Origin of the sequence: Sinorhizobium mexicanum, from assembly GCF_013488225.1 — a bacterium.
GTDB classification, from domain to species: domain Bacteria; phylum Pseudomonadota; class Alphaproteobacteria; order Rhizobiales; family Rhizobiaceae; genus Sinorhizobium; species Sinorhizobium mexicanum.
The window spans coordinates 57,672-288,357 of the sequence record NZ_CP041240.1 but is presented as its reverse complement, the minus strand read 5'-3'; the positions used below and the strand labels follow the sequence as shown (position 1 = coordinate 288,357).

175 protein-coding genes and 19 pseudogenes (1 of these 194 running past the window's edge) are annotated in these 230,686 nt (G+C 58.3%); 117 read left to right on the top strand and 77 right to left on the bottom strand.

Annotation, left to right across the window (positions count from 1 at the left end; translation table 11 throughout):
- Positions 1–725 precede the first annotated feature (725 nt).
- From FKV68_RS23400 to FKV68_RS23295, 22 genes and pseudogenes are all read left to right on the top strand, one after another.
- Positions 726–1,952 carry a metal-dependent hydrolase family protein gene (locus tag FKV68_RS23400; protein ID WP_180942309.1) on the top strand — a complete coding sequence of 409 codons (1,227 nt, stop codon included), beginning with the start codon at positions 726–728 and terminating at the stop codon, positions 1,950–1,952.
- Between the two features lie 525 nt (positions 1,953–2,477).
- The gene (locus tag FKV68_RS23395) at positions 2,478–3,914 is read left to right on the top strand and encodes a cytochrome B6 (RefSeq protein ID WP_427915997.1); all 1,437 of its coding nucleotides are present in this window, start codon (positions 2,478–2,480) and stop codon (positions 3,912–3,914) included.
- A gap of 431 nt (positions 3,915–4,345) precedes the next feature.
- Complete coding sequence (locus FKV68_RS23390; RefSeq protein ID WP_180941997.1) at positions 4,346–5,611, top strand: metallophosphoesterase family protein; 1,266 nt, start codon at positions 4,346–4,348, stop codon at positions 5,609–5,611.
- Entirely contained in the window at positions 5,611–9,111 is a 3,501-nt protein-coding gene (locus FKV68_RS23385; RefSeq protein ID WP_180941996.1) for an ATP-binding protein, read from the top strand. The genes FKV68_RS23390 and FKV68_RS23385 overlap by 1 nt, the downstream gene beginning before the upstream one ends.
- A 59-nt stretch (positions 9,112–9,170) precedes the next feature.
- The gene (locus tag FKV68_RS33675) at positions 9,171–9,548 is read left to right on the top strand and encodes an NYN domain-containing protein (RefSeq protein ID WP_342454810.1); all 378 of its coding nucleotides are present in this window, start codon (positions 9,171–9,173) and stop codon (positions 9,546–9,548) included.
- Positions 9,545–9,736, top strand: coding sequence for a hypothetical protein (locus FKV68_RS23375; RefSeq protein ID WP_180941995.1), 192 nt, complete (start codon positions 9,545–9,547; stop codon positions 9,734–9,736). The genes FKV68_RS33675 and FKV68_RS23375 overlap by 4 nt, the downstream gene beginning before the upstream one ends.
- Positions 9,737–9,745: 9 nt before the next feature.
- The gene (locus FKV68_RS23370; RefSeq protein WP_180941994.1) at positions 9,746–10,294 is read left to right on the top strand and encodes a flavin reductase family protein; all 549 of its coding nucleotides are present in this window, start codon (positions 9,746–9,748) and stop codon (positions 10,292–10,294) included.
- Positions 10,295–11,225: 931 nt separating this feature from the next.
- Positions 11,226–12,119 (top strand): nitrogenase iron protein, encoded by an 894-nt coding sequence (gene nifH, locus FKV68_RS23365; RefSeq protein WP_180941993.1) that lies wholly within the window; start codon positions 11,226–11,228, stop codon positions 12,117–12,119.
- 112 nt (positions 12,120–12,231) lie between these two features.
- The gene (gene nifD, locus FKV68_RS23360; protein ID WP_180941992.1) at positions 12,232–13,734 is read left to right on the top strand and encodes a nitrogenase molybdenum-iron protein alpha chain; all 1,503 of its coding nucleotides are present in this window, start codon (positions 12,232–12,234) and stop codon (positions 13,732–13,734) included.
- 124 nt (positions 13,735–13,858) lie between these two features.
- The gene (nifK, locus tag FKV68_RS23355; RefSeq protein WP_180941991.1) at positions 13,859–15,400 is read left to right on the top strand and encodes a nitrogenase molybdenum-iron protein subunit beta; all 1,542 of its coding nucleotides are present in this window, start codon (positions 13,859–13,861) and stop codon (positions 15,398–15,400) included.
- A 61-nt stretch (positions 15,401–15,461) separates the two neighbouring features.
- Positions 15,462–16,961: a nitrogenase iron-molybdenum cofactor biosynthesis protein NifE gene (gene nifE / locus FKV68_RS23350; RefSeq protein WP_180941990.1), complete on the top strand. Its 1,500-nt coding sequence runs from the start codon at positions 15,462–15,464 to the stop codon at positions 16,959–16,961.
- On the top strand, positions 16,958–18,343 hold the full coding sequence (gene nifN / locus FKV68_RS23345; RefSeq protein WP_180941989.1) for a nitrogenase iron-molybdenum cofactor biosynthesis protein NifN: 1,386 nt from the start codon (positions 16,958–16,960) through the stop codon (positions 18,341–18,343). Before nifE ends, nifN (FKV68_RS23345) begins: the two co-directional genes overlap by 4 nt.
- Entirely contained in the window at positions 18,309–18,803 is a 495-nt protein-coding gene (nifX, locus tag FKV68_RS23340) for a nitrogen fixation protein NifX (RefSeq protein ID WP_180941988.1), read from the top strand. The genes nifN (FKV68_RS23345) and nifX (FKV68_RS23340) overlap by 35 nt, the downstream gene beginning before the upstream one ends.
- A 3-nt stretch (positions 18,804–18,806) precedes the next feature.
- The gene (locus FKV68_RS23335; RefSeq protein ID WP_180941987.1) at positions 18,807–19,298 is read left to right on the top strand and encodes a NifX-associated nitrogen fixation protein; all 492 of its coding nucleotides are present in this window, start codon (positions 18,807–18,809) and stop codon (positions 19,296–19,298) included.
- 23 nt (positions 19,299–19,321) lie between these two features.
- Positions 19,322–19,525, top strand: coding sequence for a CCE_0567 family metalloprotein (locus FKV68_RS23330; RefSeq protein WP_180941986.1), 204 nt, complete (start codon positions 19,322–19,324; stop codon positions 19,523–19,525).
- Positions 19,522–19,839, top strand: a complete 318-nt coding sequence (gene fdxB / locus FKV68_RS23325) for a ferredoxin III, nif-specific (RefSeq protein ID WP_180941985.1) — start codon at positions 19,522–19,524, stop codon at positions 19,837–19,839. Before FKV68_RS23330 ends, fdxB begins: the two co-directional genes overlap by 4 nt.
- Positions 19,840–19,866: 27 nt before the next feature.
- On the top strand, positions 19,867–20,124 hold the full coding sequence (locus tag FKV68_RS33670) for an exopolysaccharide production repressor protein (protein ID WP_180941984.1): 258 nt from the start codon (positions 19,867–19,869) through the stop codon (positions 20,122–20,124).
- Positions 20,125–20,479: 355 nt separating this feature from the next.
- On the top strand, positions 20,480–21,493 hold the full coding sequence (locus tag FKV68_RS23315; RefSeq protein WP_180941983.1) for a 1-aminocyclopropane-1-carboxylate deaminase: 1,014 nt from the start codon (positions 20,480–20,482) through the stop codon (positions 21,491–21,493).
- Between the two features lie 1,795 nt (positions 21,494–23,288).
- On the top strand, positions 23,289–24,629 hold the full coding sequence (gene nifN, locus FKV68_RS23310; protein ID WP_180941982.1) for a nitrogenase iron-molybdenum cofactor biosynthesis protein NifN: 1,341 nt from the start codon (positions 23,289–23,291) through the stop codon (positions 24,627–24,629).
- Between the two features lie 10 nt (positions 24,630–24,639).
- A pseudogene (gene nifX, locus FKV68_RS23305) lies at positions 24,640–25,129 on the top strand (nitrogen fixation protein NifX).
- Between the two features lie 3 nt (positions 25,130–25,132).
- A complete protein-coding gene (locus FKV68_RS23300) occupies positions 25,133–25,621 on the top strand; it encodes a NifX-associated nitrogen fixation protein (RefSeq protein WP_180941980.1) in 489 nt (162 codons plus the stop codon).
- Between the two features lie 108 nt (positions 25,622–25,729).
- Positions 25,730–26,434 (top strand): response regulator transcription factor, encoded by a 705-nt coding sequence (locus FKV68_RS23295; RefSeq protein ID WP_425347606.1) that lies wholly within the window; start codon positions 25,730–25,732, stop codon positions 26,432–26,434.
- A 423-nt stretch (positions 26,435–26,857) separates the two neighbouring features.
- Here the strand turns inward: FKV68_RS23295 and FKV68_RS23290 are convergent, their stop codons facing one another.
- From FKV68_RS23290 to FKV68_RS23280, 3 genes and pseudogenes are all read right to left on the bottom strand, one after another.
- Positions 26,858–27,829 carry a helix-turn-helix transcriptional regulator gene (locus tag FKV68_RS23290; RefSeq protein WP_180941978.1) on the bottom strand — a complete coding sequence of 324 codons (972 nt, stop codon included), beginning with the start codon at positions 27,827–27,829 and terminating at the stop codon, positions 26,858–26,860.
- 75 nt (positions 27,830–27,904) lie between these two features.
- Positions 27,905–28,072 carry a hypothetical protein gene (locus FKV68_RS23285; protein ID WP_180942325.1) on the bottom strand — a complete coding sequence of 56 codons (168 nt, stop codon included), beginning with the start codon at positions 28,070–28,072 and terminating at the stop codon, positions 27,905–27,907.
- A 1,127-nt stretch (positions 28,073–29,199) separates the two neighbouring features.
- Positions 29,200–29,298: pseudogene (locus tag FKV68_RS23280) on the bottom strand (DDE-type integrase/transposase/recombinase); the annotation flags it as partial.
- 352 nt (positions 29,299–29,650) lie between these two features.
- Between FKV68_RS23280 and FKV68_RS23275 the strand changes: the two are divergent.
- The 6 genes and pseudogenes from FKV68_RS23275 to FKV68_RS23250 all read left to right on the top strand — a co-directional run bounded on the left by FKV68_RS23275 (position 29,651) and on the right by FKV68_RS23250 (position 35,071).
- Positions 29,651–31,021, top strand: a complete 1,371-nt coding sequence (locus tag FKV68_RS23275; RefSeq protein ID WP_180941968.1) for an MmgE/PrpD family protein — start codon at positions 29,651–29,653, stop codon at positions 31,019–31,021.
- 80 nt (positions 31,022–31,101) lie between these two features.
- Positions 31,102–32,466, top strand: a complete 1,365-nt coding sequence (locus FKV68_RS23270; protein ID WP_180941969.1) for an aminotransferase family protein — start codon at positions 31,102–31,104, stop codon at positions 32,464–32,466.
- A gap of 202 nt (positions 32,467–32,668) precedes the next feature.
- Complete coding sequence (locus tag FKV68_RS23265; RefSeq protein ID WP_180941970.1) at positions 32,669–34,051, top strand: amidohydrolase family protein; 1,383 nt, start codon at positions 32,669–32,671, stop codon at positions 34,049–34,051.
- Positions 34,052–34,171: 120 nt separating this feature from the next.
- Positions 34,172–34,330 (top strand): annotated as a pseudogene (locus tag FKV68_RS23260) (NAD(P)-binding protein); the annotation flags it as partial.
- Positions 34,331–34,649: 319 nt separating this feature from the next.
- Positions 34,650–34,838 (top strand): annotated as a pseudogene (locus FKV68_RS23255) (tyrosine-type recombinase/integrase); the annotation flags it as partial.
- Entirely contained in the window at positions 34,835–35,071 is a 237-nt protein-coding gene (locus FKV68_RS23250; protein ID WP_180942324.1) for a hypothetical protein, read from the top strand. The pseudogene FKV68_RS23255 and the gene FKV68_RS23250, both read left to right, overlap by 4 nt.
- Here the strand turns inward: FKV68_RS23250 and FKV68_RS33850 are convergent.
- Both FKV68_RS33850 and FKV68_RS33330 read right to left on the bottom strand, forming a co-directional pair.
- On the bottom strand, positions 34,981–35,265 hold the full coding sequence (locus FKV68_RS33850) for a hypothetical protein (protein ID WP_425347651.1): 285 nt from the start codon (positions 35,263–35,265) through the stop codon (positions 34,981–34,983). The genes FKV68_RS23250 and FKV68_RS33850 overlap by 91 nt on opposite strands.
- Complete coding sequence (locus FKV68_RS33330) at positions 35,262–35,687, bottom strand: IS5 family transposase (protein ID WP_245182055.1); 426 nt, start codon at positions 35,685–35,687, stop codon at positions 35,262–35,264. The genes FKV68_RS33850 and FKV68_RS33330 overlap by 4 nt, the downstream gene beginning before the upstream one ends.
- 423 nt (positions 35,688–36,110) lie before the next feature.
- Here FKV68_RS33330 and FKV68_RS23240 point away from each other — a divergent pair, with 423 nt between their 5' ends.
- Genes FKV68_RS23240 through FKV68_RS23215 form a run of 6 tightly spaced genes read left to right on the top strand, consistent with a single transcriptional unit; the run spans position 36,111 to position 43,174 of the window.
- Entirely contained in the window at positions 36,111–37,634 is a 1,524-nt protein-coding gene (locus tag FKV68_RS23240; RefSeq protein ID WP_180941976.1) for a M81 family metallopeptidase, read from the top strand.
- A gap of 50 nt (positions 37,635–37,684) precedes the next feature.
- Positions 37,685–39,295: an ABC transporter substrate-binding protein gene (locus tag FKV68_RS23235; RefSeq protein WP_180941975.1), complete on the top strand. Its 1,611-nt coding sequence runs from the start codon at positions 37,685–37,687 to the stop codon at positions 39,293–39,295.
- Positions 39,295–40,236 (top strand): ABC transporter permease, encoded by a 942-nt coding sequence (locus FKV68_RS23230; RefSeq protein ID WP_180941974.1) that lies wholly within the window; start codon positions 39,295–39,297, stop codon positions 40,234–40,236. The genes FKV68_RS23235 and FKV68_RS23230 overlap by 1 nt, the downstream gene beginning before the upstream one ends.
- A 1-nt stretch (position 40,237) precedes the next feature.
- Positions 40,238–41,119 carry an ABC transporter permease gene (locus FKV68_RS23225; protein WP_180941973.1) on the top strand — a complete coding sequence of 294 codons (882 nt, stop codon included), beginning with the start codon at positions 40,238–40,240 and terminating at the stop codon, positions 41,117–41,119.
- 1 nt (position 41,120) lies between these two features.
- A complete protein-coding gene (locus FKV68_RS23220; RefSeq protein ID WP_425347650.1) occupies positions 41,121–42,149 on the top strand; it encodes an ABC transporter ATP-binding protein in 1,029 nt (342 codons plus the stop codon).
- The gene (locus FKV68_RS23215) at positions 42,146–43,174 is read left to right on the top strand and encodes an ABC transporter ATP-binding protein (protein ID WP_180941972.1); all 1,029 of its coding nucleotides are present in this window, start codon (positions 42,146–42,148) and stop codon (positions 43,172–43,174) included. Before FKV68_RS23220 ends, FKV68_RS23215 begins: the two co-directional genes overlap by 4 nt.
- Positions 43,175–43,591: 417 nt before the next feature.
- On the opposite strand, the pseudogene FKV68_RS23210 reads toward FKV68_RS23215, so the two are convergent.
- The 10 genes and pseudogenes from FKV68_RS23210 to FKV68_RS23165 form a co-directional block, all read right to left on the bottom strand.
- Positions 43,592–43,741: pseudogene (locus tag FKV68_RS23210) on the bottom strand (IS5/IS1182 family transposase); the annotation flags it as partial.
- Positions 43,740–44,096 carry a hypothetical protein gene (locus FKV68_RS23205; protein WP_180941971.1) on the bottom strand — a complete coding sequence of 119 codons (357 nt, stop codon included), beginning with the start codon at positions 44,094–44,096 and terminating at the stop codon, positions 43,740–43,742. The gene FKV68_RS23205 and the pseudogene FKV68_RS23210, both read right to left, overlap by 2 nt.
- Positions 44,097–44,334: 238 nt before the next feature.
- A complete protein-coding gene (locus FKV68_RS23200; RefSeq protein ID WP_180941970.1) occupies positions 44,335–45,717 on the bottom strand; it encodes an amidohydrolase family protein in 1,383 nt (460 codons plus the stop codon).
- A gap of 202 nt (positions 45,718–45,919) precedes the next feature.
- The gene (locus FKV68_RS23195; RefSeq protein ID WP_180941969.1) at positions 45,920–47,284 is read right to left on the bottom strand and encodes an aminotransferase family protein; all 1,365 of its coding nucleotides are present in this window, start codon (positions 47,282–47,284) and stop codon (positions 45,920–45,922) included.
- 80 nt (positions 47,285–47,364) lie between these two features.
- Positions 47,365–48,735, bottom strand: a complete 1,371-nt coding sequence (locus FKV68_RS23190; RefSeq protein ID WP_180941968.1) for an MmgE/PrpD family protein — start codon at positions 48,733–48,735, stop codon at positions 47,365–47,367.
- A 783-nt stretch (positions 48,736–49,518) separates the two neighbouring features.
- Positions 49,519–50,662, bottom strand: a pseudogene (locus FKV68_RS23185) (IS110 family RNA-guided transposase).
- 17 nt (positions 50,663–50,679) lie between these two features.
- Positions 50,680–51,134: pseudogene (locus tag FKV68_RS23180) on the bottom strand (IS6 family transposase); the annotation flags it as partial.
- Positions 51,135–51,338: 204 nt separating this feature from the next.
- Positions 51,339–52,838 (bottom strand): M81 family metallopeptidase, encoded by a 1,500-nt coding sequence (locus FKV68_RS23175; RefSeq protein WP_180941967.1) that lies wholly within the window; start codon positions 52,836–52,838, stop codon positions 51,339–51,341.
- 175 nt (positions 52,839–53,013) lie between these two features.
- Positions 53,014–54,261 (bottom strand): ATP-grasp domain-containing protein, encoded by a 1,248-nt coding sequence (locus FKV68_RS23170; protein ID WP_180941966.1) that lies wholly within the window; start codon positions 54,259–54,261, stop codon positions 53,014–53,016.
- A gap of 217 nt (positions 54,262–54,478) precedes the next feature.
- Positions 54,479–61,543 (bottom strand): hybrid non-ribosomal peptide synthetase/type I polyketide synthase, encoded by a 7,065-nt coding sequence (locus tag FKV68_RS23165; protein WP_180942295.1) that lies wholly within the window; start codon positions 61,541–61,543, stop codon positions 54,479–54,481.
- Between the two features lie 1,203 nt (positions 61,544–62,746).
- Here FKV68_RS23165 and FKV68_RS23160 point away from each other — a divergent pair.
- Both FKV68_RS23160 and FKV68_RS23155 read left to right on the top strand, forming a co-directional pair.
- A complete protein-coding gene (locus FKV68_RS23160) occupies positions 62,747–63,649 on the top strand; it encodes a beta-keto acid cleavage family enzyme (RefSeq protein WP_180942294.1) in 903 nt (300 codons plus the stop codon).
- An 11-nt stretch (positions 63,650–63,660) separates the two neighbouring features.
- Positions 63,661–64,169 (top strand): annotated as a pseudogene (locus FKV68_RS23155) (TrbI/VirB10 family protein); the annotation flags it as partial.
- Positions 64,170–64,539: 370 nt separating this feature from the next.
- On the opposite strand, the gene FKV68_RS23150 reads toward FKV68_RS23155, so the two are convergent.
- The 10 genes and pseudogenes from FKV68_RS23150 to FKV68_RS23105 form a co-directional block, all read right to left on the bottom strand.
- Positions 64,540–65,883, bottom strand: coding sequence for an MATE family efflux transporter (locus FKV68_RS23150; RefSeq protein ID WP_180942293.1), 1,344 nt, complete (start codon positions 65,881–65,883; stop codon positions 64,540–64,542).
- A gap of 1,441 nt (positions 65,884–67,324) precedes the next feature.
- A complete protein-coding gene (gene ectB, locus FKV68_RS23145; protein ID WP_180942292.1) occupies positions 67,325–68,596 on the bottom strand; it encodes a diaminobutyrate--2-oxoglutarate transaminase in 1,272 nt (423 codons plus the stop codon).
- A 680-nt stretch (positions 68,597–69,276) separates the two neighbouring features.
- Positions 69,277–70,470: pseudogene (locus tag FKV68_RS23140) on the bottom strand (IS256 family transposase).
- 104 nt (positions 70,471–70,574) lie between these two features.
- Positions 70,575–70,811, bottom strand: coding sequence for a helix-turn-helix domain-containing protein (locus tag FKV68_RS23135; RefSeq protein ID WP_180942291.1), 237 nt, complete (start codon positions 70,809–70,811; stop codon positions 70,575–70,577).
- 536 nt (positions 70,812–71,347) lie between these two features.
- Entirely contained in the window at positions 71,348–72,508 is a 1,161-nt protein-coding gene (locus FKV68_RS23130) for an amino acid kinase family protein (protein WP_180942290.1), read from the bottom strand.
- Positions 72,509–72,728: 220 nt separating this feature from the next.
- Positions 72,729–73,700: a 3-hydroxyacyl-CoA dehydrogenase NAD-binding domain-containing protein gene (locus FKV68_RS23125; protein ID WP_180942289.1), complete on the bottom strand. Its 972-nt coding sequence runs from the start codon at positions 73,698–73,700 to the stop codon at positions 72,729–72,731.
- 252 nt (positions 73,701–73,952) lie between these two features.
- Positions 73,953–74,408: a GNAT family N-acetyltransferase gene (locus FKV68_RS23120; RefSeq protein ID WP_180942288.1), complete on the bottom strand. Its 456-nt coding sequence runs from the start codon at positions 74,406–74,408 to the stop codon at positions 73,953–73,955.
- Between the two features lie 53 nt (positions 74,409–74,461).
- On the bottom strand, positions 74,462–74,860 hold the full coding sequence (locus tag FKV68_RS23115; protein WP_180942287.1) for an ectoine synthase: 399 nt from the start codon (positions 74,858–74,860) through the stop codon (positions 74,462–74,464).
- A gap of 21 nt (positions 74,861–74,881) precedes the next feature.
- The gene (gene purD / locus FKV68_RS23110; RefSeq protein ID WP_180942286.1) at positions 74,882–76,360 is read right to left on the bottom strand and encodes a phosphoribosylamine--glycine ligase; all 1,479 of its coding nucleotides are present in this window, start codon (positions 76,358–76,360) and stop codon (positions 74,882–74,884) included.
- Positions 76,361–76,951: 591 nt separating this feature from the next.
- Positions 76,952–77,694 (bottom strand): annotated as a pseudogene (locus tag FKV68_RS23105) (IS110 family RNA-guided transposase); the annotation flags it as partial.
- Between the two features lie 550 nt (positions 77,695–78,244).
- Here FKV68_RS23105 and FKV68_RS23100 point away from each other — a divergent pair.
- Together FKV68_RS23100 and FKV68_RS23095 are read left to right on the top strand one after the other, a co-directional pair.
- Complete coding sequence (locus tag FKV68_RS23100) at positions 78,245–85,501, top strand: type I polyketide synthase (RefSeq protein WP_180942285.1); 7,257 nt, start codon at positions 78,245–78,247, stop codon at positions 85,499–85,501.
- 1,157 nt (positions 85,502–86,658) lie between these two features.
- Positions 86,659–86,772: pseudogene (locus tag FKV68_RS23095) on the top strand (tyrosine-type recombinase/integrase); the annotation flags it as partial.
- 303 nt (positions 86,773–87,075) lie between these two features.
- Here the strand turns inward: FKV68_RS23095 and FKV68_RS23090 are convergent.
- Entirely contained in the window at positions 87,076–87,306 is a 231-nt protein-coding gene (locus FKV68_RS23090; protein WP_180942284.1) for a hypothetical protein, read from the bottom strand.
- A gap of 307 nt (positions 87,307–87,613) precedes the next feature.
- Here FKV68_RS23090 and FKV68_RS23085 point away from each other — a divergent pair, with 307 nt between their 5' ends.
- The 5 genes from FKV68_RS23085 to FKV68_RS23065 all read left to right on the top strand — a co-directional run bounded on the left by FKV68_RS23085 (position 87,614) and on the right by FKV68_RS23065 (position 92,195).
- The gene (locus FKV68_RS23085) at positions 87,614–88,153 is read left to right on the top strand and encodes an OsmC family protein (RefSeq protein WP_180942283.1); all 540 of its coding nucleotides are present in this window, start codon (positions 87,614–87,616) and stop codon (positions 88,151–88,153) included.
- A 164-nt stretch (positions 88,154–88,317) separates the two neighbouring features.
- Entirely contained in the window at positions 88,318–89,316 is a 999-nt protein-coding gene (locus FKV68_RS23080) for a dipeptidase (protein ID WP_180942282.1), read from the top strand.
- 149 nt (positions 89,317–89,465) lie between these two features.
- Complete coding sequence (locus FKV68_RS23075; protein ID WP_180942281.1) at positions 89,466–90,434, top strand: 3-hydroxyacyl-CoA dehydrogenase NAD-binding domain-containing protein; 969 nt, start codon at positions 89,466–89,468, stop codon at positions 90,432–90,434.
- Positions 90,435–90,738: 304 nt separating this feature from the next.
- Positions 90,739–91,191, top strand: coding sequence for a thioesterase family protein (locus FKV68_RS23070; protein ID WP_180942280.1), 453 nt, complete (start codon positions 90,739–90,741; stop codon positions 91,189–91,191).
- 119 nt (positions 91,192–91,310) lie between these two features.
- Entirely contained in the window at positions 91,311–92,195 is an 885-nt protein-coding gene (locus tag FKV68_RS23065) for a beta-keto acid cleavage family enzyme (protein WP_180942279.1), read from the top strand.
- 919 nt (positions 92,196–93,114) lie between these two features.
- Here FKV68_RS23065 and FKV68_RS23060 read toward each other — a convergent pair.
- Together FKV68_RS23060 and FKV68_RS23055 are read right to left on the bottom strand one after the other, a co-directional pair.
- Entirely contained in the window at positions 93,115–94,290 is a 1,176-nt protein-coding gene (locus FKV68_RS23060; RefSeq protein ID WP_180942278.1) for a M24 family metallopeptidase, read from the bottom strand.
- A 55-nt stretch (positions 94,291–94,345) separates the two neighbouring features.
- Positions 94,346–95,761 (bottom strand): amidase, encoded by a 1,416-nt coding sequence (locus FKV68_RS23055; protein ID WP_180942277.1) that lies wholly within the window; start codon positions 95,759–95,761, stop codon positions 94,346–94,348.
- A gap of 221 nt (positions 95,762–95,982) precedes the next feature.
- Between FKV68_RS23055 and FKV68_RS23050 the strand changes: the two genes are divergently transcribed.
- The gene (locus tag FKV68_RS23050; protein WP_180942276.1) at positions 95,983–96,912 is read left to right on the top strand and encodes a LysR substrate-binding domain-containing protein; all 930 of its coding nucleotides are present in this window, start codon (positions 95,983–95,985) and stop codon (positions 96,910–96,912) included.
- Positions 96,913–96,950: 38 nt separating this feature from the next.
- Here the strand turns inward: FKV68_RS23050 and FKV68_RS23045 are convergent, their stop codons facing one another.
- Together FKV68_RS23045 and FKV68_RS23040 are read right to left on the bottom strand one after the other, a co-directional pair.
- Positions 96,951–97,541, bottom strand: a complete 591-nt coding sequence (locus FKV68_RS23045; protein ID WP_180942275.1) for a cupin domain-containing protein — start codon at positions 97,539–97,541, stop codon at positions 96,951–96,953.
- A 556-nt stretch (positions 97,542–98,097) separates the two neighbouring features.
- Positions 98,098–98,607, bottom strand: a complete 510-nt coding sequence (locus FKV68_RS23040; RefSeq protein WP_269808468.1) for an Lrp/AsnC family transcriptional regulator — start codon at positions 98,605–98,607, stop codon at positions 98,098–98,100.
- Positions 98,608–98,917: 310 nt separating this feature from the next.
- Here FKV68_RS23040 and ehuB point away from each other — a divergent pair, with 310 nt between their 5' ends.
- The 25 genes and pseudogenes from ehuB (at position 98,918) to FKV68_RS22920 (ending at position 133,895) form a co-directional block, all read left to right on the top strand.
- A complete protein-coding gene (gene ehuB, locus FKV68_RS23035; protein ID WP_180942273.1) occupies positions 98,918–99,793 on the top strand; it encodes an ectoine/hydroxyectoine ABC transporter substrate-binding protein EhuB in 876 nt (291 codons plus the stop codon).
- 66 nt (positions 99,794–99,859) lie between these two features.
- On the top strand, positions 99,860–100,675 hold the full coding sequence (gene ehuA / locus FKV68_RS23030) for an ectoine/hydroxyectoine ABC transporter ATP-binding protein EhuA (protein WP_269808464.1): 816 nt from the start codon (positions 99,860–99,862) through the stop codon (positions 100,673–100,675).
- A 33-nt stretch (positions 100,676–100,708) separates the two neighbouring features.
- Complete coding sequence (gene ehuC / locus FKV68_RS23025) at positions 100,709–101,383, top strand: ectoine/hydroxyectoine ABC transporter permease subunit EhuC (protein WP_180942272.1); 675 nt, start codon at positions 100,709–100,711, stop codon at positions 101,381–101,383.
- Positions 101,384–102,034 carry an ectoine/hydroxyectoine ABC transporter permease subunit EhuD gene (gene ehuD, locus FKV68_RS23020; RefSeq protein ID WP_180942271.1) on the top strand — a complete coding sequence of 217 codons (651 nt, stop codon included), beginning with the start codon at positions 101,384–101,386 and terminating at the stop codon, positions 102,032–102,034.
- Positions 102,035–102,139: 105 nt separating this feature from the next.
- Positions 102,140–103,318 carry a M20 aminoacylase family protein gene (locus FKV68_RS23015; protein WP_180942270.1) on the top strand — a complete coding sequence of 393 codons (1,179 nt, stop codon included), beginning with the start codon at positions 102,140–102,142 and terminating at the stop codon, positions 103,316–103,318.
- A gap of 43 nt (positions 103,319–103,361) precedes the next feature.
- Positions 103,362–104,579, top strand: a complete 1,218-nt coding sequence (locus FKV68_RS23010; RefSeq protein ID WP_180942269.1) for a M20 metallopeptidase family protein — start codon at positions 103,362–103,364, stop codon at positions 104,577–104,579.
- Between the two features lie 15 nt (positions 104,580–104,594).
- The gene (locus FKV68_RS23005; RefSeq protein WP_180942268.1) at positions 104,595–105,305 is read left to right on the top strand and encodes an aspartate/glutamate racemase family protein; all 711 of its coding nucleotides are present in this window, start codon (positions 104,595–104,597) and stop codon (positions 105,303–105,305) included.
- 27 nt (positions 105,306–105,332) lie between these two features.
- Positions 105,333–106,499, top strand: coding sequence for a M24 family metallopeptidase (locus FKV68_RS23000; RefSeq protein ID WP_180942267.1), 1,167 nt, complete (start codon positions 105,333–105,335; stop codon positions 106,497–106,499).
- A gap of 123 nt (positions 106,500–106,622) precedes the next feature.
- Positions 106,623–106,712, top strand: a pseudogene (locus FKV68_RS33845) (hypothetical protein); the annotation flags it as partial.
- Positions 106,675–106,986, top strand: coding sequence for a transposase (locus tag FKV68_RS33840; protein ID WP_425347613.1), 312 nt, complete (start codon positions 106,675–106,677; stop codon positions 106,984–106,986). The pseudogene FKV68_RS33845 and the gene FKV68_RS33840, both read left to right, overlap by 38 nt.
- A 610-nt stretch (positions 106,987–107,596) precedes the next feature.
- Positions 107,597–108,292 (top strand): aspartate/glutamate racemase family protein, encoded by a 696-nt coding sequence (locus FKV68_RS33325; RefSeq protein WP_245181578.1) that lies wholly within the window; start codon positions 107,597–107,599, stop codon positions 108,290–108,292.
- A 207-nt stretch (positions 108,293–108,499) separates the two neighbouring features.
- Positions 108,500–109,903, top strand: coding sequence for an aspartate aminotransferase family protein (locus tag FKV68_RS22985; protein WP_180942265.1), 1,404 nt, complete (start codon positions 108,500–108,502; stop codon positions 109,901–109,903).
- 132 nt (positions 109,904–110,035) lie between these two features.
- The gene (locus tag FKV68_RS22980) at positions 110,036–111,445 is read left to right on the top strand and encodes an aldehyde dehydrogenase family protein (RefSeq protein WP_180942264.1); all 1,410 of its coding nucleotides are present in this window, start codon (positions 110,036–110,038) and stop codon (positions 111,443–111,445) included.
- Positions 111,446–111,828: 383 nt separating this feature from the next.
- Positions 111,829–112,410 carry a UPF0262 family protein gene (locus FKV68_RS22975; protein ID WP_180942263.1) on the top strand — a complete coding sequence of 194 codons (582 nt, stop codon included), beginning with the start codon at positions 111,829–111,831 and terminating at the stop codon, positions 112,408–112,410.
- Positions 112,410–112,976 (top strand): UPF0262 family protein, encoded by a 567-nt coding sequence (locus FKV68_RS22970; RefSeq protein WP_180942262.1) that lies wholly within the window; start codon positions 112,410–112,412, stop codon positions 112,974–112,976. The genes FKV68_RS22975 and FKV68_RS22970 overlap by 1 nt, the downstream gene beginning before the upstream one ends.
- A 230-nt stretch (positions 112,977–113,206) precedes the next feature.
- Positions 113,207–113,986, top strand: coding sequence for a helix-turn-helix transcriptional regulator (locus tag FKV68_RS22965; RefSeq protein ID WP_246452689.1), 780 nt, complete (start codon positions 113,207–113,209; stop codon positions 113,984–113,986).
- Positions 113,987–114,482: 496 nt separating this feature from the next.
- A complete protein-coding gene (locus FKV68_RS22960; protein WP_180942260.1) occupies positions 114,483–116,126 on the top strand; it encodes an MFS transporter in 1,644 nt (547 codons plus the stop codon).
- Positions 116,127–116,629: 503 nt separating this feature from the next.
- Positions 116,630–117,157: a UPF0262 family protein gene (locus FKV68_RS22955; protein ID WP_180942259.1), complete on the top strand. Its 528-nt coding sequence runs from the start codon at positions 116,630–116,632 to the stop codon at positions 117,155–117,157.
- Positions 117,158–117,402: 245 nt separating this feature from the next.
- Complete coding sequence (locus FKV68_RS22950; RefSeq protein ID WP_180942258.1) at positions 117,403–117,903, top strand: hypothetical protein; 501 nt, start codon at positions 117,403–117,405, stop codon at positions 117,901–117,903.
- Positions 117,904–119,746: 1,843 nt separating this feature from the next.
- Positions 119,747–119,957: pseudogene (locus FKV68_RS22945) on the top strand (ISNCY family transposase); the annotation flags it as partial.
- A 415-nt stretch (positions 119,958–120,372) separates the two neighbouring features.
- Positions 120,373–121,698 carry a dicarboxylate/amino acid:cation symporter gene (locus FKV68_RS22940; RefSeq protein ID WP_180942257.1) on the top strand — a complete coding sequence of 442 codons (1,326 nt, stop codon included), beginning with the start codon at positions 120,373–120,375 and terminating at the stop codon, positions 121,696–121,698.
- Positions 121,699–122,930: 1,232 nt separating this feature from the next.
- Positions 122,931–129,392: a non-ribosomal peptide synthetase gene (locus tag FKV68_RS22935; protein WP_180942256.1), complete on the top strand. Its 6,462-nt coding sequence runs from the start codon at positions 122,931–122,933 to the stop codon at positions 129,390–129,392.
- Positions 129,393–129,412: 20 nt separating this feature from the next.
- A complete protein-coding gene (locus FKV68_RS22930; RefSeq protein ID WP_246452687.1) occupies positions 129,413–130,804 on the top strand; it encodes an MATE family efflux transporter in 1,392 nt (463 codons plus the stop codon).
- 203 nt (positions 130,805–131,007) lie between these two features.
- A complete protein-coding gene (locus tag FKV68_RS22925) occupies positions 131,008–131,718 on the top strand; it encodes a 4'-phosphopantetheinyl transferase family protein (RefSeq protein WP_180942254.1) in 711 nt (236 codons plus the stop codon).
- Between the two features lie 1,067 nt (positions 131,719–132,785).
- The gene (locus FKV68_RS22920; protein WP_180942253.1) at positions 132,786–133,895 is read left to right on the top strand and encodes an FAD-dependent monooxygenase; all 1,110 of its coding nucleotides are present in this window, start codon (positions 132,786–132,788) and stop codon (positions 133,893–133,895) included.
- A gap of 304 nt (positions 133,896–134,199) precedes the next feature.
- Here FKV68_RS22920 and FKV68_RS22915 read toward each other — a convergent pair whose 3' ends face one another.
- Positions 134,200–134,748 (bottom strand): NUDIX hydrolase, encoded by a 549-nt coding sequence (locus FKV68_RS22915; RefSeq protein ID WP_425347608.1) that lies wholly within the window; start codon positions 134,746–134,748, stop codon positions 134,200–134,202.
- Positions 134,749–134,894: 146 nt separating this feature from the next.
- On the opposite strand from FKV68_RS22915, the pseudogene FKV68_RS22910 reads away from it, so the two are divergent.
- Positions 134,895–135,016 (top strand): annotated as a pseudogene (locus FKV68_RS22910) (IS5/IS1182 family transposase); the annotation flags it as partial.
- A 42-nt stretch (positions 135,017–135,058) separates the two neighbouring features.
- Here the strand turns inward: FKV68_RS22910 and FKV68_RS22905 are convergent.
- A pseudogene (locus tag FKV68_RS22905) lies at positions 135,059–135,741 on the bottom strand (OmpW/AlkL family protein).
- Positions 135,742–136,218: 477 nt separating this feature from the next.
- Between FKV68_RS22905 and FKV68_RS22900 the strand changes: the two are divergent.
- Positions 136,219–136,425 carry a BrnT family toxin gene (locus FKV68_RS22900; protein WP_180942302.1) on the top strand — a complete coding sequence of 69 codons (207 nt, stop codon included), beginning with the start codon at positions 136,219–136,221 and terminating at the stop codon, positions 136,423–136,425.
- Positions 136,422–136,748 carry a BrnA antitoxin family protein gene (locus tag FKV68_RS22895; protein ID WP_180942250.1) on the top strand — a complete coding sequence of 109 codons (327 nt, stop codon included), beginning with the start codon at positions 136,422–136,424 and terminating at the stop codon, positions 136,746–136,748. Before FKV68_RS22900 ends, FKV68_RS22895 begins: the two co-directional genes overlap by 4 nt.
- Here the strand turns inward: FKV68_RS22895 and FKV68_RS33835 are convergent, their stop codons facing one another.
- Complete coding sequence (locus FKV68_RS33835; RefSeq protein ID WP_425347612.1) at positions 136,749–136,919, bottom strand: phage fiber-tail adaptor protein; 171 nt, start codon at positions 136,917–136,919, stop codon at positions 136,749–136,751.
- A gap of 1,060 nt (positions 136,920–137,979) precedes the next feature.
- Between FKV68_RS33835 and FKV68_RS22890 the strand changes: the two genes are divergently transcribed.
- Entirely contained in the window at positions 137,980–138,279 is a 300-nt protein-coding gene (locus tag FKV68_RS22890; RefSeq protein WP_180942249.1) for an omptin family outer membrane protease, read from the top strand.
- A 424-nt stretch (positions 138,280–138,703) separates the two neighbouring features.
- On the opposite strand, the gene FKV68_RS33570 is transcribed toward FKV68_RS22890, so the two are convergent.
- From FKV68_RS33570 to FKV68_RS22875, 5 genes are all read right to left on the bottom strand, one after another.
- Positions 138,704–139,216: an SGNH hydrolase domain-containing protein gene (locus FKV68_RS33570; protein ID WP_345799328.1), complete on the bottom strand. Its 513-nt coding sequence runs from the start codon at positions 139,214–139,216 to the stop codon at positions 138,704–138,706.
- The gene (locus FKV68_RS33565; RefSeq protein WP_269808467.1) at positions 139,143–139,418 is read right to left on the bottom strand and encodes a hypothetical protein; all 276 of its coding nucleotides are present in this window, start codon (positions 139,416–139,418) and stop codon (positions 139,143–139,145) included. The genes FKV68_RS33570 and FKV68_RS33565 overlap by 74 nt, the downstream gene beginning before the upstream one ends.
- Positions 139,419–139,565: 147 nt before the next feature.
- Positions 139,566–140,063 (bottom strand): acyltransferase family protein, encoded by a 498-nt coding sequence (locus FKV68_RS33310; protein WP_246452685.1) that lies wholly within the window; start codon positions 140,061–140,063, stop codon positions 139,566–139,568.
- Between the two features lie 87 nt (positions 140,064–140,150).
- A complete protein-coding gene (locus tag FKV68_RS33305; RefSeq protein WP_246452683.1) occupies positions 140,151–140,648 on the bottom strand; it encodes an acyltransferase family protein in 498 nt (165 codons plus the stop codon).
- A 24-nt stretch (positions 140,649–140,672) separates the two neighbouring features.
- Positions 140,673–141,200, bottom strand: coding sequence for a hypothetical protein (locus tag FKV68_RS22875; RefSeq protein ID WP_180942247.1), 528 nt, complete (start codon positions 141,198–141,200; stop codon positions 140,673–140,675).
- Positions 141,201–141,401: 201 nt separating this feature from the next.
- Between FKV68_RS22875 and FKV68_RS22870 the strand changes: the two genes are divergently transcribed.
- Both FKV68_RS22870 and FKV68_RS22865 read left to right on the top strand, forming a co-directional pair.
- Positions 141,402–141,995: a DUF6088 family protein gene (locus FKV68_RS22870; protein WP_180942246.1), complete on the top strand. Its 594-nt coding sequence runs from the start codon at positions 141,402–141,404 to the stop codon at positions 141,993–141,995.
- Positions 141,988–143,025 (top strand): nucleotidyl transferase AbiEii/AbiGii toxin family protein, encoded by a 1,038-nt coding sequence (locus FKV68_RS22865; protein WP_180942245.1) that lies wholly within the window; start codon positions 141,988–141,990, stop codon positions 143,023–143,025. Before FKV68_RS22870 ends, FKV68_RS22865 begins: the two co-directional genes overlap by 8 nt.
- A 618-nt stretch (positions 143,026–143,643) precedes the next feature.
- On the opposite strand, the gene FKV68_RS22860 is transcribed toward FKV68_RS22865, so the two are convergent.
- Together FKV68_RS22860 and FKV68_RS33830 are read right to left on the bottom strand one after the other, a co-directional pair.
- Complete coding sequence (locus FKV68_RS22860; protein WP_180942244.1) at positions 143,644–145,572, bottom strand: acyltransferase family protein; 1,929 nt, start codon at positions 145,570–145,572, stop codon at positions 143,644–143,646.
- 114 nt (positions 145,573–145,686) lie between these two features.
- Positions 145,687–146,019, bottom strand: a pseudogene (locus tag FKV68_RS33830) (hypothetical protein); the annotation flags it as partial.
- A gap of 1,044 nt (positions 146,020–147,063) precedes the next feature.
- On the opposite strand from FKV68_RS33830, the gene FKV68_RS22850 reads away from it, so the two are divergent.
- From FKV68_RS22850 to FKV68_RS22840, 3 genes are all read left to right on the top strand, one after another.
- Complete coding sequence (locus FKV68_RS22850) at positions 147,064–148,029, top strand: phytanoyl-CoA dioxygenase family protein (protein WP_180942243.1); 966 nt, start codon at positions 147,064–147,066, stop codon at positions 148,027–148,029.
- Positions 148,030–148,271: 242 nt separating this feature from the next.
- Positions 148,272–148,757, top strand: coding sequence for a helix-turn-helix domain-containing protein (locus FKV68_RS22845; protein WP_180942242.1), 486 nt, complete (start codon positions 148,272–148,274; stop codon positions 148,755–148,757).
- Between the two features lie 1,078 nt (positions 148,758–149,835).
- Positions 149,836–150,873, top strand: coding sequence for a leucine-rich repeat domain-containing protein (locus FKV68_RS22840; RefSeq protein WP_180942241.1), 1,038 nt, complete (start codon positions 149,836–149,838; stop codon positions 150,871–150,873).
- Between the two features lie 210 nt (positions 150,874–151,083).
- Here the strand turns inward: FKV68_RS22840 and FKV68_RS22835 are convergent, their stop codons facing one another.
- The 5 genes and pseudogenes from FKV68_RS22835 to FKV68_RS22815 all read right to left on the bottom strand — a co-directional run bounded on the left by FKV68_RS22835 (position 151,084) and on the right by FKV68_RS22815 (position 155,215).
- Positions 151,084–151,794, bottom strand: coding sequence for a methyltransferase (locus FKV68_RS22835; RefSeq protein WP_180942240.1), 711 nt, complete (start codon positions 151,792–151,794; stop codon positions 151,084–151,086).
- Positions 151,795–152,539: 745 nt separating this feature from the next.
- Positions 152,540–152,993: pseudogene (panD, locus tag FKV68_RS22830) on the bottom strand (aspartate 1-decarboxylase).
- Between the two features lie 126 nt (positions 152,994–153,119).
- Entirely contained in the window at positions 153,120–153,725 is a 606-nt protein-coding gene (locus tag FKV68_RS22825) for an MreC domain-containing protein (protein WP_180942239.1), read from the bottom strand.
- Positions 153,726–153,980: 255 nt separating this feature from the next.
- Positions 153,981–154,433, bottom strand: a complete 453-nt coding sequence (locus tag FKV68_RS22820) for a transposase (RefSeq protein ID WP_180942238.1) — start codon at positions 154,431–154,433, stop codon at positions 153,981–153,983.
- Between the two features lie 443 nt (positions 154,434–154,876).
- The gene (locus tag FKV68_RS22815; protein ID WP_245181574.1) at positions 154,877–155,215 is read right to left on the bottom strand and encodes a DUF6074 family protein; all 339 of its coding nucleotides are present in this window, start codon (positions 155,213–155,215) and stop codon (positions 154,877–154,879) included.
- 302 nt (positions 155,216–155,517) lie between these two features.
- Here FKV68_RS22815 and FKV68_RS22810 point away from each other — a divergent pair, with 302 nt between their 5' ends.
- The 11 genes from FKV68_RS22810 (at position 155,518) to FKV68_RS22760 (ending at position 164,650) form a co-directional block, all read left to right on the top strand.
- Complete coding sequence (locus FKV68_RS22810; protein WP_180942237.1) at positions 155,518–155,808, top strand: hypothetical protein; 291 nt, start codon at positions 155,518–155,520, stop codon at positions 155,806–155,808.
- A 260-nt stretch (positions 155,809–156,068) separates the two neighbouring features.
- Positions 156,069–156,332: a hypothetical protein gene (locus tag FKV68_RS22805; RefSeq protein WP_180942300.1), complete on the top strand. Its 264-nt coding sequence runs from the start codon at positions 156,069–156,071 to the stop codon at positions 156,330–156,332.
- Between the two features lie 111 nt (positions 156,333–156,443).
- Positions 156,444–156,626, top strand: coding sequence for a hypothetical protein (locus tag FKV68_RS22800; RefSeq protein WP_180942236.1), 183 nt, complete (start codon positions 156,444–156,446; stop codon positions 156,624–156,626).
- Between the two features lie 224 nt (positions 156,627–156,850).
- Positions 156,851–157,078 carry a hypothetical protein gene (locus FKV68_RS22795; protein WP_180942235.1) on the top strand — a complete coding sequence of 76 codons (228 nt, stop codon included), beginning with the start codon at positions 156,851–156,853 and terminating at the stop codon, positions 157,076–157,078.
- 943 nt (positions 157,079–158,021) lie between these two features.
- A complete protein-coding gene (locus FKV68_RS22790; protein WP_180942234.1) occupies positions 158,022–158,435 on the top strand; it encodes a Ros/MucR family transcriptional regulator in 414 nt (137 codons plus the stop codon).
- A gap of 363 nt (positions 158,436–158,798) precedes the next feature.
- Positions 158,799–159,467 carry a GntR family transcriptional regulator gene (locus FKV68_RS22785; protein WP_180942233.1) on the top strand — a complete coding sequence of 223 codons (669 nt, stop codon included), beginning with the start codon at positions 158,799–158,801 and terminating at the stop codon, positions 159,465–159,467.
- A gap of 174 nt (positions 159,468–159,641) precedes the next feature.
- The gene (gene bioB / locus FKV68_RS22780; protein ID WP_245181602.1) at positions 159,642–160,622 is read left to right on the top strand and encodes a biotin synthase BioB; all 981 of its coding nucleotides are present in this window, start codon (positions 159,642–159,644) and stop codon (positions 160,620–160,622) included.
- Positions 160,619–161,764, top strand: coding sequence for an 8-amino-7-oxononanoate synthase (locus FKV68_RS22775; protein WP_180942231.1), 1,146 nt, complete (start codon positions 160,619–160,621; stop codon positions 161,762–161,764). Before bioB ends, FKV68_RS22775 begins: the two co-directional genes overlap by 4 nt.
- Entirely contained in the window at positions 161,761–162,399 is a 639-nt protein-coding gene (gene bioD, locus FKV68_RS22770; RefSeq protein WP_180942230.1) for a dethiobiotin synthase, read from the top strand. The genes FKV68_RS22775 and bioD overlap by 4 nt, the downstream gene beginning before the upstream one ends.
- A complete protein-coding gene (locus FKV68_RS22765) occupies positions 162,396–163,664 on the top strand; it encodes an adenosylmethionine--8-amino-7-oxononanoate transaminase (RefSeq protein WP_180942229.1) in 1,269 nt (422 codons plus the stop codon). The genes bioD and FKV68_RS22765 overlap by 4 nt, the downstream gene beginning before the upstream one ends.
- Positions 163,661–164,650, top strand: coding sequence for a beta-ketoacyl-ACP synthase III (locus tag FKV68_RS22760; RefSeq protein WP_180942228.1), 990 nt, complete (start codon positions 163,661–163,663; stop codon positions 164,648–164,650). Before FKV68_RS22765 ends, FKV68_RS22760 begins: the two co-directional genes overlap by 4 nt.
- Before the next feature lie 661 nt (positions 164,651–165,311).
- Here the strand turns inward: FKV68_RS22760 and glmS are convergent.
- From glmS to FKV68_RS22675, 17 genes are all read right to left on the bottom strand, one after another.
- Entirely contained in the window at positions 165,312–167,138 is a 1,827-nt protein-coding gene (gene glmS, locus FKV68_RS22755; RefSeq protein ID WP_180942227.1) for a glutamine--fructose-6-phosphate transaminase (isomerizing), read from the bottom strand.
- A gap of 432 nt (positions 167,139–167,570) precedes the next feature.
- Positions 167,571–168,623, bottom strand: a complete 1,053-nt coding sequence (gene hypE / locus FKV68_RS22750; RefSeq protein ID WP_180942226.1) for a hydrogenase expression/formation protein HypE — start codon at positions 168,621–168,623, stop codon at positions 167,571–167,573.
- A complete protein-coding gene (hypD, locus tag FKV68_RS22745) occupies positions 168,620–169,777 on the bottom strand; it encodes a hydrogenase formation protein HypD (protein ID WP_180942225.1) in 1,158 nt (385 codons plus the stop codon). Before hypD ends, hypE begins: the two co-directional genes overlap by 4 nt.
- Positions 169,774–170,001: a HypC/HybG/HupF family hydrogenase formation chaperone gene (locus tag FKV68_RS22740; RefSeq protein WP_180942224.1), complete on the bottom strand. Its 228-nt coding sequence runs from the start codon at positions 169,999–170,001 to the stop codon at positions 169,774–169,776. Before FKV68_RS22740 ends, hypD begins: the two co-directional genes overlap by 4 nt.
- Complete coding sequence (hypF, locus tag FKV68_RS22735) at positions 169,992–172,268, bottom strand: carbamoyltransferase HypF (protein WP_180942223.1); 2,277 nt, start codon at positions 172,266–172,268, stop codon at positions 169,992–169,994. Before hypF ends, FKV68_RS22740 begins: the two co-directional genes overlap by 10 nt.
- Before the next feature lie 3 nt (positions 172,269–172,271).
- Positions 172,272–173,141, bottom strand: coding sequence for a hydrogenase nickel incorporation protein HypB (gene hypB, locus FKV68_RS22730; RefSeq protein WP_180942222.1), 870 nt, complete (start codon positions 173,139–173,141; stop codon positions 172,272–172,274).
- Positions 173,141–173,482 carry a hydrogenase maturation nickel metallochaperone HypA gene (gene hypA / locus FKV68_RS22725; RefSeq protein WP_180942221.1) on the bottom strand — a complete coding sequence of 114 codons (342 nt, stop codon included), beginning with the start codon at positions 173,480–173,482 and terminating at the stop codon, positions 173,141–173,143. Before hypA ends, hypB begins: the two co-directional genes overlap by 1 nt.
- Positions 173,475–174,587 (bottom strand): nickel-dependent hydrogenase large subunit, encoded by a 1,113-nt coding sequence (locus FKV68_RS22720; RefSeq protein ID WP_180942220.1) that lies wholly within the window; start codon positions 174,585–174,587, stop codon positions 173,475–173,477. The genes hypA and FKV68_RS22720 overlap by 8 nt, the downstream gene beginning before the upstream one ends.
- Positions 174,584–175,105, bottom strand: coding sequence for a [NiFe]-hydrogenase assembly chaperone HybE (hybE, locus tag FKV68_RS22715; protein ID WP_245181573.1), 522 nt, complete (start codon positions 175,103–175,105; stop codon positions 174,584–174,586). The genes FKV68_RS22720 and hybE overlap by 4 nt, the downstream gene beginning before the upstream one ends.
- Positions 175,098–175,310 carry a rubredoxin gene (locus FKV68_RS22710; RefSeq protein WP_180942218.1) on the bottom strand — a complete coding sequence of 71 codons (213 nt, stop codon included), beginning with the start codon at positions 175,308–175,310 and terminating at the stop codon, positions 175,098–175,100. Before FKV68_RS22710 ends, hybE begins: the two co-directional genes overlap by 8 nt.
- The gene (locus FKV68_RS22705; protein ID WP_180942217.1) at positions 175,307–176,095 is read right to left on the bottom strand and encodes a hydrogenase expression/formation protein; all 789 of its coding nucleotides are present in this window, start codon (positions 176,093–176,095) and stop codon (positions 175,307–175,309) included. The genes FKV68_RS22710 and FKV68_RS22705 overlap by 4 nt, the downstream gene beginning before the upstream one ends.
- Before the next feature lie 148 nt (positions 176,096–176,243).
- The gene (locus FKV68_RS22700; RefSeq protein WP_245181572.1) at positions 176,244–176,549 is read right to left on the bottom strand and encodes a thioredoxin domain-containing protein; all 306 of its coding nucleotides are present in this window, start codon (positions 176,547–176,549) and stop codon (positions 176,244–176,246) included.
- Between the two features lie 144 nt (positions 176,550–176,693).
- The gene (locus FKV68_RS22695) at positions 176,694–176,990 is read right to left on the bottom strand and encodes a HypC/HybG/HupF family hydrogenase formation chaperone (protein ID WP_180942216.1); all 297 of its coding nucleotides are present in this window, start codon (positions 176,988–176,990) and stop codon (positions 176,694–176,696) included.
- A gap of 155 nt (positions 176,991–177,145) precedes the next feature.
- Positions 177,146–177,727 (bottom strand): HyaD/HybD family hydrogenase maturation endopeptidase, encoded by a 582-nt coding sequence (locus FKV68_RS22690; RefSeq protein ID WP_180942299.1) that lies wholly within the window; start codon positions 177,725–177,727, stop codon positions 177,146–177,148.
- Between the two features lie 25 nt (positions 177,728–177,752).
- Complete coding sequence (gene cybH / locus FKV68_RS22685) at positions 177,753–178,466, bottom strand: Ni/Fe-hydrogenase, b-type cytochrome subunit (RefSeq protein ID WP_180942215.1); 714 nt, start codon at positions 178,464–178,466, stop codon at positions 177,753–177,755.
- Between the two features lie 11 nt (positions 178,467–178,477).
- Entirely contained in the window at positions 178,478–180,265 is a 1,788-nt protein-coding gene (locus FKV68_RS22680; protein WP_180942214.1) for a nickel-dependent hydrogenase large subunit, read from the bottom strand.
- Between the two features lie 23 nt (positions 180,266–180,288).
- Positions 180,289–181,368, bottom strand: coding sequence for a hydrogenase small subunit (locus FKV68_RS22675; RefSeq protein ID WP_180942213.1), 1,080 nt, complete (start codon positions 181,366–181,368; stop codon positions 180,289–180,291).
- A 591-nt stretch (positions 181,369–181,959) separates the two neighbouring features.
- Here FKV68_RS22675 and hemN point away from each other — a divergent pair.
- Positions 181,960–183,414, top strand: a complete 1,455-nt coding sequence (gene hemN, locus FKV68_RS22670; RefSeq protein WP_180942212.1) for an oxygen-independent coproporphyrinogen III oxidase — start codon at positions 181,960–181,962, stop codon at positions 183,412–183,414.
- A gap of 296 nt (positions 183,415–183,710) precedes the next feature.
- Here the strand turns inward: hemN and FKV68_RS22665 are convergent, their stop codons facing one another.
- From FKV68_RS22665 to FKV68_RS22655, 3 genes are all read right to left on the bottom strand, one after another.
- A complete protein-coding gene (locus FKV68_RS22665) occupies positions 183,711–185,054 on the bottom strand; it encodes a M16 family metallopeptidase (protein WP_180942211.1) in 1,344 nt (447 codons plus the stop codon).
- A complete protein-coding gene (locus FKV68_RS22660) occupies positions 185,051–186,400 on the bottom strand; it encodes a M16 family metallopeptidase (protein WP_425347611.1) in 1,350 nt (449 codons plus the stop codon). The genes FKV68_RS22665 and FKV68_RS22660 overlap by 4 nt, the downstream gene beginning before the upstream one ends.
- A 1,097-nt stretch (positions 186,401–187,497) precedes the next feature.
- Positions 187,498–188,010 (bottom strand): hypothetical protein, encoded by a 513-nt coding sequence (locus FKV68_RS22655; RefSeq protein ID WP_180942209.1) that lies wholly within the window; start codon positions 188,008–188,010, stop codon positions 187,498–187,500.
- A 488-nt stretch (positions 188,011–188,498) separates the two neighbouring features.
- On the opposite strand from FKV68_RS22655, the gene FKV68_RS22650 reads away from it, so the two are divergent.
- Positions 188,499–189,326: a calcium-binding protein gene (locus FKV68_RS22650; protein WP_180942208.1), complete on the top strand. Its 828-nt coding sequence runs from the start codon at positions 188,499–188,501 to the stop codon at positions 189,324–189,326.
- Positions 189,327–189,572: 246 nt separating this feature from the next.
- Here FKV68_RS22650 and FKV68_RS22645 read toward each other — a convergent pair whose 3' ends face one another.
- The gene (locus FKV68_RS22645) at positions 189,573–189,815 is read right to left on the bottom strand and encodes a DUF982 domain-containing protein (protein WP_245181601.1); all 243 of its coding nucleotides are present in this window, start codon (positions 189,813–189,815) and stop codon (positions 189,573–189,575) included.
- A gap of 1,021 nt (positions 189,816–190,836) precedes the next feature.
- On the opposite strand from FKV68_RS22645, the gene FKV68_RS22640 reads away from it, so the two are divergent.
- The 14 genes from FKV68_RS22640 to FKV68_RS22575 all read left to right on the top strand — a co-directional run bounded on the left by FKV68_RS22640 (position 190,837) and on the right by FKV68_RS22575 (position 207,648).
- Positions 190,837–191,151 (top strand): hypothetical protein, encoded by a 315-nt coding sequence (locus FKV68_RS22640; RefSeq protein ID WP_180942206.1) that lies wholly within the window; start codon positions 190,837–190,839, stop codon positions 191,149–191,151.
- A gap of 25 nt (positions 191,152–191,176) precedes the next feature.
- Positions 191,177–192,247 carry an efflux RND transporter periplasmic adaptor subunit gene (locus FKV68_RS22635; protein WP_180942205.1) on the top strand — a complete coding sequence of 357 codons (1,071 nt, stop codon included), beginning with the start codon at positions 191,177–191,179 and terminating at the stop codon, positions 192,245–192,247.
- Positions 192,247–195,387, top strand: coding sequence for an efflux RND transporter permease subunit (locus tag FKV68_RS22630; RefSeq protein WP_180942204.1), 3,141 nt, complete (start codon positions 192,247–192,249; stop codon positions 195,385–195,387). Before FKV68_RS22635 ends, FKV68_RS22630 begins: the two co-directional genes overlap by 1 nt.
- A 389-nt stretch (positions 195,388–195,776) precedes the next feature.
- Positions 195,777–196,781: a LacI family DNA-binding transcriptional regulator gene (locus FKV68_RS22625; RefSeq protein WP_180942203.1), complete on the top strand. Its 1,005-nt coding sequence runs from the start codon at positions 195,777–195,779 to the stop codon at positions 196,779–196,781.
- Between the two features lie 41 nt (positions 196,782–196,822).
- Complete coding sequence (locus tag FKV68_RS22620) at positions 196,823–198,106, top strand: ABC transporter substrate-binding protein (protein WP_180942202.1); 1,284 nt, start codon at positions 196,823–196,825, stop codon at positions 198,104–198,106.
- 80 nt (positions 198,107–198,186) lie between these two features.
- Positions 198,187–199,128 (top strand): carbohydrate ABC transporter permease, encoded by a 942-nt coding sequence (locus FKV68_RS22615; protein ID WP_180942201.1) that lies wholly within the window; start codon positions 198,187–198,189, stop codon positions 199,126–199,128.
- Positions 199,121–200,014 (top strand): carbohydrate ABC transporter permease, encoded by an 894-nt coding sequence (locus FKV68_RS22610; RefSeq protein WP_180942200.1) that lies wholly within the window; start codon positions 199,121–199,123, stop codon positions 200,012–200,014. Before FKV68_RS22615 ends, FKV68_RS22610 begins: the two co-directional genes overlap by 8 nt.
- Before the next feature lie 3 nt (positions 200,015–200,017).
- Positions 200,018–201,739, top strand: a complete 1,722-nt coding sequence (locus FKV68_RS22605) for a glycoside hydrolase family 32 protein (RefSeq protein ID WP_180942199.1) — start codon at positions 200,018–200,020, stop codon at positions 201,737–201,739.
- A 24-nt stretch (positions 201,740–201,763) separates the two neighbouring features.
- Entirely contained in the window at positions 201,764–202,810 is a 1,047-nt protein-coding gene (locus FKV68_RS22600; protein ID WP_180942198.1) for an ABC transporter ATP-binding protein, read from the top strand.
- 359 nt (positions 202,811–203,169) lie between these two features.
- The gene (locus FKV68_RS22595; RefSeq protein WP_180942197.1) at positions 203,170–204,489 is read left to right on the top strand and encodes a tetratricopeptide repeat protein; all 1,320 of its coding nucleotides are present in this window, start codon (positions 203,170–203,172) and stop codon (positions 204,487–204,489) included.
- Positions 204,490–204,497: 8 nt separating this feature from the next.
- Positions 204,498–204,731: a hypothetical protein gene (locus FKV68_RS22590; RefSeq protein WP_180942196.1), complete on the top strand. Its 234-nt coding sequence runs from the start codon at positions 204,498–204,500 to the stop codon at positions 204,729–204,731.
- A gap of 59 nt (positions 204,732–204,790) precedes the next feature.
- On the top strand, positions 204,791–205,942 hold the full coding sequence (locus FKV68_RS22585; RefSeq protein ID WP_180942195.1) for a flavin monoamine oxidase family protein: 1,152 nt from the start codon (positions 204,791–204,793) through the stop codon (positions 205,940–205,942).
- A 4-nt stretch (positions 205,943–205,946) separates the two neighbouring features.
- A complete protein-coding gene (locus FKV68_RS22580) occupies positions 205,947–206,987 on the top strand; it encodes an alcohol dehydrogenase (RefSeq protein WP_180942194.1) in 1,041 nt (346 codons plus the stop codon).
- Entirely contained in the window at positions 206,974–207,648 is a 675-nt protein-coding gene (locus tag FKV68_RS22575; protein WP_180942193.1) for a cupin domain-containing protein, read from the top strand. Before FKV68_RS22580 ends, FKV68_RS22575 begins: the two co-directional genes overlap by 14 nt.
- Positions 207,649–207,686: 38 nt before the next feature.
- Here the strand turns inward: FKV68_RS22575 and FKV68_RS22570 are convergent, their stop codons facing one another.
- The 7 genes from FKV68_RS22570 to FKV68_RS22540 form a co-directional block, all read right to left on the bottom strand.
- Positions 207,687–208,892 carry a MalY/PatB family protein gene (locus FKV68_RS22570; protein ID WP_180942192.1) on the bottom strand — a complete coding sequence of 402 codons (1,206 nt, stop codon included), beginning with the start codon at positions 208,890–208,892 and terminating at the stop codon, positions 207,687–207,689.
- A 115-nt stretch (positions 208,893–209,007) separates the two neighbouring features.
- Positions 209,008–209,796, bottom strand: a complete 789-nt coding sequence (locus FKV68_RS22565; RefSeq protein WP_269808462.1) for an amino acid ABC transporter ATP-binding protein — start codon at positions 209,794–209,796, stop codon at positions 209,008–209,010.
- Positions 209,797–209,808: 12 nt separating this feature from the next.
- Positions 209,809–211,098 (bottom strand): amino acid ABC transporter permease, encoded by a 1,290-nt coding sequence (locus FKV68_RS22560; RefSeq protein WP_180942191.1) that lies wholly within the window; start codon positions 211,096–211,098, stop codon positions 209,809–209,811.
- A 1-nt stretch (position 211,099) separates the two neighbouring features.
- Positions 211,100–212,347 (bottom strand): amino acid ABC transporter permease, encoded by a 1,248-nt coding sequence (locus tag FKV68_RS22555; protein WP_427915996.1) that lies wholly within the window; start codon positions 212,345–212,347, stop codon positions 211,100–211,102.
- Between the two features lie 134 nt (positions 212,348–212,481).
- Positions 212,482–213,498 (bottom strand): amino acid ABC transporter substrate-binding protein, encoded by a 1,017-nt coding sequence (locus FKV68_RS22550; protein ID WP_180942189.1) that lies wholly within the window; start codon positions 213,496–213,498, stop codon positions 212,482–212,484.
- A 159-nt stretch (positions 213,499–213,657) separates the two neighbouring features.
- Complete coding sequence (locus tag FKV68_RS22545) at positions 213,658–214,728, bottom strand: mandelate racemase/muconate lactonizing enzyme family protein (protein WP_245181570.1); 1,071 nt, start codon at positions 214,726–214,728, stop codon at positions 213,658–213,660.
- A 54-nt stretch (positions 214,729–214,782) separates the two neighbouring features.
- Complete coding sequence (locus FKV68_RS22540; RefSeq protein WP_180942188.1) at positions 214,783–216,009, bottom strand: MFS transporter; 1,227 nt, start codon at positions 216,007–216,009, stop codon at positions 214,783–214,785.
- Positions 216,010–216,175: 166 nt separating this feature from the next.
- On the opposite strand from FKV68_RS22540, the gene FKV68_RS22535 reads away from it, so the two are divergent.
- The 5 genes from FKV68_RS22535 to FKV68_RS22515 all read left to right on the top strand — a co-directional run bounded on the left by FKV68_RS22535 (position 216,176) and on the right by FKV68_RS22515 (position 219,531).
- Positions 216,176–217,006, top strand: a complete 831-nt coding sequence (locus tag FKV68_RS22535) for an AraC family transcriptional regulator (protein ID WP_180942187.1) — start codon at positions 216,176–216,178, stop codon at positions 217,004–217,006.
- A 612-nt stretch (positions 217,007–217,618) separates the two neighbouring features.
- Entirely contained in the window at positions 217,619–217,861 is a 243-nt protein-coding gene (locus tag FKV68_RS22530; protein WP_180942186.1) for a helix-turn-helix domain-containing protein, read from the top strand.
- 308 nt (positions 217,862–218,169) lie between these two features.
- Positions 218,170–218,466, top strand: coding sequence for a hypothetical protein (locus FKV68_RS22525; RefSeq protein ID WP_180942185.1), 297 nt, complete (start codon positions 218,170–218,172; stop codon positions 218,464–218,466).
- 68 nt (positions 218,467–218,534) lie between these two features.
- Positions 218,535–218,891, top strand: coding sequence for a hypothetical protein (locus FKV68_RS22520; RefSeq protein ID WP_180942184.1), 357 nt, complete (start codon positions 218,535–218,537; stop codon positions 218,889–218,891).
- 436 nt (positions 218,892–219,327) lie between these two features.
- Positions 219,328–219,531, top strand: coding sequence for a cold-shock protein (locus FKV68_RS22515; RefSeq protein WP_180942183.1), 204 nt, complete (start codon positions 219,328–219,330; stop codon positions 219,529–219,531).
- 198 nt (positions 219,532–219,729) lie between these two features.
- Here FKV68_RS22515 and FKV68_RS22510 read toward each other — a convergent pair whose 3' ends face one another.
- Complete coding sequence (locus FKV68_RS22510; protein ID WP_180942182.1) at positions 219,730–220,899, bottom strand: omptin family outer membrane protease; 1,170 nt, start codon at positions 220,897–220,899, stop codon at positions 219,730–219,732.
- Between the two features lie 454 nt (positions 220,900–221,353).
- Here FKV68_RS22510 and FKV68_RS22505 point away from each other — a divergent pair.
- Positions 221,354–221,613: pseudogene (locus FKV68_RS22505) on the top strand (IS30 family transposase); the annotation flags it as partial.
- Positions 221,614–222,015: 402 nt separating this feature from the next.
- Here FKV68_RS22505 and nodD2 read toward each other — a convergent pair.
- Positions 222,016–222,990: a transcriptional regulator NodD2 gene (gene nodD2, locus FKV68_RS22500; RefSeq protein ID WP_180942181.1), complete on the bottom strand. Its 975-nt coding sequence runs from the start codon at positions 222,988–222,990 to the stop codon at positions 222,016–222,018.
- A gap of 515 nt (positions 222,991–223,505) precedes the next feature.
- Entirely contained in the window at positions 223,506–224,522 is a 1,017-nt protein-coding gene (locus tag FKV68_RS22495) for a helix-turn-helix transcriptional regulator (RefSeq protein WP_180942180.1), read from the bottom strand.
- 714 nt (positions 224,523–225,236) lie between these two features.
- On the opposite strand from FKV68_RS22495, the gene FKV68_RS22490 reads away from it, so the two are divergent.
- The 6 genes and pseudogenes from FKV68_RS22490 to FKV68_RS22465 all read left to right on the top strand — a co-directional run.
- Positions 225,237–225,956, top strand: coding sequence for a helix-turn-helix domain-containing protein (locus FKV68_RS22490; RefSeq protein WP_246452681.1), 720 nt, complete (start codon positions 225,237–225,239; stop codon positions 225,954–225,956).
- A 135-nt stretch (positions 225,957–226,091) separates the two neighbouring features.
- A complete protein-coding gene (locus FKV68_RS22485; RefSeq protein WP_180942179.1) occupies positions 226,092–226,967 on the top strand; it encodes a hypothetical protein in 876 nt (291 codons plus the stop codon).
- 306 nt (positions 226,968–227,273) lie between these two features.
- Positions 227,274–227,684, top strand: coding sequence for a glutamate acetyltransferase (locus FKV68_RS22480; RefSeq protein ID WP_246452679.1), 411 nt, complete (start codon positions 227,274–227,276; stop codon positions 227,682–227,684).
- Positions 227,685–227,725: 41 nt separating this feature from the next.
- On the top strand, positions 227,726–228,187 hold the full coding sequence (locus tag FKV68_RS22475) for a hypothetical protein (protein ID WP_180942177.1): 462 nt from the start codon (positions 227,726–227,728) through the stop codon (positions 228,185–228,187).
- A gap of 92 nt (positions 228,188–228,279) precedes the next feature.
- Positions 228,280–228,522, top strand: coding sequence for a hypothetical protein (locus tag FKV68_RS22470; protein ID WP_180942176.1), 243 nt, complete (start codon positions 228,280–228,282; stop codon positions 228,520–228,522).
- A gap of 990 nt (positions 228,523–229,512) precedes the next feature.
- Positions 229,513–229,936: pseudogene (locus tag FKV68_RS22465) on the top strand (GSU2403 family nucleotidyltransferase fold protein); the annotation flags it as partial.
- A gap of 105 nt (positions 229,937–230,041) precedes the next feature.
- On the opposite strand, the gene FKV68_RS22460 reads toward FKV68_RS22465, so the two are convergent.
- A protein-coding gene (locus FKV68_RS22460) for a helix-turn-helix transcriptional regulator (protein ID WP_180942175.1) crosses the window boundary here: on the bottom strand, positions 230,042–230,686 show its 3' portion. Its footprint extends 129 nt past the window's final position; only the last 645 of its 774 coding nucleotides appear in the window; its start codon lies beyond the right edge, outside the window; the stop codon is at positions 230,042–230,044.

Here is a 230,686-nt window from a genome sequence, read left to right as displayed (position 1 = left end):
TCATTTGCACCATGCTGCGCCCCGATGAGACGCTTGGCTATTAAAAAAGCAAATTTGGTCGACCTTTCGCGCTAGTGGTATGGCATGCATTTATTTCGCGGAATTGTGCGTGAATGGCCGTATCGCCGCGCCTGTGAACTCTTGCCGCTCCACGTCTTCCTCTCGAGACTCTTCTTCAGGGCCGAAATCAGGTCGATCACGTTGGTAGTGTAGGAAGGCTCTTCATCCTTGCGTTTCGGTAGGTCGCTCGCGCCCGCCGATGACAAGCCTTGAGATGCCGACGCAGTGATTGAAAGTCCCGCCCAAAACGCCGGCAGTCGCTACGGGACGATCGAGCGGGACGCGGCGCTGTCGGGTTTGTCCAGTTCGCGACACGGTGGCGTTCGGCCAGCGTGCTAATGCACCAAGACCTTGCAACAAAACTCGAAAAAGAGGCTCTGCGCAGTTGGCACGACTGATGATTCCTGTCTTCGGCGAGAAAACGTCGATGCTTTCAACGTGGTGCGGAGGCTGAAACTGCAAATCGCCTGTCAGGGGAGCCGATATCATGTTTCTCGACAACTGGAGGGTCTCGCGCGAGCGGGGTACGAGTAGCCGGCAACGCAATAGACATAGTCGCCAACGTGGCGTCATTGACCGTGGCGGCGATGGTTCGAACACCAGGATATTACAGGGGCGTTCCTGAAGTGCTCGATCCATCCTGCGTCAAACCAAAGGAGCGTGTGATTCCGACGATTGTTATTCGTAACGCTGCCATCGTGGATGGCACCGCGGACCGTCCCGCGGATCCGGTAGATGTTCTGCTAGCGGATGGATTCGTTGCCGAAGTCGGAGAGCGGGTGAAGGCACCGGCGGGCGCCCATATTTTCGACGCGAAGAGGCGCATCGTCTTGCCAGGGCTGATCGATTGCCATGTGCATGTCGTCGCCGCGGAAGGAAACCTCGCTGCCAACGCCGAACTGCCCAACACGCTCGCCGCGCTCTATGCTGCGAATACCATGCGCGGGATGCTGAGCCGTGGCTTTACGACTGTCCGCGACCTGGGCGGCGCTGATCAAGCGCTGGTGGACGCTGTCGAACGCGGGCTTATCGAGGGTCCGCGCCTCGTCATTTGCGGAAAGGCGCTGTCTCCGACGGGCGGCCACACTGATTATCGGGACCGGCATGATCGGCGCCCTGTAGATTACTATCCTGACCAGCTGGGAGCGCTTGGTCGCATTTGCGACGGCGAAGCGGACGTGCGACGGGCGGCCAGAGAGGAGCTGAAGGCCGGCGCGCGCTTCATCAAGGTCATGGCCAGCGGCGGTGTGTCCTCGCCCACCGACCCTATAGATGCGCTCGCCTTCAGCCTTCCCGAATTGCAGGCGGCGGTGCAGGAAGCGGCGCATCAGCACACTTATGTGGCCGCTCATCTCTATACCGACGAAGCGATTTCCCGGGCGCTAGAAGCCGGGGTGCGGTCGATCGAGCACGGCAACCTGATTACCCCGGCGACCGCCAAGCGGGTACGCAAGGCGGGCGCAGTTGTGGTTCCTACTAACATCACGTACGCGGTGCTGGCGCGCGAGGGCGCCGAGCATGGGATACCGGCGGCTTCGCTCGAAAAGATCGGTTTCGTCCTGTCTGCGGGCCTCACTGCATTGGAGACCTTGCGGGAGGCTGGAGTAACAATGGGATACGGCTCGGACCTGCTCGGCGGGATGCACGAGCACCAGGCGCAAGAATTTGAGCTGCGCGGCCGAGTTCTGCCGGCACACGAAGTGATCCGCGCCGCCACCCTGGATGCCGCCCGGGTCCTTCAAATGGAGGGCAGGGTGGGCATCATCGCACCAGGCGCTTTCGCGGACGTGGTCGTGGTCGACGGCGATCCACTGAAGGACCTGTCGATCCTCTCTGACATCACGCGCATCCGCACAATCATCAAAGGGGGCCGTGTTGTGAAAGACAGCTAGCCGCCGCCACGCTGCCCCGAAGAACCAAAGTCGCTGCTGTGAGAGCTCGCTCGGGGTTAGGGATGGTATTGGGGAACTGTCAGGCACCACGGTGCAACAATTGCGTCTGTCGTGCGCGGGATGAATATCCAGAGCAAGCAACTCGGCAGGCAGGGGTAGGTGCGTCGTGCCATCCGTTTCGGCACTGGCTACAAAAGCAATGCAGACTGCAACCCTCGAATGACAGTCCGGTTTGCGGGGTACGTGACACGCCGATGTTCGCCCAGCGTCCAGCTATCAAGCGCTGACTAAGTGCAGAACAATAATCTCTAACCACTTTCCTGCTTGGCACAAATTTTGAACGTCACGCATCAGCGGCGGCAGAAGCTGCCGTCCTGCATCGTGGTGAAAACGCGATCGGAGAACGAAGGCGAAAGCAACATGTCAGGTCTGCGTCAGATCGCATTCTATTGGAAGAGAGGCATCCGAACATTCACCGCCTTGGTAAAGACGCCCTATACTCTTGCCGATCTCGGTCAGAAGATTATGATCGCGGGCTGCGACCTAAAGGCCCACACGCCCCGGCTTAGGTCGCTTATCCTGATCGGTGTGGCGATCGCATTCGCAGTCTCCGCGCACGCTTTTCCGACCGTGTCTGATCCGCTGCCCGCTGATCTGATCTATCTAACCTTTCCGAACCGTCCCTTTTCCGAAGTGAAGGAATTCGACGAACGTGCGAAGCCGCGCGTCATGGAGCGTCAGAGGCGCCTGCTTGAGGGGCGATATGACCTTTCTGACCGCCCCATGCAAGGTTTGATGATGTCCGGTCGTCGGAAGGCGGTTCAAGCCGGCGTTCGCGTCAAACTTCCGAAGGGCGTGACCTGGGGCGCTTTGGCCGAGAAGAGCCCTGACGAGATCAGAGAGCAGGGACTACTGCCGGCAGGCTTTATGCCGCTGCCGCATGTAAAGCACGCAACTGGCGGTCAGGTCTTTCCGGAGGTGCAGATTAATGAAATAGGCCGCCAGGAAGGCAGGGATCTTAGGCGTTTCGATGTCGACTTCGACCTCCCCGATCACCTGACGCCGGAGTTTCCGCCGCCAATCTTTCTAACCTCGCATCCGGAACTCGGTGACGTTTCGCGCGGCGAGCTTCTGACGATCCGGAACTTCAATGAGATCATGAGCGGCATCATCACGCCGGTGCAGATGGAAGGGCTTCGACTTCTGCTAACTCCGTTTCCGCAAGAAGAGTTCAACGAAACCGAGGACCGCAAAGCTGCCGAGGAGAGCCTGGGCGTCGCCTGCCTGGACTGCCATTCGAACTTCCATACCAATGCCGCCTTCCACCTGACCCCCGACGTCCGGCCACAGACGCAGCGGTTCCGTCTCGACACGACCAGCCTGCGCGGGCTGTTCAATCAGCAGATTCATGGTTCGAAACGGTCGCTGCGGTCGATCGAAGACTTTACTGAGTTCGAGCAGCGCACCGCCTACTTCAACGGCGACCATGTGAGCGCCGCTAGAAAGGGCGTGAACCTACTCGATCGTGCAAGCCAGGTTTCAATGATGGCGCAGATGCAGAACATGATCGACTTCCCGCCCGCGCCCAAGCTCGACGTGTTCGGACGCCTCGATCCAAGCGGGGCGAGCGAACAGGAACTGGAGGGCGAACAGGTGTTCATGGGCAAGGGTGGCTGCGCCGTTTGCCACGTCCCGGAGACTGCCTTCGTGGACAACAACATGCACGACCTCAAGCTCGAGCGCTTCTATAGAACAGGCCAGAGCGCCAACGATCTCGTGATGTTACCGGACGGTCCGATCAAGACCTTCACACTGCGCGGTATCAAGGACTCGCCGCCCTATTTGCACGATGGGCGGCTGTTGACACTCGCCGACACGGTCGAGTTCTTCAATCTGGTTCTGGGAACAAAGCTTACGCAGAGAGAAAAGGATGCGCTGGTTGCCTACCTGCTTGCCTTGTGACGGAACAGACATGCTCGCTGTCGAGAAGGCCGGTGCGCTTTCATGATGGCCGGTTTCACCACCAGTTATTCGCTGCCGTTTCGCCTCGGCATTCGGCATACGACGAAGTTGGATCGGGATTCCAACGCTGCAAGGCCTTAGAATTTACCGATCCGGGAGTTTCCGGGGAAATGTTCGCGTCAACGACTGCGTGCTTCTTGATCGCTTAGGCGGGCGGTGGAATCTATTGGCAGAGGGCCAGGAGCTCGTTGAAACAGGGGCGACAAATCACCAGCCTCACCTTGGATGAGGTGTGCCGAAAATCGAAGAGACCCTCAGCGATACAGTCACTGACTGGATAAACGTGTGGAGAACAGCACGAAATGCGAAGCGTTTATCGCCTCGACTCAATCGGTGGCATATGAAGGCAAGTCACTGCTTGAGGTATCCAATTGGCCTATCGCTTCCTGCATACCGCTGACATTCATCTTGATTCGCCTCTGAAGACGCTAGCGCTGCGCAATCCGGAACTCTCCCATCTCATCGGCTTGGCAACGAGGCGAGCGTTTATCCGCGTCGTCGATCTTTGCCTCGAAGAGCAGGTGGACGCGCTTGTTGTCGCCGGCGATCTCTATGATGGCGATCAGACGTCGATGAAGACGGCTCGCTTTATCGCCGAGCAGCTCCGGCGTCTTCATGAGGCGGGGATTCGAACGTTCATCATCCGAGGCAATCACGACGCACTGTCGAAAATCACGACGGAGCTTGTGATGCCGGAGACGGTGAAGGTGTTCGGCCCGAGCGCCGAAGCGGTGGTGATCGACCGCGGCGCTGGCCACTCTCCCATTGCAATCCATGGCCTCAGCTTCGCCAAGCCGCACGCCCCGCAAAGCCTCCTTCGCCACTACGCGCTTCCTATCCCGGACGCGATCAACATCGGCATCATGCATACGAGCCTCGGCGGATCCGAGAGGCATGACCTTTATGCTCCGTGCAGTGTCGCGGACCTGCAGCAGAGCGGCTTCCGTTACTGGGCGCTGGGTCATATTCACAAGCGTTCGGTGGTCGAAGACGCCGCCTCGGTCATCGTTATGCCTGGCATGCCTCAGGGGAGGGACGTCAATGAAGACGGGCCTAAGTCGGTCTCGCTGGTCACGATCGGGGACGACCGGTCGATCGTGGTCGAGGAGCGGCCGACGGCGGTAGCGCAATTCGAGCGCCTTGCCGTTGACGTGTCGGCGGCAGCCGACTGGACGAGCATGATCGGCGAAGTCTCGTCCGGTCTCCACCAGCTCCGTGCTTCTGTTTCGGCTGAACACCTGGTGGCGCGCGTCCAGATAACCGGATCCACCGACCTGGCTTGGCGGCTGCGTCGCGATCTCGACCTTGTCCGCACCGAGCTGGAGACCCGCGGGACGCTCATCGGAAACGTCTGGATCGACAAGGTGCAAACCGTCTGTCTGCCTCCTGGCAGCGTCAACAGTCGGTCGGGAGCGGCAGGCGAGCTGGCCACTATCATGGAAGACGAAGTCACTCGGTCGGAAGGCTATCGCCAGGAGCTCAGAGCAATCGCCGAGGAACTGCGTGCGCAGCTTCCTGCCGAGCTTCGCGAGATGTTCGGCTCCGACGAGGTATTGTTCGAGGAGATTCTCGCCGAAATTGCCAGGGACGGGTCCGCCGAAGTCATGGCACGTCTTCGCCGGGAGAAGGTCGACTGATGCGCATCAACCGCCTTGACCTGACGCGTTATGGCAAGTTCACGGACGGCGTGATCGATTTCGGACCTCCCCCCGTCGGCTCGCCCGATCTTCATATCATCTACGGGCCGAACGAAGCGGGAAAGTCGACGACATCCGACGCCATCCTGGACCTGATCTTCGGCATCGGCACCACGAGCAGATACGGCTTCCTGCATCCCTACCCGTCAATGCGGATAGGCGCGAACATCCGTGTCGCCGAGCAGGATCGAGAATTCGTCCGAATCAAGCGTCCGCAGAACAGCCTGCTGAACGACGTGGAACAGATTCTGTCCGACGCTGTGATAAGGGCCGATCTTGGTGGCATCGACCGGAACGCCTTCACAACGATGTTCTCGCTTGACGACGAGACGCTTGAGGAAGGGGGCGAAAGTATCCTTGCAAGCAAAGGCGATCTTGGCGAGCTACTTTTCTCCGCAAGCGCAGGTCTGTCGGACCTTAGTCGCCAGCTCCTCGCGATTCGCGGCGAAAGCGACGCCTTCTACAGGTACCGTGCGCGCAGCGGCGCCCTGGGCGAACTGAAGGCAAGGTTGCAGGATCTCAAGCAGCAGCGCGAGGCAATCGATCTGCAGGCGAGCGACTTCCAGCGTCTTGTTGCCGAGCGTGACCGGTTGAGCCGGCTGTACGACAGCGCCATCGCGGAAAGGGCGCAAACCCAGAAACGGATCGACGAAATCAGGCGCATCCTGCAGACCATCCCGCCTATGGGGCGGCTGTCGGGGCTGCGGCTGAAGCTTGCCAACCTCGAGGTGGTCCCGGAGCCGCCGGAATCCTGGCGGCAGGAACTGCCTCAGCTAAAGAGCAAGGAGATCGAATACCGCATCAAGCTGGACGACCTTTCCCGTTCGTCGGCTTTGCTGGAAGAGGAGACGGCGGCCCTCGAAGCCGATCCCGTCGCTCTCAAGCTTGCCGCCGGCATGGACGAATTTTCAGAACTCAAGGCCAGATATCTCACGGCCGAGAAGGACATACCGAAGCTTTCGACGCGCGCGGCCGAGCTTTCGATCGAAGGCAGTCTCCTTCTTCTAGGACGACCGGGCGAGGCGTCGCCGAGCCGGCTTGTTCTCGACGCCGCGACCGTCGGAACACTGAGGGCGCTGATCGGCTCGAAGTCCGGCGTGGACGCTCGGACGGCCGGGGCCGCGGACGAACTCGCGAAGGCGGAGCGCGCCCTGGCAGAGGAAGGCGTCGGGTTTGAAGAGGTGGATGCGATCCAGTCGGCGGAAAGGACCAAGGCGTTCGAACTGCTTGCCGCGACCTTGAAGGCGCAGCCCCGGTCGGAAGAGGAGCTCGTGTTTCGGTCGCTTTCACGGCGGCGCGACGCCGCGTCCGGCGCGCTATCTGAAGCGATGACCCGTCTTCTTCCTTGGCACGGCGCCGTTGCCGAACTCGGCACGATGGCGTGCCCTTCGGCCGCGACACTCGAAAACTGGAAGAAGCTGTTCAAGGGCTACGAAGAGGACTTGCGGTCCGCGCGTACGGACCTTGAGCGGCTCGAACCCGAGGCACGGCGGTTGGACGCCGAGATTGAGGCGCTGCGCAGGCAGGCCGGCGAGATCGACGAGGCTACCGCGACGGCAAGTCGCATCTCCCGTGACAGGGCGTGGACTGAACATCTTCAGTCGATGGACGCCGCCTCGGCGGACCTGTTCGAGGCGGCGATGCGGGCCGACGATCGTGTGCTCTCCCAACGTCTGCTGCATTTTGCGGAGCTGGGCAAGCTGAACCAGCTTCTGCTGCGCCGCGCGACAGTGGGATCGGATATCCAAACGGCTCTTGACTCCCATGGGCGGGCGGAGGCGGAACTCGAAAAAGTCCGATCGGAGGTCGCGGAAAAGGTGAGGGACCTATCTCCCGACCTTCGGCTCGCGCCGGATCCACAGGAACTGGAAGAATGGCTCCGCAAGAAAGATGCGGCCCTCAAGGCACGCGACGATCTGATTGCCGTCGAGCATGATGTGGCTGACGTCCGGGATCGCGTAACTCAAGCGAAGCGTTCGTTGACAGAGGCGTTGAAGGGTGTCGCGGTGCGCTTCCATACGGATGCCGATCTGGCAGGGCTGGCATCCGCGGCGGACGAAGCATTGGCAGCGTTCAACCGCGCTCGGGCCCGTGCGATGCAGATGGAGCGTCTCAGGAAGGAAGTCCTGGAGCGCCGGGAGGCGCTCGACATCGCGGAGCGCGCAGCGGCAGAATGGGCGCAGCACTGGAAGACCACCTGCGAAGGATGCTGGCTTGGAGAACTGGATTACCTTCCCGGCGTCGGATCGGTCACGGAGATCCTGTCGACGCTCGAGAAGCTTGCATCAGCCATGGAGGCGAAGGACGGACTGATCGACCGCATCCAGAAGATGGAGAAGGACAAGGCGCAGTTCGAGGCGAGGGTGCTCGAACTCTGCAACAGGCTCTCCATCCCTGCGGACGGTTCACCGAGCGAGCTCGCCCAGACGATAGTCGAGAAGGTCCGACAAGCGGTGCTCAACCAGGAGCGCCTCGAAAAGCTGGAGCGCGATCTCGATACGATCCGGCGGGAAGAGCATGATCTGAGGCTGGAGCAGGAGCTCCTGGAAGCGCGGGCGCGCGAGATGATCGAGTTCTTCGGAGTGGAGACCCTGGACGAGGTCGAGGCCCGTACCGACCTCTCAGGCAGGCGTCGGGAGCTATCGCGAGCGATCTTTGAGCTGGAGCAGGAACTGGTCGAAAGCAGCGGCGCGAGCGACATCGCAGGCGTCGAGGAATTGATCGGCGCCGCGGACAAAACGGAACTCGAGGAGGAGCTTGCTCGGCTAACGCCGGTTCTGGAGGACCAGGACCTCAGGTGCAGTGAGGTGTTCAGAGATCGTTCCAGGGCGCAGGACGCTCTGGACGCCATCGGTGGAGACTCGAAGGTGGCGGAGATCGAGGAGCAGCGGCGAACGACACTTCTGGAAATAGAGGACGGCGCCCGCCGATACATTGAGTTACGCGCAGGCGTCGCGGCCGCCGAACACGGTCTCCGGCTCTACAGGGATCGTCATCGCAGCGGCATGATGGCTCGGGCATCGTCGGCCTTCAGGACGATAAGCCGCGGCGCCTATCAAGGAGTCGCCGCCCAGCCTGGCAAGGATGGAGATGTCCTTATCGCGGTGACCGCGGCAGGTGGTTCGAAAGCTGCAGACGAACTGTCCAAGGGCGCTCGCTTCCAATTGTATCTGGCCCTCCGTGTTGCTGGATATCATGAATTCGTCGAAAACCGGGTATCGGTGCCGTTCATCGCCGACGACATCATGGAAACGTTCGACGACTTCCGGGCGGAGGAAGCCTTCAGGCTATTTGCGGAGATGGCACGACATGGACAGGTCATCTACCTGACGCATCACCGGCACCTCACAGACATTGCGCGGAAGGTCTGCCCCGGCGTCCGGCTCCACGATCTCGATGACGTCGGAGCGACGAGGCTCGAGGTCGTCGCGGCCGAATAGATGACGCTGAGCTTCATACTCGACGTTGCAGCTTTCGCAGTCGCGTGAGAAAACCTGCTATGGCAAACGACACCGTTTCGACGCTCGCGCTCCTGATCGAAGGCGACAACGCCTCGCCGAAGATCATTGCCGGCTTGCTCGCTGAAATCGCCAGCTACGGCAGGGCTAGCGTCAAGCGTGTCTATGGCGATTGGACCAGACCCAATCTCAATGGTTGGAAGAAATGCCTCTTGAGCATTCGCTCCAGCCGGTTCAGCAGTTCTCCTCATTCCGATTCTCGATGCACCGTGGACATTACCAGCGGCTCGCGAAGAGTTTCGGCCGCCTTCTTATTCATAGGATCAATGGGTTCGATGCAAAATATGGATTTTTGGCTAGGGCCTTACGGTGCTAGAGGGGCTTTGGGGCGGGGTAAATTAAGAGGAGACTCTCGATGAGAGATTCAACGTACCTCGGACCCGATGGCAAGGAAGCGATGCCGCCTACGGATGTTGAAAAGGTCCTAGAGTGGGACGGCCGCTATTACATCGATAGCAGCAATCATACTGTCGGTGAGACCGGTGGTGCAGACACCTTCGTTTACAAGTCGGACAGCGGCGTCGTTACGACGGCAGACTTCGGCTGAGGGACTGAGATGTCCGAACAATCTTCCTTGCGCGCCTTCGACGTAAAGGAGGCCACGGGCGATCTCGCCAACCATCACGTCGATGCCGAGGGGCTGAAACGCGCTTTGCGCGCCCTTGGCGGCGGTGTGAGCATCATAACGGCAGGGGAGGGCGAGACTCGGAGTGGAGCGACGGTCACGTCGGCGACCGCCCTTTCGATCGATCCGCCGCGCATGATCGTCACCCTTAACCGTTCAGCCTCAACTTTGCCTGTCGTCGAGCGATACGGCCATTTCTGCGTCAACGTGGCGGGACCCGACCACGAAACACTTGCCAACCAGTTCGCCGGCCGCGGCGGGCTGAAGGGGGCGGAACGGTACCTCGGCGCAGATTGGACCCGCCTCGTGAGCGGAGCACCGGTCCTCGAGGATGCGGCGGCGGCCATCGACTGCGAAGTCGAGGAGGTCATCGAAAGGCACAGCCACGCGATCGTTCTGGGCCGCGTCGTCGGTATTCGCTTCGGCAATCGTGGTTCATTAGTCTACCGCGATGGGCAGTACTATGCCCTTGGCGGGTAGCTACGAAAAATCAGAACGGGGCGATGCCGTTCGCTGCCCTAAACGGAGGAATGAACCAAATGCCGGGCGGTATGGTGAACTGTTCTTTTGATCTCTTCGCCCCTGGTGCCTGAATGCCGGTGCGAGTGAACTCCACGCCGCGAACCTGCTCTGCGAAACCGTAGGATCACGACGAAAGCGGTCCAGTTGTTCGGAGGACTGAACAACAATGGGAACGTGAACACTGGCGATGCGGGAACAGGTACCGCGTGAACTGCCAGTCTGCCTCCATGTACGGAAATCCGGAACTCAGATGGGACCGATCTTGGAGGTCAGCGTTGCGCCCAGAGAGTGTGGAGAAAACCCTATCTTCGGCTAATATAGATTTGGGCGAGAAGGGATGATTCTTGGAGGACAAGCGCGCGTTGTTGAGCCGTTGATCGCGGACGCGCGCGGCGGCGGTTCATTGGATTAATCCAATCAATCTGCTCCGTATGATGTTTCAGTGGACGCGACAATCTGTGCGGACCCATTCATCTTCGCTTGATGACTTACTGCAAGCTCCCTTATGTGCCGCCGCTCAACTTCGGCAGAATATTTTGCGACGCGTTTGATGTCACAACGACAATTCAGGTCAGCCCACGCCAGTTTCCATCTCGAAGCTCGTAGATCTTGCTGTGGGACGGCGCCAAGCTATCGTCTTCCGGCAAGCTCAACATGCGGCGGTCTCACCATTGCGCTGACAGCTCTGTCGGCTTTTGTCGAAACCGCGACACAGGATTGTTGCGCGGAATTGTTCGTTGTGTCTGGGCCTAAATAGCTGAAAAACAAGCAAAAGACCTTTCCTTGAGCTCAGTCAACCAAATTGGCACGAGTTTTGAAACCTTCATTGCGAGGCGGCGCGAGCTGCCGACCGCCATTGCGATGGATGGAACGAAGGAAGGAAGGCAACATGTCAGATTTGCGTCAAATCGCATTCTACGGCAAGGGGGGCATCGGCAAGTCCACCACCTCGCAAAATACGCTCGCGGCCCTTGTCGATCTCGGGCAGAAGATCCTCATCGTGGGCTGCGATCCCAAAGCCGACTCCACCCGCTTGATCCTGAACTCGAAGGCGCAAGACACGGTTCTGCATCTCGCGGCCGAGGAGGGTTCGGTGGAAGACCTCGAGCTCGAGGACGTGCTCAAGGTCGGCTACAGAGGCATCAAGTGCGTGGAGTCCGGCGGCCCGGAGCCGGGCGTCGGCTGTGCCGGCCGCGGCGTCATCACCTCTATCAACTTTCTTGAGGAGAACGGCGCCTATGACGATGTCGACTACGTCTCCTACGACGTGCTCGGCGACGTGGTATGCGGCGGCTTTGCGATGCCGATCCGCGAGAACAAGGCCCAGGAAATCTACATCGTCATGTCCGGCGAGATGATGGCGCTCTATGCCGCCAACAACATCGCCAAGGGGATTCTGAAATATGCCCATTCCGGCGGCGTGCGGCTCGGCGGGCTGATTTGCAACGAGCGCCAGACCGACCGCGAGCTCGACCTCTCAGAGGCGTTGGCTGCCAAGCTCAATTCCAAGCTCATTCACTTCGTGCCGCGCGACAATATCGTTCAGCACGCTGAGCTCAGAAAGATGACAGTGATCCAGTATGCGCCGGATTCCAAGCAGGCCGGGGAATATCGCGCGCTGGCCGAGAAGATCCATGCCAATTCGGGCCAGGGCACCGTCCCGACCCCAATCACCATGGAGGAGTTGGAAGACATGCTGCTCGACTTCGGCATCATGAAGACCGATGAGCAGATGCTTGCCGAACTCCAGGCCAAGGAAGGCAAGCTGGCGGTTGCCCACTAGGCGCCCTCCCCCGCCGCCAGCAGGGGGCGCGCCGGCCTTAAGCTGGCGCGCCCTTTCCAAGAACGCGCCTCGTCCGCGAGGCGTCTCCGAACCTTGAAAGGGAACAGGCCCCATGAGCCTCGACTACGAGAATGACGGCGCTCTCCATGAGGAGCTTATCAAGCAAGTGCTGTCGCAGTATCCGGACAAGGCGGCGAAGCGCCGCAAGAAGCACCTCAGCGTCGCAACGAATGGGCAGGAGGCCGAGGAGGAGGGCGAGGTCCTCTCCGAATGCAGCGTCAAGTCGAACATCAAGTCCATTCCGGGCGTGATGACGATCCGCGGCTGCGCCTATGCCGGCTCCAAAGGTGTGGTGTGGGGTCCGGTCAAGGACATGGTCCACATCTCACATGGGCCAGTCGGTTGCGGTCAATATTCCTGGTCGCAGCGCCGGAATTATTACGTCGGTACGACGGGCATTGACAGCTTCGTGACCCTGCAGTTCACGTCCGACTTTCAGGAGAAGGACATCGTTTTCGGCGGCGACAAGAAGCTGGAGAAGGTCATCGACGAGATCGAGGAGATGTTTCCCCTGAACAAAGGGATTACCGTGCAGTCCGAATGCCCCATCGGTCTGATTGGCGACGACATCGAGGCGGTGTCGCGCAAAAAGGCCAAGGAGCACGAAAAGACGATCGTGCCGGTGCGCTGCGAAGGCTTCCGCGGCGTCTCGCAATCGCTTGGTCACCACATTGCCAACGACTCGATCCGCGACTGGGTCTTCGACAAGAAGGAAGAAGATTTCGAGGCCGGCCGTTTCGATATCAACGTCGTCGGCGACTACAATATCGGCGGCGACGCGTGGGCTACGCGCATCCTCTTGGAGGAGGTGGGCTTGCGCGTGGTCGGCAACTGGTCGGGGGACGCGACGCTTGCTGAGGTAGAGCGCGCGCCGAAGGCCAAGCTCAATCTCATCCACTGCTACCGGTCGATGAACTACATTTGCCGGCACATGGAGGAGAAGTACGGTATCCCCTGGATGGAATACAACTTCTTTGGTCCGTCCCAGATCGAAGCCTCTCTGCGCCAAATAGCCAAGCATTTCGGGCCCACAATCGAGGACAAGACCGAGGCGGTCATCGCCAAGTACCGCCCTCTGGTCGATGCGGTCGTGGACAAGTATTGGCCGCGCCTCGAAGGCAAGACGGTGATGCTCTATGTCGGCGGCCTACGCCCTCGTCACGTCATCACGGCCTATGAGGACCTCGGCATGGTGATAGTTGGCACCGGATACGAGTTCGCTCACAACGATGACTATCAGCGCACCGGCCATTACGTGAAGAATGGCACGCTGATCTATGACGACGTGACCGGTTACGAGCTGGAAAAGTTCATCGAGGGGATCCGACCTGACCTCGTAGGCTCCGGCATCAAGGAGAAGTATCCGGTGCAAAAGATGGGCATACCGTTCCGTCAGATGCACTCCTGGGATTATTCCGGTCCGTATCACGGCTATGACGGCTTCGCCATCTTCGCCCGCGACATGGATCTGGCCATCAACAACCCGGTCTGGGACCTCTACGACGCCCCCTGGAAGAAAAGGGCCGGGCCGCCGATGGCGGTCGCGGCCGAATAGAAATCTGGCTTCCCAGGAGCAGGGGGCCGATGAAGGCCCGCGATCCCTGATCCGCGGGAAACCTGAAACGTCTCGATGTCGTGTGCCGCCGTCTGGCGCGCCAGATGAAAAGAGGTGACCACCCATGCCGCAGTCGGCCGAAAAAGTCCTCGACCATGCTCCCCTGTTCCGCGAGCCGGAATACAGGAAGATGCTCGCCGAGAAGAAGTTGAATTTCGAATGTCCGCATCCGGAGCAGATCGTTACCGATCAACGCGAGTACACCAAGACATGGGAGTACCGCGAAAAGAACCTGGCCCGCGAAGCCCTTGTCGTGAACCCGGCCAAGGCCTGCCAGCCGCTCGGCGCCGTCTTCGCGGCCGCGGGCTTCGAGCGGACCATGTCCTTTGTCCATGGCAGCCAGGGCTGCGTTGCCTATTACCGTTCGCATCTGTCGCGACACTTCAAGGAGCCCTCATCAGCGGTTTCGTCCTCGATGACTGAGGACGCGGCGGTGTTCGGCGGCCTGAAGAACATGGTCGACGGACTCGCCAACACCTATAGCCTCTACGACCCGAAGATGATTGCCGTCTCGACCACTTGTATGGCAGAGGTCATCGGCGACGACCTGCACGGCTTCATCGAGAACGCCAAGAACGAAGGTTCAGTCCCGGCCGACTTCGATGTTCCTTTCGCTCACACGCCAGCGTTCGTCGGCAGCCATGTGGATGGCTATGACGCCATGGTCAAAGGCGTTCTGGAGCACTTCTGGAAGGGCCAGGAGCGCAAGGAATCCGGTGGAACGATCAACATCATTCCCGGATTCGACGGCTTCTGCGTTGGCAACAACCGCGAATTGAAGCGCCTGCTCGACCTGATGGGTGTGTCCTACACCTTCATCCAGGATGCCTCCGACCAGTTCGACACGCCGTCGGACGGCGTGTATCGCATGTATGACGGCGGCACGAAGATCGAGGACGTGAAGGCGGCACTCAATGCCGAAGCGACACTGTCGCTGCAGCATTACAACACCCGCAAGACGCTGGAATATTGCAACGAGGTCGGGCAGACGACGGCCTCGTTCCATTATCCTCTTGGTGTCCAGGCGACCGACGAATTCCTGATGGAGGTTTCGGAGATTTCCGGCAAGGACATCCCAGTGGCAATCGGTATGGAGCGCGGCCGACTTGTCGACGCTATGGCGGATAGCCAGGCCTGGCTGCACGGCAAGAAATACGCAATCTACGGCGATCCTGACTTCGTCTACGCGATGGCCCGGTTCGTGATGGAGACCGGCGGCGAGCCGACCCACTGCCTCGCCACCAATGGCACACCGGCCTGGGAAGCCGAGATGAAGGAACTGCTTCAATCCTCGTCCTTCGGCAAGGATGGCCAGGTCTGGGCGGGCAAGGACCTCTGGGCCATGCGCTCGCTGCTCTTCACCGAGCCGGTAGACCTGCTGATCGGCAACTCCTATGGCAAGTACCTGGAGCGCGACACAGGCACGCCGCTGATCCGGCTGATGTTTCCGATCTTTGACCGACACCATCACCATCGCTTCCCTCTCATGGGCTACCAAGGGGGCTTGCGCGTCTTAACGACGATCCTCGACAAGATCTTCGACAAGCTCGATCGCGAAACGATCAAGGTAGGTGAGACGGACTATTCGTATGACCTCACTCGCTAAGAACGACGGTTGGCCTTCGAAAAAAGCCAGCCATCTTAAGGTGGCCTTGGAGTCCGGCGCGATGCCCCCGCTCACTGCCAAAATCCAGGATGTCTTCAACGAGCCCGCCTGCGAGAAGAATCTCGGCAAGGATGCCAAGGCGCGCCAGAAGGGCTGTTCGAAGCCGCTGACCCCCGGGGCGGCCGCCGGCGGCTGCGCTTTCGACGGGGCAAAGATCGTGCTGCAGCCGATCACCGATGTTGCGCATCTCATCCATGCACCGATCGCCTGCGAGGGCAATTCCTGGGACAACCGCGGCGCGGCTTCGTCGGGGCCAACGCTGTGGCGCACAAGCTTCACCACCGACCTCACCGAACTCGACGTGGTGATGGGGCAGGGGGAGCGGAAGCTTTTCAAAGCGATTCGCGAGATCAAGGAAACGTATAAGCCGCCGGCGATCTTCGTCTATTCGACCTGCGTGACGGCGCTGATCGGGGACGACATCGACGCGGTCTGCAAGCGTGCGGCGGAAAAGTTCGGCTTGCCGGTGGTGCCGGTCAATGCACCGGGCTTCGTCGGCTCCAAGAACCTCGGCAACAAACTCGCCGGCGAGGCACTGCTCGATCATGTCATTGGCACGGTTGAGCCCGACGATATCGGTCCTTACGACATCAATATAATTGGTGAATTCAACCTTTCCGGAGAGTTTTGGCTGGTGAAGCCGCTCCTTGACCGGCTCGGCATTCGGGTGCGTGCCTGCATTCCGGGCGACGCCCGCTACCTCGATATCGCCTCGGCGCACCGTGCACGGGCGGCCATGATGGTGTGCTCGACCGCGCTCATAAATCTCGCCCGCAAGATGGAGGAGCGCTGGGACATCGCGTTTTTTGAGGGCTCCTTCTACGGCATCAGCGACACCTCGGATGCACTCAGACAGATGGCCAAGCTGCTCGTGAAGAAGGGTGCGGATCCGGAGTTCCTCGAGCGCACGGAGACACTGATCGCAGAGGAGGCGGCGATTGCGTGGAAGAAGCTCGAAGCATACCGGCCGAGGCTTGAAGGCAAGCGCGTGCTGCTTAACACCGGCGGGGTGAAGTCCTGGTCGGTCGTCCATGCACTGACGGAGATCGGCATCGAGATCGTCGGCACCTCCGTCAAGAAATCGACGGCCGAAGACAAGGAACGCATTAAGCAGATCCTGAAGGACGAGAACCATATGTTCGAGTCGATGGCGCCCCGCGATCTTTATGCGATGCTCTCTGAAGACAAGGTCGACATCATGCTGTCTGGCGGGCGAACGCAATTCATCGCGCTGAAGGCCAAGACGCCCTGGCTGGATATCAACCAGGAGCGTCACCATCCCTATGCCGGCTATGACGGCATGGTGGAACTCGTACGCCAGATCGACCTTGCCATTCACAACCCGATCTGGCGCCAGGTGCGTGAGCCGGCACCGTGGGAATACCGACCTGCCGTGGAGGACGAGTTGTCAAGCACACATGAGATCGAGACCGTTCATCCCTTCAAAAGCGTGTCCGCACAACTGCCGACGACTTCGACGAACATTGAGGAAAGCCGATGACCCGCATTTTTCCCCAAACCAAATGGGCGGCGGTCAATCCGCTAAAGTCCTCGCAGCCGCTGGGCGCTGCGCTCGCCTTCCTTGGGGTCGATGGTGCGGTACCGCTGTTCCACGGCAGCCAGGGCTGCGCCAGCTTTGCGCTGGTACTTTGCGTCAGACACTTCAAGGAAGCCGTCCCCTTGCAGACAACGGCGATGGACGAGGTGGCGACGATCCTCGGGGGCATGGACCATCTGGAGGAAGCGATCCTCAATCTGAAGAGCCGCACGAACCCGAGACTGATCGGGGTCTGTACCACGGCACTGGTGGAAACCCGTGGAGAGGATTTCGCAAGGGATCTCGCGAACATCAAGATGATGCGCGCCAAAGAACTCGCAGGTACCGAGATTGTGCTGGCGAACACGCCGGATTTCGACGGCGCGATTGAGGAGGGCTGGGCCAAGGCCGTCACCGCGATGATCCAAAGGATTACGTTGCGCGGTGAGAAGGCGCGGCAGCCGAAGAAGGTTGCGATCTTGCCAGGCTGGAACCTCACGGTCGCTGACATCGAACATTTGCGCGAGACGGTGGAAAGCTTCGGCCTCAAGCCAGTCATTCTGCCCGATCTCTCCGGTTCGCTCGACGGAACGGTCCCTGATGATCGTTGGGTGCCGACCACGTATGGCGGCACCACCGTCAAGGACATCCAGGAGCTTGGCACGGCGGCGCAGTGCATCGCAATCGGCGAGCATATGCATCGTCCGGCGGAGGTGCTGCAGAGCCTGACCGGAGTGCCTTATGCGGTGTTTCAGTCGCTTACAGGTTTGACGAACACAGACCGTTTCGTCTCGCTGCTTGGCTGGATTTCCGGTGGGCCGGTGCCAGCGAGAGTCCGCCGTCGCCGCGCACAGCTACAGGACGCGCTGCTCGACGGTCATTTCCATTTCGGCGGAAAGAAAATTGCCATCGCCGCCGAGCCGGACCAACTCTACCAGCTCGCGACCTTCTTCACCGGCATGGGCGCCGAAATCGCGGCGGCCGTCACCACGACCGGCACCTCGAAAATTCTCGAGAAAGTGCCGGCCGAACAGGTCCAGGTCGGTGATCTTGGCGATCTTGAGGGTCTTGCCGCGGGCGCTGATCTTCTCGTCACCCATTCGCACGGACGCCAGGCGGCTGAGCGCCTTGGCATTCCGCAAATGCGCGTGGGCTTCCCGATCTTCGACCGCCTCGGCAGTCAGCACAAGCTCACGATCCTCTATCAGGGGACGCGCGACCTGATCTTCGATGTCTCAAACATCTTCCAGGCCAACCAGCACGCTCCAACGCCTCAATCACTCGATCCATTGCGTAACCGGGAAATGCCAGATGACAGCCGCCCGCCGACTCTCGCTCGTCACTGACGAGGTTCACCCACCGGGGCCGAAAGTGAAAACCGGTTCGTTGCGCGTGGCGATCGCCACGCAAGATATGAAGAGCCTCAACGCGCATTTCGGGTCGGCCAAGCGTTTCGCTGTCTATGACGTCACGTCCGATGACTGGAATTTCGTGGAAGCCGTCGCCTTTGAAGATGTTTCCGACGAAAGCGGCAAGCACCGAACCGAGGGCGATGACCGAATTACTCCGAAAGTGGAGGCGTTGAAGGGTTGTCACCTGCTATTTTGTCTGGCGATCGGCGGTCCTTCGGCAGCCAAGGTTATTTCAGCGAAAATCCATCCGATCAAAGTGCCGCAGCCTCAATCCATTGAAAACGTGCTGTCGCGAACCCGGACGATGCTCAGGACTGCTCCTCCGCCTTGGTTGCGCAAGGTGCTAGCGGAGGCAGGCGCGACCGAAAAGAAATCCTTTGAGGATGAGGACTGAACGATGAAAAGACCGAAAGCTACTGCGGATGGTCCTACTGTGCACGAGGACGAGACGGCCCTTGCCACGCCTTTCCTCAAGTGCCTCATGCGGCTGATCCGTGCGCAGGATTCCTACGGATCGTGGGAAGGTAAGGCGGATGCTGAGCTGTTGGCCGACTTCATCGTCACCAAGAAGCAGCGACGTGAGATCCCGATCATTGGCGATCCCGACCCGGACGTGCTGTGGAGGCTGCAGATTTTCTACACCTGCGTGGGGCTTGTGATCGAGCAGCGCTCCGGCCTGGTGGTATCGTCGACCATGATGATGAGCCATGAGGGCTTCGGCCGGGTACTCCTCACGACCGGGCGGTTGGTTGTCCTGTCGAAGACCCTTCGTGACGTCCACCGGTTTGGCTTCGACACACTTGGCAAACTCGCGGAGGCAGGTGCGAAACTGGTCGATGATGCGGTCGCAGCCATCGAAACCTATCCCGACGTGGCGCGGGCGCAATGAGAGGGGTTTCGAGGGAGGAGATCATGTCAGACCTTGAGGAACTTAAGAAGAAAGTCCGCAAACTGCAGTCGCGAGCGGGAACTGCCAAGATGGAATTGCACGACCTCGCCGAGGACCTACCAGTCAACTGGACCGAGATCAAAGTGGTTGCCGAGAAAACATTCGACGCCTTTGCCGAGTTGGACGCTGCGAAGAGAGAGCTCAGCGCGTTGGAGAACTCATCATGACGAACCCTTTCGTTACCCGCGACGGCACAAACTGGATGCCGGAATATCTGACCGCGATCAATGGCGCCACCTGCATCGGCTGCGGCCGGTGCTTCAAGGTCTGCTCGCGCGAGGTCATGCACCTTTACGGCGTCGATGATGCGGGTGAAATCCTCGGTATCTGCGACGACGAGGAGGACGACTTCGATGGTGAGCTGAACCGCATGATCATGGTCGTTGACCAAGCCGGACGCTGCATCGGCTGCGGAGCCTGCGCCCGCGTGTGCCCGAAGAACTGCCAGACCCATGTTGCGGCTGACAAGGTCGTAGCATGATCCGATGGACAAACCAGGAGAACGGCTGTGCACTTCAGAGTCTTCTGTCGCGTCCTGCTGCTGGTCCTGTGCAACAACGCTCTAGCGGTCTACTTCCTCTCGCTTTCCATCCGCAAAGTAGTGGTCACAACGTTCGTCAGTTGGCTGCTTCTCCAGGTCGCTTATTTCGGAAGCGTGCTCTTTTTGGTCTGGCGGTCTAGCTGCGCTCAGAGAGGTGCGCAAAGGGCTGTGCATTGCCAGAAAGTTCGCTATCAGTCGCAAGAGTATCATGAGGGTGATGAATGAATCCTCCGATGTCCCCACCTTGCCTCAACCGCGTGACACGTCGCCGCTCGCTTCGGCGGACGATGACAAACAGTCCTCAGATTCGCGCCATTTGGACGAGCCATGAACATCGTCATTGAACGAATGCCGTGTCTAGGATGGCCACAGGCGACCGGACTTAAGTCGTTTCTCCCGCGGAAGATGCGGCTTTCCCGTTACGTAGGCGTTGCTGGCACTCCGGCGTACGGTCGCTACGGCGTTGCTGGAAATACCGACGAGCCCATCTGAGACATGGAGAGCGCAGTGGATCTAAAACGCCTCTTTGAGTGCGTTCGCATAGCGAGCTTCAGCACTATCACATGCCACTGGAGAGAACATGCTGGAAAAGTTCGAACGCTACCCGCTTACCTTTGGGCCTACGCCCATCGAGAAGCTCGACCGCCTCGGCAAGCATTTGGGCGGAAAGGTAGAAATCTACGCCAAACGCGAGGACTGCAACTCGGGCCTCGCGTTCGGCGGAAACAAGCTCCGCAAGCTCGAGTACATCGTCCCCGACGCGATCGCGTCGAAGGCCGACACGCTTGTCTCCATCGGTGGCGTGCAGTCCAACCACACACGGATGGTCGCTGCGGTTGCGGCTAAGATAGGCATGAAATGTGTGCTGGTACAGGAAAGCTGGGTACCACATGAGGATGCCGTCTACGACCGCGTCGGCAACATTCTCTTGAGCCGGGTCTTGGGAGCAGAGGTATGTCTGGTCGATGAGGGCTTTGACATTGGCATCCGCCGCAGTTGGGAACAAGCACTCGATGAGGTCAGGTCAAGGGACGGCAGGCCGTACGCGATTCCGGCTGGGGCCTCAGTTCACAAATATGGTGGTCTCGGGTACGTCGGGTTCGCCGAGGAAGTACGCGCGCAGGAGAAGCTGCTTGGATTTGCCTTCGACTATGTCGTGGTTTGCACGGTGACGGGCTCGACGCAAGCCGGCATGGTGGTCGGTTTCGCCAAGGACGGGCGACAGCGCAACGTGATCGGTATCGATGCCTCGGCTACCCCCGTCGGAACCAAGGCGCAGGTGCTACAAATTGCGCGGCATACCGCAGAGCTTGTCAACCTCGGCACGGCAATCGTCGACGATGACGTGGAATTGTTGAAGCAGTACGCGCACCCTTGTTACGGGATCCCGTCCGCAGAAACGAGTGACGCCATCCGCCTGTGTGCGCGGCTCGAGGGCATAATTACTGATCCCGTCTACGAGGGCAAATCGATGCAAGGTATGATTGATCTCATTCAGAAAGGCTTCTTTCCGGAGGGCTCGAGGGTCCTCTATGCGCATCTCGGCGGCGCCCCGGCCATCAACGGCTACGGCTACACGTTTCGCAATGGCTGATGCGCGACAGCATTCAGATGATTCGCGAGAGCGACAAGCTGCTGCTGTGACGGCCGACAGATCGTTTTCGCCGCGCATGAAGCGGCGGATGCCCTGTTGATCTTGTCGCCGCGCCACCCCGCCATGAATTCGGATCGCAGAACCAGCTCGCGTGCGAAGTGGTTGGTAAGGGCGAGAAAGCACCGACAATCATGTTGATGATCGGCTGAGTGCCGGCTCGCCATTCTACCCCTAACCAAGCGATGGCAATCCGAGTTGGCGGTGGCCATCATTAGAAGGTATCCGTCTGTTGCCGCGGTGAGCCCCGGCGTCTCTAGACCTCCAATTAGGGAGACTTGCGAGGCTGGCACCCGACGAGTGCTAGGCTGTGAATAGTGGTCAAATCTTCGCTTCGCTTGACACAGGGTACATACTCGGCATGCAGAACTCGGCCAGGCCGACACCAAAGAACCAACGCTTCATGGCCGACCCAGCGGTCTGCTGCCCGAGGTTCGTCGAGGATAAATTTGCTGCTCGTCGATTAACCGAACGTTCGCTCGCAGGTAACGCAGTGATTTGCGCCCAGTACCGCGCACCGGTGATGGTGACACTGCCTGATACCCTGGACTGCATGGCACCAACCTTACCGGTTACTCAGGAGGAGCCTGCTTCCGCCGCTTTCCTCTATCCATGCTTCGGGATGATCTGGCGTTCGGCTCAAGCACCCACTTCGAATCGGGCAAACCGTCCCAGGTCGCACAGTGACCGCACGCCAGAAATGAATAGGACGTGATAGTGTACTCCACCTGCTGCTGCAGCAGCTAAGAGTCGGGAACTATGCCGAGCACGTGGCGTCTAACGGAACCTAACCTTAGGGACGACAATGCTCGGCAATGAGGAATCCTCAAAAATCGTGCCATCCACCAGCAAGGGCCTAATAAAATTTTTCTACATATGATTCAAGTATTTAAATGAGAGCATAGCGGGAAGTCTGGCCACCAGCGTGTCGCGGTCTTTACAAGCCAGACAGTCTGTTGCGCGGCGTCCCCCGGACGGCGGACAGGATTTCGCCGCGAGGAAGCGGAATTCACGCTCCCAACCGCGTTCGCGTTGACCGATGTTCCACGAAGATTCCGACATAGCACGATAGCGGTGATGAAGCCAAGGGACGTGTTCGTAGCCAGTGGTCCCTTCTCGCGTCAGTCCTGAAGCCAAGCGGGAGCTCCGCCTCGCTCCGTGCACGCTCGGGCATCGCAGTTCTGCAGTCGCCCATGCGGTATTTCGATTACACTAGTCTAGACGGTTTCCCGGCCAGAGCAGCCGTTTACGGCGAGAGTGGATGTCAAGCGTTGTGCGTCTCCGGCGAACGGAAGGTATATCCGTCGCAAATAGTGCCATCCGACACCTTGCTGTCCGCTTTGTCCGGTCAGCGACACAGGCTTGTTTAGCCGATCCCCACACCAAATAGCTGAAAGAAATCAAAAGTCCTCTCCTTGGACTCGCTCAACCAGATTGGCACGAGTTTTGAAACCTTCAATGCGAGGCGGCGCGAGCGGCCGACCGACATTGCGCGATCGGTGGAATGAAGGAAGGAAGGCAACATGTCAGATTTGCGTCAACTCGTACGCCAGATCGACCTTGCCATTCACACAACCCATAATCTGGCACCAGGTGCGGGAGCCCGCACCGTGGGATTTACCAACCTACGGTCGAGGAGGAACTGCCAAGTACGCAGAGCGGAACCGAGACCGTCCACGCCGTCAAAAAAAGTATCCGCACAACAGCCGACGGCTTTGGCGAGCGTTGAGGAAAGCCGATGAGCGGCATCCTCCCCCAAACCAAATCGTCGGCGGTCAATCCGCTAAAGTCCTCGCAGCCGCTGGGTGCCGCGCTCGCCTTCCTTGGGATCGATGGTGCAATCCCGCTATTCCACGGCAGCCAAGGCTGCACCAGCTTTGCTCTGGTACTTCTCGTGCGGCACTTTAAGGAAGCCGTTCCCTTGCAGACCACGGCGATGGACGAGGTGGCGACGATCCTCGGTGGCATGGACCATCTGGAGGAAGCGATCCTCAATCTAAAGACCCGCACGAACCCGAAACTGATCGGGGTCTGCACGACGGCGCTAGCGGAAACCCGTGGAGAGGATTTCGCAAGGGATCTCGCGAACATCAAGATGATGCACGCTAAAGAACTCGCAGGTACGGAGATTGTTCTGGCCAACACGCCGGATTTCCATGGTGCGATTGAGGAGGGTTGGGCCCGGGCGGTCACCGCCCTGATCCAAAGACTTACACTGCGTGGTGAGCGGGTTCGGCAGTCGAAGAAGATTGCGATCCTGCCGGGCTGGAACCTCACGGTCGCTGACATCGCGCTTTTGCGCGAGACGGTGGAAAGCTTCGGCCTCAAGCCAGTGATTCTGCCCGACCTCTCCGGCTCGCTCGATGGTACGGTGCCAGACGACCGTTGGGTGCCGACCACCTATGGCGGCACCAGCGTTAAGGACATCCAGGAGCTTGGCACGGCGGTGCAATGCATCGCGATCGGCGAGCATATGCGCCCTCCGGCGGAGGTGCTGCAAAGACTGACCGGAGTGCCTTATGCCTTGTTTCATTCCCTTACAGGATTGAAGGACACAGACCGTTTCGTCTCGCTGCTTTCTTCAATCTCCCGTGCGCCAGCGCCAGCGATAATCCGCCGTCGCCGCGCACAGCTTCAGGACGCCTTGCTCGACGGACACCTTCATTTTGGCGGCAAAAAGATTGCCATCGCCGCCGAGCCGGACCAGCTTTACCAGTTCGCGACTTTCTTCACCGGGATGGGCGCCGAAATCTCGGCGGCTGTCACCACGACCGGCACCTCGAAAATTCTCAAGAAGGTGCCGGCCGAACAGGTCCAGGTCGGCGATCTTGGCGATCTCGAAGGTCTTGCCGCGGGCGCTGATCTCCTCGTCACCCATTCGCACGGACGCCAGGCGGCCGAGCGCCTCGGTATTCCGCTCATGCGCATCGGTTTCCCGATCTTCGACCGACTCGGCAGCCAGCATAAGCTCACGATCCTCTATCAGGGGACGCGCGACCTGATCTTCGATGTTGCCAACATCTTCCAGCCCAACCAGCACGCGCCAAGGCCCGAGTCACTCGATCCATTCCGTAAATGAGAAACGCCAGATGACTTCCGTTCGTCGCCTTTCGCTCGCCGCTGACCGGTACCCACTGATACCGCAACGGCAAGCTGGTGCCTTGCGCGTCGCGATCGCCACGCAAGACATGAAAAGCCTCGATGCCCACTTCGGGTCGGCCCAGCGCTTCGTTGTCTATGACGTGACGTCCGATGACTGGAATTTCGTGGAAGCCGTCGCCTTTGAAGATGTTTCCGATGAGAGCGGGAAGCACCGGACTGAGGGCGATGACCGAATTACTCCGAAAGTGGAGGCGTTGAAGGGCTGTCACCTGCTATTTTGTCTGGCGATCGGTGGTCCTTCGGTAGCCAAGGTTGTTTCGGCGAAAATCCATCCGATCAAAGTACCGCAGCCTCAATCCATTGAGGACGTGCTGTCGCGAATCCGGACGATGCTCAGGACTGCTCCACCGCCGTGGTTGCGCAAGGCGCTAGCGGAGGCAGGCGCCACCGAAAGAAACCTTTGAGGATGAGGACTGAACGATGAAAAGACCGAAAGCTACTGCGGATGGTCCTGCTGTCGACGCGGACGAGACAGCCCCTGCCACGCCTTTCCTCAAGTGCCTCATGCGGCAGATCCGCGCTCAGGACACCTATGGAATGTGGGAAGACAAATCCGACGCAGACCTCCTGGCCGACTTCATCATCACGAAGGAGCAGCGCCGTGAGATCCCGATCATCGGCGATCCCGACCCGGACGTGCTGTGGCGGTTGCAGATTTTCTATACCTGCGTGGCACTTGTGATCGAGCAGCGCTCCGGCCTGGTGGTATCGTCTACCATGATGATGAGCCATGAGGGCTTCGGCCGCGTGGTTCTGACGACGGGGCGGTTGGTCGTTCTGTCGAAGACTCTTCGCGACGTCCATCGGTTCGGTTTCGACACAATTGGCAAACTCGCAAAGGTGGGTGCGAAACTGGTTGATGATGCGGTAGCGGCGATTGAAGCCTATCCAGACGTGGCGCGGGCGTGATGGGACCGATTTTCGAACAAGGGGATCATGTCAGGCCTTGAGGACATGCGATGGCCAGCCCACTCAACCGAGGCGGTCGAGGCCGATTTGGTTCTCGGGGTAGCGCTGATGAAGCCACTTGTCCTGATCTGTTCGCAAGACGTGGAGTTCTATCTGTTCCTCAGCCACATTCTGGGGGTGGACGGCTTCGCATGTGAGCCGGCTGATAGCATGGAGGAAGCACTTGCATTGGCCGATGAAAGGGAGCTCCAGGCGGTGGTGCTGGACTGCGGGCCGGCAAGCGCGTCAGGGGCCACACTCTGCGCCCGGCTTAAGGGGGAGCCCCGGACAGGCGGGCTGCCCGTTATTGCCCTGATCGCGCCCGGCGCCGAGAACCAACATCTCGATCTCTTGAAGGCAGGCATTGACGAGAGCTTTGTGCGGCCGATCGCGCCGGCCAAGCTCATTGACTGTCTACGGACGAAGCTGGCGCTGCCGAAGCCTGGTTCAAACGGGATCGAAAACGGCAACTGGCTTTGCTGCGGCAGCCTTGAGATGAAGCTCGATGCCCACCGAGTTCGCGGTAACGGCCACGACATCCATCTCGGACCGATCGAGTTCAATCTGCTGCGGCATTTGCTTGAGGCTCCCGGCAAGGTCTTCAGCCGAGACGAACTGATCGACGCGGCCTGGCCGAACAATATCCATATCGGTGCACGCACCGTCGACGTCCATATCAGCCGGATCAGAAAAGCGCTGAAGACCGCCTCCCCCGGCAGCGTCATTCGTACCGTCAGGTCCGCCGGCTACTCGCTCGATATACCGGACGGCTAAATAGCGAACTGGTGTGGTGCCATTCTATGGTGGGATGGCCAGGGGTTTTGTCTGTGCGTGGATACTTTCCTTGGCCGAGGGCGAGCTAACCACCTGCGCCTCGAGCAAAAAATGCCCTCGCCGGACGCTCACGGAGAAGGCGGTCAGCCCTCTCCCTTCGATGTTGTCGTGTCTACTCATGAGTCGGCGGGTGATCCGCCCATGTATAGATACGTCGATGATAAGTTAACCGATGTGGTCCGGCCCCTTGACTTGATCCCCAAGGAGGCCCTCGCAAATGAGGAACTCCTGCACGACTTCATCTAGCCGCCGCTGCGGGCCGACTTCGAACTGCAGACTTACGACCGGAACTTACCAGCGCCTCTCAAAGCGGCAAACACCGCAATGGGGGGAGTTCAAGACGAGACGACCAATGCCAATGATCTATAGACCGCTTCTTCTAATTTCCTTGGGCGTGTAGCCGTAGTGCTTCTTGAACGCCAGGCAGAAGTTGGAAGCATGGTCGTAGCCGACTTCGTAGGCGATCATCTTCAGTGGCATCGTGGTGTTGACGAGGAGATCGACAGCCTTTGATAAGCGGACCATAGCCCGGTAATCGGAGGCGTTGATGCCGTATCGATCCGCGAACGCCTTGTTGACGCTCCGGCTTGAGATATTGAATTCTTCTGCGAGCTTACAGATCGGCAGTTTGCTCTTTAATTCTACGTCAAATGTGTTTTTAAGGCGTTCCATCCGCTCGTCCATACCCAGGGCGGTGTCAGCTTTTACAAACCGCGGTGAAAGTAGCTTGTCTAAAGTGATGCAAAGTAACTCTTTGGCCTTTGCGGAGACATAATGATGCACAAAATGCTGACCGATGCTGCGAAATATGACTGATCTTGCGACCTTCTCCATTTCCGAACAGATCGGAAGCTCGATCCAGGTAAATCGGCCGGCAGAATCGTGCATCAAGTCCTGCAGGACCGTTAGCTGATCAGAGAATTCGGCCACAACACGTGGCGGATCTTGCGGGTCGAAGCCGAGAGCCAGCGCCGTCTCCGACTGGCTTTCGGCCCATTGACTTATCGCGTCGACGCCTTTGGGATGGAAGTAGGCGACGAAGGTGGGCTTCTGTAGCTTAAGTGCTTCGCCCCTTGATGGGGAGATGGTACGGCGTCCGTCCAAATGATAGAGGAACACCAAGCGGTCGGTGCCCCGATGGGTCTCGAGGCATTCTTCGCGCATCCTGAAGTGCTTGGTCGTCAGCAGAAAGCTGGGCTCTATCTGGAAACAGTCTTCATGACCCGCCGCATACCTGGAAGGCGGTATCCAGCGGCGCCCGAATCCAGCCATTTCCGGCGGGGCAAGGACCTCCTCGAATTCCTTCGCCCAAGCGATCTGCTCAAGGGCATTCATACGCTCCCGCTCCCCCAAGTGTAACTGTTTTGTGTAACTGTTTTGTAACAAAAATTAACCGATTTTGGCTTGGTGTCAAATCGGAGTGAGCGCCAAGGAGGGCGAGCCCGCCAGCGGGGTGTTGCCACGCCTTGCGGCCTCCGCTTCGCTCATCAGCAGCGCGCCGGCGCCATCATTGATGCCGGACGCATGGGCGGAGCTTCTTGGCGGAGAGGAATCGGCCGACATTATCAATCTCGGCATCGATCAGCCCGCCTCGCATCGACGGAGGGCGGGATACATCGGTCTATGCCGCAAATCCCTGAACGCGAGTTAAGTTGATAACGAACAACCGAGGTCCCTCGAGCGCCATCCACATTTTAACGGTCCATTCTTCCCGTGGGCGCGACCTCTTTCATGCCACCTTCGGTTGCCAGCGGTAGGCAGCGGCAGCAGAGGTGTCAGACTGTGCCGCAATGCCGACGAGTTAGCCTAACGTGTGACCCATCTATTGGCCGGCAAGTCTGGCTCTACTACACGTTCCCCTTGAGCAATATTCTCGGCTACGTGCGACCTATGACATTGCTGGGATTACGAGCGTCGGGGACTCGTTCTATGCGACAGGTGGCAGCTCTGCTGCTGCGCTCATACGAGAGAATGGGGAGTTGGGAGCCGAACGCCATTATGTGACCGAAGCCAAAAAAGAGGAACGGCATCAGAGTCACGGATTTGAGAATGGTTCAAGAACCGCAGGGCAAATCCGTCCTGCGAAGAAGGAGAGATCTAGCTGACTAGCCGCACGGCCGGTCAAAACGCAACCGAACCAAGGGAAACCCGCCAGGCCTGGCGCGATCCGCGGTCGCAAAGATTCTATAAACTTACTTGAACGATCTGTTGCAACCGCTTTGACGACCGGCGCGGTGGCGTGGTGCGTCTCCACTAATTTCGGACGGTTGTGTTCCGGTGCGCGCCGATTTGCCCGGTTAATGATCGTTGCCGGTGGATGGCATGTCGACGAAACCTATCTCAAACATCGTGGCCAGTGGAAATAATTCTATTGCCGATCTACAGAGTCGGCGACACGCGCAGAGCAGCGACGTGCTTCTTCGATAGAGCGCTGAAACCGTCATAGCCGGCCCGAACCGCGTCGTCATTGATGACAGTCAGGACCAAGAGGGGCGATGTCACGTTGTCTGCATATACAGGCGTTGAGACCTGCGACCGCTGATGTCAGCTGACCACAGCAGGCCCGCAGCAGATGCGCCAGCACCGTCGCATCAATGTTGTCGGTCTTGATCTTGGCGTCGGCTGTCGCCTTGACCTTCGGCGGGTGTCGCTAATCATGCGCGTCGGCGCGACGTTTTACTTCTTCGGCAGCCGCGTCAGCAATCGTCGAGCACATAGCCATCCTGGTCGACGGCGGGCCACAACCAGTGTTTCCTGCCGGCGATGGTGATGACGACCTCGTCCAGGTGCCAGACATCTTTTCGGCTGTGCTGCTTGCGGCGCAAGCGGCGAGGATCGGGCATATGCAGACAACATGACATCGGCCCGGCGAAAACTCACGGATGCTCGAAGCGGTGCCCGCCCCTTGCACGATCGAAGTCACGCAGGCGCGCGCGGGAGCACGCTCTCGTTATCGCAATCGAATAACGAAATAAGCACGATCATAACTATCCGCAAATGCGTGGCAAATAACATCGCTTAAAGTGGGGATATCCAAAGAAGAGGATATGAAATGAAAGCCAACCTCATGATCTGCCGTTGCGTACTCGCGGCGGTCTCGCTAGCAAAGTCTGCGGCTTCGGTGATAGCGCAGGTTCCTCATTGCGGTTCGAAACTATGTCGCTGACACAAGACGTTGCCAATACGGTCGCCAGCCTCACATACGACGAACTGCCGGTAGCAGTACTCGACAAGGCGAAGCTTCTCGTCCTCGACCATGTCGGATGCATGATCGCGGGAAGCACTACTCGCGGGGCGAGACAAATGACGCCCTATCTCGCGCGTATCGATTCGGGTGGTCCAAGCACCGTTTTCGGCACGTCACTATGCTTCCATCCTGCCAATGCCGCTCACGCCAATGGCCATAGCGCCAGCATGCTTAGCCTGGATGATTCCTACGTCCTTTTCGGGCATCCCGGCAACTCCATTATCCCGGCTGCGCTTGCCGTTGCCGAAGAGGTAAACAGCTCCGGCAAGGCGCTGATCGCCGCGATTGTCGGTGGCTATGAAATGTCACTGCGCCTTGGCACGGCCATGCGGTCTACCGAAGGCCGCAACCGCCAGGTCAGCGGTCTTGCGACTTGGCAGATTTTCGGCGCATGCACGGCAACAAGCCTGTTGCACCGATTCAGCGCCGGGCAAATCGCCGATGCTTACGGACTGACGCCGATGCATGCTCCGCTTCCCTTTGGGCAAAAATTCTATTCTCGGCCGATAAGTTTTTTGAAGAACAATTACGGATGGGCGAACAAGGGGGCCATCACGGCGGTGGACCTTGTACGCGAAGGCTTCCACGGGAACCGCGCCATCTTCGACGGCGACGACGGCTTCTGGGCCATGGCCGGTTCCGACCGCTTTGAACCCCAGAACATGCTTGACCGGTGGGGGGAACGCTACTTCATCCTTGAGACCGGCTTCAAACCTTATGGCGTCTGCCGCTGGATCCATACCGCGATCGACTGCCTGCGCGTGCTGCAGACAAGACATCGTTTCGGCCATGCCGACATCAGGGGCATTCATGTCGAAACCGTGAGCGAATTCGTTCGTGACTTTGATGGCCCTTGGCCGCAATCCACCATCGAAGCGGCATTTCATATCCCCTATGCGCTCGCGCTCGAACTGCACGACAAGTCCTCCGCGACCGGCCTGCGCGAAGACGACCTGACTGACGAAGGTGTTAGACAAACCGCGGCACGGATCAGCCTTTCAACCCTCGCCAGCGCCGATGAGGTATTTTATGCGCAAAGGCTCCTGCCGGCCCGCGTCAGCGTCACTCTCCAGAATGGCAAAACGCTTTCTGCCGAGGCCGAGGTTCCAACCGGCGCCCCCGGCGGGCCCGCTTTTGGACAGGCGGAAGTGGAAGCGAAATTCCTCACGCTGGCTAGCCCCGTCATCGGCGCTATCAATGCCGCGCGTCTGAAACAGTCCCTCCTCGAATTGGAGGGCCTCTCCGTCCGCAACGCATTGAAGCCTTGCGCCATGACGTGATCTCCGCGCGGGGGGCACCGTCGCGAACCAGGCCGCGCCCCCTTCTTCACAACGACAAACCAATCAGGATGAGGTTGCAAATGTCCACTCAGAGTATCGTTCGACCGGAACCTGCTCAGAACGCATTCGATAGGTTCTACGCCGGCTCACGCGGAGCCGGGGGGACGTTCAAGGTGTCGCATGGGGAGGGTATCTTCTTCTGGGATACTAACGGCAAGCGCTATCTCGAGGGTTCATCCGGCGCGTGCGTTGTCAATCTCGGCCATGGGAACGAGCGCGTCCGCGATGCGATGATCGACCAGGCCAATCGCATCAGCTATTCCGCGTTCTATAGTGAACCAACCAATACGCTATGCAGGATGATCGCGGACCTCGCGGGCCCTGGTTTCGATCAGGCTTTTCCCGTTTCCGGCGGTTCGGAAGCAGTCGAAGCTGCCATCAAGCTCGCGCGTCAATACGCGGTGGCCAGCGGACAGTCGAAGCGCTGGAAAATCCTCGCGCGCATGCCAGGATATCATGGCGCGACGCTTGGCGCCGCTGCTGTCACGGGCGACCCTGACCGCGACGAGATCTTCGGCCCGATCATGCAGATAATGCCCAAGGTGCCGGCACCACTGAGCTATCGCGTCCCTGAAGGCTTTGACGTCAGTTCCTATGCCGACTACTGCGCGGAGTCGCTTGAACGGCAAATCCTTGCAGAAGGCGAGGAGACGGTGCTCGCCTTCATCATGGAGCCGGTCGGCGGTGTCGCGACCGGCGCGTTGGTTGCGCCGGACAGTTACTATTCCAAAGTTCGGGAGATTTGCGATCGCTATGGCGTTCTGTTGATCTTCGATGAGGTCATGTGTGGCGCCGGCCGAACCGGCACCTTCCTCGCCGCCCATCATTGGCCAGACGCTCTGCCTGACCTCGTCGTCTGCGCCAAAGGCTTGGCCGCCGGTTATTCGCCGCTTGGCGCCATGATCGCCCCCAATAGGATCGTGGACAAGGTCGCCGGCTCCGGCGGTTTCTTGCACGGCCACACCTATGCTGGAAACCCCCTCTCATCGGCAATTGGTGTCGCGGTTCTCGAGGAGATGCTCGACCAAGATCTGATGGGCAATGCCAAGCGGATGGGCGTCCTCCTGCAGCGAAAGCTTCACGCACTGAAGGATCGGAGCACCACTGTCGGCGACGTGCGGGGAATGGGCCTCCTCAATGCGGTGGAGATCGTCGAGGACCAGGCAACCAAGGCGATTTTTCCCGCAGCCAAGCAGGCGTCCTATCGCGTTTCGGAGATCGCCCGCGAACTCGGGCTGCATCTCTACGCACGCCGCACCGCCAGCGGAAAGTTCGGGGAATGGTTCATGGCAGCTCCTCCGCTTATCATAACCGAACCGGAAATCGACCTCTTCATGGAGCTTCTCACTGAGACGTTCCGGGTTTTTGAGAGCGAGAACCGATGAGGCGGGCGCGTATCCATCCTAACTCGACGCAATCCATGCTGGCCGGTGTATAGGAGCCAATCTCTCGAGCGCAGCCAGGCAGCGCCTGCATGATGCCGGGCAAGGGCATCCGCCCGTTAAAGCTACCAATAAGGTATCGCGCCGCACGAAGGTGGGATGGCTTTCGCCAGTGGTTGAAACGATGCACAAGAAGGATGAAACAATGCGAAAGAAGACCGTCGACACTCTCATCATCAACGGTGATATTTTCACCGGTGACAGAAGTCAGCCGCATTATCGACCAGGAGCCATAGCGATATCTGATGGCGTAGTGGTCGCGATAGGTCGCGAGCAAGAAATTCTGTCGGCGTACGATGCAACGCGCAAGATCGACGCCCAGGGCGCTTTGGTCCACCCCGGCTTCATTGAAAACCATATCCATTCCACGGGCTTGGCTTATCACGGAGCTCCTTTCTCGCCGCAGTCGGGCACTGCGACTAAGGTGAACTACTCGAGCATGAAGGCAGCAACTGACCCCGAAGTAACCGCTGCCTATGCGGCCGCTGCAGCCTGCTCAATGCTACAACGTGGTTTTACCCTGTACTTCGAGGCAGGCACTGTCATCGAGACCGATGCGTTTGCCGAAACGCTAACCAAGTGCGGTATGCGGGGAATGGTGACTGCGCCATGGGGATGGGACGATATGTCATCCGACATGACTGAGGGGTACGGGCTGAACAAGACGCTGATGCGGCGTGCGCCGCCGGACGCGAGACGGGTTATCGACCAGTTTAAGCATGAACTTGCCCGCAATAAGGATGAGAATGCGTTGGTACGCGGCTATGTCGGCCTCCAGGGATGTGGTGGCTCCACGGACGATCTAATCCGGGAAGCAGTGAGAGTGGCCACCGAATCAAACGCGCTCTTGTGGATGCATGAGGCCTTCATGCCCTGCGATGTCGCGGAAGAGCGAAGGAAGTTCGGTGATGCCGCCGCGGTCCGTATGCACCGACTTGGCGCCCTTGGGCCATTCGCGACGTTCGCGCATATGAACATCCTTACCGAAGAGGACATTGAGCTCATCCTTGCGATGAAGCCCGGCCTTTCCTGGTGCCCCCAACACGCGCTTACCTATCAGATCACGCCACCGGAAAGATGCTGGTTTCCGTATCTTTACCGAGAAGGGATCAGTGTTTCGCTCAGTGTCGACACGACCATGAGATTTCCAATCGGGATCTCGGGCCTCATGAGCCTCTATCTGTCGATGGTAACTGGAGACCGACTGAATGAATCCGATCCATTTTACATGCAGACGATCGACGCTGCGAGAAACGCAGGCCTTGGTGACAGGCTGGGCAGCCTGACCCTGGGCAAGCGCGCCGATGTGGTCATCCGGGAAGCCCGCGACATCACCCACTACTCCTGGCGCGACGATATGGGCATCCTGTTGTCGCTGTCTTCGTCGATGATCCCGGTCGATACAGTTCTCATCGATGGCAAGGTCGTCATGGAAAAGGGCCGCCTCACGACAATGGATCAGGATGAAATCCTTGCCGAAGCCATGCGCCAGCGCGATCTGTTGGCTGCTAGGGTCTCCGCCGCATGAGCATGTGACGTGAGCAGTGCGTGTGAGCAGGATGCCCACCCGCGCTTCCCAAGAAAAACAGATTAGGGCGACGATAATGCAAAAGTCTTATGATGCGATTGTGATTGGGGCGGCAATAATGGCCTTGCTTGCAGCTGCTACCTGGCGAAAGCCGGCCTGAAGGTGCTGGTGCTGGAGCGTCGCCAGGTCGTTGGCGGCGCAGCTCGGTCCGAGGAAATTGTTCCCGGCTTCACCTTTTCCGTTTTTCCTACGTTGCATCCCAGCTACATCCGAAGGTAGTCACCGAGCTCGACCTCAGGAAATATGGCCTTCGACCCGTCAATGCGGACGATAGCACGTTCCGGCCCGTGGACGAAAAGCGCTAGATGATGGTCGGCGGCGACATCGCACAGATGCAGGCTGTCTTGTCCCGATTTTCCCGGGCCGACGCTGCCCGATACCCGGAGTTAAGCATCTCTCAACCGTTTCGCAATTTGTCTACAAACTCAAGCTGCAGACGCCAGTCGACCTCGTCGCCCGTTCGTTGCGCGCTCCCGGGCCAAGACAGCAAGCTTCCTGTGGGAGATCGATCCGATGATCACCCACACGCTGACGTTGGAAGTGCGGGCCTCACATCTTCCGTCACGCTCGTGCGACCGGGTTGCTGCGCGCGGCAGTTCCGAAAAAGGTAATTGGCGATCTGTTAGGACATCGCTCGACGGGGTCGACAGACCCCTATCTCAAGCTTGCCACCGAGGATCTGAGGGCGGTCGCTCTTGATGTGTCGGGAACGGAGGTGCTGGCATGATCTCCCGTTGGCCCGATTCCGATCGCACGCGCATTGGCAGCTATGTCGCGAGCCTTGATCTGCGCAATCTCAAAAGCCGCACCTGCTATCAACAGGTCCTGCATAGCTTCCAGGATATTGTTGAACGACATGGGTTGCTCGATCAACGTCTTGCGGGGCGTCCACAGATGGCGATGCGACGCCAGTCCTTGAGCCTACAGAACATGCAATTGACCAGGTTTCGCCTTTTGTAGGCGCTTCGGTCGAAGGGATGGATGCATCTGCGCGTGGGGTTGTTGGGAATAACCGGGATGGTGCCGCGCTCGAGGAGGAACTTGCGCAACCCGTCTGCGTCGTAGGCCGTGTCGGCCGCACAGGAATGCGATGGGGGTAACGCAGTCAGCAAGGGGATGGCGACGCGCACATCGCCGCGCTGGCCCGGCGTCACTTCGAGCGCGATGGTTCTACCGAGGCTGTCGCAGACCGCATGGATTTTCGTGATTCTGCCCCCCGCGGGACCGCCCGATGGCCTGCGTCTCCGCCCCCTTTTCCACCGGCCGCCGTGCGATGTGCCTTGGCCGTGGTTGAATCGATGGCGTAAAAGTCGTCGTCCGGGGAGAGGGAGCGCAGCGCCTCGAACAGCTCGCGCCAGACCTTGCGCCGCGACCAGCGGTTCCAGCGATTGTAGACGGTGGTGTACGGACCATAGATCGGCGGGCAATCCCGCCAGCGGCAGCCGGATTTCAACACATGAACGATGCCGCTGAGAACGCGCCGGTCGTCCACCCGGCGCGCGCCGGGTTGGTTCCTCGGCAAACAAGGCTCGATCGCTGCCCATTGTTCGTCGTTTAGCCAGAACTCGTTCGCCATGGTTCACCCCTCAGCCACGCCGAGAGAGAATCACGTTTCAACGCAGATTCATAGCACTGCTTGAGTACAGACCTTAGGCTACCGATTGCATAATCAATCGCTGCCGCAAATAACTATTCTGAGTTTCACGGGTCCGTTCTCCATGAGATGCATAGACACATGGACCATTGGTGATAGCGAGCCGTCTACAATGCAGAAGTCCGCAGAAAGTCGGTCTACAAGCGACTGCGCCTTTGCGCAGCATGTCTATGAGACCTCGAACCCGACGAGCAGACAGAAATTTGAGGCTGCCAAAGAGGTCCCGCCTGACGGCGCTGACCGGTAGTTTGGGGCAACGGCCCACGGTGTTAATAATTCACGCCCGGGTTGCAGCGTTCCAACCGTCTGATGGGGCCAACACCTTACAAAGCAGGGACTGATAGAATGCCAGAAATCCCCAAGCCTTATCGCATTCTCGTTGCCGCCTTCGGCCACGAAGCCAACAGACTGAACCCAAGGCTTGCCGACGAGGAGCTCTTCGTGTTGGAACGTGGTCAGGATATCCTAAGGGCGCCAGCTGACGTGCTGAAAGGGCTGATCGAAACGCTTGTCACGGCGGGCGTGACAATTGAACCAGTCTTTTCGGCGAGATCGGCGAGCGGGGGCGCTGGCGGCCTTGTCGATCATGGTTTCTACTTGCGTATGCGTGAGGAACTTTTGGATGCCATTCGACGTATCAAGCCTGATGCAATAGGTTTGGACCTTCATGGCGCGATGGGCACGACGGAAACGCCGGATGCCGAAGGCGATCTTCTTCAAGCGCTTCGCCAACTCGTTGGCCCCACCGTGCCAATCGGCATCGGTCTCGACCTGCATGGCCATATCACACCCCGCATGCTCGACAACACCGACATTTGTATTGCTTGCAAGGAAAACCCTCATTCGGACTTTGTCGAATGTGGCCAGAAAGTTGCTGAACTGCTGATCGAACAACTTGAGGGGCGTCTAAGGCCGGTCACGATTTCGGCGCGGGTGCCTATGATCCTGCCGGGTGCGGGTGAAACCGGCTCTGGGCCGCTGGCGGAAATACATGCAAAAGCACGCGAGTACGCGTCTCTGCATCCGTCGATCAAGGATATCTCGATCTACAACGTGTTCCGCTTTACCGATGATGACGAAATCGGCCAGGTTGTCACCATCTTGAGCAATGGCCCCAGCGCCGACACACCTTCCATCGCCGTAGACCTTGCGACTCGCTTCTGGGTGGAACGCGAGCGTTTCAAGGACGATCTTCTGTCTGTTGATCAGGTCTTTGAGCTTGTCCGGAGTTCGCCGGACAAGCGGCCATTTGTGATTGGTGACATGGGAGATCGCACCGCTGCGGGGGCGCCGGGAGACGGCACCATTTTGCTTTCCGCAGCGCTCGATGGCTATCCGGGACTGCGCGGTGCAGTGCCTATCACCGATCCCGTCGCAGCAGCCAGGGCAATAGAGGCTGGTGTAGGTGCAACTGTTACGCTGTCTATCGGAGCAGGATTCACACCGGGTTACACGCCTCGATTGGTCACCGGGTTTGTTGAGTACGTGAGTGACGGAAATTTTATCGTCGAGGGTCCCGTCAGCAACGGCGCCCGCAGTGCTATGGGACCAACGGCCGTCCTCAGGGTAGATGACCGCATCAAAGTGCTACTAACCACAAAGCCGGCGGACACCACTGATCCAGCAGCTTTTACAAGCCAGAACGTGGTTATCGGAAACCTCGATTTCGTAGTAGTTAAATCAGGTTTCCACTTTGTTTTGAACTTTGCTGGTCTAGCTACACCAGTGCTCGTGAATACGCCTGGCGTTGGCTACTATAGAAAACATAAATTCGAGTTCCGGAAAGCGCACTTCTGGCCCGAACACGATATCTCTAGTCCCGAAATCACTGCCCGTCAGCATCCTGCAGGCACTTCCAGAAGAATGTAGCAAGCGCTTGGAATGAGCAACAGAAATCAAAAAAAGAGGAGGAACGGAATATGACAATCACTAGACGCGAAATTATCAAGACAGGGTTGGCCGCCGGGACGGCATTATCAATGCCGACAATCCTTCGGGCGCAAACATCACCAGATGACGCTCGGACAGTTCGCTGGGTGACGGACGGGGAACTCGTAGTATTCGATCCGATCGTCTCATTAACTCTCGCACAGAACCATGCTTTAGCGATTTACGACACGCTTTTCGAAAGCGATTCCAAAGGGATTCCGCAACCGCAAATGGTGGGGAAGTGGGGCGTCTCCGAGGACAAGAAGACCTACACATTCCAACTCCGCGATGGCCTGACCTTCCACGACGGCAGCCCAGTCGCTGCGGCGGATTGTGTGGCCTCGATCCGACGCTGGGGTCAAGTGGACGTAGGTGGAAAACTGATCATGGCGAAGGTCAAAGATATCTCGAAGCAGGACGAGAAGACCTTCACGATCACGCTCAACGAACCGATGCCGCTTCTCATACCTTTGCTCGCATCATCCTACGTGGGATATTATCTAGCTATCATGCGTGAGAAGGACGCGAAGCTTCCCCCAACGGAGCAGGTGACCGCGAATATCGGATCCGGGCCATTCAAGTTCAATCAGGCTCTAGCCAAGCCTGGCGTAAGCTTCACCTACGACCGAAATGAACAATATATACCCCGCCAGGAACCAGCAGACGCGTTCGCCGGCGGAAAGTTCGTCAAGGTCGATAGAGTGGTCACGCAATATATTTCCGATCAACAGACCGCCTTCGCGGCTCTCCAAGCGGGAGAGGTCGATTTGGTTCAAGTACCATCACAAGTACTATACCCTGTGATCAAGAGCGATTTCAACCTTGAATTGGAGATCATAAACACTTCGGGTCAAGACATGTTCTTACGCATGAACTGCCTGCAGAAGCCGTTCAACAACGTCAAGGCTCGTCAGGCGATGCTTCACCTGATCGATCAGGAAGCAATTATGCTGGCGGCCGGATTCGATCCAAACTACATACACCCTGTTACATCAATATTTGGAAACAGCACCCCGTATTCCAACGACGAAAACACGGGATGGTACAAAAAGGGCGGCGACCCGGAAAGAGCTAAGCATCTCTTGCAGGAGGCGGGATATGCCGGCGAAACGGTTGTCATTTTGCAGGCCACGGACTGGCCGCCAGCCAGCAATGCCGCGCAATATCTGGCGAACACCCTGCGAAAGATTGGAGTCAGTGCTGAGCTCGCCCCGAGCGACTGGGCCGGGGTTGAAGAACGCCGTGCAAAGAAGGAACCGATTGAGGACGGCGGCTGGAGCGTATTTATTAGCGACTTCACCAATTCCAAATTTGGCAATCCGATCAGTTTGCCTTTGCTCGCTGCAAATGGCGTAGACTATTATGGCTGGCCGAAGAACGATGAATACGAGGCTCTCCGGGCCAAATGGGTAGAGGTCGAAACACTTGAGGAGCGCCAAGCACTGGCCCGTGCAATGCAACGCCTCGCGTGGGACTTTGTTGGCACTGTCATGTTGGGTCAGCATATCGAGCCAATCGCTCGCCGAAAATCTCTGATTGGTCTGGTTCATGTTCCGTCGGCTGTGTACCCGATGTGGAACATGCAAAAGGCTTCAACCTGATGGCGGCCTACATCTTACGCAGAGTGGTTTCGGCCATCGCCGTCATGGCGATGGTCGGGGCCTTCGTGTTCCTGCTTCTCAGGCTGGCGCCTGGCGACCCGGCAGCCATCATCGCCGGCAAGTCCGCCACGGCGGAAGTAATTGCTGGCATTCGTGAGCAGCTGGGCCTGAACGAACCTCTGCCGGTTCAGTTCATCCATTGGGTGCGCGACATGCTTAGGGGCGATTTCGGCGTCTCGATCTTGACCGGACAACCGGTTCTCAAGCTCATCTCGCAGCGGCTTGAAGCGACCATCTCTCTGTCGATCCTGACGATGATTCTTTCGGTAACGGTTGGGGTCTCCTTCGGCATCCTCGCGGCATGGCGATCTGGCGGTCTCATCGACCGCATCCTCGCGGCCTTTTCGGCACTGGGTTATTCCGTTCCGGTCTTTGTCATCGGTTATTTTTTCATCTACTTCTTCGCCATCAGGACTCACTGGCTTCCGGTCCAGGGATATGTACCGATCGATGGTGGCCTCAGGCCTTGGTTCGTCCACCTGATCCTGCCCACCGTCGCTTTAAGTCTTGCCTACATTGCATTCATCGCTCGTGTCACGCGGGCGAGCATGCTCGAGGTCCTGTCGGAAGACTATATGCGAACGGCCGCAGCCAAGGGTGCTTCGTCCTACGCCATGCTTTTCCACCATGCCTTGAAGAATGCCGGGGTGCCGATCCTGACCGTCATCGGCATAAGCTTCGCCTATCTGATCGGCGGGGTCGTACTCACGGAAACGGTGTTCAACTTACCCGGTATCGGTCGCCTGGTGGTGAGTGCGATAAACAACCGCGACTATCCGGTTATTCAGAGCGTGCTCATCCTGACTTCGGGTATGTACGTCCTTATCAATCTAACGGTCGATCTGGCGTACACCTTGATCGATCCACGTATCCGGTACTGATATGACACTCCCCTCCGCAACATTTGAGACCACGCCGTCGGCCTCGCTGGGACTTTCCAGTATTGCCCGCCTCGCAAGACGGCATCCACTCGTACTAATCGGCGGCGGCCTTTTGGCCCTCCTGATCATCCTCGCCTTTACTGCCCCGCTTTACGCCGGCGATCCGGGAAACATGGATCCGTTCAAACGGCTACAGCCACCGTCGGGCGAAATGTGGTTTGGGAGCGACAATCTGGGCCGCGATGTGTTTGCCCGAACGATTTTCGGCGCGCGGATATCCCTGATGGTCGGGTTGGCATCGGCGGCTTCCGCCGCTCTTGTTGGCCTCGCGATCGGCATCCTTGCCGGTTACAACCGCACTTTCGACAGTGTCATGATGCGGGTGATGGACGGTTTGATGTCGATCCCGACGATTTTGCTGGCTATCGCGCTGATCTCTCTGACGGGCCCCGGCATCAGTATTCTCATCGTAGCCATTGCAATCCCTGAGACGCCAGCTGTCGCGCGGCTGGTTCGTTCGGTGGTGCTCAGCATGCGGGACCGTCCGTACGTGGAGGCTGCTCTTTGCGGTGGTGCCCGCCTGCCGAAGGTGCTCTTGCGGCATATCCTCCCGAGCACCATTCCAGCACTGATGGTGCAAAGCGCCACCGTTTGTGCGAGTGCCATTTTGACCGAAGCTGGGCTGAGTTTTCTCGGCGTGGGCGTGCCGCCTGAAATCCCCAGTTGGGGCAACATGATCGCCAGTTCGCGCTTGTATCTTGCCATCGCTCCATTGACGATCTTCGCGCCCGGCATCCTTCTTGCCGTCACGGTTCTTTCGGTCAACCTGCTGGGGGATGGTTTGCGCGATATGTTCGATCCCCGCGCGAAGCGGAGGTGCTGACATGCTGATGCACAAAACTGACATGCAAATGCATAAATCCGTGGCAGAAGACATACTTCTCGATGTCCGAGACCTTGAGACGCACTTTTACGGCGAAGAAAGTGTCACCCGCGCCCTAGGCGGCATCAGCTTTCAGGTCAGGAAAGGCGAGACGCTTGGGGTCGTTGGCGAATCGGGATGTGGGAAGAGTGTTACCGCTCTTTCCATTCTTCGCCTGCTGCCGAAGCTGACAGCCAGGACCGTCGGCGGCGAGGTCCGATTCCAAGGCCGCGACCTTCTTGAGTTGTCGGAGCGGGAGATGCGAAAGATCCGCGGTGAAAAGATCGCAATGATCTTCCAAGATCCAATGACGAGTCTGAACCCGGTGTACACCGTCGGTCGCCAGATTGCCGAAGCGGTACAGATCCACACGGGAGCCTCCCGTTCAATTGCGATGGCCAGGGCCGAAGAAATGCTCCGCTTCGTCCGCATCGCGGATCCCGAGCGTCGAGTGAGCAACTATCCCTATGAAATGTCAGGCGGAATGCGACAGCGCGTCATGATCGCGATGGCCCTTGCCTGCTCGCCGGAACTGTTGATCGCCGACGAGCCGACAACCGCACTCGATGTCACAATTCAGGCGCAGATCCTGCGGCTGATCGTCGATCTGAAGGAGCGGACGGGGACGGCCGTGATGTTCATAACCCATGATCTGGGCGTCGTGGCCGAAACGTGCCAACGCGTTATCGTTATGTATGCTGGCCGGATCATCGAACAAGCGACTGTGACGGATCTCTTCGCGCGCCCCATGCATCCTTACACTCAGGCTCTCATGCGCTCGGTGCCTGACCGTCGGCAGGGGCGCCAGCGCCGTCTGCCGGAAATCCCTGGCATTGTGCCAAACCTGCGTGAACCGATAATCGGGTGCAGCTTTGCACCGCGTTGCCCGTTCGCGATCGACATTTGCCGCGAGAAGACACCCGTCCTGCGCGACGTCGAAGCGGGTCAAGCCGCGGCTTGCTGGCGCTCAGAGGAGATTATGTGCGCATGAGCGGTCCATTGCTATTAGTTGAAAATCTCACCAAGCATTATCCGCTCGGTGCGGGGTTCTTCAAGAGGCCCTTTTCTGTGGTGAGAGCGGTCGAGAATGTATCATTTTCCGTCGACGCAGGCGAGACGCTTTGCATCGTTGGGGAATCCGGCTGCGGCAAGTCCACTGTCGCGCGGCTCTTGATGCGGCTCGTGGATCCAACAGGCGGACGCGTCCTGATCGATCGGACCGATATTGCGGGCCTCAAGAAGCACGAGCTTCGCGTGCATCGCCGTCGGATGCAGATGGTGTTTCAGGACCCTTACTCATCGCTGAACCCGCGCCTTACCGCTGGACAGATTATCACCGAACCCGTGGAGAATTTCGAGCGTCTGAGCCGCAAGCAGCGCAACGCCCTTGCTGCTGACCTTCTCCAGAAGGTTGGCCTGGCGCCCGAGATGACGCACAGGCTCCCATCCGAACTGTCGGGCGGCCAGCGCCAACGGCTCGGCATTGCACGCGCGCTGTCGCTCAAGCCCTCGCTCATCATCGCCGACGAGGCGGTGTCAGCCCTAGATGTGTCCGTCCAGGCGCAGATTCTCAATCTGCTCGTGGACCTTCAGCAGCAGATGAGCCTCGCCTTTGTCTTCATCTCGCATGACCTTGGTGTCGTCGAGCATATCGCGCATCGTGTCGCGGTCATGTATCTCGGCCGGATCGTGGAGCTCGCACCCTGCGAAGCACTGTTCGCCAAACCGGTGCACCCCTATACAGAGGCGCTGATCGCCGCGGCCCCGGTGCCGGATCCCACCCGAGTTCGGCTGGCGGTGCCCGTGGAGGGCGAGGTGCCGAGCCCGATCAACCCACCGACAGGGTGCGCGTTTCATCCGCGCTGTCCACTCGCGGTCGAGCGTTGTCGCATCGAAGTGCCGCCTTTGGTGCCGATGGCAGACGGACGCGTCGTGGCCTGTCACGTACGCGCTCCGGCAACGGAGTCCCCGGCTGTGGCGGCCAAATCTGGGCCTGTCGCAAACTCCTGTGCTTAACGGCGTTGATCTACAGATCTGGCTCATCGATGGGCTGGAAATGATGTTCTGTTGACATTGGAAGGCGAGCGCAATCGGGCGATGAACAATAGACAACTTGCAGCGGTTGGACCATGAGGGACTTGATGGCTATCTGCCCGCGCTCAGCACCGAGCCGAAGTTCATCCGATCCGCTCCTTGTAGAGCCCACTGTTCACTGGCCATTTCATTGTGCGCTTGGTCTTTTTTTGTGGGAGTTGAGCGATGGCAAATGTGACTGAGCGAGGCGGAGAGGGAGCCAGCGGCCATGTCGGAGGTAACTCGCCGTCTCTGAAGCGAGTGTCAAAATCCGCCACTACCTCGTGCTGCGACGAGCCAAGCAGATATTATATTCGTCACGCTGCGCCAACACGCTAGGTCGTAGTCAGGATTTAACTTTCATCTCAGCAACAGGTGGATTGCGCCGACTTTAACGAAGCTGAGGAAGTTGTCGAGGAGCTTGTCGTAGCGGGTAGCGATGCGCCGGAAGTGTTTGAGTTTGTTGAATAGTCGCTCGATGGCGTTGCGTTACTTATAAAGGCGCCAGTCACAGGCATGGGGCCTCCTTCGGAATGCGTCCGGACTGCCGGTCCGATCCATGCAGACAACGGACATCGCGGCCTGCTTGGGTGCAGCAATTCTGGCCGGCGTGGCAGCGGGTGTTTAGAAGTCCGTCGTCGATACCATGTCCAAGTTTGCCGAATATGATCTGCATTATGAACCGGAAGAACAGCACTACACCCCCTACCAGGGGATGCTGGCCGAATACAAAGGCTTCGGTGCGCGAGATAATCGAGGAACTCTGCGCATAAGCGTAGTAATTTCTGATCGCCACCGGACTGTATTGGCGGTTGGTCAGCGCTGCTTTCAGCTCGGTGGGCATCTCGTGTTCGGATTTCAACATCAATTATTCCTCTGTTGGTCAAACGACCACAGAGGTTCGTCGGAAAATAATGCGGAGCAAAGCCGTCAGTCGGCACCAAAAACGCGCGGATTTTCTGTCTCCATCCTGCGTTCCTTCGCATTTTGAGCACCTGAGGATTAGTCAAAACGAACAAGAATGATGCTGCTGATGCTGAATCTGTTTTTCTTGGGAAGCGCGGGTGGGCATCCTGCTCACACGCACTGCTCACGTCACATGCTCATGCGGCGGAGACCCTAGCAGCCAACAGATCGCGCTGGCGCATGGCTTCGGCAAGGATTTCATCCTGATCCATTGTCGTGAGGCGGCCCTTTTCCATGACGACCTTGCCATCGATGAGAACTGTATCGACCGGGATCATCGACGAAGACAGCGACAACAGGATGCCCATATCGTCGCGCCAGGAGTAGTGGGTGATGTCGCGGGCTTCCCGGATGACCACATCGGCGCGCTTGCCCAGGGTCAGGCTGCCCAGCCTGTCACCAAGGCCTGCGTTTCTCGCAGCGTCGATCGTCTGCATGTAAAATGGATCGGATTCATTCAGTCGGTCTCCAGTTACCATCGACAGATAGAGGCTCATGAGGCCCGAGATCCCGATTGGAAATCTCATGGTCGTGTCGACACTGAGCGAAACACTGATCCCTTCTCGGTAAAGATACGGAAACCAGCATCTTTCCGGTGGCGTGATCTGATAGGTAAGCGCGTGTTGGGGGCACCAGGAAAGGCCGGGCTTCATCGCAAGGATGAGCTCAATGTCCTCTTCGGTAAGGATGTTCATATGCGCGAACGTCGCGAATGGCCCAAGGGCGCCAAGTCGGTGCATACGGACCGCGGCGGCATCACCGAACTTCCTTCGCTCTTCCGCGACATCGCAGGGCATGAAGGCCTCATGCATCCACAAGAGCGCGTTTGATTCGGTGGCCACTCTCACTGCTTCCCGGATTAGATCGTCCGTGGAGCCACCACATCCCTGGAGGCCGACATAGCCGCGTACCAACGCATTCTCATCCTTATTGCGGGCAAGTTCATGCTTAAACTGGTCGATAACCCGTCTCGCGTCCGGCGGCGCACGCCGCATCAGCGTCTTGTTCAGCCCGTACCCCTCAGTCATGTCGGATGACATATCGTCCCATCCCCATGGCGCAGTCACCATTCCCCGCATACCGCACTTGGTTAGCGTTTCGGCAAACGCATCGGTCTCGATGACAGTGCCTGCCTCGAAGTACAGGGTAAAACCACGTTGTAGCATTGAGCAGGCTGCAGCGGCCGCATAGGCAGCGGTTACTTCGGGGTCAGTTGCTGCCTTCATGCTCGAGTAGTTCACCTTAGTCGCAGTGCCCGACTGCGGCGAGAAAGGAGCTCCGTGATAAGCCAAGCCCGTGGAATGGATATGGTTTTCAATGAAGCCGGGGTGGACCAAAGCGCCCTGGGCGTCGATCTTGCGCGTTGCATCGTACGCCGACAGAATTTCTTGCTCGCGACCTATCGCGACCACTACGCCATCAGATATCGCTATGGCTCCTGGTCGATAATGCGGCTGACTTCTGTCACCGGTGAAAATATCACCGTTGATGATGAGAGTGTCGACGGTCTTCTTTCGCATTGTTTCATCCTTCTTGTGCATCGTTTCAACCACTGGCGAAAGCCATCCCACCTTCGTGCGGCGCGATACCTTATTGGTAGCTTTAACGGGCGGATGCCCTTGCCCGGCATCATGCAGGCGCTGCCTGGCTGCGCTCGAGAGATTGGCTCCTATACACCGGCCAGCATGGATTGCGTCGAGTTAGGATGGATACGCGCCCGCCTCATCGGTTCTCGCTCTCAAAAACCCGGAACGTCTCAGTGAGAAGCTCCATGAAGAGGTCGATTTCCGGTTCGGTTATGATAAGCGGAGGAGCTGCCATGAACCATTCCCCGAACTTTCCGCTGGCGGTGCGGCGTGCGTAGAGATGCAGCCCGAGTTCGCGGGCGATCTCCGAAACGCGATAGGACGCCTGCTTGGCTGCGGGAAAAATCGCCTTGGTTGCCTGGTCCTCGACGATCTCCACCGCATTGAGGAGGCCCATTCCCCGCACGTCGCCGACAGTGGTGCTCCGATCCTTCAGTGCGTGAAGCTTTCGCTGCAGGAGGACGCCCATCCGCTTGGCATTGCCCATCAGATCTTGGTCGAGCATCTCCTCGAGAACCGCGACACCAATTGCCGATGAGAGGGGGTTTCCAGCATAGGTGTGGCCGTGCAAGAAACCGCCGGAGCCGGCGACCTTGTCCACGATCCTATTGGGGGCGATCATGGCGCCAAGCGGCGAATAACCGGCGGCCAAGCCTTTGGCGCAGACGACGAGGTCAGGCAGAGCGTCTGGCCAATGATGGGCGGCGAGGAAGGTGCCGGTTCGGCCGGCGCCACACATGACCTCATCGAAGATCAACAGAACGCCATAGCGATCGCAAATCTCCCGAACTTTGGAATAGTAACTGTCCGGCGCAACCAACGCGCCGGTCGCGACACCGCCGACCGGCTCCATGATGAAGGCGAGCACCGTCTCCTCGCCTTCTGCAAGGATTTGCCGTTCAAGCGACTCCGCGCAGTAGTCGGCATAGGAACTGACGTCAAAGCCTTCAGGGACGCGATAGCTCAGTGGTGCCGGCACCTTGGGCATTATCTGCATGATCGGGCCGAAGATCTCGTCGCGGTCAGGGTCGCCCGTGACAGCAGCGGCGCCAAGCGTCGCGCCATGATATCCTGGCATGCGCGCGAGGATTTTCCAGCGCTTCGACTGTCCGCTGGCCACCGCGTATTGACGCGCGAGCTTGATGGCAGCTTCGACTGCTTCCGAACCGCCGGAAACGGGAAAAGCCTGATCGAAACCAGGGCCCGCGAGGTCCGCGATCATCCTGCATAGCGTATTGGTTGGTTCACTATAGAACGCGGAATAGCTGATGCGATTGGCCTGGTCGATCATCGCATCGCGGACGCGCTCGTTCCCATGGCCGAGATTGACAACGCACGCGCCGGATGAACCCTCGAGATAGCGCTTGCCGTTAGTATCCCAGAAGAAGATACCCTCCCCATGCGACACCTTGAACGTCCCCCCGGCTCCGCGTGAGCCGGCGTAGAACCTATCGAATGCGTTCTGAGCAGGTTCCGGTCGAACGATACTCTGAGTGGACATTTGCAACCTCATCCTGATTGGTTTGTCGTTGTGAAGAAGGGGGCGCGGCCTGGTTCGCGACGGTGCCCCCCGCGCGGAGATCACGTCATGGCGCAAGGCTTCAATGCGTTGCGGACGGAGAGGCCCTCCAATTCGAGGAGGGACTGTTTCAGACGCGCGGCATTGATAGCGCCGATGACGGGGCTAGCCAGCGTGAGGAATTTCGCTTCCACTTCCGCCTGTCCAAAAGCGGGCCCGCCGGGGGCGCCGGTTGGAACCTCGGCCTCGGCAGAAAGCGTTTTGCCATTCTGGAGAGTGACGCTGACGCGGGCCGGCAGGAGCCTTTGCGCATAAAATACCTCATCGGCGCTGGCGAGGGTTGAAAGGCTGATCCGTGCCGCGGTTTGTCTAACACCTTCGTCAGTCAGGTCGTCTTCGCGCAGGCCGGTCGCGGAGGACTTGTCGTGCAGTTCGAGCGCGAGCGCATAGGGGATATGAAATGCCGCTTCGATGGTGGATTGCGGCCAAGGGCCATCAAAGTCACGAACGAATTCGCTCACGGTTTCGACATGAATGCCCCTGATGTCGGCATGGCCGAAACGATGTCTTGTCTGCAGCACGCGCAGGCAGTCGATCGCGGTATGGATCCAGCGGCAGACGCCATAAGGTTTGAAGCCGGTCTCAAGGATGAAGTAGCGTTCCCCCCACCGGTCAAGCATGTTCTGGGGTTCAAAGCGGTCGGAACCGGCCATGGCCCAGAAGCCGTCGTCGCCGTCGAAGATGGCGCGGTTCCCGTGGAAGCCTTCGCGTACAAGGTCCACCGCCGTGATGGCCCCCTTGTTCGCCCATCCGTAATTGTTCTTCAAAAAACTTATCGGCCGAGAATAGAATTTTTGCCCAAAGGGAAGCGGAGCATGCATCGGCGTCAGTCCGTAAGCATCGGCGATTTGCCCGGCGCTGAATCGGTGCAACAGGCTTGTTGCCGTGCATGCGCCGAAAATCTGCCAAGTCGCAAGACCGCTGACCTGGCGGTTGCGGCCTTCGGTAGACCGCATGGCCGTGCCAAGGCGCAGTGACATTTCATAGCCACCGACAATCGCGGCGATCAGCGCCTTGCCGGAGCTGTTTACCTCTTCGGCAACGGCAAGCGCAGCCGGGATAATGGAGTTGCCGGGATGCCCGAAAAGGACGTAGGAATCATCCAGGCTAAGCATGCTGGCGCTATGGCCATTGGCGTGAGCGGCATTGGCAGGATGGAAGCATAGTGACGTGCCGAAAACGGTGCTTGGACCACCCGAATCGATACGCGCGAGATAGGGCGTCATTTGTCTCGCCCCGCGAGTAGTGCTTCCCGCGATCATGCATCCGACATGGTCGAGGACGAGAAGCTTCGCCTTGTCGAGTACTGCTACCGGCAGTTCGTCGTATGTGAGGCTGGCGACCGTATTGGCAACGTCTTGTGTCAGCGACATAGTTTCGAACCGCAATGAGGAATGGGAAGTCAATGCAGGGCCTGCGCATCCTGTCGGCGCCGACAGCTAGTCTGGGGCCCCGCTCAGTGGGAAGGTGGCTATTTCTGAATCCAGGCGTTCCAGCGATCGATCAGCATTGGCTTGTTGGCGTTGATCCACTCGGGGTCCGGAACCACCATTTCGGCCTGACCTCCTCGGCCGATGGCATGTCCGGCATCGGCGCCCCATGCACATATTGGGCGTTAATAAGCGTTGCGTATCCAGATTCATGAGAACTCCATTCAATTGTAGAGATATGCCAGCAACGGCAGCCAAAACATCAAGCGGGTAAGGACGCGTGGCTGCGAGTGAAGGGGGCGTGACTTCGAAATAGCCCTTGATGAGGCTGTAGGCGCCCATCAATTTCTGATCGCACATTTGCCAGAAATGTGATTGCGCATCCTCACAGCGGTGTTCGTATTACGCAAGGGGCGTTAACGGCGCCGCGTGTGAAAACGAGGAGCACTCGTGCCAAATAGACGTTGGCAGCTAGTGCGACAAAACCTTCTCCTTAGCCGTGACGTTTTGCGGATATCCATGCATGTACCGTGCCAAGGAGAAAGTCATGTCAAAACAAAACGATGGCTCTAACACTGCATTGTCGTATGTCGGATGTCGTCGGACATACGAAAATGCGAAACGTGGTTGAATTGCACTGATCAACCGCGCGGATCTCCGAACGATTCTGGCGGCGATCGCTTCGGGCAGTCCGGTGCTCCCGGACTCGCTAACGGATCAGGACAGTCAGTATATCGTCGACGCACCTTCCTGCCCGCTTGCGCCACGACGCTCGTAAGGGCGCTGGTCGCGCAGAAGCTGGAAGGCGATCGTCAAAAGCTTGCGCACCACCGCCACCTTGGCCTTGTTGGTGCCGAGGGCTTCAGGCGCTCATAAAGGTCTCGCAACTCCGGATCGGCAGCGATGGCAGGGGCAACGGCTTCGACAAAGGCCCAGCGCAGCCATTTGTTGCGCTGCTTGATGATCTTACCGTGAAAAGTCCGGCCGCCGCTCGAACAGGTCGAGGGAACCAGCCCGGCATAGGCGGCAAGCTTCTTGGCGGAGCGGAAGCGGCCGACATCATCAATCTCGGCATCGATCAGCCGGGCAAATAATTCGCCGATCCCGGGAATCGTCTTTAAGAGCTTCACATTGGCGTTCTCTCGCGTCAGCGTCCGGATCATGGCTTCCGACTGTTTGATCCGTACATTGATATCGTCGATGAAGGCGATACCGCGGTCGATCTGGATGCGATCGATCGCGAGACCGGCAATTGCGCCAATTGTTTGCGCCCGGCCTTACCGAACAGCTCGCCGAGCTTTCTGAGCTGGGCCGTCTGTTCCGGATAGCGGTCGAAGACGGTAAGGATCCGGTTCTTCCACCATGATGCGCAGCCGCACGTAGAACATCCGCTCGCGCAGCGCCACACGCACTTCCCGGGCCTCCGCGCTCTGGGCCCAGGCTTGCAGCACAAGATCGGCCCGGGGCAGATGCGCCAGCACCGTCGCATCAATCTTGTCGGTCTTGATCTTGGCGTCGGCGGTCGCCTTGACCTTCAGCGGGTGGGCGAGCATGACATCGTCGCAGATGTCGCCGAGCCAGTCGTAGATGACCATCAAGTTGCGGGTGGCCTCCACGACGGCGTGGGAGTTGTCCCTGTAGCGGTCGAGAAACGCCGCCAGCGAATGGCGGTCGTTCTTCACCCGGCCTGAGTGCAGCGTCTTGCCGGCGCTGTCCTGAACAACAAGATGGCTCCAGATTTGTGGTAATCCACACCGATGTCATAGTCGTAAGGCACGGTCGCACTTGCTCCGTCGTTGAGAGCGTCGAAACCCCAATACGGTACGCCGCAAGGTAGGAATTGCGACTGTCCCTCGAGCGCCATCCACATTTTAGCGATCCGTTCTTCCCGTGGGCGCGGCCTCTTTCATGCCACCTCCGTATTCGCAGCGGCACATGGGCATTCTCCGCCCAGTTGTTCAATCCCTTATACGACCGATGCTCGACGCCCGGCATCACCTGTCGCCTAGCTGCTCCATAGGAGCGCAGCTTGTCGGTGATCATGCGCGTCGGCGCGACGTTTTACTTCTTCGGCAGCCGCGTCAGCAATCGTCGAGCACATAGCCATCCTGGTCGACGGCGGGCCACAACCAGTGTTTCCTGCCGGCGATCGTGATGACGAACTCGTCCAGGTGCCAGACATCGTTTCGGCTGTGCTGCTTGCGGCGCAAGCGGCGAGCGTAGTCCGGACCGAACTTGATGCCCCACCGGCGGATTGTGCTTCCGCACTCCAGCAGCATTTCCTCTACGAGACGCAGGCTCAAGGGGAACCTGTAGTAGAGCCAGACTGCATTGGCGATGATCTGCGGCGGGGAACGATCGCGCTTCTAGCTGACGGTTGCGGTGTTCATGACATCGGTAAATGCCGCAAATCCCTGAACGCGAGTTAAGTTAAGTTGATAACGCCCTCTGATGAGAGGATCGAGCGATTTCGGCGATCTGGCCTGCTACCGACGCGTTGTCGACAGTAACTGCGAGCCCAGCCGGCCTAGTGTCGCGATAATGCCTTATACGGCTAAACGCTCCACCACTTGAGCCGCGACGATGGGCGCGTCACCCACGTTGGTGTCCGGCCAGACCCGTGCGCGTTTTTTGGGGAAAGCACCTGGGACGAAATAGGAGAGGCCCGCGCTTGCAACATAGATAGTCGCTGCAACGCCCTCGAAATTCCGATTGAAGTGGAACTGCGACTTCATGACGATGAAGTCCTGCTCGATGATATTGATGTCGTGGGATTCGAAAACGGCCCGATCAACGATGAACCCTGGCTTTGAAGTGGCAATCACAAGGATACGGTTGTCAATCTCGATAAGGGCCGTATTTCCCATGGAAGCGGATTCGTTGGCAAAACTGGGCCCAATGAGTTTAATATCCCTATTGTTGAGCATCTTGACCACGCCTTCGACCTCGAAGGGCAGATATAGCGGGGTCACCTTGCCGCCGAGACGCATCTTGATTTTCGCGCCGACTCCGGCGGCATGTGCCTGAGCGACGGTTTCCGGATCATTGACCGTCATCGCGCCCTGGAGCTTCACAGGATGCTTCAGTGCGGCCTGCAGGATCAAGGTGCTGTCGCCCGGCGCGCCGGCCAGCGTCCGGTCTCCAAGATCGGCAAGCGCCTTGGTGATGCCGCTCTTGTCCTTCGCAGTGGCATCTAGGGCCTCTTCGATCGTCACGGCTTCATCCTTGAAGCACTCGCGCAGATCCCAGAACTCCTGGGCGTAATCCTCCACGATCGCCTTTGCTTGCGCATATGGCCCGTTGCTGAGGATTACAGCGGCCTGACCCATGTCCGTTAGATCCGCAAAGCGATAGGCGTTGTAGATGCTAAGGTCCACCACTGGCGCTTCCGACTTCTCGAGCGCACGTGCACGTGCGTGCATTTCCCTAAGTGGGCTGAGATGAGTTTCGAGCCTGCCTGGGGCAATCATTCGGGTTTTCGCGAAGGTATAGACCGGGCGCAGACGGCCTTCCAGGACATCGAAAACCAATCTAACGACCTTCTTGCCATTGTCGTAGTAATCGTCATGGGGATTGTTCTTGCAGGCGATGCAGATGTCGGCTGCCTTCAACATCTGCGGCGTGATGTTGGCATGAAGGTCGAGACCTACTCCGATGACCGCGTTTCCGCCGATGGCGCCGCGAATGTAGGAGAGGAAATCACCTTCCGCATCTTCGAACTCAGTCGTGGACATCGACCCATGCAGGTCCAGAACAACCGCATCGGGTGCGAGCTTCTTGAGCTCCTCGCCCCAGAACTGGCGTTGCTCAACGTAGAAACCATGATCGATGGCGCCGCTCGGGGCGACCATCGAATCTGAAACGGGAAGAATTTCAATATCAGCGCGTTCAATCAAGGCGTCGACAATCCCGCCGAGCGTTGTGCCATTTCCCTTGACCGCCTCGATCACAGTCTCGCCGCGAACAACCGTGATATCTGTCGCGGCTATCGCAGGCGCATATCCGTGCGATTCATGAAACAGGCGTCCGACTGCTATGCGCTTCATAATCTTATATTTCCTCCTGAATGTCAGGCTTTTGATCGCCAGGGACTTCGCGGCTACTTACTGGGTCAGTGTGCAAGGACGTATTGGTGCGTTTTATGCCGCGGTACAAAGGGTGCGGATGGGGCTGGGCGTGGTGACCCGCAACAGGAAGCGCCGGGGACAACTGCTTAGGTTCTTAGGGGGCCGCAGGTTGTTCCTGTTCGCCAGGGGTCAAAAATGGTGTAATCGACCAATCGATTAAGTCGACGGCACGCTGAAGTATCGCCTCTGTCGAAGCGCGCCTGGGGGAAGCGGCGATGACATACCCGATCAAGTCTCGGAGGTCACCCTTCCTCACGATTGGCGTCTTGGCTTCAACATAGAATTTGACCTCGGCTACACCGGGTATGGCAGCCGCCCGATTATCGCCGCCGATCCAATCGAGGGTGCCATCGCGATCAGGAACGAGGTACCGCGCGGCCGCAATGTGCGAATGCCTTCTGCGCAAATCCCATTCATCGCCAATGGCAAGCTTGACGTGTTCGGTGATGAGATCGACACCGTAAGCCAGCTGAATCAGTTGAGAACAGGGCGCACCAGCAAGACGCGGATTGACTTCAATGACGACTGGGCCACGCTTTGTCCACCGGAACTCAATGCAGGTTGGCCCCCAGCCAAGGTCGAGTGCTCGCAAACAGCTTAGCGAAACATCGGCCATGCGCTCATGCTCGTCATCCGTCAGCGGTGCCGGAAAGATGCTCTCATGACCGACGAAATACGGCGGAGGGCCCGAGTCACCGGCTTCAATCCCAATGACCTCATTTCCCATTATGTGAACGAGATAGTAGGGTCCTTCTGCGAATTCTTCGACCAGGATCCTCGGCGAGGCCCGCCATATGTGCTTCCCGCCCAACAGATAAGTCGTATGTTCGGCCAACTCGTTGACGTCGCGGCACAATCGGACTCCCCTGCTGCCGCTGCCCACGGCTGGCTTGATAATCACCGGCAGGCCGATCTCCTCGGCAGCGCTTTCCACCTCCGTCGCATCCGCTGCCAAGCGATAAGCAGGTATTAAAATGCCGGCTTCCTCCAGAAGCTGACGTTGCTTGAATTTGTCACAGCATTGTTCGATGGATGTAGGGTCCGGTCCCGGCAAATCGAAATGCCGGCAGAGCTTGCCAACTGTCGCATAGAACGAGTCCCCGACGGATGTAATGCCAGCAATGTCATAGGTTTCGTGCAGCCCGGAGCATTCGCGGATCAGCGCATCGACGTCGGCTGTATCGACACGGATTGCCTCAATTCCTTCGGCCCCAAGATAGTCGTACTGGGCTGGATCAGCCGACAGGACAATTGGATGAAGGCCAAGACGCGGGGTCGCCTGGACGTATAGCGGACCATTATACCTTGAACCTTCAAGAAGGATTAGTGCTCTCTTTGCCATTGGCCGTTGTCTCCGACATTGCGCGCTGTGCGGCGGTCGTTAGCGTATGTCAGAGAAAGCTTCTTCAGCCTTGCCTGACCTCAGACTTGTGGTGAACGTACCATTGCCAGCGATCCGCGGTCGCAAAAATTCTATAACTTTACTTGAAGGATCTGTTGCAACAGTTTTGTCACCGGCCCTGTCCGGATCTTTTGCGATCCGCTGCTGGTGCCGTCGCTTAGTCGTTTCGATTGAGATAATTTTGGAGCTTCTTTGCCAGGACGCTTACATGAGGGGGAGCGACCATTGTGTAATGATCACCCGGAACCTCGTGAATTTCCAAGTGGCCTAGGGCGAACTGCTTCCACCCAAGATCGCCATCATGTTCATTCGTGGATGTGCGCAACCCCTTCTTGGCCGCAAAAAGGACGCACCTGCTGTCGTTCGCTCGAGGCGTATAGTTACGCAGCGCAATTCTATTTGCCTCGGCAACTGTCAGGATACGATCGAGCTGCGTGTCACTGATGGCGGGGAGTTTACCTGCTTGCCTTCCGAGCTCGAGCAAGGCGATGACTTGGCGCTCACGTTTGATGGATTTCAGCTTTTTCCAATGTTTCTTCAGCGGGGGGAAAAGAATGCTCAATATTATAGCTTGCTCGCTCAGCCAGTCAGGAATGGGGCTGTTGCCGAGCAGGGGATGATAAAGGCCACTTGTGTGCGCTTCATACTTGTGAAGCGCCTTGGCATCGAGCAGCCCCAGTATTGCTATCTGCTCACCAGCATCGCTCAATTGGCAAGCCATTTCCCAAGCAATACTGCCGCCCATCGACAAGCCTACAAGCTGATAAGGGCCGTGGGACTGCACGCTCTTGATGGCCTCAACGTATTCTCGCGCCATCTCCGGAATGCTCAGGTGAGGTCTCGTCTCACCGTCCAGACCGCGCGCCTGAAGGCCGAAGACTTGCTGCTCCACGCCGAGTGCTTTAGCAAGAGGCGTATATAAGAGCACATTTCCTCCAAAAGGGTGGGGGCAAAACAGAGGCGCCCGCGAACCGCCGGTTTGTATTGGCACCAATGCACTCGGCCATGCGCTGTTAAGGGGCTTCGACAGGGCTATCGCGAGACTTCTTGGTGTCTGGTGTTCGAGCAACTGGGACGCAGCCAGTCTCTCTCCCGTGAGCTGCTCGATGCAATTGATGACGCTTAAGGCACTCAATGAATCGCCACCAAGATCAAAGAAACTATCGGTTAGAGCAACGTCATCGAGGCCCAAAATGTCCCGATAGACCGCCGCGATTTGGCAGTCCAAAGCTGCCTCAGCAGACATCTCACCCCCAATCGGACTGCGCGCTTCTTCGTTCTCGGCCGGGCGATCGGCGGATACGGCCGCAATACCAGGTTGAACCAAGTCCACATCTTGTGCCTTCGCATTGGCGCCCGCGTCAAGCCAGTGACGCTTGCGATCGAAAGGATAAGGGGGGAGGGGGGTACGCTGCCGGGCTCTATTGCCGTGCAGACCAGACCAATCAACGGGAACGCCGCAGACCCAAAGCTTTCCCAGCGTCTGTAGCAGTCTCGCGTGATCGCCTTGCTTATGATCGTTGCCCCGCAAGGCCGGAAAGGCAACGGGGCTGCGCAGGTCGTCCTTTGACTTGAATTGTCTGGAATGTCCGGTCAGGGCTGCGCCAGGCCCCATCTCAATAAACAACTCGTGGCCCGATTGCACGAGCCGATCGAAAGCCAAATTGAACTGCACTGTCTCTCGCAGGTTGCGGACCCAATAGCCGCCATCGAGCGGCACGTCCGCCTCGAGCCAGTTGCCGGTCACCGTTGACATAAAAGGTACCTGCGGCGCGTGCAGCTCGACTTGTTCCGCATGAATCCTAAACTCCGGCAGGATTGGATCGAGCAGGGATGAATGCACAGCATGGCTTGCACGCACTCGTTTGCTCGGAATGGATCTCGCCTGTAATCCCTCATGAAACGCTGCGATCTCGGATTCGGCCCCGGAAACGACGCACTGACGCGGCCCGTTTACGGCCGCCAATGACAGGCTATCGTTCCAATAAGCTTGGAGCTCTTCGGGCGACAGGCCGACTGCAACGATCCCGCCGGCGGGCACTCGGGACGTTAATTGCCCCCTTGTCAGCGTCAGTCGAATGGCATCGGGCAAGGATATGGCGCCCGCAATATGAGCGGCTGCATATTCTCCGATACTGTGGCCGATCACAGCTGCCGGGGAAATGCCCCAGGAGATGAAGAGCTTGGCCACTGCATATTGCGTAGCGAAGATCACAGGCTGAATGACCGCTTCAAGCTCAGGCTCACGCTCGCCATCGGATCTGCCTTCCCTGTAGAGCAGGTGGCGGAAATCAATATGTGCGAACTCGTTAAGCCAATTTGCGCATTCGTCGATGGCGCTGCGGAATTCCGGCTCTTCTTTATAAAGCTCCCGACCCATTCCAATCTGCTGCCCGCCCTGGCCGGAGAACATGAACACGATGCGGGGTTCACTGCTTGGCTCTCGCGTCGCGCCCGCCTGCAATGCCGCCTGATCGAGTTGGTCGGCTAGTTCCACTAGATCGGATCCCACGAAACTTGTGCGATATCTGAGAGCGGCTCGACCCGTTTGCAGCGTGTATGCGATATTCGCAGCGTTTTGCTGAATATCGTTTCGGCGTAAAAAGCCGGCCATTTGCCGGAGCACTTCTGCTAGTGCGGATCTGCTCGCCGCCGATACTGGAAAGAGGTGCAGCCTGCCATCACCTTGCTCACCGGTTCGCGTCGGAGCTTCCTCGAGAACCGCGTGCGCGTTCGTGCCGCCAATGCCAAACGAGCTGACCCCACCACGCCTTGGCCCACCACCCTTGGGCCAAGCGGTGCAAGCCTTGTTTACGAAGACCGGACTTTCCTGAAAGTCGATGTTTGGGTTGGGCTTATCAAGATGCAGACTCGCTGGAATGACGCCCTTGTTCAGCATTGTGGCGAGCTTAATCAATCCCGTTACACCCGCTGCGGCGTCGAGGTGGCCAATATTTGTCTTCACCGAACCTATTGCGCAGAATTGGTTCCTGGCGGTGTGAGAACGGAAAGCCTTGGTCAGGCCGGAGATTTCGATGGGGTCTCCAAGATAAGTCCCTGTACCATGCGCCTCCACATAGCTAATGCTGTCCGCGGAGACGTCAGCATCGGTTAGGGCAGCTCGAATCACGGCAGCCTGGCCCTCGGCGCTGGGGGCGGTGAAGCCTACCTTGGCGGCGCCATCGTTGTTGATGGCGATTCCCTTTATGACGGACCAGATATAATCGCCGTCTCGGCATGCATCGCTTAGCCGCTTCAGGACGACGACCGCAGCTCCACTGCCTCTCACCGTTCCTTGCGCTTTGGCATCGAATGCACGACAATGGCCGTCAGGAGAGAGGATGTGGCCTTGTTGATGGAGATAGCCTTTTCCATGGGGTAGGGAAATCGATGCGCCACCCGCCAGCGCCATGTCGCACTCGCCGCGGCGCAGGCTTTGGCAGGCGAGGTGGACAGCAACCAGCGAAGTGGAGCAGGCCGTCTGAACTGACACGCAGGGGCCGGTCAAGTTGAGCTTGTAGGCGATACGCGTCGCCGTGAAATCGGGGCCATTAAGAATGCTGATTTGCAACTTCTCCGAATCCAGCAGGTCGCGGCCTCCTTCACGTGCAGCCAGGTAGTGGTTCGCCCCTACGCCGGCAAAGACGCCCACACCGCCTCCTACTGTCTCGCGCGATCCGTATCCCGCATGATCGAGCGCCTGATACGCCGTTTCCAGCAGGATCCGCTGTTGCGGGTCCATCCAGGCTGCTTCCTTAGGCGAGATGCCGAAAAACGCTGCGTCAAACAAATCAACTCCGCTGATAACGGCCTCGCGCCTAACATAATTAGGCTTGGCCAAAGTCTCGGGATCGACACCAGCTGCCCGCAATGCTTGTTGATCCAGATCTGCAATTGACTCTACGCCATCAGCCAAGTTGCTCCAGAACTGATCAACATTCTCCGCCCCCGGGAACCTGCCCGCCATCCCAATGATTGCAACGGCATTGTGGTCCTCGTTGGGTTCACTTTCAATTGTGGCCGGGCCACTCGATCTCTTTAAGTCCTGCGCGGCGTGAGGAGCGCGTGGAATTGCGGCCAAGTGCGTGGCGAGCCTTCTTATGGTGGTGTGCTCGAACAGGTCCAGAATCTTGCAATCAATGCCCAATCGATCGTGGATACGCGCCTGAACCTGGACGATGGCCAGGGAATGTCCGCCAACATCGAAGAAATTGTCTTCAACGCCAACGGAATCCAGCTTCAGCACGTCCTTCCAGATCTCAGCCACTTCCGTCTGCAGCCTGCCAGTCGGAACAGTTGCGGCCTTTAATTTCGAGGCGTCCCCCGGATCGGGAAGAGCGCGCCGATCGATCTTGCCGCTGCGATTGGTCGGTAGCTGCGGAAGGAACACGAACCGCGAGGGAATCATGTAGCCAGGCAGCGCGGCGCGCAGGAAAGCCTGAAGTTCATCGATATCCTCCGAACTTTCCCGTCGCCTCACCACATAAGCTGTGAGGCCCGTATTCTCGTCGAGACGGTCTGTCAGTGTGACGCAGCATCCTTTGACGTTTTCGTGCTCGATCAGACATTGCTCAATTTCGGCAAGCTCGACGCGCATGCCGCGAATCTTGATCTGTCCGTCTTTCCGGCCCAGGAACTCAATCGTGCCATCTGACCGATAGCGGGCCCGATCCCCAGTTTTGTACAGCCTGGATTCCGGCTCGTCATCGAACGGGTTTGCCTGGAAAACCTGGCGCGTGAGTTCATCGCGATTCATGTAGCCCCGGGCTATGCCGACGCCCCCGATGTAAAGTTCACCGATTGCGCCGATCGGTGCCGGATTTCCATAGCGATCAAGGATGTAAGCCTGGGTATTGCCGGCGGGGCGCCCAATGGGTGGCTTTCGCCCGTCGGCTCTCACCTCGGTCCTTATGCAGTAAATGGTCGCTTCGGTCGGACCATAGGAATTGAAGATGCGGCGCTTTTCGCCCCATCGCTCAATGAGGCTCGACGGCAAGGGCTCTCCGCCTGACTTGATTACGGTGAGATCAGGAAGATCAGTCGACGGCAAGGATGTCCAAGCTGTCGGTGTAAGACCGGCAACGGTGATGCGCTCACGGCGCATGAACTCGACGAGCTCTGCTCCGGGCAGTGATGCCGATGGGGGCGCAAGGCACAATCGACCACCCGAGGACAAAGCCAGCATAATATCGAATAGCGATGCATCAAATCCACAGGAAGCGAACTGCAATACTCGGCTATCCGGCCCCAACTGATAGGTTCTTTTTAGATCCTCCACCACGTTGCAGACGCTGCGGTGCTCAATCATCACGCCTTTCGGCTGGCCCGTGGACCCGGACGTATAGATCACGTAAGCCAAGTCGGAGGGGCCAGCAGGGCAGTGCGGAGGCGTGACTTCATGCAGGGCAATTTCCGTTTGGTCCATGTCGAGGAGAACCGCCGCGCATCCATTCACACCTTCAATGTTTAGCCCTGACAGGGCTTGTCCGAATGTGTATTCTTGAAGCTTGGCCTTGCTGATGATCGCAGTGGCGCCAGCGTCCCGCATCATGAAGCGTAGGCGCTGGGGTGGAAGTCGCGGATCGAGAGGAACATAGACGGCCCCGGCCTTCAGGACCGCTAGAAAGCCGACGATGAGATCGCACGAACGCTCTAAGAGAATGCCGACCACGTCTCCAAGGCCGACACCTTTTGAAATTAGATGACGGGCGAGCCTGTTTGCCCTTTGCTCAAGTGCGGCATAGCTGAGTGCCTCCAACGGGCAGCTGACAGCCATATTGTCTGGGTAAGCGGCGGCCTGCTCTTCGATCAGGTTGTGCAGGCAAATGTTGGCCGGGAAACGTGCAGCTGTCTCGTTCCAGTCGTACAGAAGCTGGCGCTCTTCCTCTGGGGTCAGAAGACTATAGTCACCTATCCGTCGCGCTGGCGCATCTGCAATCGCATCAAGCAGCAAATAATAGTGCTTCGCCAGCAGCTCGATGGTGCTAGGATCCCACAAATCCGCGTTGTATACGACATAAAGGCGCACGCTGTCCTTGCCGGCCAGGATACGAAAGTCAAGATCTATCCAGATATCGGTCTCGCAGAGTCGGATTTGCGCAGGCAAGTCGGCGAGGTCGACGTCGCGTGGCGTGAAGCCAAGAGAACTAACCGCCTCCGGAATGAAGTTGAAAACTGCTTGCGCGAGCGGATTGCGATCAGGTGCAGGGGGGAGCTTGAGCTTCTCCAGCAGCAGGGGAAAAGGAAAATACTCGTGGCTGCGCGCACCGCGCATGACCTGACGCACTCGCTGCAGATGGTCAAGAAAAATGGGATTTCCGGAAAGATCCTGGCGTAGGGAAGCCAGGGTCACAAAGTAGCCGAAGGTCCCCGAAAAATCTTCTGCCGGACGACCGAGGCGTGGCGCGTAAAGGGTGATGTCATCCTGGTCGCCATAACGATGCAGCAGGACATAAAAGGCAGCAAGCAGCACGGCGGCGAGCGTCACTTTTTCTTTGTGCGCCAGTCGCTCCAAGCGCGCGACCAGCGGCATCTCAATATTCACGGAGAAAACTGACCCGGTGTGCGTGGCAATTGCAGCTCGTGGTCTGTCGGTAGGAAGGGCCAGGCCGGGCTCATGATCGACAAACTGGCTGCGCCAGTAGGCCCACATGCGTTCTCCGTCGTCGCCAGCCAGCAGGCGCTCTTGCCATGCTACGAAGTCCCCGTAAGGAGCCGCCGTAGTCAGACCCGGCATATCCGTGTCGCCGCAGAACGCCTGGTAGAGCCTGCCGAACTCGTGCAGGAAGATACGAATGCTGTAGCCGTCGGATATGATGTGATGGAAATTGAGGAGGAGAGTCTCTTCCATGGCACTGCTGATGAACAGGTGAGCGCGAAACAGCGGCCCATGCTCCAGATCGAAAGGCGAGCGAGCTTCCGCCGCGATGGATTCATGGAAAGCCGCCTCTTCGACACCTGGCAGCCGAACGACATGAAAGCTCAGAGGAGCTGTCTTATGAATGCGTTGAACGACATGCTCGCCTTCCTGGTGAAAGGTCGTGCGCAGCATTTCGTGGCGGTCGATCAATGATTGGAGCGCGCGCCGCAAGGCATCCATGTCGAACGGTGCCTTTATGCGCAGCTCGACTGGCAGATTGTATTCGCTACCGGTCGGTCGTTTTTGATGATGTATCCAAAGGCCCATCTGGCCATGCGACAGCGGACGCGTAACATGATCCATTGCTTTCTCCAGCCACATAGTTGTGCGGAGAACGCTACCCGTCTTCTCTTGGAAACAGTTCGAATTTTCGGAGAATTATTCAGTCGTTTATGTGAACCTGTCGTATGACAGAACACATATTCACTAGAAGTAAGAATTGCAGATGACTGGCGTTATAAATTTTGAAGGGAAAAGTCAAAAAGGTGGACAGCGGGAGCATCAAACCCTTTCGCAATCGTTGAAGTGGCTTCATATATCTTTACACATCGCGAGCCGTCGGCGGCGTAGAAGTGACTCCTACTCAGTAACAACGACCCACGCCACCTAAGGCAGCTGAAGGAGGGTGAACGGCCAAAGCGTCAACGACTTGACCGTTGCGCTGATCAAAGGGCGTGTGGTGGAGCAGGCTGTGACGCATGCACTCGAATAGGTAGACGGGTACAATCGATGTTTTGGGTTTTCCGGCATGCACAGCTGACGATCCCGACGTTGCACTGTCGCGAAGTGCTGAGTCCAGCTGAGCGGGAACGGGCAGAAAAATTCGTCACATGGATATACGCCTTTCATATCTTCAGGCAAAGAACGATTTTCGAATCATCCTTGCTGCGCATTTGCATGTTCCGCCGAGAGACCTCCAGATGACCGTTTCGCGCTTCAGCAAGCCCCAATTGCCGGCGCACGGTATTGAAGTGAGCCAGTCTCATAGCCACGATTGGTCCGCCGTCGTTGTATCAGCCTTCAGTCTCGGGTTTGGTCGGGATAGATATTGAGCGTCGGCGCCCCCTGGCAAATTGCCGCCAGTTGGCCGGACTGCGCCATTCCGAAGCGCTCGGCCTGCTCAGGCCGACGTAGATCTCGACCAGGGCATTCTCACCATCCGAGACAAAGTTCGGCAAGTCACGGCTGGTCCTGCTGCATGCACGACAATCGCTGTTTATCGCTTACCAAAAACGCCGCAACTGACGAGGTGAACCCGCAAGGCGTTCCGGCACAGCCTCAATCATATGGATCGTTCTAGGGCTAGCTTAGCTATAGGCGCAGACATAGATACTCCCAGTGTGTGAAATCGTCCGTGCCATACCTTATCCGGCCCCGATGCTGCTAGACGGGGTCTCCTTGTCGCTTACAGCATAATGAGTCGCAGGTTGTCATAACTCAACATCGGTGGCGCTGTTCCAGATTTCGGTCTTACTGTCTGATGTCAGCAACACAGGATCTAGTTCTATGCCAATAGCGCCATTCGACACTCGCAAAATCATAATCACATGCGCTGTGACGGGCGGATCAAAATACAATCGCGATCACCCGAATTTTCCGATTACTCCCAAGGAAATCGCCGACTCGGCAATTGAAGCCGCGCGCGCTGGCGCAGCGATCGTCCATGTTCATGTGCGCGATCCCGCCACCGGCGGCGCCTCTTATGATGTAGATCTGTTCAAGGAGGCTTCTGACAGGATCCGCCAGTCGTCAGTCGATGTCATCTTAAACCTCACCTGCGGCGGAAATGCCCGGTTTGTGCCCGATCCGGGAGACGAATCGCGCGCCGCGCTTGGCACGACGGTGGCACCGCCCGAAATCCGCTATGCGCACATTGAAGAGTGTCTACCGGACATTGCGTCTCTCGATGTCACGACATCAAATCAAGGCGATGGCGGCGATGAGTACGTTTACCTAAATACGCCGCGCACGCTTCGGGCGATGGCGAAGCGCTTTAAGGAGCTCGGCGTTAAGCCAGAAATTGAAGTATTTGAGGGTGGCGATATCGGCTTTGCGCATCAGTTGATCGCCGAGGGCTTAATCACTGGCATCCCGATATTTCAATTTGTGCTGGGCGTGAAGTGGAATGCACCGGCGACGCCAGACACGGTTGCTTACATGAAAGGCTTACTGCCGGAGCGCGCTCATTGGGGCGCTCTCGGGACAGGGCGAAACCAGTATCCGATCGCAGCGCAGTCCGTCCTGCTTGGAGGTAACATCCGTGTAGGCCTTGAAGATAATCTATATCTACGACGAGGCGTCTTCGCTACTAATGGACAGCTTGTGGAGCGCGCTCGACACCTCATCAATGTTCTCGGACATGAGCCGGCGACACCTAAGGAAGCGCGCGATATCCTAGGGCTGCCCTGAGCGGCCGCTGTCAAGACTTTTTCAATGCCGACATCAAGAGCTCGGCTATCTCCTCAGTTCCAACATCTCTCTACGAGCTCAAACGCGGTTCGGATCCCGGCGACGCTCGTCACCTGCATCAACTCGGATCTTCCGGGACGCATCACCGCGCAGGCCAGCCAGAACGTCTATGACAGCTCGCCCGGTCACCGCCTGCTGATCCCGCGAGGCGCCAAGCTGTTCGGGCGTTATGACAGCAAGGTTTCGTTCGGCCAGTCGCGCGTGCTGGTCGTCTGGACCGACATCATTTTCCCGAACGGCTGGACCTTACAGGTCGGCGGCATGGCGGACAGATGCCGAGGGCTACGGCGGCTTCAACGACAAGGTCAACAACCACTATCTCAAGACGTACGGCTCGGCGGCGCTGCTCGCGATCGTCGGCACCGGCATCGACATGGCGCTGCCCGAAAGCTCGACGCTCGCCACGCAGGACACGGCGTCGGATGCGGCGCGCCGGAATTTCGCCGAGGCTTTCGGTCGGGCCGGCCATCACGGTTCGGCGCTCTCATGAACAAACACGTCACTGCCGGCAGACTGGCAAATCAGCAGCCTGATCCTTGTCCACCCCAAGGGGCGCACTCCACTTCTTCCCGCTCCCGTTTGTCCGCACGGTCGGCATCGCCCGCGCCCGCACCAACGACCGAAATCCAGCCGCGCGTCAGGGTGTTCGCAACCTCACTGCCGCACCACCCCCCTCTGGAAATTGCGGTAGTTCGAGGTTTCCAGCTGCATGAGAATGCCCACGGCCCTGTGCAGCACCAGCCAATCCGCCTGCTTTGCACACTCATTCCAAGCAGTTGCTCCCTCGCCTTCACCCTTGACAGAGTACATGAGAATTAGCCGATCGACGATCATTCCACGAAGGCGGTGCGAACACGGCGACGCATGATCGACAGCAGGCTTACCCCCCGCAAGAGGAGAAAAATATGAAAGGCGGCCCAGAGCCCGTCGTTGCCGAATATATGTCCGAAGGCGAACAAAGCGGCGATAAAGACCGCGAAAGATATAAGCATCGCGTTGCACATGTCGCGCGACCAACTGGCGCCGATGAACACCCCGTTCATCTGGAAGGCCAGCACGCCGCTCGGTGCCGCGAAAGCCGCCCAAGGAAGATAGACAACCGCCTCCGCACGCACGTCCGCTGCACTTGTTATGGCGCCTATGAGTTGTTCGCCGAACGCGAAGGCGAGGACGCTTGCGAATCCCGCAAGTGAGAATCCCCAGCCCGCGGTCAGCCTGAGGGCACGCAAGAACGCCGGCTGATCACGGGCGCCGACGGCACGACCGGCGAGCTGCTGGGCGGCGCTCTCGAACCCGCCGAGGAAGTAGTATGCGACGTCTACAAAATGCATCAGCACCGCATTGGCAGCGAGAGTCAGCGTGCCCAGTTGCGCGCCCTGCCGCGCGAATAGGATGTATGCGCCCATGATCACTAAGGAACGGATCATAATGCCGAGGTTAACGTGAAGCATCCACCTTATCGCCGCGATGTCGAACGTATGCCGGGGTGATATTTTCGGCAGCGCCCTGAAGCGCCCAATGAGGACCACCATACCGGCTATCACGGCGGCAAGTTCGCTGCACACCGTTGCCCAGGCGACGCCTGCGACGCCCCATCCGAGATAAAGGCCCAGAACGATGCACAGCGCGATATTCATCCCGTTGAGGAGGAATTGCAGGCAAAGTCCGACGCCGGCCTCGCCGCGACCTAGGAAATAACCGAGGATTGTATAGTTGATTAGCGCGGCGGGCGCCGAGATAAGGCGGACTCGGACATACACATCCATCGCGGTGGTCAGGGCCGGGTCGGCGTTCATAAACCATTCGCCCACCGCGGCAATCAGTGGCGCAAGCAGGACTAGGGCGAAGCCGGAAATAGCGGCAATAACAAATGCGCGCCAGAAGGCTGCTCGCTCTTCCAGGGCATCGCCCCTCCCGAAAGCCTGGGCGATGAGACCGGACGTACCGGACCGCAGGAAATTGAAGGGTGTAAAGACGAAATCGAAAAAGGTGGCTCCAATCGCGAGACCGCCAAGCAATGCGGCATCGCCGAACTGGCCGACCACGGCCGTGTCGACGATGCCGAGCAGCGGCGTTGTGAGGGATGCGAGCGTCATGGGAATCGCGATCGCCATGACCTGCCGGTTGGTGACATGGAATGGCCTGGAGCCAAGTAGTGGCGCTTTCTGTTGCATGTCGACTCCTGCTGGATGGTTGCAACCTCTTCATTGCCAGCATGCGGAGAGTTGCGATGTTTAAGGGGCGCCAGATTGACCGGTCTGTCATCTTTTTTTACGTTTGCTGTTGCTTGGCCTTCGATCTCAGACACTGCGCGGCCTCGAAGCGATGGCCGAGCAAGGCATTTTAGTCGATCGCACCACCATCTTGCGGCGGGCGGTTTGCTTCACGCGTCTGTACTTCTGGAATGTTTCGATCGGGGTATCGGAGTATTACCGGCAGGTGGCCTGTCGATGAAGTCTCTTCCAAGGTTCGTGGCCGGTGGGTGAATTTCGCACACGACCGCAGCGTCGCGAGGGGGGCGAGTTCTGGCTCGCTGGGCGCCGTGATTTGCGACGGCGGAGCGCTTCTTCTGGCGAGCGCAGATGGGTCGTGGCCAGCCCGACCACCAAGACATCGACGGCAGCCCAAGCAATGTCATATATCGCCCATGGCGGCGGGCGCATTCGCGGATCAGCTCATCGTCTTTGTTCGCACGAAGCCCCTCAATTCTCGTTGCCGGGAGATAGTCATATAAGATCGAAGCGGCCGGAAGGCCAACTGGATGAAGAAGGGCACACCTAGTTGCCTTGACATAGAGAAGATGTCTACTCGTCCACTCACGTAGCATTTGCCTTTTGCTCGCAAAATGTGACTGCTTTTCTATAATTTCTTCCAGCAACCGTCGCCTCTTTTTGTCATATCTCATCTGCGAATATCCGGGTTATATTTTCTACTTCATGATCTACGCATCCACGGTACAAATGTTATTTCATCGGCAATATACAATTCTAGCAAGCTAATTGCGTAAATATTCTTTAAGTTTGTTTTACGTTATATTGTAGAAGCAAGATGGGCGTCATGGCCGTTGTCGCCGGAAAGACAAAGGTCACGGCCATAACAAACGGGTTCGAATTCCTCGGATCCCGCTTTGTCATGCACTGGGACAGACGCTACGGCTATGGCTTACACGTCGAGATTCCCAAGACCAAGGCCGCCGATCTACGTTGGAAGGTCAAGGCACATACGGGTACGGGTTCCCCACCCGGTGCAGTCCGGGCTCCAAGCTTCAGGAGCTCAATCGGCAATGTCACGGTAACTTCTTGTGTGGAGCCGCTGGGTAGACACCGGTTCATGAATGACGCGCGCTCATCAGCTACAAACGCCTCCGCTTCCCGCCGAGATCATCGCCGGGAGCGGGAAGAAACTGGGGGGCAAGCCGCAAGAGCAAAATTGGCTTGCTTCAGTCGACCATTGGCAACAGCGGCTCGGACCTGAAGTATGCGGTGAGCCACTGCGGGAGACCAGCGCATCTGATGTTCTAGGACGGCCAAATCTACACAATGAACGGCGCGCGAGCGTACCACAAGACGGTTCTCCCCGAAGGGGTTCTCTCGATCGGAGCGCAGCCGATCCGGCTTAGCCGCTTGCCTGCACGGCCTTGTCCAGAATGTCCAGACCACGTTGAAGCGTCTGCTCATCAACAGTCAAAGGAGGAAGAAGTTTGATAACTTGGCCTTCCGCACCGCATCGCTCTATCACGAGCCCATCTTCAAAGGCTTTGTGCACAATATTCTCGGCCATTCCACCTGTGCCGCAATCGAGCCCCCACATCATGCCCCTTCCGCGCACGGAAAATCTGCCTCGGTTGTTTTGGGCGACCTCCCGAAGGCGCTCGTTCATGAGGCGTCCTGTCTCCACAACACGCGCAGATAGCTTTTCATTTGTCCAATATTTTCTCAATGCAGCTGTCGCCGTCACGAGCGCAAGATTGTTGCCTCTGAAAGTGCCACTATGTTCGCCGGGTTGCCAAACGTCCAAGTCGGGTTTGAGCAACACGAGGGATAGCGGCAGCCCGCAGCCACTGAGGGACTTTGACAAAAGAACGATGTCTGGGGATATATCCGCAAATTCGAAACTGAAAAAATTACCCGTTCGTCCGCAACCTGCCTGAATGTCATCAACAATCAGGAGGATGTCGTGCTTTCTGCAAAGCCGCTCGAGGGACTGCAGCCACTCTTTGCTCGCTGGGTTGATGCCTCCCTCGCCTTGTATGGTTTCCAGAATAACGGCTGCCGGTAGGTCGACACCACTGCTAGGGTCAACAAGCACCTTGGCCATATATTTCGAAGTATCGTTGGCAGCTCCCCAATACCTATCATAGGGCATGAACACTGCCCCGGTGGGAGGTAGGCCTGCTGCATCCCGGTAATATCGATTGCCGGTCACCGCAAGAGCCCCCAAGCTCACTCCATGATAGCCGTTGGTGAACGAAATTATACTGTGCCGTCCAGTAGCTTTCCGCGCGAGTTTCAAGGCGGCTTCCACGGCATTGGCGCCGGTTGGACCGCAAAATTGAAATTTGTATGTCAGACCACGTGGGCGCAATATCGTTGCAGCAAAGTGCTCCATAAAGTCTCTTTTGGCCGACGTGGCCATGTCCAACGCGTGGATAAGGCCATTTTTTTGCAGGTATAAAATTGCATCGTTTAGAAAATCGGGGTCGTTGTGCCCGTAGTTAAGGACGGCCGCGCCAGAGAGAAAATCGATAAACTCACGACCAATCTCGTCCTCGAGAACGGCTCCTACGGCCCTCTTGAACACAACAGGAAAAAAACGTGAATATGACCGCACGTTCGACTCGAGGGTTTCGAAGGCAGATAGCGAATTGATCCTACTCTCTTGAAGCATAATCTTCCTCCATAAGAGCAATGACACCGCGACACCCCGCGCATGCTCTTGAATTGACGATGCGAGCTCCCAATCTTGTAAAAAACAGCTTTTCTAATCGGCATCCCAGCGGTGACGTCGCTATTTTAGCCGGCAATCTACGCCGATGCGCCTACCTGGGATGGTAGTATCTTTACTAGCCGTTTCTTGATGTTCGCCTTCTTTCAACAAGGAGTCGAACAAGATATCGTGACGGGTCGCACACCGCCAACTCTCACAGGCCGCGTGAAAGGCGTGGTCGCAGTTCAGCCAACATGTGTCAGCGGCAGCCACGAAAACCGAAGGCTGCACCCAGTGCGGCATAACGTTCAGCATAGATTCCGATTGCGGCTGGGATGCTTGATCTTCAAGCGAACCCCACTTGCCTAGACGGGCGGTCGTCCGTGCCTCCCGGCCAGCACGGATGGTCGAAGTCTGTCCCCATCAGTACCCTGCAAGATATTACGGCGCTTGAGCGGCTATTTCTCAACGGGGTCGCTTTAGCTCGTATTTCAGCAAACTCCAATCCTGCAAGGTGACAGATTCATTGGTCCGATTTGTGGGAGGCGCGTCAATACAGACCCTTACAATGATCCTGTCTCAGGGAGTGGTGTAGGTCGCGGCTGATGGCCGTGCTTTCCGGCGAGGGCCGGAGGGGGATTTCAGCGTGCGACTGCAGGCAGGCTGATTTGCGGATCATCGCTCATTGATGCCATGGTCTCAAGTGTCAGGTACCGGGCGCGTTGGACGGCCCATTCGTCATTCTGTTCGAGCAGTAGTGCGCCGACGAGACGGACGATGGCTTCGTCGTTCGGAAAGATGCCGACGACCTCGGTGCGTCGCTTGATTTCGCCGTTGAGACGCTCGATCGGATTCGGCGACTGGAACTTTGCCCGGCGCTCTTTCGGGAAGGTCATGTAGGCGAGCACATCCTGTTCGGCGTTGTCATGATGGTGGCGAGCTTTGGAACTTTCGGTCTTATCTGATCGGCGACGCTGCGCCATTGAGCGCTGGCTGCCTTCGGGGTCTCCTGGGCAAAGGCCGTTGCGATGAAGGCGGGGACAACCCGCCGGCCGCTCTTGCCGGCATGCGCCAGAACGTTTCTCATGAGTGGACCCGGCATCTTTGCAAGGTGGCGCTGAGAACCTTAGCTACGGCAGCCTTGAGACCTTCATGTGCATCGGAGACGACGAGCTTCACACCGTGCAATCCTCGGCGGGTCAGCCGGCGCAGGAACTCCATCCAGAGCGGCTCGGCTTCGGAAGTGCCGACTTCCATGCCCAGAACCTCACGCCGGCCGTCGCTGTTGACGCGACGGCGATGATGACGGCAACGGAAACGATGCGGCCGCCGCGGCGGACCTTCAGATAGGTGGCATCGATCCAGAGGCAGGGCCAATCGCCCTCGATGGGCCTTTCGAGGAAGGCCTTCCTTGACATCGATCTCCTCGCACAGGCCGCTCACCTGGCTCTTGGAGATGCGGCTCATACCTATCGCCTTGACAAGATCGTCGACGGAACGCGTTGAGATGCCTTGCATGTAAGCTTCCTGGATAACAGCCGCAGAGCCTTCTCCGCCATGCGACGCGGCGCCAGAAAGCTCGGGAAATAGCTACCTTTGCGCAGCTTCGGAATGCGAAGCTCGACCGTTCCAGCCCGTGTCTCCCAGTCCCGGTCACGGTATCCGTTGCGTTGGGCGAGCCGCATCGGGTTCTTCTCGCCGTAGCCAGCACCGGTCGCGCTGCCGACCTCCAGCTCCATCAGCCGCTCGGCCGCAAAGTCAATCATCTCGCGCAACAAATCCGTGTCGGCGCTCTTCTCAACAAGCGAGCGCACGTTCATCATGTCATTGGTCACCGGTGATCTTCCATCAGGTCGGTCTTGAACAACCCGACCCTGCCGGAAAAACGCTGATGGCCACCTAATCCTCAGGACCTACACCACCTGACCGGACACGATCCTTACAATTCAATTATACGGGACTCAACTGCTTTCATGGCAGCCACCGTTCTACTACTAACATTTAACTTTCGCATTACATTTTTCATGTGGAAATTTACCGTATTCTCGGAGATTCCAAGAATAACACCTATATCCCACGAAGACTTGCCTCTCGCGACCCATAGGAGGCACTCCCTTTCCCGTAGAGAAAGGTCAGTAATTTCCTCAGGTCCCCTGGAAGTTTCGAATTTTCCCATCGCAACCTCTCTTCTCAAGTGAGCCGCGCGCTGCCAAGGGGCGGACAAAGCTTTGCTGTAGGAGATGGCTGTGCGTCCTTTTGTTGGCACTACGGCATCGCTAAAGCGTTATCACTGCAGTTCTGATCAGACCTGGCATGTTATTCCGGCTGAAGTTCCGGCCGGTTCGCATTCAGAGATTTTCAAAAGTCGTGCCAAAGTCTTCGAAATAGCCTTAGCAAACATGTTCTACACGTTTCTCAATGGCTTAGATTGTGGTGCGACAGAACCTAGTTCAAACGTTCAACGTCGCGGACTCGACAAATTCGACAGTAGGTGCTCCTTCCAGGTCCGGCCATAGAAGACCGAGGCCGAAGTAGAGATCACGGATCAGGCTCGTCTCAAGTGGTATAGCTTGGCGTAGCGAAACAGCTCGCGAGCACGCTCTTAGCCGCCGCGCGAGCGGCGGAGCGTACGCCCGTCGATTTTCCCGTGTTGTGGGTTGCTGGTGCCTCAGAGAGAAGGCGCTGCCTCATGTGATTTACCGCCAAATAAACTCATTGCGTATTTTCCGGCGCATTATTTGCTCGGATGAGCAGCGAACTGGAGCGCTGCTTAGCCGGTCTCCGCCCACAGATCTCGCCACCCGTTGCTGGATACATTCGTTGATGAATCTGGCAGGCCCGGGTAATGGCCTGCTCATAGTCGGCCTCCAAGTGAACGCGCAACCTTGAAGAGCCGTGCTCTGTCACCGCGGTTCTTGATTCAATGGAGACCAAGTGACTGCCCGTTAGCGCGACACGCCGAATGCCAAAATCAACGTCGCACAAAATGCAAATGCTGGCCCCGCAATTGTCATCGATGCAGACCGCGCTGACGTCGTGTTGATCGAGAAGTGCGCAAAGCTCGTCGCGTTCTGCAAGACTGCCGCACCGTAATACGGCTGTGTCGCGGGCCACTGTCACGGAACTGGCGTTTCCGTGACCTCCGACAATGGTACCGGTAACAGCTCCGTCGTTCGTGAGCGTTTTGCAAACAATTGTGACGGCGTGCTTTTCGGCATATTCCACCGCCCTGTGGTGCAGTACTTTTGCGCCATGTCGGGACATCCTTGCGATTGTCGTATACGCAATCTCTGGTAGCAACAGCGCTCCGGGAACAAGATGAGGGTCTGCCGTATAGATGCCAGGAACATCGGAGTATATTTCGCAAACGCGCTGTCCCAACATGGACGCGATTACGATAGCTGTCAGATCAGAGCTGTTCCTGCCGAGAAAGGTTAACCTACCGAACTGATCAATTGCCTGGCCGCCTGCGGCAATGACAACGTCATTCTCCTGTAATGCTGCTATAACTGGACTCGCATCTACGCTTTCTACTGAAGCGCGTCCAAATTCTGAATTCGAACGTATTCCAAGGGAATAGCCGTTTAATGACTGGACGCGAATTCCTAACCCACTGACGGCTGCCTCCAAGAGGCAGGCACTGAGCATCTCTCCGATTGCGAGTGCAGCATCAACGTTCGATGGTTTTGGTTGCTTGTTGACGTCTAGCATGACTGCGTTGAGGTCATCGGTCGTTCCCGACATTGCGCTAACCACGGCAACGATTTTGTTTTCGCCTTCCGCTAATCGCTTGGCTAGATGCTGCGCGATTGGACCGAAGTCTCCAGGATGCAGAAAACTAGACCCTCCGAATTTCAAAACGGTTACGTTCATGATCCACCAATCACGTTGTTGGCAATTGCGACCTTGGCGATGAGAAGTGCATTTAGCGCGGCCCCAACCTGAAGATTATCTGCGACGAAGCAAATCCAAAGCCCGCATTGGTCATCGGAGTTAACTTTAACGCGCCCGACGTGAACAACCGTAGGGTCTTGGATAAGGCGCGGCGTTGGATTTGCTTCGTCGCAGATAATCTTCAGGTTGGCTGGGGTCGCTAAGATTGTTTCGATGCCTTGATGCGACTTTCTTCTCGCAACTTGAGCAGCCCCAGAATCGTGTGATTTCGCTCTTCGATCATTTGTGGTATGGTTCTGCCATCAATCACTTCCTGGGCTTGTTGCAAAATGCGTTCACGCAATGCAGGCGTCCAGTCTGGAAGTGGTCCTTCCGTCACGTATGGAGCCCTCCACTCCACTTTCCCGACCATGTCCATGAATGCCCCCAAACCGCCGTCGCCACCACCCAAATGGAAGGTGGCAAAGGGGCCCATGCATGCCCATCGCAGCCCCAGCGCATGAGTTATGCATTCATCGATCTGCGTAACGGTCGCTTGATCGGCCGCGATCATGTGGAGCGCTTCCCTAAAAAGGGCGCTTTGTAGTCTGTTGATGACGAACCCAAAGACCTCCTTCTCCATACGAAGGACTCGTTTTCCGGCTGCTTGGAAGAACGCAGCAGTCCAATCCAAGACCGCGAGATCCGTTTTCTCACCTCCAACGACCTCGACCAGCGGAATGAGGTACGGCGGGTTCACAGGGTGTGTTACGACGGTGCGCTCGGGAAACCTGCAGCGCTTTTGGATGTCCGTCATCGGAAAGCCGGCAGTACTTGAGCCGATCACGATGTCGTTGGGCAGTAGTTCGTCAAGCTGCTTATATGTCTGCACCTTCAATTCGAGATCTTCAGGGACGCTTTCCTGGACAAACTCGGCACCGGATACGGCCTCCTCAAGGTCTTGAGTAAAGCGAAGCCGTCCCCGAGAAGCGCCCGGTCTAAGGCCAATCTGTTCAAGTAGCGGCCACGCCTGATCAAGCAACCGCTCAAGGCAATCCCGTGCATTTTTCCTTGGATTATAGGCTGTCACATTATATCCGCTTGCCAAAAACTGGGCAACAAATCCACCGCCAATGGTGCCTGTGCCAACACAGGTGACTCGTTTGACGTTGTTCGGATTGGGCCGCCTCATTGAATGCTCCATTTCCGCAACCTATCCTGTTGCAGCTCAAGTTGAAGAAAGTGAAGCTCTGTGAGAGCTTCAAAAAACGGTTCTGCCGGTTGAGCAAACGAGGGCGCACATTGCTCGCAAGCGGCTGAGCTGATCACTTCAGCCGGGAAGCGGTGGGGAGTACAGCGGGAATGGCGGAGCGGTGTCATATTCTCGTATATCCCGATCCAGTCACCTTCGGGTTAACTTGTCGGTGCCGCTCCAGCGCCGTCTCTACAGCTCAAGAAAATAGGAGAGATATGGGCTTAATCGAGCAATCTTGTCGTAAAGCGCCCGCGCGCGCACATTGGACTTGTCCGTATTCCAATAGAGCCTCGCCCAGCCCTGGCGACGACCCTCGGCAGCAAGATGCGCGATCATCGCTTCCGCGATTCCTTGGCGCCGCCAGGAATGATCGACATAAAGATCGACGACGAAGCAGAGCATCCGGTCGCTCCAGGTGTGGGAGTGGATGATATAGTTGATGAAAGCTAAGGTAACGCCGCCTGCTTCGACAGCGATGAGCGCCTTGGTTGAGTTGTCTAGGTTCTCGATCCGCCGCCAGATCGTCTCTGCTGACTGTTCGGAGCTGTCGACACCCTGGTCGGTGCAGTACTGGCTCCAAAGTGATCGCCATCCCTGACGGTCGGCACTTCCTGCTAGGCGAATTTCCACGATGGCGTCCGACATAAATATGGTCCCCGGGAAGAGCGCTGGGAATTTTGGCTGAAGCGACGGCCCATTCAACGCCGCGCGGGTGCGGGCTCCAGGGGATATGATCCATCGGCGTCATGGGTCTCGTTACCATGGAGGGCCGGGACAAAGACGCAGACGTTGCGCATTTGCGTGTTGGCGCGAAGGAGATGCCTGTCGTGTTCGTCCAGAATATAGATCGTCCCTGGTCGGATGGGGTAAATCTTGCCGTCCGCCAAGGTTTCGATCTCACCATCGCCTTCGATGCAGAACACGGCCTCGAAGTGGTTCTTGTACCAGATGCGGGTCTCTGTGTTCGGGTACATGGTCGTGATATGGAACGAGAATCCGACTTTGTCCTCGCTAAGGAGAAGGCGAATGCTCTCCCAGTTCTCCGCGGTGACGCGCCGGTCTGATTGCTTCGCCTCGTCTATCGTCCTGATGATCATATGATCGATCCTCCATTGGTCTTATTGCTGCACCAGCGTGGGGTAGGCGTTCGCATGCACAGGTGTAGAGCTGGCAGCCCCCGGGCGGGTGGCGTCGGACTCGCAGGGCATTTGCCACATCCAGTGCCGCGGCAGAATCTCACTTTCCCTGCCGCATCGCATTACCGGCTCGTAGATCACGCCGATGTCGGAGCGGTAAGACATGCCCGCAAAGCGTATCTTCTCAATGTTAGTATAGGCATGATGGACGGCTTGCGCACAATTGTCACCGACGCCCGTGACATGCAGCACGCGGCCGCCGGACGTCACAAGACAGTCCTCGGCATCGCGATGGACATTAGCGAAGAACAGATGGCAATTACGGCGATCCAGCGAATCGAGTCCGGAAATGGGGAAGCCGACCTCGAAATCTCCATGTGGCCAGCCGCGGTAGCGGATCTCGCTCCCGTCCTTGTCCAATCGTATCGTCGCCCCTTGTCCAGCTACTACATTGCAGTAACATTTATTATCTGTCTCGATACTCAAAGAGCCAAGGGTTCCCTGAAGGACGCCTTCGCAAAGCCGAACGAAATTGGTTTGTACCTTGGGCAGGACGACCTGAGCTTCCGAGTCGCCAAAGCGGGCATTGATCTCGATGACTTTGATGCCGTCATGGCATAGCATGGCGCCGACATAGATGAACCCGTTATAGTTCAGGCCTTCTCCCAAGATTGCAGCTCGTAGCGGCTCCAGGATCTCGGTCCCTATCTCACGGTAAAGCGCCTTGTCCGCGAGCGGATGCGGGGAGAGCGACCCCATACCGTCGCAATTCACGCCTTTGTTGCCGTCATTGGAGCGCTTGTAGTCGAGGGCCGCCGGGCAGATCAGGAAGTCCTTTCCGTCGAATAGAGCGAAAATTGATATCTCCAGTCCGAAGAGACGCTCCTCAACGATGATGCGGTTTCCAGCATCCTTGTGCGCCCGCGTCAGCATGATGGTGTCGACGGCTTGAAGCGCCGACGCCTGGTCGTCGCAAACATAGGCGCCATTGCCTTCGCACAATCCGTCCGCCTTGACGACAACATCATAGTCGAGCCTGCGGATGTATCGTTTAGCAGGTTCCGGCCGGTCGAAGACCTCGAAACGGGCCGTATTCACGCCATACCGTTTCAGGAGCGACTTCGTAAACGCCTTGCTCGTCTCCAGTCGAGCTGCAGCACGGTCAGGGCCAATTGTCGGAATCCCGCTGGTCTTTAGGAAGTCGACGTAGCCGGTAGAGAGCGCGTCGATGTGAGAGACAAAGACAAAATCTATGGCACGGGCTTGACAAAATCGCACCGCCGATGCCGGATCGCCTAGTAAAACCTCAGGCACCGTGTGGATGCGCTCGTGCGCGACCGCCGAGTTTCCTGGCCCGTAGAAAACCTCGACGGATGGGTCTGTGCGCTGGAAAAGGTCGGCCAGCGCATGCCCCCTCCCGGTCGAATCGATGAGCAGCACGTTGCGTCTGGGATTCGCCATGGCTTTAATCCTCTTGCCCGGTGACGACGTCGATCGCGGTGCCTTGGATTGCGTATTCAGGGAGGCATCCACGCTCCTGCGCCATAAACTATCGGAGCGTGACATACACGGAACTACTCAACCAAGTAGGTTGACACAGTTCTGCAACAGCTTTCTGAGCCAGAAGTGTTTGGATCCCATGCCAGTCTTGCGACGCGCCTTTTGCGGCGTCAGCATCAGAACCCAGGCCGCGACATCAGCGGCTAACGGCCCTATAACACAAGGTTGCGGCCCCGCTCGACGCAGGCGGCAACTCGAGCGACGTTTGAAACGTCGGACGTAGGGGGAGCTCTCATTGCGACCAAAATGGTTATCGAACAAGTGCACGGTTGTCTGCGCGGTAGATACCCGATCGCCGCATGATGGGCTTTCGCGGGAGGGATCTTCCAGTGTAATGGACGCAATGTGTCCGTGGTTCACGTTCACCTGCAACGGCATCAGCGGAATGACCCGACCTACGTCCCGGCAGGGACGTTTCAACGCATCCGATAAGGCGGACGTAATTCAGAACGTCTGGCTATCTACGTTATCGCTCTAACTATCCTCCGGGGCTCACGCAGTCATGCCGGCGGACCGGTCAAAGATTTCGCCCGTTGTCAGCATTCTGTGCATTATCACGGATAACTTGCGCGCCACAGCAACTGCTGCTCGTTTGAAGCCGTCCTTCTCTCCGAGCTTCATCCCCCAGGCACGAAGTGAACTGTCAGCATGGGCCCGGGTCAGGATCACCGTGGCGGCCTCATAAAGGAGGCCACGCAGATGACTGTCTCCGCGCCGAGAGACATGGCCGTCATAGTCGACTTCGCCGGATTGATAGCGCCTTGTCGTCAGTTCCATCCATGCCCCCACAGATCGGGAGGTTCGGAAGTTTTTCGGATCTTCAATCGTCGCAACAAAGGAGGCGGACGTGACCACACCAATCCCGGGAATGGACATCAATACCTGAGATGTATCGCTTTGCCTGATCGCCGCGACGAGCTGACGATCGAGTTGCGCAGCACGGCTCCGGATATTGTGCCAAGCCTCAAGCAGGGGCAGGATGATCCGTTCCAAGCCAGCATTGCTGCCGAACAGATTGCGTACATTCGTTCCAAATACCAAGCCGCCGCCTTGGGCACCACCAGTCCAAAGGTCTTCATCGGCCCACGAATCTGATTGGATCGCTCGGTCGTGATCCTGATCAGTCTCGTCCTTGCCGTCACGAGCGTGCGGATCAGCATGCTGTCATAGCCCTTCACCCTCACCTCGCGGTAGACGCCGACGGCCAGATGTGCCAGGCCGTCGGCGTCGTTGGCACACCTACCTATCCAAGTAGTGTTAGATAATTCGATTCCCGCTTAGTTTATCGGTTGGGCGGGCAGTGCAAATTCGGCTACCGCCCACCTGGCCCCTCCAACATGGACTTGGCAGTCAGCGCCAGATTCAGACGTTCACGCCAATAGCCAATAGAAGGAAGGAAATGACGGCTACTGTTCTGATAGTCGGAGGCTCTCCTCTTTTGCGTACCTACGACTACGGTCGAGTTGCTGGACAGATAGCCGGCCGCTGCAGACGGGGGAAAAGAAGATCTTTGAAGTCGTCAGCGCGACGTCGGGACAACAAACAACGTGAAGGCATGGTGCTTACCGGCAATAAGCGCATCAGCATCGAACCTAGATGCTGAGACAGCAGGTATGGCGTGGAGGAGAGCGCTACTGGACTTTCCAGATGCCCCATAAGGCAAGCGCACCAACCGAGCAGCGACATGACATGTCGCCGCGAATGCTGGCGAAACTTTTGGTCGAATGACGCAAGTGCTGAATACGGTGTCAGCAAACGAAATCTCATTGATGTAGGTGCCCGGAAATGAAACATTCTCTTCTCGAGACCAAAACTTTTCTAAAGGTTTTAAAGAGCTCGCTCGAGCCGTCGTATAGAGTGTTTTGCTTCCCGCACGGGGGTGGCGGCGTCCACTCGTTCCGTGATTGGTCTGAATATCTCCCCGAGGACATCGAGCTGATTTCCCTGGATCTCCCCGGGCGCGGCAAACGGTCAGCTGAGGCCGCCATCCGCAGAATGGACGTACTGGTATCCGTGTTCACTGAGGCGCTCCACGCGTACAACGACAGGCCTTTTATTTTTTTCGGCCACAGCATGGGAGCCCTCGTGGCTTATGAGATCGCTCGCTCCCTGGAGGTCGCCGATAGGCCATCTCCGTTCCATTTGGTCGTGTCCGGTCACGAAGCTGCGGACGTGCCGGTGGATGCGCCTATGTATAAGTACTCAGATGATAAGCTAGCCGATCTGGTCCGGACCCTCGGCATCGTCCCAACGGAGGCGCTAGCAAACGAGAAACTCCTAGTGGACTTCATTTTGCCGCCCCTGCGGGCTGACTTCGAACTTGCGGAGACTTACGACCGAAACCTGGTAACGCCTCTGAAGGCGGCAATCACCGCAATGGGTGGAGTTAAGGACGAAATGCTCAATGCCAATGACCTAGATGAGTGGCGTCGGCTTACGACGTCGCGCTTCGCCCGAATTATGTTTGATGGCGACCACTTTTTCCCCCATTCCATGGCGGAGGAGGTGGTGTCTAGCCTCCTGCGCGAGGTTAGCGAGGTGAAGGCGCAACTTCCAGCTTCCATTCATCACGGCGAAGTCGTCCCATATACTAATCTAACGCTGCATGAACAATTCCGCAGACAGGCGGCTCTCACGCCGGACCGTCCTGCCATCGTGTCAGAGACCGCAACCGTCACATACCGTAAGCTCGACGACCTGAGTGAGACTCTATCTAGGTACCTCCTCGGACATGGTCAGGGCCTGGGCTCGCGCGTGGGTATCCTTATGGATACTTCATCTGAATGCGCCGTCGCCATGTTCGGCATTCTCAAGACAAGTGCGGCCTATGTCATGCTTGACAAAGCTCTGCCTATGGCAGCGCTCAAGCGGACACTCGAGAAGGCAGGCATCGAAATCGTTGTCACCAACAACCGTTTCGCAGCTAAGCTTCCGCCTGACTGGCCTGGTACTGCGCTGTCGCTCGACGAGGGTTGGGAAGCACAACTCGGCAGGTCCAGTCCGGTCAATCCCCAAGCGGTGGATCTCGATGCGCCGGCCCAGATTGTATTTTCGTCTGGCACGACTGGTGAACCAAAAGGGGTCGTCAGCCTTCACCGAAGCGCTGTATCCTCTTACCAGTGGCGCTATAGCGTGCTGCCATATGCACCTGATGAGCGCGACTCGGCCAATCTCTTCTTGTCCGGGGAGATAATGCGCCCGATCCTCGCCGGGATTCCAGCCTATCTGATCCCTGACGACATTATCTATGATCCGCACCAGCTGGTCGCCTACCTGGAACGCAATCGAATTTCGAGAATATTGCTAACTCCTTCCCTGTTGGATGTGCTTCTCAGCAGCGGCTTGCTCGACGTCCCCTCCCGCCTTCCCGATCTCCGATTGATCTTTCTATCAGGCGAGGTATTAATGGCAGCGTTGCTTGCGCGTGTGAGGGATGCGCTGCCGCACGTCAGAATCATCAATTACTACGGTGCATCGGAGGCACACGATGTCACGCATATTGACTTGAGCGAGATCGATCCTGTGACAATGCAGAAGGTCGTGCCGGTCGGTCCGCCTCAGCACAATGTCAGTGTCTATATCCTCGGGGAGCAACGCGATCCCGTCCCACTGGGCTTCTTGGGCGAGGTCTTCGTTGGCGGCGATGTCTTGGCTCATGGATATCTCGACAGCCCAGAGATGACACGGGAAAGGTTCTTTCCCGATCCGTTCGGCGCTGATGGCAAGATGTTCCGCACTGGCGATCTTGGCCGCATGCTGCCCGGCGGGCAGTTGGAGATTGTCGGGCGCTGCGCTTTCATGGTGAAGATCCGAGGATATAGCGTCGTTCCCGGGTCTGTGGAAGCTGCTTTGTTGCGGCACTCTGATGTGTGCTCCGCCGCGGTCGTCCCGGAACTCGATCCGACGACCGGCCAACCTGACAAACTGATTGGCTATGTAGTCTTGCGAAATTGGGGGGAGGGTTGGAAGGCATCTTTGCGTGCCCATATGAAGTCGGAGGTGCCGCACTACGCGGTGCCGACTGACTTCGTCGCTTTGGGGGAATTGCCCATCGCGGAGAACGGGAAACTCGATCGGTCGCGCCTTAGAGAGCTCACGGAAGAGACGTCTCCTCCTGAAACACTTGCCAATGAGGCAGAATCCGCACTTCGCGATGCCTGGCGCGACCTTCTGCAGTCCGACACTCCCGATCCAAGCGACAACTTCTTCGATTGCGGCGGACATTCCCTGCTGGCCGCGCGTCTTTGCACGCAGGTTCGCGAGAGACTTAAGGTTGAACTCCGGGCAGTAGAGGTGTTCCTCAACCCCACCTTCAAAGAGCTTGCGATCCTTCTTCGCAAGCGCCGCGGCGAGCAACGAGTTCACCAAAACGAGACACTCAGAAAGGTGTTGACGGTCTCGGCAGGGAAGGTGCCGACCAAGACATTCGCCCGGCGAGGCGGCACGGCTATGGATATTGCGGTGATCGGTATGTCGGGGCGTTTTCCCGGCGCGGAGACAGTGGACGCGCTCTGGGAGAACCTCTGGCAAGGGGTGTGCTCGATCACCCCGCTCTCTGCGCAAGAGCTGAAGGCCCAAGGCATTCCGCAAGAGGTCCTGAAGCGCTCCGATTATATGCGCGTGGGCGCCCATCTCGCCGATGTTGACCTTTTCGATCCGGGTTTCTGGGGAATATCGATGCAAGAGGCGACGCTAATGGACCCGCAGCATCGTCTTTTCCTGGAATGCTGTTGGAAGGCACTCGAGTCGGCCGGATACATGCCAACCCAACAGGAGGGCCGGACAGGGGTCTTCGCCGGTTCATACCTACCACTCTATCTGCTGCACCATTTAAGGGGGGGCGGTCTCATCGATACCACGGACGCCGCGCTCAGCTGGCTGACTGAACTCGGCAACGACAAGGACTATCTCGCGACACGCGTGTCCTACATGTTGAACCTCAACGGCCCAAGTATTGCGGTGCAATCCGCATGCTCAACGGGCTTGGTGGCGGTCGCCATGGCGGCCCAGTCGCTCTCGGCCGGCTATTGCGATATGGCGCTGGCGGGAGGGGCCAGCATCATCTTTCCCCAAGCGGGTTATCAACATATCGAGGGTTTCATCAATTCCTCTGATGGCTTGTGCCGCGCCTTTGATGCCGATGCGAACGGGACGGTGTTGGGAGATGGGGTAGGGGTCGTTGTCCTCAAGCGCCTCGAAGATGCGCTTGCGGCGGGCGACCCGATCCACGCAGTGGTGAAAGGATGTGCCATTAACAATGATGGCCGCGCCAAATCGTCCTTCTCAGCACCGAGCGTGCAGGGCCAGACTACCGCAGTGCGCCAAGCACTTGCCTCCGCGGCACTCGGGCCTGAAGATGTGGAATATATCGAAACTCATGGGACCGGCACGAAGGTCGGCGACCCGATCGAGATCCGGGCCCTGGCAGAGGCTTATGCCGGACAGGAGGAGATGGGCAAGACCTGTGCGCTCGGGTCGATCAAACCAAATATCGGCCATGCGAACGTCGCAGCCGGAGTCGCGAGCTTTATCAAGACAGTTCTCTGCCTTCAACACGGGGCAATCCCCCCGACTATCAACATCAACCAGCTGAACAAGGACCTCGGTTTGGAGGATACGCCCTTCTTCGTCAACGAGCAGCTTAGACCGTGGCCCCGGCGGCAGGGTCGCCCGCGCACTGCCGGCGTCACCAGCCTCGGTACCGGCGGAACCAATTGCCACGTCGTGCTGCAGGAATGGACCGGCGAGAATGCAAGGGATTGGCCCGGATCGATCGCGCGAGGGTCCTATGCCCTTTGCCTATCTGCAAAGACGCCGTCGGCGTTAAGCCGCGCCTGCCGGAATATGGCCGCGTTTCTGCGGCGCAACAGGCATATCAATCTCGGTGACACCGCTCACACGCTGCGGGTGGCGCGATGCCATTTCGATTATCGGACGGTCGTTGTGGCGCGCAACTTGGATATGGCCATCAAGAGATTAGAAGAAGAGGCCGATCGCCCGGCTGATCGAATTCTTTCCTCGCCTTCGGTCGCGTTCATGCTGCCGGGCGGCGGAGTGCAGCACGTAGGGATGTTCAAGGACCTATTTGATCACGTGCCGAATTTTCGCGAGGCGTTCCTGACTTGTGCCGCCACTAGTCGCCAGGTCCTCGATCGTGATCTGGAATCACTCGTATTCGGGGGAAACGATGCATACGCGGCCGCTTCCTTTGAAGAGATAAACGTCATGATCTTCTCCGTGCAGTATGCCATGGCACGTTTGCTAGAAGCGTGTGGCGTACGTCCCGGCTATCTTGTTGGACACAGCATGAGCGAATACGTCGTGGCCACCCTAGCGGGCATTCTGAAACCGGAAGACGCTATAGGGCTAATGGTCGTTCGAAGTCGCGCGATGGCGAATCTTGGTATCGACGGTGCTATGCTTGCGGCCAAATGCAGCGCGGACGAGGCTGAGCACATTCTCAAAAAGGATGCCTGGCGCGGTCAAGCTGAAGCAGGCGAGATCAGCGTCGGTGTCGTGAACTCAAAGTCAAGCGTTGTGTTCACCGGTAAAAGGGAGCTGCTTGAAAGGCTTCAGCAGGAGTTCGAAAAAGCAGAGATTCCCAACCATACCCTTAACACAGCTGGCATCCCCAGCCATTCTCCGCTGATGAAACCGGCTGCTGATATCATCGACGCACAAGTCCGCACTCTGCAGAAGCGAGTGCCGGATCTGGCCATCGCTCTGAATTCAGGAGGATATTTGCACCCGGCGAAAGTGCCCTTGGCAGAGACCTACTGGAGCAGGCAAGCAATCGGGATGATTCGATTCGATCGCTCTCTCGCAGCCACTATAGCGGCCGGTGCAACTGCGCTCGTTGAGCTTGGACCATCGCGCAATCTGGGACGTTTCGCACGTGAAGCGACCAGCCCAGAGGATCGTGAGACCAGAATTCCAGCGATTGTACCCGCCGCGCGCGACCGGAACGACGAGGAGTTCACCGACCGCCATGTCCTTCTGGAATGCCTTGGGAACCTCTGGGCCTTGGGTGTCCCGGTGGACTGGAAGCGAGCCAGTGATCAATTAGAGCCGTTTGGTGTTCGCCGACGTATTCCGCTTCCGACGTACTCGTTCGACCGTCACCGTTGCTGGCCTCAGGGTCAACCTGCGGGCCTGATGGCTCTGCCGCAGACCGGGGAGCGAGAACGGCGCACAGGAGAAGTATTCACCTATGCGCAGAGTTGGACAGAGAAAATGATTCTCCGCACGATTGCCGGTGACGGAAGTACAAAGCAGCTACGTTGGCTGGTACTCGCCGATCAGCCGTCCAAAAACGCGAAGTCCGCGGGAGACGCACTGGCAAAGAGTATTACGCGGCAGTTGGAGGATGCGGGTCATGAGGTTGTCCGTGTTTGCCGACGAACCAAACCCTCGAACCCATCCGTGGACGTCGAAGGATCTACAATCTTCATTGATCCCAACCGAGAAGGCCTGAAGGCACTGTTCGACGCCGAGATCGCTTCGGATTGTCCCGCTGACCGCATTCTCTGCCTCTGGCACCTGAGCGGCTGCGCGGACGCATGTTGGGATGCGGGTACGGTGCAGACCGATCTTTTGCGGAGTTACGACGCCATACTCGATCTGGCGCGAGTTCTCTCCAAATTAACGTTCCAGACTACGGTCGATCTCTGGATCGTTGGTGACCGGACCGTTCAGGTCGGTGACGAACCTGTAGATTCCGAAAAGGCGAGCGTCTTCGGTCCCGCCCTCGTGCTGCCGCAGGAGAACCCGATGGTCAAGTGCCGGGTTGTTGATCTAAACATCGACGACGCGAACATCGGCGATCGGCTCGTTGCTGAAATCGGGCGGGACGTGCCTGGTCCCGATGCGGTCATCGCGCTCCGCGGGAAACGACGGTGGGTGCCGTACTTTCCCGAGATGATCCTTGCAGCACAAGCTCCCGAAGGCGAGGTACTCAAACCAGAAGGTGTCTATCTAATCACAGGGGCTCTCGGACGGATCGGTATGTCCTTGACTGAACATCTGGTAACTCTTGGGGCGACGGTCGTCGGTATCACCCGCCGTGTGGTGCCTGACTCTTTGGACTGGAATCGCGCGGATCTCGATGAACATGACTGGATGCGTCGGCTGGCCGCGCTTGACACTGCAATGGGTCGGGTGATTATTCGTCAAGTCGACGTATCTGATTTCGATGGTTTGTCGAGCGTGCTCGACAGCATGGTTCGGGAATTCGGGCGGATCGACGGTATCTTTCACGCCGCTGGACTGGGCGGTGCGAAATTTCTCTCTGAGATGGAGGACACGACCTCTGCCGGCGAGTTCGCCTCCAAAATCGCCGGGACGCGCAACCTCTACGCTGCGATCGAGCGAATGCAGTCTACTCGCGCCCAAACACCTGAGTTTGTCTTCCTTTTCTCGTCCCTTGCATCCATCCTCGGCGGACCGGCGATGACCGCTTATGCGGCAGCGAACAGGTTCATGGACGCATTTGCACGCCAGGTGCAGGACAAACTCGGCGTCAGGTGGATCAATTCCAACTGGGATGACTGGGATTACTCTCACGAGTGGCAGGTGACTGCCTCATGCGAGAAATCTCGGGCAAAGCATTTGGCACTCAGTGCCGACGAGGGGATCGGCATCATCAAGCGCATACTGGCAACCGTTGACAACGGCCAGGTGATCGTAGCGACGAGCCCCTTGCCTCCGCGTCTAAAGCAATGGGTCGATCAGGTTCGGGCAATCACGAGCGACGAGCCGGGCGGAGAGAAAACATCTCCGTCTGAAGAAGCTCGACAAAATGAGGAGGGCGTGTTAAGCGGCGGTGATCTCAGGAATGTCTTCCTCGACGAAGTCAAGTCTCTCCTGAACGTCACGGATATAGGACTGGATGACAACTTCTTCGACGTTGGTGGAGACAGTCTTCTCGCCGCCGCACTTCAACTTCGGTTGAAGAATAGCCCCCACTGGAAGCCGCCTCGATTGGATGAGATCTTCAAGGCATCGACGTTCGGCGATCTCTACCAACGGATATGTCACACGTAATCGCCGTCAATCGCCTTGCCCAGCAGAAAGAGAGGAAGCATCCCTGCAGCGCTATTCATCACATCTGGCACGACGATGCGGACGGCTGCTCAACCCTGATTGAAACGACTAACATTCCGGCCAGCTTTATTATGTCTGTTGAGGACAGCGATCCTGTTCCCCAAGGCGAACTATGGTCAGATCGTAAACGGCAAAGATATCGATGCGTGTTGGCCGCCACGCGACCTGCACGGGCCGCTCCGGAGCGTATCGCGGTCTATGGAGTGAGGACATTTGGATACGCTGCTCCCCCCAAAATTTGCTGTGCAAACCTGTCGAGCAATCCAGCCGACGCTGGATATCCGGCCCGGCTACAATTTCAATGTCCTTGTCGATCAGGATATTGTTTTTCTTGGCGCATACCGGAACTAGGCAGCAGCATCCGCGAAATTCGCGGATGCTTTTGATCATGCGCAGAACGTCAACGCGAGCATGATCATGGTCAACGGGTCGGATCCAGAAGGGGACGTCGTGCACCTCATCGCACCGCAACTCCTCAATCTCAGATGGTGATCGCAAGGTTAACCCCATGTTTGGAGCCAGACGACCTACGTACTCGAGTAACCTTGCAGACCAGGAAGCCACCAGCTACTTAATCCCAACAATCTCCAGGCGGATCGCTCTCTCTACAGTCAAAAAGCATGGGCCAAGCGGCCGCGCAGTTTGCTCGAATGTCCGAGAACCCAATCCCAAGCACCGCGCTAAAAGTCGTAGCGCCAATGCCTTGAGCCGAATACTCCTGGGACGAGCCGTCGACGGCTCGAAAAGCGCATCGACGATTGCCCAGAGCGTTTGCCGCTTGGGCGTTCTGCTCGTCACGACTGTTGTGGGCGGCAAGCGTACGGTCGCCGCCTTGCTCACCCCCATCACCTTGGCGCGTTCGGTCGCCGATGTGGCAAAGTCGCTGCGGTCAGAAATGGTCAATGTCTCGGCTAAAGCGTGTCGCAGCTTACATGATTAAGGATTGGACTGACCCGCTTACGCGGGAGAGACTGGGTTTGGATGCGCAGAATCCTGATCGGCGTTGGGGTGTTTAGAACCAACCCCTGACCAGGAGACCTACCGATGACAGAGCCCCGACCGTGGAGAACCCGCTGCGCCGCCGCGTGATCGACGACATGACGCTCCGCAACCTGTCGTCGGCCATGCAACGATCCCACCTGCACGCCGTGACAAAGTTCAGACGTTATTTCGGCCGCTCCCTGGATCGTCTGGGGCTGGAGGATGTGCGCGGTCGAGACTGCAACATCGACCTGCTGATCGACGGTCTTCAGGAGGAGCCGCGCGGTTTACCTTGTGAGCTGAAGTTCGTCGCAGGTAGCCGGCAGCATCTGCCGGTGACCCGCGGCGAACAGTCAACGATCTTGAGCAAGGAAGCGATAATCTTGCACGGGCTTCAATGACTGTCAGTTCCGCAGAAGCAATTGCTCCCATTACGGTCCACAAGCCTAACCCGCAACTTTGATCAGCTTCTTCCACTATTTGGTGTCTACCTACTTGCGGGAACTTTCCGCTCTCAAAAGGCCATAACCTTATCAAAATTCCTGCCAAGGCGCATATTTCAGGAAATCGTTAGTCCGCCGGGCATTATGCTGCCGCTGGTAAGCAAGGGAGGCAAAAATGGATCTAGGGCTGGCCAAAAAGCGCGTATTGATCGCCGCAGGTGTAAGCGGCATCGGCAGACCCGTGGCGGAGGGTTCTCCGCCTCTTAAGAGGAGCGTGTCGGTGACGGCGGAGGCAATCGGGTGGCTGTCGAAGAAACCCATCAAGCCGCGGTGAAACAGGCTTCGATGCGAAGGTTGGTGGGGATGATCCTGTATCTAAGCAGTCCACACGGTCAAATTTTTCGGGCCAATCAATTATCATCGATGGGCAAAACAACGCTACGGACAATAGGTAGCCGGCCTTCGAGTATGCGCTAACGTGATTAAGTCGTTCACGCATCACCACGTCCTCTCGAACGCCAGGCTTGGCGACCCCGCATGAGCCTTACCCGGCGCCCTTAGTCAGCAGAATTCGCGGATAAGAGTTACTCTTTCGCCTCCGAAAGTAACATACAGCTGGGGAACTTGGATGGACATCAGTATGGACAGCAGACAACCACTATCGGAGCTCGGACGCCGTTTTGCGACATTCCGAGATGCATCCGCCAATCCGGATGAATGCCTCGAAACAATGTCGGGGACAACGCGCCAAGTGGGAGGGCTGCGATCGGAATCACTGTTCAGCGGACTTCCGTTGACGATTGATGAGCCTGTCAGCTTCGGCGGAACGGGGAAGGCGCCCAATCCAGCCGAGGTGATGTTGGCAGCTCTCGGGGCGAGCATCGAAGTAACTATGAGATGCTACGCCGATTACTTTGGCATTGTGGTGGAGTCGATCGGCGTAGAATTAACGGCCGAATTGAACACACAAGGTTTTTTTGGAACGAGCCCCGCTGTTCGATCCGGGTTCCGATCAATCAGCGCCAGAGTAAAAATCGTGAGTGAGGAGGAGCCTCACGTTATCTCGAAATTGATCGAGATAGCTAACCGGTTTTGTCCAGTGTTAGATAATGTGAGACATCCCACCGAAGTAACGCTGACGCTGGATATTGCGAGAACCGGTGATTGATCGAGAGAAAAACGAAGGTACGGCCCCAGATACAACGTTCATGTTCAACCACGCCGTGCTCGCTGAATGTCAATTACAAATGCAATTTCGATCAAAGTTGACGCAAGTCAGTGAAGCCAAATTGTGACGACTTGACGCCATTTGCGCTCAGAGGAGAGAGCTCAGTGAATATCGCCGAAACAACCAGGAAATTTTGGAAAGAAAACCTAATTTGGGATATGCTGTATCCCTTGGAGCCCCCGGACCAATCATACGGATGCCCCGAGAAGTACCTCGACCACTATATTGATGCAGGTGTTAGTTTCACGTCGATTGCCTTTGCGGAGGACGGAGGCAACATCGAGTCCGCAGTAAAAACAATTGCAGGTCACAGGAAGCTAATACAAGCTCGACCCGAAGCGTTTATTCACGCGCTGACGGTGGAGGATGTCTTTCGCGCGAAGCGAGAGGGCAAACTAGCCATTGGCATGCAAGTGCACGGCACATCATGGTTCGGAAAGGACGTCGGCGTCTTGGAGGTGTTCCGTGAACTTGGCCTCCGAACCGTGCAAATCGCCTTCAACGCATCAAATTTTGTGGGAGGCGGTTGTTCGGACAGAGCTGACGGTGGGCTCACCACCTATGGCAACAAGGTCGTTCGCGAAATCGAGCGACTGCGCATGTTGGTAGATCTTTCTCATACTGGGTATCACACCACTCTAGATATCTTCGAGATCGCGACCCGGCCACTGGTAATCTCCCATGCTGGCATAATGGCGGTGCATCAGCACTACAGAAACATTAGAGACGATCAACTTCAAGCTCTTGCTAAGAACGGAGGTGTTGTCGGTCTTTCGGGAAATAGCGCTTACATAGGCGACGAGCACGGATCAATGTCGGAGATCTTTCGGCACCTGGATCACGTCGTTCAGCTTATAGGCCCGGATCACGTCGGCTTCGGTTTTGACTTCGTTTTTGAACCGGCTCTCCTTGACGAATGGGCTCGGAAAATTGAGGACGAGTGGCCCGATTCCAAAGCCGCGGGTTGGAAAGGGTTCCGTTTTCAAAGACCAGAGAACGTGATTGAACTAGTGCAGTTGATGTTCGATCATGGATACCCGGAAGACGCTGTAAAAAAGATCGTTTCCGGAAACTTTCTCAGGGTGTGCACTGAGGTCTGGTGACATTATTATTGGTGGTTTGAGAAAAGTTGAGCCACATATATTCACCAATACGCCCAGTCGTCTTTATAGATAACCGCTATTGCTTGGGAACGTATCGACCCATGCATCGCTGTACGCGATTATGCAAGCTGTACAAAAGGAGTACAAAAATGCGCCCCATTCCAAACGACGTCAAACGAGTCACCTGTATAGGCACAGGTACAATTGGCGGTGGATTCGTTGCCCAGTTTTTGGCAAGCGGATATGATGTGACAGCATATGATCCCGGGAAAAATGCACAAGATTTTCTCGAGCGGTTGCTTGATCAGGCGTGGCCGCTACTTGAACAGATTGGCCTTAGACCGGGCGCTTCTCGGGGACGGCTTCGCTTTACTCAAGACCTTGAGGAGGCCGTATCCGGTGCCGAGTTTGTCCAGGAAAGCGTCCCTGAAGATCTCGAATTGAAGGTGCAGACATATAAGCAGCTTGACGAACTACTGCCCAACGACATCGTGATCGGCTCAAGTACTGCCGGCTTTCCGATGACGGACATCCAAAAGCGCTGCAGGTTTCCCGAGCGCACCGTCGTAACACACCCTGTGAACCCGCCGTACCTCATTCCGCTGGTCGAGGTCGTTGGAGGTGAGAAAACGGATCTCGCGGTCTTGGATTGGACTGCTGCGTTCTTCCAAGCAGCCGGAAAACGAGTCCTTCGTATGGAGAAGGAGGTCTTTGGGTTCGTCATCAACAGACTACAAAGCGCCCTTTTTAGGGAAGCGCTCCACATGATCGCGGCCGATCAAGCGACCGTTACGCAGATCGATGAATGCATAACTCATGCGCTGGGGCTGCGATGGGCATGCATGGGCCCCTTTGCCACCTTCCATTTGGGTGGTGGCGACGGCGGTTTGGGGGCATTCATGGACATGGTCGGGAAAGTGGAGTGGAGGGCTCCATACGTGACGGAAGGACCACTTCCAGACTGGACGCCTGCATTGCGTGAACGCATTTTGCAACAAGCCCAGGAAGTGATTGACGGCAGAACCATATCACAAATGATTGAGGAGCGAAATCAAACAATTATCGGACTTCTCAAACTACGAGAAGAAAGTCGCTTGAATGCCTCGAAGAGAACTTAGCGACTCCAGCCAAGCCTTCTTGGGCATGAAGAAGTTTGGCTGCCTTGCGATAGGTCGCGGATCACAAGCCGCGACCCAAGCTTCAGGCGCGTTCGTGGATGGCCTCACCCAAGAAATGGAGAGCGGCTACATAGCTCCGCCAAGCCTCCAACCTGATCAGATCTCATGCTGGCGGATGGCGAACAGGTCGTCAACGGGATCGGAGCCGAAGGCCAGGAGAAGCTACTGGCGCTACGCAATGTCACGGTGTCGGGCATACGCGGCGTACTGGAGCGGGCCAAAGCTATACTGCGGGTGACGACAAATGACGTGGACTAAAACCTGGGAAGGAGTTGTCGAGGAGGACTGGCTAGACGAACTCGGGCACGTCAATTTCCTCACTTACCAGCGCATTGCAGACTTTGCAAGCGTGGACATCTGGCGCCGTGCGCAGGCTAACGAGAGGTCTGCATCAAATGTTCAGTTCGTTGTCGTCGAAATGCACGTCCGGTATCTTCGAGAACTCCTCCTCATGTCACGAGTCGAGATATATTCATCCCTGATTGCATGGGATACTAAACGTTTCCATCTTCTTCACCGCATTGAGAGCGCCGGCGCAATTGCCTGTACGGTTGAGACGATGAACCTCTGCTTCGACGTGATACTACGCAAGATCATACCTTTAGCACCAGCTACATCCAGCTATTTCGCCTCTTGGTGCGAGCCGCCGAAAGACGCCGTTCCGCGGTTATCTATAACTGGAAGGCGCCATGACTGAACAATTGCCTATCTCGACGTCGCGAGCAGGACGAAGCGCATAAAGCTAAGAAGAGCCAAGGGAAGTGTCGATCGTCCGACACATGGTCAAGGCGTCCAAAATTAATACTAGGAGTTATAATGTCTCAAAAGACCATCATTACGTGTGCGGTAACCGGCGGCGGGTCCGCGGTTCTTGAGAAGCACCCGAATATTCCAAAAACGCCAGCTCAAATCGCAGATGCCGCGCTGGAGGCAGCAAAAGCGGGGGCTGCGGTCGTTCACATTCACGTCCGCAACCCCGACACCGGAGCGCCTTCCAATTGTTTCGAACTTTACGAACGAGTCGTAAAGAAGATACGGGACGCGGCCACTGACGTGATTATCAACTTGACTAGCGGAATGGACGGTACCGTGGTGTTCGATTCCCTTGAGCCGCTAGAACTTAGCAAGACGAGTACCCTCAAGGATCCCTTGGGGCGCTGCCTCCACGCCGTCAAATTGCAGCCAGAGCTAAGTACTTTGGATTGCGGCACGATGACATTCGACGAAGAAATTTTCGTCGCGCGTATGTCTGATCTACGGGAGATGGCAAGTCTCATGCGAGAAGCCGGGGTCAAGCCGGAGCTCGAATGCTTTGAATTGGGACACATCGAAAACGCTAAAAAACTCATATCCGAAAGCGTGATTGATAGCGCTCCGCTTTTCCAATTCTGCCTGAGCACCGGCTATGGTGCACCCGCCGTTCCGATTGTTCTGCAAGCCATGCGGGAGCTTCTGCCACCCGGGGCGCTTTGGTCCGGATTTGGCTGCGCTGCCGACGAAATGCCTATGGTAGGACACCTTGTGGCAATGGGCGGGCATGTTCGTGTTGGGCTCGAAGATAACATCTATCTTCGACGAGGAGTCCTCGCCACGAATGCGCAGCTCGTCGAGAATGCAGTTGGGATCATAGAGCGCATGGGCGCAAGCGTCGCTACGCCAGCCGAGGCGCGGACGATCCTTGGCGTTGAAAAGCGGGGATAGCAACGGTGGGTCCTAGGTTTGCTTTACTGCAATGAGCTCGCGACGGGGTCGGCGGCCCGACGTCCTGCGGGCGCCGAACAAAACCTACGCCGCTGGAAAGCTAAACAAACACGCCACCGGTTGCTAACATTTACCAGAATGGCGAAATCTTGGGGTAAGCAAATGTCGTTTGTTGAAAAGCCTGACGTGCCCAAGTACTATGGGGACATGCTTGATGATTGTCCGGCGCCTTGGACCCGACAGGCGTGGGGCTGAGCCCATTGTTGCCGGTGCAGCCTGATTTCGCGGCCAACCAGGTCGTCGTCACCGGGTTTGGAGGTGACAGCCAGGAGGCGTTTCGCAAGGCACTCTTCGAGCCATTCTCGGGATCAAAATTATTGAATATGAATACAACGACAAAGCCGCAAACATACGTGCGATGGGCGAGGCAAATGATGTCGGCTGGCACGTCGTACGCAAGCCCGGGCTCGGTTGACAAGCTGTGCCTTGAGGGCATTCTGGAGACGCTCAATTGGAGGACGCTGGGTCTCAATCGGACCAAATTCATGAGCGGCGACCAGACTGACTGCGCGGTGCTCCGGACATATCTGCCACAGTCATAGTCTATGACGAGGATAAACTGCCGACGGGCTCGAAGACCATCGCCGACTTCTTCGGCACGCGAAATATCCTGGCATTAGGGACTTTGGGAGACTGACCTCAGCAACCTGAATGGGCTTTAGTCGCCGACGGCGTCTGTGCGCAACACTCCGGAGGGGTCGACCGCGCCTTCGAAAAGCTCGACACAATTATGAACGATATCGTCTGGTGGACTTCCAGCGCTCAGCCGCCGCAGCTACTGCCTGTCGGTCAGTCGTTATGACCTCGGCCTGGAACGGCCGCGTTTACGACGGCAACAAAACGCCGGCACGCGGAATAACTACGCGGGCACCTCAAATATATTATTGCTTGTTTTTTGCAGAATTTCGGCGCCGCTCGAGGTGACCAGGATGTTGTATCCAATGCTTATAGTTAAACCATTATATTGTGCGATGGATGGCTCAAGCGAAAAGATCATTCCAGCTTCTAGAATCTCTTCGCTATCCATCAGGATATTGGGAAGCGCAGCGAATGTAGGCGGGTATGCAAGTCCCATTCCAAATCCCGCTCTCGCGGGGATAAAATTTTGATACGCAGCCCGAATCTTCCTGCTTAGGTGATCGACGTCAGCAACAGCAGCGCCCGGCCTTATCAATTCGAATGGCCGCCAAAAGGCCTCGTTCACAATTTTCCATAGCTCAAGCATTTCAGCAGACGCGCGCCCGGCCACTAAGGTCCTGCAAATGTTACTATTATAACGCTTCCAAGATCCGGTGACCTCTGCCGAGACTGGGTCATTTAGCTCAACAACTCTAGAGGTCGGGACTGCGTGAAAATGGCCAGCCCGTGGTCCCGATGCTATAATGAATGGCAGTGTTGGGTACTCTGATCCTGCCTTAGCCATAGAGCTTTGAACGGCTGCCAAAATGTCGTTTTCCCGAGCGCCCGGCTTAAGTGAATCTACTACAGCCTGAAAGCCAACGTCTGAAAACCTCGCTGCCTCGCGCATGTACTCGATTTCTTGAAATGACTTGACTGCTCGAAGCTTAAGTACCCCCTCTGTAACATCAACGAAGTGTACGCCAGGGAACGCCTCAGTAAGCGCTTGGAAGGTTGAGGCCTTCAGGTACCAATTACCCAATTCGACCCCGACACGAACACGTTGTTTGACGCCCATACGTCGCAACTGCCGGATAGTCATCTCCACAGGGTCATCACCGTGTTGCCAGATCATCACATCCGAAATCCAGCATTGCACGCGAGCTAGCTCTTTCTCAGCCTTATGCGTAAGAAGCGTTGGTTCTCTTGAATCCGCCTTATAAAATGCGTGCTGATACAAATAAAGTCCGAGGGGATCAAATCCCGTGAAGTAGTTTAGACTCTCCGGAGCGGACGCGATATAGAGGTCTATCCGTTTATCGTTAAGAAGTAAGTTTAGTTTTTGCAACCTGTCCGCATACTCCTCGGCTGAGAAGGCGGGTTGGCTTTTATGGCTAGTAGGTTCAATTATCCGCATTTGCATCCCGTGATCATCTGTTCTGGCAAGCGATGAAAGCGATGTACTGGATTGGTCACTTGGCCGCATTGTTAGGCGGCGCAAGCAGGCCGAGTTGCTTCTCGAGAAGTTGGGAGACTGCCAACACGGTGCTGTCGGCGAATTGTGCGCCGACGATCTGAAGACCTACCGGCAGACCCGAAGTGTCGAGCCCGGCCGGAAGTGATGCTGCTGGTTGTTGAGTCAGGTTGAATGGATAAGTAAACGGTGACCAATCCGTCCACTTTTCATAGCGCGGATCAGGAACATCCTTACCTGCTTCAAATGGAGCAATGGGCACTGTCGGTGTGATCAGCAGCTCAAATTTCTCATGGAACTCATTCATTCTTGCTTTGAGATTTGCGCGTGCCTCTTGAGCATCTTGATAGTTTGGAAGGGACAGTGACAGCCCCCTTTCGGCGGCCTTCAAAAAACCGGGGTCAAGCAGAGCTATCTGAGATCCGTTGAGCGTCCTCAGGATCCGAGCAAACCCAGCAAAAACCAATGTTTCCATCACATCAATAGGATCCGAAAAGCCGGGGTCTACCTCGGTGACGTCTGCTCCCATTTCGGCAAGGTACTCGACGGCATTTGCTACAACGGTCGCAATGTCGTCTGCCACAGAGGCGTAGCCAAGGGTCGGGCTGAACGCAATGCGCATGCCTTTGATTGTGTGGCTTACGTCCCGCCGATACTGGTGTCTTGGGCCGGCGTGTCCATCCCTCGGATCATTTCCCGAAATGACGTTCATCATCAATAATGCATCTGCTACAGTTCTAGTTATCGGTCCCAAATGCGAGAGGGTCGGGAGTACGCTCGCGGGCCACTGGGGGACATGACCAAAGGTAGGTTTGAACCCGTACGTTCCCGTGAAGCTAGCCGGGATCCTGATTGATCCTCCCGCATCACTCCCTTGATGTAGGAAGCCAAGGTTTAGCGACGCAGCGACCGCAGCGCCGCTTGAAGATCCGCCCGGGGTAAGATCGCTCCTCCACGGATTTCTGGTAATGCCGTAAAGCGGACTATCGCCCAAGCCCTTCCAACCGAATTCGGGGCAATTGGTCTTTCCCAGGAATACGGCACCTGCTTCCCGCAGTCTTGACGCGATCGCCGAGTCAATCGTCCAAGGACCGTCACAGGTTGTTGTGGCGGATCCGCGGCGTGTCGGCATGCCGCGCGAAAGGGTGAGATCTTTTAGCGTGGTGGGGACGCCGTCGAGGGGACCAACAGGGGCTCCCCTCAGCCATCTCTCTTCCGACATTTGCGCTGCGGAGAGAGCCCCATCAAAGTCCACGAAACAAAAGGCATTAAAAACCGCATTTTCCGTGTCAATGCGTGCGAGGCAATCCTTTACAACCTCCACCGGCGATAGATCCTTCGATTTAAAAAGTGCAAGGCAATCGGACGCCGTGATTTGTGCTATAGAATTTGTCGAGGTAGACCCAGTGCCCATCGGTTCTCACTTCTTCTCAACAAAGCCATTTTGTTGGGCGTGCTGTGGTGCTGACTTCAGCTGTTAATTACAATCATCACCCGCTCGGTTTATTGAGTCAAATTTGATTTTTTGGTCCCTGTGACAAATCTCTTTTGCCGATGGCTAGAGGCTTCTATGTGATCGTGATATTCCTATCGACTGGAATAGTGTCTTGAGCCTTGGGGCGGTGTAGTCTTGGAATGTTGAAAAACCTCCCTTCTCTTCAATCTCTCCGCGTATTTCTAAAGTTTATCCAATCGGATTCCGTTAGCGTAACGGCGCAACAACTTAATCTCACAAAGAGTGCGGTGACATATCAACTCCGACTTCTCGAACAAATGGTAGAATTTCAGTTGTTTCATCGACTCGGAGGCCGGTTGTATGTTACTGAACGTGGTATCGCTTACGGCGAGGAGGTGCGGCAGGCACTAGACGCCATCCTTAGGTCGTCCCAGCGGCTGTCTGATGACAGAGCTGCAGGACCGCTGACAATCAGCACCACGCCGGGCTTTGCGGCAGGTTGGCTCTGCGGCCATATCACTGAATTTAAGAAGCGCTATCCCGCTTTGAGAATTACGATACAAACCTCAAGAAAGCTTGACGACGTCAGCGACCGAAATGCTGACGTGTTTATCGCCTTCGGAAACGGCGACTGGCCAAACATGCGCGTCAAATTGCTCTTCGAGATAGAACTCACCCCCGTTTGCAGTCCGGCACTTCTACATCTAAATGGCGGGTTGGCGCATGCAAACGATCTAGGAAAGTTGATTCTGCTGCATGTGGATGATGACGAGCGAGAGTGGGAAAGATGGCTTTCGAGGGCACAGGCTGACGTCGGCTTAGCGGACGATGGCATAAGATTCCACGATGCTAATCTCGCCTACGCGGCAGCTGTACATTCGCAAGGTGTAGCGCTTGGAGACGATTTTTGCTGCGCCGCCGCATTGACAAACGGGCTTCTTGTAAAGCCTTTTGGCATTTCGATTAAGGCGAAGCGATCCTACTATCTAGTGTCTTCAAAAATGCAATCAGATAGTCCTGCAGTCGCAGCGTTCCAAGAGTGGATTCAGCCTGAGTTGGTCCGGAAGACAGTAATTGATGTAAGGGATTCGGGCTACTCGTTACCGTAGTTCCTGCCAGTCTGAGTAAACTAGTGTTCGATCATTACCTAGAAAGTAGCTGGCGTGTTAGCCCAAAGAACGCGCGTTTCACCATCGCTGAGATTCTTGTACCAGTGTGGAAGGGTAGACTCAAAGTAGAAGGAATCACCTTCGTCGAGAATGACGGTTGCGGCGTCGACGTTGAGCTCGAGCTTTCCCTTCAGCACGTAGCCAAACTCTTGTCCTGCATGACTTAATGGTTCTGGATTTCCTCCTCCAGGAGCTATTACGTGGATAGCGGCTTGCATGAGGTAGCCGGGCCCGCTTGGAATAAGCTTCTCAAGGACAACTCGGTTTCCCGCTCGCGGATGCCCAGTAACTAATTTGGGTCTGCTCGATGATTTCACCACAAAAACGGAGCCCTGGGCCGATCCGATATTCGCGTATAGTTCGCTTATGGTCGTGTTCAGAGCAGTCGCCAATTTGTGTAGAGTGGCCATCGACGCTTGCGATCGATCATTCTCCAGCTTTGACAAATAACCTTCCGTTACTCCGATCTCAGCGCCTAGCTCCGTTAAGCTTAGCCCTCGAACTAGGCGTGCGTGCTTGATCCTGACACCAATCTTGGGAGCATCTGAATCGTTACTACGAATGTCCATTATGGTTTCCTACACCTGTCTCAAGTGGGGCTATTACAAGCTGCCGGCTGCCGATATCCTATGGACGGAATAGCATATTCCTAATCGGAAAGCCAATAGCTCTAAACTGGAGCCATTTCCTTCAGCAGTGTGCAACCAATAGTGATTTAGGCACCTAAATACCCAGTCGCCGATGGGAAGTGAACCGCGCCCGGTCTGCGGGAGGCATCCACGTGTGGATGCTCCGACTTATGCAAGCCATTTTCGAACATTTTGGCATATGATTGGGTACGGTCATGTGTTAGGCTGTTCGCCCGGCATAGGATGCAGCCGCTGGTCGTCATAGAGATACGCGGATCAGGCGCAAGCCAACTTAACGAGCTCTTCACTCTGGCAGCCTTGGAGCATTTCGTGGCCCCGATCGAACCGACCCCCTGCCCTTGATGCTCACGACCTTCTCACATGCCTATTCATCCAGTTCTGCGGCTGCGCCGACTGCAACGCCAACTTTTCAAAGGTATCGGTACGTGCGCGGCCGTCGAAGTGTGGCGAATAAAGACGATTAATGCGTACTAAATCACGCCGATTCGTCCTGTTCTTCATCGCGACTGGAGAACAACTCTTCGAGAGGGAAGCCCGTGAATTTTTTTATGGGCTTTGTGACTATGTATGAGTAATACCGCGCAATTCCTACCTCGTTCTCTAAAAGATTGTCCATTAAATTCTGGAAGCTGCCAACATCTTTTGTAACCACTTTCAGAATGTAGTCGAAACCGCCCCCCACGGCGTAGCATTCGACTATTTCCGGAGTGATACGTAATATTTTCTCGAACGCTCTAAAATCCCTGGCCTCATGCCTCTTAAGCTCTAGCGGCACTATCACAGTAAGGCTGTATGTCAGCTTATCTAAGTTAACCTCGGGACGAAACGCCCCTAGCACCCCATCTTTGGTCAATCGTTGGACGCGCGCATGGCACGGGCTCGATGACAATCCAACAGTGTCCGCAAGCCGCGACATTGTCGTGCGGCCGAGACGTTGGAGAGCAGATAGAATTTTTAGATCGAATTCATCGATTGATTTTCGCATTAGGGTTGCCCAATCGGTCACAGGTCGATCGCCAGAAAGTGTCTCCCTGCCATTTACCTCTCCATACGTTGACGTGCCCCATCAGCTCAGTTCGCGAATCGACACTGAACAAAGCGACGCTAGGAATATGCCTTGACTTTAGGGAATAGTCCATGTAGGCCTGCGACATAAAAATTCCGGAGACGCGGGCCAGGCGCGTTATGCACACGGGAGCGAGGCCCAGACTCATGAGGGGAGATAAATCACACATCGATTTTCTGACGACAGTTACAGCAGCAGTGTCAATCAATGCCAAACAAGGGGAACTACCATGGCAGACCGGCTTACCTATAAATTTTGCAAAGCGATTCTATCTTGCGCAGTGCTCAGTGCATTGAGCATTTCATTTGTTGCTGGGCGCGCTAGCGCGGACGACGCGCTGGAAAAAATCAAAGAAAAGGGCATCATCAAGTCCGGAGTTGCCAACGAGGCGCCCTGGATGATCATCAACCCTGACGGTAATTTGTCAGGTGTGGGTCCAGATATCGACAAAGAGGCGCTTGCTGCCACCGGCGTGACGAACTACCAGGCGCAGGCGATGGATTACGGTGCCATGATCCCGGCGCTCCAAGTTCGGCGAATTGACATCATTTCGAGTGGCGCGCTCTTCATTAAGCCAAAGCGCTGCGAGCAGGTTATCTACTCGGACCCAGTCCTGTGCAACTCCGCAGGCTTTATGCTGACTAAGGGCCTCGAAGGCAAGATTCAGAGCTACGAGGACGTTGCAAGAGCTAATCTCCGTATAGGTATCGCACCAGGAGGCTACGAAGCCCGGTACGCCGCAAAAGCAGGGATCCCGCAGGAAAATATAGTACCGATTCCAGATGGCGTTAGTGCTGTAAAAATGCTGCAGGACAAGCGGATTGATTTGATCGCGTTGCCTGATGCTTCTCTGGAAACTCTGCGGGATCAGGTTAAAGATCCAAATCTGGTGGTATTCTTCCCGGTAAAGAATACTCCGATGGGTTGCGCGGGTGCAGCCTTCAATAAGGAGGATGTAGCGCTCAGAGATCTCTACAACGAGGGGCTCAAGAAGATCGTTGCGAACGGCAAGTATGCGGAGATGATGACCAAGTATGGTCTAGCCTCCCGCATACCTTTGCGGGAAGGTCAGACCACCGCTGCGCTTTGCGCCTCTGAAGAGTAATTTTGGCGAAGGCATCCAGATGCCGACCGTTGGACTTGCTTGCTTACGATACGAAAGGAATCGCTTGTGGGACTCTATATCGCTCCAAGTGAGCCCAACAGCTTGCCGATCATAGAATTCAAAGACGTTGTCAAAAGCTATGGGGCGATCAAGGTCCTCGACAGCCTGACATTCTCTGTTAGATCAGGAGAGCACCTCGCGCTCATCGGACCTTCTGGTTCAGGCAAAACAACCATTCTGCGGATTCTAATGACACTAGAGTCTGTTACATCCGGCAACGTTTTGATCAACGGTAGGTCACTCAACCGAGAAGTCAGAAATGGTATCGATACCTCAGCATCTGAAGCGCATTTCCGAAAGATGCGAGCGGAGATCGGTATGGTGTTCCAGCACTTCAACCTTTTTCCGCATAAAACCGCTCTGCAGAACATAGCGCTGGCGCCGGTTTTAACCGGAAGGATGTCAAAGAACGACGCAAGAGATCGAGCGTTACAACTACTCGAAAAGGTCGGCCTCTCAGACAAAGCGAACGAGTATCCTGCTCGCCTTTCCGGGGGGCAAAAGCAGCGGGTCGCGATAGCTCGCGCGTTGGCACTTCAGCCTAAAATCTTGTTGCTCGACGAAATTACTTCCGCCCTGGATCCCGAACTGGTGGAGGAGGTGCTTAACGTTATCACCGACCTGCGAAACGAAACCGACATTACGATGCTTCTCGTTACCCATGAGATGGGCTTCGCGAAGGACTTCGCTGAGAGAGTACTCTTCTTCGAAAAGGGAAAAGTTGTTGAAGAGGGTCCTCCGTCCGAGATTTTCCGCTCACCTCATCACGAGCGGACCAAGAGTTTCCTTCGTAAGGTGCTTGCGGCGGGACAACGTGTCTAACCCAAATATTGGCAATATTGATAGGGCAGCATGATGGACAAGCTTGATGATTTGATCGGCTATGCAACCTTTATCCTTAAAGGTGCGACAGGAACAATCGAGCTAACTATCTACAGCTGCGCGTTTGCGCTTTTGATGGCCATGGTCACCGGGATTGCGCTAGTGGGTCGGCCGTTGATCATACGAAGTTTGGCACGCATTTATGTCGAGGTCTTTCGCGGGACGTCTTTATTTGTACAGCTTTTCGGAGCCTATTTTGTGCTTCCACTAACAGGAATAAGTCTCAGTCCTGTACAGGCCGGAGTGCTCGCGATTGGTCTGAATGGAGGCGCATACGGCGCAGAAGTGGTTCGGTCAGCGATCGAGGCAGTCGGATCTGACCAAAGGGAGGCCACAATCGCCTTGAACCTTACCCGTTGGCAGGCAATGCGGTGGGTGATCATTCCTCAGGCAATGGTCCTCATGCTCCCTAGTTTTGGGAACCTCGCTATCGAGATCATGAAGGCCACAGCAGTTACGTCTTTGATCACCGTAACGGAACTAACATTCCAAGCTCAAACTGTGAGAATGCAGACAGGCCAAACAGCTTTGCCGTTCATGTTGATCTTTTTCACTTATCTAATCTTGGCCTCAGCTCTGATCGCAATCGTTCGCAAGCTGGAGCGAATGTTTGGTCGGGGAATGGTCACACAAGCCGTGGGGGCATGAATGACGTGGGATTGGACGTTTGTTGCTGAGATAACGCCTTTTCTGTTGCAGGGGCTTGTGGTCACCGTGAAAGTCACGCTTGTAGCGTCTCTTTTTGCGATGATCGTCGGACTTGTGTTTGCCATCGCGAAAATGTCTAGGAACGCTTTTGTTAGGTGGCTTGCTATCGCCACTTCCGAGGGGATCAGGCGGACACCGCTGCTGATTCAGCTCTATCTCTTGTTCTACGTTTTGCCCGATCTGGGATTTGTATTATCTCCATTTGTAGCGGGAGTTATTGGCCTTGGCCTCCACTACGGAACTTACATTTCGGAGGTTTATCGAGCTGGCATCATCAATGTCCCCGCTGGACAGTGGGAGGCGGCTAAGGCCTGCAACCTGACACCGCGTCAGACCTGGACTCAGATTGTGCTGCCGCAGGCAATACCCCCTATCATTCCTCCCCTTGGCAATTACGTGATCGCGATGTTCAAGGAGACGCCGATTCTATCCGCGATCACGGTTCTCGATGTGATGGGGCAGGCTTTGGCACAAGCAAACTACAACTATCGGTACATTGAGCCGATCACGCTCGTTGCCTGCGCTTTCCTCGTCGTTAGCCTCTGCTCCGCCGCTGCAATCAGGGCGCTTGAGTACCAGTTGAGGCGGTAGTTTAGCCAGGTTGGAGGACAACCGCGCAGCTCCCCGCAAGTACTTTGTGGTCACTACTGAGTTGAGCCACACTTGGTCCTCGCACATGAAATTAGGACGTGTACGATGAAGATATCACCGGCTTTGATCTCGAGTAATTTGCTCGAAGAGGCCATTAAGTGGAGGCATTTCCTCCACTCGATACCAGAAATTGCATACAATGAAGCGCAAACATCAGCTTTCATTTCTACCCAGTTGCAAAATTTTGGGCTGAGGGTCGATCGTGGATACGGAGGTACCGGCGTTGTCGGGTCGCTGACAAAGGGTACATCTTCGCGAGCGATCGGTTTGAGAGCCGATATGGACGCGCTTCCTGTGATCGAGGCGGCGGATCTCCCGTACAAGTCTCGCAAAGCTGGAATGATGCATGCGTGCGGTCACGACGGGCACATGGCAATGCTACTCGCAGCCGCGCTCTTAGCGACGGAACTGGATTTCGACGGCACCGTTCGATTTATCTTCCAGCCTGCCGAGGAAAATGAGGGCGGGGCACGGCGCATGATAGACGACGGATTGTTCCGAGATCTGCCTGTCGACGCTGTGTTCGGGATACACAATTGGCCTCAACTTCCGATAGGTACCTTTGCTGCGCATGAAGGTCCAATAATGGCGGCATTCTCAATTTTCGATATTGAAATTAGAGGAAGGGGCGCTCACGGCGCAATGCCGCATCAAGGTGTTGATCCAGTCGTAGCAGGTTGCGCCGTCGTGTCAGCCCTCCAGAGTGTCATTAGCCGCAATGTCTCGCCGCTGGATACTGTTGTTCTATCCGCCACGCAAATTCATGCTGGTGATGCTTACAATACCATCCCTGATCGAACCACTATCCGAGGAACCGGACGGTGGTTTTCTGAGCAGCCGGGAAGGCTATTGCAAACTCGTTTAGAAAAAATCGCGACAGATATAGCGTCTGCGCATGGTTGCGAAGCTACCGTCCATTATGAACCTCGTTATCCCGTGACTGTTAACGATGCCAGGTGCGCGCGCTTAGCGCAGGAAGTCGCAGCAGCAAATGGTATGACGATTGTTCAAGCGTTGCCGAGCATGGGGTCCGAAGACTTCGCTTTCATGCTTCAAGTTGTTCCCGGAGCCTATGCATGGCTAGGCAGCGGTAGTCCGACTAACGATTCGCCGCTGCACTCACCGAACTTTGACTTCAATGATGAGGTAATTCCGCATGGCGTTGCGTACTGGGGCGGCCTTATCCAAAGCCAGTTGCGCCCAGCTCCAAGTAGAAACGTTTAAACTAATAGCTGCCTTATTGTCAGCACTTGCAAACGGAACGCCAATGGACACCTACCGCTCCAACCTACTGCCTGAAGGTAGCTGTGAGAAGATCATAGCGCTAAGGAGGTTTATGCATGTCAATCCTGAGTTATCCAACCAGGAGCACAAGACGAAAGCCAAGATCTTAGAGATGCTTCGAGCAGAAGGTGTAAGAAATGTAGGGACTTTCCACGGCACGGGTATCTACGTTGATATCGTCGGCTACGGCGAAGTACCTGTCAATGTTGTTGTCCGGGGAGACATCGATGCGCTCCCGATACAGGAGGATCGACCTGACCTTGAGTATCAATCAACGACAGCGGGGCTTATGCATGCTTGTGGTCACGATGCCCATGCTGCAGCCGCTTTCGGAACGGTTCTAGCTGCACTCGCTAACAGGCACCAGTTCGGAGGCAAAGTTAGGGTAATTTTCCAGCCGGCCGAGGAGGCTGAGCCGCTCGGCGGTCGAACCGTAGCGAATGACGGCCTCTTGGACGGGTTTGATTATGCGGTCGGCCTCCACGTCAATCCGGAAATACCCTCCGGCAAGTTTGGTGTGCTAGCCGGCCCGGTATCAAAATCCGCTGATGAATTTGAGGTCATCTTCACTGGCAAGAACAGTCACGCAGCTATGCCAGAACTCGGTGTTGACGCGATTGTAATCGCCTCCTCGTTTGTGAACGAAGTTCAAAAGCTTGTATCAAGAGAGAGTTTCTCCGAACACGCCTCCACCATTTCCATAGGTCGTTTTCACGGCGGGGAAGCAACGAATATAGTATGTGATCGCGTGGTGCTAAACGGAACAATCCGTACCCGTTCTGCGAGTGCGCGGACCGCATTGCATGAGCGCCTGCTTGCAATTGCAGACGGCATCGCTCGGATGCATCGGGGCGAAGCACGACTCACTATTACGAAGGGAGAGCCGCCGGTAATCAATGACTTAGGTGTCAGTGAGCTGGTTCGTTCAACTATTGTGGCTACTTTTGGCGAGAACACTTTACACCCCGCAAAGCCGATGGCCGGGGCAGACGATTTCGGTTTTTACTCAGAGACGCTTCCCTCAGTGTACTTCTGGATAGGTTGCTTTAATGAGAGCGCCAATAACGTAGCCCACGTTCATAATCCTCGTTTTGGTGTTGCTGATGCAGATGTTCTAAAAGCAGCCGAGGCAACTTGGGCCGTAGTAAAGTGTCTTCAACGCCAAAACGTCGATTCTGATGATCCGAGGCCACTTTTATAATTGGACCTAGCGGAAATGATCGATTCTGAAGAAAACACCCCCCCACGGGCGCTCGTAGGTCTGATGCGACTTGATGAACCGGTCCCAGAGTTTCCGATGGAGCGGGATTTTGATAATCAAAATACATTGCCGTGGCCAACGTGTCATAGAAACGTTCCAGGAGCCTCCCTTGACGCAATTCTCAGCGCTGACCCGCAACTCGCACAGCCTTTCATTGAAACTGGGAGATCGCTGAAAGCTGAGGGGGCCAGCCTCATCATCAGCAATTGTGGTTACACGATTGCCTTTGACAAGTTAATCCGAGAGAACGTTGGCGGACTGGTTGCTACGTCGAGCTTGTTACTGCTCCCTTTCATTGATCGGCTTGTCAGCGCATCAGGCCGAATCGGGATTCTAACTTTCGACGCCTCGAAGCTATCGGACCCACATCTCGAGCTTGCGTGGCCGGCGTTCGACCGAGATAGGTTGTTAATGAGTGGTCTAGAAGGTTCCCGTGCATGGCACGAAATCACAACTACCGGCGTCTATGACAGGGATTTGCTCCTCCAAGACTCTCTTTTCGCTCTAGGCAAGCTCCGCGATAATTCCAGCGTAGAAGCCGTACTAGTGGAGTGCTGCGCATTGTGCGCGTTTGTGCCGGCGTATAAAGCGCATTTAAAGAAGCCTGTTTTCGACGCTGTGTTGATGGCGCAGACGCTGATAAGCGCGTCCGCCGCAGAAGGCTAACAGCTATGACCATTATGGAGGGATTGGGTGTCTATCAACATCGCATTTAGCGTGGACGAGTTTGAAGCTCGCTTATTGGCCGTAAAGCAGCGCATGGAGGAAAGGGGGGTTGAAAGCCTCTTTCTGATCAATGAATCGCATATAGTTTACCTTACCGGATATGAGGGGTTTTCAGCTTACGTTCCGCAAGGGGTCCTAATCACGTTGGCGGACAGCCGGCCAACGCTCATCCTTCGAGAGATGGATGTCCTGTGTGCAACAGGTACCGTTTACTTGGAAGACGATAATATACTTGCATATGATGAGGAGTTGTTAGGAGTAGGAGAGGCGCCGGTCTGGAAGAGGATTGGTCAAATCATCGCGTCTCGAGCGTCGCGTGGTACTCTCGCATTGGAGCGAAATGCTAGAGGGCTCACAGTCGACAATTACGGTGCATTCCTCGACGGCCTAGGGACAACTCACATCGTGGATGGCAGTGGTTGGCTCAATGCAGTGAGGGCACGCAAATCTGCGGCAGAACTAGAGTACATGCGGAGGGCAGGCGCAATCGTAGACCACGCGCTTCTCGCCGGAATCGGTGCGATTGGCCGCGGCGTCAGGCAATCTGATGTCGCTGCGGAAGTGAACCGCTGGATATCGGCCGGGACTGAGGCCTATCCGGGCAATCCGCCGGTCGTGGGCCCTGTGATGGCCGTTAGCGACGTTGCCAACGCACCCCACTTGTATTGGTCGTCCGGCGTCTATCGCGACGGGCTACAAACAAACTTTGAGACAGGCGCCTACCAAAGGAGATATTGCACTGCGCTGTCTCGTACTGCATTTCTGGGTAAGCCATCGGATCGGCTTTCGTTTATCGACGCTAAGGTTAGAGAAGCGTTTGAGATAACTCTGCCAGCTTTTAAGACTGGCGCTAGATGCTGCGACATCTATGAGCAGTTCTGGAAGAGCTTCAGCGCTGCTGGGATTAAGAAAAGCTCGCGGATCGGATACGGAATCGGGATTGACTGGGCAGAAGGAGGTTATAGCCTTCAGCGGGATGATACCAGCGTCTTATCTTCCGATTCGACTCTTCATTTCATTATTGGCATTTGGGAACGTGAGGAGGGATATGTATTCAGTGAAACGCTGAGGGTTACAGATAACGGAGCACAGAGCTTCAGCAGGCTTCCACGAAAAATGTTCGTCATAGAATAGAAGAGAGACCGGAATTTCCCTGCGACACTCATGGATCGCTTTAGTGTTGGCGTCGATACCCGGCTTGGTTAGGCTTTGGATATCTCTGTCAGTGCCCTCAATGACCTCACTATCCGTCGCCTGATGACGCTGCCTGGCATCGATGTCGCCGTGTCTGCGAGTGTCGCCTCGGCAATTGGCGACATCGGTAGGTTCAGCGATTCTCAAAAGCTCGTTGCCTATTTCGATTCAACCCCAGCGTTCGCCATCTGGCGAGGGCCCTGCCTATCACGGTCGCATAACGAAGCAGGGACGAGGTCACGCGTGGGGAATGTTGGTCGAGGCGGCGTGGGCGGTCGCGCGCTCAACTGGACCTTTGCGCGATTTCTACAAACGCATTGCGTCGCGACACACCGTGCCTATCCTAACTTCTCAGATTCTCAACCCGATGCACCCAAAATACTGTGAGATATCCGAGCGAAACACCATCAGTTCGGCGAGGCCGTAAGAAGACTGGACGCGCCTGCCGTCGCCACCGCAGTAGCTGATGCGCCACGTCAGCGACAGGTTGAAAGCTCCTTCACGTCATTGGGCCGTCGCCCGCCGCCACGACGAGGATAACATACGAGGCTCTTTTTCCTGCTATTCAGCAAAAAAAAAGAAATTTTCATCGCTTGCAGAATTTCAACAGCACATTTTCGCGGTCGGGCCTGATAGGATTTGCGGATTAACACCCATAAGGGAAGAAAATAATGATCACAACATCGCGGCTGGAGAACCCGAAAGGCACGGCGTCTGCTGCCGCGATCCGATCTTTTTATTCGACCTGAGCGTATCAACATACTCGATATCGGGGAAGCGCCGCAGTCGATAGGCCGGACTAAAACGGTTGCTGGGACAGTTGTACACCTGCAGCCCCTCAGCCGACGTGCACGTTGTGCCCGAGCTCTGCTTCTGACGATCTCGTCTTCTAGCTCTCACGGTGGATGCATTTCATGAAATTCGGAAGGTCATAAATGCAGACAACCACGGGGAGCGCCCTGCTAATCGCATCTGGGGTATCGCACCGAACTAGGGCGCCCAACCCTTAATAATACAATTGAGGAGGTCATGTTATCATGATGAATACGGAACGCTGTGTTGGGGTACTCAACGTCGAGTGTGAACTCCCCCCCGGAACTGACCACTTAGCCGGGTCCATGATCAATTCCGAAACCTTTGGCTTGCCCGTACTGATGGAGACAGTCAGGGGAGCTTCGCTCGACTTAGTCATGCGAGGCGATACAACTTTGGAAGCATCCTATGAAGCCGCTGCCCAAAGGCTGGTAGAACGCGGCGCAGTCTTGATTACTTCCTACTGTGGAGGTGCAATTCAATATCAGGCGGCAATCGCCGCTGCGGTCAATGTTCCAGTGGTGACTTCTAGCCTCATGCTTCTGCCAGTTTTGCTGCGCCAGATACCTCCAAGCGCCAAAATTGGAGTGATGACCTTCGACGCCAGAGCTTTCCGTGACGATTGGCTCGGAATCACAGACCCGGCCAGCCGCCATCGCGTGGTGATAGGCGGAGTCGAGGGAGGCGCACTGTTTCACAATGAATCAAGTTGCCCGCCACAGTCAACTTCCGTCGCTGATATAGAAGAGGACGTCTTGACAAGCGTTGCTCGCTTACGTGCGTCAAACCCCGAAATAGCTGCACTTCTCTTCTCATGTACACTATTTCCTCCAGCAGCGGCGGCCGTACGTCGCTCAACCGGTCTCCCAGTTCATGACATTGTGACCCTATGCCAAGCAACGCTCAGATCGGTTTCTTGAGCAAAGGCGCCTAATCAATGTGAGGGCAATCGCCCGGCGTTAGCGGTGTTGGGAACGCCGCAACCCGAAATCAGTTAGGCCATGGTATTTTGGCCCATAGAGGTGGTCACAAAATAAACCAGCAGGTCGTTTCTGCCGGTCCGGGGCGTAACTCATTCTTGAGAGCACTGGCGCCGTGCCTGCCATTAACAAAAAAGGCAAATAAACATGACAATCAGTACTGCGGAAGTCGCCGAGAAAGATCGCAATTCTGTGCTGCATCCGTTCACGCAGCTGAAGGACTTTGCGACCGGAAAGCTTGGCGAGCCGACGATCGTCGACACGGCCAAGGGCATTCGCATCCAGGACGCGCATGGCAATCAGTTGATCGATGGCTTTGCCGGCCTCTATTGCGTCAACGTTGGCTATGGCCGCACGGAAGTCGCCGAGGCGATCTCGCGCCAAGCCTATCGCTTGGCCTATTATCACTCCTACGCTGCGCACACGACGGACGAGCTTGCGATCCTCTCCGACCGCCTCGTGAAGATGGCGCCCGGCAAGATGAGCAAGGTGTTCTACGGCATGTCCGGTTCGGACGCCAACGAGACCCAAGCCAAGCTCGTCTGGTACTACAACAACCTGCGCGGCAAGCCGACGAAGAAGAAGATCATCTCGCGCGAACGCGGCTATCATGGTTGCAGCGTGGTGTCCGGCTCGATGACCGGGATGAGCTTCTACCACGACCATATGGACCTGCCGCTGCCGCAGATCGTCCATGCTGGCGTGCCGCACCACTACTGGGGTGCTAATCCCGGAGAGACGGAGCGGGAATTCTCCGTCCGTCGCGCTGCCGAGCTCGATCAGTTGATCGAAAGCTTGGGTCCCGACAATGTCGGCGCCTTCATCGCTGAGCCGGTTTTGGGCACAGGCGGCATCACGCCTCCGCCGGAAGGCTATTGGGAAGCAATCCAGGCGGTGCTCAGAAAGCACGACGTACTCTTGATCGCCGACGAAGTGATCACCGGCTTCGGCCGCACGGGCTCGATGTTCGGCTCGCAGCACTACGGCATCGAACCCGATCTGATCACGGTCGCCAAGGGTCTGACATCGGCCTACTTCCCGCTTTCGGCTTCGATCGTCGGTGAGAAGGTTTACAAGGTCATGGAAGAGGGGGCCGACAAGGTCGGCGCGTTCTCGCACGGCTATACCTATTCCGGCCACCCGATCGGCGCGGCCGCCGCAAATGCGGTCCTCGACATCGTCGAAAAGGAAAACCTGCCCGGCAACGCCCGCGAAGTCGGCGCCTATTTCCAGGCCCAGCTCAAGGAAAAGTTTGCACAGCTGCCGATCGTCGGTGAAGTGCGCGGTGTCGGCCTGATGGGCGCCATAGAGTTCGTCGGCGACCGTGAAAGCAAGAAGCGTTTCGATCCGTCGCTGAAGGTCGGTGCACGCGTTTCCAAGGCCGCTCGTGACCGCGGCCTGATCGCCCGCGCCATGCCGCATGGTGATATCCTGGGTTTTGCTCCCCCGCTCGTGACCACCACGGCGGAAGTCGACGAGATCGTTTCGATCGCTGAGACGGCCGTTCGCTCCGTCATGGATGAGTTGGTACGCGACAGCCAGAAGGTCTGATCGATCGTCAAACCATGGCGGCCGGTGATGCCGGCTGCGTGGCAGCCGAAACGGGGCGGGGGATCACCCTTGCCTTGCGGACAAACTCGACCTCCAGAGGGGAGGTCAATCAAGAATAGGGAACCTAGCCACATGACTGCCGCCAAACTCCACATGAAAACCAGCCTGGCGCCGATCTCTGTTCATAACCCCTATGACGGGTCGCTGCTTGGATCGGTCGAGGCGACCGATCCTGCGGAGATCGATCAACTGCTGGCAGCCGCTCGCCGCGGCGCCGAGCTTTCGCGCAATCTGCCGAGGCACAAACGGGCGAGTGTCCTGGAAGGTGCCGCGCGGATTGTCGAGAGCCGTCGCGACGCTTTTGCCGAGACCATCGTCCGCGAAGCCGGCAAGACGATCGTTCAGGCGCGGAAGGAAGTGCTGCGCTGTGTCAACACGTTGAAGCTGTCAGCCGAAGAAGCAAAGCGCAATGCCGGAGAGATCGTGCCCTTCGACGCCTATATAGGATCGGAACAACGCCAAGGCTGGTTCACGCGCGAGCCGCTCGGCATTATCACCGCCATTACCCCTTACAACGACCCTCTCAACCTTGTCGCGCACAAGCTCGGCCCGGCTATTGCCGGCGGCAACGCAGTGCTGCTGAAGCCATCAAACCTGACACCGTTCTCGGCGATCAAGCTGGTCGAAGCGCTACGTGAGGCGGGCCTGCCTCAGGAGGTCATCACCGCCTCCCATGGTGACAGAGAACTGGTGACCGCGATGATCTCTGCACGCGAGGTGCGGATGGTCTCCTTTACCGGCGGCTTTGCCACCGGCGAGGCAATCAGCCGCGCGGCGGGCCTGAAGAAGCTCGCGATGGAGCTCGGCGGCAATGCCCCGGTGATCGTCATGAAGGACTGCGACTTCGACAAGGCGGTCGAGGGTTGCGTCTCCGGCGCCTTCTGGGCTGCGGGCCAAAACTGCATAGGTGCGCAGCGCATCCTGATCCAGGCCGAGCTCTACCACCGCTTCCGCGATGCCTTTGTAGCAGCAACACAGAAGCTCAAGGCGGGAGACCCGCTGCAGGAGGACACCGACGTCGGTCCGATGATCTCCAAACAGGTCGCGGAACGCACCGAAGCAGCCGTCAACGAAGCCCTCAATGCGGGCGCCAGGCTGCTTTGCGGCCACCGTCGTGAGGGATCGCTCTATCATCCAACCGTTCTCGAAGGCACGCCGCTGACCTGCAGCCTGTGGCTTGAGGAAGTGTTCGCACCCGTGGTCATGCTGGCGCCCTTCGACACGCCCGATGAGGCGATCGAGATGGCCAATGCTCCCGACTACAGCCTACATGCCGGCATCTTCACCAACGATCTCAATGTCGCGCTCGACGCAGCCAACCGGATCGAAACGGGTGGGATCATGATCAACGACTCCTCCGACTACCGCTTCGACGCCATGCCCTTCGGCGGCTTCAAATACGGCAGCATGGGCCGCGAGGGCGTCCGCTTCGCCTATGAAGACATGACCCAGCCAAAGGTCATCTGCATCAATCGGCGGTGACAAGCGTGGCAGGGCGGCCGACAACATATTTTACCTTCCAAGGTAGCGTGACTGTCGTCCGATGTTTCGGCAGCAGTCACGCAATTTTATTCACTGCGGCTGCTCAGCATTATGGCAGACCGCCCAACCTGAGATCGAAGTTCCATAAGATAGATTATGCGATGTTATAACATAACGACTCGGGCCCAAGTCAGCCTCAAGTTCGGAAACATACCGGAAGAACGTGCTCAGAAGATTTATGAAACCATGCCCAGCTACTCAATCTTGACACCTTTCAGCCGAATGAGACCGAACCGCCGCAATCGGGCTTGGCGAAGCTCTGCAATGGCCGGCGAAGAGCCATCGCCATGTGCATTGCATCCTTGCGACCGGATGGGACGTCGATGACCGCCGCCATGTTCCGGCTTTACGACGTGTCGCTTGATAGTTCCTTGAGCGGCCGCAACTCGCACCTAAAGCGCGAACAAGCGATCGCCATCGATGACTTGCTTGAGTACAACACCTTTGTTCCCGTCGGTCATGAGGGCGGCCCCTATCGTCTCAGTCTTGCATTGGCAGATTCACGCTTGGCGCTGCATATCACTGCGGAGAACGGCGCGCATGTGGTGAGGCACTCCTTATCGCTCACTTCGTTCCGTCGGCTGTTCAAGGACTACTTCCTGATCTGCGAAAGCTATGCCAATGCCTTGACACAGCCGAACACCCAAAGGCTCGAAGCAATCGACACGGGCCGTCGGGCAATTCATGACGACGCCTCCGGCCTGCTTCGAGCGCGGCTCGCACCGAAGATTGCTGTTGACAAAAATACCGCTCGGCGGCTGTTCACGTTGATTTACGCGCTCTTTGCAGAACGCCACCCGGCAGCGGTCCCAGAAGTGCTACAACACGGTCTGAGCAAGCTCTGCACCGGTGCTGGAGTGGGCATCGCCATCGGCATTGAAGCCTCGCGAGCGGGGCAACGTTGATGAGTGCCGCCGCTTTCCGACTGGGCCATGTGACGCTTGGCGGCTCGTTCAGCAGCCGCAATCCCCACTTCGAGCGCGAACGCGCCATTGCCGTCTACGACCTGCTAGAGAAGAACACCTTCATTCCGGCCGGTCATGACGGCGGACCCTATCGCCTCAGCCTCGCCTTGGCGGGGGCGCAGCTAGCATTGCATATCTCAACCGAGGCGGGAGCGCATGTCATGAGCCATTTTCTGTCGCTCGCTCCCTTCCGCCGGCTGCTCAAGGACTACATCCTGAGCTGCGAGAGTTTCTACGACGCAATGCCGGGCGCGAGCCCCGCCAGGTTCGAAGCAATCGACATGGGCCGTCGTGCCATTCACAACGACGCCGCCGAAGTGCTGAGAGAGCGCCTCGCGGCCAAGGTGCTCGTCGACAAAGACACCGCCCGACGACTGTTCACGTTGATCTACGTGCTGCTCATGCGAAGATCGCCGATCGCACTCTCCAGCAGTGAAAGCCAAGGCGCAGGACCGCGCCATCAGCTACCCCGTCGCGGTTTGATCACCAAGGACCATAGCCGATGAGTGTGCTCAGAAGTACTGGCTTCGAAGCAAGTTCGAACGATGCGATCCGGCGCAATCTTGATGCCGTCGAACCGACTTGGCGGTGGACGATCACGGCCCATTCGGATGAGGATTGCTCTCTCAAGTTCAGGCGACAATATCTACACTCAAGCTCGATAGTGACCGTCAAGCATTCCGTCGGTATCGGCGCCGTCGCCAGACGCAATACGGCGCGCGTTAGTATCTATTTCGTGCTGGCTGGTGCGATTGAAATCGGCGATCGCGCGACGCGCAAGGTTCTGTCCATCCCCGCGAACCACGTTGCAAGCGCCTGCGAAAGTTCTGGAAAACGTCTGGCTATCGAACCCCACAGTTCGTGGTTGGCGTTCCACATTCCCGAGCCCACCTTGCGGCGACACTTTGAGGACTTGACCGGGCGGCCATATGTCCAGGAATTCGTGCTGCCGCCGATCAGGTTTTGTGAAGGAGATGGGCTGGGCCTTTATCGAACGCTCAGACAGGCAGAAGAGGATCTATCTTCCGCCTCTTCTGAGGAGAGACCGCTATTGGCAAAAGCCTACCAACAGTTGGCACTGGCGAAGCTGTTTGCCAAGACGCCGCACAATCTCGCCGAGGCATTCGGGCGCGGAACTCTGTCGGATGCACCAAGGCAACTCCTCAAGGCCGAAGCCTTCATGCGGGAGAACTTGTCCAACCCGATAACGATCGACGATCTCGCGGTCGCTGCAGGCTGCAGCCCGCGGGCGCTGCAGAGGATGTTCCGCAGCTATCGCGGAGACTCGCCCATTGGCATTCTCTGTAGCTACCGGCTGGCTGCAGCGCATGGCGCGATCAGGGCCGGCCGAATGACGAGTATAACCGACTTGGCGATGAGCCTTCAGTTTTCCAATCCCAGCCGCTTCTCGGTTCTCTACAAGAGAGCCTACGGCTGCAGCCCCTCGGCCACACTGCGCTTCGAACGCGATGAGGGTGAGATGGAGAATAGTGAAAACGACGATCTCCGATCATAATAATCATGTGTCTTTTTTCTGCCCGCCTTTGCGGGCGGTTGCGGTCCCGCAGGCTACCGCGGGTATACCGCCATCTTCTTGACCATCCCTCTGTTGTCCTACCCCCGCCCTTTTCGTCGCCGCGGCCCCGCACCACTCTTGAGGAACCAATCCTGGGGCCGACGATTGAGCCGCCAGCATTGTGCTCGACCAGGCTTCATGCGCGAGCAGATCGGACGGAGTTGGCTTGCGGTTCGCTGACACCCACCTGTTACAACAGAGCTCAAGCGCCGCTGCTAATCCCACGAGAAAATTGCCAGACACAACCAGGCAAAAGGGAAACTCACGTCGCTTCCCGTATAGACAGCGCAGGGCACGCCTCCTAGTTGGGAATTTCGTCGACAGCATGTGTTTGCTGAGGCGACGCTGTCGGGGCGGCCCTCTTCTGGGCGTGGCGCTGTTCGAGCCCTTGAACCAGCGACTGAAATGATCGCTTCGTCGAAGGTAAACAAACACCATGCAGCGTGAAGACTCTCGTCCGGCCATTTCGACGGCGCTAGCCCCTCTTCAGAACCCGGTATTCCGTTCAATCTGGACGGCCACCCAGATTTCCAGCCTGGGTTGGCTCGTGCAGACAACGGCCATCAGTTGGCTAATGGCCACGATTTCGACCTCCGAGCTCATGGTCGCGCTCGTGCAGGCCTCATCCACGCTGCCCGCATTCTTCCTGTCCATCCTCGCCGGAGCCATTGCCGACAGTTTCAGCCGACGGGGCGTGATGCTCGCCGGGCACCTCCTGATTGCTTTGGCCTCTCTGACTCTGGCAATCTCCGTCGCACTGGGCCTCGTCAGTCCATGGCTGATCCTGGGGCTCGGTTTCCTGGCCGGATGCGGCTTTGCCCTGAACGATCCGGCCTGGCACGCCTCTGTCGGTGATATTCTGGAAAAGCGCGACATCCCGGCGGCGGTGATGCTGATGTCGGTTGGGTATAACATCGTTCGAAGCACAGGCCCGGCCATTGGCGGCGCTATCCTGGCCTTCTTCGGGACACTTGCCGCTTTCGTCCTGGCGGCGCTGAGCGATCTGATCCCGCTTGCCGCTATATCGCGCTCGAAATGGCACGTGCGCTCGTCCTCGCTGCCCCGCGAGCGCGTCGCGACGGCCATCCATGATGGGCTGCGCTTCACCGCAATGTCCTCGGAAATCAGGGCGGCAATCGTGCGCGGGACGCTGTTTGGAGTGGCGAGCATCTCCATCCTCGCGCTGCTGCCCCTGATCGTCCGGGATCATTTGGAGGGCGGTCCGATCGTTTACGGTGCCCTCCTGGCTGCTTTCGGCATTGGTGCCTTTACGGCTGGTCTCAGCAGCAGCTACCTCAGACAGATCGTCTCTCAGGACCGGCTCGTCGCACTTGCATCCGTTGCCTGTGCAGTATGTTGCTTTCTGCTTCCTCTCACGGCGTCGATCTCCGTTGCAGCCCTTGCGCTGGCAATCGGCGGTGCGGGCTGGCTCCTCACCTGGACCGGAATTGACGTTGCGATTCAGCTGTCGAGCCCAAGATGGGTCGTCGGCCGGACGCTTTCGATCTACTACGCCCTCTCCTATGGCGGCATGGCCGCAGGCAGTTGGATCTGGGGCGCCGTTGCCCAGAACTACGTCCTGACGATAGCTTTCGAGGGTGCCGCTGCGGTTTTGCTCCTGGTGGCCGCCGCAGTGTTCGTGCTGCCGATAGAGTTATGGGAAGAATCGGAGAAAGACGCCCCGGAGTTCGTACCGCCGTCGCTCGCACTCGACTTGAAGCCGAGAAGCGGACCTATCGTCGTCAAAGTCGAATACGCCATAGCGGAGCAGGATCTCGAGGCCTTTCTCGAGTGCATGCGCGAGCGGCGGCGCATCCAGAGCCAGGCGGGGGCACGCAACTGGACGCTCCAGCGCAACCTGCTGACCCCAAATCGATGGACGGAGACGTTCCGGACGCCGACATGGATGGACTATCTTCGTCTGAACCATCGGCTTTCGGCAGCCGATAACGAACTCAGCGAGCGACTTGCCGCCCTTCATGATGGGATGGGCGCCCCTGAGACCGTGCTGGCGATCGAGCGAGCGACAACCTGGGTTCGCACCCGTAGTCAGCCGATAACGCGTGTCTCACGTCCCTGAGGTGCGCTTGAGATGAAGCAGAAGATCGAAGATCGGCAATACGTGCATCCTATGTGCGACGTCAGCACTTTTGCTAAACCCTCGACGATCGACCTTCGTCAGCATCGAGCTGAACAAGCTCCTGACCTGCGAATGGCATCAGCACCAGCCGCGCAGGGCCACTTGGCTGCCGTCGAACAGGTCCCGACGGCAGCCGCTTTTTCTTCGGTTTGCAGTGGTGTCCGTGCCACCGCCTGGCCGCCGGCGACGCTTGTGGCGCTTCGCCAAGACGATCCCCACGGTGGCGCTGACGTTCGGAAGCGACTGCACAGCGATAAGGACCGGCTCTGGTTTCCGCGTCGAATTCGCGGAACAAGGTTTTCGTACAGATTTTCCTTTTGCCCAGCCTCCCAGGGCAAAGTGGCTGTCGCCGGACCCGTTCCGGCGGCAGCCACGTCTTGTGCTTCGGCGGACAGGCTCGGTCGGGCGAATATAGTCGCCACTGCTCCGGGAGGCAGTGCGCGATGACCTGCGCGAGAACCGCTCCATCCCTTTTTCGGCTCTGCGCTATTTCGCTCGATCCGCCTTTGGGCTGCCACACGGATGCAACACAAAAACGCGAGCAAGCTGTCGCCATTTTCGACCTGCTGGATAACAACAGGTTCGCGCCCATCGAGCATCGCGGCGGTCCCTATCGGCTGCGCCTGTCCCTGGTGGACAGGCGACTGGTGATGTCGGTCACCGCCGAGAACGGCGCACCGGTTCTGTGCCATCACCTATCGCTCACGTCATTTCGCCGGCTGCTCATGGACTACCGACTTGTTTGCGAGAGCTATGCAAGCACCGAGGCGCGGCTCACCTCCGATCGGCTGGAAGCCATTGACATGGGACGGCGTACCATCCACGACGAAGCTTCCGCACTGCTGATACAACGCCTCAAATTGAAGATCGAGATCGATCGGGGGACAGCCCGCCGGCTGTTCACCCTGATCCATCTGCTTGTCTCGCAGCAACTGCTTGGAGGGGGTCATTTGACGCGCAAAACAGACTAGTGGAGCAACCTCAACCCCGCGCCGTTCTATAATAGAGATTATTCGATTTTCGCCTTAGCCAGAGTATATTCTGGCATGAAGCGCGAAATCGCAAGGGTGAAATATGTTTATACCGCGCGCCCTCGCCGCCATATTGCGGAATAACGTTTATATGTGAGTGGTTGATGCTTGACATAAATCTTCTCTACAAATATTAAAGCAATCGCCTAATTGAATTCTTCGCATTATCATACTAGATGGTATCTATGCCTCTGCTCGCACCACTTTCACCTCCTTCTTCCGTCTACCTTGAACCGCTCGATGATGTCGTCATCAAGGTGAGCGACATCACCATGCCGGAGCAGCTCAAGCATTTGATGGCCGCAAAGCATGCGGCGATAACGACAACGAACGTGAAGCTTTGGAAAACCCTGAAAGCCTGGATCGACGTCCTTTCACGATTGAACTTGAGCCAGCTATGGCTGCACCTCACAATCGCGGAAATCTCCCCCGACTTTCCGCTCAGAGCGTTGCTCACCGACGGCGGCCATGCAGCGGATCGTCAGATTCCCGTTCGAAGGAACAACTCGTCGGGCGGGGCTTCAGGTTATCTTGATCGAGCACGCATATCTCAAGAGAACGCAGACTACATCGCGGCGGTTGGGCATTGGCCTCCCGAGACAGGTGAGAAGTTGATCCCTTCAGATTGGCCGGCTCGAAGCTGGGGATGGCTGCCCAGTGACGTTATCATCAGGATGCGTGGGTAGGTGTAAGTTCTCCTCGGCTTGAAATGCGGAGAGAAGTATCAACGGATCGACGAAAAAGGGGAGTTCTCGGTTTGCACGGGCCCAATCGATCAAGTCTGAGAACAGGGCAGCCGCTCTGACAGCGGGACTTTGTCTCGCAAAGAAAAAGGCGAGACCGCGCCAGCGGCCTCGCCTCTCGGTTGGTCTGGTTGGCTCGCGACACCGTCAGACTAATCGGCCTCGCGGAGTTTTACCAGGCCCACAGAGCATTGGATTTTACTCCTAAAGGCAATTTGATCAACCAGTCGCGGGAGTGAATGTAATGAAGAAGCCCATTGGAACGACGGCCCGGACAGGCGAAACTTGCCCCGAGAGTGGAGACTGGGAGGTCGTCGGCTCGCCGACCACCACCGGTCCTTTCGCGAAGGGCAACCGTATGCCTCCCTACAGGGGGGAGGCTGTTACCTGGAGGCTCATCAGGTATGCCTAATAAGTAAAAAATTGAACGCCGGCCCCTGTGAACACGTCGCAGGGGCCAACCTGACACCATGTGCACCAGCAGGTACTCCCAGAACTTTCGGAGCGATCCCAGGATAGTAAGCCAGCACCCTCTGCCTCGCGGAGGGTCCTGAGAGTGAATCAGACGCAGCAAACGATGGAGTCGGATTGACCCCTTAAAGCGTTCTGCCTAGGCACACATTCACTTAATCCAGGCCCTGCCGCTTGCATTTCATGGTCGTGATGGCAAGGGTTGGCCTACCCAATTGCTGCAGCATGCATAAGTCAAGTCAGCGTCATTTTGTTCGCTGTAAAGGCGGAGGAAGCAGAGCCCAAAAGGATTGGGTTTGTGCTCTTGAAGAAGCTTGAGGATAGCGCAAGCCAGGAGGACTGAGTCGTAGCCGGGCCGGACGAGGCAATAACCGCGCTTACCCGCGACGGAATTGAAGAGCTGGAGCAAATCCTTGCCCATGCTCGCCGCACCGCTGACGAATGGAACGACTTCCTCGAAGCTTTCGTCGATGATGAGGAACTCACCGCACTGACCAGGCGGACCATATGTTCGGCACTCGCGATTGCAGCCAGCAATGGCTATCAGAAGCGTGAGCGATTGCACGAAGGCCTCGGCCTACGTATTAGTCCACGGCCCGGCACAACCAAACGACCTTCCGGCAATACGCCCGTCGCTTCGACCACGAGACCCACGGCAGGTCCGGTTTTCCGGACGGCTGCCTTACGCGACATCATTAGGAGGCGGAACAACGAGTCGGGTTCAGGCAAAATTAACCAAGACGGGGATTGGTGAAGGTCTGCGCCGCTGACCGCCGCGTTTTGCTCTCATTCGCCTCTCCATGATGGGGCATGGATAAATCTGGAATCGGCTTTCTAGCGCTCATAGGCATTCTCATTGTCATCTTGATGAGTATTCTGGCGATCAAACCAGCGGATGAGGCGCCACCCCCTGTACCGCCAATGATGCCGGCCAACTCCTAGGGCTGTCTCGGCAGGCGTGGATACCCAGGTTGGGCTAGGCGAAAATCCAGCAAAATCTGAAATAACCGGGAACAGTTGCGGAACGCTTCGCGCACGGAACACGGTCAAAAACATCCATGCTTAGCTCAAATGAATGAGGAACAAGCGTTCTCGTAGTACAGAGAAACGGCGCACTTCTCCCCGTGCGCCGAGTGTAGTAGTCCGGCAAGTGTTCCTCAGTTGAGGTTTCCGCAACTGTGCTTGGCGAACCTATAGCGGACTCCGCTTGGTCGAGGACACACGGGCTCTCCTGCACTTGGGCAGGATCTCGCGTAACTGACCGCGCAAGTGGTGAACGCGCTCAAGGCGCTCGCTCTTCCTCTCCAAGCCTGCCTACCGCGTGTTCGATAGAGATCAGCGCGACCCATGCAGCAATCACTGACAACAAGCGGCCTTCCGATGTGTTGGCCCACATCAATGAGCGGCAGCAGCAGGCGTCACCGAAGGTCAGGACCAATAGCGAGAAGAACGGCTATACGCCGCGGGGTCGCAAGCCGGGCAACGTCATCGCTGGAAGTAAGGATGACGACGTGAAGCATGGCTGAGTGTTCTGAGTCGTCATGTCCTGTTTAATCTTATTTGCAATTCCTCGGTTACGTCGGCAAGGTTCCCTCCGCCCGGGATAGCCGCCGGCCCGCGTCCCGAAAGCATGGGCACGGACCGTCCTTGCCGCACGCGAGCGCCGATGCGCGAAGGTCGTCCGTGGCCGGTCTGAATATGGCAGCATTGTGTATGTTTTCGCCCATGCCCGGTCGATCTTGCGGATTTCCGCACACGATTGTTTTGCGCTCCCAGCGCTCGAAGATAAATGCCTCAATATTTCAGGGTGCTAAACGAGCCGCGGTCGGTTGGCATGCCATTTGCTCGATAGGTCTACAAGGCAGCGGGTGCTGTCGGTCTTCGGAAAAGTGGCCTGGGAGGCCCGGCCTGTTGCCGGACTAGGCCCGCGTGGAGGATATCATGATCGCACAACATTCCGCGGAGGTCCGCGGCAAGACACCCCTTTACCGCCATCTCTATGTCCAGGTTCTCGCGGCGATCGCTGCGGGCATCCTGCTGGGGCATTTCTATCCGGATGTCGGCACCGAGCTCAAACCGCTGGGCGACGCCTTCATCAGGCTCGTCAAGATGATCATCGCGCCGGTCATCTTCCTGACGGTCGCGACCGGTATTGCCGGCATGACCGATCTCGCCAAGGTCGGGCGCGTTGCCGGCAAGGCGATGATCTACTTCCTGACCTTCTCCACGCTCGCGCTCATCGTCGGTCTCGTGGTCGCGAATGTGGTCCAGCCTGGCTCCGGTATGCATATCGATCCGGCCTCGCTCGACATGAAGGCGGTCACCACCTACACCGAGAAGGCGCATGAACAGTCGATCACCGGCTTTCTCATGAACATCATTCCGACGACGCTGGTCAGCGCTTTCGCCGAGGGCGACATCCTGCAAGTGCTGTTCATCTCGGTCCTGTTCGGCATCGCGCTTGCCATGGTCGGCGAGAAAGGCCAGCCGGTGGTCGATTTCCTGCATGCGCTGACGCTGCCGATTTTCCGCCTGGTGGCGATCCTGATGAAGGCCGCCCCAATCGGCGCCTTCGGTGCGATGGCCTTCACCATCGGCAAGTACGGCGTGGCGTCGATCGCCAATCTCGCGATGCTGATCGGCACATTCTATCTCACCTCCTTCCTTTTCGTCTTCATCGTGCTTGGCGCCGTCGCACGCTACAACGGCTTCTCGATCGTCGCGCTCATCCGCTACATCAAGGAAGAACTGCTGCTCGTGCTCGGCACGTCCTCCTCGGAGGCGGCACTGCCGGGCCTGATGAACAAGATGGAGAAGGCGGGCTGCAAACGCTCGGTCGTCGGTCTCGTCATCCCGACCGGCTATTCCTTCAACCTCGACGGCACGAACATCTACATGACGCTTGCCGCGCTCTTCATCGCGCAGGCGACCGATATCCCGCTGTCGCTCGGTGACCAGGTCCTGCTGCTGCTTGTCGCCATGCTGAGCTCGAAGGGGGCTGCCGGCATCACCGGCGCGGGCTTCATCACGCTCGCTGCAACGCTCTCGGTCGTCCCGTCGGTACCGGTCGCCGGCATGGCGCTGATCCTCGGCATCGACCGCTTCATGTCCGAATGCCGCGCGCTCACCAATATTATCGGTAATGCAACTGCGACGATGGTCGTCGCGAGGTGGGAAGGCGAGCTCGACCAGGCGCAACTTTCTGCGGCACTTGCGGGTGAAGTGCCGGTCAAAACCATCCCAGCGGCCGTCCAGCCCGCCGAATAAGCTGCCTCCCAGGGCAACGCACGGTAAGTGCGCTTTGGCGCGGTCTGGTTTTCCAGATTGCGCCCTTTTGTTTATGCACCAGAGACGGTTCCTGACTGTCAAATACTGTTCAAACGCGTGCGTCGCCTTTACGGCAGTGCGCCTCGCGGACTCGTCCGCCCGAGCTAGGTCGGAAAGGCTAAGGGCCAAACTCCTCCGTCCGATGTAAAATCAGCATTTGCTGAAATGAGGTGGGACTCACTATGCCAAAGTGCGGCCTATGCGCCCTGATCGCCCTAGCCCTCCTATCGTGCGATGTCGCCTATTCGAGGGATAGCACCATCCAGATTCCCGGCCACAAGTTCCGGACTGCGGTGAATTGTGTACGCCAGGCGCCGATTGGCAAGTTCGATCGCAAGTGCGACATTCCGATTGTCGGCTGGCGTGGCGCCAATGGCCTTTGGTTACCGAGTGTCGCCCAAGGTGCGCCCGGGGGGTTCGGCCTCTAGTCAAAGTGTTGTCGATTGCTTCGGCAAGCGTCTGGCGGCGGCACCTCGACCAGAGATTACCCGACACCTACTTGTCGGTTTGTCGAGTCCGCGACACGATGCTGTTCGATTCCTACGCCTTTCATAGGCCTTTGATAATATACAGAGAATTATTCCTGTTCCCTCCCCTGCGTAGTTGGCACGACTTTTGAAGCTCCCTTGTCGCAAGGCGGCAGGAGCTGCCAACCGATTTCATGTCGTGGATGGCAACATCAATAAACATTCCATTTCTGAAGCATCTCGGACGGACGCAGTGCAAACACGCTACTTAGGTTTTGGACGCGCTTGCGGCGCTTGCCGGCGCTCTTCCCCGGCTCCACATTCGGACAGACTGCCACCACCACTAACCTCAACGTCGGACGACGACCACCGCGAACTGTCAGGTCGATTCCGCGACCAATCCGGACTTCAGCTCGTCTGGCGTCATAAGCGCGGCCGCCGCCGCCGTCACATGCAACAGCGGGACGACCAACGAAATCGGCGGCTTGGTCCCGACACCGGCTCAGTCGAATACTCGCCTTTCCAGAATGCGGGCCCCACTCCGGTTCGGAGTACACTTCGGTGTCGCGGCGGTCCTGGATCGACACTTCTCAACCTATGTTGTTTGCTGCCTCGCGCCGGCTCAGGACAGGCGCCAGCCGGATACCCACACCGACATCATAACGCACCCTGACCTGGTGATTGTCTCGCCTACGAGGAAAACTCATGCTCAACGAAGGCCGGACTGCGAAGTCCGAATTTGTCGGAAGTCAGCTCATCGATGTAGTTACGGCTATCGATGAAATTGCGGCGTCGTTCCCGGACAGGATAGCGATTAAACATGGCGCGGAAGAACTCACATATGGTGAGCTGCAGCTGCTGTCGGACAAAATTGCGAGCACACTGCGAGAGCGCAGCGCAGAGGGCACAATCGTGGGGTATTTCGGTGAGCGAAATCCCAATTGGGCAGCAACAGTAATTGCAATTCTGAAAAGCGGCTCAACATATCTGCCGCTCGATCCATCTTTGCCGGCCTCCCGCATTTCATTCATGATCGAGCAAAGTGGATGCACTCTGATCATCGGGCCGGAAACACTGGAGGAGCTTGGCCTCTTTCAGGAAAGCAGCAACGGCCGGCAATTCTTGACGGTGCAGACGGCGCTACGCGGCGCCCGTGCCTCCCCTGGAATGCCGGCTTCGGCTGAGGGCCATCTCGCTTACATTCTGTTTACGTCCGGTTCGACAGGGAGACCCAAGGGGGTGATGGTCAAGCGCGCAGGCCTGAACAACCACTTGAGGGCCAAGATGGATGCGCTCGAGCTAAGTGAGAAGGACTGTGTCGCACAAACTGCCTCCCATAGTTTTGACATCTCGCTGTGGCAGCTTTTGGCAGGGTTATGTGTCGGCAGTTGCGTCGCGATCATAGATGATTCGACAGTGAGATCTCCGGCGGCCCTTCTTGAGGCACTGCAGGCAAATCGCGTCACAATTGCCCAGTTCGTTCCATCGGTGCTAGCCGTCTTCGTTGAGTATCTCCGGACACTCTCAGTCAAGAAACGGTTTCTTCGTGCCTTGCGCATGGTCTCCACGGTCGGCGAGCCGCTGACGCCTGCCTTGGCGCACGGGTGGCTGACACTCTTTCCTCGCGTCCCAATTCTCAATCACTACGGACCGACCGAATGTGCGGATGGGGTTACACACCATTTGATACCTCTCCCGCCCAGTACAACTGACACCTATTTGCCCATCGGTAAGCCTATTGCCAATCTTAGGGTTTATGTCGCCGATGGTTCGCGTCTGTGCAAGACGGGAGAAGTTGGAGAGATCTGTGTTAGCGGCGTCGGTGTCGCTGATGGATACATCAACGATGGCGTGCGTACCAAAGACGTCTTTTTGTCGAACCCGTTCTCGGACGATCCATCCTATCGGCAGCTCTACAAGACCGGCGATCTCGGACGCATCAGGGCAGATGGCCTGCTGGAGTGTCTTGGTAGGCGAGATCGTCAGATCAAGATCCGGGGGCACCGGATCGAACTTGGAGAAATCGAGTCTCGCCTCTGCGCTCATCCTTTGGTAAGTGCCGCCGTTGCTATGGCACCCGTCAACGAGAGCGTGAAGCTCACGGCTCGGGAAATAACCAGCAGCGATCGAGAAACTGGGCCAAGACGAATACTGGCCTATGTGTCGGCTCCTGCCGAACTTTCAGAGGGTGAACTCCGGAGCTTTGCTGCCGAAACGCTTCCCGGCTACATGCTTCCGGAGCGAATCATTCGTGTCGACCGGATGCCGATCACCCGAAACGGGAAGGTTGATCTCGCGTTACTGCCAGATCCGACAACCGTTCGCCCGGCGCAGCTCGGTCCGCCCGAACAACCAAAGACAGAGCTTGAAAGCACACTACGAGATATCTGGTCCAGCGTTCTTCGGATCGAAGGCATTGGCGTCAATGACCAATTTATGGATCTTGGGGGCGACTCGCTCCGCGCGGTACTCATATTGGCTCAGATTCAGAGGCAGCTCGGAGCAAATGCGGATTTCAGGGTTGTTCTGAATGGGACCATCAGGTCGCTTGCATTGTCTATATCAAGCCAATCCGAAACGACAAAGAATGTACTCCCCGCGTGTGGAAAGCTCAGACGAGCGCCCCTGACGCGAGTGCAAGAACACCTTTGGTTTCTCTGGCAGCTCGATCTGACCGCGAAAAATTACATCATTCAGGGCGGCGTGCGTATCCGAGGTGCTATCGACCCAACCGCATTCAATAAAGCCTGGAACGATGTTGTTCAGGCGCATGACGCGCTTTCGGCGCGTTTTATCGACGAAGATGGGCCGGTTCAGATTTTTGATGATCCGCAGATCTCCGATATAGAGTTGGTGGACGCCACTCACCTGCCTCAAGAAGAGGCCGAGGAGCTTTTGGCGGAGTTGCGGCGGACGGAGCTCAACAATCCCTTTGATCTCAGTCAGGGCCATTTGTTTCGTGCGCGCCTGATCCGTCTTGGCGCCGACGACCATCTCATGCTGATAACCGCGCACGAAATCATCATAGATGCATGGTCAATCTCTGTCCTGCTAAGAGATTTACAAACGAGATACTCCAATGCCGCTGCAGTCTCTCCGGGAGATCGCCCTTCACTCTCGACCTACGCGCTCTGGGAAAGCGTACACGTTACACCGGAGTCGCTGAGTGATCAGCGACGCTATTGGCGTCGTCAGCTAGGCGACAATCCTCCCGTACTTTCGCTCGGGAATGATCGACCGCGGCCGAAAGTAGGCTCCTACCGCGGGAACTCGCATGCGGTTCTCCTTGGCGGCGAACTGTCTGATCAAGTGCGAGATTTTGCGCGCCGGCACAGGTGCACGACTTCCACAATCCTATTGGCATGCTTCAAGCTGCTGTTGCGGATGTATAGCGGCCAAGACGATGTGATCGTTGGTATACCGCACGTGGTGCGCAGCCAGCCAGGCACCGAGGAGATCGTGGGATTTTTCCTCAACATGCTGCCAATTCGAACCACGATCGACGTCAATAAGTCCTTCGCGGCTCACGTAACTCGCGTGCAGGACCTCATAAGCGATGCCATCGCGAACTCGGCGTATCCATTTAGCTGGATGGTCAGGGATACCCGATTTCACCGCGAGCCCGGTCGATCACCGATCTTCCAAGTCATGTTCAACATGTACTCCGAGCCCGCGGAACCTCCTGCCAAACGCGATTTGGAACTGACATTTCGCGAATACGACACAGGTTATGTGAAATTCGACCTCACGCTTTACGCGCAAGACGAAGGCGATGCAATTGCATTGCAACTGGCTTATGCGGAAGACATCTTTTCGAGCGATATCATCGCCCGCATGGCCGATAATCTTCGCCATCTCCTTGCTGCCTGTGTCGAGAGATCGGCCGAGCCGATTGTCACCCTGAGCAGCCTCAGCCCGTCGGAAGTTGCCATTCTAAACTCGCTCAAGGGTGAGGAGCGGTCATATGAGAACGAGCCTTCGCTTGTCGAGGCGTTCGATCAGGTGAGCGCTTCAAACATCGATCGGGTGGCTTACTTCGGCGAGTTCGGAGCAATCACGTTTGGCCAACTGCGCGAACGCATGGTTGCGATCCAGTCCGTTCTGCGGAGGTGCGGCGTGGGGCCGGGTGACATCGTTGCGATGCTGGTCGACAGGTCGCCTGATGTAGCGGCCACAACTTTGGCCATCCGGGATTTGCAGGCAACTGTCGTGCCTATATCGCCAGATTACCCGGAGGAACGGGTCGGCCATATCGTGAGGGACAGTGGCGCGAAGCTGCTTGTTCACGCCAGCGAGGACGAAGAGGTCGATTTGGGTGTGCCGTGCGTTAATCTGTCTAACCTGGAGGCCAGGTACGCCCCCGGCCGGCTAACGCACCGAACTGTCGAATTGGCCGATGAGGGCGCAGCCAGCCTGATATACACCTCATCGTCGACGGGAAGGGCGAAGGGCGTTCTCATACCGGAATCCGCAATACTCAATCGGCTGAACTGGATGTGGCGATGTTTTCCCTTTGATCGCTTCGACGTGATGGCTGTGCAGAAGCCCGCGGCACTTGTTGCTGCCGCATGGGAGTATTTTGGAGGACTCCTGAAGGGGGTGCCCACGCTAATCCTGACGCAAGAACAGTTGCACGACCCCGAGCTCTTGTTGAGGGCTTTGGCACAGCATCACGTCACGCGGTTGTTTGCCTCTCCGCCCATTCTGTCCGGTTTAATTGCCGCTCAAGAGCGACTGCCGAAAACGACCAACCTGCGCCTGATTACAAGCAGCGCTGAGCCGATGCCGCCATCGCTTCCTTTTCGTTGGCGAGAGTGCTTTCCAGATGTGCCGCTGTGGAATTTTTATGGCACTACGGAGTGCGCGTCCAATGCAGCGGTATACGGAACATCGGATGCCGACGATGGCTCTTCAGCTGTGCCCGTCGGGCGCCCGATCGATAATGTGAGAACGTACGTCCTTGACGCACAGTTGAAGCGGGTTCCCGTGGGAGTCGCAGGTGAACTCTGTGTGGCAGGGCGGTGCGTGAGCGCGGGATATTGGAAGGATCCAGAGCGAACACAACACTGTTTCGTTCCAAATCCGTACGATAAAGGTCAATACAGCGTCCTTTATCGCAGTGGTGATATCGCCCGCGTCTCAGCCAAAGGTCTTCTGGAGATTAGCGGTCGAGCGGACAATCAAGTCCAGCTTCGGGGGTTCCGAATAGAGCTCGAGGAAATTGAGACGGCGCTCGTATCTCATCCTGCCATCACGCAGGCCGCCGCATTCGTAAAGGGCGAGGATGATGATCGGCGACTGGTTGCCCTTGTGGTCCTAGCTGACGACAGCCTGACCTCCGGAGACATTGTGAGCCATCTGCGGCAGACACTGCCATCTTACATGATCCCATCCGATGTTCAGATGGTGCACCGTATGCCGCTCACAGCGAGCGGGAAGATCGATCGGGCTCGTCTGCCGTCCGTCGCATCCCGTGCAATGCAAAAGGCCAAGTCCGTTGAGCCAAGGACGGAGAGGGAGCGACTTCTCGCCAATATCTGGCAAGAGCTGTTGGGCGTTAAATCTATTGGAATCGATGATAGCTTCTTTGATATCGGTGGAAATTCGCTTCTGAGTGTGCGGTGCGTTACACTGGCGCGTAAAGCGGGACTGATCCTAACAGTCAACCAAGTGCACCGGACACCAACCATCCGGGAATTGGCAACGGACCAAACCTCGGCCGCGACATCTGCCTTAGCGGCTTCCGATGGACCGCTTCCAGTGACCCCTGCGGTCTCACATTGGAATCGTTGTGTCGGAATCGGCGAGCACTACAACATCGGCGATCTCTTCTTCATTCCCGCCGGCACTTTGAATGTCTCCGTTCTTGAACGTGCGCTTGCCTACGTCATCGGCCGAGAGGAAGGACTAAGGCTCCGAATCGCTACATCGGAGAGCGGCTTATCTCCGGTAATCGGATCGATACCGGAGCCTATCGTAGAAGTAATAGACCTTATCGGCATGGCCACCGCGCAACAACTCACAGTGATTGAACGCGGCTGCGCGAACCGTCAGCACGCATTTCGATTTGACGGTCGGACACCTCTTATCAGAGTCTCAGCCTTCCGGACATCAGAGAGTGGCGATTACTATTTGCTTGTTCTGCTGCACCACTTCGTAGCAGACGGGCTTGGATACAGACTGTTCCTGAACGCACTCGAGGCAGCTTGTGTTTCGTTCACTGGAGGCAGCACTACTGAAGATCCAGGGACGACGACCACCCTGTCTCAATGGCTGCAGCGATTGGATAATTACGCGAATGGCGAAGCGGTAACCGAGCTCGAGCATTGGGAGGGACTACGGTATGACCTGTTTGACATAGGTGTGAGCGACGCTGGCCGGGATGCGGCGGGGTTTTCAGCTGAGACTGCGAGGTGGCTCCACTATGTAGGCTCTGAGGAACATATCGATGAAGAATTCTGCAGGCCACTTTGGAAAGATCAGGCCACGTATCATCTAAGGATCGGCGAGGAAACAACGGGGAAACTTCTCAAGGTTGCGGCGGCATCTGCGCAATGCGAGGATTTTGATCTCTTGCTTGCGGCTATTTCGGGGGCATTTGGCCGCGCTTTCGGAAATTACTCACTCTGGATTGACAGCCTCACTTCGACCAGGGGACGGCTATTCGACGACATCGACCCGTCTCAAATCATTGGCTATATCGGTGAACTGGTGCCGATTCCGTTATACGTTACCGGAACGGAGTCTCGTCCAGACCGCGCCCGCTCTATATATCAGCAGCGCAGCTCGTTGCCGCGCCAAGGCATAGGCTTCCGCGCTTTGAAGTTCTTGAATCGGCATCCCGCCGTGCGGGAGCGGATCGATTGCCTGCCGTTGCCCCGCATCGGAGTGAACTATCGAGCGAGACTCCAACGTCATTATCCGCGCCGCCTGTTATCCAGACATCCACACCCCTTGTGGATCGGCGACGATATGGATCAGTCAGTTATGAACTATCTCTTCTGGTTTCGCGTCGGGTACCAATCGGGCGAACTACAAATCGAAGTGAGATACGATCCACGACAAGTTGGCTACGAAACGACCCGCAACCTCTGCACAATCTTGCACGAGGAAATCCTACAGACTGTCGATGCTTTTCGGGAATTTGGTCAACCGGGCAATAACTGATGAGGCCGTCGGAGCGACCGGTGAAGGGTGACGGCGAGCGCATGGCTTCACCGGCAGAGCATATCAGTTTGTCGAATGGCAACGTTCCCCGCCTCATCATACGGCTTGCCATTCCCTCGATTATTGGTTTGTCGATCAATGCACTTCAGCAGTTCGTGAATGCAATCTTCGTGGGGACGCTCAGTGCGCAGGCTATCGCCGCGGTCAGCATAACTTTGCCCATCGTACTCCTGCTCACCTCAGTCGGACAGGGAATCGGTGTCGGCACAGCTTCGTTCGTGTCGCGCAATCTTGGCGCTGGCAACTCGTTAGAGGCAAGCCGAGGCGCGAGCTCGGCACTCGCTCTAGCGGCTCCGATCGGGGTCGCACTTACTGTCGTTCTGCTTCTCAGTCTGCGCGACGTTCTCGCTTTGCTCGGCGCCAGTCGGACGATAATGCCAGCCGCGCTCGACTACGCATCCACGCTCCTATTTGGTTACACTCTCATACTGTCGAACATGGTCAACGGGTCCATCGTAAGGGCTGAGGGTAACACTCGATTCAGTATGTGGACCATGATTACGGCTTTTGCGCTGAATGCGCTGCTCGATCCGATCCTAATTTTTTCGCTGGACCTTGGAGTTCGAGGCGCGGCGCTCGCAACACTGTTGTCTCAGATCGCCGCCACTAGCCTCTACGTCCTATATTTCGTGAAGCAACGTGGGATTGTCCGGGTCCGACCTTCGTACATCGCTTTGAAGGGCGACCGCGTAAAGCAGATCAGCGCCATTGGAGCTCCCGCAACCGTCACCGGTATGTTGTCCGCTGTTGCTTTCGTGCTCTTGTACAGGGCTGCTGCACCATTCGGGGACGATTCCATTGCCGCTGTGGGTATAGCCGCACGGTTGTTAACAATCGGGACACTGCCGATCATGGGCCTGTGTATAGGCTCCCAAGCGGTTCTCGGTTTCAGTTGGGGAGCACGGGATTTCGCTCGGGCGCGGAAGGCCGCGAAGTTCATGCTATCCGTGGCCGTTGCATTTTCAGCTACCTTTTCTGCTGTGGTCGTGATTTTTGCCCGGCCAATCGTCCGACTTTTGAGCGATAGCGAGGACGTCGCTGAAATCGCTGTCTCGACCTGCATCATGTTCCATCTCTTTTTCGGGCTCTTTGGTGTTCAGTACGTTGTAATAACCATGCTTCAGTCGTTCGGGAGAGCACGTCTGAGTGCGGTCGTTTCCTTCGCGAGGCAAGGATATCTCTTCGTACCAGCCATACTAGCGTTGCCGGATATCTGGGGCTTCAACGGAGTATTGATCAGCCAGGCAGCTGCTGAGCTGGTGGCAGGGCTGCTGGCTGTATTTGTAATAATCAGGCAGTTCGGCGATCTCAAAGATAGGCTCCCTTCCCGGCCATCAAGCGGCGAAGGCTGAGAGCTGATGCGAACGTGGCGATCATTTCGGACCTGCCTGGGATGTAGCTGACCAGCCGGATCCAATGGAGAAGTCATGCCTACCTTAGCTGCTAATGCTGAAGCCGGTTCAACGGCATCGGCAGGGATGCGTCGTCGGCCCCAAGCGCGATTTTGCATGAGGTTCCCAACAGTACTTTGTGCCAGAGCGCGAGGAAGTCTCAGGTGATAGAAACGCTGCTACCATCGTATGTTGCCGTGCAAACTTGTCGAGCAAGTGAAGGCAGCGGGTTCCAAGTGATGCCTGAAGAAGAGAGTGCAATCGCTACCGCAGTCAAAAGCAGAAGGCGTGAATTCTCGATCGGGCGGGCCTGCGCCAGAGCGGCATTGTCCAAGCTTGGCTTTCCTCCGTGCGCGATCCCGAGTGGGCCTCACCGAGAACCGCTTTGGCCGGCTGGCATCGTTGGCAGCATAACACACTGCGCTGGTTTCTATGCCGCGGCTGTGGCCTTGCAGGAAGACTACGTTGCGCTTGGAATCGATGCGGAAGTCGACGAGGAGCTGCCCTCAGGCGTGTTGTCGCTCATTTCGGGTGACGAGGAGCGATATTGGATCGCCAACGCATCCGGACGCCTCAATTGGGGACGGCTGCTCTTTAGCGCCAAGGAGAGCATCTTCAAGGCGTGGTTCCCGCTTACACGCGAGTGGTTGGGCTTCGAGGATGCCGTGGTCACCATCGTTCCGGACGATGGCTCATTCGTTGCTCAGCTTCCGCACACACTCGTGCCGGCGAACGTTTGTCCGGGGGAACTCCGCGGCCGCTTCATTATTGCAAATGGACTAATACTGACTGCAGTTTTCATTGCGGCCCCGCGATACAAGGGTGATCATTTTGCGCTTGAACCGGGCGGCAGGGGCGTTGAGCCCGGATATTAACCTACGGCTTTCAGCGACCTCGCATATGCCGTCATTAGGTGTAAAACAACGACGGCAGCCAGCCGGGCCGCCTGCGAGCGTTCCGCATTATCGCCTGACGAAAGGAGATTCACCCACGTTTCGTTTCACTTTGGGCGACCTTCACGTCCTCACTCCGAGCGACGTAGAATTGCTGCAAGGCTTGTTCGACGAAGAGCTCAAAACACGAAAAATGCGGATTCCCCCGCCGCTGAGGAGCTCGCGGCCAAGCTTATCGAAATCTACCAAAGCGGCACCAGGAATCCTGGCCATTCTACGCGAAGTGCTCAAATCAAGCTCCTAAGGATGGCGACGGGTTCTGGCGGCGGTGGGGTTTACCAGATCGCGATCAACCAGCCTCTTCTTCGCACTGAGCCGGGCTACGTCCTAAGAGCGGAAGAAAGCAGGGCGGCGTTTCTCGCGGGACCGGTCCTTCATGCAGCACGGTCCGCATCCGCGGCGTCACCTTCAGACCTTCAACAGCATTGATCTTCTCGACGAACGGAACACGCTTGTGAGACATCCGGTCTTGGCATTATGGGAGGTCTGGCAGAGTTGTTGCTGCTCATGAAGTGGAAGCCATCACGTTCTTATCAGTTGGGCAAAAGGAATTCCTGCGGGCAAAGGCGAGGCGTCCCAATTCACTGACCCCCACGGGTAACTGGAACCGTTCTGAAATCAGACGTCATGCCCAGACGTCATACGCGGCGATACTAAGCTGTCACGGTCAGTCAGTAGCAGCGCGTCGCCCTCACCCATCCATCTGAACGCGCTGTCGCGCACTTGCCTGGGCTGTCGCACGCCCGTCGAGATCTTCAGGGCGCATTTGGGCGAATGCGGGTAATGCCTTGCCGTCCACTCGTCATTGTGGCGCTCGGACTGGATTCTCCACTTCTGCCTTCGAGAGGTGGAGAGCGGCGGAACGAGGCAACACGGCTACTGCTCAGCCGTCTAAAAGTCCGGGTGGCGATCCATCGTCGAGTGTGTCATATCGAACCCGCAAGTTGAAAAATAATGTCGACCGCAGGTCGCTTACGCAGGAATGATCGATGAGAGTATTGATTGCGGGGGCAGGAATAGCTGGACTTTCGGCGGCACGAGCATTGGAAATGAAAGGCGTCGAGTGCGAGGTCGTCGAACGGCGAGAACGGCCGCCGACCGAGGGCGCGGGAATCTTCCTTCTGGGAAACGCCGCAAGAGCGCTCGGCGACCTGGGGCTGCTCGACGAAGTCAGGTCCGTCGCCTATCCAATAGCTTCTCAACGAATCCTTTCGCCTTCGGGTTCAGTTCTGAACGACGTCAGAACCGCAAACGTCTGGAAAGATTGCGGGCCCTGTCTCGCCCTATCGCGCCAATCTCTGGCAGGCATCCTCGAGAATTCGCTGAATCCTGGCACCGTGAACTATGGCTTGGAAGCGGTTTCGACGGTGTCCGGGGGTGATAAGCGCATAGTGCGCTTCTCCGACGCTCGAGAAAGAGAATACGACCTCGTGATCGGCGCGGCAGGCGTCAATTCGCCGCTACGAAGCGCCGTGTTCGGTCCGAATGCCGCTCGCCAGATCGACATCTCCTGCTGGCGTCTGGTCGTCCGCAACAACGGCGAGATCGATGGCTGGACGGCGATGATCGGGAAAGGCCGCACCCTGCTCGGCATTCCGATCAGTGAAAGGGAAACGTACATATACGCCGACTGTCGCTCGAGCGAATTCGACGACGGCTCCGTCGATGTTTTGAAGCGGCTGTTCGGCGACTTCGCTGGGCCGCTAGGCCCGATTGTGACGGCTCTAGATCCGGACACCGCGGTCCATCGAGCCGTTTTGCAGGAAGTTCCCGCAAGACGGTGGGTAGCGGATCGTTGTGTCCTGATCGGTGACGCAGCGCACGCCTCATCGCCGAGCATGGCCCAGGGCGCCGGCATGGCAATCGAGGACGCGGTCGTTCTTGCAGAGCTTGTCACCAAGGGCGGGTCGATCGAAGGCATCCTCCAACGGTTCCACGAGGCCCGCATTGGCCGGGTCGCATGGGTACAGAAGAAGTCACGCGCACGCGACAAGCTCAGAACGGGTTCGAGTACGATACGAAACGCTGTCCTGCGGCTGTTCGGCGACTCGCTGTACCGGCGCACTTACGAACCCCTCACACACCCGCTCTTGTCCTGACACAGCAAGGCCCGCCTAAGGTCAGTCGCTGGAGAAAACCAGGCTCACGACATCTAAAGGACGAGGTCGTGGCAGCGAAGTCGCGATATAACGTTACCGACGCGCCCTGCGCCACCCGGCCGCGCGTGTCGCCTTCTCGGAACGCTGTTCATGATCGACAGTGAGTGGCGTCCGCGATCTTGATACCGTGTAGCGGCTCTTGCGAGCGAGGTTCGTCCGGCATGGATTCTCCTGACCGTGACGAAGGGCCAATTACCCAGGATGACTCCTCATCCCTGCGTGCTATGCGGGAGCCGTTTATGTTTCACCGGCTGTCGCTTTCAGCGGGAATCTTCTTCAACACACTCGTGAGCAATCCCTTCAACTCGGGCTCTTGAACACGAGCGGCGGCGTCAGTCGGCGAAAGCCACGCGAGTTGTCTTTCTCCCTGCTCTGGAAACTTGCTGTGGACCCCGTCCACCTTGAGCAAGTGCGCCGCGACAACCGGAGCAACTTTCCTGCCATTCGCGAGTGTCTTGAGATAGGTGTAATAGCCCCAAGGGCGTTTCTTCGCTTTTCCTGTTATGCCGGCCTCTTCCCACGCCTCCCGCTCGGCAACACGGTGAGGTTTCAGATCCTTGATAGGCCACCCTTTTGGTATCGTCCATCGGCGAGAGCTTCGCGTTGTAATCAGAAGAATCTGAACGCTTCCGTTCTCACCGAACCGGTGGCAGATCGCACCGATCTGCTCGACCGCGCCATTTTGCATCATGGTGGCGGCCAATGGCGCAAGGCGCGCAAGGCAGCGTTCATTGTTTCTCATTGCGCACCTACCAAGACAGGCGGTTTGACCAAAAAAGAGCCGCGCGGTCATCGACGCAGACGGCAGACCGAGTAACCTTTGATCGACCGCAGGGTGAGTCCAGGACCATCCGATGGCAGAACCGATGCTGCAGGACGTGCGCGAGGACGGCTTGGCCTGACATTACGTCAAAACGAACCGCAAGTTCAGGTCCCCCTCAGCAAAATGTGATCGAACGGTTCTTCAACAAATTCAAGCAGTTCCGCAGCATCGCGACGAGATATGACAAGGAACCCGCCACTTTCTCGCGGCCATAAGCCTGGCCGCGAGACGCATCTGGATCAGGTCGTTACGACCCCATGCCCCGCCGACAGATATCGGACTAGAAACGATAGGTAACGCCCGCGCCGATCAGCCATGGATCGAGCTTGGCCTTGCCGCTGACACCGGCGCCACCGACATTGGCCTCGAAATCTGGTCTCAGGAAGATTTTCTTCGCATCGAAGTTCACGCCCCAGTGGTCGTCGACCATATAGTCGAAGCCAGCCTGTAGGGCGACGCCGAAGGTGTTCTTGACATCAAGGCTACGGGCACTTTTGCCTGACTGGTTGTAGAACAGCGTATAATTGACGCCGGCGCCGACATAGGGCCGAAAAGTGCCGAAATCGGTGAAATGGTATTGAAGGGTCAGGGTTGGCGGCAGCAGCCAAGTCTTGCCGATCTCTCCGAGCGTTGAAATTGAGCCACTGCCGTAAACATTGGCGTAGGTTGTGCCGAGGATGAGCTCGGCGGCGATATTCTCGTTGAAGAAATACGAGATGTCGAATTCTGGTATGACCGTATTCGAAAAGGAAAGGTCCGAACCCTGCAATCCGTCGACGCGGCCGGAGTCGTTGGTGATCACGTTAAGCCCCCGCAAGCGTATCTGCCAAGGGTCGTGTCTGCCGCTGCAGCAGCGGCGGGAGCCGTAAATTGTGCCGTCGTCAGATCCGCCGCTTCGGCGGTGCAGGCAGCAACCAATGCTGCGGCGGTGATGATGGCGCGGACGATATTGCTGGATATCATTTTCCCTCCTTCGACCGAGATTCGTGGTTCTCGCCTTTCCTGAGTCCCTCACACCGGTACAGCTAGCGAGGGGTTTACATCGGCTAACGCGGTGACCACCGCGTTAGCCGAGAGGCAAGCAACCATCGTGCCGAATGGGAGCATTGTTGCAGATCAATTGGATGGCATGCATAGCGCCTTGTGCTATCTCCGACAGTTGTCGAAGTTCTAACAACGCGTCTAACCGGCAGTGCGTGCGCTTTGTCGTCTCCCGCACCCGTATGAAGGTGGAGCCATCGCCATCAGCGCCACTGTAGCCGCCCCGCAGCCCAATGTGTACGGGCCGCCGGTATACGCTCAGCGTCCGACAACATGGGCGAAATCATTCTGCATCACAAAAATTATTTATCGTATCACTTTTATTCTTGCCAGCGGCATTAAATGTGATACAACAAATGCATGAAGATCACCCACGACTAAACCAAGCGCAAAACCAACATCGCCAAGCACGGCTATGATTTCGCCGATCTGGACATGGAATTTTTCGCTTCGTCTGTGGTGGTCCCGGCCAAGGAAGGTCGCTTCACGGCGATCGGCGTTCTGCGCAATGGTGTGATTGCCGTAGTCTTCGCCCGCCTTGGTTCGGAAGGCGTTTCGATTATCTCCATGCGTGACGCCAACCGGAAGGAAAGGAGCTTACTATGACCAATCTATCCCGCCGCATCCGCCGGATCTCCGACAAGGAGGAGGCAGATATTCAGCGCAAGATAGCCAGCGACCCAGACGCCCCAGAGGCCACCGACGAGCAGCTTAGGCAGGCAAAGCCTTTTGCTGAGGCTTTCCCGGACCTGGCCGAGAGCATCAAGCGTGCCAGAGGCCGACCGGCAGTTGAGAACCCAAGGCAGCAGATATCCATTCGCCTCGATCCGGATATCATTGACTATTACAAAAAGAACTGCGGCAAAGGCTGGCAAAGCCGGATGAACGACGACCTTAGGAAGGCTGCCGGGTTGAAGAAGGCCGGTTAACTACTTCGCCCTCACCTTGAGCCGCACTGTCTGGTCGTACGTCCTGCCGCCCGCCGTCACGACACGGTTGACGAGGCTGTAATTCGTCCCGTCCGTACCGGAGGAGAGCCAGACAGTGGGAGGCGGCCCTTTTGCCCTTGAAGAATCCGAGTGCCGTCGAGCCGTTCGCAGGACTTCATGCCACTTGTTCGCTGGAGAACATGTTAGCCGTCGTAGGGAGCGGTGGGGTATGCATACATAGGGTCACTTATAAACCCGGACAACCAGGGGAGCTGGTCGGCCAGTATCCTGCTCGAGGTGAAGGACGACGGCTCGTCGGACAGTTGGCTACGACTACTGTGACGCAGACATTACCGAATCTCTCGCCTCGGCCCACACATGTCTTCATTCATCCGTAGGGTGGATCGGCGCCATCCAAGAAATCGATTTTTGCGGTTCGTACGGGATGTTGCATTAGGTACATGCCCAGGGACACGTCGACCTACACGCCGAGCCCCTCAGAACCGGTGTCAGGACACCTCCCAGACGTGTCCCTGGGTACTGCTTTCAGGTAAAATCGCCGAGGAGGCGAGCGCGATCAGGCGCAGCTTTCCAGCGCGCTCGCAGGCAATGCGCTCGTGCGGTCGCTGTTTCGGCAAAGATATCCGCGCGGCGGTGTCTGCCTCGTGCTGACAATTCGATCGCTCTTCAGCAAAGGACAACGACATGCGCCAAACGTACGTGCAGTCGCCGGACGGCTTGACGCGGGCTGCCGCTCGGCGGCAGCGCGAAGCGGTTCCATCAACGGCGGTGGCGTGCGCTGAGCGCAAGTCTAATGCCCCACAAGAGCGTTAGAGGCGTGGAAGCTCAGGCTCGACACGGAGGCGGTGGACGAAACACGTGGTCAGCTGATCAAGGCGCGTCATCGCCGGATCCGCAGTCAATTCCTATTTTTTGGTGGCCACTCCGTCACTCGCTGCCGCACACGACGTTCTGTTTTCCTCCGACAATGGCACTTTCATCGCTTTCGGCGGAATCGGCCTTACTAACATCAAGGCCCAGGAATTTGTCTACAACGGCTCACAGTCGTGCACAAACTCGGGTTGGGGAGCGCAAAGGGCCACAAGTGCAGTCAGCTGAACTGGGAGAGCAAGGGGATCACCCTTTTCACCGCCGGTGCAGACGCGCAGATCGACGACGACCGGGAGCGTGAAGGGCAGCGTCAACTTCGGCACCGGCGGCACCTGGTCATATGGTCGACACCGACTGGCTGAGTCCTGGGCACGATGACTGGAGCGATCGCTCAACCCACCCCAACACCGATCATTATGTCGCCGGAGCAATCGAATTGGATCGGATCATCTACAGCAATGAGACCAGCAGTATCACGATCGGCGCCGGTTTGCGCTACACTGACATTCAGTGGACAGCCTATGGCGGATCGGGCACCCATTCGAGCGAGGATGGCTTCCGCGATCAGCCCGTTGTATGGGCAGACCGGGAATTAGAAACAGCTATCGGCAAAAGGTTCCGGTTAGCTTCATCGGCCTGAGCGGCCATCAGGCCATCGGCGATCTCAGGATCCGCGGCGGCATTCAGGGCGGCTTGAGCTTGGGTATCAGGGACATCGACGGACCACCTCGGCGGCCCGGCGTTATCTGACGATATGGATCCGGCGCCGGCGATTGGCGCCACGGTTGCGGTCAATTACGCATTGACGCCAGGTGCTTCGCTTTATCTGTCCGGTTCGTTCGAGCGCGTGTTTCACAACCGCGGCAAGATGGAAATACGGGACCTGTTGGACGGAACCCGCCTCCCGTGGACGAAGGATGAGGCGGGGCGAATTTCGAGGCGATCTCGATCTCCTTCGGGCTCAAGGGCTCGTTCTGACTTCCAAAGACGTCAACGCAACCATGAGGACGAGCACCGGGCCGGATCACGAGCTGGATGATTCGAACCCATTTGTGGATCATGCTCTACCGAGCAGCCCTGATGAGCTTCTCAGCAAGTTTCGTCTTTCGAGCGATGATCTCGGAACCTTCATAGGAAAGATGACCGCTGTCTCGATAAAGGAATTTGCCGTCGATCTCGGTCTTGCATGTGATGTCGTCGCAGAGAAAGTCGTGGTAAGAGACAACCTCTACGTCAGCCTTCGAGGCCACTTGATTCAAGAACTCGAGCGTGCGCGATCGCATCCGGCGATAATCGCTGACATGTATCTTACAATCACTGTAGCGCCCGAGCATAACACCTCCCCTTGCCTTTCGCTCAAGGCAATCGGCGATATCGAAACTTGCGACTGGCGGAGGAGCAACAACGACCACTCGCTTGCCCAGGGCGCGAACAGCTTCGACGAGAGACTTGATACCCTCGGCGGCTCCATCTACCGAAGCTTCAACCTCCGCGAAAGTATCATTACTCCTTTTGAGCAGCATAAAGTCCTTCGATACGGCGGTGGCAAATGGGCTTGAAATGACGACGGTGCTCACCTCCGGGGCGATTTTTCAGGATGTCCAGAACACTGTCATTGAAGCGAATACAGTCCATGCCAAAGGCACGGGGGTAATAGGGAGTGGTTGTTGAGCTCTTCGAGAAGGCAGCAACGCCAATGGCGGGGAGGCATGCGCTCATGGTGAGCTGAGCCAGTCCGGCTTCTCCGACTGTTTTAGCCAAGCCGGGAACCAGTGCCATCGCAAATGAATCGCCCCAGACCAGCAAATCGCGGCCTGTCCCGTCGTCTGGCAAGCCTCCGGGATACCCTGAGGAGGCGATCCGGGACTGAAAACACATGCGCTTCCCAAGCCGTAATTGATGCGTCGGATCTCAGCAAAGTCGACCTTACTTTGGGTTTCGGCAATTGCGACTGAGGGTGCGAAGCCGAGAATAAACCGATACGGCGAGCAGGCCTGAGGCCATCCTCCTGCGAGACATGACGAGCCCCTGCCGAAACGGCTCCTCCACGAAACGGTGAAGAGCTAAGCTCGCAACAAAAGAGAAAGCAACTGCCGCATAGATCGCAAGCGCAGGCGGCTCTGCCAGCCAAACAGCCCTCACATAGACGAGCACGGGCCAATGGATCAGATAGAGCGAGTACGAGATGTCCCCAATCCTCGCCATGCCTCGAACTGCCACATTATTCCTGCTGGGTGCAAGCAGGAGGATCAGGGTTCCCAAACCAACCAAAGCTGCATCCACGCCAGGGTGCTGGGAGCCAACAGGGGCAACGGGAATAACAAGGAGAAGCGTGAGCGCCGGGAGGCGCAGCGCCGCAAGCTTGGCAGCACGCGAGGGCTGCCGGGAAGCAAAGCCCCGAACGAACCAATGGCTATTTCCCAAAATCGGGTCGGTAGAAGATAAAATGCAGCGGATGGGTCACGAGAAGCCACGTAAAGGCATAGCACGACGCTGGCAACGAGGAGCGAACTAACTCCCGTGAGCCACCATCTCTTGGGAGTCAAAGCCAAGAAAGCAGGAAGCAGCAGATAATACTGTTCTTCGACAGCGAGCGACCAGAAATGCAGAAGGGGCTTCGTTTCGGCGGCTCCGCCAAAATAGTCCGACTGAAACCAAAAAAACGATACCGGCTGTAAATGTAAGCGCCCCGAGGACCTGAGTACGAAACTCCCGCAGGCCGACGTCTGACAGAAAGAAGGGCGCAGCGATCGTTGTGAGCGCAATGACGACATAGGCCGCCCGCAACAGACGTTTCGCACGTTGATAATAGAATTCCCAAAAGCTGAAGCGTGATTGCTCAAGCTGCGTCTTGATGAGACCTGTGATCAGGAAGCCCGAAATCACAAAAAAAATATCAACGCCAAGATAACCCGCTGCAAACGGCTCGACACGGGCATGATAAACGACAACCAGCAGTACAGCCAGACCTCGCAATGCCTGGATATCAGTTCGAAATTCTCTCGGCATGGAAGACCTGATGAAATTCTCGATTTAAGTGGATGAAACTGAGGACTCGAGGCACGTTGTCAGCCATAGTTGTCTGTAGGAACGAAGTGAAAAATGGCGCCGTCTGGAATCATTCGCTGGATTGATTTCGACACGTTGTCCGTTTCCTCCCCAATGACGAAGAAAGTCGCCGGCAGCAGGTGTTGTGTGCTTGATTTCGGTCAATTGATGCTCCTCTAATGAAGCATGTCCGGTAATTCGTAAATCGATTGTTTGGATGACCTGCATCCAGGCGCTGGATCGCTCGCATACTCGGAACACGCGCTGACTATGGCTTTGCTCTTCGAGAAGACGAATGCGATGATCTGATAAAAGCCCAGGAAAAAAAGGAAAATGGGCGAAACGATCACAGGTCATGCGACAGGCGATCCTGGATGGTAAGGAGCGCTTTCTGCCAGATCCCGAGACGCTGCCTTTTCTGAAATTCATGTTTCCGGCAATTGGCGCGCGGGTCGAAAAACTTCTTTCCTCGGGCTTGGCGAGGTAGCGATCTTGATCGCCATGTAAAACCATACTTCCTCGACAACTGGCTTCATCGTCGATTTGGGCAGCGGGGTATGTCTCTGGATAGATTTTCGATGCGTTCCAAACAAGCCAGAGCGTAGGTTCTCGCCTCGCTTCAGATCGCGCAACACTCCGACCTTGAATGTCAGAAAAATGTGGGCTATTTTCTGACATATGAAAACCACTGCGACCTCAGTACCGGATCAGATCATGAGGCGCGCCCGTGCACGCGGGCGTGGTGGGGTTTTCACGCCTAGCGACTTCCTGGATGTGGCTGAACGCGCGGCGGTCGACCAGGCGCTCTCCCGACTGGTCAAGGCTGGAAAGCTTCGGCGCCTAGCGCGAGGCCTGTACGACTTCCCGAAGGTCCATCCGCAACTTGGTCCCCTTTCGCCGACTCCCGACGATGTCGCGCAAGCATTGGCGCGGGAGACTGGATCCCATGTGCAGATCGCGGGTGCGCGTGCAGCGAACGCGCTCGGTCTTTCCACTCAGGTTCCGGCAAAGAGCATCTATCTGACCGATGGCCCCTCCCGCCGTGTCGTACTGGGCAAGCGCGTGGTCGATCTGCGTCACGCCTCGCCCAAGCATCTGATCGCTCCGGGTAGCGCGGCCGGCACAGTCGTACAGGCCCTTCGTCACGTGGGGGCGGTACGTGCCCGCGACGTTGCGCAGATCGCGGCCCGTCGTCTTTCGGTCAGCGACAAGAAGAAGCTCGCATCGACTGCGGTCCAAGCTCCCGCCTGGATGCGGCCGACGCTTGTTTCGATCGCCAATGCGGCGTCGGGTGAGATCGATGGATAAGGTAGCTCTTCTTCCAGCCGGGGATCGGGCAGCCCTCTTTGGCGAAACAGGCGCTGGCCGAGGAGTCGCCAATACGATCATCGAAAAGGACTTCTGGGTCTGCTGGACGTTGAAGCGGCTTTTCGGCCTGCCTGAGAAGGATACCGCCACCCTTGTCTTCAAAGGTGGCACGTCCCTTTCCAAGGCGTTCGGCGCAATCCGTCGCTTTTCCGAAGATATCGACCTGTCTTTCGATCGAGCGGATCTCGGCTACACGGGCGACCGCGATCCCGAGAAGGAAGGCATCAGCAAGAAGCAGGCGAACAAACTTATTGAAGCCCTGGTGAGCGATGTCGAGAAGCATATTGCGGAGAAGCTGCTTCCGGCTCTTCGATTCGCCATCGTCGAGCAACTCGGCGAGCCGACCAAAGGCGAATGGTCGTTGGAAATCGACGCCAGCGACGCGCAGACGGTGAACTTCCTCTATCCGACCGTGCTACCTACCTCCGAATATGAAGGCATGGCCTACATCACCCCACGGGTGAAGCTCGAACTCGGCGCGCGCGGCGATCCATGGCCCACTGAACAGAGGATCATTCGCCCATATGCGGCGGAGGACTATCCCCACTTCTTTGAGGAGCCTGAGAGCACCGTCACCGTCCTCTCCGCCCGCCGCACCTTCTGGGAGAAGGCGACCGCATTGCATGCGGAGGCACATCGCCCCGCCGAGTCTCCGACGCCGCAATATTTTTCGCGACACTACTACGATCTCGCGATGCTCCTCGGCACGGACGAGGGCAAAGCCGCCGCCACCGATTTCGAGCTTCTCGCTCAGGTCGCCAAGCACAAGGCAACCTTCTTTCGTTCCGGCTGGGCCAGTTACGACACCGCCCGTCCAGGCGCGCTACGGCTCTTGCCGGACGAAAGGCGGATCAAGGATCTCCGCGCCGACTACAGGGCAATGGCCCTCATGATGTTCGATGAGAGCCCGCCACCCCTCGTCGAAATACTTGAGAAACTCGCGGCTCTCCAAGAAACAATAAACAAATAGCACAAGGCGACCCTGTGGGGAGAAAAGTCCATTAGACTAGCTCGTCACGATCCATTGACCTGCGCCTGTTTGACTGACTTCGTCGACTTCGCTCGAGGGGCGGATACGTGCTGGATTTCTCGGATTCGAGTTTCTCGGAATCACAAGGCGATCGAGTTCCTTGAATACGCCTTGATGTCATGAGCCTGTCGCGCGAGACGCTCCGGACAGGGGCAAATACTTGCCGCGGCGCAAGCCGCAGCAACCCGGCCAGTTGCGATCGGAGCGTTCGTCCTCGTAACGCGTTCGCCAGAAGGCTCGATCGGCTGCATCCGGTGCTTCGGACCGCATTCGCTGGAGCAACAATCACTGCCACGACTACCTATCGGCTTGGAATGCCGGTTTACGATCGCTGGGTGCCTGTGGCGAAGACTTAGGTCAAAAAGCAGAGGGAGCTTTTTATCACGCCGCAAGACAGCGCCACCGCATGCATGCTCAAGAGGGCCTTCAGCCATTGTGCGGCAACGGCGAGGCATTTGCCGGATACCGCAGTCCTTGGGTATGTTCACGGGCGGTTCACTCCGACCCAAGAAATCAGCTGCGTTTCGAAAGGTGAACTGGATCCATTGGAAAAACGCTCTAACGAGCAGCTTTGATCAGCCTCTCTGCAAGTCTCGCCTTTCGAGCGATAATTTCGGAGCCTTCATAGGAAAGATGACCGCTGTCTCGGTAAAGGAACTTGCCGTCGACCTCGGTCTTGCATGTGGTGTCGTCGCAGAGAAAGTCGCGGTAAGAGACAACCTCTACGTCAGCCTTCGAGGCCACTTGATTCAAGAGCTCGATCGTGCGCGATCGCATCCGGCGGTAATCGCTGACATGTATCTTACAATCACTGTGGCGCCCGAGCATAACACCTCCCCTTGCCTTTCGCTCAAGGCAATCGGCGATATCGAAGCTTGCGACTGGCGGAGGAGCGACAACGACCACTCGCCTGCCCAGGGCGCGAACGGCTTCGACGAGAGCCTTGATACCCTCGGCGGCTCCATCTTCCGAAGTTTCAACCTCCGTGAACGCACCATCACGCCTCTCAAGCAGCATGAAGTCGTTGGATACAGGGGAGTCAAACGGGCTTGAGATGACGACAGTTCGTATCTCCGGCCGACTTTTCAGGATAGCCAAGACACTGTCATTGAAGCGAATGCAATCCTCGCCGAAGGCGCGGGGATAGGGAGACGCTGCACGCTTGGAGAAGGCGGCAACGCCAATGGCGGGGAGGCATCCGCTCATGGTGAGTTGAGCCAATCCGGCTTCTCCGACTGTTTTGGCCAAGCCGGGAACCAATGCCATGGCAAATGAATCACCCCAGACCAGCAATTGCGGCCTTTTCGTCGTCTGACAGGCCTCCGGGACACCATGAGGAGGCGATCCAGGTGTGAGATCACATGCCCTTCCCAGGCCGTAATTGATCCGCCGGATCTCCGAAAAGTCCGCCTTGCTCTGGGTTGCGGCAATGTCGACTGCGGGTGCGAAGCCGAGAACAATCGATGCGGCAACGAATCCTGGGGCCAGCCGTACATGCGACGTGACCACCCCCCGCCGGAAGGGTTCCTCCACGAAACGGTAAAGAGCCCAACTCGCGACAACTGAGAAGGCAATTGCCGTATAGATCGCAAGCGCAGGAGGCTCTGCCAGCCAAGCAGACCGCACGTAGACGAACACGGGCCAATGGATCAGATAGAGCGAGTACGAGATGTCCCCGATCCTTGCCATGCCTCGAACCGCCACATTATTCCTGCTGGGTGCAAGCAGGAGGATCAGGGTTGCCAAGCAAACCAACGCGGCATCCATGACCGGGTTCTGAAGCCCAGTAGGGGCAATGGGAACAATGAGGAGAAGCGCTAGCGCCGGGAGGCGCAGTATCGCAACCTTGACAGCCACGCGAGAGCTGGCGGGAAGCAGCGCCCCGAGCGAACCAATAGCCATTTCCCAAAAGCGGGTCGGCAGAAGATAAAATGCAGCGGATGGGTGACGAAAGGCCACATAGAAACATAGCACCGCGCTGGCAACGAGGAGTGAACTAACCCCCGTGAGCCACCATCTTTTGGGGGTCAAGGCCAAGAAGGCAGGGAGCAGCAGGTAACACTGCCCTTCGACAGCGAGCGACCAGAAATGCAGGAGGGGCTTCGTTTCAGCGGCTCCGCCGAAATAGTCCGACTGAAACCAGAGAACAATATTGCCGGTCAATGTGAGCGCTCCGAGGACCTGATTTCGGAACTCCTGCATGCCCATATCTGACAGGAAGAAAGGCGCAGCGATCGTTGTAAGCGCGATGACGACATAGGCAGCCGGCAACAGACGTTTCGCGCGCCGATAATAGAAATCCCAAAAGCTGAAGCGTGATTGCTCAAGCTGCGTCTTGATGAGGCCGGTGATCAGAAAGCCCGAAATCACGAAGAAAATATCGACGCCAAGATACCCGAACGGCTCGATGCGGGCATGATAAAGGACGACCAGCAGGACAGCCAAACCCCGCAAGGCCTGGATATCGGTTCGAAACTCTCGTGACATTAGTGGACCTGTTGAAATTTCGATTCAAGCGGATCAACTGAGGGCTCGCAAAGGGTGGTACTCAGCCAGAGTTGCCCGCAGCAAAGTTCATGCCTTCGGCAGTCGTACGTTGCTTTAGCTTGCCGTTCTTCCGTTTCTTCGCCGGTACAAGAAGTCGCCTTCACGTGGGCGACCACAACGAGGATTTCCGACATGCCGAACAGATGAGGACCGTCGTCGTCGAATGCCAAGTGAATGCTGTGCCGCCTGTGCACTCGTGCCAAGCAACCACGCCGACGTTTTGAAACGGCTCAGACCGCCCAAACGAGCAGCGACATCACTCGAATCGTAGGCGATCGCGCAAGGCTCAGGTCCGGCTGCGGTCCAACTTCGAATTGCCTTCGAATCGTCTTGCGTTGAAGGCCCCTGTCGGCCGGTACGATTACAAAAGAGCTTGGCGACTTCGACATGGTCGGCGAGTTGCTACCTACATTCCCGGTGCAGCTTGCACTGCACCTCAGAGCACATGCAAAGACCTCCGCCTTCTTGATCGTTCCCGAGGCAGGCCGCGATCGAAGCCGCTCCTGATTGGTGCGCATCAGGCGTGGTCGCCAATTATTGCGATGCTCTCAATTGGCCGGCATAATCCTTGCGTCAAGTTCCGGTCCGATCTGTTCTTAAGCCATTCCCGTCCTTCCAGCGCTCGCAGTGGGCTGTCGATGTGATTGATTTCATTTGATTGATGTTCTTCTATGAGGTGTGTCGGCTAATTCGTAAAATCGATTATTTGGATGATCCCCATCCGCGCCACGGATAGGGCGGTCCGGTACGCCTCTTTAAAGAACACGCGGCACGGTAAGCGCTCTTCGGATCCTTCGCGATTGCTGGCACGCATGCGGGTCTGCTCCATCACCAGTATTGTCGCGATCGATCGACTGAGAAGCGGCTTGGTTTCGCGCGACATCAGTGTGTGTGCGCTCAGTTCGCGGTGCGTGACCAACCCGGCAATGATGTGAGGCGTGGGCCTTTCGGCGCCATGGAAAAGAGGTTTTGTGACGCGCCAGTCAAGATTAGAGCCTCCAACAGCGCACACGCCGCAAAGTCGCGCTCAGCATGAACGCAGCTTCAGATGCGACCTTCGACTATCCATGACCTGGATGTGTTCAATCCAATCATTCGATTTTGCCGAACTTACGGGATGTTGCATTAGGACCGACCGCACCGAGAGCGGGTGGTTTGAACAGTACCCCCATATACGTTGGCCATGTACCGTTTTCGGGTATGGCCCGTTGTAAAATTGAACTGAGGCGAAAACGATTTTGAGACGTCGACTCAAGCCCCGCAGCCGGATCTCCGCAAAGACGAACGCGTGATCCTCGCAAACGGCGCGACCATTCAGTTCGCCGATGTCTAATGCTTGATCGGGCGGCTCGCCCGGAATCCGAACCCGTTGTGCTTATTCGCGGTCGCACGGGGGTATCAAGAAGATCTAACAGCACGAAAGGCAATTGAATGCTTAGTTCCGCTCACTCCGATCCGAAGGATCTCGAAGCAATCGCCCGCAGCGGCGGGACTGTCCGCCGCATAGCGGCCCGAGTTCCTACGTATCTTACGGATGTGCGGGAGAACCCGGCTTGGCTTCCAATGTTCCTATTGGCTCGCATGATGCCTTTCCGCAAGGCACATTGGCTAACCGCAAGACCCGTTGTGCGGGACAAGAGTGCTACGCCTTCCATTTTCGGCGGTCTCCAGGCCGAAGCGATCGCGGCGGAACTGAGAAGAACGGGTATTTTTACGGGCCTGACCCTGCCAAGCCCAATTCAGGAAGCAATTGCACGCTTCGGGCACGAAACCCCTTGCTTCGGCAATTTCGAACGCAAGCTCGAGTTCCTGGCCGGCGATCATGCCGAAGCCGAGCGTCGCTTCGGCCGCACTATTTTGAGCGGCCATCATTATGAGCGGATTATGCAATGCGACGCCGCCGTAGCCGTGCAGCAAGACCCGCTGCTTCTTAATGTGGCAAGGCACTATCTCGGCGGCGAAGCCAGATTGATCACGACGCGGACGTGGTGGAGCTTCCCGACACGAAATGCCTCCGATGCGGATCTCAGCCGTGCTTCCTTCAAGTTCCACTTCGATCTCGATGATTGGCGGATGCTGAAGTTTTTCTTCTATCTGTCCGACGTCGATGCGACTTCCGGCCCTCATGTCTACTTGCGCGGCAGCCACAATCGTCGACGTTTGAAACATCAACTGACGCTGCTCGTCGGTCATCCTGCCCAGGAAGTGCTGGCGTTCTACGGTGAAGAAAACGCCATCACTTTAACCGGCAAGGCGGGCACAGGCTTCGTCGAAGATCCGTTCGGCTTCCACATGGGCACGTTGGCAAAAGAAAAGCCGCGTCTGATGATGGAGGTCGGATTTGGCGTCTCGAAACCATCAAAGCGCCGATACCACGGTGAGCCAGTCATTCGGTAATGCCCGTCGTGCGGCCGCAATCATGGTGATCCAAGCTTAGGTTCCAAAATGGAACCTTAACAGCTATACAAGGCTATGGCTGCTCGGCCATAGTGACTCGCCCGCCAGTTCTACTGGATTGTGAACGAAAAAACTCACTCAAGGAAAAGTGCCGGCGCAAACGTCTGCATCAAGCGGAAGCAACAGTAGAGCGCGATAGGTCAAGGGAGGGATACCGTCGCGAAATAAACATGGAGAAATGCATGCTTATTGCGAACCCTGGACAGAAAAAAGCGGAGCCCAAACCTGTTGATTTGCACGTCGGCCATCGAATTCGTATGCGGCGTGTTTGGATGTCAATGTCACAGACGATCCTTGCCGAGCAAATCGGAGTGACGTTTCAGCAGGTGCAAAAATACGAGAAGGGCATCAACCGAGTCGGAGCGAGTCGCTTGCAACAGATCGCCGACGCGCTGGACGTGCCGCCATCGTACTTCTTCGAAGAAATGCCTGGCGCCGGCACGAACGGCTTCGATCGCGGCGCCGTGCAATCCCAACTTCAACCTGAAATTATCGACTTCGCATCGAGCGACGAGGGGCGCGCACTGATTAAGGCCTTCTCCCGTATTGGGGATGCGAGCGTCAGAAGCCTGGCCATCGGCCTTTTGAAGGCTGTCTCGCGGATCGGAATGCATGAAGATCAGGCTTCGGAATCTGAGGAGCCAAGGAATGAGCAACATCCAAGATAGCCCCGTTCAACGCGAAAGGCAGTTTGCAATGGCAATCTTCGGAAGGTCGTGATCCGATCAGGCCCCAGGGGCTTCGGTGGAACCTGCAAGTCCGTAGATCCTGAAGATTGCAAGGCGGAATTTCCTTCGGTTGTCTTAGTAGTCGATTGACGGCTGGCCGGCTCCATGAGGTACTTCGGCCTCGCTCCTCCGTCCCGTTTCTGAGCCCAAATTCTAATCCTCCTGCTTCATCTGTCGAAAATATACGCGAACAGGGGCGTTATCGGCACAACAACGAAGGCCATAATGGCATCAAGGACCCTGCTTTCGCTAACTCAGGAGGAGCAACTCCTAAATGCCACGTGCTTGAGGCGGCAGGAGCGCATGCGCTGCCCAGGACATCCCCCGAAGCGGTTCCGACAGCTGCGTCCTAGGCAGGGCGCGTAACCCCATTCCTTCGAAATCGCGAGAGCGCTCTTCGGCGACAAGCGCTCCCGGCACCCCCCGAATTCTCGGCGGCAGGACCGTGCGGTCGAAAATGCCAGCAACGCATCCGCTTTTTGATAACTGGGGATACTGATGTTTTCACCGTCGCTCAGCAGCAGCTTGTGACATTGTTCCTGAACTGAGCTCACTGTCGCGAAGTGCCTTGGTTACCGGACGCCGGCTGTACTGGCATATTTGTGCGAACGCGGGTCAACCGCAACCCTTCAGACGCCATCGGCACCCGGCATATCTTCTCCAAAGCCCCTGAAAACGCATGTCTTTTATCCATGGCGCCAATAGGTTTCATCCAAACAATAAATTTTGCCAATCCGAGGCAATGTTGCATGAAGTCAATCAGACCAGACCGGAGGTGATAACAGCGGTTTGAGCGTCCCCGGGCGATGTACCCAGGTCGCTGAGACTCAGCGGCCGGATGTATTTGTTTCATGCACAGAAAAGGAGCTCGTGATGAAGCTTTCGCCTCTCGCTTTGCCGGTGATCTAGCCGGGACCGACCTGCGGTTTATGTGGTCACCGCTTTCGGCGAAACCGCGGATGAGAAGTGGTCATCGTTAACTAGCATTCGGCACGTCCTTAGTCAGTACAGAGGGCCAATGGTGAAAACAGGACAGGCGCAGCCATGGGATGGCAATACTTCTAAAGAAGACAGCCGGCAATGTGCGGGCACTCAAGGTGATCTCACCACAACCGCAGCCGATAACTTGAGGCGGGCGCAGCAGTTGTCCGCGGGCCTTACCGGCAATCCGAGCCTTGCCACAGCCCTCCGCGCAACATCGCTGGACCAGATCCTGGACGAGTGGGCTGCCGAAGAGGGGCAAGGGGAAGATGAGGGTCGGCAAGAGGCGGTGAGACGAATCAGTGCTTGGGTGGATGCCGGCGACCTCGACGCAGCGCTGAACCTGTCATGCCTGCGCCTTAGGACCCTGCCCGCCGCGTTGCCCGCCGGGCTCCGGCACTTCAATGCCGACTGTAATGAGTTGACCAACCTGCCGGCCGAGTTCCCGGTCGAGCTTCAAACGCTCAATGCCAAGTACAACCAGTTGGCCAGCCTACCCGACCCCCTCCCGGCCGGACTCCAGACCCTCGAGGTCAGCTACAACCGTTTGACAAGCCTGCCCGATGTCCTACCAACTACGCTTCGGTGGCTCGACGCAGGCGAAAACCAGTTAACCAGCCTTCCAGACAAACTCCCGTCCGGGCTTCAGACGCTCAACGTCGACGGCAATCAACTGACTAGCGTTCCCCTCAACCTCCCGGCCCTGCTCCAGACCCTCAACGCCGACGGCAATCGGTTGACAAGCCTTCCCGACAATTTCCCGGCCGGGCTCGAGACGCTCAATGCTAGCGGCAATCAACTCACCGACCTTCCCGGCGATCTCCCGGCCGGACTGCGGACGCTCGGCGCGGCCGGCAACCGGCTGACCGGTCTGCCAACCAACCTTCCGGCCGGGCTGCGGAGGCTTAACGCCAGGTGCAACCTGTTGATCAGCCTGCCCGATAAATTGCTGGCACAGCTAGGCTCCGGGTGCATGGTTTTCCTGGAATCTAATCCGCTGTCCAAGCGGGTGCGAACGAACCTGGCGGCAGCCATGAATGCAGCAGACTATAGAGGCCCGCGGGTCTTTCTCTAGGGGACCGAGGACGAGTTTGGGCAAAGGATGGCCGAGGACTGGCAGCGCCCGTCAGTCCCAGTAGATCGCCACAAGGCGATCATCCAGGCATGCCTGCATCTCGGCTTCAACTGGCTGGCTCAGTGCGGATATTGGTAAAGCATTAGCATACTGTGGCCGTTTGGCCTGGAGGACGTGAAGTGCACCGTTCGGGCGGATCATCGCTGGCACTCACGTATCAACGGACATTGAAGGTCGGAAACCATACGCTGTCGCACTACGGCGTATCGAGAACAGCCGATAAGTTGAGTTGAGGTTGGGGTATGTCCCCGACTTCACAATCACCGATTTAAGATCATTCACAGCTACGAGCCGCTCGAGAAGGTCGTCACGGGCATTAGTGCCGAACCCTAGAAGGATTTTGCCTCTTTCCGTAAGAAATTCTCGGCCTTCCGACAGAAATCTCTCGAGCAGTCTGTAGCCGGGATCAAATGCTCCACGCTCGACGTCATTTATAAACTCGAAGTCTTCCGGAGCGAAGTTCCAAGGGTGGTTCCAAAATATAACGTCGAACTTCCTCCCAGGAGGAATGCTACTGAAGATATCGCTTTCGATGACCCCGACGTTCTTGATGCCGTTTCTTGCGGCATTCTCCAACGTGTTCGCGACAGCCTTCGGATTGATATCGCAGGCTAGCAACGACAGCGCACCAGTCTTTGCCAACAAGAGGCCCGGGAGACCGAAACCGCAGCCGATTTCCAAAATGGTCTTTCCATTGAATGGAGGGAAGTTCTCGCTAAACCAACGCCAACTTTGGAAATCTTCAGGAGGAAAAACGCCTTCTCGTACGATCAAATCGAGCCCGAACTCCCGCATCTTCCGCGGGAAAGTTCTCTGTTGACTAGTCCTGAGCACTGTCCTGATTCTATCGAGCTCACTCATACGTTCTCTCCGAAGACGGTCGGTAATGCTGTTGAGTGTTCAACAGTTTTCTGGCGCTCCTTCAGTTGAAGAGTGCTTGTTGGAAAGATATGCAGCGGGCCCCTCTGGGGGTCTTCGTATGTCGGAAAAACATTGCACACATCAAATCCCCACCTGCGTCGCAGATTAGGCGATTGGGAATGCTTACCTCGCTTGTCCAAATGACTATGGCAACTAAGATTTACTACACACTCTGGTAAGCGCTTGTATCCTCCCTGATACAATTGAACCATGTTCCGACCAACGCGAGAAATTCAGGAAGGATGCCATTCCGGACCTTGCGGGAAGTCGTGGGTGTCGACATCGAGCTGCTCCGCTCCTGAGGGAAGTCAATGCCTACAAGCAAGCTCCGTGCCCAACCGGAGAAGTCTCTGTGGAAGCTATCACCGGATTGAATACGCCCCTTCGGGCGCCGGCGTAATACAGGGTATTCCCTGTTGCCAGTTGCAGGCGCAGCGATTGTCATCGGTGACGTTGTCGTGTGTGCCGGCACTGACGTCGACGAGGCGCACTTGGCTTCATCTGGCCAGCAATCTAATGCTGTAGCTATCCAACGCGACTGCGGTGGATAGCGGCTGAGCAGTTTCCACAGCGACAAGGGCGTTAACGAGGGGTCCCTGGAAGACGCCTCGCCTCCAAGCAGGAGGCTTGTCCGCTCGAAAGGACTGTAAACTGACCGCTCCTATCGCGGCACGTGGTGTGCTCGCTATGCGCCAGATACCATCAGCGGGATGCTCAAGGCGGTATCCGCGTGATCGAGGATTTCGAAAGTGTATTTCCCATCCGGACCCACACTAACTGAGTAGCTCAACCGGTCGCGTATATGATTGTTCTCATCGAACGTGAGGACCTTCGGCTTCAACGAGGTGATCTGGCGTTCGTCGAGATAGACGGAGTTGCAAATGATGATCTGGTCCCCCCGGCTGACAGGTGCGTGCCGCGGCTCCGTTAAGAATGCAGCACCTTGAGCCGCGTTCACAAAGGATAACGTACGTGGAGATCCGTGCGCCGGAATTCTTGTTCCAGATTTCAACGAACTCCATAGGCAGTATGCCGGCTTCCTCGCAATGATCCGGATCCAGCGTAATCGATCCGTGATAGTTGAGATTTGACTCGGTCACGTGGATGCCATGCAATTTGCCTGCGACCAGCTTTCTCAATTACTTCACCGTCACTTCTCTCGTCGCTCTAATGGACAAAGTTTGGAGTCGAGGGTTCCTCGCCGAAGTCCAGGCGTGGCTCGCATTGCTCGTCCAGCCATGGCGGCAATCTTAAGGTGGACCTTGCTATGCGGCAGCAAAGCGCTCAAGCATCCTCTTGAGCTGGGAGTTCTGTGCACGAAGCTGTTCAGCCAAAAGCCTCTTGAGACGTCTGTTTTCTACGTCAAGGGCCGCGAGTTCCTCGAAAGAAATCAGATGATTTGCGGTGTTGTGCTGGCTGCTTCGATCGCTGCGCACAGGCCCCGACGTAGGGGAGATTGCGTTCATATGTGCCGTGCGCGTACGAGAAGCGCCACGTGATGCTCTTCGCGCCTGCGATGCCGGCTGGCTTTCCTGCGCTTGCGCAACAGGTTCGGCTGCCGGACCTTCCGCCTCGGGCTGCTTGGACGCTTCGACTCCTGCCTCTGCGACCGCCGACACTACTGGTGGGGCGACTTCGATGTTGTCTGCGCCCTCGCTGGCAGAGCCTGCATTTAACGGCTCAACCGGCGTGATGTCAGTGTCAGGCGTGACAGGTGCTTCAGTTGAATTGAACAGGTGCGACGCCTCATCTTCCACTGCGCGGGAAAACGCCTTGAGGTCTGTGTCGCCCCAAATTGAGTTCGTCTTCGCCTTTGGTTGTCGGCGCGCCGACTTGATTTCAACAACGAAGTTCCGTTGTGGCACTTTCATATACCTGAACCCTAGTAATCCCTGAAACAACACTAATCGGCGCCACTGCGCTCGCCGGCGGACCCATATATCTCCTTACCGCACGCTTCAACTAACAAGCGCGCGAGCGCGTCGACTTGTCTCTCGCGACACCTCGTAGTCGGCATGCGTCTGACGACGCCGTTTTTGCGGAAACATTCGAGGCCGGCCCCAAAATTACTCCTGTCACGCAAGATTGGGACGATTGAGTAAGAGCGCCTGCGCAGCCTGAATCATCTAATCCAGGCCGAGCCTCTTGCGCAGTTCGGCATTTTCCGCGCGCAACTTTTCCGCCAGAATCTTGCGAAGCCTCTGATTCTCCTCTTCAAGCTGGACGAGATCTGCCAATTCATCTCCAGCCGGAAGGGGCTTCTTGCCCCCTTCATCAGCGGACTTTGCAGCCCGTTTCCACTGATAGTAGGTTTGCTCCGATATGCCGGCGCTCCTGATAGCGTCCTTAAGTGTGCCTTTGCCTTCCGCGACCTGCGTTTCGATCAGCTTGAGCTTCTCGCTTTTTTCTGGTTCGCTATATTTCCTGGTCTTAGCGGCCGGCTTTGCGGCAGTTCGAACCGGTTCGGCAGCGGTCTTCTGACGCCGTGGCGACCTCTGCTTCTTACCCGTTGGTGGTTTCGCTTCGGCATTCGTCTCTGCAACCGCAGAGATCGGCCCTGTATTACTCTCGTCAGCCATCCCTAGACCCTCCTTAGCCATCGTCTGTTGTCGGCTGAGTGAACTACAGAGTCAACAGAACCGTCAAACTCCTATTTTTCGCATGGTTGATGTTGCATGGTTGATGTTGGGTCCGTGCCGATATGAGGCTGTGGAGCGGCCACCTGTCCGCCCTGATCGGCGCCAACGCTGAATGCTGGGGGAAGTGTGGTAGCGGAGTCCGTTCTGGTCTCTATCACCGACTGGACGGTCCAGGGTTGATCGACACGGGAACTTGGCAAGTTGCCCTTGTCCGAGCGATCCGGCAGTACTTCGATCGCCCCGCCCCGATGGCAGCCGACGTGGATACTCAGCCGCAGACGATTGGCAGCGGCTCTTCCGGATGACGGCCGATCCGTGCGACATGGATGCAACATGTTAGGAGATGGCCAACCGGGAATGATTTCTAGTCGCGCCGGATCAGGTTAAGCGGACACGTTGTTCTCTTCGATGGCGAACGCCACTTGCAGCTCCATCTGTACCGCGTGCATGAATAGGCCGGCTTGGCGCGATATCTCTTCCTCGACAACACCCGACCTTCTGAGCGCGGCGGCAAAGTCGGTCATCTCAGACCGCCAGAAACGGTTTGCTTGCTCTCCATGGAGCCTCTGGAGGGCTTCTGCGCAGCGTTTGACATCGCCCATGCGCCGATTAGCCGGGAACTGCAGAACCGTCATGCTGTCTCCATCATTGGCAGGCGAATCGCCTGAGGATGTGGCTACAATCGCCGCCAGTCCTTCACAAAGATTAAACAGATTGCTCATGCCGGCTCAAGGAAACGCGAACCCACGCGACATGAATCGGTGCAAAAAATATCGGAAACAAAAAAGCCCGCCTCATTCGCGAGGCGGGCCAGTGTGGCAAATTCCGCTTGTCCATAGCTTGTCACCGTTTATGGTCACGCCCTCCCGTTACGCTCTTCGGCGGTTGCGTTCGGATATCGCGGCGCTGCGAGCATGAAACGAGAGCAACATGCATCGATCCTCCTCGCCAACATTTCAGCGAAGTGCGCTTGAGTCGCGAATTCACAAATTGCGTTTTCCCCAACAATGATCCAAACCAAGCAATGAGCCTCACCACCCAATTCATTGCCGAGCTGATCAGAGCCGCCAACGAAGCGGACAGGCTGACGCCGTTCGAGGTCAAGCGGCTCCTCAATCGCTCGATCGCGACGATACGCGACATGCGCGAGGCGATCGGGATACCAGGCAGCAACCGAGCGAAGGATGTTGTGATTGATCTTCAGGTGGCGGCGGCCCGAGCGGATAGGCTGACCGCTGCAGAGATCAGAGACACTCTCATCGATGCCGCCGATGTGATTAGGACGTTGAAGATTCTGCTTGATGGCAAGGAATGAAATGCGTTTACCCTGCCCCGTGTTTTTTGAAGAGGCGTAGCGGAAACGCGGAATCGGACTTCCTCTCTGGTGAAAGCGTAGATAGCGTCTCTACGTAGCTGATTCTCTTCGGCTGCGTCCCCGCATCCAAGGAAGGCAACTGGATGTGGGATTTGCCCCGCCCTCGCGCGGGGCTTTTTCGTGGCCAGAGGAGGCTAGGCGACGGGATGCGCTGGCAAGCCAGCAATCGTGTTCGCCCACGGAACGTGTTATGAATGTCCATGCCTGAAAGCGACCAGCAATACGAGTTTTCTGAATTCTCCGGCGAATTTGTCGACGACGATGTGACCGTCATTTTGCGCATTTACCGTCCCGCTGGCACAAACTCCGACTGGACGCTCGAGGTGTTCGACGAGGAAGGAAACACTACCGTCTGGAATGACACCTTCGACACCGATCGAGACGCATTCGAAGAATTTCTGGCCACCGTTCAGCGTGATGGCATGCGGAGCTTTCTCGACGAGCCGGTGCAGAAATTGCATTGACACCTGAACCCGCCGACCGACGAGGCGCGTGAGTCGTAGTCGCTGATGCCGTGACATGAAGGAACCCCTCACCGTCCGCCGCCGTTTTCCGTCATACGCACGGAGGAAGTCATGGCAACCAAGGACACCAACGCAAAGCCAGAACAGGCGACGCCTGCCGACGTCCATCAACCCGCGGACCGCAAGAAGCATCAGGATGAGGAGTCGATTGCACCGTCTACGGTTCAGCCACCTGGCGCTAAGGACACGAGCGAAAAACCGAAAGTGAATCCGGTTACAGGTGGGACGGCATAGGTCTGCCGGCGGCATCCCGCTGCACACGGCACCGACCGAACGCGTCAAGCAATTGTCACCTCGTCGTCATGCTCGACGGCTAAGAGGTAGCAATCTCGCCATTGACCACGGATGTACTGGCAATGGCTGCAGGAAGGTCGGGGTAGCCCCGGCCTTTTTTGTTGCCTACTGCTCGTGAGATGCCAAACTCTCTGTACGGATACAGATGTCGCGGGAGAGATGGCGTGGCGAGAAGCAAGGAACACATCGATAACCTGTTGAGATTGCGTCAGGAATTGGTCGAGCGTCGACGCGCGGTTGCCAGCAATAGCGAGCCAGGGGAGATCGTGGCAACTGCAAAGGGCGTGATTGAATTTCAGATGAGTATCGAGGCGATCGATCGAGCCATAGACGACGAAAGAAGACTACACGGGGCACCAGTACCCCGTTTGGGCGGCGCTCCTAATCCTTGACCGCGACTTGCACTGTGACAGCCTACGACCTGTCGGTTGCAGTGCGTGGGGGTAGGAGATCGTTCGTGGATTTAGCGTATCCTGGGGACGCGGCGAGCGTTCACGACATTCTTGAGTTAGCGGGGCATTACAGGATGGCCGCTAAATTGCTTGGCGAGCACGCGCCACGGGGTGAGCAGTTATCCCACGCTCCCCGCCGGCTTCTGGCCCTCCACTCGATTGAGCTGCACCTGAACGCGTATCTCATCACTATAGGGTACGACTCTAAGTCCCTTCGCGGCCTTCAACACGATGTCAGCGAACGAGCGCGAATGGCGATTGATGCAGGCCTACTCTTGCGCAAGCGCACAGAACAGCACTTGGCGACCCTGTCATCTAGCAGAGAATACCTCGTCACCAGATACGGCCCTGAAATGACCGCCACCCTGTCGCAAGTGAACCGAGTTATGGCAACGCTCGACGAGTTGTCGCTGAAGATAGGGAAGATCTTGCACGGGCGCGGCGCGCCTACTGCTTCGGCCGGGCGGCCACGCTAGAGGCTGAGGATCGAACGCGGTGGCGCGGGGGATCATCGGCAGATCACGATGTCCAGTCGTAAAAAGGCACCGGTCGCGCTGGATGGGACAACAAATGACGAAGACTCTAACCGGCATAGCTAAGCGACTCAGAAACGAACTCGCAAGCGCTGCGACACGTGGCACATTGCGCCTAACTTATGGACAGTTCGGCGACCTGGTCGGCATCCCTCCCGTGTTCTTCGAGTGCAACAGGACGGAAACGCATCGGACTCTGGCAAATGCGAAAGGAGTCGACAGGGTCAAGACATGACAAAAAAGACGGGAATCTGTCGAAAAAGACAAATCAGCATCTGTTACCGCCTTCCTTCCGGCCGAAATACCTGCACGTTAAACGAATCTGACCGATGGAGACAAAGGAGAAGACGTTGAGTGAATCACGTTCGGGCAACGAGGAACGGAAGCTTGAGCTGACGAGCCGAATCGTCGCCGCTTATCTGAGCCGCAATGTCGTTCCTGTTGAGGGCCTGCCTAATCTTATTGAGCAGACGTTTTCCTCATTGAGCAGCACATCTCAGCCAGATACGGCCGCACCTGTCGTTGAAGAACGTCGCCCCGCCATTGCGATCAAGAAGTCGGTGACATCCGATTTCATCATTTGCCTCGAGGATGGCCAAAGGTTTAAAACGTTAAGGCGGCACCTGATGGCAAAGTACGGGCTCACACCGGAGGAATATCGGGCAAAATGGAATCTTCCGGATGACTACCCGATGATTGCTCCAAACTATGCTCAACAACGCTCGGCCCTCGCGCGCGCAACCGGTTTGGGCAAGAATCGGTAGGACCAGAGTTGGAGCCCGCAGCTTCGGCGGGCCAGCGATCGACCTGAAGTGTCGTTAAATGGTCTCGGGCATAGCTGTCACACCTTGCGCAACTTGCGCAGCTGTCTCGTAGAGCCGTCTTTTTCGCTGTCGTTCGAAATGGAGGCGCCGCAAGGTTGCGGCGCTCGTGCCGTGAAGCTTAGTCGAGTTGCAGCACCTGGTCTCAGAGGCGATGCGATGCCTGAGTTATTGCAGACCGGTTCGCTGCCAAACGGATCACGCGCCGACGATCGTGCGCGCCGCCGGTCTCTTTATCACGGTAGAAATCCGGCATGAAAACAGTGTACAGGGACGACACCAGTTGGCCGGAACTGAATGGAAGCCATGATCGCCGTAAACGACGACACAATTGCCAGCCGCATCAGCCGCATCCTCGCCGATCGGATTGTCACTGGCCAGCTTGGCCCAGGCATGAAGCTGAAGCAGGACAAGTTCGCAGAGGAATTCGGCGCGAGCCATGTGCCGGTGCGCGAGGCGTTTCGGCGGCTTGAAGCGCAAGGCTTGGTTGTCAGCGAGCCACGCCGCGGCGTCCGAGTGGCCTCCTTCGATCTCAAGGAGGTCCGGGAGGTGGCGGAAATGCGGGCAGCACTCGAAGTGCTCGCGCTCAGGCATGCGGCGCCGCACTTGACGCCATCCATTCTCAACGAGGCAGAAGAAGCGACAGTCGCAGGCGACAATTCGCGTGATGTCCGATCGTGGGAGGATGCGAACAGGCGTTTCCACAGGCTCATTCTTGCGCCTTGCGGCATGCCGCGCCTGCTTGCTGCAATTGATGATCTACATGCCGCAAGCGCGCGCTTTCTGTTTGCGTCCTGGCGGTCCGAATGGGAAGTGCGGACCGACCACGAGCATCGTGCCATCCTTGCCTTTCTGCGCGAGGGAAAAACCGAAAACGCCTCGGCAATTCTGGAGCGTCACGTCCAACGGATTGGGCAAAGACCGATCAACGGACCCTCCGGCGCGAGGCGCGATATCTTCGCAATCGCCGGCTGACAGCTAAGCCCCTCCTCCCGACCACTTCATTCACCACGACGCCTCTCCCGGCAGTTGAGTGTCGGAGGGTGCATGCTCTCGGCGTGCTTGCTTGCATCCAACCGCAAATTATAGATAGAAATAAAATTCTATTGATAATGATTCTTGCGCGCGGAGGCGAACTTGCCGGGAAAGCTGAACCGAACTGTCGCAACCGAACAAGAATCGAAGCGATGGATCCCTTCGGACGCCAAAACAATCTATAATTTGCCATTCAACGATTTGCTGTACCGGGCACAGACGGTGCACCGGGCAAATTTCGATCCCAATGCAGTGCAGATGAGCCGGCTGCTTTCGATCAAGACAGGCGGCTGCGCCGAAGATTGCGGCTATTGCAGCCAGTCGGCTCATTATCCGACGGGGCTCAAGGCCTCGAAGCTTATGGAAGTTGAAAGAGTTATCGCCGAGGCGCGCAAGGCCAAGGAGGGGGGCGCGACACGCTATTGCATGGGTGCGGCCTGGCGCAGCCCGAAAGACCGCGACATGGACGCAATCGTCGCTATGGTTCACGGCGTAAAGGCGCTCGGCATGGAGACGTGCATGACGCTCGGCATGTTGTCGCCGGATCAGAGCGCGGCGCTCGCCGACGCCGGTCTCGATTACTACAACCACAATATCGACACCTCGGAGCGCTTCTACAGCGAAATCATCACCACTCGCACCTTCGCCGACCGCCTCGAAACCCTTTCGAATGTGCGCGACGCCGGCATCAAGGTCTGTGCCGGCGGCATTCTGGGGATGGGCGAGACGGCCGATGACCGCATCTCCATGCTGGTGACTCTCGCCAATCTTCCCTCCCCGCCCGAAAGCGTGCCGATCAACATGCTCATTCCGATTCCCGGGTCGAAACTGGCCGATGCGGCTCCGGTCGACCCGATCGAGTTCGTGCGCACCATCGCGCTTGCGCGCATCCTGATGCCGCAATCCCATGTGCGACTGTCGGCGGGACGGACGGAAATGACCGACGAGATGCAGGCTCTCTGTTTCTTTGCCGGAGCCAATTCGATCTTCGTCGGCGACGCGCTGCTGACCGCCGACAATCCCGGGGAGGACCATGATGCCGGGCTCTTCCGCCGACTCGGCCTGAAGCCGATGGCACTGGAGCCGAACACATGAATGGCAGCGGCCTCGACCGCTACGCCCGGACATTGGTGGGGCTCGAGCGCAAGGGACGACACAGGGCGCTGCTGCCGCCGGGTGGCATCGATTTCACGTCCAACGACTATCTGGCACTCGCCGGTTCTCCACGCCTCAAGGCTGCCATCGCCGCCGCGATCGAACGCGGCGTGCCGGTTGGCGCCGGCGGCTCGCGGCTGCTGCGCGGCAATCATTCGGAGCATGAGGCGCTCGAGGCAGAGGCTGCCGCCCATTTCGGTATGGAACGCTGCCTCTATTTCGGGAGCGGCTATGCGGCCAACGCTGCGCTCTTTGCGACCCTGCCACAACGGGATGATCTGATTGTCCATGACGCCCTGGTGCATGCCAGCGCGCACGAAGGCATTTCGGCAAGCAAGGCGCCGGCAGTCTCCGTACCGCACAACGACGTCGAAGGTTTTGCTGACGCTATAAGACGATGGCGACTTGCGGGCGGGACCGGCCATCCGTGGATTGCCGTCGAAAGCCTCTACTCGATGGACGGCGACCGCGCTCCCCTCCCCGAGCTTGCGGAACTCGCGGACCGGCATGACGGCTTTCTGGTGATCGACGAGGCGCATGCCACGGGCGTCTTCGGCCCGCACGGGCGCGGTCTCGCCCACGGTCTGGAAAACCGCGAGAACATCATCGTCCTCCACACCTGCGGCAAGGCGCTTGGTGTCAGCGGCGCGCTGATCGGCGCCAGCGCCGTGATTTGTGACTACCTCGTCAACCGGGCAGGTGGCTTCATCTATTCGACTGCGCCGTCGCCGTTGATCGCCGCGGGGGTGCGTGAAGCGTTGAGGATTGTTGCCGATGAGCCCGAGCGCCGGTTCGCTTTGGACGTGTTGCGAACATTCGCCAATACGGAACTCGCGGCCGTGCTCGGCGTAGAGGGCAGCGGCTCGCAGATCCTGCCGGTCCCGATCGGCGACAATGCCCTATGCCTGAGGATTGCGGCGCGCATGCGTGCCGAAGGCTTCGATATCCGCGCGATACGGCCGCCGACCGTCCCGGAAGGCACGGCAAGGCTTAGGATCGCCATCACCCTCAATGTCGACAGGCCGACGATTTCGCGGATGCTCGCGCGGCTCGCCATGATCATGGCGGAGGAAAAGCCGTGACGTGTCGCCTCGTGGTCACCGGAACCGATACCGGTATCGGCAAGACGGTATTTTCCGCCGCCCTGACGGATGCACTCGGCGCCTGTTACTGGAAGCCGGTCCAGTCCGGTCTTGAAGGTGAAACGGACAGCGAGACGGTTCAGCGGCTTGGCCGGATACCGTCCGCGCGCATCGTGCCGGAAGCCTACCGGCTGCGCACGCCGGCTTCGCCGCATTTGGCGGCCAGCATCGACGGAATCCATATTAAGGCCGAAGCGCTTGTCCCGCCTGTGACGGAGGGGCCGCTGATCATAGAGGGCGCAGGCGGGTTGCTGGTGCCGCTTACCGCAGAGACCGTCTTCGCGGACGTTTTTGCCCGCTGGCAGATACCCGTTGTGCTGTGCGCCCGCACGGACCTCGGAACCATCAACCACACACTCCTGTCGCTGGAGGCGCTGCGCGCGCGCTCGATTCCAATTTTCGGCGTCGCTTTCATCGGCGAAAAGCAAGCGGATACGGAAAGCATCATCGCCAAGATGGGCCGCGTCCGTTCGCTCGGGCGGCTGCCGAAACTGGACCCGCTGACCCCGGAGCTGCTGCGCCAGGTCTTTCGGGAGAACTTTGATATCGGCCTTTTCCTGAAGGAGCCGGCATGATCCGCTCACCCATCTGGCATCCCTTTACCCAGCATGCGCTCGAGCCGATGATGAAGCGCATCGCCAAGACCGAGGGCGCCTATCTCATCGACGAGGACGGCACGCCCATTCTCGACGCAATCTCGTCCTGGTGGGTGATAACCCACGGCCACCGCCATCCGGCGATCATGGAGGCGATCCGAACGGCCTGTGAAACCTACGACCAGATCATTTTTGCGGAATATTCCCACGAACCGGCGGAGAAACTGGCGACGGGCCTGATCGAAGTGGCGCCTGCCGGACTCGCCCACGTCTTCTTTTCCGACAGCGGCTCCACCGCCGTCGAGGTCGCGCTGAAGATGGCGCTTGGTTTTTTCCATAACATTGGCAAGCCACGGAGCCGCGTCGTGGTCATGGAGCACAGCTATCATGGCGACACGATCGGCACCATGTCGGCGGGAGAGCGCGGCGTCTTCAACGCGGCCTATGAGCCGCTGCTCTTCCAAGTCGATCGGCTGCCGTTCCCTCAGGCAGGCTCTGATCAGGCGACACTCGATGCTTTCGAAGCGATATGCCGTTCCGGCAAGGTCGCCGCCCTCCTCATCGAACCGCTCGTTCTCGGCGCTGGTGGCATGAAGATGTATCGGGCGTCGCTGCTTGCGGAACTGAAGGATCTCGCCCGGCGGTACGGCTGCCTGACGATCGCCGACGAGGTGATGACCGGCTGGGGGCGAACCGGCAGCCTCTTTGCCTGCGAACAGGCAGGCATCGCGCCAGATATCCTCTGCACGTCGAAAGGCTTGACAGGCGGGGCGCTGCCGCTGGCGGCGACGCTTTGCACCGCCGAGATCTTCGAGGCGCATCTCTCGGCGGATCGACGCAAGACCTTCTTCCATTCCAGTTCCTACACCGCCAACCCGATCGCCTGCGCGGCCGCCGTTGCCAATCTCAATATTTGGCGGGAGGAGCCCGTGCGGGACCGCATCGGCGCGCTCGCGAAGCTTCATGAGAAGGGGCTCGCTCGCTTCGCATCCGACCCCCGGTTTGCCAATCTTCGGCAAATGGGCACGATCGCCGCTCTCGACGTCGTGGTGCCGGAGGGCGGCTATCTGTCCGAGATCGGACCCCGCCTTCGAGCGTTTTTCCGCGAGCGCAAGCTGCTGATCCGCCCGCTCGGCAACGTCATCTACCTGATGCCGCCGTACTGCGTCACCGCTGCCGATCTCGAGCGGGCCTATGACGCGATCGACGAGGCGGCGGGCCTTTTTGCGGCAGGGCGGCTATGAGGGGCGCACCTGCATCGCGTCTTGCGGGGCTCGGCCACGCCGTGCCGGACCGACGCGTCGAAAATGCCGAGATCGAAACGAGACTAGGCCTGGAGCCCGGTTGGATCGAGCGCCGGACGGGTATTCGAACGAGGCACTGGGTTGACGATGGCGACACCCTCAGCGGACTTGCGGCGAGCGCCGGAGAGGCGGCTCTCGACGACGCCGGCATCGCGCGCGGGGACATTGCGCTGACGCTGCTAGCCACATCGACGCCTGATCATCTTCTCCCGCCGTCTGCCCCGTTGCTCGCTCATCGTCTTCGCTTGCCCAATAGCGGTGCGATCGATCTTGCCGGCGCCTGCTCGGGCTTTCTCTATGCGCTGACACTTGCCGACGGGTTCGTGCGCGCGCAGGGGCGGCCGGTCCTGGTCGTGGCGGCAAATATCTTGAGCCGGAGGATCAATTCGGCCGAACGCGCAAGCGCGGTCCTTTTCGCGGATGCCGCCGGGGCCGTCGTGCTGGCGCCGTCGGACGAGGTCGAGAAGGGCATTCTCGGTGTCGATCTCGCCTCGGACGGAAGCCGTTATGATCTGATCTCCATTCCTGCCGGCGGCAGCAACCGGCCCTTCGCTTCAGGCATTCCAGCGGAGGATTTCCTGATAACGATGCGAGATGGCCGCGAGATGTTCGCGCAGGCGGTTGAGATGATGGCGACCTGCGGCGCCCGGGCGCTCGCCGCCGCCAGTCTGGACGCGACAAGGATCGACCGCTTCGTGCCTCACCAAGCCAATGCCCGAATTTTTGACGCCGTCAGCGACAAGCTCGGCATCGACCCGGGACGAACAGTGCGAATAATCGACAATTATGGGAACTCGTCAGCGGCGACCATAGCGCTTTCCCTGTCGCTCTCGCATCAAACGAGCCCACTTGTTTCGGGCGAAAAGCTGTTGCTTACCGCCGCTGGGGCCGGCTTAACCGGAGGGGCTGTCGTTTTCGGGGTATAGTTGGTGGGTGCTGCGGAAACACCCCTCGTCGAAGGTTCCGAATTTGAAAACTACGTTGTTGCACATGCAAAGGCGCCGTTGACGAGTCCAAGTGATCGCCTGAGCGAGCTGCAAGGCGGCGTGCCCGGTCGAGAAGACGTTTTGCGGCATGCGTTCGGGGGATCTGCCGTGCCCGTAGCCGAGTTTGAAGTGTGCCGGGCATTCCCCACGTACCGGCTTTCCCTCCTCGGCCGAGGCGTAGAAGCAGTTCGGCCAGGCTTGCACAGGGGTGGCCGCCGATAGCAGCGCCGCGCGAGCGCCTCCTATCGATCTCAACAGGGCGGCGGGACTGTGAAATTCGAGCGCGGATGGCTCTTTAGTCGCCGTGGCCCCCGCTTCGCAGTTTACACCGCATCCGTATCGGGGACTGGACGCCTGGTTCTTGTGCCGGGGAGCACGCTCTACCGATTGGAGAGAGACGCGAACAGAGCGATGAGCTGGAGACAAGGCCGGTCCCGCTGGTCTCGAACGAGTTCTTTATTGCGGCGATGTTGACGGCGTCAGACTCCAGGCCACTGCCGACGTCGCCTCCGAGCTGACCCAACTCGGAGGCGACGCGTCCTAGGCGGTAGCCGTCACAGCCGCCTTGGACTCCCTGCTTCGTGTGCGTCCGGCCGTATGATCATTCGACCGTTACCGACTTGGCGAGGTTACGCGGCTGATCGACATCGGTGCCCATGAACACAGCCGTGTGATAGGCAAGGAGCTGGATCGGCAGCGCGAAGATCATCGGCGCGATGATCTCGTCGACGTTCGGCAACATGATCGTATGCATCGTGTCGAGCTTCGACGCCGCGGCTCCCGCTTCGTCCGTGATAAGGATGATCCGCCCGCCACGAGCGGCGACTTCCTGCATGTTCGAGACCGTCTTGTCGAAGAAACGGTCGTGCGGCGCTATGACGATGACAGGCATGTTCTCGTCGATCAGCGCGATCGGGCCATGCTTCAGTTCGCCAGCGGCATAGCCTTCCGCATGGATGTAGGAAATCTCCTTGAGCTTCAGCGCCCCTTCCATCGCCAGCGGGAAGCTGGTGCCGCGGCCGAGATAGAGCACGTCACGGCACTTCGACAATTCGCGCGACAGGGACTCGATCTTCGGCTGGATGCTGTTCAACACCTGGCCCATGATGCGCGGCATCTCGGCGAGGCTTCTAACCAGCGCCTGTTCTTCCTGCTCGCTGACCGTGCCCCGCGCCCGGCCGGCGCCAACGGCAAGCGCTGCGAGCACAGCAAGCTGGCAGGTGAACGCCTTGGTCGATGCGACGCCGATCTCGGGACCGGCGAGGATCGGGAAGACGGCGTCGGACTCGCGCGCGATCGTCGATTCGCGGGTATTGACGACGGCACCGATCTTCAGGCCGTGTTCCTTGCAGTATCGGAGCGATGCCAGCGTGTCGGCCGTTTCGCCCGACTGCGAAATGAAGAGAGCGGCCGATTGCGGCGAGAGCGGGATCTCGCGATAGCGGAACTCTGAAGCGACATCGATTTCAACGGGAAGGCGTGCATAGCGCTCGAACCAGTACTTGCCGATCAGCCCCGCGAGATAGGCGGTACCGCAGGCCGAAAGCGCAAGACTCGGTACCTTGGAGAAATCGATGTCATCGCAAACAGCCGTCACACGGTTTTCGATGAAGTCGATGTAGTGACCGAGCGCGTGGGAGATGACCTCCGGCTGCTCGTAGATTTCCTTCTCCATGAAATGGCGATGATTGCCCTTGTCGACCATATAGGCGACGTCCGAGGAAACCTGCCGCGGCCGGGCGACGACATTGCCGTCGATATCAAAGATATGGACACCGGTTTTGTCGATGATCACCCAGTCGCCATCGAACAGATAAGTGATTTCATTGGTGAAGGGCGCCAGGGCGATCGCATCCGACCCCAGGAACATTTCGCCCTCGCCGTGGCCGATCGCGAGCGGCGGTCCGTTACGTGCCGCCATGATGGTCAGCGGATCATCTTCGAAAAGGACAGCGAGTGTGTATGCGCCCGTCAGCCGCCTCAGCATCGCAAACATCGCCTCGCGCCGTCCGATCCCATCGCGGCGAAGCCTTGCCAGGAGATGCGCGACGACCTCCGTGTCGGTCTCGCTTTGAAACTCGGCGCCGGCCGCGGCCAGTTCGTCCTTCAGCTCAGCAAAATTCTCGATGATGCCGTTGTGTACGACCGCGATACCGTCTGTGAAATGGGGGTGGGCATTGCGCTCCGTCGGCGCGCCATGGGTCGCCCAGCGCGTGTGGGCAATGCCGATGCTGCCCGCCAACGGCTCCTCTTTCAGCCTCGCTTCGAGATTGAACAGCTTGCCCTCTGCGCGGCGGCGCTTGAGCGCTCCACCGTCGATCGTCGCAACGCCGGCCGAATCGTAGCCGCGGTATTCAAGGCGTTTCAACGCACCGACCAGCCGTTCCGAGACCGGCTGCTGCCCGACGATGCCTACGATCCCGCACATATCCTCTTCGTGTTCCTTCCACGCCGGCCGCGGCGTACTCAAATACCCCGTCTGAGCGAGGCTATATCAATAGCTCCCGGTCGCCTCACACAGGCGATCGTTTTTTCGCTGCGCGTCACCTGCTGTCGCCGTTCGTGACGCCGCCGAAATGGCGGCTGGCAGAAGCGTCATATCGACAATCGACCTGCCGCCATGCGCTTGGTTTGGTCAGGCCCAGCGCTTTCTAATTGCACTCAACAGATTGGCAAAATCGATTCTTTGGATCACACCCATTCGCGCCATGGATGCACGACGCTAATGCGTTTCGAGGGCCTGCCCTCAATCTCCTCGCTAGCGCTCGACGGGCTGACGGCCGAGCGTCTCGCACGACATGCCGCCGCTCAGACCGAGAATTGAAGCTGTCGCAGGAAGCAGGATGCGCATTCGCCTCTCTCAGCAGATCCTGGGCAATTGCTCGCCCGACAGCCAGTCGACGATCCGGCCGCCGCCGAACGAGGTCGCCATCTGCACGAAGCAATCGTCGTCAGCCACGACGTGTCCGACCACCGCCGCCTCCCGCCCGAGGGGATGTGCACGCATCGCAGCCAGGATTGCTTTCGCGCCTTCCGGCGCGGCGACGGCGACAAGCTTGCCCTCGTTGGCGACATTGAGCGGATCGACCCCAAGCAACTCGCAGGCCGCGGCCACCTCCGGTTTGACCGGGATGGCTTCCTCGTCAATATGGAAACCGACCTTTGACTGGCTGGCGATTTCGTTAAGCGTCGCGGCGATGCCGCCGCGCGTGGGATCGCGCATCAGCCGGATTTGCCTGCCACCGGCCTCGACCATCGCGGTTACAAGCCCGTGCAGCGCGGCGCTGTCGGAAACGACCGCCGCATCGAATTCCAGGTTCTCGCGTTTCGACATCACCGCGATGCCATGGTCACCGATCGAGCCGGAGAGGATAACCGCATCACCCGGCCGGGCGGCATCGGCGCGCAGATCGAGCCCGTCGGGCACCACGCCGACGCCGGACGTCGAAATGAAGACACCGTCGGCTTTGCCGCGCTCGACGACCTTGGTGTCGCCGGTGATAATCGGCACACCGGCCCCGCGCGAAGCAACGCCCATGCTTTCGGCGATGCGTTCGAGATCGGCGAGCGGAAAGCCCTCCTCGATGATGAAGCTCGCCGAGAGATAGAGCGGTCGGGCAGCGGCCATGGCGATATCGTTGATCGTGCCGTGCACGGCAAGCGAGCCAATATTTCCGCCGGGAAAGAACAGCGGCGAGACGACATAGCCGTCAGTGCTCATGACCATGCGTCCGCCCGGAACGGTGAAGGCCGACTGGTCGTTGCCGGCGCGCAACCAGATGTTGTCGAAAGCCTTGTGAAAGATACCCTCTATGAGCTGTCCCATCGCCCGTCCGCCGGCGCCATGGGAGAGATCGACGTGCCCGTTCGCAACATCGAGGTTTCGGCTGTACGCCTCCATCATCATGTTCATGCGACCGCCCTCCCGGCATCCGGTTGCCGCGCCTTCGTGCGGAAGCGGCCATAGGTCCAGTGTGCGGCGCAGGCGCCTTCCGACGACACCATGCAGGACCCCATCGGGGTATCGGGCGTGCAGACCCTGCCGAACAGCTTGCAGTCGGCAGGTTTTTGAACACCGCGCAGAATGGAGCCGCATTCGCAGGCCGGATTGTCCTCGGCCGTGACGGTCACCATCGAAAAGCGATTTTCGGCATCGTAGGCCGCATATCGTGGCCGGAGCCGCAGGCCGCTCAACGGCAGCTCGCCGAGGCCCCGCCATTCGAAGCTCTCGCGCAGCTCGAAGAAATTCGCCACCTCCGCCTGGGCCTTCACATTGCCGAGTCTGGTCACCGCGCGGATATACTGGTTTTCGACCACGTGCCTGCCGTCGTTGATCTGGCGCACGAGCATCAGGACCGCCTGGATGACATCGAGTGGCTCGAAGCCGGCCACCACAACCGGTTTGCGGAATTTCTCGGCGAAGAATTCATAGGGCTTCGTGCCGATCACAGCGCTGACATGGGCTGGGCCGATGAAGCCATCGATCTTGATCGTACCGGGCTTGCTGACATCCGGGCTTTCCAGGATGCTGTGGATTGCCGCCGGGGTCAGGACATGGTTGCAGAAGATCGAGAAATTGCCGAGTCCTTTGGCGATTGCCGTCTTGAGCACGAGAGCGGTTGGCGGTGTCGTCGTCTCGAAGCCGATCGCGAAGAACACCACCTCGCGCTGCGGCTCGGCTTCCGCGATCTTCAGCGCATCGAGGGTCGAGTAGACCATGCGGATATCGGCGCCGGCCGCCTTGGCCTTGAGCAGGCTCCAACCGTTCTTGTCCCGCACGCGCATCAGGTCGCCATAGGTGCACAGCGTGATCTCGGGACGCATCGCGAGCGCGATCGCCGCGCCGATCCGGCCGATCGGCAGCACGCAAACAGGACAACCCGGGCCGTGGACCATCCGGACATTGTCGGGCAGCAAATCCTCAAGCCCGTAGCGGGAGATCACGTGCGTGTGTCCACCGCAGAACTCCATGAAGTGGTAGGAGCGAGCTGGATCCGCAGTCAACGCGATCTGACGGGCAATATCGCGGGCGAGCCTTCCATTACGATATTCGTCGATATACTTCATGTCGCATTACCCATCGCGGCTTCTTGGATCAGCGCCAGCGTTCGCTCCGCCTCCTCAGGATTAATCTTCGTCAGCGCATAGCCGACATGGAGGATGACGTAGTCGCCCGGCCGGACATCGTTGATCAGTGCCGTCGAGATGATTTTCGAGACGCCGTCGAGCGTGACCCTCGCCATATCGTCGGGCAGCACTTCCCTGACCTCGACCGGTATGGCTAGGCACATGTTGGGCTCTGCTCCCCAGATGCACGTTTGGCCATGATGACCTGCCGCGCATGGGCGGCTTGGCCAAGCGCAACGCCGCCGTCATTGGCCGGCACCAGACGTGGCAAATATGGCTCAAGGCCGCATTCGCGCAGCGCCTGCGCCAGACCCGTCGCAAGGACGCGGTTCATCATACATCCGCCGCCGAGCGCAACCTGCCGCGTGCCGAGGCTGGCCGCGCCGCTCGCCGCCCAATCCGCGAGGCCGGCAATCAGCGTGCCATGGAAAAGGTCGGCGGCATCGGTGCCGCACATCCCTGCCTCAGCCAAACACAGGATGAGCGGCCGGAAGTCGAGCACTCCATCGTTAATGGCATACCCGCCGGGCAGGCAGCGCGGCGCCCGGACCAGCGCCTCGAATTCCATCGCTGCCTGCCCCTCATAGGTCTGGACGAGGCGAACACCCGATATCGCCGCGACGGCGTCGAAGAGCCTACCGAGGCTGCTCGTAACCGGGGTCCGCATGCCGCGGTTGAACATCGCCGCCAATCGCGCCACGCCGGAATGAGCGAGCTCGAGCGCCCGCGCGAGGTCGATGCGGTTCGCCGCCTGAAGCGCTGCGACCCCCATGCGCCAGGGTTCGCGCGCCGCCCGGTCGCCACCCGGCAGCGGCAGCGGCATGAGCGATCCTGCGCGCAGCCAGCGATGTCCCTCGACCGCAAGCATCTCGCCGCCCCAACTGCTGCCGTCGGTGCCAAGACCGTGGCCGTCGAGCGCGAGCCCGAGGACCGGTTCGGCGAGTCGATGCTCCGCCGCCACCGCAGCGACATGAGCGAGATGGTGCTGAACCGGCATGACCGGCAGACCGAAGCTCTCCCCCATCCGCACCGAGCGGAAATCCGGATGCAGATCGCAGACAGCAAATTCCAGCGTCACGTCAAGGATCGAACAAAGATGGGTCGCCGCTTCGCGCTGGAAGCGTATCGCCTCCGCATTGTCGAGGCCGCCCACATGCTGCGACAGAAACGCTTCGCGACCGCGCGTGACGCAGACGGTGTTCTTGAAGTCTGTACCGGTGGCGATCACGGAAGGTCCGTCCGCGCCGAGGTCGACGGGCTCTGGCACGAACCCGCGGGCGCGGCGGATGAAGGCGGGCGCGCCGTCAACAATTTGCATCACGGAGTCGTCGGCGCGGGCGACGATGTCGCGATCATGGGTGACGATCAGATCGGCGATCGCGGAAAGGCGCAGCTCGGCATCCGCATTATCGGCAACGAGCGGCTCGCCGCCGGGATTGGCGCTGGTCGCGACCAGCGCAGGGGGACAGTGCGGCGAAAGACGGGAGAGTTCATCGAACAGGAGGAGGTGCGCCGGTGAGTAGGCGACAATGAGGCCTATCCGCCCGAGTCCGGGAGCAACGAGATTGGACAGCTTGCCGGCAACGGCCTCTACCAGAACGATCGGGCTCGCCGGCGAAGTCAGTAAGAACTCTTCGGCGTCCGTCAGCTGCGCCAGCTGCCGTGCCGCCGCGATATCCCGCACCATGACGGCGAAGGGCTTCTCTTCGCGGGCCTTGCGCCGCCTGAGGCGCGCGATCGCCGCATCGTTGCGTGCATCGCAGAACAGGTGGAACCCGCCGACCCCCTTCAGTGCGACGATCGCGCCGCCTTCAAGCCGCGCCGCCAACTCGGCGACTGGATGGCTGAGGCTCGGACCACACTCAGGACAAGCAACTGGCTCGGCGTGGAAGCGACGGCTCTCCGGGTCGACATAGTCCGCCGCGCAGGCATCACACATCGAAAACGAGGCCATCGAGGTCTGGGCCCGGTCGTAAGGAAGCGCGCTGGTTATGGTGAAGCGCGGCCCGCATTGGGTACAGTTGACGAAGGGATAGCCAAAAAACCGGCTCCCCGGATCCGTGAGCTCCCGCCGGCATTCCGCGCAAATCGCGGCGTCGGCGCCGATACGGGTCGCACTTCTGCCGTCGAGGCTATCGAGGATCTCGAACCGACCGCCGCCGGTCGGCGGCAGCTCCAGCACGTCCACAGCATCGATGCGGGCGAGCGGCGGCGCCCGGGTTCGGATCGCCTCGCCGAAGCGGTCTGGATCCAAGCCCTCGATCTCGATCAGCACGCCCTCACTGTCATTAAGGACAAATCCGGAGAGCCGCATCTCGCGCGCGAGCCTGTAGACGAAAGGCCGGAAGCCGACGCCCTGCACGGTACCGCGCACGCGCAGCCGCAGCCGCCGGACCCGGCTTTCGATCGGTCGTGCGAGCACCCGCGCCATTGTTCACACCACCTTCGATTGCTTATCCTGCCGCGCAGCGGATGCTTCGAGCCAGCCGTATAGGGCCCGCATCCCCTCCCCCGTGCGGGCGGAGACAATCAGCGTCTGCAGCCGCGGATTGACAAGCAGCGCGTTGGAAATGCAGAGCCCGACATCGAACTCGAGATGCGGAAGCAGGTCCGCCTTATTGAGGATCATCAGGTCGGCGGCGGCGAACATATCGGGATATTTGAGCGGCTTGTCCTCGCCCTCGGTGACCGAGAGCACCACGACCTTGTGAGCCTCGCCGAGATCGAAAGCGGCGGGACAGACCAGATTACCGACATTCTCGATGAAGAGCACAGAGCCCAGCTCAGGCGCGAGATCCTCGATCGCATGGCCGACCATATGGGCGTCGAGATGGCATCCCTTGCCGGTGTTGATCTGAACTGCGCGGGCGCCTGTCTCGCGAATGCGGGCCGCGTCATTCGAGGTCTGCTGGTCGCCTTCGATGACATTGATCGTAACACGCTCCTTAAGCTCGCTGATCGTCCGCACAAGGAGTGTGGTCTTGCCCGAGCCCGGGCTGGAGACGAAGTTGAGCGCGAAAACGCCTTGGTCTACGAAATAGCTCCGATTTTCGGTGGCATAGGCGTCGTTCTTGGAGAGGATCTCCGTCTCGACCTGGATAATCCGTTCCTGGCTCATGCCAGGAACATGCACGCCGGCAATGCCCTGGCGGCAGTCGGCTGGGCCGTCCTCTGCATGATGGTGAGAATGATGATCGTGACCATGGGGGTGATGATGGTCATGGTCGGGCCCAACGCCGTGGCTGTCCGCCTCGTGCTTGTGGCCTTCGACAGGCGATGTCCCGCAACCACATACTGTACACATCAAATCACCTCCATGTCCCTGATTTTCAATTCGTCGCCTGCCGTCATTTGCACGCGATGGCGCCCGCAATGCGGGCAGGCGCCGAACCGTTCCTTCAAAGCAACTGTCGTGCCGCAATCGAGGCACCAGCCCTCGCCGGTGATGCGGTTGATCTCGAGCCTCGCGCGATCCGCGAGCGTGCCGCGCCGCACTGCGTCGTAACAGAAGAGCAACGCGTTGGGATCGACGTGGCTCAGTACGCCGACATCGAGACGGACCGACTTGACCCGCCTTGCACCATTCAGGCGCGCGGTCCCGCAGATGATCTCGATCACGCTTTCCATCAGTGACATTTCATGCATGGGCGGCCTCGCGGATAGCGACTTCGATGGCCACGCAAGGGTCGAACAGGACGGCGAGCCGGGAGACAGACCGGGTAGCGGAATGGTCGGAGCCGATCCGCGACCCCAGAAGAGTTTCGACGAAAGGACCGGCCGGGTGAAAGTTCCATTCTGTCGGGGCAAGGATGCGATAGGCCGAAAGCCTGCCGTCATCGCCTATCTCTGCTTGATGATAGAGCCGGCCGCGCGCGCATTCCACGGCGCCGTAACCGCCCGCGCCCGACGTCGGTCCGCCGCAGGCGAGTGTTGCCCAGCCATCTTCGCCGGTACCGGCGAGAGCCGTGAGTTGCCCGAGGCAGAACCGGACATCGCCAATCCGGGCCAGGAACCGCTGCGCGAGATGGGAGATCGCGCAAGCTCCCGCCGCTGCGCGCCGGGCGTAGGCCCCCGTTTCGACAACCCGGCCGGGAAGATGCGGGAGTCTCGTATAATCGGGATCATCACAAAGCCGGGCGATGACCTCCAGATCATCTTCGACGCTCAGCGCGTCGGGTCTCCGGCCAGCGAAAACCCGATCATCGTCTATATCTTTCAGCATTGCTGCGCAGACCGATCCCGACACCGGCATGTCGTCCGGGCCGGAAATTCCCATCGCCGCAGCCGCCGAGCAGAGGCGAGCGATCGCCGAAGCGAGGTGTTGGGGGTTGATCTTGCCGGTACTCGCCTCCGCAATGATCGCTTGTGAGGCGGCCAGTGCCTCTCGCAGATATCCGCCTGCGGCCGCCGCGAGCTCAGCCGGCAATGGCGACGGCCAATGGAGGATCAGCGCCCGCAGTGTTTCGAAGATCCGTTCCGCGTGCAGACCTGCGGCGGCGGCGGCGCGCTCCCCTTCACCCATCGGCAGATCCGCCGCTTTGAGAACCGCGAGCCTGGAGGCAACCGATTGCGAAAAGCCACAGAGCGAAAACACCTGCCGTGCGAGTCTGGGCGCGTCCTCCGGCCTGCGGCCGACGAACATACGAGTTAGTCCCTGCGGGCGGTTCGCCTTAACGGCGACGGAACAAGCAACTGCGCGCGACACCGTCACCTCGATCCTGATCGTGCCTGGCCCGCGAAGGAACGTCATTGCAACGCCTCTTCGCGCCGGCGGAAATGTCCGCGCAACAGGTACCGCCGATTGACGACAGCGCGTGGTTCCGACGCCGGTTCGAGCGTGGCGGGATCGAAAAAGGCGCGGGCGGCCTCTTCCGCCATTTGCAGCGCAGATTCCATCGTGGCGAATTCGAAGACCGGCGAGAGCAGCGCGCAAGAATCGACGCGGCCGATCGCATGGAGTTCGCCGGCTATGAATTCGACTTCGCCCGCGGGCAGGCCGATACTGAGGGTCGTGCCGGTGGCGACGGGCGCGGCAGGTGCCCCGTCAGGCAGGTCCACGGCCACGAGATTCATGAACCATGGCGTGGTCACAATACCGAAGGCGCGGCCGCGATAGCTTCGGAAGCCTGTAGCCGCGACTGTGAGTGCGGGATTGCAGATCGGCACATCAGTCATGGCGGTTGCGTGAATGTGTCGATAGCGGGCTTCTAACCGTTGGCCGAGCGCCAGCGCCGGATTGGGTTCGGCTCCCTTGATGCTGTCAGCCATCACCGCCCAACCTCATGAACTTCGTTCGCAGCGCATCGCAATTCGGGCAGCTCCATTCCTCCGGCAGGTCGGCAAACGGCGTGCTCGGTGGGAACTGCGAGACCGGGTCGCCGGCGGCGGGAGCATAGACGCGCCAGCAGATACTGCATTCCATCCGGTCGCCAGATACGGTCTCGCACTTGCCGAAATTGTCGAAGGCGCTCATTTGAAATAGGCCTCCTCCATCTCGCGAAGCCGCATCTCCGAGTCATGGAAATCCTCCTCGACGGCAATGGCGGCCGAGGGTATGTCGCAGATCTCCAGCGTATCGAGGATGATCATGTCCATGGCGTTACAGAACTGGACCGACCAGACATTGCGTGTGCCGGTCGCGACGATGCGGCAGGCTCCGTATCCGCGCGAGGTGAGCCGCACCGGCCCGACACCCAGTGAATTTTGCAGGAAGACCATGTCTTCCGGGCTCATGGGGAAGAGCGACAAGGTGATGACATGGGCCGGATCGCCGTCGCGATGACGGGTGATGCGGTCACCGATCTCAGTGAGCACGGGCATGACATTCATGGCGCCTGCCGGCGCGGCGCCATGGCTGATCGATGCCGGTAGTCCGGAACAGGCCTGCGTGACAGCGGCGGGAATGCTCCCCACCTCGATATAGTCGCCAACGAGGTGGCCTCCGGCGGCGGTGAAGCGGATCCGCCAGACGCCGGCCATGACAGCCTCCTGCATCTGAGCGGTGATGCCGTTCTCCAGCATCGCGACAGCGGCAACCTCGCCCTCACCGAGAATGTGGGTGATCAGTTCCTTGTCGTGCTCGGGATAGTCGGTGATGTCGAACAGCCGGCACGGCCGGTCAGCCTTCTGAACCGCGAGCGCATCGGCCAGCCCCGGCAGGAGCAGCGCTGTCCTCCAGCATCGGCGGACCAGCTCCTCCGCGTTGCTTGTCGCGAGGAGATTGAGCTTGCGAGGCGGTTCGGCGGCTATCACCGTCATCACCGCCCCCTAAGCTTCCGGGGCGACCCAAAAGCCGGCGTCTCGACCTTCGGCCCGCCTGAGTGCACCGTGACTGACGCGTCGGGCGAAAGGCGGTCGCCGAGCTTCCAGGCATATTGCGACCGATCGTGAACCTCGCCGAGCACGTTCACCGGCCGCTTCCGTTGCATAGCAACCAAATGCCGCAAGACGACGTCGAACCGGGGCTGAGCTTGCCCTCGGCGGCGCGGCCAATCACAGGGCCGCGCAGGCGGCCCTGGAAGAACGGCGGGAATTCGAGAGGAACGACGGCGACATCATCGGCCTCGGCCCGCTGCGTTGAATCATGGGCGGGGAACAGCATGGGGTGGTTGTCGGGTTCGCCCGCCGGCGGGAAGAGGAACCCATCGATGGTCGTGTTGTCGGCGACGCATCGCGCCCGCTCGCTCACGGTGGGGACCAGAATAGATGGCATTTTCTCCTCCACAAATCAGCAGGCAGGATGTTGCGAAGGATGTTTTGCAAGCGACGTGCCAGACCGAGGAAAGTTGTTCCTTTGATCTGTAGGGAAAAGCGACAATCGGCGGCAACGTCGATTTCCAGTCTGGACGTGTTCGTTTCACTCGGTGCGAAGATGCCGCGGCAATTCGGGCTCGCGGGAAACGAGATCGTCAAAGAACGTCTCGAAGGCGCGGCCCTCGCTGGCTTCGGCGAGGCCGGCAAGCGCGTCGTCGATCGCGCGTGCCTCGTCGGCACCGAGCACGCGGATGGCGGAGCCGAGATGAGTGAGGACATGGGTTCCGGACGGCTGTGGGCCGACAAGCAAGAGGGAGATCGAGGATATTGCGCCATGACGCTCGCACTCAGCAACGAACTCATTGGCGGCGACAACCCGCATGGGAATGCCGATGCACATAATACTCCTCCTCTGTCGTTCCGATCTTGCAAAATCGGGAGTCCAGGCACGGGGCCGGCCGTGCGAATCCGAACAGCCCCCTCAAGAGATGCGCAGCCGGCAAGCCGAGGCGCGCCGGCACAGCGCGGCAAGCGCCGCCATGGCGATCCCTCTTCCTAGTTCGACGCCGCCGGCTCGGCACGGCGCTCATAGTTTTCAAGGTCGATATCGTTTTCGAGGAGCGGCGGAACCACCGCTCTCTTCCGCCTCACGGCAACGGCGACGCCCCAGTCCCGCAATATCCGGACGGCGGTTTCGACAGCCGCGGGAATGACGGCCCTGACCGGCGCCGTCAGCGGACCACCCCAGTCTTCGAGATCAAGGGGCTGGCAACCGATCAGGGTCAGGCGCTCCGGGTAGTCCCCCATGAGGTCTGCCGCGCTCAGCACTTCCTGGAAGCCGGTCTGGTGTAGGCTCATTTTCTTGGCGCTGGTAAACTTCGGCACTTCATCGTCCTCCACCACCTTCATCGTGCCTGGTACGAGGCCGTAGTCGATGGCGTCGAAGACGATGAGCCGATCGTGTTCGTTGACGAACTGAACCAGGTGAAGGCCCTGTGTGCCGCCGTCGAGGATGGTCACGTTGGCAGGTACTTCGTAAGCCTTGTGGAAGGCTTCGACCGCACGCACGCCGAACCCCTCGTCGGCCCACAGGATATTGCCGATTCCGAGAACGAGGACGCGGGGCGCGGGGCGCATGGCCGGTTGACGATGGAGCAACCGTCTAGTCCTCCACGTCCTTGAAGAGCCGCTCGCCCGAGATCATCGACGAGATGACGCTTTGCCGACTCATGATGTCCTCGCGTACCGCCACATAGATGTGGACGATCACGAAGACGAGTATGACCCACATGCCGAGATGATGGAGGGTGTGGATAACCTGGCTATTCGGCCAGATCGAGAACACCCAGCCGAAAAGCACATATTCCCAACTGTCGCGGCCGGCGCCTTCGCTGTAGAGCGCAAAGCCAGTGATCACCATGAAGAACAGCGGCAGGGTAAACATGAGGAACATGGTGAGCCGCGCCAGTGGGTTATGGCCGACATGTCTCTTCGGTTGGCGGGCCATGAACATATACCCGCGCACTTCATGCAAACACTCCTTCCAGAAACGGCCGCGCATGGGCACGTAGAAGATCTGGCGGGCATGCACATTGCCCACGAAAACCCAATAGAGCCGCAGGATCAGAAGCACAGAAAGGGTCTGCGCCGCCGCGAAGTGGACGAAGCGGATATGACCCATCAGGTAGTTGGCGCTCGCGTCGCCGGAAACGGACGGCAGCGGCGAGCCTATGAAATAGCCGGTCAGAGCGAGCGTCAGGATCGAAAAGGCGTTGCCCCAGTGCCACAGGCGCACCGGCGCCTGGTAGAAGTAGACGCTCTGCTCGATGGCCTTTTCGCTGTTGGCGTCGGCGGCCGGGGATTGATGGATCTTCATCGCCGACCTCCTCAGCGGACCTGGACCCTGGCCCTTTCCTGCCCGTCCGGGCTCATGACATGGGTCGAGCATGCCAGGCACGGATCGAAGGAATGGATGGTCCTCAGGATTTCAAGCGGCTGAGCGGGGTCGGACATCGGCGTATCCATCAGCGACGCCTCGAAGGCGCCGATGTTGCCGGCCGGATCACGTGGACTGGCGTTCCATGTCGTGGGAACGACACACTGGTAATTTTCGATCCTGCCCTCCTTGATCTTGATCCAATGCGCGAGGGCACCGCGCGGCGCCTCCGTGAAGCCGACGCCCTTGACCTCCTTGGGCCACGTTTCCGGCTTCCACTTGTCGACATTGGCCGTGGAAGAGTTGCCGGCCCTGATATTGGCGATCAGCTTGTTCTGGAAGTAGCGCATCTGGTGGCCGGCCCAGCTTGATTCGAGCGCGCGGGCGGCAGTGCGGCCAAGCGTCGAGAAGAGCGCCGATACCGGCAGGCCGAGATCCTTGAGCACCTTGTCGACCGGATCCTTGAACTCGGCCTTGTTCTGGGCGTATCCGATGACCCAGCGCGCAAGCGGCCCGACCTCCATGGCATGGCCGCGCCAGCGCGGCGCCTTGATCCAGGAATATTTCGCACCCTCGTCAAGCTGTTCGATATTGGTCTTGGTGCCCCTGGCGTTGGGCCCGAGCTCGTATTGCGGCTCGGTGCCGTCAAAGGGATGCAGGCCTTTGCTTTCGTCAGGATATTTGTACCAGGAGTGGGTCACGAATTCCTGGATCTCCTCGGGATCGGCAAGGTCCACCGGATGCACTTCCGCGAGATTGCCGTTGATGATCACGCCCTGCGGCAACTTCAGGCTCGCATCCGAATAGTCGTTGGCGTGCTCCGGCACGTCGCCATAGGCGAGCACATTCTTGCCGGAGAGGCCGCCGCCATAGAGCCAGTCCTTGTAGAAGGAGCCGATGGCCATGATGTCGGGGATGTAGACTTTGTCGTTGAACTCGATCAGCTGGTCGATGACCGAGGTGACCACATTCAGCCGTTCCATGTTGATAGCGCCGACGCCACCGGTTCCGTCAATATTGATCGGACAGGGCACGCCACCGACGAGCCAGTTCGGATGCGGGTTCTTTCCTCCGAAGATCGAGTGGATCTTGACGATCTCCTTCTGGAAATCGAGCGCCTCGAGATAGTGCGCCAACGCCATCAGGTTTGCCTCGGGCGGCAGTTTGTAGGAAGCGTTGCCCCAATAGCCGTTCTTGAACGGACCGGGCTGACCCGACTCGATGAATTTCTTGAGCCGCGTCTGGATGTCCTTGAAATAACCCGGCGAGGAGAGCGGCCAATCGGATACCGACTGTGCCAGCGCCGACGTCGCCTTGGGGTCGGCCGAAAGCGACGAGACGACGTCCACCCAGTCGAGGGCGTGCAGGTGATAGAAGTGCACCACGTGGTCATGCACCTGCAGGGCAAGCTGCATGAGGTTGCGGATGGAATTGGCGTTTTCGGGAATGGTGATGCCGAGGGCGTTTTCCACCGCTCGCACCGACGTCAAGGCGTGCGTGCCCGTGCAGACGCCACAGATGCGCTCGGTGAACGCCCAAGCGTCGCGCGGATCGCGGTTCTTGAGGATGACCTCGATGCCGCGCCACATCGTGCCCGTCGACACGGCGTTGCGGATGATGTTGTTCTCGTCGACATTGACCTCGATCCGCATATGGCCCTCGATGCGGGTGAAGGGATCGACGACGATGCGCTTGCCGGACTTGTCCAGCGTGAAGCCGTTTGGAGTTTCGATCTTCATTGAGGTGTTTCCTGGTCTGAGCATTATGCGTCGGCTTCGCGCTTCGTGGTTACGCGCTTGACGACAGTGACCGCGGCATGCGCGGCGATCGCACCACCGACGACCCCCGCAGCGGTCAAGCCGATCTTGTCGGCATTGGCCTCGATGCCGAACGGGTGGACGTTGGTCAGCCGGTCATAGAAGCTGCCCTGGTCCCAGAAGCCTTTCTCGGCGCAACCGATGCAGCCATGGCCCGACTGGATCGGGAAAGAGACGCCTTCGTTCCAGCGCACCGTGGAACAGGCGTTATAGGTCGTCGGCCCCTTGCAGCCCGTCTTGTAGAGACAGTAGCCCTTGCGCGCGCCCTCGTCGTCCCACTCCTCCACGAACTGGCCGGCGTCGAAGTGGGGGCGACGATAACATTTGTCGTGGATGCGCTGCGAATAGAACATCTTCGGCCGCCCTTGACGGTCGAGCTCGGGCAGCTTGGCGAAAGTGGTGATGAAGGTGACGACGCCGGTCATCACCTCGGCGATCGGGGGACAGCCGGGAACCTTGATGATCGGCTTGCCGCGGATTACCTTGTCGATCGGGGTCGCCTGGGTCGGGTTCGGTCTAGCCGCCTGTACGCAGCCCCAGGAGGCACAGGTGCCCCAGGCGATCACCGCCATCGCGTCCTCTGCCATCCACTTCAGCTTCTCGACGAATGGCCGTCCACCGTCGATGCAGAACATGCCGTTCTCATTGAGCGGCGCATTGCCCTCGACGGCCAGGATGTACTTGCCCTTATACTTCGCCTTGGTTTCCTCGAGAATGGCCTCGGCCTGATGGCCGGCAGCGGCCATAATCATCTCATCGTAATCGAGCGAGATCATCGACAGCACGACATCCTTTACCAACGGATGGGCCGAACGGATGAAGCTTTCCGAGCAGCAGGTGCATTCGAGCCCGTGCATCCAGATGACGGGCACGCGTTCCTTGGTCTCGAGCGCCTCTGCCATGGCGGTCGCCGCACCCGGACCGAGGCCAAGGCTCGCAGCCGTCAGACTGCAGAATTTGGTGAAGCTGCGCCGGGTGATCCCCTGGCTGCGAATGACGCCATAGAAGGTTTCAACAGTTGCCATCGCGCTCCTCCAGCAATCCGGCCCCCCGATTCAAACGTCCGGATCGGCAACCGGCTCAGTCGCAGGGAGATTCTGCAAGAAACGGACCGGTCCCAGTTCACCGACCACTCTGTCGCTAGCGCATCGTCGCGAATTATCTATTTCACAGAGGAGAACCGAAGCGGATTGGCGTGCAAAGATCGCGATCGTCGTCCTCAAACGACATGCGAGATCGCAGATAACGGCTCATCAATCGAGTTCGTCTTCGGCGCTTCCGGTGGTCCCGCGGCTTTCGTCAACATCGTTTCGAGTGAAACGGACATAGGCTGTCTCACTCCCCCGATGAGCCCTCGGCTACGTGTGCCTATTTGTCGAACGACTGGTCGTCGCCAATTCAGGCCGATGAGGGTGATTGCCGACAATTCTGTCGTATTTGTCGAACGCGCGACATAATTCGTTCGACGGCTCTTTTTCAGTTGAACGCTAATAAGCTGAGAACTACCGCGAAATCGGTTTGTCGATACCTGCAGCGCAATCGGCATGAGTTTTGAACCTCCATGCTTGAAAGGCGGCGGGCATTGCCGAATGGCATTCAGGTGGCGGAAAACGGTGATGGCTGACGGCCAAAAAAGCATCCTGGGCACGGGATCCCGTTCGATGCAAGGAGAGAGGATGCGAGGGATCTGGACATCCTCTCGGTCCGAGTGGGGACGAAAGTCAGCCAGCATAACGCCGCCGACCTCCCTCCATACAAAGTATTATGATGCCCGCCTGCCTTGGTACACGATCTATCCAACCGTACCGGAGTTTTCCCAGGCGGTCGGCACCAAGGCCTGCGAAGAATGGCTGAAAGTCCTGGCAACTGACGATGCTGTGTCGATCTATCTCCACGTTCCATTCTGTCGGTCGATGTGCTGGTACTGCGGCTTTCCTACCAGCATCACTCGTCGGGATGCGTCGATCGTCGATTACCTGGCGATGCTACATACGGAAATCCGCTTAGTTGCGGCGCAGGCGCCGCAGGCACTAACCGTGAGAGACGTGCATTTCGGAGGCGGATCGCCAACCATCATGCCGCCAGCGGAGTTTCTCGCCCTAATGGAACTCCTGCGCCGCCGCTTCGCATTCGAGAAAGCGGCTACCGTCGCCGTGGAGATCGACCCGCGCACGTTCACCACGGAAATGGCCGAAGCCTTGGACGCAGCGGAGGTGAACCGCGCGAGCCTCGGCGTGCAGAGCTTCGATCCCATTGTCCAAAAGGCGATCAATCGAGTCCAGAGCGAGGCGCAAGTGAGGGCTGCCGTCGAGAACCTGCGCCAGCATAAAGTAAGCCGCATCAATTTCGACCTCATGTACGGTCTCCCGCATCAAACAGTGCAGTCCTGTGTCGAGAGCGCAACGACGGCAATCACGATGCGCCCCGACCGGTTTGCGGTGTTCGGTTACGCGCACGTTCCTTCCTACAGAAAAAATCAGCGCCTGATCGATGAGATGGCACTACCGGACGCGGCTGCCCGCGCGCAACAGGCAGCGGCCGTGGCCGACACGCTGGTTGCCGCCGGGTATCGCCAGATCGGGCTCGACCATTTCGCGTTGCCGGATGACGAGCTCGCGCTGGCGCAGAGAGCCGGACGCCTGCGGCGCAATTCCCTGGGCTACTCGGCCGACACATGCCAAACCCTGATCGGCTTCGGCGCGTCGGCTATCGGTCGTCTCGGCGAAGGGTATGTCCAGAACGAAGTCACTCAGAGTTCGTACAGCCGGCACATCGCAGCTGGCCACCTTGCGACATCAAGGGGCTGCCGTCTCACCGGGGAAGATCGCGTGCGAGCCGAGATCATCGAGCGGCTCATGTGCAATTTAGAGGCGGACGTGCCGGCAATCTGCGCCGCTCATGGATTTGATCCGATCCTCTTTGTTGATCCAGCTGAGCGCTTGGCGATGTTGGCCGAGGACGGGATCGTGGACATTGATAATGGTTTCGTCCGCGTGCGGCAGGAGCATCGCTTTGTGCTTCGAGCTGTCGCTGCCGCATTTGACGCATATCTCGACCGCGCCCCCTACTAGCGCCGTGTGCCCGGCATCTGCGACCGGTATCTGCAGTGTGCGACGGTGGCGCCGGCCGAGCTTGGTTCACATGCCTTGCATTCGGCAGCGCAAGTCGGACGCAGGATTCTGCAGATTTCGCAGGCTTCTGGACAGTGCACACCACTGAGCAGATGTCACGATTCCCTTGCTGCCGGTGTTGCTGAGTCGCACGCTACGCTTAACACAAGGAGGTGCGCAGGCCCGGCCAGCCGCCCATGGCGATGGAGAAGCTCGGCCCGGCCGCTGCCGACGGGGCGAGCTTCCCTGTGGCCCCGTTATCCTTTCCTTCCCTCGAGCGGCGCTCCGACGATCATCACGGCGGGGTCAGCGGAGAGAAGCTGTTTTGCGACCGACCGGACATCCTCCACGGTTACTGCCTGGATCAGCTGTTTCCGCCGCTCGATGTAGTCGATGCCGAGATCTTCCATCTGGATTGCGACCAGAGTGTTGGCGATCGCGCTGGATGAGTTGAGATGGTCGACGGCGTAACCGCCGATGACGTTTTTCTTCGCTGCTTCGAGCTCTTCCTCGCTGACGCCCTCCTCCGCCATCCGCCTCACCTCGGCGCGAACGAGGGACAGCGTCTCTGCGGCCCGATCCGGGCGGGTCCCCGTGCCGATAACGAGCGCCGAGGCATGGTCGTTGTTCACAAGGGTAGATCCGATGTGATAAGCGAGCCCCCGCTTCTCGCGCACCTCGTTCCAGAGCCTGGACGTGAACGCTTCTCCCCCGAGGATGTGGTTCATCAGATAGGCTGCGAAGAACCGCGGGTCTTTGTCGCTGACCCCGGCATAAGCCAGGCGCAGCCCAGTCTGGGGCAGGTCATACGGGATGCGAACCTCCTGCGCCAGCTTGGGCGCGGTTTCTGCAACCGGCACCAGGGAGGGTTCAGCAGGCAACCCGCCGAATATCCGATCCAGATCGCGCTTGAGCGCACCCGCGTCGATCGCTCCCGCCACGGCGATGGTCAGGTTGCCGCGCGCGAAAAGCCGCTTGCGAAGCTCCTTAAGATCGGAAGGTTTGGCAGTGGCAAGGGTCTGCTCGGTGCCTTCGTCCTGCCGGGAGTACGGATGCTCGCCATAGAGCGCCTTCCCCCATGCGATCTTTGCGACCGCCTCCGGATCCTTGGCCTCCGCGGTGATGCCGGAGACGATCTGAGCGCGGATGCGATCCATCGGTCCTTGGTCGAAGCGTGGCTGCTCGATGGCCAGCCGGAGAAGATCGAACGCAACATCCTTTTGATCGGCAAGCACTCGCATGGAGCCGTAGACCGCATCGCGCCCGGCGTCGAACCGCATCTCGGCGCCAGCATCGTCCAGCCGCTCCTGGAAGGCTTCTCGGTCAAGGTCGCCGGCCCCTTCGTCGAACAACCCGGCCATGAGATTGGCAAGGCCCTCCTTACCGGAAGGATCCTGCGTGCTCCCGCCCCGGAAGGCGAACCGAACGGTGACGATCGGTATCGAATAGTCTTCCACCAGCCAGGCCTTGATCCCGCTCGATGTCCTGACTTCCTGGATGGTCATGGCCGCCCGAGCCGGCATCGCGGCAAGGCCTAAGAGTACGAGCGCGACGAGCAGTGGCTTGGCGGCACCGATCGGCAGTCGGTTGAACATTGTCATCGGCTTTTGTCTCCTGAGGTCGCGCTTTCCCGCGGCAACAGATATCCCGCCACCGATCGGTCCGGATTAAGATATCTTCTGGCAACCGCCTGCACCTGCGCCGCAGTTACCGCGCGGACCCTCAACGGCCATGCCTCTAAGTCGTAAACAGTACTGCCCGTCGCAAGCGCCTTCCCGTAGATGCTGGCCATTCCCGTCTGGCTGTCGCGTGCGAAGATCATCGAGCGCACCAAGCGGTTCTTGCCCTTCTCCAGTTCAACATCGGTAACACCGGTCTCGATGATTTTCCGGACTTCAGCGTCGAGCGCGTCTTCCACCGCCTCGATCGTCGCCTCGCCCCGCGGCGAGCCATAGATCGTGAAGCTGGACGGATCGAGCGATCTTCCCTGGAAATAGGCGCCGCCCCAGGAGGCAATTCCCTGTTTCACCACCAATTCCTGATTGATCCGGCTCCGCGTTCCTCCGCCAAGAATTTCCGCCAGAAGATCAAGGGCTTCCGCTTCACCCGGCTCGGTTATTCTGTAGCAGGGCGCCACCCACGACTTTTCGAAGCTCGGTACGGTCACGCGCGGGTCGGTGAGCACGACCGTTCGTTTGGTGTTCTGCACCGGCTCCTGCGGCCTCACCCGCTGCGGCAGGTCCGGGCCGCGCGGTATGGCCCCGTAGGTCTTGTCCGCGAGCCACCACACCGTTCCGGCGTCCACATCGCCTGCCACGACCAGTATGGCGTTGTTCGGGGCGTAGTAGCGATCGTAGAACGCCACGGCGTCCCTGCGATTGAGCTGTTCCATCTCGTGCATCCAGCCGATGACCGGGATACGGTAAGGGTGATTCTGATAGAGCGTCGCCTGTGTCTCCTCCTCGAGAAGCCCCTCCGGATTGTCTTCGACCCTCAAGCGCCGCTCCTGGAGAATGACATCGCGCTCCGGCACGATCACCGCGTCCGTGAGCACGAGATGACGCATCCGGTCAGCTTCGAATTCCATCATCGTCCCGAGCGCATCCGGCGTGACAGTCTGATAGTAGGCGGTGTAGTCGGACGACGTGAAGGCGTTCTCCTCCCCGCCGATCTCTGCGACCTTTGCGTCAAACTCGCCCGCCGGGTGCTTGCTCGTGCCCTTGAACATGAGATGTTCCAAGAAATGAGCAATGCCCGATTTGCCGGGTGGCTCATCGGCGTTGCCGGCTTTGTAAAAAACCATCTGCGTGACAGTCGGCGCCCGGTGATCGGGTATGACGACCACCTCCATGCCGTTGCTCAGCAGGAAATTTCCGATCTCGGATTCGCCTCGGGGGGCCTCGACGGCAGCCGCTTCGAAGGTCATCAGAGTTTGCAGCGCAACCATGCTCAGGGCAAATGCACGTATACGCGAATTTATTCTTCCATGAATCATCGGCCGCCCTCCAAGCGAAGATGGTTGGCATTACAGCTGTTGTGGCTTGACCTATTTGGCACCGCAGCCAGGAGGGCCGGATCGAAGGCGGGCCGCTTCACGCCCTTGGCGACATCGACCAGCATGGACTGGTGCCCACCATGAATGGGCCGGCGGTAGGCGAACGCCTCATCCCCAATCAGCCGGATGGGCCCTCCTGGAACATTGCCGGTAGGCAGGCCATAGTGATCGTTGCGTCCGCGCGAGGACAACCGCGGCAGGAGCGCGCGTGCAGCGTCGGCTCGACTGTTGCTTGGCGGATTCGGGCCCTTGCCTCTACGGCATCTGGAACGTCCAGCTATGGAATGACCGGACGAAGGCACTGACAAAAAGCATGATGGTAACATTTCGACATCTCCGCGCGTTTATCTTTGATCCCATGACGCGTCTGCAGATGCCTGAAGCAATATGCGTGCCGAAGGAAAACTCTTTTAAACCAGCGTGTTCGATTGAACCGCAGTCTCGCCATGTCCAACATTGTCGTATGTCAGACAATGCCAAGCGACATCGACTTGTTGCAGGCCTGACTAGCGCAACGGACTCCTGACAGCTTCTCGTGCGGGGCCGTCGCCCCAACGACTCCGATGCGGGATCGCTTCCTCGCAATCAAGATGGCCCGCTAAGAACAACGCCGATGCCCAGCCGCGACTCCGTGCGCTACGGCGTCACTAGCCACAGCCGATCACTGATTCGGGGTAGGTGATCGTGCACGAATTTCCTTCGCCATCGACAGAATGAGCACTAGATGAATTAGTCCAGCGCCCCAGAGAGTAGCTGTTGCCCTCGCTGTCATACGACCGGGTTCTACCTGTATGTTCGGCCAGAAGGTCTTGCCCTTTCGGAGGCGGGTATGCCTAAGCCAGCCCAAGCATCCGCCATTCGCTTTGCCATCCACAGAAACGGGCAAGCTCGATCTCGTAAACCGGCTTCAGGCGGGGCCACGACGGCAAATAGTGCGGATGGGAGTGTTGAAATGCGCTGAAGTGGTGGTGGGGGAAATTTGGCTCAGGTCAGGTCAAATCTTCGATGTACCAGGCGCGATGAAACTCATTGTGGTCATCCATCTGCTCTCTGATAACGCCTAGCCATCCGCCAGTCCAAGTGTCAAACGCAGGGCGGCCGTCCGGAGTGTACAAGTTCTCGGGCATCGTTCTCATCGTGTACACCGGATTCTGCCATTCTCTCTCGTCACCCAGCTTTTTAAAGTAGTCTCCTTTCATTTCGAACTTTTCGCGGCCTCGAAATGCCAATGAAACGGACGTAAGGGAGCGCGCCTTAAGCGCGGCGGCCGTGTCAAACAAAACGCGATCAACGTCAGCCATGGTGGCGTTGGAGTCGAGATTCCAAAGGTCCAAAACGATGACGTTCGGATTGACGGCGTACTGATGGTACACCCACAGCATCACCTTATTGTTCCGTGGATCTTCCTTCTTGGCGCGGTACGCCGGCCAAGTCGCCGACACAGCATTGAAGACAACTATACCAATTACTGCAACTAAGACCGCACACAGGGCACGTTTCATTCAAAGTCCCCAAACTGCATTAGTAGCAACATGTAACCACGACCTGCGCGTGTCAATAGCTCCACCAGCTCGCGAAAACGGAAGCATTTGCATCGTCCTGTCGGGCCAAGTGGTACTGCGCATTGCCTTTGTCAGATGAGCATTTTTTCAGGTCAATGGAGCGTCAGGGCGTCGAGATACACGCCGTCGCGAGATGCCTCCATCGACGCCGGCGCGTTTTGGCCAGATTGATCAAGGCCGCGGGTTTCATGTCGTCACCAAGCGGCTTCAGCCGTGGCTGCCACGGCCCTGGAAGCAGCCGTCGGCGTTTGCGAAGCGGCAACCGACGCAGGTCGTGCCCGTCGAAAAAGAACAGATCGAAGGTGAAGAAGATATACATCCATCACGTGGATACATTCTATCAAAACAATCGATTACGCCAAGTGTCCAGCGAGGAGTATGAAGGCGTCACGGGCGGTCGGGCATTGAATCACTAAGGAGTATTTGCGATGGAAAAGTTTTTCCGGGGCAACGATGGCGCGGACACCCTCTTCGGCAGCAATGGCGACGATGTGATCATCGATTTCGCCGGCAATGACTGGATCGACTCTCGTGCGGGCACTGACCGGGCCTTCGGCGGCGCGGGAAATGACCGGGTCCTCGGCGGCGCGGGTAATGACCAAGTCTACGGCGAAGAGGGCAGCGACTATCTCTCCGGCGACAACGGCCGCGACAAACCTCGCGTTGCCGGCGAGGACAATGACTATCTCTCCGGTGGAGCCGGCGATGATGTTCTCTTCGTCGGTGACGGTAGGGATTGGCTGAAAGGGGGCGAAGGGGGCGACATGTTCGTGTTCCAGTTCCACAACCCGGCGCGCGGGTCCCACAACCCGATGCCAGGGGTGTTCCCCAAACAGGGGCCAGACCCGGATATCTCCACCATCCTCGATTTCGACCCGGCTCAGGATACCTTCGCCTTCGATGCGGCGGGCCTCTACAACGACGGCTTTGGCGCGAACTTCATTAACCACGCCAGCGTGCAGTCGGGCTACCCGGTGGACACCTTCTACAGCGGCGCTGCCTCGGGTGCGAAGGGCGAGCACGTCGTGGTGATCACCGACCAGAGTTTCGCCAGTGGCTCAGCCGCCGCGAGGGCGATTTCCGGCGAGGCCGTTGGCGACATCATAGTCTACCACGACTTCAAGACCCACACGGCCAACCTCGCCTATGTCACCTCGGCTAACAGCGTGGACGAATTGATTCACCTTTCTGATGTGCACAGTGTGGGCAACCTTGCCAATCTCCATCTGACCGCGTCGGACTTCACATTCGTCTGATTCCGCTGCTTGCCATGGGCTTAGCGCCCAGCGGACACAGCGTTTTTCAGCTTGCCGGTGAGTCCGCTGGTCGCAAACCCAATACTCCTGAAGATGGCATGGTCGGAAGCGTTCGATCGGCATGCCCCACCACCCAAATGCCGCTCGGCTTGGCGACGCGCGCCATCATGCCCGGAACCTGAGAACAACTCGAGGGCATGCCGCTCGCATTTAAATTTGAAGAAGCCACGGCTCTGCCAGCCCAGCTTATCTGTGCCGGCTCACCATCTTCGCTTCGGCGCGAGAGCCCAGATTCTCAGCTTCGCTGTATGCAAGTGACGCTTCAACGCATGCCGCTATGAAGCAATTCCTTGCGGAATTCGCATATTCGGAGTGATGCAACGCTTCACGGCAGACTTGCACCGCTCGTGCGTGCGGCATCCCCTGCCTCGGCCATTCATTCTCCAGGAAATCAAGTGCGTCGTAGGGCCCGCAGAACTGGCGCTTCATGCCGTTTTGCAACGTCACCCACACAGGGGCACGCCATGGCATTTCTCTCATTTTCGGACCTCCTCGAAGATCGTACTCAGAACCGCAAACCCCTCGTGTTCGTTCCCACGCTACAACGATTCGTTACCCTTGGTGACCCATAAGCCAAGCGGCGCAAAATATCGCGCATCAGCGCAGATCCGCGACCGGGCTGTAAGCTGGGCTGCACTCCCGAGTTCAAGTAAGCGCGCCGACAGGGGCCACCATGCGCCGCGTACTGAGCGAAACAACCGCCCCGTTCTCCGCTGACGGAAATCGATGGTGGGAAGCAAGACCTCTTTAGGCAAAGGAATCGCAAGAGACGCCACCGCAATTGCAGCCCACGTCTATCCGCCTGTGCGGCAACATTTTTTGGTTCCGCCAGCACGGAGTTCAGGCAGGGTTTGAGGAGGTTGTCGGACGGATTGCCGTATTATCTGGACGCATCCTATCGGTGCAGAGCCTCTCACCAGCAGCGAGCCGCCCGCGTGGAATGCTGCGATACAAATGCTCGCCGCTGAAATCCTAAGCGCCCTCACGACCGTAACCCCGGGGTGTCGCTTGGCATGGTGCTTGCGTGGGATCCCGGGGACAGGCGCAAGTCTTACCCGTACCGCACGGCCGATTTCTTTTCGACGGCGGAGTGAAGGAGATCGGTGCCCCAACCGACTGTGGAGGTACTTTTGACGGTGAGTGCCACAAGCCTTTGTTTTACGGCCCCCGCAACTCGACCCAATGTTGGGGCGAGATCACCGCCTCTTGCCACCCGGATTGGCAAGGCCGTGGTGATCGAGCACCGCGGCGATCAGGCTGACCGATGCCGGACATTTCACCCCGATATATCCATGGCATCGATGACCCCCATCCAAACAATCGATTGTGATTATGCTACGGCCTGTTGCATGAAGATAAACGTGATCCGAAGGCGGAGCGGCATGCATGGTGAGGAGCTGCCGGCGGGCACCAGCATGCACTCTCTTGATTGGCTACCGACGAGACAGCAATGGTGAACACAGGTCAGGCCCGGTCGGGCGAAGGGGAAACTTCGCTTCGGCGGCTCGATGCCGCCCTGAACCGGTTGAAACACCTGCACGAAACTCTCCTCGACCGGTTACAGTGCCTCGACTCCGACAATGACCAGGTTTCCAGCCTGACCGCGCCCCCGCGGACGCAGCGCTCCGAATGCATGGTTATCGTGTGGCCGGCTGCTCCTGGACACGGTGACATCGGGCCTAGGATCAATGCCGCACCCCATCTCACCGCGATCGAGCAAAAAGAACAACTCCATGGCGCTCGCGCGGATTCGGCAATGTGCTGACGCCGTGAACTACGAGGATTTATAGTTGAGGAAGCCGTCCATCCCACTCGCCAGTGTTCTTTTCTGTGCAGCACTGCTTCCCTTCGGGAGTGCCATGGCGGATCAGCTGGCAGCACCTGCACTTACGGTATCGCTGGTAACGCCGGCGCTGCGGGAGTGGCCGGAAACAATTCCTGCAAGCGGATGGCTCAAACCTTGGCAGGAAGCGGTCATCGCCTCCGAGACGAGCGGGCTTCGCGTAACGGACGTTCTGGTCGATGTCGGATCGGTTGTGACCAAGGGTCAGACGCTGGTCCAGCTTTCGCAGCAGAGCGTGCTGGCGGACCTTCGAAAGCAAGCCGCAGCCGTCGAAACCGCCAAGGCAGATTTAGCAAAGGCCAAGGCGAACGCGGACCGAGCCCGGCAGCTTGGGCCCTCGGGAGCAATTTCGGATGAGAAGGTCGCCGAGCGTTTAACTGACGAACAGATGGCAATAGCAAGCCTCGAATCCCAACAGGCCGCGCTCGACAGCCAGAAGATCAAGCTCGCTCAGACGACTGTCACTGCCGTAGACGACGGGCTGATAACGTCACGCACCGCCAATCTCGGCGCAGTCGTTTCCACTGGCACCGAGCTGTTCCGCCTAGTCCGTCAGCAGCGCGTCGAGTGGCAGGCTGAAGTTTCGGCACGCTTCCTGTCACGCATTTCGGAAGGATTGAGCGTCAGGATCAACGTCCCGGATGAGCGCCCCGTTCAGGGCAAGGTGAGACTTGTCGGACCGTCTGTCAGCACCGAGACCGGCCGCGCAATCGTCTATGTCACGCTTCCCGCCGACGTCCATCCGCCGGTCGGTCTTTATGTCACCGGCAGCATCGAGCTAAAGACGACTTCGGCCCTCACGGTTCCCGAGACAGCGATCGTGTTCCGCGACGGCATGAGCTACGTCTTTACGATCGGCAACGACAGGCGGGTGCGACGGGTCCGGGCGGAGACGGGCCGCCACAAAAACGGCGAAGTCGAGATTCTCTCCGGCATAAATCAGTCCTCGAGGATCGTGGCATCGGGCGGAGCGTTTCTGTCGGACAACGACCTCGTGAATGTCGCCGAGCAAGGCTGATGAATTTCTCCGCCTGGTCGATACTCAATCCCATACCGGCGATACTGCTCTTCGCAATGCTCACGATCGGCGGGATATTGGCTTTCGAACGCCTGCCGGTTCAATATTTCCCCGATATGGACCTTCCGAGGATCAACATCACCGCGACACTCGAGGGCGCGGCGCCGGCGCAGCTCGAAACGGAGGTTGCACGCATTATCGAGCACCGGGTGGCCTCGTTGAGTCATCTCAACCACATCGCCACAACGATCACCGACGGAACCGTCTCACTCAGCGTCACCTTCGAGCTGGAGAAGAACACCGATGAAGCTTTAAACGAGGTCCGCAATGCTGTCGACAGTGCGAAGGGGGATCTCCCGGCGCAGATGCAGACGCCGAGCGTCACCAAAGTTACCCTGCAGAGCGCCGCGCTGGTCACCTACGCGGTCCGTTCGTCTCATCTTAGTGAGACCGAGCTTTCCTGGTTCATCGACAACGACATGACGAAGGCACTCCTGTCGGTGCCGGGAGTGGGACAGGTGAGTCGCGTCGGCGGGATCGATCGCGAAGTCCATGTCGACCTCGATCCCACAACGATGGCGTCGCTCGGGGTCACTGCAGCGACTGTTTCAGCACAGTTGAAGTCGGTCCAGGTTGATACGTCGGGTGGGCTTGGAGAAATCGGCGGAGCCCGCCAGACGTTGCGGACGCTCGGCGCCGTCGCATCCGTCGAAGCCCTCAAGGGACTGCAAGTTCCGCTGCCCAACGGCCAGCAGGTCCGTCTTGACGATGTCGCTTCCGTCACTGACAGCTTCGCGGACCGGTCGTCGCTTGCCTATCTCGACGGCCAGCCAGTGATCGCTGTCGCGATCAAGCGCTCGAACGGGTTCTCGGACACCGGCGTTGCTGCCGACCTCGACGGGGTGGTAGCACAGTTCGCCGCCAAACATCCCGACGTGCAGATCGATAAAGTCTACAGCACCGTCGGGGCGGTCCTCGAGAACTATCATGGTTCGATGCACATGCTGTACGAGGGGGCGATCCTCGCCGTCGTGGTGGTCTGGCTCTTCCTGCGGGATTGGCGCGCGACGATCTTGTCGGCCGTGACGCTGCCATTGTCGGTCGTACCGACCTTCCTCATAATGTACGCCGCTGACTTCAGCCTCAATGTCATCACTCTGCTTGCACTGTCGCTGGTGGTCGGCATTCTTGTCGACGATGCCATCGTGGAGATCGAAAACATCGCTCGCCACCTCCAGATGGGCAAACGACCGATTGATGCAGCCCTCGAAGCGGCCAATGAGATCTGGTTAGCGGTGGTCGCGACCACGCTCACCCTCGTCGCGGTCTTTGTGCCGACGGCATTCATGGGCGGCATATCCGGGCTGCTCTTCCGGCAGTTCGGCATCACCGCCGCAGTCGCCGTACTCGCCTCGCTGATCGTTGCGCGCCTGCTAACGCCGATGATGGCAGCCTATTTCATGAAGCCGCATTCCACCCAGCAAAAGGATGGGCGGTTCATGCGTGCCTACATGGCGATTGTGAAGGCGTCTTTGAAGCACAGGAAGAAAACGCTCCTCGTGACCGCAGTCTTCGTCGCACTCTCGCTTTCCACCATCCCTTTCCTGAAATCCGGCTTCCTGCCGGCTGCCGACGACGCCCGGACCCGGGTGACGCTGACCCAGCAGCCCGGAGCCACGATCGACCAAATGGACACAACGGCCACGAAGGCGGCGGACATCGTAAGCAAGCTGCGCGATGTGACGCATGTCTTCTCGTCGGTCGGTTCAGCATCATCGGGTGATGGCCCGGCGATCAGTATCGGAACAGCCACGCTCGACGTCATGCTGACGCCCATTAACGAACGAGACCGCAAGCAGTCAGAGATCGAAAAGGATATCCGCTCGGCCCTCTCGGTGCTCCCCGGCGTGCGGGTTGCGGTCGACAACGGTGGCCACGGCACGCAGCTCGTCATCACCCTTGCAAGCGACGACTCCAATGCCCTTGACGAAGCAACCGAGGCGCTTGAGGAGCAACTCCGAACGCTCAACGGGATCGGAGCGGTGACTTCGACCGCTTCGAGGCAGGCGCCTGAGGTTCAGATCACCCCGGACTTTGTACGCGCAGCCGCACTCGGGGTGACGTCAAGCGCCATCGCGGAAGCCGTGCGCGTTGCGACACGTGGAGACTACTCTTCCGCACTGCCAAAGCTCAATCTGCCTCAGCGGCAAATCCCCATCGTCGTCCGCTTCAAGCCCGAGGCACGCACAAATCTCGACGACATCAGGAACATAAGGGTGCCCGGAACCCATGGCAGCGTCGATCTGGGATCAATCGCCGACATACGTATCGGCGGAAGTCCTTCCGAGATCGATCGCATCGATCAGATGCGCAACATGACTCTTTCCGTCGAGCTCAACGGCCGTATCCTGGGCGACGTCTATCGCGAGGCAAAGGCGCTGCCGGCTCTTGAGCACCTGCCGGCGGGCGTCAGGCTCGTGAAGCAAGGAGAACTTCAGCGCAGTTCGGAACTGTTCCAAAGCTTCGCTCTTGCAATGGCGATCGGCGTGTTCTGCGTCTATGCGGTGCTCGTCCTGCTCTTCCACGATTTCCTGCAACCGTTCACCATCCTCATGGCCCTTCCGCTTTCGCTCGGAGGCGCACTGCTGCCGCTAGTGGTGACAGGAACCAGCTTCTCGATGCCGGCGGTCATCGGGTTGCTGATGCTCATGGGCGTGGTGACGAAGAACTCGATCCTTCTGGTCGAATACGCGATCATGTCGCGCCGCCAGGGAATGTCGCGGTTCGATGCACTCGTCGATGCCTGCCACAAGCGCGGGCGTCCCATTGTCATGACGACCATCGCCATGGCATCGGGCATGCTCCCGGTTGCTTTGAGCCTGACGGGAGGCGATTCAAGTTTCCGACAGCCGATGGCCATCGTGGTGATCGGCGGCGTAATGACATCAACGCTACTCAGCCTTATTGTCATCCCCATCATCTTCACGTTCGTCGACGACCTGCTTGAGGCACTGAAACGGCTCGGACGCCGGACGCAGGCACGCAACGAAACCGCCGGGCAGGAAACGGATGCATTCGACAATTGCGAGCCGATTGCCTTCAAACGTAGCCCCGCCGCTCGAGGACATGGCCAGAGCTGATTATTTCCCAAAGCCCCGTACCTGTCTGTGCCGTAGAGCCCGTACAGGGGCTTGGCAGGGGCATGCCCTTTTCACAACGGACCGCCTGGCCGACCTGATGAGGACGCAGGCGATCGATCATAAGGTCGGCTCTCCGACGAATGATACGGCCGATATTCTTGATCCGGTTGCCCCCATGAAGCTTCTCGCTGTTTTATCTGCCGTCAACCGGACAGCGTCCCGGCCGGGAGTCGGGCCTGTACCAGGCTGCGCCGCGTTCGCTCTGAAAATCGACACCCCTGGTCCCGCGCGATGATGAAGTGAGCTCCGTCAACAAAGCGATGTTGCTCGATTTGACTTGAGCCTTGGTGAATGTTAGATATGGGTAATCGTTAACCCTTGGTGAAGCCGTGACCGTCTCCCTCAACGACATTGCCGAACGCGCGGGCGTCTCCGTCAAGACGGTTTCCGGCGCGCTGCACGGCGGCTCGGCCCGCATGGCCGAAACGACCAGGCAGCGCATCAAGGAGATAGCCGAGGAACTCGGCTACGTCACTAACCTCGCCGCACGCAGCATGCGGCAGGGTTGGATGCCGCTGATCGGCGTCGTTGCCGACGAGTTGATCACCTCCCCTTTCGCGACGGAAATCATCCGGGGGCTCGATGGCGCGGCGCGAGCCTCTGACATGGCCGTTTTTGCGATGACCCTGAACGGCAGCCGCGATGTGGGCGCGGTGATCGAGGACGTGCGCCGCTTTCGCCCGCGGGCGATCGCTTATGCCGCCATGTACCACAAGATCGTGGCGCTGCCCGAGGACTTTGCAGAGGCCGTCGGGGTGATGATCAATTGCCGCGAAGCGAGCGACCGGGTGACCGCACTGGTGCCCGATGAGCTTAGCGCCGCGCGTGACATTACCAGTTACCTGATCGAGGCCGGACGCAGGAATATCGCCTTCATCAACCTACCCGGCCTGCTTGCCGGCGAATTGCGCGAAGCGGGGTTCCGGCAGGCGATCGCCGAGGCGGGCTTCGATGGTCGCGGCGCCCGGGTGCTGCCGGCGGTCCGCAGAGCGATTTACAGCGACAGAGCGCACAGCCTCGTTCTGTCCCACATCACCGAGCTGATGAGTGGGCCCGACCGGCCGGATGCCATCCTGTGCGGCAACGACCGTGTGGCGATGGAGGTCTATGCGGCATTGCGCCGGGTTGGGGCGCAAATCCCCGACGACGTCGCCGTCGCCAGCTTCGACAATCAGGTCGATATTGCATCGCGTCTCGATCCGCCCTTGACGACCATGGCCCTGCCGCATCGGGCGATGGGCCGCATGGCCGCGGAGATCCTGCTTGCCGGCGACACGACCCCAGGCGAGGTTCACAAGCTTCCGTTCCAAATGGTGGAGCGGTCATCCGTATAAATCAATAGCCACGTAAAACCTGTTGAGGAGGAGAAACAGTGATGGGTAATCGTTTACTTTCGTTCCTGATGGCGTCTATCGCGCTCGGCGGCTTGGCCGAGGCAAAAACCGTCATTCACGTGATGCACCAGGGCGATCCCGGCTGGGTCTCGACCTATGGTGAAGTTGCCAAGCGTTTCGAGACCGCCAACCCGGATGTCGACATCGAGCTCATCTACGCTCCCCACGACGCCTACAACGAGAAGTTCAGCGCCGCGGTGATGTCCAAGCAATTGCCTGACGTCATGGAACTCGACGCGCCCTTCCTCGCCAACTACGTCTGGTCGGGCTACCTGCAGCCGATCGAGCCGCTGGTAGACAAGGACGTCATCGACGATATGACCGAATCCAACGTCGCGCAGGGCACCTACCCGATCGACAAGGAGCTTTACGCCGTCGGGCTGACCGACTCCTCCGTCGTCCTCTACGGCAACAGGAAATATCTCGAAGCGATCGGCGCACGCATCCCGAAGGGCGTCGATGACGCCTGGACGCGCGAGGAATTCGAGGGTTACCTCGAAAAGCTCTCGAAGCTCGATGGCGTCAAATGGCCGATCGACACCTTCCGCGGCTACGGCATCAAAACCGAATGGATTACCTATGCTTATGGCCCGATCCTGCAATCGGCCGGTTGCGATCTGATCGACCGGAAGACATGGAAGTCTGTCGGCACACTCGACAGCGATCCTTGCGTCGAGGCGCTGACGATGATGCAGAAATGGGTGACGAACGGATGGGTGGTGCCGCAATCCTCCGGCACCAACCAGTTCTTTGCCGAAGGACACCCAGCCGCGCTCGCGCTCGGCGGCCACTGGTTCTATGCCGAAGCTGCCGCCTCGATGAAGGACGACATCGTCGTCATGCCGCTGCCGAAGTTCGGGCCGAAGGGCGCCAGCCCGAACGGTACCTGGATCTGGGGCATCACCACCGCCTCCGAACATCCGGATATCGCCGGCAAGTTCGTCAGCTTCATGCTCAAGGACAAGGTATTCCGAGATTATGCGAAAGAGGATTCCGCCTATCCCGGCTTGAAGAGCTTCGCCGCAGATTCACCGCTTTACGCCGACGGCGGCCCGATGGCGGTGGCCTTCGAGCAGGCATCTAAGACGGCGGTCGCACGCCCCCCGCATCCGGCTTATCCGATCATCACCTCGGCCTTCATGGGAGCGGTGGACGAGATCTTCAATGGCGGCGACGTCAAGGCTGCACTCACCGCGGCAGCCGAGAAGATCGACGAGGATATCGAAGAGAACGACGGTTATCCGCCCTTCGACGAACAGCAATAGCGCTCGCGTGCGGCCGCGTGGCGCAAAGGCGCGCGGCCGCCGATTGAACAAGCGATGCGTTTTCAAATGAGGAGGAGATCATGACCTTGCAGCAACCGGCGCTGCCAGCAACGGCTGTCGCAGCACGCCCAGCACGGCTGAGAGACAGAGGCCGCCTGTTCCAGGAAGTCGGCATGCTCGCTCCTGCAGTGGTCTTGCTGACGATCTTCCTCGTCGTGCCATTTCTCCTGTCGTTCTGGACGGCGATGACCAACCAGCCACTGGTGCCGCGCCCGACCCCCGCCCGTTTCATCGGTTTCACTAACTTCCTGCGCATCTTCAAGGATGATCTCTTCTGGACGTCACTCTGGAACGTCTCGCGCTTCACCTTCTGGATCCTTCCGGTGCAGTGCGGCCTGGCTTTCGCCACCGCACTGCTGCTCCACCAGAAGCTTCCGTTCCGCAATTTCTTCCGCGGCGTGTTCTTCCTGCCGGCGATTACGTCGATGGTCGTCGTCTGTGTGATCTGGGGCACGCTCTTCCAGTATCCGACCGGCCCCCTCAATCAGGTGATCGGCTTCCTCTCCGGTGGCCGCATCGAGCCGATCGACTGGCTCGGCGACCCGAACTGGGCGATGTTCTCGATCGTCCTGCTGTCGGCCTGGCAGGCATACGGCTTTCAGATGATCGTCTATCTCGCCGGCCTCCAGGGCATTCCTGATGAACTCTACGATGCTGCCAGGATCGACGGCGCCAACGCATTGCAGCGCTTCTGGCACGTCACCATGCCGGGCCTGAGACCCACGCATGTCTTCGTTCTGGTGATCACCACCATCCAAGCTTTCAAGCTTTATACCCAGGTGGCGATCCTGACCCAGGGCGGCCCGAAAAGCAGCACCGAAACTGTCGTCCACTACATGGTGCGCGCCGGCTTCGAAGAGCAAAAGCTTGGTTACGCCTCGGCCGTCTCGGTCATTCTCTTCCTCATCGTTCTCGTTATCGCGCTCGTGCAGCGCCAACTCCTGAGGCGTTTCGATGTCTGATCTCGCTATCCCCACCTTGCAGACAGAGGCAAAGCGCGAGCGCTCCGCGATCGGTTCGCTGCGCCTCGTTCAGACAGCGTGCATCCTCGTTATCGCGCTCGTTATCGTGTCGCCGCTGTTCATGCTCTTGATCGCCAGCCTCAAGGACGACCGCTTTCAGATTCTGGCCGACATGGGCAGTTTCCGAGCCTTTTGGGTCTCCAACCCGACACTCTCCAATTTCGCGGAAGTGAGCAATCTCTCAGGTGAGCTCGCCTTCGGCCGCTATCTTCTGAACTCGCTGTTCATTCTCGCCTGCACGGTCGGCGCTGGCCTGGTCGTCAATTCGATGGCGGGCTTCGTGCTCGCCTGGGGTTCGCTGCGCGGCCGCGCCCTGGTCCTGTCCCTGGTCATTGCTCTCTATGTGATCCCGCAGGAGAGCATCATCATGCCGCTCGTCATCATGGTTTCGCGCGCCAGCATGACCGACACGTTTGCGGTGCAGATCGTCCCCTGGATCGCCAGCCCCCTTTACATCTTCCTGTTCTACCAGTTCTTCGCCCAGCTTCCGAAAGAGCTCTTCGAAGCGGCCGAAATGGATGGCGCCTCGGTCTTCCGCATCTACCGTTCGATCTTCCTGCCCTTGAGCCTGCCGGCGCTCGCCACCGTATCGATCCTCATGGGCATCGAGACATGGAACCAGTATCTCTGGCCCATCCTGGTAACGCAGACCGACTATGCCCGACCGATCGCTGTCGCCATCGCCACCTTCTTCGGTCAGGACAGCATCTATTGGGACCGCGCCATGGCGGCGTCCGTCCTGATGATGATCCCGATCCTCGCTCTCTACCTCGCCTTCCAGCGCTGGTTCGTGAGTTCCTTTATTGGCTCCGCCGTGAAAGGTTGATCAATGACAGGCCATACGCCCCCCTCTTCCCTTCTCGACGGCAGCCTGAAAACGCTGAGGGCCGCGCTTGCCGCCGGGACCACGCTGCATGCGTGGCTGAAGCCAGTCGATACGGGTACGCCGGCCGAGCTGAAAGCGAGCGAGGACGGACAGGAAATTGGTCGCATAACGGCGCGAAACACCGAGGAGTTCGAGTTTCGGGCGCTGCTGATCGAAACCGCCGGCGAAACCTCTTTCAGCTATGACGCCAGGACCACCAAACTCTCCATCGTCTATGCTTTTTCGGAAGCGGACGTCTTGGAAAAAGGCATCGTTGTTCTTTACAGCGGCGAGGCCAATTCGACACCCCCCGTCCCCGGCAGCTATCACTTCCGCCCGCCTTTCGGCTGGATGAACGACCCGAACGGTTTCGGCCGTTTCGGCGACAAGGTTCATCTCTTCTATCAGCACTATCCCCATAGCCTCCGCTGGAACACAATGCATTGGGGCCATGCAGTCTCGGACGACTATCTTCGCTGGAAGCACCTGCCGATCTTTCTGTTTCCGTCGGAGGGACTCTCGGCCCGCGCGGACGGCCGCGGCGGCGCCTTCTCCGGCTCGGCAATTCCCCTTGCGGGAGAGGATCCCGGGATCCGTGTCTTCTTCACCCAGCAGGTCAAGGACCGCGAGCCGGAAGAGCAGATCCAGTTGACTGCCGTCAGTCGCGACCAGATCAGCGCCGGTCCGGCGGAGATCATCCTGCCGGAACGGCCGGCCGGCCTCGACCTGACGCTCGATTTCCGTGACCCCTACGTGATCAAAGGTCCGGACGGCCGCTGGAAGATGCTCCTTGGCAGCCGCGATCACGCGGGGGGAGTAATCCTGCTCTACGAGACAGCCGATCCGGACGCCGCGGTTGGCTGGAGCTTCGTCGGGACTCTTCACCGCGAGAACCGCTTCGGCATGACGGCGGCCGAATGCCCTTGCATGGTGCCGCTCGGTGGTCCTGCCGACGATCCGCAAACCCGTTGGGCGCTGATCTTCGGACTGCTCACCAGCCGCGATCCGGCAACGGCGCGACGCAACATAACGCTTGCAACCGTCGGCCGCTTCGACGGCAGCACCTTCGTCAAGGAATTCGAGCAGGAACTCGATTTTGCCACCGACGCCTATGCCTTCCAGGCCTTCGTCGACCATTCCGGCCCCGTGGGCATTGCGTGGCTTGCGAATTGGACGGAGATTTCGAAGAGGATCGATTTTCCCACCGCCATGACGCTCCCCCGCCGGGTACTGCTTGATGAGGGTGTGTTGCTGACCCCACCGGTCGATGAGGTCGACAGCTTGCGCCAAGATTTGATCGACGAGCGCCGACTGCTTTGCGGAGACAAGGTGGAACTCGCCAACGGAGCGGTTGAGATCGTGATCGATCTCGCCGCCCCCGGCGCCGCCTTCGATCTCGAATTCGACCATCCCGACGTCGAGCTCGGTGTCCGGCTCGATCCGGAGGGCCTGAGCATCGTCTACGACGTTCCCGACGGCAAATTGCTGCCCCGCTACATCGCAGCCGGGGCAACGCCCTCGACGCTTCGCATCTTCCTCGACATGGGGTCGATCGAGGTTTTTGCCGATAACGGTCGCTGGACCGGGACCAAGCGTTTGCACGGATTTGCAGGCGTTCGTTCCGCCTACCTCAGCGCGCCCAAAGGCAATGTCGCCGCCGCAAAGATCTGGCAGCTCAAGCTCTAGCTGAGACTCAAAAGGAGAAATTTCATGGCATCCGTCTCAATGGATCAGGTTCGCAAACAATACGGCGCCGTTCCGGTGATTCATGACATCTCCATGAACATCGAAGATGGTGAGTTCGTCACCCTCGTCGGCCCTTCCGGCTGTGGCAAGTCGACCCTGTTGCGCATGCTTGCGGGACTTGAGGACATCAGCGGCGGCCAGATCCGCATCGGTGGCCGCATCGTCAACGACGTGGCTCCGAAGGAGCGTGACATCGCCATGGTCTTCCAGAGCTATGCCCTTTATCCGCACATGACCGTTGCGGAAAACATGGGCTTCGCGCTTAAGCTGAAGGGCCAGGACAGGGCCACGATCGAAAAGAGCGTGCGCGAAGCTGCCGACATCCTGGCGCTCGGGCCGCTGCTCGATCGCCTGCCGAAACAGCTTTCCGGTGGCCAGCGGCAGCGCGTCGCGATGGGACGGGCGATCGTCCGCCAGCCGCAGGTCTACCTTTTTGACGAGCCGCTTTCGAACCTTGACGCGAAGCTCCGCGTCACCATGCGCGCCGAAATCAAGGACCTGCATCAGCGGCTGAAAACCAGCACGGTCTACGTCACCCACGACCAGATCGAGGCGATGACGATGGCCGACCGGATCGTCGTCATGCGTGGCGGCAACGTCGAGCAGATCGGTAAACCGTTGGAACTTTACGACCGGCCCGCCAACACCTTCGTCGCAACCTTCATCGGCTCGCCTGCGATGAACCTCTTCGAGGGGGCAATCGCCAATGGGCAGTTTGTCACCGATGGCGGGGTAGCGCTTCCACTACCCGATGGCTATCAAGGCGGGACGGCGGCGGTCTACGGTGTCCGTCCGGAACATCTGACGATTGGCGAGCATGGTGTCCCCGCTGGTGTGGTCGTGGTCGAGCCGACCGGGTCCGAAACACATGTGCTGGCGAAGCTCGGCCCGGCAGACGTGAACCTCGTGCTGCGCGACCGGATCGATCTTCAACCCGGCCAGACGGTCATGGTCGCCCCCGACATAAAAAGGGTCCACTTGTTTACATCGCAGGGGCTACGCGCAAACTGATTGGCCTTCAGCGCACAGGGAAACTTGGCAACAGCAAGCCTTACGGCAACGCCGTGACTATCAGGTTCCTCTGGCTTCGCTATCTCGCGAGTGCTCCGCAGCGTTGCCGGACGCGCCATTGCGCCGGAATGGCACCTCCTCACGAGGCAGTGCAATTGTCGATCGGTCAACTCAAGCCATCGAAGGGGCGGCGCCCGGCGAGCTGCTGCGCGGATCGTCTCCCAATGTCTTGTCCAGACACAGTTTGGCGGGGCTTCTACATAAATTGGCAGACTGTCAAAATACAGCCAGGGGGCAATCCCGTATAATCGCCGAAATGGGCGCTGATGCGTGCCCGATCCTGGAATGAGGACCCTGCCATGACCCACCTCGACAGCCGTGGCCTACCACTCTCGACGACATCCGATCTCGCGGCAGAACACTATCGGGAGGGGGTCGACCTGCTCCTGTCGACTTGGCCCGGCACCGCGGAAGCCTTGGAGGCGGCCATCGCAGCAGACCCGGATTTCGCTCTCGCCCATGCGGCACGCGCACGCCTGCACGCCATCCGCACGGAACTGACCGAGGCGAAGGCGCGAATCGCGACGGCGGAAGAGATCGTCGCCCGGCGCGGGACCGAGAGGGAGCGGAGCCATGTGGAGGTCCTTTCGCTTGCCATCAACGGCCAGTCGGCAAAGGCGCTGCAGCGGGCGCTCGCGCACGCCGACAGCTGGCCGCGGGACATCCTGATCCTCTCGCTGCCTCTTGGTGCCTTCGGGCTCCTCGCCTTCTCGGGGATGGCGGATCACGACCAGGCGCGTGTAGATCTCTGTGAGCGCCACGCCCGGCATTTCAGCGTCGACGATTGGTGGTTCGTCACCTACCGAGGCTGGGCTCATGCCGAGAACGGCAACGTGACGCTCGGCCGAGCTCTCACGCAGCGTGGTTACGATCTCAGAACCAACAACGCGAACGCGGCGCACGCGCTGTCGCACGCCATGTACGAGGGCGGCGCGGGCGAGGACGCCGAGAGGCTAATCGCGGACTGGCTGCCTCGCTACGACCGCACCGGCATCCTCCACGGGCACATCGCCTGGCACGCGGCGCTGGGCGCCCTGGAGCGGGATGATCCGGAACGCGCGCTGGCGATCTACGCGGATTGCATCCAGCCATCGGTTACGGCCGGAATGCCGGTCAACGTGGTCAGCGACACGGCCTCCTTCCTGTGGCGGCTCCAGGCCTATGGCCACACGGTGCCGGCGGGGCTGTGGGCGGCGGCGGCCACCTATTCCGGGGAATATTTCCAGAAGGCCGGCTTCGCCTTCGCGGATGTCCACATGGCCATAATCGCGGCGGCAGTCGGCGACAAGGCTGCAGTCGAGCAACGTGTGCAGGTGTTGACTGGCTTGATCGATGCCGGAGCCTTGGCCGCGGGGCCAGTCGTACCGGCGATCTGCCGCGCCGCCTTGTCCTTTGCCGACGAGGATTACGCAGGCTGCGCCCGAATCCTGGAGCCGGTCGCAGTCGACGTCGCGCGCATCGGCGGCAGTGGCGCCCAGCGCGAGATGATCGAAGACATGCTCCTCCTCGCCCTCATGCGGAGCGGCGAAGCCGTGAAGGCCCGTGCGCTGCTCGACCGCCGCCTTCATCGTCGCCCGTCGCCGCGCGACACGCGCTGGCACGGCCTGCTCGCAGCGTGAAGATCCCTATGTCACATGCGAGTAGCAAGGTTGCGACCGGACTCCGGGTCGAGCGAGTGCGGAATCTCGACGTCGTGAGGTTCGCGACCGGTCACCCACTTGTTCAGGTCCTTCACGGATTCAACAGTGTCCTAGACGCAAAGTCCTATCTCGAAAGCGCGCTGTTTAACGACGATGTCGTCGAGGGTCTGAAGCCGCTTCTGGCCGCCGCCCCGGAAGTCCGCATCTACGCCGTGGCCTAAGCCCGGCTGTACTGGAGGGCCCGGATATCCGGCCCTCACTCTTCACGAGGAGCTGTCCCTTGTCACAATCCATTCTGATCGTTGGCGGCGGGCTTGCAGGCCTGACCGCGGCCCGGCTCCTCCATCAAGCCGGCCTCGGCTTTCAGCTTCTTGAGGCCCGTGAGCGCCTGGGCGGACGCATTCTCTCCATCGACGCCAGCGGTGAACCATCGGGCGACGGCTTCGATCTTGGCCCCTCGTGGTTTTGGCCCGACATGCAGCCAGCGCTCTGCAACTTCGTCCACCATCTCGGGCTGAACTACTTCGAGCAGAACAGCGATGGCGACGTGATCTTTCAGCGGATGTCCCGCGAAGCTCCTCAGCGCTATCGCGGAATACGGCAGGAACCGCAGTCCATGCGGCTCGTCGGGGGCACGGGTGCGATCATATCGACGCTTGCCGAAAGCCTGCCCGCAAAAAGCATTCAACTGAATGCCCGCGTGACGCACGTCTCGCTCGACGGCGAAGGCGTCGTTGTGCAGTACGTCGATGCGAGCGGGTCGTCCCATAAAGAGCAGGCGGCGCATGTTCTGTTCGCACTGCCGCCGCGTCTCATCGAGGCAAAGTTTTTGTTTTCGCCAGCGCTCGACTACGCGACAGCCGAGCGATGGCGGAAAACCCCGACCTGGATGGCGCCACATGCCAAGTTCTTCGCACTCTATGACCGCCCATTCTGGCGCGACGCCGGCCTCTCGGGAACGGCGCAAAGCATGGTGGGGCCCCTGGTTGAGATTCACGATGCGACAACCGCCTCGGGCCGAGCCGCGCTTTTTGGCTTCGTCGGCGTCCCGGCGGGTGAGCGCGCATCGGTCGGACGCGATGCAATCATCGCCGCTTCGGTTCAGCAACTCGCCCACATGTTCGGGCCGGAGGCCACCAGTCCCCGCGCGACATTGTTCAAGGACTGGACGGACGACCCGTTGACTGCAACTGCGGACGACAGGCAGGCCGGTGGCCATCCCACCCCCGATCGACGGCCATGGGTCAACGGAAAATGGCGCGATTATATTTCGCTCGCCGGGAGCGAAACCAGCATCAGTGAACCTGGGTACCTGGCCGGTGCGGTCGAAGCCGCCACCCGGATCACAACCGAACTCATCGGCAGACTGAGCAAGGTCGAGACGCACACATTCACGGCTTTCACCGAAGCATCCCAAACCGTGGGGAATTGAAACCATGAAGACTACCTATCGAGCCATGCAGGTCACGACACCCGGTCGTCTGGAACTGGTGGAGCGGCCAACGCCGGAGCCAGGGGTGAATGAGGTGCTGATCGCCGTCGAAGCCTGCGGTATCTGCGGCGCCGATGCCAGCGATATCGACCGGGCCGATCCGGCGCTGGATCCGCCTCGTGTTCCCGGTCACGAGGTCGTCGGCTGCATCGTAGCACTCGGTCCAAACACGCCATCGATCTGGAAGGTGGGACAGCGCGTCGGCGTTGGCCGTCTGGGCGGTCATTGCAACGAATGCGGCGAGTGCCGGCGAGGACGTTTCAACCTCTGCCGCAACCGACCGATTGTCGGATCTTCCTGCGACGGCGGCTATGCCGAGATGATGATCGCGCGTGCAGCAGGCCTTGTCTCTATCCCGGACGAATTGTCGTCAGAAGAAGCGGCACCCATCCTCTGCGCGGGTGTCGCCACGTTCAATGCCTTGAAAAAATCGGGCGCCGAAGCGGGTGACACCGTCGCCATTCTCGGAATCGGAGGCCTCGGCCACATGGCGCTCCAATATGCCCGCAGGATGGGATTTCGGGTGGTGGCGGTAGGTCGAGGCGAGGATATCGCCACCGATTCGTTGAACCTGGGCGCGCATCGCTACATCGACATGGAGAGCGAAAACGCCGCAGATGTGCTGAACGGGTTGGGCGGCGCGAAAGCGATCCTGACCACGACCGGCAATCCGACAGCCGTTACCGCGCTGATGCCCGCGCTACAGCCGGAGGGGCGTCTGATCGTGCTTGGCGTCGGCAAGGATCCACTGCCGGTCTCGACAGGATACCTGGTGGGGGCTGAGCGGGGCATTATCGGCTCGATCACCGGCTCCCCGTATGAGAACGAAAAGACGCTTGATTTCAGTGTGCTTACGGGTGTGCGACCGATGATCGAGACCATGCCGCTGGAGAGAGCCCAGGAAGCCGTCCAGAAGATGAGATCCGGGGACGCGAAGTTCCGGACCGTGCTCACGATGGGAGACCAGATCAATGCGCATCAATGAAGACCTGACGAAACCGGTTATCGTCCATTCGGCCAAGCTCGACTGGGTCGCCAGTCCGTCCGCCGGCGTCGATCGCCGCATGCTCTATCGCGTCGGCGGCGAAGTTGCGCGCGCCACCACGATCGTGCGCTATGCGCCGGGAAGCGCCTTCCCCCGCCACGTCCATAGCGGCGGCGAGGAAATTCTCGTGCTCGAGGGCACGTTCCAGGACGAACACGGTGACTATCCCGCAGGCTGCTACTTCCGCAACCCGCCCGGCACCTCCCATGTGCCGGCGTCGAAGGATGGCTGCACGATCTTCGTGCGTCTCTGGCAGTATCGCGAAGGCGACGAAACGCAGATCGTTCGCCAGCCTGGCGAGGGTGAGACAGCACCCTTGCGCGAGGGAGCCGAGGCAGCGCGTATCCTGTTCGACGACGGGCAGGAACGCGTATCGATCGAGCGCTGGCGGCCCGAGGCCACCATAACGGTCGAAAATTTCCGCGGCCTCGAATTCCTCGTGCTTTCCGGCAGCCTGACAGTTGGCGCCGAGCAACTGGAAGCGCAGAGCTGGGGGCGTTTGCCCGCTGGCCTGCCGCTTGAGGCGATGACCGGACCCGAGGGCGCTGATATCTGGATCAAGGATGCGCCCCTTCAGCACCCGGACGTGCTGCAGGCTTGAAACACCGCTGAAACTTAGGCCCCGCCGTTGCGGCACGGCTATCCCACTGCAACGGCAGCCTTGAGCCGGGCAATCGCCTCGTCCACCGTGGCCCGCGGACAGCCGAGGTTCACACGCAAATAGCCATGCCCCTCCATGCCGAACTTCTGCCCCTTGTCGAGCCAAATCCGCGCCGTGGTCAGCATGAACGTCTCGAGCGCTACGGCATCCAGGCCCAAAGCCCGGCAATCCATCCACGCCAGATAAAGTGCGTCCGCCGGAAGCACCTTGAGGCCGGCGTTCAGTCCGTTGATCTCGCTCGCGAAATGCGCGTGATTGGCCCGGACATAGGCAAGAAGGCTTTCAAGCCACGTCTCGCCATAGGTGTAGGCGGCCTCGGTGGCAACCATGCCCATCGAGTTCACCTTGGGGTAGAGGTTGCGCTCCAACTGGCGCTTGAATTCTGCCCTAAGGCGCGGGTTGGGAATGAAGGCATTCGCGCATTGCAGGCCCGGCAGGTTGAAGGTCTTGGAGGGCGCGGTGCAGGTGATCGACTGCTCCGCGAACGCCGCGGACAGGCTGGCGAACGGCACATGCCGGCGGGCCGGGTTCATGATCAGGTCCTGGTGAATTTCATCGGAGACAACGAGAATTCCGCGGCGGGCGCAGATCTCGCCCATGCTGCGCAGTTCATCTTCCGTCCAGACATTCCCCGTCGGATTGTGCGGGTTCGAGAGGATGAAGATCTTCGTGTTCGGGCGGATCGCAGCCTCGAATACGCCGGCGTCGTAGCGATAGCCGGTCTCGGTCCGGATGAGCGGCGCACTGATGGGAAGCCGTCCGTTGAGGAGCACGTCGTCGTGGAAATGCGCATAGACCGGCGGCTGGATCAGGACACTGTCGCCTGGAGCCGAAAAGGCCTGCACGATGGTCTTGAGCGCAGTGATCACGCCTGAGACCGGCACCACCCAGTCGGGTACGACCTCGAAGCCGAAGCGGCGCTGTTGCCAGCCGGTCACGGCGTCAATGTAGCTCTCACGCGTGCCGGCGGAGTAGCCGAACATACCGGCCTGCGCGGCCCCGACCAGCGCATCGATCACCGGCTGGGGCGTGCGGAAATCCATGTCGGCGACCCACATCGGCAGCGGATCGGCATTCGCCGCCTCCGGCGGTAGGAACGCCTTCGCACAATCCCATTTCAGCGAATTCGAGCCGCGGCGATCGATCAACTCATCTAGGCAGTTTGTGTGTGCGCGAATATTCATAGGGGACCTCAAGTTGGATTGGTCAGTGGCGCCAGTTTTGAAACTTCCTCACAGAGGCCACCTGATGGCCGAACTGGAAGGTTCGCATTGAGCTGCCGGTCGGCGCAGATCGATTTCAGTGCCAGAGGATCTGACTGAGAAACAGCCGGGTGCGCTCAGACTGGGGGTTAGTGAAGAAGTCGTGCGGATTATTCTCTTCGACGATCTGCCCCTGGTCCATGAAGACCACCCGATTGGCCACCGCTTGCGCGAAACCCATTTCGTGCGTGACGCAGAGCATGGTCATTCCCTCTTCGGCAAGCTCGATCATCGTGTCGAGCACCTCCTTGATCATCTCGGGGTCGAGCGCAGAGGTCGGCTCGTCGAAGAGCATAATCTTCGGCTTCATGCAGAGCGAACGGGCGATCGCCACCCGCTGCTGCTGTCCTCCCGATAGCTGGCCGGGATATTTGTGTGCCTGCTCGGGGATCTTGACCTTCTCCAGGAAGTGCATCGCCGCGTCGATGGCGTCCTTGCTGGGGATCTCGCGTACCCAGATCGGAGCAAGCGTGCAATTTTCGAGGATGGTCAGGTGCGGGAAGAGATTGAAGTGCTGGAACACCATGCCCACTTCCGAACGCACCTTGTCGATGTCCTTCAGGTCCGAAGACAGTTCGATCCCGTCGACGACTATTCGGCCCGCCTGATGCTCTTCGAGGCGGTTGATGCAGCGGATCATCGTCGATTTTCCCGATCCGGAGGGCCCCGCGATGACGATGCGCTCGCCGCGCCTCACAGTGAGGTTGATGTCGCGAAGGACGTGGTAATTTCCGTACCACTTGTTCATGTTCTCGATCCGGATCGCGATCTCGTCCGACACCATCATTCGGTTGCGATCGATCACGGTTTCAATATGCGGTTCCATGGTGATGGCTCCTTAACGGTGGTCGGTTTTGAGTCGGCGCTCGAGATGCATCGAGTAGCGCGACATGCCGAAGCAGAAGACGAAGAACAGGGCGCCGATGAAGATGAAGAGCTCCCAGTAGATCCCCTGCCAGTCGGTCGCCGCCCGGATCGAATTGGAAAGCGCGATCGGGTCCAGGAGACCGATAAAGACGACCAGGGTCGTGTCTTTGAAGAGGCCGATGAAGGAATTGACGATGCCGGGGATCGAGATCTTGAGCGCCTGCGGCATGATGACCAGCCGCTGCGCCTTCCAATAGTCGAGGCCGAGCGCTTCGGCCGCCTCATACTGACCTCGAGGCAGGGCCGCCAAACCGCCACGGATCACCTCGGCCATATAGGCGGTGGCAAACAGAGTCACCATGATGATCACGCGCAGGATTAGGTCGAAGTTCGTTCCCGGCGGCAGGAAGTAGTTGAGGAGCAGCGAGGCGGTGAACAGCAGCGTGATCAGCGGCACACCGCGGATGAACTCGATGAAGACGACGCTGATCGTCTTCACGAGCGGCATTTTCGAGCGCCGCCCCAGCGCCAGAACGATGCCAAGAGGCAGCGACAAGGAAATGCCGGTGACCCCGATGACGATCGACAGCAGGAATCCGCCCATTTCGCGCGAGGCGACGGGGGCAAGCGACAGCGGCAGAAGCTGCTCGAGCACCGTCGTGACCGGCCCCGGCGCGACGAACCACCAGGTCAGCACACTCACAATTGCCAGCCCCGCGCCAAGACCTGCACCGAGCCGCGCCGTCATCCGCAACAAGACTGCTCCGACGGCAAAGCCTCCATAGACCACGACAGGAAGCCAAAGGGTTCCGCCCCAGATCAGCCAGTAGGCGAGGCCTGGGAAGACGACGCTGAACCGGAGCAGCCTGCGCGGCACAGGCGGGAACAGGATCGGCGCCAGCGCCACGACCATCAGCGCGAAGGCAAGTACCGGCCGCCAATACTGCACGGGCGGATAGAAGCCGAACAGAAGCTGCGTCCAACGATCGCGGATCACCGCAAAGCAAGCGCCCTCCGCGCCATTGAGGATCTCACGACATTCACTGAGCGAATGCGCGTACCAGACGGAGTCGAACAGCCAAGGAAACACTGAGCAGACGAACCAGACCGATACGATGAGTGACATCACCGTCAGGAGTGCGCTCAGCCAGTCTTTGAAGAAATTCTCGCGCAGCAACTTGAGCAGACCCGTCTGACCGGCGGGCGGCTCGCGCGCGGGCAGCATCTCGCCGCGGACAAAGGCAGGATTGCGTTCGCTCATATCAACGCTCCTTCAGCCCGACGCGGGCATTGTAGGCGTTCATCGACCCGGAGATGATCAGGCTCAGCGACAGGTAGATCAGCATGAGCAGCAGCATTCCTTCGAGTTCGCGACCGGTCTGGTTGATCGTGATCCCGCCGAGCGTCGAGCGCAGGTCCATGTAGCCGACCGCCAACCCGAGCGAGGTGTTCTTGGTGATGTTGAGATATTGCGAGATCAGCGGCGGCACGATGACCCGAAGCGCCTGCGGCAGGATCACCAGCCGCATTGTCTTACCCGGCCGAAGGCCGAGTGCATGGGCGGCCTCGGTCTGGCCCTTCGAGATGGCCAGAATGCCTGCACGCACGTTCTCGGCAATGAAGGCGCCGGTGTAGATGCTGAGCCCAAGCCACATTGCGATCAGCGAATTTCGAAGCTGCACTCCGCCCTGGAAATTGAAACCACGCAGTTCGGGATAGCCGAGATGAAAGCCGAGCGCCCAGAGAAGGAGCGGCGGGGCGAGTAGGACGGTAATGGTCTTCCACCAAATCACCGGCCTGACACCAGTCTGGCTCTGCTCCCGGTTGGCATGGCGCACCAGTACCCGACTGACGAGGACGCACGCAATGACGACCACCAGGACTGCGATGGCGTTCAGGCTCGGCTCAACGATTCCGAGATTGAGCGTACCGAGACCACGGGTAAACAGCGGCTCGGGAATGAACACGCCGCGATTGGTAATGGCTACCGCGCCGAAGATCATGCTCGCGGTGGCATTCTCGCCTTTGAATGCGTTTGGCGCCGGCACGGCCTCGCTCATGATCGCGCCGAAGACGAGGATCCAGAGTAAGAGCGGAATGTTTCGGAAGACCTCGACATAGACGGCCATCAGCCGCGCCACGATCGGATTGCCGGACAGCCGAAGCACACCGGCAACTACACCAATGATCGTCGCCAGAGCGCAGGACAGAACACCGAGGACGACCGTGTTCAAGAGCCCCACAAGAGCTGCGCGGCCGTGGGTCATCTGCGTGTCGTATTCTATGAGCCGCTGATTGATGTCGTAGCCCGCGGTGCTCCACAGAAATGAGAAGGAGAAATCCTTGCCCAGAAGCGCGAGGTTGCGCACCGTGTTGTCCACCAGCCAGGCAATCCCCAGCATGAGGCACATCAGAACGAAGATCTGGATCGTGTAGGAGCGGTACCGACTATCGTTGAGAAGCATGCTCAAATGAAAAGCCTGGTGCGGCTCCCGCGTCGGAAAAGCGATTGCGTTTGTCATTGGCGAAATCCCTGCAAGTACGTCGCAGCGTTCCCCATGCCGGTGACGGCGGGATGCAGCGCGGTCATGCGTTTCGTCAGGAAGGGCGCGCGGTCTTCAAACCGCGCGCCACAAGGGCGTTCTCACCGGAACGGCTGGGCGTACATCAGGCCGCCCTTGGTCCAGAGCGCGTTGAGCCCCCGCTCGAGGCGGATAGGCGTTTGATCGCCGAGATTGGCAGCGAAGATCTCGCCGTAGTTTCCGCCGGCCGCGATAGCACGCCTGGCCCATTCGACATCGAGACCCAGCATCTTGCCGAGATCGCCCTCCTTGCCGAGAAGCCGGTTGATTTCCGGATTGTCCGAGTCATCGGCGAGCTGGTCGGCATTGGCCTTGGTCACGCCCAGTTCCTCGGCGGCGAAAAGCGCGCTCTGCGTCCAGTGCACGATGTCCGCCCACTGCTCGTCACCCTGGCGCACGATCGGTCCAAGCGGTTCCTTCGAGATGATTTCGGGCAGGATGACGTGATCGGATGGGTTTGGGAAACTGGCGCGCACCGAGGCAAGGTCGGAGCCGTCGCTTGTATAGACGTCGCACGCTCCCGCCTGATATTGGCGCTCGCCTTCGGCGCTTGAATCGACCGGCACCGGTTCGTAGGTCATTTTGTTGATGCGGAAATATTCCGCAAGGTTGAGCTCGGTGGTGGTGCCGGACTGGATGCAGACGGTAGCGCCGTTGAGATCCTTGGCCGAGGAGACACCAAGCTCCTTCTTTACCAGGAAGGCCTGCCCGTCATAGAAGTTGGTGCCCGCGAAGGTGAGCTTAAGGTCCGTGTCGCGCGAAAAGGTCCAGGTGGTGGCGCGCGAGAGCAGATCGATCTCGCCCGAGGCAAGGGCGGTGAAGCGGGTCTGTCCGGTTGTCGGAACAAACTCGACCTTCATCGGATCGCCGAGCACGGCCGCAGCGACGGCCCGGCAGAATGCGACGTCGAAGCCCTGCCATACACCCTTCGCGTCGGGAGCTGAAAAGCCTGCGGTACCCGAACTGACGCCGCAATTGAGTTTGCCGCGCGCCTTTACCTCGTCGAGCGTGCCCGCTGTAGCCGTGCCGGATAGGAGAGCCACTGCGCCGAGTGTTACCAGGAATAGAGATTTCTTCATTTTCGTTCCCCATTGGTTTTGTTAGCGAAACTTAATTTTGAGTGCCGTTGCTGAGTTCTGTTCAATCCTCCTGTCGGTTTGCTCCACGTGCGGTGATCCTTCTTCACCTCAGACTGACCGAGGCAATTTCCATGCGCTGTTCGGCATCCTTCCTCAGAGTCATCCCGAAGCCCGGTTCAGTCGGCACCACCAACCGGCCGTTGACCGGTTGGAGGTCTTCCTCGAACAGGTCGCGATTGCAGGACTTGAGCGCAAAGGTGTGGGTGCTCGTGGATCTCGAAATTCGGGATGGCCGCTTCGAATTGAAGCGCGACCGCCGAGCAGAGCGGCGAGCCGCAGACATACGCCTGAACCCCGACGTCGAAGGCATGCGCGAGATGCGCGATCTTCATGCCTTCGGAAATGGCGCCGGCCTGCAGATAGGGCAGGAAGCCCGGTCGCCATCGGGATCGACGAACGCGCCGCCACCTTCAGATGGGCTTCGGGGCTGTTGTAGTGGGTCGGTTCTTCGATGAAGAGCACGCCGAAGTCAGCGAACATATCCGCGATCTGAAGCGCGGATGCGGTCGAGGTCGGTCCATTCAGTTCGATGATGACATCGACATCCGACCCAACCCCTTCCCGGATGGCTTCCATTCGGGCCTTCGCCAGCTTGCGGTTTTGCGGTGTCAGAAGACCACGATGCCGTGCACGTCCGCCGCCCGCCGCGACATAGAGGGGACAGAGCTTGACGCAGCCATACCCCTCTTCCCGCACTTTCTGCGCGGTTTCGCGGTATTCGGCTGGGTCGTCGTGCATCCTGTGCTCCGCCTCCCAGCCGAAATGCAATTGGCTCGCATAGCAGCGTAGCGGTTCCGGCGTTTTCGCCCCGAGCAGGCGGTGCACCGGCAGCCCGGCAGCCTTGCCCTTGATGTCCCAGAGCGCTGCATCAAGCGCGCTCATGGCGCCGAAGATCACCGGTCCGCCGCCTTGCGCCCAGAAAGATTGGCGCAGCATGTGCTCCCATAGGGTCTCGGTGTCGTTCGGGTCATGACCGAGAACGAAACGCTCGGCGAGCTTGACGATCATCGGCCCCACGGCTTCGGATGCCGTTCCGAACGCCAGTGCAGCCTCACCGAGCCCGGTGATGCCCTCATCGGTGTGGATGCGCGCGAAGATGGGTCGCCAGAGCGCGATGCCATTCTGTCCGGAGAGGTCGATTTCCAGCGTTTCGACTTTGGTTATCTTCATTGCGGCCACTCCAGCTAGCGTTTCACCCGGTCGTTGAGGTTGCGCCTATCGCAGTCACCGCGACCCCGCCGCACCGCGCACATAGGTCCCGCCCAGCGCAAAAAGGGCGAGCACGAGGGGAATGAAGGAGAGCGCGAGGATGGTGTTCCAGCCGTATGCCGTCAGGAGGCCTCCGGAGAGAAATGAGCCGAGAGTCATCGTCCCGAATACGGCGAAGTCATTGAGCGACTGAACCCGCGCCTTTTCCTCGGGGCGGTGACACTCGAGCACCAGGGCCGACGCACCGAGGAAACCGAAGTTCCAGCCGACACCGAGCACGATCAGGGTGATCCAGAAATGCGCCACATCGACCCCCGTCAATCCGACGGCCGCGGAGATGCCCGTCAGCACCAGGCCCGTCATGACCACGCGGGGTGCGCCGAAGCGCGTGATCAGCCGACCGGTGAAGAAACTTGGGGCATACATCGCGACCACGTGCCATTGAATGGCGAGGTTGGAGGACTCCTGCGACAGGCCGCAGAGCTGCATGGCCAAGGGTGCCGCGGTCATCAGGAAGTTCATGAGCAGGTAGGAGACGACCCCGCAGATGACCGCCGTGATGAACCGGGGCTGGCGGGCTATAACACCAACGGGACGACCGCCCGCGGCCTCCACCTTGGTCGGCACCGGAAGGCGAACGCCGATCAGTAGCAGTGCGGAGAGTGCCGCCACCGCCGCCTGTGCGAGGTAGCTCGCCGCGAACATATGCGGCATCCAGAGATACATGGTGTTGTTGACAAGCTGCGGCCCGATCACCCCGGCGACGACACCGCCCGCCATGACGAAGGACAGGGCGCGTGGGCGCCGTTCAGCCGGCACGCAGTCTGCGGCCGCGAAACGGAAGGAAAGCACTACGGCGGCATAGACGCCCCCGAAGAACGTCGCGGCGCAGTATAGCCAGAATGAGCCGATCACCACCGCGACCGCCGCCAGCAACCCGACGAGCACGCCGCAGCCCGTCCCAACCAGAAATGCCGTACGGCGGCCGTAGTGTTGCGCGATGGCACCGGCGGGCAGCGTCGAGACCGCCATCCCCACCACGAACATCGATATCGGCATCGTGGCGAGCGCGGGGGTAGGAGCAAGCGTGTTTCCGGCGATCGCCCCGGTGGAATAGATGACGGCCGAATTCGCGCCCCCCAACGCCTGTGCAATGGTCAGCCTCGCAAGGTTGCCGCGTGCGGCGTCATAATGAGAAGAGGCAGCGGGTTCGAGCACTTTGCTTGCGGTAATTTCTGACATCCGGCTTCACAGGGCATGAGAGGACTGGTCCGGCGCGAGGTCTGGTCGCGTCGGGCGGAAAAGGCACTTGGCATTCGATTTGACCAAAGATTAGCGAATTTCGATTTGGCTGTATTTCAATGGACCGACAATCTATGTAGAGTACCTGCCAAAACGAGAGATAAACATGATCTGGCATCCGATCACCGCGCCACCCGGGGTTCGTCCTCCTCAACCGATCACCGTGCGAGCGCAATCCATTCCCGCGCGTCATTATTTTCCGGACCACTCCCATACCTGGCACCAGCTGGTCTATGCGATCTCCGGCGTGCTGACGGTTTACACGGAAGCCCAATCCTTCGTGATCACGCCGGATCAGGCAGTGTGGTTGCCGACCGGCGTCGTGCACCGCGTCGGCTCGCTTCTCGGCGCGGTATTTCGAAGCCTCTGGATCGCGGATGCAGCCGGCGCAAACTTACCGAGGGTCCCGACGATCTTCATGATGTCACCCTTGCTGCAGGCCTTGATCATCGAGGCCACGGAACTCGAGGGCGAGCCGGAAGGAGATGGCTATTCAGGTCGCGTGACCGCCCTCATCCTCGATCAGCTCGTGCGGGTCCAGCCGCTGCCATCGGCTTTGCCATGGCCGCGCAACAAGCCGTTGACCGCGCTGTGCGAGGCGCTCTATCTGGACCCGACGGATGACCGAAGCCCGGAGGAATGGGGGCTGGCGCTGAATATTTCGCCCCGAACATTGGCGCGCCGCTTCAACACGGAGCTGGGCATGAGCCTGCGCTCATGGAGACGGCGCCTTCGGCTCTTCCGTGCAATAGAGCTTCTGGGCGGTGGTCTGGGCGTAACACAAGTCGCCATGGAGCTTGGTTACGGCTCGACATCGGCTTTCGTGTATGCGTTCCGCATCGAAATGGGCAGTAGTCCCCAAGCTTACATGCGCCGCCATGTCATAGAAAGCGCAAGCGCGCCAACGGGCTCCGCCTTTCAAAAGGTGCAGAGCTGAACGATGGATCCCCCGTTGGGCCGGGCACGTTGGGCCTCGAACAGCCATCATGCCGGCGGGTCGAAGGCCCGGATCTCCGGCAGGTTGTCGTCGAAACGCTCCACCTGCACGGTCGTCAGTTGCCCCGTGCAGCCCTGCGCCAGGGCCGAGGTACCTTAGCGGATCTCTAACTGGCTGTACCGCAACATTTGCCAATTGATTATCTGCCAGTTTGCAGGTGCTCAAGACACGGCAACCGGCCACGCGCCCTACGGGTTGGCATACGCCCTCGGTAGGGCGCCACGGCGCACCCCTGACACTCCTATCGGCAGCGGTGCTCGTCCTGTGGCGCGGCCGGAAAGGCTCGTCTATTCCTAGATGGAACGGATCTGCCATCTGACGTGTTTGCGGCGCCTCGCGAGTACGCATAAATCCGCTACGGTTTCGGCTTACGATCTCGACAGAAGGATGCCTCTCCAGCCATTGCCCCACCCACCGCTCGCCGGACACCAGCGCCTGCCTTATATTCATCATACTTATTGTCCTTATATTGCGCTGCAACAACATCATCCTGTCTGCCCGACCTCCTGTGACGGCCGGCTCGCTTAGGGCGCACCATCGAGGGATCGACCCATGACAACTTCAATGAGAGATATAAGGGCGCCCGTCGCAGACCGAGGCCACGGCGGTATAGCAGCCGCGGTTCGGCGATCTCGCGAAGCGGTGGGATATAGCGTTGAGGACCTTGCAATAACCTGTGGCCTGACTGGCGCCGAAATCACAAGGATTGAAATAGGTGCTGATGTCGACCCGGGCAGGCTCCGGCGCATCGCTGCTGCACTTCGAGTGCCAACCTCCACGTTCCTACTGAACTAGCGGAACGGGCGTCGCGCTGTTTGCGGAGCCCAAATCCCCTGAGTGCAAAGCTACACAGTTGATGCCGCCGCGGCTTTGTTGAACGCGGCTCTCCTTGTCGTCAGCCGGGAAGATTGTCCCGATCAACAAGAATGTTGAACTTCGATTCCGAATCAATGAACTTATATGCGACGTACGTGAATCCTCGTGCACCAACTGCGCGGAAAAACCCGATCAGGATGAGACGGCGCATTGCCACATATGTGCAAAGGCGGTCTGCACCATCATTGGATATCGCCATTGAATTGACCTCACGGAAAGGAGGCTACATGCGTGCGCCATCAGGTGCTGTTGCAGGACTTTGCTCTGCCTCCGCCACCATGTTCGCAGTGGGGATGGCGTTCCTTGGCTACTGGGGATTGTATGAGCCCGACGCCTGGAGCAACGCCGATCTTGTCATTGTGATTTTGGCGCTCGCCGGATTTGCAGCGCTTGGCTCGGTGCCCTGGATTGTGACGACCCCCGTTGCAAATGACGGCGACGAGAAGGTCATAGCCGCCAGGCGAGCGTTAGCGTTGGGAGTCGTTTTGATCTGGCTGTCCGTCCTCGTCTCGGTATTCACCTAGTCTCGCCCCATCGGCTGCCTCTCGCGTCCTCGTGGAAGGCTCCTCCCCCACATTTGCGACCCCAAAGCATGGATCAATTGACGCTGGATGGCGTGATGTTTCTCCCATTCGCGATGTGCTCCAGCCTCTCTGCCGTTCGAAAGTTGAATCGATATCGAACCGATCCGCGCCGCGAAGAACGAGTGGCTACGCTGCCGACCTGCACATCGCGTTTCCGAACATCACCGCCAGTGCCTGCTTTTTCTCTGCGCGCACTCGTCGACAAGGTGCGCGAGCTGGATCAGGAAATCGCTTGCAGGGCCCGACGCGAAGATGTCGCCAAGCGATTGATGGCCATTCCTGGATTAGGACCCGTTATCGCCACTGCCCTCGCTGCGCCAGCAGAGATCTTCATGTGCAGGATTTCTCCGGCTGGATGGGACTGACACCGAGCCGGCATTCGACCGAACGAAAAGCCCGGCAAGACATCGGCAGAAAGCCGCCGATGCTGATCACGGTCGCCCTCGCCAATCGAATCCCCGTATCGCCTGGACGTTAGTGACCAAGAGTGGTCACTACGATCCCGCGGCAGCATGAGATCAGCTCTGGCGGAAAGGCGGTCTGACCGCCAGAGCGAATGTGAGCAGCTCGAATGAAGGACATAGACAAATGATCTTGAGATGGGGTCACCAGCCCACCGGATGGCACCTCGAGCACGAGCAAGCGTGTTGGACCTGATTTTCAGTCTCCCATATGGGCCCGCGACGCTTCAAGACAGGACTTCCTTAAGGTTGTTCATTCAAGAAACGCGGTTGCAGGCGCGGGCAGCAGCGAATAAGCTTCGCCGGCGGCGCCGACGCCGCTCAGCTCACGAGGATGTTCATGGCGACCGGTACCGTAAAATTTTTCAACCAGGACAAGGGCTTTGGCTTCATTACGCCCGACAATGGCGGAGCGGACGTGTTCGTCCATGTTTCGGCTGTGCAGGGTGGGAATCTGCTTCGCGACGGTCAGAAGGTCAGCTATGACCTTGGCCAGGACCGCAAGACCGGGAAGTCGAAAGCGGAAAACGTCAGATCCGTCTGATCGGCTACCTCATAGGGTCACCGGTGCTTGAAGCTAAATCTCGAGACCAACGATATCCCTAACCGCCGGTAACTAAAGCTGTGTTCACTTTTCCTGACCGAGAAACTTTTGCAGGACCTCAAGAAAACTGCTGAAAGCAACACCGTAATGCAGTTAGCCTCGCAGCTGACCACCGTCCCAAGTCGCAACGGTGGCTCCTTAGAACTTGAATTTGAATCCGGACGATAGGGTGAAGGCGTAGAGGTCCATGCCGGCGAAGTCGTTGCCGACATTGACTCTTGGTGGGCTCGTCGACCTGTCGTACTCCGTCGCCTCAGCTTTCTCGCGGAAGTACCTATCGAGATTGCCGGCCAGGAAGAGGCTGACGCGGTCGGTCACCTGATAAATTGCCTTGGCGCCGACCGAAACGAAAAGCAGCGTGCTGAACTCTTCTTCGAAACGCACTTTCCGGTGCCAGTGATTGTCAACATCACCGGCATCGACGCTGACGCCGCTGCGCAGCAGAGCAGAGAGGGTCCAATTGCCGAATTTCGTGGTCGCTTCTACGCCGAGGAAAACGCCCGGGTATTGCTGTTCGTAGCTAATGCCACGTTCGCTATCCGGGAGGTGGAACGTCGTGTCCCGGAAGCCATCGACACTGTAGGTGAACGAGCCACCAAAGGCGGTCCACTTCACATCGGTGTATTTGAAACCGCCGTGCAGGTTAATAGCCGTCGCATCGTTGATCACAAAGTCTCGGCCTGCGGCGATGTCAAGGTTGATGTAACGGTCAAGGTCAGTATGGGAGTGGATCGACCGATGCGACCAATCCCCCCGACCAAAGCCCCAAGGTTCGGTCCAATCATAGTCCTCCATGTGGCTATCGCCGGAAAAGCCGATGGCGGCGCTAGCTGAGATAGTCCAGTTGTCAACAAGCTCAGCCTTGAAGCCCGTCGTCAGAACTGGGGCGTCGGTTTCCCAGATCAAGTGGCTGATACGATTGCCCGCAGCGCTGTAGACAAGCTCGTTACCCTTGAGCCGAAGGTACCCTAAACCCATCACAAGGCTACTGTCGGGCGCAGCATAGATTGTTTCTTCCGCCGCTGTGGCGACTGTCAAAGTTGCGCAGAAAGCGCCGAAAGCAAAGACTGCCAATGACGTCAAGTTGTGCGTTCCAGCCGCCGCGGTGCGTACCGGTGATCGCGCCGAATTTTCCGATTTGCCAGCCAGCATCGCTGCAGAATCGCCTCGCTGCGACTTGCTCGCCGGCGGGATCACGTCGTGTGAATGTGGATGATGCGGAATGGAATGGCACTCTGGTGAATCAACAACGTTTGACGCATGGCGCCCATGTGCTTCTTGCCAACATACCCCGATGTGAAGTGTCATTTGCCCCCTTTCCTGAAGAGTTGATCCGATTGGCCGTGACAAGGGCAGTTCTGTTGCCGCGCTGCAGGGCCGAAAACAGGTTGGCCATCCTTCCTCAGTCCCTCACGCGGGCGCAGCCTGCAAGCTGGGCACAATGTGCAAAACCCTTCATCGGCTCAGTTCACGGGCGGCGACCCCATCTTCGCCGGGCTATCGTGGGATGTTTTCTCCTCCTTGGCTCAGCGCTTTGCCGACGTCGAAGCATGTATCGTGCCACACGGCAACATTGTTTTAAAACAATGAGATGGCATTGATGGCCTCGTTCGATGTCCGACATTTGTCGAGAGTGTGACACTGCGCTTACTCAACACGAAGGGCGCTTGGTCGTCGACCGTACCCGAAGCCGAAGTGATCCTCACCTACCAGCTTCGATTTCGAACGGATGCGAGTTGGGGCCCCCATGGCCCATCCTAGCTCGGCGATTTTCCGCGAGCTCAAGCGCAATGCTTTTGAGGACCCTCAGATGCCGGATCTGAGCGGCTACTATTATTGCGTGACCGCCAACGAGATGGCGCGTGAGCGCAGAGCCAAGCCGCGCAAGCTCGCCCGGTTCTCCGATGTGTGCCAATCGGTGATCGAGCGGATCATGGATGGCTGGTCGCCACGGCAGATCGCCGGCCGCATGCGGCTCGAGCGTCGATTTCCGTCAGCTACGAGACGCTCTACCAGTTCGCCCAGCTTCGGGGACGAGCGCGCCGGTCCGCGCCAGGAACAGTGAAAACGTGCGGTCACGCCGACCACGGGGACGTCCTTGGATTGGGCGCATCAATGAGGCGTCCACTTCGGCCTTAGTGAGGTGGTATCTCACCTCGATGAGCCCCCGTTTTATGGGAACCGTCAGCACGCGTTGGGCGACGCCGAAGGACGTCGGATCCGCGGCTGCGCAGCTTCTCGCCCGCTAGTTCGCCGCAGCGTTCGAGCGTCGTGGGGCGATCCCGCCAGATGTCCCTTCATGATTGAGGCGCCGCCAAGGTTGCGTGGGGAACGGACAAGCGTACCGGCGGCATTGACGCGCTTCGCCATCAAGGGGTGCCGCGCGACCCATTTTACAGCCCTGGCCCCGATGAGGTTTGTGGATCAGAGGTGAGCCGGACAATACTCGTGTTGGTCCGGGTTGATCAGGGGCTCGGCCGTGGCAAGCGGCGAACTCATACGGGACGCTTCCTGCACTAACATCTCGCGCATCCACAGGCTTGCCGGGTCACTATCGTGAAGGGCAGGCCATTGGACAGCCTCGGTGAATGGGGGAAGTGGCAGCGGAAGTTCGACGATCTGCAGAGGAATTGTCTTTGCGAAATGCTGCGCCAGCCGTAGAGGCATGGTTCCTATACGCTCGGTCCCCACCAGCATGGGCGGAATCATGCTGAAGCCCTGTAGGACGACGTCGGTACGTCTCTTGAGACCATGCTCGAGCAAATACCATTCCTCGATGCCTGGCCTCCGGCTATTCCCGAACTTGACCACAACGTGGCCCATCGACATGTATCTGTCGAATGTAAGTGGCTCCGACAGTTGCTCGTTCGTGCGACAACCGACGCACACGTGTACATCGTCGAACAATTTCGCGCGAGGATGAGCGTTCGACATCAAGATTTCCGGGAGAATTACCAGATCGACATCGCCGCGCCGGAGAAGGTCCTCATTGTCGTCGGTGGGAGGCCGAAATTCGAAACTGACGGCGGGAGCTTCACGCGCCGCACGCTCCACGATCCTTTCAAAAAAGACGAGTGTGACGTAATCGGAAAGAACGATTCTGAAACGACGATCCGACTGAGCCGGGTTAAACGGCTCCCAGGAAATGATCGAGAGCTGAACGTGCAGCAGAGCCTCGCGCACCGCGGAGGCGAGCCCTTCCGCACGCGGCGTAGGGATAAATTCGCGGCCAGCCATCGTAAACAGCTCATCACGGAAGTAGGTGCGCAACCGCGCGACGGCCGCGCTCATCGCTGGCTGGCTCAGGTTGATGCTGCGTGCCGCCGCCGTGAGGTTACGCTCGGCCATCAGAGCGTCGAGCGCGACGAGGAGATTTAGATCAAGACCCTTGAACCGCATGTCTCTTTATCCATACCGTGGATGTATGCCATCCGACCTATCAGCACCGTTTATTAGTAATACAAATTGACATTTTCACAGTGCAGAGACGGGGTATGGAAACTTTCATTCGCGAATTGCATATTGAACGCGAATTTGAATACGGCGTGTCGGATTGCGGACGCGCCGTGCTCGGGCAATGCTAGCGATCTAGCCTCGCGTCGCGCCGACTTTCAGCGAGTGAACGGTCGGACTTTCGTCATCGTGTGCCGATAGTTCGACCTGTTCGGTCAAGAGCTTCTGGCGGTCGACGACACCGATTAAGGCGGTCAAACTACGAGGAGCGCCCCTTGGCCGCTTGCGAAGTTCATCCGTGAAGCGGACGACAAATTGGCCGCTGTGGAAGCGGCTGAGCGACGGATGCTGGCGAGGAGAAAGTGAGCGGCACCAACGGCGATCATCCGCCGACGCAGAGGCATATCCACGGCATGGCTTCTTCCGATTCACGCGCCTCGTGGGCTCGTTCATCCGCTTTGTCAGGAGGACCTACGAGAATATGATCCGCCGACGCGTCTCCTTGTCTCGGACGGATTTTCTCCATAGTGCGCCCTATAAACTGCGGAGAACCTCCCGAACTGAAAGAACCCCCATTTCAGGCAGATTTCTTTCAAAAGCATACGGTTCTCTGGATCGAGCAGGTCCTCCCGTGCAGCGCGTAACCGAAGCATCTGTAGATAGGCAGCAGGCGTAGTATCCTTGAAAGCACGAAAACCCGCTTCGAGTGCTCTGGTGGAAACACCCACTGCATCTGCCACCATTGGCATTGTAATCGGACGGTTGATATTGGCACACATGAACTCGATCCCGCGGCGGACATGGCCGGGAGCAATCATGCAAGGCTTCTTATCCAGTAAATGCGACAACCGATGAGGCACCATCCTTATTACCACGTCGGCTAGTGCCTGCGTAATATGTGCCATCGCTACGGGAGAATGAGTAAGGGGGCCATTATCGCGTATTCCGTCGATGACCGCTTCCGTAATATTGCCGATTGTCCTGCCAACTGGCGTTGACAGATCCAATTCGGGCAACAGGTCGAGCGAGCCATTAAACGGCACATCGAAAGTTTCGCCAATGGTCCGTTGGATCAAGGACCAATCAAGCACCAACTCGTCTATGAGATTGGATTGCCCGTGCATTGAGATGCCGCCAGGCTCGAAATTCCGGTAAAGAAGCAATTTCCCTTGTCCGGCCTCGGCGATGCGCGAACCGTACGTGACCCCCATGCCACCTCTGCGCGGCACTACGATCGATAGGTGCTCTGTTGCATCGGAAGCCCCCTGAGCGCGGAACTGAAACCCTGTCTGATGGTACCCAGTAATCAATGCTGCGCTTTCACAGGCCGAAAGATCGATCGCCCAATGAAAGTCTTGAGCACGGCCGACGAGCTCGGCATCGAATGTGCCGAAAACCCCTCCCAGGGTTTCGATCATGCTATCGAACGTTGAGCCGCGATATCGAAAAACGGCATCACCGGCGCTATTTTCCATCATGTATTCTCCAGGTTCAGTATTGCTGCTTTTATCGTTCCTGCTGGTTCAATGGCCGAGGACCTGACCCAAAGATGTGCGCGTGCAGTCCGATTGCGGCGCGCTGTCTGCATCTCGCCCGTTCTGTACCCAATAGCAAGCTGAGCAGGTAAATTTATACGACAGCGCTAATATAGAAAAGAAGAAGGTGCCATGCCGGGCTAGCCGGGTTGCTACGAAATTTCGCAACGTAGAGCGGGACCAAGAACCAATCGAAATCCCATCAGGAGTCGTGCACCACACGGACGCCCCGCCGGCGATTTCAGCCACCCGCTTCGATGATCTGATTGCCTATCCGGTAAACAAGACCGTATCCCATTCGACCTCAAGCTTGCCTGTGTCTCCTCTCTTCGACGACGGAAATTCCCACCGGCGCCCCCACACAGCCTCCCTCTTGTGCTCGTGAGATCGGCTTCCGCGTGCTCAGCGCTGCCGCTGCCCTTGTGCCCATTGCTACCGCCCCGGCGAGTCGTCCGACCGGGATCGGGTCTCCTCGCCGAGACAGTCGCGGAAGTAGGGTATTGGTTTGTTCACCCAACGGTTGATATTTTCTTCCATCCAAGACGCGTTGATTGCAAAGATTCCTGCGCTCAAACCCTCCATGCAAGCCGGGGCTCCCGCGTCCCCCAACCGTCCAATCAGCCCTGGGTCAAGCTTTCGGCAGGCCACATTCTCAAGGTGCTCTTCGAGGTGCATGCTTCCTTTTTGGCTGCGTATCTTGGCTCGGATCCGGTAGCGGCAAATTCTCTGTCGCAAATGGCAAATTCATTGCGGCGGGTCGACGTGATCGATCACCGAATGTTGCGACCGGGGCGTTCGGCGCAAATCCTCATCGTCGATTGCCGCCTGCCGCATCAACACGAGCACCAGCCTGCAAGACTCCCTCCCGAACTCATGCAACTGGCACTCGTTTCCGAAACCGGCCTGCATCGTAGCGCGGTTTTCGCCAGCGGATTTTTGGACTACCTGCTGTGGCCGCTGATAGAGCAGGAAGTGGTAAGCCGGCTTGGAGCCTGCGTCGCTCAGATCGAGCAACGGTCTGCTGCGCTGTTCTTCTCCGCCGACCCGCTCGTGCAGAAGTCATGTGATCTGCTGGTGCAGCGCGTCGCTCGGCAGATTCCGTTGAGCGAGCTGGCGCGGATAGTCGGCACCAACAGGACAACGCTCGTTAACCGCTTTGAAACTTCCTTTGGCTGCGGGCCCATCACCTGGCTACGCCACTATCGGATGGCCGAGGCGGCCAGGCGCTTGCGCAGCGGCAACGAAAGCGTCAGCAAGATTGCCGAAACGCTGGGTTACGAGAACAGCAACAACTTCTCGACGGCGTTCAAGTCCGTTCATGGCCTCCCGCCGCTCCTCTACCGCAAAATGGCATTCCGCAGAGAAAAGCCTGTCTGAGGCAAAGGTGGAGACCGAAACAACCTGATATACAGCTAATGAGAGCATTCAAAGGGATTATTACACCCATTAGTTTTACGGGGAAAGCCCGAAGGCTCTCGGAGCAACGTTCAAATCTCACCGTAGGAGGCAAGTATGCCGAGCGTATCCGCAGTGAATGTCCAGGAACATGAACAGAGCTATTCGAACAAGAGCTACGACGCAGCACGCACCTTCTTTTATGCCAAGCCTCTGATGCTGGCCAAGACCGATGCTCAGGCCCCCAGCGACGAGCAGATCGCCAACGACCAGGGCACAGTTCAGTTCCACCTCATTGGCCAGAAAACCAATGATCCGACGTGGAGCGGCATCATGAATGAAAACCAGGACAATCTGCTGGCGATGGGCGGCCTCATCCACGACTATATGCATACCCACTATCCCAATATCGACTCGAAAAAACTCGACATAGACACTTGGTCGGACGTCGTCGGTAACATTCCCGATCTCTCGATCGGAGCGCAGAAGCAGAAAGCCTACTCGAACAAATTTGTCGGCACGTCCGTTTCGGGCACGTTCCTCTCCTTGATTGCCAAGGCGCTCATCACGGGCGGGGCATCTTTGCTGACGGATTTCCAGTCCTTCCTGACGCAGATGGGCAACCTGACCTTCAGTGCCAGCAGCAAGGCGCAGCAGTACAAGGCGCTGACATGCACCTATCAAAGCTATCTTCTCGATAACGGGGCCGGCGGATATTTCGACTACGGTGCGATCGTGTTGCGGCAGATCGAGTTCAAGGAATACTTCCTCGAGCTGAAATCCTCCTGCTCGTCGACACAATACGTCAATGTCGACATGGACTATACCGAGATCACCAACATCGTTCAGACCCGTCGCATCCGCAAGGACGGCCCAGACTATAAGAACTTCCAGGAGCTCGTGAACAAGAACTCCACCGAGCAGTTCAAGAAGGCCAAGAACTTCTTCAACGGCGGCTCGACTCCGCAGAACGACATCAAGCCGCAGGTCTGAGCTCGGACCTCAATCGCGATCAACGCAGCTCATCGAACCACGGTTCGGCTTGGGACAAAGCGTCAGCCAAGGCGATGGAGCAATCCGGAAGACTCTATCGCGCTGCCTGGCGCTCTTCACTGCCGTTCCCGGAAGGAAACCGACATGAACCCATTCGCGAAAACTGCTGCGGGTCTTTTTTCGGTGGTCGGACCCAAGAGCGGCGATCCGCTCCAAGCGGAGAGGATTTGCTCTGCCCTGATCCAAAAACTATCTGAAGACCCATCTCGAAACCTGGACCCTCGCACATGGCAGAATGCCGTGCAGATGGTCCCGAGCCAGGTGGAAAGCGCGACGACGTCGCAAACGCTGAACCGCACAATGCCCGTTGGCGATTTGCCCGGCGCCCTTGCGTCGATCTGCGCCAATGCCGCAGGTGGAGGTAAGGCCCCGGCCGGTCTGGCGAAGCAGATCAATTCCTATCTCAGCAAGTATGGGGAACCGACGACATTCAACTGCCTCATCCTGGATCAAAGCAACCCCGCCGAGATCCACCTCTACCTGACCTGCCTGAACGTGGCTGAAGGGCGAGGTTCGGAGAATTTCAGCATCGCTTCGACCTTCCTTTCGGCATCACTGAACCTGTCGGACAAGCAAGCAGCATCCAGGATTGCGGAGCTTTTCGGCGGCTACGGCCCACCGAGCGACCAGCCCTACTACCTGCGCATCTCCCTCTGATCCGCAGACCCATTCAACATCCAAGTCAATGGAGGATACCGATGATTATTGCAGCCTGCACTGACGATCCCATGGTCGAGGACATTGCCCGTGACGCCGCCAAAGGCAATCACCATGTCTTCGGCGAATGGTACAAAGTATTCGACAAGGACATTCCTGATCTTCGCTCGACCGAGGATCTGTTCATCGTGGCACACGGCGCAGCTTTCGGGGACGAAGGCCAGCCCGTCATTGGCAGCAAGGGTAACGACTTCTACCTGACCGCGCGCGATCTAAACAAGAACCTGACGATCTTTCCCGAAGGGTATTCCGGCGGCGTCTACGTCTATGCCTGCCTTTCGGCGGCTCCGGGCGCGAGCGGCCTGAGCTTTGTCCAGTCCTATAAGAAGCTGATTGGACCAAGCTTTCCGAAGATGACCGCCTGGGGCCAGACCGGCAAACCCAAAGGTCCCTTGCCGCCGCCGACGGACAGGTCCTGGGTCGAAGCCCGCGACGGAAAATAGGGCGCACCAAGACCGTTTCTGCCGAGCGTCCTTGGCAGAAACGCTTCATTGCAAATCCACGTCATAGTCGAGACCAGATGGAGGTAGGAATCATGCCCAATTGGGAGAACGTCGCCGTTGCGCCTGCCAACGGCGGAAACGAACTGCTGAAAGACGGAACCGGAAGCGGCGGCGAGAAAGATTTCGCCTGCGGAAAATTCGATCCGGAGAAGCGCCCGAAGAAGGGTGACAAATACCATATCACGGCAACGCCCGAACACGGGACATTCGCGATGGACTGGACCGCCACCTGCACGTTCTCGGGAGAGACGTCCGCGTTCAAAGTCCAGGATTAGAATATTCAACTGATGCGCCTAGCCGTCTTTCGCCGGGGCACCTATCGGCATTCCCCTCGGCCGCGCGGAGTTGTCTCCGCGCGGCTCTTCGATGCTTACATCCTCCTCATTGACCACGCATTTGCGTCGGTAAGCATGGTGCGTTCGACCATTTCAGCTGAGAACTGCGAGCACCAGGGGCTTCGAATTTAGGCTATTTTGTCCGCTATGAAGGGACCTAAAGAAGAAAAAATTAAAGCTCTCGTATGCACGAATACCGCGAGTCTTTCTGGTGGACTCGGCGTGGATGACGAAGCACGGCATCAGTCGAAGGTACCCACCATCACTATTCGATGCGACCTGCACCGCGATTTCAGGCGTTGGAGCCTCGTGGGATATCGATATGTGGTCGAGGCCGTCTGCCTGGATGTCGCAGATGGCAACATTGTGCGACAAGTCACCACTCAAACCTTGGGCCCGAGGATCGATATCCGTCAGTGAATGCGGGGGGCGTCACGATCGTCCATGACGGCGATTGCCCGCTCTGAATCGGCTTGCGAGGGTTTTTTCCGCCCGCCGTTGTCGGATGTCGACTTATTTCCACTCAGCTTCCAACCGGTCGATTTCGCGCTGCATGCTGTTTGCGCCGCGCAGGTTCAGCGCCAGCCGCCGATCAGTACCAGCATGATGGCCGTCTGGATGATGAGAAGGACGAGCTGTCGGCGGCCGGATTGAGTCAGGCGCCTGCGACAACACGGCAAAGCCGGAAATGAGGGGCCAATATATCACAGCCAGACCGCTTCCGCGCGTCGCGCTGCCGCTAGCCCGCAGAACCAGGATGGAAACACAGAATTCAACTTGCAACAACAGAGTTGGTTGATGCACTTGCCAAGCGGGCGCGTCTGAGCACGACAGTTATACTAGATTTTTGATTATGATATAATAGCGTTGATACGGACCCCCGCTTTACTATACTAAATCTGGAAATCCAGTATAACGCCGAGATCCATGCTGAAAACCGTCGACATGATGTACCAGACGATGCTCGCCGAGGTCAGTCAGCGTGCGATGGATGACGCCCTGGACGCTGGGCTTCCCGCCGACTGGTCGCTTTGTGAAGGTCAGGGTCAAGGATCGCGATTACTGGTATTTCGATCAGCCAGACGGCGAAGGCGGTCAAAAGCGGAAATATGTCGGCCCCGTCGAAGATCCTGAGATCACGAAACGCGTCGAGGACTTCTCCACCATCAAAACCGACTACAGGACACGCCGACGTCTGGTCTCCAGCCTCACGAGGGACGGCGGCCTGGTGGCGGCCGACCGAAGCTCAGGCGTGATCGTCGAAGCTCTGGCGGCTGCAGGCCTCTTCCGGCTTCGCGCTGTGCTTGTAGGCACGCTCGCTTTCGGAGCCTATTCCGGCCTTCTGGGTGTCCGCCCCGAGGCTGTTGCTGCAAGCGCAGCCAAATTCCTCTGTTGCTCACGGCCGACTGATACGGCGCGCGGCTCCACGACAATCAAGCCGCCACTTCGGTCAGTTCCGTCAGCGTGATGATGCGCGGAGCGAGGCCAGATCAGCGTCGCTCCGGAAGTAGCGCGACGCCGCCTCCGTCCGGTTGCGCACGTTCATTTTCTTGTAGAGGTTGCGGACGTGCACCTTGACGGTGTTTTCGGAAAGCCCGAGACGATCGGCGATGATCTTGTTCTGTGTGCCCATGCAGATGAGATCGAGAATCTGGATTTCGCGCGTCGTCAGGAGGCCTTGGCCAAAGCCGGTTTTGGGTTCCAGATCGATGGCTTCCGAAGACGCCTGGTTTTGCTCAACAAGGCCGCCGCCTGAGAGCGCTCTCGGCGCCAGGCGGCGAAGCAACGCGGCGGGAAAATACTCGCCGCCCTTCATCAACAGATCAATGGCGGTAAGGCATACGTCGAGATTGAGGTTCAGCGGCAGCACGCCGTGAACCAACCCTTCCTCGACAACTCCCGCGATCGACGAGTCGAGCTCCTCCGCATCCTGCACCATCAGGGCGACACCGGCCTTCGGATGGAACTCGTGGATCATCCTCATGATCGATGGAAATGCTGCCGCGGGCAGACCGTAGAGCACGATCAGGCTTACGTTGATAAGTTTGCCGTCCAAGAGACGCTCGGCGCTGGAAAGGCTTACGACGTCCCGATCCTGAAAACG

What these genes read in the sequence shown, in the direction of transcription:
- FKV68_RS23395 (WP_427915997.1), top strand. Translation starts at nt 2,478, where the DNA reads ATGATCGCGGGCTGCGACCTAAAGGCCCACACGCCCCGGCTTAGGTCG.
- FKV68_RS23385 (WP_180941996.1), top strand. Translation starts at nt 5,611, where the DNA reads ATGCGCATCAACCGCCTTGACCTGACGCGTTATGGCAAGTTCACGGAC.
- FKV68_RS33675 (WP_342454810.1), top strand. Translation starts at nt 9,171, where the DNA reads ATGGCAAACGACACCGTTTCGACGCTCGCGCTCCTGATCGAAGGCGAC.
- FKV68_RS23375 (WP_180941995.1), top strand. Translation starts at nt 9,545, where the DNA reads ATGAGAGATTCAACGTACCTCGGACCCGATGGCAAGGAAGCGATGCCG.
- FKV68_RS23370 (WP_180941994.1), top strand. Translation starts at nt 9,746, where the DNA reads ATGTCCGAACAATCTTCCTTGCGCGCCTTCGACGTAAAGGAGGCCACG.
- nifH (WP_180941993.1), top strand. Translation starts at nt 11,226, where the DNA reads ATGTCAGATTTGCGTCAAATCGCATTCTACGGCAAGGGGGGCATCGGC.
- nifD (WP_180941992.1), top strand. Translation starts at nt 12,232, where the DNA reads ATGAGCCTCGACTACGAGAATGACGGCGCTCTCCATGAGGAGCTTATC.
- nifK (WP_180941991.1), top strand. Translation starts at nt 13,859, where the DNA reads ATGCCGCAGTCGGCCGAAAAAGTCCTCGACCATGCTCCCCTGTTCCGC.
- nifE (WP_180941990.1), top strand. Translation starts at nt 15,462, where the DNA reads ATGCCCCCGCTCACTGCCAAAATCCAGGATGTCTTCAACGAGCCCGCC.
- nifN (WP_180941989.1), top strand. Translation starts at nt 16,958, where the DNA reads ATGACCCGCATTTTTCCCCAAACCAAATGGGCGGCGGTCAATCCGCTA.
- nifX (WP_180941988.1), top strand. Translation starts at nt 18,309, where the DNA reads ATGACAGCCGCCCGCCGACTCTCGCTCGTCACTGACGAGGTTCACCCA.
- FKV68_RS23335 (WP_180941987.1), top strand. Translation starts at nt 18,807, where the DNA reads ATGAAAAGACCGAAAGCTACTGCGGATGGTCCTACTGTGCACGAGGAC.
- FKV68_RS23330 (WP_180941986.1), top strand. Translation starts at nt 19,322, where the DNA reads ATGTCAGACCTTGAGGAACTTAAGAAGAAAGTCCGCAAACTGCAGTCG.
- fdxB (WP_180941985.1), top strand. Translation starts at nt 19,522, where the DNA reads ATGACGAACCCTTTCGTTACCCGCGACGGCACAAACTGGATGCCGGAA.
- FKV68_RS23315 (WP_180941983.1), top strand. Translation starts at nt 20,480, where the DNA reads ATGCTGGAAAAGTTCGAACGCTACCCGCTTACCTTTGGGCCTACGCCC.
- nifN (WP_180941982.1), top strand. Translation starts at nt 23,289, where the DNA reads ATGAGCGGCATCCTCCCCCAAACCAAATCGTCGGCGGTCAATCCGCTA.
- FKV68_RS23300 (WP_180941980.1), top strand. Translation starts at nt 25,133, where the DNA reads ATGAAAAGACCGAAAGCTACTGCGGATGGTCCTGCTGTCGACGCGGAC.
- FKV68_RS23295 (WP_425347606.1), top strand. Translation starts at nt 25,730, where the DNA reads ATGAAGCCACTTGTCCTGATCTGTTCGCAAGACGTGGAGTTCTATCTG.
- FKV68_RS23290 (WP_180941978.1), bottom strand. Translation starts at nt 27,829, where the DNA reads ATGAATGCCCTTGAGCAGATCGCTTGGGCGAAGGAATTCGAGGAGGTC.
- FKV68_RS23285 (WP_180942325.1), bottom strand. Translation starts at nt 28,072, where the DNA reads ATGCCGAGATTGATAATGTCGGCCGATTCCTCTCCGCCAAGAAGCTCC.
- FKV68_RS23275 (WP_180941968.1), top strand. Translation starts at nt 29,651, where the DNA reads ATGTCGCTGACACAAGACGTTGCCAATACGGTCGCCAGCCTCACATAC.
- FKV68_RS23270 (WP_180941969.1), top strand. Translation starts at nt 31,102, where the DNA reads ATGTCCACTCAGAGTATCGTTCGACCGGAACCTGCTCAGAACGCATTC.
- FKV68_RS23265 (WP_180941970.1), top strand. Translation starts at nt 32,669, where the DNA reads ATGCGAAAGAAGACCGTCGACACTCTCATCATCAACGGTGATATTTTC.
- FKV68_RS23250 (WP_180942324.1), top strand. Translation starts at nt 34,835, where the DNA reads ATGATCTCCCGTTGGCCCGATTCCGATCGCACGCGCATTGGCAGCTAT.
- FKV68_RS33330 (WP_245182055.1), bottom strand. Translation starts at nt 35,687, where the DNA reads ATGGCGAACGAGTTCTGGCTAAACGACGAACAATGGGCAGCGATCGAG.
- FKV68_RS23240 (WP_180941976.1), top strand. Translation starts at nt 36,111, where the DNA reads ATGCCAGAAATCCCCAAGCCTTATCGCATTCTCGTTGCCGCCTTCGGC.
- FKV68_RS23235 (WP_180941975.1), top strand. Translation starts at nt 37,685, where the DNA reads ATGACAATCACTAGACGCGAAATTATCAAGACAGGGTTGGCCGCCGGG.
- FKV68_RS23230 (WP_180941974.1), top strand. Translation starts at nt 39,295, where the DNA reads ATGGCGGCCTACATCTTACGCAGAGTGGTTTCGGCCATCGCCGTCATG.
- FKV68_RS23225 (WP_180941973.1), top strand. Translation starts at nt 40,238, where the DNA reads ATGACACTCCCCTCCGCAACATTTGAGACCACGCCGTCGGCCTCGCTG.
- FKV68_RS23220 (WP_425347650.1), top strand. Translation starts at nt 41,121, where the DNA reads ATGCTGATGCACAAAACTGACATGCAAATGCATAAATCCGTGGCAGAA.
- FKV68_RS23215 (WP_180941972.1), top strand. Translation starts at nt 42,146, where the DNA reads ATGAGCGGTCCATTGCTATTAGTTGAAAATCTCACCAAGCATTATCCG.
- FKV68_RS23205 (WP_180941971.1), bottom strand. Translation starts at nt 44,096, where the DNA reads ATGTTGAAATCCGAACACGAGATGCCCACCGAGCTGAAAGCAGCGCTG.
- FKV68_RS23200 (WP_180941970.1), bottom strand. Translation starts at nt 45,717, where the DNA reads ATGCGAAAGAAGACCGTCGACACTCTCATCATCAACGGTGATATTTTC.
- FKV68_RS23195 (WP_180941969.1), bottom strand. Translation starts at nt 47,284, where the DNA reads ATGTCCACTCAGAGTATCGTTCGACCGGAACCTGCTCAGAACGCATTC.
- FKV68_RS23190 (WP_180941968.1), bottom strand. Translation starts at nt 48,735, where the DNA reads ATGTCGCTGACACAAGACGTTGCCAATACGGTCGCCAGCCTCACATAC.
- FKV68_RS23175 (WP_180941967.1), bottom strand. Translation starts at nt 52,838, where the DNA reads ATGAAGCGCATAGCAGTCGGACGCCTGTTTCATGAATCGCACGGATAT.
- FKV68_RS23170 (WP_180941966.1), bottom strand. Translation starts at nt 54,261, where the DNA reads ATGGCAAAGAGAGCACTAATCCTTCTTGAAGGTTCAAGGTATAATGGT.
- FKV68_RS23165 (WP_180942295.1), bottom strand. Translation starts at nt 61,543, where the DNA reads ATGGATCATGTTACGCGTCCGCTGTCGCATGGCCAGATGGGCCTTTGG.
- FKV68_RS23160 (WP_180942294.1), top strand. Translation starts at nt 62,747, where the DNA reads ATGCCAATAGCGCCATTCGACACTCGCAAAATCATAATCACATGCGCT.
- FKV68_RS23150 (WP_180942293.1), bottom strand. Translation starts at nt 65,883, where the DNA reads ATGCAACAGAAAGCGCCACTACTTGGCTCCAGGCCATTCCATGTCACC.
- ectB (WP_180942292.1), bottom strand. Translation starts at nt 68,596, where the DNA reads ATGCTTCAAGAGAGTAGGATCAATTCGCTATCTGCCTTCGAAACCCTC.
- FKV68_RS23135 (WP_180942291.1), bottom strand. Translation starts at nt 70,811, where the DNA reads ATGGGAAAATTCGAAACTTCCAGGGGACCTGAGGAAATTACTGACCTT.
- FKV68_RS23130 (WP_180942290.1), bottom strand. Translation starts at nt 72,508, where the DNA reads ATGAACGTAACCGTTTTGAAATTCGGAGGGTCTAGTTTTCTGCATCCT.
- FKV68_RS23125 (WP_180942289.1), bottom strand. Translation starts at nt 73,700, where the DNA reads ATGAGGCGGCCCAATCCGAACAACGTCAAACGAGTCACCTGTGTTGGC.
- FKV68_RS23120 (WP_180942288.1), bottom strand. Translation starts at nt 74,408, where the DNA reads ATGTCGGACGCCATCGTGGAAATTCGCCTAGCAGGAAGTGCCGACCGT.
- FKV68_RS23115 (WP_180942287.1), bottom strand. Translation starts at nt 74,860, where the DNA reads ATGATCATCAGGACGATAGACGAGGCGAAGCAATCAGACCGGCGCGTC.
- purD (WP_180942286.1), bottom strand. Translation starts at nt 76,360, where the DNA reads ATGGCGAATCCCAGACGCAACGTGCTGCTCATCGATTCGACCGGGAGG.
- FKV68_RS23100 (WP_180942285.1), top strand. Translation starts at nt 78,245, where the DNA reads ATGAAACATTCTCTTCTCGAGACCAAAACTTTTCTAAAGGTTTTAAAG.
- FKV68_RS23090 (WP_180942284.1), bottom strand. Translation starts at nt 87,306, where the DNA reads ATGGGTTTCTTCGACAGCCACCCGATTGCCTCCGCCGTCACCGACACG.
- FKV68_RS23085 (WP_180942283.1), top strand. Translation starts at nt 87,614, where the DNA reads ATGGACATCAGTATGGACAGCAGACAACCACTATCGGAGCTCGGACGC.
- FKV68_RS23075 (WP_180942281.1), top strand. Translation starts at nt 89,466, where the DNA reads ATGCGCCCCATTCCAAACGACGTCAAACGAGTCACCTGTATAGGCACA.
- FKV68_RS23070 (WP_180942280.1), top strand. Translation starts at nt 90,739, where the DNA reads ATGACGTGGACTAAAACCTGGGAAGGAGTTGTCGAGGAGGACTGGCTA.
- FKV68_RS23065 (WP_180942279.1), top strand. Translation starts at nt 91,311, where the DNA reads ATGTCTCAAAAGACCATCATTACGTGTGCGGTAACCGGCGGCGGGTCC.
- FKV68_RS23060 (WP_180942278.1), bottom strand. Translation starts at nt 94,290, where the DNA reads ATGCGGATAATTGAACCTACTAGCCATAAAAGCCAACCCGCCTTCTCA.
- FKV68_RS23055 (WP_180942277.1), bottom strand. Translation starts at nt 95,761, where the DNA reads ATGGGCACTGGGTCTACCTCGACAAATTCTATAGCACAAATCACGGCG.
- FKV68_RS23050 (WP_180942276.1), top strand. Translation starts at nt 95,983, where the DNA reads ATGTTGAAAAACCTCCCTTCTCTTCAATCTCTCCGCGTATTTCTAAAG.
- FKV68_RS23045 (WP_180942275.1), bottom strand. Translation starts at nt 97,541, where the DNA reads ATGGACATTCGTAGTAACGATTCAGATGCTCCCAAGATTGGTGTCAGG.
- FKV68_RS23040 (WP_269808468.1), bottom strand. Translation starts at nt 98,607, where the DNA reads ATGCGAAAATCAATCGATGAATTCGATCTAAAAATTCTATCTGCTCTC.
- ehuB (WP_180942273.1), top strand. Translation starts at nt 98,918, where the DNA reads ATGGCAGACCGGCTTACCTATAAATTTTGCAAAGCGATTCTATCTTGC.
- ehuC (WP_180942272.1), top strand. Translation starts at nt 100,709, where the DNA reads ATGGACAAGCTTGATGATTTGATCGGCTATGCAACCTTTATCCTTAAA.
- ehuD (WP_180942271.1), top strand. Translation starts at nt 101,384, where the DNA reads ATGACGTGGGATTGGACGTTTGTTGCTGAGATAACGCCTTTTCTGTTG.
- FKV68_RS23015 (WP_180942270.1), top strand. Translation starts at nt 102,140, where the DNA reads ATGAAGATATCACCGGCTTTGATCTCGAGTAATTTGCTCGAAGAGGCC.
- FKV68_RS23010 (WP_180942269.1), top strand. Translation starts at nt 103,362, where the DNA reads ATGGACACCTACCGCTCCAACCTACTGCCTGAAGGTAGCTGTGAGAAG.
- FKV68_RS23005 (WP_180942268.1), top strand. Translation starts at nt 104,595, where the DNA reads ATGATCGATTCTGAAGAAAACACCCCCCCACGGGCGCTCGTAGGTCTG.
- FKV68_RS33325 (WP_245181578.1), top strand. Translation starts at nt 107,597, where the DNA reads ATGATGAATACGGAACGCTGTGTTGGGGTACTCAACGTCGAGTGTGAA.
- FKV68_RS22985 (WP_180942265.1), top strand. Translation starts at nt 108,500, where the DNA reads ATGACAATCAGTACTGCGGAAGTCGCCGAGAAAGATCGCAATTCTGTG.
- FKV68_RS22980 (WP_180942264.1), top strand. Translation starts at nt 110,036, where the DNA reads ATGACTGCCGCCAAACTCCACATGAAAACCAGCCTGGCGCCGATCTCT.
- FKV68_RS22975 (WP_180942263.1), top strand. Translation starts at nt 111,829, where the DNA reads ATGACCGCCGCCATGTTCCGGCTTTACGACGTGTCGCTTGATAGTTCC.
- FKV68_RS22970 (WP_180942262.1), top strand. Translation starts at nt 112,410, where the DNA reads ATGAGTGCCGCCGCTTTCCGACTGGGCCATGTGACGCTTGGCGGCTCG.
- FKV68_RS22960 (WP_180942260.1), top strand. Translation starts at nt 114,483, where the DNA reads ATGCAGCGTGAAGACTCTCGTCCGGCCATTTCGACGGCGCTAGCCCCT.
- FKV68_RS22955 (WP_180942259.1), top strand. Translation starts at nt 116,630, where the DNA reads ATGACCTGCGCGAGAACCGCTCCATCCCTTTTTCGGCTCTGCGCTATT.
- FKV68_RS22950 (WP_180942258.1), top strand. Translation starts at nt 117,403, where the DNA reads ATGCCTCTGCTCGCACCACTTTCACCTCCTTCTTCCGTCTACCTTGAA.
- FKV68_RS22940 (WP_180942257.1), top strand. Translation starts at nt 120,373, where the DNA reads ATGATCGCACAACATTCCGCGGAGGTCCGCGGCAAGACACCCCTTTAC.
- FKV68_RS22935 (WP_180942256.1), top strand. Translation starts at nt 122,931, where the DNA reads ATGCTCAACGAAGGCCGGACTGCGAAGTCCGAATTTGTCGGAAGTCAG.
- FKV68_RS22920 (WP_180942253.1), top strand. Translation starts at nt 132,786, where the DNA reads ATGAGAGTATTGATTGCGGGGGCAGGAATAGCTGGACTTTCGGCGGCA.
- FKV68_RS22915 (WP_425347608.1), bottom strand. Translation starts at nt 134,748, where the DNA reads ATGACCGCGCGGCTCTTTTTTGGTCAAACCGCCTGTCTTGGTAGGTGC.
- FKV68_RS22895 (WP_180942250.1), top strand. Translation starts at nt 136,422, where the DNA reads ATGACCAATCTATCCCGCCGCATCCGCCGGATCTCCGACAAGGAGGAG.
- FKV68_RS22890 (WP_180942249.1), top strand. Translation starts at nt 137,980, where the DNA reads ATGGTCGACACCGACTGGCTGAGTCCTGGGCACGATGACTGGAGCGAT.
- FKV68_RS33565 (WP_269808467.1), bottom strand. Translation starts at nt 139,418, where the DNA reads ATGGCACTGGTTCCCGGCTTGGCTAAAACAGTCGGAGAAGCCGGACTG.
- FKV68_RS33305 (WP_246452683.1), bottom strand. Translation starts at nt 140,648, where the DNA reads ATGCCGAGAGAATTTCGAACTGATATCCAGGCATTGCGAGGTCTGGCT.
- FKV68_RS22875 (WP_180942247.1), bottom strand. Translation starts at nt 141,200, where the DNA reads ATGGTTTTACATGGCGATCAAGATCGCTACCTCGCCAAGCCCGAGGAA.
- FKV68_RS22870 (WP_180942246.1), top strand. Translation starts at nt 141,402, where the DNA reads ATGAGGCGCGCCCGTGCACGCGGGCGTGGTGGGGTTTTCACGCCTAGC.
- FKV68_RS22865 (WP_180942245.1), top strand. Translation starts at nt 141,988, where the DNA reads ATGGATAAGGTAGCTCTTCTTCCAGCCGGGGATCGGGCAGCCCTCTTT.
- FKV68_RS22860 (WP_180942244.1), bottom strand. Translation starts at nt 145,572, where the DNA reads ATGTCACGAGAGTTTCGAACCGATATCCAGGCCTTGCGGGGTTTGGCT.
- FKV68_RS22850 (WP_180942243.1), top strand. Translation starts at nt 147,064, where the DNA reads ATGCTTAGTTCCGCTCACTCCGATCCGAAGGATCTCGAAGCAATCGCC.
- FKV68_RS22845 (WP_180942242.1), top strand. Translation starts at nt 148,272, where the DNA reads ATGCTTATTGCGAACCCTGGACAGAAAAAAGCGGAGCCCAAACCTGTT.
- FKV68_RS22840 (WP_180942241.1), top strand. Translation starts at nt 149,836, where the DNA reads ATGGTGAAAACAGGACAGGCGCAGCCATGGGATGGCAATACTTCTAAA.
- FKV68_RS22835 (WP_180942240.1), bottom strand. Translation starts at nt 151,794, where the DNA reads ATGAGTGAGCTCGATAGAATCAGGACAGTGCTCAGGACTAGTCAACAG.
- FKV68_RS22825 (WP_180942239.1), bottom strand. Translation starts at nt 153,725, where the DNA reads ATGAAAGTGCCACAACGGAACTTCGTTGTTGAAATCAAGTCGGCGCGC.
- FKV68_RS22820 (WP_180942238.1), bottom strand. Translation starts at nt 154,433, where the DNA reads ATGGCTGACGAGAGTAATACAGGGCCGATCTCTGCGGTTGCAGAGACG.
- FKV68_RS22815 (WP_245181574.1), bottom strand. Translation starts at nt 155,215, where the DNA reads ATGAGCAATCTGTTTAATCTTTGTGAAGGACTGGCGGCGATTGTAGCC.
- FKV68_RS22810 (WP_180942237.1), top strand. Translation starts at nt 155,518, where the DNA reads ATGAGCCTCACCACCCAATTCATTGCCGAGCTGATCAGAGCCGCCAAC.
- FKV68_RS22805 (WP_180942300.1), top strand. Translation starts at nt 156,069, where the DNA reads ATGCCTGAAAGCGACCAGCAATACGAGTTTTCTGAATTCTCCGGCGAA.
- FKV68_RS22800 (WP_180942236.1), top strand. Translation starts at nt 156,444, where the DNA reads ATGGCAACCAAGGACACCAACGCAAAGCCAGAACAGGCGACGCCTGCC.
- FKV68_RS22785 (WP_180942233.1), top strand. Translation starts at nt 158,799, where the DNA reads ATGATCGCCGTAAACGACGACACAATTGCCAGCCGCATCAGCCGCATC.
- FKV68_RS22775 (WP_180942231.1), top strand. Translation starts at nt 160,619, where the DNA reads ATGAATGGCAGCGGCCTCGACCGCTACGCCCGGACATTGGTGGGGCTC.
- FKV68_RS22765 (WP_180942229.1), top strand. Translation starts at nt 162,396, where the DNA reads ATGATCCGCTCACCCATCTGGCATCCCTTTACCCAGCATGCGCTCGAG.
- FKV68_RS22760 (WP_180942228.1), top strand. Translation starts at nt 163,661, where the DNA reads ATGAGGGGCGCACCTGCATCGCGTCTTGCGGGGCTCGGCCACGCCGTG.
- glmS (WP_180942227.1), bottom strand. Translation starts at nt 167,138, where the DNA reads ATGTGCGGGATCGTAGGCATCGTCGGGCAGCAGCCGGTCTCGGAACGG.
- hypE (WP_180942226.1), bottom strand. Translation starts at nt 168,623, where the DNA reads ATGAACATGATGATGGAGGCGTACAGCCGAAACCTCGATGTTGCGAAC.
- hypD (WP_180942225.1), bottom strand. Translation starts at nt 169,777, where the DNA reads ATGAAGTATATCGACGAATATCGTAATGGAAGGCTCGCCCGCGATATT.
- FKV68_RS22740 (WP_180942224.1), bottom strand. Translation starts at nt 170,001, where the DNA reads ATGTGCCTAGCCATACCGGTCGAGGTCAGGGAAGTGCTGCCCGACGAT.
- hypF (WP_180942223.1), bottom strand. Translation starts at nt 172,268, where the DNA reads ATGGCGCGGGTGCTCGCACGACCGATCGAAAGCCGGGTCCGGCGGCTG.
- hypB (WP_180942222.1), bottom strand. Translation starts at nt 173,141, where the DNA reads ATGTGTACAGTATGTGGTTGCGGGACATCGCCTGTCGAAGGCCACAAG.
- hypA (WP_180942221.1), bottom strand. Translation starts at nt 173,482, where the DNA reads ATGCATGAAATGTCACTGATGGAAAGCGTGATCGAGATCATCTGCGGG.
- FKV68_RS22720 (WP_180942220.1), bottom strand. Translation starts at nt 174,587, where the DNA reads ATGACGTTCCTTCGCGGGCCAGGCACGATCAGGATCGAGGTGACGGTG.
- hybE (WP_245181573.1), bottom strand. Translation starts at nt 175,105, where the DNA reads ATGGCTGACAGCATCAAGGGAGCCGAACCCAATCCGGCGCTGGCGCTC.
- FKV68_RS22710 (WP_180942218.1), bottom strand. Translation starts at nt 175,310, where the DNA reads ATGAGCGCCTTCGACAATTTCGGCAAGTGCGAGACCGTATCTGGCGAC.
- FKV68_RS22705 (WP_180942217.1), bottom strand. Translation starts at nt 176,095, where the DNA reads ATGACGGTGATAGCCGCCGAACCGCCTCGCAAGCTCAATCTCCTCGCG.
- FKV68_RS22700 (WP_245181572.1), bottom strand. Translation starts at nt 176,549, where the DNA reads ATGCCATCTATTCTGGTCCCCACCGTGAGCGAGCGGGCGCGATGCGTC.
- FKV68_RS22695 (WP_180942216.1), bottom strand. Translation starts at nt 176,990, where the DNA reads ATGTGCATCGGCATTCCCATGCGGGTTGTCGCCGCCAATGAGTTCGTT.
- FKV68_RS22690 (WP_180942299.1), bottom strand. Translation starts at nt 177,727, where the DNA reads ATGCGCCCCGCGCCCCGCGTCCTCGTTCTCGGAATCGGCAATATCCTG.
- cybH (WP_180942215.1), bottom strand. Translation starts at nt 178,466, where the DNA reads ATGAAGATCCATCAATCCCCGGCCGCCGACGCCAACAGCGAAAAGGCC.
- FKV68_RS22680 (WP_180942214.1), bottom strand. Translation starts at nt 180,265, where the DNA reads ATGAAGATCGAAACTCCAAACGGCTTCACGCTGGACAAGTCCGGCAAG.
- FKV68_RS22675 (WP_180942213.1), bottom strand. Translation starts at nt 181,368, where the DNA reads ATGGCAACTGTTGAAACCTTCTATGGCGTCATTCGCAGCCAGGGGATC.
- hemN (WP_180942212.1), top strand. Translation starts at nt 181,960, where the DNA reads ATGGCTGACGGCCAAAAAAGCATCCTGGGCACGGGATCCCGTTCGATG.
- FKV68_RS22665 (WP_180942211.1), bottom strand. Translation starts at nt 185,054, where the DNA reads ATGACAATGTTCAACCGACTGCCGATCGGTGCCGCCAAGCCACTGCTC.
- FKV68_RS22660 (WP_425347611.1), bottom strand. Translation starts at nt 186,400, where the DNA reads ATGGTTGCGCTGCAAACTCTGATGACCTTCGAAGCGGCTGCCGTCGAG.
- FKV68_RS22655 (WP_180942209.1), bottom strand. Translation starts at nt 188,010, where the DNA reads ATGAAACGTGCCCTGTGTGCGGTCTTAGTTGCAGTAATTGGTATAGTT.
- FKV68_RS22650 (WP_180942208.1), top strand. Translation starts at nt 188,499, where the DNA reads ATGGAAAAGTTTTTCCGGGGCAACGATGGCGCGGACACCCTCTTCGGC.
- FKV68_RS22645 (WP_245181601.1), bottom strand. Translation starts at nt 189,815, where the DNA reads ATGAAGCGCCAGTTCTGCGGGCCCTACGACGCACTTGATTTCCTGGAG.
- FKV68_RS22640 (WP_180942206.1), top strand. Translation starts at nt 190,837, where the DNA reads ATGGTGAACACAGGTCAGGCCCGGTCGGGCGAAGGGGAAACTTCGCTT.
- FKV68_RS22630 (WP_180942204.1), top strand. Translation starts at nt 192,247, where the DNA reads ATGAATTTCTCCGCCTGGTCGATACTCAATCCCATACCGGCGATACTG.
- FKV68_RS22620 (WP_180942202.1), top strand. Translation starts at nt 196,823, where the DNA reads ATGGGTAATCGTTTACTTTCGTTCCTGATGGCGTCTATCGCGCTCGGC.
- FKV68_RS22615 (WP_180942201.1), top strand. Translation starts at nt 198,187, where the DNA reads ATGACCTTGCAGCAACCGGCGCTGCCAGCAACGGCTGTCGCAGCACGC.
- FKV68_RS22610 (WP_180942200.1), top strand. Translation starts at nt 199,121, where the DNA reads ATGTCTGATCTCGCTATCCCCACCTTGCAGACAGAGGCAAAGCGCGAG.
- FKV68_RS22605 (WP_180942199.1), top strand. Translation starts at nt 200,018, where the DNA reads ATGACAGGCCATACGCCCCCCTCTTCCCTTCTCGACGGCAGCCTGAAA.
- FKV68_RS22600 (WP_180942198.1), top strand. Translation starts at nt 201,764, where the DNA reads ATGGCATCCGTCTCAATGGATCAGGTTCGCAAACAATACGGCGCCGTT.
- FKV68_RS22595 (WP_180942197.1), top strand. Translation starts at nt 203,170, where the DNA reads ATGACCCACCTCGACAGCCGTGGCCTACCACTCTCGACGACATCCGAT.
- FKV68_RS22590 (WP_180942196.1), top strand. Translation starts at nt 204,498, where the DNA reads ATGTCACATGCGAGTAGCAAGGTTGCGACCGGACTCCGGGTCGAGCGA.
- FKV68_RS22580 (WP_180942194.1), top strand. Translation starts at nt 205,947, where the DNA reads ATGAAGACTACCTATCGAGCCATGCAGGTCACGACACCCGGTCGTCTG.
- FKV68_RS22575 (WP_180942193.1), top strand. Translation starts at nt 206,974, where the DNA reads ATGCGCATCAATGAAGACCTGACGAAACCGGTTATCGTCCATTCGGCC.
- FKV68_RS22570 (WP_180942192.1), bottom strand. Translation starts at nt 208,892, where the DNA reads ATGAATATTCGCGCACACACAAACTGCCTAGATGAGTTGATCGATCGC.
- FKV68_RS22565 (WP_269808462.1), bottom strand. Translation starts at nt 209,796, where the DNA reads ATGGAACCGCATATTGAAACCGTGATCGATCGCAACCGAATGATGGTG.
- FKV68_RS22560 (WP_180942191.1), bottom strand. Translation starts at nt 211,098, where the DNA reads ATGAGCGAACGCAATCCTGCCTTTGTCCGCGGCGAGATGCTGCCCGCG.
- FKV68_RS22550 (WP_180942189.1), bottom strand. Translation starts at nt 213,498, where the DNA reads ATGAAGAAATCTCTATTCCTGGTAACACTCGGCGCAGTGGCTCTCCTA.
- FKV68_RS22545 (WP_245181570.1), bottom strand. Translation starts at nt 214,728, where the DNA reads ATGAAGATAACCAAAGTCGAAACGCTGGAAATCGACCTCTCCGGACAG.
- FKV68_RS22540 (WP_180942188.1), bottom strand. Translation starts at nt 216,009, where the DNA reads ATGTCAGAAATTACCGCAAGCAAAGTGCTCGAACCCGCTGCCTCTTCT.
- FKV68_RS22535 (WP_180942187.1), top strand. Translation starts at nt 216,176, where the DNA reads ATGATCTGGCATCCGATCACCGCGCCACCCGGGGTTCGTCCTCCTCAA.
- FKV68_RS22530 (WP_180942186.1), top strand. Translation starts at nt 217,619, where the DNA reads ATGACAACTTCAATGAGAGATATAAGGGCGCCCGTCGCAGACCGAGGC.
- FKV68_RS22525 (WP_180942185.1), top strand. Translation starts at nt 218,170, where the DNA reads ATGCGTGCGCCATCAGGTGCTGTTGCAGGACTTTGCTCTGCCTCCGCC.
- FKV68_RS22520 (WP_180942184.1), top strand. Translation starts at nt 218,535, where the DNA reads ATGGATCAATTGACGCTGGATGGCGTGATGTTTCTCCCATTCGCGATG.
- FKV68_RS22515 (WP_180942183.1), top strand. Translation starts at nt 219,328, where the DNA reads ATGGCGACCGGTACCGTAAAATTTTTCAACCAGGACAAGGGCTTTGGC.
- FKV68_RS22510 (WP_180942182.1), bottom strand. Translation starts at nt 220,899, where the DNA reads ATGACACTTCACATCGGGGTATGTTGGCAAGAAGCACATGGGCGCCAT.
- nodD2 (WP_180942181.1), bottom strand. Translation starts at nt 222,990, where the DNA reads ATGCGGTTCAAGGGTCTTGATCTAAATCTCCTCGTCGCGCTCGACGCT.
- FKV68_RS22495 (WP_180942180.1), bottom strand. Translation starts at nt 224,522, where the DNA reads ATGATGGAAAATAGCGCCGGTGATGCCGTTTTTCGATATCGCGGCTCA.
- FKV68_RS22485 (WP_180942179.1), top strand. Translation starts at nt 226,092, where the DNA reads ATGCCGAGCGTATCCGCAGTGAATGTCCAGGAACATGAACAGAGCTAT.
- FKV68_RS22480 (WP_246452679.1), top strand. Translation starts at nt 227,274, where the DNA reads ATGGTCCCGAGCCAGGTGGAAAGCGCGACGACGTCGCAAACGCTGAAC.
- FKV68_RS22475 (WP_180942177.1), top strand. Translation starts at nt 227,726, where the DNA reads ATGATTATTGCAGCCTGCACTGACGATCCCATGGTCGAGGACATTGCC.
- FKV68_RS22470 (WP_180942176.1), top strand. Translation starts at nt 228,280, where the DNA reads ATGCCCAATTGGGAGAACGTCGCCGTTGCGCCTGCCAACGGCGGAAAC.